Source organism: Pseudomonas sp. P8_241 (assembly GCF_034008315.1).
Taxonomy (GTDB): domain Bacteria; phylum Pseudomonadota; class Gammaproteobacteria; order Pseudomonadales; family Pseudomonadaceae; genus Aquipseudomonas.
The window spans coordinates 6,230,057-6,392,675 of the sequence record NZ_CP125377.1 but is presented as its reverse complement, the minus strand read 5'-3'; the positions used below and the strand labels follow the sequence as shown (position 1 = coordinate 6,392,675).

Here is a 162,619-nt window from a genome sequence, read left to right as displayed (position 1 = left end):
ACGTAAATTCAGGAGTCAGTCACGAAATGGGCCGGCATTTTAACAGGCTCAGCGAATTGTGCTGCTTTGTCCGACTTGTGACGTACAACGCCTTGCGTATTTGCCTGTTTTGATACTTTCACGCAGGAGGTGCAACAAATTTGCGGCAAATGTTCGTGATTCCAGATACAAAGACCGCGTTTTGATAATTGATGTCATTGCCATTGGTTATTGGCACGGCATAATGCCGGTCGCCTACATTTTTGCAGAGTCTAGGGAGCTAGCTTGTCTACGCCTGTCGAACCCTTGCGTTTGCTGCTACTGGCCGAAGAGCCAGCGTGGGCAGCGTTGTTGCGCGAGTGTCTGGCTCCGATGGGGAGCTTGGTCGTGCTCATCAGTGCGCCGAGCTGGGAGTCAGTCAGCAGCCTGTTCGATGACAACCGCAGCGCGGTGTTATTGACGATCCCGAAACTTCAGCCGGCGCCAGGTCGTTGCAGTCTGCCGACGGTGTTGCTGCTTGATTACGAACCCCTGACCCCACCCGATGGCGTAAGTGACTGGCTGGTTCGCGATCTGCTCGATTCCGGCATGTTGCGCCGCTGCCTGCGCCATGTGCGTGAGCGAGGCGTGCTGGAAAACACCTTGCAACGCCTGGCCGAGCAAGACCCGCTGACCGGCATCGCCAACCGCCAGGGTTTCCAGACTCTGCTGACCGCACGACTGGCGGAAAACGACGGGCGCGGTCTGGCCCTTGGTCACCTCGACCTCGACAACTTTCGCCACGCCAACGATGCCCTGGGTCATCAGGCGGGCGATCGCTTGATCCTGCAAGTGGTGGCGCGACTGAAAAGCCAGCTGGAGGCCGGCGATCAACTGGCTCGACTGGGCAGTGACGAGTTCGCGTTGCTGATTGACACCCGTCGCGCACCGCAGCGTGCCGAATGGATGGCCGAGCGCATCAGCGAGGCGCTGGCCGAACCTTACTGGGTCGACGGTGAAAGCCTGTTGATCGGCTCTAGCCTGGGCATCGCTCACGCCCGGGCACAGGCCGGTGCCGACCCGCTGATGTGGCACGCACACATCGCCATGCAGCAGGCCAAAAGCACCCAGGGCTGCACTTTTCACATTTTCAACCAACGCATCAACCGCAATGCCCGAAGCGTCGCCGATCTCGAAACCGAGCTGCGTCGAGCATTGCGTCGCGACGAACTGGAACTGCATTACCAGCCACGAATGAACCTTGAGGACGGGCAGATTGTCGGCCTCGAAGCCCTGGTGCGCTGGCGCCATGCCGACCGCGGCTTGCTGCCGCCGAGCGAATTCGTGCCGCTGGCTGAGCAAAGCGGCCTGATCGTGCCGTTGGGATACTGGGTGATTTCCCGCGCCTTGCGCGACATGCAGGCGTTGCTTGAGCTTGGGTTGCCTCCTTTGCACATGGCAATCAACCTGTCGTTTCGCCAGTTTCAGGATAGCCAGCTGCTGTCGACCCTGAGCCGATTGATTGCCGAGCGTGGCATCGAGGCGCAATGGCTGGAATTCGAACTGACCGAAACCGCCGTCATGCGCCGCAGCGATCTGGTCAAGCAGACCATGGACGCCCTCGGGCGCCTCGGTGTGCGATTCTCACTTGACGACTTCGGCACCGGGTTCTCTTCGTTCGTGCACCTCAACAGTCTGCCGATCACATTATTGAAGATCGACAAAAGCTTCGTCGGCGGCATGGAGCTGCGCGAAGAGAATCGCAAACTGGTCCACGCGATGATCAACCTGGCGCACAACCTCAACCTCGAGGTCGTGGCAGAAGGTGTGGAAACGCCAGAGCAGCTGGATTTGTTGCGCGGGTTTGATTGCGATCAGGTGCAAGGGTATTTGATCAGCAAGCCGTTGCCGCTGGCGGAGTTGGTGGAGTACCTGACGTTCGACGCCAGCCAGCAGCCGATGATGGAAATCGTTAGTTAAGGCGCCACAAGTCACCTGTAGGAGCCGGCTTGCCGGCGATGATGGCCTGACAGCCAGCGATGATGTGACGGTCAGATCGCTATCGCTGGCAAGCCAGCTCCTACAGGGATCTCAGTCTGGCTGAGCGACTGTGAAACCGTTCCGTTGCGCTGGCTCGCGCTCGATCATCCGCTTCATCTTCCACTCAAATCCAAGCGTCAGGCTCACCGCCGCACACGCCAGGCCCAGCGCCAACCCCCACCACACGCCCGTCGGCCCCCACTGCAAGTGGAACGCCATCCACCACGCGGCCGGTGCGCCAATCAGCCAGTAGCAACCCAGGCCGACCAGAAAGGTAGTCTTCGCATCCTTTAGGCCACGAATACAGCCCATCGCGATGGTTTGCACACCGTCAAACAGCTCGAACCACGCCGCCACCGCCAAAAGGCTTACGGCGAGGTTTATGACTGCTCGGAAGGCCGGGTCGCTGTGATCGAGGAACAGGCCGACCAACTGGTTTGGCAACAGCCAGAACACCATCGCGAAACACAGCATCGCCGCCGCGCCGAAAACGATACCGACTCGCCCGGCCAGCCGTGCATCCAGTAATTGCCCGGCGCCGAAGTGCTGCCCGATACGCATGGTGATCGCGTAGGAAATCCCCGCAGGCACCATGAACGCCACCGACACGATTTGCAGGGCGATCTGGTGCGCACCCAGTTGCGTGCTGCCCATGGTCCCCATGCACAGCGCGGCAAAGGCGAACAGCCCGACTTCCACTGCGTAGGTGCCGCCAATCGGCAGGCCCAGGCGCCACAATTCCTTCAGATACTGCCGGTTCAACCGCGACAGCCCCTGACGCAGCGGATAGGCGTCATACGCCGAATGCCGACGAATGTGCCACGCCAGCGCCAGCGCCATGAGATTGGCGACAATCGCCGTTACGAGCCCGATCCCCATCAGCCCCAGCTTCGGCAGGCCGAACATGCCGGTGATTAGCGCATAGTTGAGCAAAAAGTTGGCAATCGTCCCGCCCACACTGATGACCATCACCGGCGTTGCACGGCCAATGGCGCTGGTGAATCCGCGCAGGGCCATGAAACTCAGGTAACCGGGCAGGGCGAACGGCAGGAAGATCAAAAACTGACCGGCCGCGTTGACGTTGCTTTCGGTCTGGCCGAACAGCAGCAGAACCGGTTTGAGGTTCCACAGCAGCAAACCGGCAACGAGCGCCATCAGCCACGCCAGCCATAACCCGGCCTGGGTCAGCCGGGTTGCTCCGACGATATCGCCGGCACCCTGACGGATCGCCACCAGGGTGCCGACCGCGGCAATCACGCCGATGCAGAAAATCGACACGAACGAGTAGGTCGCCGCTCCGAGCCCGCCACCGGCCAGCGCCTCGGGACTCAGGCGCGCCATCATCAAGGTGTCGGTGAGGACCATCAACATGTGCGCCAACTGCGAGGCAATCAACGGCCCCGCCAGCCGCAGGATGGCCCAGAGTTCAATACGCGCTGGATGCTGCATGGTCATCACGCTCGAATATCAGAGAGAACAGGAAAGCGTCGATTCTCTGCGCTTTGCGGGGTTTGCACAAAGGGATAAAAAGGATGGATGGCATGATTCAAACTCATGCTGGAGAGTTTCTGCTAGGGTTGCCCAACCCCACTGTAGGAGCATTCCTGATGTCACGTCGTCTTCCTCCCTTGTATGCCCTGCGCGCATTCGAAGCGGCGGCGCGACACAGTTCGTTTACCCGTGCGGCCGAAGAACTGTCGATCACCCAAAGTGCGGTCAGCCGGCATATTCGTACGCTGGAAGATCATTTTGCCTGCCGCTTGTTTCACCGCAGTGGCCGCAACCTGCAACTGACCGAGTCGGCCCGTTTGCTGTTGCCGGGCATACGCGAGGGTTTCACTGCCCTTGAGCGTGCCTGCAATACCTTGCGCGCCGAGGACGACATCCTGCGCATGAAAGCCCCGTCGACCCTGACCATGCGCTGGTTGCTGGCGCGTCTCAGCCGCTTTCGCCATCTGCAGCCCGGTAACGAAGTGCAATTGACCAGCGCCTGGATGGACATCGATTCCGTTGACTTCAACGACGAGCCGTTCGACTGTGCGGTGTTGCTCGGCAACGGACATTTTCCGCCGGACTGGGAGGCGAGTTACCTGTTCCCCGAAGAATTGATTCCTGTGGGCGCCCCCAACCTGCTGAACGATCAGCCTTGGGATGTCACGCGTCTGGCCAACACTGAACTGTTGCACCCGACCCCGGACCGGCGTGACTGGCGCAACTGGCTGGAACGCATGGGTCTGGCTGAGCAGGTTTCGCTCAAGGGTGGGCAGGTGTTCGATACGCTGGAGTTGGGCATGATCGCTGCGGCTCGGGGTTATGGAGTGTCCATGGGCGATTTGCTGATGGTGGCGGAGGATGTCGCGCAGGGCCGTTTGAGTCTGCCGTGGCCGACCGCGGTTGCCAGTGGCGAATGTTACTACCTGGTGTGGCCGAAAACCCGACCGGGCGGCGAGCGCATGCGCCGGCTCAGCGATTTTCTGCAAAATGAAGTCCGGGCCATGGAATTGCCGGATGTCGAGCGCTTGAGCTGAAATGGTCTGCCCGGGTTCAGCACTTACTGGGTCGCCGGCCGATACTGCAGCGCTTCAGCCAGATGCTCTCGACGGATCACATCAACCTGCTCCAGGTCCGCCAGCGTCCGCGCCACCTTCAGTAATCGGTGCGCCGAGCGCAGTGACAGGGTCAACCGTTCACATGCCGACTCCAGCCAGTTTTCATCGGCTGTGGATAACGCGCAATGCCGACGTAGCCCCGGCAAATCCAGAAACGCATTGGCACAGCCCTGACGTTTCTGCTGGCGCTCACGAGCCTCGGCGACAAGCGCCGCAGCACAGGCGCTGTTCTCACCTGGCTTCACAGTCGGGTTCAACGCTGTGACTTCCCGGGCGACCGTCAGGTGCAGGTCGATGCGGTCGAGCAACGGCCCGGAGAGTTTGTTGCGATAGCGCTGCACCATGTCGGGCGTGCAGGAGCAGCGGCCCGTGGGCTCGCCAAGATATCCACAGGGACACGGATTCATCGCCGCCACCAACTGGAATCGCGCCGGAAACCGTACGCGATCTTTCGCCCGGGAAATCACGATTTGTCCGGACTCCAGCGGCTCCCTCAGAACCTCCAATACTTTGCGATCAAACTCCGGCAGCTCATCCAGGAACAACACACCGTGATGCGCGAGCGTGATTTCGCCGGGTTGCGGTTTCGAGCCGCCGCCGACCAGCGCCGGACCGGAAGCCGAATGGTGGGGTTGGCGAAACGGCCGCTGCGGCCAATGGCTCAGCGGCATGCAACTGGTGACCGATTGAATCGCCGCGACTTCCAGCGCTTCACACTCGGCCAGCGGAGGCAGCAAGCCGGGCAAGCGACTCGCCAGCAGTGTCTTGCCTGTTCCAGGTGGTCCGCTGAACAACAGGTTGTGAGCGCCCGCTGCCGCAATCAGCAATGCACGTTTGGCTGCCAACTGACCTTGCACTTCACTCAGGTCGGGGTAGGGTTTACTGGCATGTATCAACCCATCTGAAACATAGGGTTCAACGGGCGTATGCCCATTGAAATGAGCGACAGCCTCCAGCAGATGATCCACCGCAATCACCTTCAATCCCGATGCCAGACACGCCTCTTCGGCATTCGCCCGCGGCACCATCAGCGACCGCCCGGCCTTGCGGGCCGCCAATGCCGCCGGCAACACCCCGCGAACCGCCCGCACTGCGCCGGATAACGCCAATTCTCCAAGACATTCCACATCATCGAGTGTCAATGTCGGCACCTGCACACTGGCGGAAAGAATCCCCAAGGCAATCGCCAGATCGAATCGTCCACCGTCTTTGGGTAAGTCTGCCGGAGCGAGATTGAGCGTGATTCGCCGCGCCGGAAATTGCAGTCCCGAGTTGATGATTGCGCTGCGTACCCGGTCCTTGCTTTCTTTCACCGCCGCTTCAGGCAGGCCGACCATGGTCAGTGACGGCAGGCCATTGGCCAGATGGACCTCTACAGTAACGGCAGGCGCTTCCACACCCACCTGGGCGCGGCTGTGGACGATGGAGAGGGACATTGGTCGTTCCTTGAAATGACGGGGAGCCGCTTCCTGCGGGTTTTTCAAGGGTAGACATGAGGTGAGGATTTGGCGACGCGTCAAAGAGGGCGAATTTTCGCAGGATGTTTCTTCGAACGTGATCCATTGCCGGAGCGAGGATGCTCGCGATGATCGTTAACGAAAGCGTGCGTCGACAGGTTCAACGCGGCGTTCTTGAGTCGATCGTCGGAACTCCGCCCCGAGCAAGCCAGGTTGGCGGTCGTTGAGGCGGATGCGTAGTGGCCGGCGAAGGTCGCGGATGTTACTCGGTCGGTGGATTGAGCTTCGCTTCAAGCTCAGCGACCTTTGCTTCAAGGCTTTCCAGCCGAGCCCGCGTGCGCGCCAACACAACCATCTGACTATCAAACTCTTCCCGACTCACCAGATCCAGTTTGCTGAAGCCACTCTGTAGCAACATTTTGAACTGACTTTCGATTTCAGCTTTAGGCAGCGGAGTGTCGCCGCTGAAAAGGCGGGAGGCGGTGCCGGTGAGGGCGTCGAGGAAGTCTTTGGGCGCGAGCATGGGCGATGTCCTGGTAACGATGGCGGGCAGTGTATCACGCAGTGTCTATAGTGAATTTCGCGGGTAAGGGATGCACGGTTTTCGCGCATGCGGACGGACGGTCGCGCACTGTTGTTGTGCGTATCGCGCCGGGTGTTGCGGTGAAATTGCAGTCATCTGCGGGCAAGGGCTTGAAAACAATCGTTTTTGTAGAGATGGCAAGGTTTCTGCTTAGACGCTAGTGACCCATGCACTGATGCAGTCGCTGTGACGAATGCAGTGCGCCAAGCGAGACGGGGGAGTGTTTCGTAAGGGGCGTCGTACGGGCAGGTCAGGGCCGACGATGCGTTACAAAGCCAGGCACTGCGCTTAGACTTGAGACGGGTTTGTTTTCCTGGGGCAAGTCCACCTATTCGGGAGAGAGTTTTCATGAAGCTAGTCACTGCCATCATCAAGCCGTTCAAGTTGGACGACGTGCGCGAATCGTTGTCCGAGATCGGCGTGCAGGGCATTACCGTTACTGAAGTCAAAGGCTTCGGCCGGCAGAAGGGTCACACCGAGCTGTATCGCGGCGCGGAGTACGTGGTCGATTTCCTGCCTAAGGTGAAGATTGATGTCGCCATCGACGACAAGGATCTGGATCGGGTTATCGAGGCGATAACCAAGGCGGCCAACACCGGCAAGATCGGTGACGGCAAGATCTTCGTGGTCAATCTGGAACAGGCAATTCGCATCCGCACCGGCGAAACCGATACCGACGCGATCTAAGCCGCCACAAACCCAACGCCCCAGGAGAAAACAATATGACTCTGCGTAAATTCGCAGGGCTAGGAGCCCTGTTGTCCATCGTAATGCCCAGCCTTGCTCTGGCGGCAGACGAAGTGGCGGCCCCAGTCCTCAACTCCGGCGATACCGCCTGGATGTTGACCTCGACAGCTCTCGTGCTGTTCATGACCATTCCCGGCCTCGCGCTGTTCTATGGCGGCATGGTTCGGTCGAAAAACATTCTTTCCGTGATGATGCAGTGCTTCGCCATTACCGGTCTGATCAGCGTTTTGTGGGTCATTTATGGCTACAGTATCGCGTTCGACACCACCGGCATGGAGCAGGGCGTCGTCAACTTCAACTCGTTCTTCGGCGGCATGGGCAAGGCGTTCCTCGCTGGTGTCACACCAGCCAGCCTGACCGGCCCGGCGGCGCTGTTCCCTGAAGCTGTGTTCATTACCTTCCAGATGACCTTCGCGATCATCACTCCGGCGCTGATCGTCGGTGCGTTCGCCGAGCGGATGAAATTCTCCGCAATGCTGGTCTTCATGGGCGTCTGGTTCACCCTGGTGTATGCGCCGATCGCGCACATGGTCTGGTCCGGTAACGGCGGCCTGATGTGGGACTGGGGCGTGCTGGACTTTGCTGGCGGCACCGTGGTGCACATCAACGCCGGTATCGCCGGTCTGGTGGCCTGCCTGGTACTGGGCAAGCGCAAAGGTTTCCCAAGCACCCCGATGGCGCCGCACAACCTTGGTTACACCCTGATGGGGGCGGCCATGCTGTGGATCGGCTGGTTCGGCTTCAACGCCGGTTCCGCTGCGGCAGCCAACGGCACCGCTGGCATGGCGATGCTGGTGACCCAAATCGCAACCGCCGCCGCTGCGCTGGGCTGGATGCTCGCCGAGTGGCTCACCCATGGTAAACCTAGCGCGCTGGGTATTGCTTCGGGTGTGGTTGCCGGTCTGGTTGCCGTCACGCCGGCTGCCGGCACTGTCGGCCCGATGGGCGCACTGGTGATCGGCCTGGCTGCGGGCGTGGTGTGCTTCTTCTGCGCCACTACCCTTAAACGCAAACTCGGCTACGACGATTCCCTGGACGCCTTCGGCGTGCATGGTATCGGCGGTATCCTCGGTGCGATCCTGACCGGTGTGTTTGCTGCACCATCGATGGGTGGCTTCGGCACTGTGACCGACATCGCCGCGCAAGTATGGATTCAGTGCAAAGGCGTAGGCTTCACAGTGATCTACACCGCGATCGCAACTTTCGTCATCCTCAAGGTCCTGGATGCGGTCATGGGCCTGCGCATCACCGAAGAAGAAGAGGCAGTCGGCATCGATCTGGCGCTTCACAACGAACGCGGCTACAACGTGTAGGCACGCGAAAAAAATTGCCCGGCTTGCCGGGCATTTTTTTGTCTGGAATTTGTCATTGAAGGCAGAGCTGAAAGGATTTTTCCTTCCGGTTTGATGTTGTTTGCGTCGGGTGTTTTTGTGCAGCCAAAGGCTTACAGGATTGAAGGAATATTAGGGTCTTTGTTTTTTCCCAGAGCGCGCTAGAATGCGCCCCGAACGTGCGGAGAACTGTATGTGGCAACAGACTCTGATTACCTTGCGGGCGAGGCCCCGGGGCTTTCATCTGGTAACGGACGAGTTACTCGCCGGCTTGCCTGAACTCAAGGTTTGTCGGGTCGGTCTGTTGCACTTGTGGCTACAGCATACCTCGGCTTCGTTGACCATCAACGAGAACGCCGATCCGGCGGTACGTCGAGACTTCGAACGATTTTTCAATCGTCTGATCCCACAAGGAGCGGACGGCTATGAGCACAACGACGAAGGCCTGGACGACCTCCCGGCGCACTTCAAGGCCAGCGTGCTTGGTTGTCAGCTGAGTTTGCCGATTTCGGCAGGTCGATTGGCGTTAGGGACCTGGCAAGGCGTTTATCTGGGCGAGCACCGCGACCATGGCGGTGCCCGTAAAGTCCTCGCCACCGTATACGGTGACGGGGCGTAACCGCTGGTCACCAGCGGCTGTTGATTTTTTTCCGGCAACCTTCGACAGAAGGCAAAGCTGGGCTATAACTAATCTGCTTTTCGCAAGTCATGAGGTAGAACATGAGCGACGATGATCTGGAAAACGACGACCTCGAAGTAGGCGACGAAGACGAAACCGAAGAAGGTCTGGAAGCAGCGGCGGAAGACGTTGCTGACGACGATGGCGGTGACGATACACCGGCCCCGGCTGCCAAAGGCAAAGCCAAGGCGGCGGTATCGGTCGATGAGTTGCCGAGTGTCGAAGCCAAGAACAAGGAGCGCGATGCTCTCGCGCGGGCCATGGAGGAGTTTTTGGCCAAGGGCGGCAAGGTGCAGGAAGTGGAGGCCAATGTGGTCGCCGATCCGCCCAAGAAGCCTGACAACAAGTACGGCAGCCGGCCTATCTGAGCCTGCTTCCCGCTTGCTGAAAAAGCCCGCCGTCGCTGCGGGCTTTTTCGTGCCTGAAACAAAACCCTCAGGCCTGATGCAAATTCTGTAGGAGCCGGCTTGCTGGCGATGGTGACAAGTCAGTCAATATCGATGTTGAATGATGAAACGCAATCGCCAGCAAGCCGGCTCCTACAGATTCGATGTTGCACCGGTATTCCACCGCGCCAACAATGCCGGCAACTCTGTCAGGCTGCGGATTTCTGCATCCGGCAAGTGCTCTGCTTCCCACACCTTGCCCACCGGGTTGAACCAGATCGCCCGCAATCCAGCCTGTTGCGCACCGGCAATGTCATCGCCCGGATGATCGCCGATGTGCACCGCTGTGTCGGCCGTCGCACCGCCGCGTTGCAAAGCCTCGTGGAACAGTCGCGCATCGGGCTTGGCGATGCCTATGTCTTCGGCACACAACGCAAACTTGAAGTAATCCGCCAGGCCCAGCCTACGCACATCGGCGTTGCCATTGGTGACCACGCCGAGGGCGTAATGGTTGGCCAGCACTTCGAGGGTCGGTTGTACCTCGGGGAAGATGTCCAGTTGATGCCGGGCGTGCAGGAACACTTCGAAACTCTTGTCAGCCAGATCCGACGCTTCGCCATGCTCGTAGCCAGCCTCTTCCAGCGCGTGGAACAGGACCCGACGACGCAACGCACTGATGCGATGCTTGAGGCTCGGTTCGTTAGCCAGCACCCGTTCGCGGATCGACCACAGATGCTCTACCGGCACAGCCCCCAGATTGGGTGCGTGCTCGGTCAGCCATTCCCGCAAAACGGCTTCGGCGCTGATGATCACCGGGGCGGTGTCCCACAGGGTGTCGTCGAGGTCGAAGGTGATCAATTGAATGCTCATGAATCGTCGCCCTTAATGCGTTTGGCCCGTGGGTGGGCGCTGTCGTAGACCGTGGCCAGGTGCTGGAAGTCCAGGTGGGTGTAGATCTGCGTGGTCTTGATGTCCGAGTGTCCGAGCAGTTCCTGCACCGCGCGCAGGTCCTGGGAGGATTCCAGTAAATGGCTGGCGAAGGAGTGTCGCAACATGTGCGGATGCAGGTTCTGACCCAGTTCGCGCTCGCCGGCAGCCTTGACCCGCACCTGAATAGTTCTCGGGCCGAGGCGCCGGCCTTGCTGGCTGATGAACACCGCATCGTCTGCCGGATTGGCCATTGCCCGCAGTGGTAACCATTGTTCCAGCGCTTCGCGGGCTTTTTTGCCGACGGGCAGCAACCGGGTCTTGCTGCCCTTGCCGAGCACCTGGACCATGCCGTCGGCCAGATCGAGCTGATCGAGATTCAGCCCCGTCAGTTCTGACAGTCGCAAGCCTGAGGAGTAGAACAGCTCCAGGATCGCCTGATCCCGGCGCGCCAGAAAGTCATCCTCCACCCCACCTTCCAGCAGTTGCAGTGCGCGGTCGGTGTCCAGGGTTTTCGGCAAGCGCCGTTCGCCTTTCGGCGGCGAGAGGCCATTGGCCGGGTCGTGGTCGCACAGGCCTTCGCGGTTCAGATAGTGATAGAGCCCGCGAACGGCCGACAGCAAACGCGCCAGGCTGCGAGACGATTGACCCTGAGCATGCAGACGGGCGATCAGGCTGCGCAGGCGCTGGATGTCGAGCGCTGTCCAGCTGTCAATGTTCTGTTTGGTGCACCATCCCAGCACTTTGTCGAGGTCGCGGCGGTAGGCCGACAGCGTGTGCGGCGACACCTGCCGCTCACTGCGCAGGTGTTCGCAGTAAGCGTCCAGTTGCCGTTCCATGCTCAGCGTACCGAGCGCAGGGAGCTGTTGACCCGTGGCAGTACGCGGCCCATGACTTCGGCGATGTAACTCAGGAACAAGGTGCCGACCGAGCTTTTGTAATGCTGTGGGTCACGGCTGGCGATGGCCAGGATGCCGTGGATGCCTTGATGGCTGATGGCGACAACGGCGGTGGAGCCGATCTGCTTGCGTTGTTCTTCACCGAACAGGAAGTCCAGTTCATGCTCGCGCAGGCTGCCGCTGACGCTTTTGTCTTCGGTAAGCAAGCCGCCGATGGCTACCTGTGCTTCGGCGTGGGTGGCCCAGCGGCCCACCGGCATGGCGTTTTCGCCAAGCAGGATGAGGCTGACGAAGGGCACCTGGAAATCCTGGCGCAGGCTGTCTTCGACCGACATCACCACGTCTTCCAGGCTGGCGGCGTCCATCAACGCGAGGATCAGGCGACGGGTCTTGTCGAACAACCGGTCGTTGTCCCGGGCGACGTCCATCAACTGCGAGAGGCGATGACGCATCTCGATGTTGCGGTCGCGCAGTATGGTCATCTGGCGCTCGACCAGCGATACGGTGTCACCGCGTCGATGGGGGATGCGCATTGCCGGAAGCAGTTCTTCGTGCTCGACGAAAAAGTCCGGATGAGCCTCCAGGTACGCGGCAACGGCCGCCGCCTCCAGAGTCTCGGACGCTGATTCGTCGGCTTGTTGTGTGGGTGCCTGAGGCTTATCGGTCATGGATTTCGCTCGCTCAAAGACGCACTTGTCCTTCATATACGCGCACTGCCGGGCCGGTCATCATCACCGGTTGGCCAGGGCCCGCCCATTCGATGGACAGACGCCCGCCAGGCAGGTCGATCAACAGCGGCGAATCCATCCACCCCTGGCTGATCGCAGCCACTGCAGCGGCGCAGGCCCCGGTTCCGCAGGCCTGGGTTTCCCCGGCTCCGCGTTCCCAGACACGCAACTGCGCACGGTTGCGGTCGATGACCTGGAGAAATCCGACATTGACCCTCGCCGGGAAGCGCGGGTGATGTTCGATTTTCGGCCCCAGTTCATGCACCGGTGCATTGTTGATATCGCTGACACGCACCACGGCATGGGGGTTGCCCATGGACACGGCGGCCAGATCGACTGATGTACCCGCGACGTCGACCTGATAACTCAAGGCTTGCTCAGGTGCCTGGAACGGAATATCCGCTGGCACCAGGCGTGGGGCGCCCATGTTGACGCTGATCTGGCCGTCGTTTCGCACGTCCAGTTCGATGACGCCGCTTTTGGTCTCGACGCGGATCTGCCTTTTTGCAGTCAGGCGCTTGTCGAGCACGAAGCGGGCGAAACAGCGCGCACCATTGCCGCACTGTTCCACTTCGGAGCCATCGGAGTTGAAAATCCGATAACGGAAATCCACGTCCGGGTTGCTCGGCGCCTCGACGATCAGCAACTGGTCGAAACCGATGCCGGTATGCCGATCGCCCCATTGCTTGGCGTGCTTGGGCAGAATATGCGCGTGCTGGCTGACCAGGTCGAGGACCATGAAGTCATTGCCCAGGCCGTGCATTTTGGTAAAACGCAGCAGCATGGCTTACTCCGGCAGCAGGCTTTCGCCAGCAAACAACTCGGCTACCGTTTCACGGCGACGCACTTCAAATGCCTGATCACCGTCCACCAACACTTCGGCGGCGCGGCCGCGGGTGTTGTAGTTGGAACTCATGACAAACCCATAGGCACCGGCCGAATGAACGGCCAGCAGGTCGCCTTCTTCCAGCGCAAGCTCACGATCCTTGGCCAGGAAATCGCCGGTCTCGCAGATTGGGCCGACGATGTCGTAAGCGCGGGCAGCCGAAGTGCGCGGGCGTACGGCAGTCACGTCCATCCAGGCTTGATACAGCGCCGGGCGGATCAGGTCGTTCATGGCAGCGTCGACGATGGCGAAGTCTTTGTGCTCGGTGTGCTTGAGGTACTCGACCTGGGTCAGCAGCACGCCGGCATTGGCGACGATGAAGCGGCCCGGCTCGAACACCAGTGCCAGGTCGCGACCGTCGAGACGTTCGCGCACGGCTTTGATGTAGTCGGCAGCCAGTGGCGGCTCTTCGTCTTTGTATCGCACGCCCAGGCCGCCACCGAGATCGATGTGACGCAGGTAAATGCCACAGTCGCCAAGGCGATCGACCAGGCCCAGCAGGCGGTCCAGAGCATCGATGAACGGCGGCAGGGTGGTCAGTTGCGAACCGATGTGGCAATCGACACCGACCACTTCCAGGTTCGGCAATTGCGCGGCACGCACGTACACGTCTTCGGCGTCGGCGATGGCGATGCCGAACTTGTTCTCTTTGAGACCGGTGGAAATGTACGGGTGGGTGCCGGCATCGACGTCCGGGTTCACGCGCAGCGAAATCGGCGCACGAACACCCAGTTCGGCAGCGACCACTTGCAGACGTTCCAGCTCGTCGGTGGATTCGACGTTGAAGCAGTGCACGCCGACTTCCAGGGCGCGACGCATGTCGTCACGGGTCTTGCCGACACCGGAGAACACGATCTTGTCGGCGCTGCCGCCAGCGGCCAGTACACGTTCCAGCTCGCCACGGGAGACGATGTCAAAACCGGCGCCCAGGCGCGCGAGGACATTCAGTACGCCCAGGTTGGAGTTGGCCTTGACCGCAAAGCACACCAGGTGCGGCATGCCGGCCAGCGCATCGGCGTAAGCCAGGTATTGGGCTTCGATGTGCGCGCGCGAGTAAACGTAGGTCGGTGTACCAAAGCGCTCGGCGATGGCAGACAGGGCAACACCTTCCGCGAACAATTCACCGTCACGGTAGTTAAAAGCGTCCATGATGTTCCCTTATTGGTAGACGTCGTGCTTGTGTGCCTTGGAAGCAGGCTGCTGTTGCGACGATTTGGCCTGCTCGACAGGGTCCATGTTCTCGTCGGGCAGGTACAGCGGGCCTTTTTGACCACAAGCCGACACGAGACAGGCAACCGCGACGAGCGCAGCAAGGGAAGAGATCAGGCGCTTCATGGCGAAATCCTTGAAAATGCATTAATTGCGCCGGAGTATACCGGCCACCCGACAGCTTGCCTATGCAACGGCCCGCCCGTCCGGCGGGGCTTGGCTGCAAGCACATCGAGCCCTGTGGGAGCGGGCTTGCCCGCGATGAGGCCATATCAGGCGCATTAATGTTGAATGTAAGGCCCCGATCGCGAGCAAGCTCGCTCCCACAGTTAGGTAGCTGGTCATTATCCTTTGCAATCAGCGGGGCTCGGTCGTATCTTGCGGCGCTTGAGCCTGATCAGACACTTTTTGAGGTTGCCGTAATGAGTTTGTCCGAAGCGCGTTTCCATGACCTTGTCGATGCCACCCAGCAAATCCTGGAGGACATCTTTGACGACAGCGACCTGGATATCGACCTCGAAAGCTCGGCCGGTGTGCTGACCGTCAAGTTCGAGAATGGCAGCCAGCTGATTTTCAGTCGCCAGGAGCCGCTGCGTCAGCTGTGGCTGGCGGCGGTGTCCGGTGGTTTCCACTTCGACTACGACGAAGAAAGCGAGCGCTGGATGTGCGACAAGAGCGAAGAGCAGCTGGGTGAAATGCTTGAGCGTATCGTCCAGCAGCAGGCCGGTGTCGAACTCGACTTCGAAGGCCTGTGAGATCGTGACCCAGCCAGCGCCCGTCCGTCCGCCCAAGCCGCTCTACAGCAATGTCAGCCCGGCAGTCCCTTCGCCGTGCAGCGGTGTGTGTCGGCTGGATGAGCAGAAAGTCTGCCTGGGCTGCTTTCGCCACGTTGAAGACATTCGCGAATGGCGCTCGGCGGATGACGAACGGCGCAGAGTGATCTGTGCGCAGGCTACTCAACGCAAATCCTGCGTCTGACCTAAAATCCTGTGGGAGCTAGCCTGCTAGCGAATGCGTTCAATCAGTCGACCTCTGATTGATTGATAAACCGCTTCGCTAGCAGGCTAGCTCCCACAAGGTTCCTCGGTTTCAGCACCATGGTCGCCCCTGGCTTGTATATTTTTTGAGCTGTGATAGTGTCCGGATACGCCTCAACCCATCGAGGCTCGTGAAAACCCCGCCTTCTTCTGGCGGGGTTTTGCTTTTTTCGTGCAGAAGAAAGGAGTCTGCCCTGATCATGACCGCACCTTCCATCACCCTTACCCGTCTGGACGTCCAGCGTCTGGAGCGCCTGATCGACAGCCTGGACGACACGCTGCCGGGCGTTATCGCGTTGCAAACCGAACTGGATCGCGCCGATACGGTGGTCGGCCACGATGAAGTGCCCGCCGATGTCGTGACCATGAACTCCCGGGTGCATTGCCGTGAAGAAGGCAGCGGCAAGGACTATCACCTGACGCTGGTCTACCCGAAGGACGCCAACGCCGACGAAGGCAAGATTTCCATCCTGGCGCCTGTTGGCAGCGCGCTGCTGGGACTGAAGGTCGGCCAACACATCGACTGGCCGGCTCCGGGTGGCAAGACATTGAAGCTGACCTTGCTGGAAGTTGAGTCGCAACCGGCCAATGGTGGCGCCTTTCCCGAGTGACCCCGTCAGACCTGATCGAGCGCCTCGTTCAAAGCGCGCTCCAGGTCAGCCTTGTAGCGCAGATACAAATGAGTGGAGCTCGGCCCGTCACCGAGCAGGCCGGACAGGTCCAGGTCGGTGATGTAGCAGCGGTAGCGCTCGGTTTTGCGCCGCTGCCCAACGATTTCCCGGGCGACCACGCTGAACAGCTGGTCGCCATGCTCCAGCTCCGAGAACTCCCGCTGATTGCAGTACAACGTGACTTGCACCTGACCTGGCGCGGCTTTGCCGATGATCGCCTGGACGTCGTAGAACGGTTTCTTGACCGGCGTTTGCGGGGTCGGTCGCGCTTCGATTCGACGAGCCCGTCCCGGACCTGATGGCAACAGTTGGCAATACCGGGTCTCCAGGCTCAGGGGCTGGGTCGCTTCCATTGGCAGCGAGGCTTCGCGCCGATACTGGATCGATTGCAGGAAGCGTTGCAACGGCATCAACAGGCTTTGCTCGTCGTGCCAGGGCAAACATTGCTGCCACAAGGCATTGAGCTCATCGAGCACGTACACATCAACCTGATCTTCATTGACCCGGTAGAACACTTGAATGCACTCCGGCTGGCCCATTGGCAGGAACAGCGCGAGGGCGTGGTCTTCCAGTGCATTGGGGTCCAGGTGCAGGGGACTGAAGCTCGGTCGTTCTTCGCCCAGGTAGTCGATCAGCGCTGGCAGCGTGGCCAGGGCTATGTGACGGACCTGGCCGGGCACCAGCTCCAGCACGTGGTAATGCTGCTGGACCTGGATCAGGTAGCGATGATTGAGCTGGCTGAGCAGCAGGTTCTGCGCGTTATCGAAGATTTCTTCCACGCGTTGCGCGATGAATTGCGCGCGGTTATGGCAGAAGCAACGCACCCGCAGCCTCGGTTGCTGCGAACCTGTAGGCAGGTTGTTGAGGTGATCGCGCAAGCAGTCGAGCAGGGCGTGGGGGCCGTCGTAGCGGCTGACCAGCACTTCGTTCCAGCTATTGAGCGTGACCTGATCCAGGGTCAGTACGAGGTTTTCCCTGACGCCGGCATAACTCAAGGAATCGGTGCGCTCGGTGGTCATCAGAATGTTCAAGTCGCGGTGGTGCTTGAGCGGATCGATCCCGACGTTTACCAAAATCAGCACTTCGCTTGGCACGCTAGCTCGCAGCAGTGTTTCTTCTGCGACGGTGGGCAGCGGCAGAGCAATGGTCTGCTGGAGGCTGCCGAGCAGGTTGAACAGTTCGAACTCGCTCAAGTCGCTGCTGCCAGGGTGCAGGGCCAGGCGGGTGCTGCTGTCGATCACGCCGTTGCGGTGGCACCAACCGAGCAGTTCCAGCAAATGGCGACCGCGTTTGATCGGCGCGAAATGCTCCCACTCCAGCGCAGTCAGGCTGCCGTTGTACAAACCCCATTGACCTTGCCCCGGCTCTTTTTTGTTTGGGGCGTGCACCAGCGTGAGGGTGTCTTCGGCCAGGTCCGGGGCAATGCCGGGGTTAATGACCTCTACTTTGCCGGCCTTGCGCTCGAACGCGGCGTACAGGCGACGGCCCAGGACACTGAGATCGCGTTTGTTGATCCGGCTGACGGTTTGTTCGTCGCGGGCGAACTGGGTCAGGAAGCGGTAGCTGTAATTCAATTCGCTGACCAGGGCTCGCCTTTCCGAGCCGACCTGGCGGACTTTCCATTGGCTGCGACTATCAAGCAATGCCAGTTGTCGCTGATCCCAATGCCATTCCCGGGCCAGCCGTTCAAGCAAGCAGCGTTGCCAGCTCTGGGTTCGGCTGCTGGTGCCGGTCAGTTTGCGATTGACCTTCAGATACAGGGCGCGGCGGACCAGTTCCAATCGTTGCGGTTCGTTGCGAGCAGTGAGGTATTCCTCGATGCGCCGGTAAACCACCATGTACGGATCGAGCTCGTCGAGGTCCAGGTGATTGGCGAATACCGCTTGCTTGAAGCGCAGGCTCAGGCAATGAACCCTTGGGTGTTCGCTGGCATAAACTTCGGTCAGCAAAAGCTTGAGAACCGATTTGTAAGGTGACTCGATGCCCTTGAACAACTGCCAGAGCCCGGCACCGATAAATTCACCCGGTGGAATGTAGGCCAGGTGGCCAAGATCGAGAGTTTCGTCAGCGCGGATGAAACGTTTTGAAATCAGGGCGTGTGTATAGCGCTCGTAACTCGACTCTTCGTAGACCGGTACCAGCCACCAGATCGGTGTTCGCCCGGCCAGCCAGATCGCGGTGCGATAAAACTCGTCCAGCAACAGATAGTGCTGGGTGGTGCCGCAATCTTCAGAGCTCAGTTGGGTATCGCGCTCGCCGCGAACGAAACTCACCGGCTCGATCAGGAAAAAGTGCGCCTCGGCGCCCTGGCTCGCCGCCCAGGTTTCCAGCAACTGACATTTTTTGCGCAATTCGGCGAGTTCGTTCTCGGTCAGGTCAGGCCCATGACAGACCCACACATCCATGTCGCTCTGATCGGCTTGCGCCAAAGTGCCAAGGCTACCCATCAGGAACAGGCCATGAATCGGCCGCGGCGGATTGCTGCCATGGCGTGGCTTGTAGGAAAAAGAGCGGGTCAGGCGCTGTGCTTCGGCCAGGAGATTGGTGTCCGGCTCGAAATTCGACAGCCCGGCCGGCGTGCTGCCCGAAACGTAACCTGGCAATAACGGATGATTGACGTGGAAAAACAGAGGCAGCAGGGTCAGGACCGATTGTTGGCGGGTCGATAACCCTTCCATGGCCCGGCCCAGACGGCCTTCGTTGAGTTTCAGAAAGCGTGCGCGCAGCTGGTTCAGAACCTTGCGGTCGATTCCCTCGTCCAGATCGGGGCGGATTTCATGGTTGCGGGTCATGTCAGCTCAAACCGGCTCGCAGGGCCCGGGCATGGGACTCTTCGGATGAGGCGCAGTTTAGCGCCTTGAGCCGAGGACTTTTAAGCTGATTTTGTTTTTCTGGCGTCAGATTTCTATCGTCAGGCGACAAAAATCAGAACGTATGCCCGCGGAAATCCCAGGATCGGGGTCTCCGTGGGCGATGGGGCAGAATTCAGGCTGTTTCTTCGGCGTTAAGAATGGTCAGCACGGTTTGCACATTTTGCGCGGCGTCACGACCCAGGCTGGTTAGATAACCGCCATCAGGCTGGTCGGTCAGTTCTTTTTCAAAAAGGCGTTTGGCGGCGGCAATGTGTTTCGGGGCAGCGGTCTGATGAATCTTCAGACCTTCCTGGGAACTGTCCAGGTTGAAGAGTGCGAGGACTTCCAGTTCGGCAACCAACTCAGGGGTAAGCGACATAAGGACTCCAGACTTTCTAGGAATTGGACGACAGCGCCCCTAAGGTGAGCCCACTTGCGCGGCATGTCCAGTGCTCGCGACAGGGTTTTTTCGATGGGGGCAACGTTCCCCGGCGGAACGTAATTCACTGGGGTGGGATCAGTGTAGTCGCGGGCTGACTGGCAACCGGACGGATTGGCAACAAATTGTGTGGGATAGGCATTTTGTGGCGAGGGAGCTTGACCCCGCTGGGTCGCGGAGCGGCCCCAAGAGCTTTACGACTGCTTCGCAGTCGAGCGGGAGCAAGCTCCCTCGCCACAGTGATCGGCGTCGATGCTTACTTCTTTTCCGGCGGCAATTCGGGCAATGCGCGCAGCGCTGCTTCGTACCATTCGGTATTGAACGCGCGGTCTTCTTCGAGAATCGCGTCGATTTCTACTGCCAGTACATGAGCCATCAGATTGAGGATTTCTTCGCGCTCGTAACCCACCAGGGTCAGCTTGTTGAACGTCGCCTTGGCCGCTGGCGGATTGTCGCTTTCAATCTGGTTTTCGATGGCCTGGATCAGGGTGCTCTCGGCGAACTCTTCTTCGTCGTTGTCGATATCGGTTGGCTCGCTCATGGCAGGCTCCTTGGAGAAAGACGGCCAGTCTACCCGCATTCAGGCGCGTGATGCTGCTGGCAAGAAACCCTGAAGCGTTCTATAAACAGCCACTGCCCACCCCCGCACGGCCTGGAGGCTATGTGATGCTCAAGCTCTACGGTTTTTCTGTCAGTAACTACTACAACATGGTCAAACTGGCTCTGCTGGAAAAAGGCCTGCCGTTTGAAGAGGTGCCGTTTTATGCAGGCACCAGCCCCGAAGCGCTGGCGATCAGCCCGCGCGGGAAGGTCCCGGTTTTGCACGTCGAACAGGGTTTCATCAACGAAACCAGCGTAATACTGGAATACATCGAGCAGAGCCAGAAAGGTACGCCGCTGCTGCCGAGTGATCCGTTCGAACGCGCACAGGTTCTCGCGTTGGCCAGGGAAATCGAGTTGTATATCGAACTGCCGGGTCGGGCTTGCTACCCCGAAGCGTTTTTTGGCGCGAAGGTACCCGAGGCGATCAAGGAAAAGACCAAGGCTGAGTTGCAGCTCGGCATGGCAGCATTGGGCAGGCACGGAAAATTCAGCCCCTACGTGGCGGGCGACAGCCTGAGCGTGGCGGATCTGTATTTCCTGTACAGCGTGCCGTTGGCGTGTGGGGTCGCCAAGAAGCTGTTTGGCATCGACCTGTTGGCCGACTTGCCGGCAGCCAAGGCGTTGCTGGAACGTCTGGGGCAAAACCCGAACGTGCAGCGAGTGGCGGCGGACAAGGAGGCGGGGATGCCCGCGTTCATGGCGATGATTGCGGGGAAGAAATAGGTCTTGTAGCGCGTCAATAACACATTCGCGGGCAAGTTGAATCGCCGCACCGCTTGCTCCTGCGGGCTTGAATCAAACCCGGGGAGTGTGCGGTGCGACGCCCCTGCCAAGCTTCAGCGGCTGACGAGTAATGCCTGGCCGCGGGCTACCGCAGCCTTCACCTGCGCTGGCGCAGTACCGCCGATGTGGTTGCGGGCATTGACCGAACCTTCCAGGGTCAGCACGGCAAACACGTCCTGATCGATCTGGTCGCTGAACTTGCGCAGTTCCTCCAGGCTCATTTCTGCCAGATCCTTGCCGCTGTCCACGCCGTATTTCACGGCATGTCCAACGATTTCGTGGCAGTCGCGGAACGGCAGGCCGCGTCGCACCAGATAGTCAGCCAGATCTGTGGCGGTAGAAAAACCCCGCAGGGCCGCTTCGCGCATCATGGCGTGCTTGGGCTTGATCGCCGGGACCATATCGGCAAAGGCGCGCAGCGAGTCGCGCAGGGTGTCGGCGGCGTCGAACAGCGGTTCCTTGTCTTCCTGGTTGTCCTTGTTGTAAGCAAGAGGCTGGCCTTTCATCAGGGTCAGCAGGCCCATCAGCGCTCCAAATACGCGGCCTGTCTTGCCACGAACCAGCTCAGGCACGTCCGGGTTTTTCTTTTGCGGCATGATCGAACTGCCGGTGCAGAAGCGGTCTGGCAGATCAATGAACTGGAACTGCGCGCTGGTCCATAGCACCAGTTCTTCCGAGAAGCGCGACAGGTGCATCATCGCGATGCTGGCGGCCGAGCAGAATTCGATAGCGAAGTCGCGATCGGAGACGTTATCCAGCGAATTGCCGCCGACTGCGTCGAAACCCAGCAGCTGCGCGGTGAACTCACGGTCGATCGGGTAGGTGGTGCCGGCCAGTGCCGCGCTGCCCAGTGGCATGCGGTTGGTGCGCTTGCGGCAGTCGACCAGGCGCTCATAGTCGCGGCTGAGCATTTCGAACCAGGCCAGCATATGGTGGCCGAAGGTCACCGGTTGCGCGGTTTGCAGGTGAGTGAAACCGGGCATGATGCTGGCGGCTTCGCGCTCGGCTTGCTCGAGCAGACCTTTTTGCAGGCGGGTGATTTCGCTCAGGATCAGGTCGATTTCGTCACGCAGCCACAGGCGGATATCGGTGGCAACCTGATCGTTGCGGCTGCGGCCGGTGTGCAGCTTTTTGCCGGTCACGCCGATGCGGTCGGTCAGGCGCGCCTCGATGTTCATATGCACGTCTTCGAGGTCGATGCGCCAGTCGAACTGGCCGGCCTCGATTTCACCCTGGATGGTGTTCAGGCCATCGATGATGCTGTCGCGCTCGGCATCGGTCAGCACGCCAACCTTGGCCAGCATGGTGGCGTGGGCGATCGAGCCCATGATGTCGTGGCGATACAGGCGCTGGTCGAAAGTGACGGAGGCGGTGAAGCGGGCGACGAAGGCGTCGACGGGTTCACTGAAGCGGCCGCCCCAGGACTGATTGGTCTTGTCAGTGCTCATGAATTCGCTCGTTTCGGCTTGAAGTAAGAAGGCGTGGAACGCTGGCGCGGATAATAACAGGGTTGCCAATCCTGTCGCTGACACTGGTCGACACGTTTTTTTCGGGTTGTAACCATGAGCCTGCGCAATTTTGCCAGACGATATTTTTCATTTGAGCAATATCACTCCTGCAACCGTCTACAGTTGGACAGTAGGGATCAGCGCACTTTTCGGTGCGGAGGCTGACTACTACTATAAGAAGAGGGGGTTCATATTGCGTATCAGCAAACCCTGTGGCGGTGCATCGCCGATGCGGGCCTGGGCCGCCATTTGCCCGGCAGACGAAAATTTAGCCGCCGGACCAGCGGCACTTTTTGACGCTCGCGCTAGTCTTAGCGTGGATCGCGGTGACGGACGTCACTCCACCTGTCTACGCTATCCTTGTGCGAGACTCACGCAGGAATCCAGCGCAATATGAATGTCCTGATCGTTGATGACGAACCCTTGGCCCGCGAGCGCCTGAGCCGAATGGTCGGCGAGCTGGAGGGATACAATGTCCTGGAGCCAAGCGCCACGAATGGTGAAGAGGCGTTGGCACTGATCGACAGCCACAAACCGGATATCGTTTTGCTCGATATTCGTATGCCAGGCCTCGATGGCCTGCAAGTGGCTGCGCGACTGTGCGAACGCGAAACCCCGCCCGCCGTGGTGTTTTGCACGGGCCCCGATGAATTTGCCGTGGAAGCCTTACAGGCCAGCGCCGTAGGCTATCTGGTGAAACCTGTGCGAACTGAACAATTGCATGATGCGTTGAAGAGAGCCGAGCGTCCCAATCGCGCCCAGCTCGCGGCCCTGACCCGCCCTGCTGCCGAAAGTGGCAGCGGCCCGCGCAGCCATATCAGCGCCAGAACCCGTAAAGGGATAGAACTGATTCCTCTGGATCAGGTGGTGTACTTCATTGCCGATCACAAGTACGTGACTTTGCGTCACGAGGCCGGCGAAGTCCTGCTCGACGAACCGCTCAAGGCGCTCGAAGACGAATTCGGCGACCGTTTCGTGCGAATCCATCGCAATGCATTGGTGGCGCGTGAACGTATCGAGCGATTGCAACGCACACCGCTCGGGCATTTTCAGCTGTTTCTCAAAGGCCTGAACGGCGATGCATTGATCGTCAGTCGGCGTCATGTGGCCGGCGTGCGAAAAATGATGCAACAGCTTTAATTCGCCGGCCGCAGGCGTATTTAACACCCGATTTCCGGACATCCGGGGCCAGGGAGGCCGCGCAGTATCTGATACAAGTCAAAGTGGATTTGGCTGAGCTGTTATTATCCGTCGCATTTATTCAGTACGGATTGATCCATGTCCTCTCGCGAGATCCGCATCGCCACCCGCAAAAGTGCGCTTGCCCTGTGGCAGGCCGAATACGTCAAAGCCCGTCTTGAAGCGGCCCATCCGGGCCTGCTCGTGACGCTGGTGCCCATGGTCAGTCGCGGCGACAAGCTGCTCGACTCGCCGCTGTCGAAAATTGGCGGCAAGGGTTTGTTCGTCAAGGAGCTGGAAACCGCGCTCCTGGAAAACGAAGCCGATATTGCCGTGCATTCGATGAAAGACGTGCCGATGGACTTCCCTGAAGGCCTGGGTCTGTTCTGTATCTGTGAGCGTGAAGACCCGCGCGATGCCTTTGTCTCCAATACCTACGCCAGTCTGGATGATTTGCCGCAAGGCAGTATTGTCGGCACATCGAGCCTGCGCCGTCAGGCTCAGTTGCTGACCCGCCGCCCGGACCTGGAAATCCGCTTCCTGCGGGGCAATGTCAACACTCGCCTGGCCAAGCTCGACGCCGGTGAATACGACGCGATCATTCTGGCGGCTGCCGGCCTGATTCGCCTGGGCTTCGAAGACCGCATCACCGCGACCATCAGTGTCGATGACAGCCTGCCGGCCGGTGGCCAAGGCGCAGTGGGCATTGAATGCCGCAGCGCTGACAGCGCAATTCATGCGCTGCTTGCGCCGCTGCATCATCAGGACACTGCCACCCGCGTCACTGCCGAACGTGCCCTCAATAAACATTTGAATGGCGGCTGCCAGGTGCCGATTGCCTGCTACGCCGTACTTGAGGGTGAGCAAGTGTGGTTGCGTGGCCTGGTGGGCGATCCGGGCGGTGGCCTGCTGCTCAGTGCTCAAGCGCGTGCTCCGCGTGGCGATGCCGAGGCGCTGGGTGTGCAAGTGGCAGAAGACTTGCTGAGTCAGGGTGCCGACGACATCCTCAAAGCGGTTTACGGCGAGGCAGGTCACGAGTGACCGGTTGGCGCTTGCTGCTGACGCGGCCCGTCGATGAATCGATGGCGCTGAGCAACTTGCTGGCCGGGCAGGGGGTTTTCAGCAGCAGTCTGCCGCTTTTGGACATCGTGCCGATGGCGGTCACTGACACAATGCTCCTGAGGGTTCAGGCGCTGGATCAATACTGTGCGGTCATTGTGGTCAGCAAGCCGGCGGCGAGAATCGGTGTCGAATTATTGAATCGGCATTGGCCACAACTTCCGCGCATCAAGTGGTTCAGTGTGGGTGCAGCGACGGCGCAAATGCTTCAAGACCGCGGCCTGGATGTGAGCTTTCCGGCAGAAGGTGATGACAGTGAGGCCTTGCTGACGCTGGCGCAATTGCGCGAGGCTATCGCCGGCCCGGATCCGCGAGTGTTGATCATGCGTGGGGAAGGCGGGCGCGAATTGCTGGCTGAGCGTATGCGTGAGCTTGGTGCTAGTGTCGAGTATCTGGAAGTGTACCGCCGCGACCTGCCGAAATATCCGCCAGCAGCACTCCCTGCAAGGATCGAGGCGGAACGCCTGAACGGGCTGGTGGTCAGCAGTGGACAAGGTTTTGAGCACCTGTACCAATTGGCAGGCGATGCCTGGCCGCAGTTGGCGCGATTGCCATTGTTTGTACCAAGTCCCAGGGTTGCCGAGCTGGCGCGTGCCGCCGGGGCCAAAACAGTTGTGGATTGTCGCGGCGCGAGTGCCGCGGCTTTGCTGACGGCGTTACGGGAGCATCCCGTACCCGTTTTCTAATGCAAAGGATGGATACGTGAGCGAAACAGCCTTGCCTAAAGATGACGTGCAGCCAGTGCTCGATGCACCGGTTGATGTACCTGGCGATGACATGCCGCCGCCTGCTGCAGTGCAGCACCGAGGCAATGGGCTGGCAATCGTCGCGCTGCTGCTGGGCGCCGCCGGTGTCGCGGTGGGTGGCTGGGGTGTCTGGCAGGTGCGGCACCTGCAAGCCAATAATCAGCAGCAGTTGAGTCAGGTTCAGGCTTTGAACGATCAGGCGCAAAGCCTGAAACTCAATGAAGAGCGTTTGACTGCGCGGCTGGCCGAGCTGCCTCAGGCCGATGAGCTGGAAGCGCGTAGCCGACTTGTCGCTCAGCTGCAGGGCGATCAACAGCGCTTGAACCAGCGTCTGGAAACTGTCCTGGGCGCCAGCCGCAAGGACTGGCGTCTGGCCGAGGCCGAGCACTTGTTGCGTCTGGCCAGCCTGCGACTGTCCGCCTTGCAAGACATCAGCAGCGCCCAGGCGCTGGTACAGGGCGCTGATGAAATTCTGCGCGAGCAGAATGACCCGGGCTCCTTCGCCGCACGCGAGCAAGTGGCCAAAACCCTGGTGGCTTTGCGCAGCACCGAACAGCCGGATCGCACCGGGTTGTTCCTGCGCATCGGGGCACTGCGTGATCAGGTGATCAGTCTCACTGAGCTGGCTCCGGAATATAAAGACCGTGGCGATTCGTTGCTCGGCCTGACCGCCGATGGCGACGGAGCCAGTCGCTGGGCTCAATGGTGGGATCAGATCTCGCGCTACATCCGCATCGACTTCAACGCCGACAAGAATGTCCGACCTCTGCTGGCGGGCCAGAGCCTGAGTCAGGTTCGCCTGGCGCTGAGCCTGGCGATGGAGCAGGCACAATGGGCTGCGCTCAATGGTCAGGCCGCAGTCTACACCCAGGCGCTGGATGAAGCGCGGGACGTACTCAAGGGCAACTTCAATCCGGATAACCCGCAAAGCAAAGTCATGCTGGAGCAGGTCACTGAGTTGAGCAAGCAGCCGGTCACTGTGGTCACGCCTGACCTGACGGGCACGCTCAGTGCGGTTCAAGGGTATCTGGAGCGGCGCAATGTGAATGCCGAGGATTCCATCAAGCCGCTGCCAAAACCAGCCGCGAGCGCCGCGCAGGAGGCCACGCCATGAAACGCCTCTATGTGATCGTGTTCCTCGCCATTGCTGTCGCAGCGGCGTTGGGGTTGGCGATTGCCGAGCACGCCGGCTACGTGCTGGTGGCCTACAAGTCTTTCCGATTTGAGTCCAGCCTGTGGGCGACCCTGGCACTGGTGGCCGTGCTGTGGCTGGTCATCTGGGGCATAAAGGCACTGATCGAACTGGTAATGACCTCCAGTGGCGTGGTCAACCCATGGTCTCGGCGTAATCGCAGCCGTCGGGTGCAGGTGGCGATTGAGCACGGTCAACTGGATCTGGCTGAAGGTCGCTGGGCCAGCGCGCAACGTCATCTCTACCGGGCTGCTGAAGCCGAGCGCCAGCCGCTGCTTTATTATCTCGGTGCTGCCCGGGCCGCAAACGAACAAGGGCATTACGAGGAAAGCGACAATCTGTTGGAGCGCGCACTTGAGCGTCAACCCCAGGCCGAACTGGCCATCGCGTTGAATCACGCACAATTGCAGACTGATCGCGGCGATACCGAAGGCGCTCTGGCCACCCTTCAAGCGATGCGCGAACGCCATCCGCATAACGCGCAGGCCCTGCGTCAGTTGCAGCGCCTGCACCAGCAGCGCGGCGACTGGTCGGCAGTGATTCGCCTGTTGCCGGAGCTGCGCAAGGATAAGGTCCTGCCGGCCGCCGAACTTGCCGAGCTGGAGCGTCGGGCCTGGGGTGCGAACCTGTCTCTGGCAGCGCAAACGGACGAGGACGGAACGGTTGGTCAACAGTCACTCGATCGTGCCTGGAAACAGCTGACTTCGGCACAACGACAAGAGCCGCAGCTGGTGCTGGCCTATGCCGAGCAGTTGCGCCAACTGGGAGCCCAGGTTGAAGCCGAGGAAGTCCTGCGTACCGCGCTCAAACGCAACTACAACAGTCACTTGGCGCGTCTCTATGGATTGGTTCGCGGCAGCGATCCGGCTCGTCAGCTTCAAACCGCCGAAGGTTGGCTCAAGGATCATCCGGCGGATCCCAGCCTTCTGTTGACCTTGGGCCGGCTATGCTTGCAAAACAGTTTGTGGGGCAAGGCTCGGGACTATCTGGAAAGCAGCTTGCGCGTGGAGCGCAATCCCGAAGCCTGCGCGGAATTGGCGCGCCTGCTGGCGCAAATGGGTGACGCCGAACGTAGCAATCAGCTTTTTCAGGAAGGTCTCGGTTTGTTGGATGAGCGTCTGTTGGCGGCTCCGCTACCATTGCCGGTTCGCGTCTGAAGCGCGTCTTTTTGCAGCAACTGGCGAGGCACGCGCCAGCTGCTGTAGAAGTGCAAAATGCAGGCAGTTTCCTTTTTCTGGGTGGTCTTCAGCAAAATCCTACAAAGGACTACGTTTAATCCCCTCACCTGCGTCGGGATTTCCCTACACCTGTGGTGAAGTGTCTCTGGCAACCAGCCTTGAAACGCGTTCACGCTTTCCTCTACCGTAACTGTCTGTCTCAACTTTTACGGAAAAGCCATGATTTTGGCCCGCTCACGCTCCTTGTTTTTCATGGCTTTCATCGCCGGTGCTCTGGCGTTGGGCGGTTCCTATTATCTGGAATATGTCGTTGGTCTGCGGCCTTGCGGCTTGTGTCTGTTACAACGCTTTTGCCTGGCACTCTTTACCGGCTGCTGTCTGATGGCTTCAATTCATGGTGCCGGTCGTGTAGGGAATGGCCTCTACTGGCTGCTTACGCTTGTTTGCAGCCTGGCGGGAACTGTCACGGCATGGCGACAGGTGTTGCTGCAAAGCAATCCTCTGAATCATTTAACGGCATGCTCAACCAATTTGAATGACCTGTACGCCAATACATCCTGGGTGTCATTTGTGCGCAAGATGTTCGATGGTACGTCTGACTGTGTGGAAATTTCCTGGACGCTGTTCGATTTAAGCATCACGGAATGGAGCCTGCTGTTGTTTATTGCGATGATGATTCTGGCTGTTTCGCAGGTGTGGCGCGGAGTTCGGATCCGCTGTCAACGACCGCTTAGCGGCGACTCGTCGCGCCGAACGCTTATCAGTGATTAAACACTTGTATGAACATTATCGTCTGCGTACCTTGAAGCCAGTGTCGTGCGGGCATAATCTGGCCCGCACGTGTCATTGGAATTATGTTGCTCGATGACGCTCTGCCTGACCGCCCACCGACGTTACAAGAGGCGAGCGGGCATAGAGCAGCTGACCCACAAGGGAAGAGAGATCACCATGCTCGAAAGTTGTCAGAATGCTCAGGAACGCTGGGGTGGAGTGCACCTGCTGATCGACCGTTGGCTGCAGGAGCGCAAAGAGCTGATCGATGCATACGACAAGCTCGGTGCAGAGCCTGAGGCGCTGGGCGAGAACCGAAAGCCCTTGCAGGAGTTCTGCGGCGTGCTGGTCGACTACGTGTCAGCCGGGCATTTCGAAATTTATGAACAGTTGACGGGGGAGGCCAAGGCCTTCAACGACAAACGTGGGCTGGAACTCGCCGAGACGATCTATCCCCGTATCGATGTCATCACCGAGAAGCTTCTCGCGTTCAATGACCTTTGCGATGAAGGCAAATGTGTCGCCGAGAAGTTCAAGGAGCTGGGCGGACTGTTGCACGAGCGCTTTGAACTGGAAGACTGCCTGATCGAAGTGCTGCATACCGCACACAAGGAAGTCGATTCGGTTCAAGCCTGAATCGCTTCACGCGAGACTCAAAAACGGTGCGCCAGGGCGCGCCGTTTTTTATGCCCGCTCAGCTGGTAGCGCCACGAAGCTCGACTTCGAACACCAGTGGTGTGAACGGTGCGATCACGTCACCGGCACCGTCGGCGCCGTAGGCTTGAGACGAAGGAATCACAAGTCGCCACTTTGCACCGACGGGCATGTTTTGCAGCGCGCTCCGCCATCCGGCAATGACGCTGTCGAGACTGAACCATTGTGGTTGGTTGTTCTGGTCGAATACCGTGCCGTCGGGCAAGCGACCGATGTACAACACTTGCACCTTGCCATTGGGTCCGGCCGTCGCACCATTGCCCGCCGTAAGCTCGGTCAGCAATACACCATCCGCCAGTTCATGAACGCCCGGCCTGGCTTTTTCTTCAGCGAGAAAACGTTGTTCTTTTTCCATGGCCGCCTCGCTGCGCGGTTCGGCTGATTGCATGGCAATCCGGGCTTCGTGCTCGGTCAGGATCTGTTCGATCTGTTCGTCTTTCAGTGCCAGAGGTTTGCCTTGATAGGCTTGTTGCAGGCCTTCGATCAGCGCCTGAAGTTGCAGGTCGGGAACCTCCTGGCGCAAGCGTTCACCCAGGCTCGCCCCCAGGCTGTAAGCAAGATCGTGAGCCTCATTTTCTCGCGTGGTTTCGGCGGCATGTGCCACAGAAAAGAACACGCACAGCGATAAAAAAAAGTAGCGCGACATGGGCTCTCTCCGACCTGAATTGCGCGCGATTATGCCAGTGAGATTGCGCGCAGCGGTGAACTGCTTTTACGTCGACGCAGAAGTTTTTCCGTCCTTTGCAACACAGCGCTTTCGATAGTGTCAACATGCCCTAGCGGCGGTTGCTGCAGAGGTCTAGTATGAGCCGCACTCACTTCAGCCAGGAGGTAAACCATGTCGGCCACCAAGAAGCCAGTAAATACTCCATTGCACCTGCTCCAACAACTCTCGGGCAGCCTGCTCGAGCATCTGGAAACCGCTTGTTCCGAAGCCTTGGCTGATGCTGAGAAATTGCTCGCCAAACTGGAAAAGCAACGCGGTAAAGCCCAAGAAAAACTGCACAAGTCCCGCACCAAATTGCAGGACGCTGCAACCGCTGGAAAAGCCAAGGCGCAAGCCAAGGCCAAAGGCGCAGTAGGCGATCTCGAGGAGTTGCTTGATGCGCTCAAGGATCGTCAATCGGAAACTCGCACCTACATTCTGCAACTCAAGCGCGATGCTCAGGAAAGCCTGAAACTGGCCCAGGGCGTTGGTCGTGTACAAGAAGCTGTCGGCAAGGCGTTGTCCCTGCGTGCAGCCAAACCTGCTGCGGCCCCTGCGAAGAAAGCCGCCGCCAAACCGGCTGCTGCAAAAGCACCGGCCAAGCCTGCCGCTGCAAAAACTGCTGCTGCCAAACCAGCAGCGAAAACTGCCGCCGCCAAGCCCGCTGCAAAACCGGCAGCAAGAAAACCTGCCGCTGCCAGCACCGCCAAACCTGCGGCTAAAACCACGGCCGCAAAACCTGCCGCTGCTCGTTCTGCCGCCAAGCCAGCCGCTGCTCGAACTGCCGCTGCGAAACCTGCTGCGAAACCGGCCGCCAAACCTGCTGCCAAACCAGCAGCACGAACCGCTGCCGCTAAACCTGCAGCGAAGCCTGCCGCCAAACCTGTTGCGGCCAAAACCGCTGCCAAGCCAGCGGCCAAACCTGCTGCCAAAGCACCGGCAAAACCAGCCGCTAAAACAGCTACTGCGAAACCCGCCGCTGCTAAACCTGCCGCCAAGCCTGCTGCAAAACCAGCTGCCAAGCCGGCAGTGAGAAAGCCGGTTGCCGCCAAGCCAGCCACAGCACCTGTGGCCAAACCTGCTACTCCGGCTCCAGCCACAGCACCTGCCTCGGCATCCACCCCATCGACAGCTACGCCAGCACCAACGCCGGCGTCTGCTCCGAGTGCAGCAGTGACCTCCCCGACCAGCGCTTCCTAAGTGCCGGTTACCGCGACGCGCAGTTGATGCAGCGCGTCGCGGTCCAGGTGGGCGGCGCCAGCTGCCACACCTTCAAGCCAGGCCGAGAGATCGGTCGCCTCATCCTGCGGCCAATTGTGTGCCGATCGTTCCAGTCGCAATAGCAGATGTCGCTCGGCTTCCAGCTCCAGCGCCTTCACTTGTTCACGCAAAGTATGCAAATCGACGTCTTCCGACGCCGCTGCTTTCCACTGCGTGCGCAAGGCTCGTAACGGCCGAACCACGTCGGCGTCCCAGGACTCGGCCACAGTGCGAAGTTGCTGCAAGCGCTGTTCATTGCAGGCGACTCCTCGCCGGCTCAGCCATGCAGCGCACAGCAGCAGGCAGACGTTAACGCCCGCCGACTGCAATTGCAGGCAGGCCTGTTCAACGCCCGGTCGGGCGTAACTGCTCAGGGAAAAGCTCCACAGGTCAGAGGACATAGTGCTACTCGCGCCAGTTGCGAGCGAAGCTGGTAGACTCCGCCGCCATTATGATTCGACTTCAGAACCTGACTTTACAGCGTGGCCCGCAACGTCTGCTAGAAGACGCCGAGCTGACGCTGCACGCCGGCCAGAAAGCCGGCCTCATCGGTGCCAACGGCGCCGGCAAATCGAGCCTGTTCGCCCTGCTTCGGGGTGAACTGCACCCGGACTCTGGTGATTGCTTCCTGCCGGCCGACTGGCGTATCGCCCACATGCGCCAGGAGGTCGACACGCTCGAACGCCTGGCGGTCGACTACGTGCTTGATGGCGACCTGCGCCTGCGTCAGGTGCAACGTGACCTGGCAGTAGCCGAAGCGGCCCACGACGGTGCCGCTCAGGCCCGCCTGCACTCCGAGCTCGATAGCGCCGACGGTTACACCGCCGATGCCCGTGCCCGCAAGTTGCTGGCCGGTTTGGGGTTCACCAACGAGCAGATGGATCGCCAGGTAGGAGATTTCTCCGGTGGCTGGAGGATGCGTCTGAACCTGGCGCAGGCCTTGATGTGTCCTTCGGACCTGCTGCTCCTCGACGAACCGACCAACCACTTGGACCTCGACGCCATCATCTGGCTCGAAGAGTGGCTCAAGAGCTATCCCGGCACCTTGATGCTGATTTCCCACGACCGGGATTTCCTCGATGCCGTGGTCGATCATGTGGCCCACGTCGATCAGCGCAAGATCACCTTGTACCGCGGTGGCTACAGCGCTTTCGAGCGTGCCCGTGCCGAACGTCTGGCCCAGCAACAACAGGCGTACGAGAAGCAGCAGGTGCAACGTGCGCACATGGAAAGCTACATCGCCCGCTTCAAGGCCCAGGCCACCAAGGCCCGTCAGGCCCAGAGCCGGATCAAGGCGCTGGAGCGGATGGAAGAGTTGACCGCTGCCCACGTCGACTCGCCGTTCGATTTCGTCTTCCGTGAATCACAGAAAATTTCCAGCCCGCTGATTGATCTGTCCGATGCTCGCCTGGGCTACGGCGACAAAGCCGTATTGGAAAAGGTCAAGCTGCAACTGACGCCGGGCGCTCGGATCGGTTTGCTTGGTCCGAACGGCGCCGGTAAATCGACCCTGATCAAGAACCTTGCCGGTGAGCTTTCGCCTCTGGCCGGGCGCTTGACCCGTGGCGAGAACACTGTGGTCGGTTATTTCGCCCAGCATCAACTCGACTCTCTGGACTCCAAGGCCAGCCCGTTGCTGCACTTGCAGCGTCTGGCGCCGACCGAGCGCGAACAGACCCTGCGCGACTTCCTCGGCGGTTTCGACTTCCGTGGCGCGCGGATCGATGAGCCGGTGCTGAATTTCTCCGGTGGCGAGAAGGCGCGTCTGGCCTTGGCGTTGATTGCCTGGGACCGGCCGAACCTGCTGCTGCTCGACGAACCGACGAACCACCTGGACCTGGAAATGCGCCTGGCGCTGACCATGGCCCTGCAGGAGTTCAGTGGTGCTGTGTTGGTGGTCTCTCACGATCGCCACTTGCTCAAAAGCACCACCGACAATTTCTATCTGGTGGCAGACGGCAAGGTTGAGGAATTCGACGGCGACCTCGAGGACTACACCCGCTGGTTGGTGGAGTATCGCCAGCGCAACGCGCCGGTCAGCAACACGCCGGTCAACCCGGACAAGACTGACAAGAAAGCCCAGCGTCAGGCCGCTGCTGCGTTGCGTCAGCAACTGGCGCCGCACAAGCGCGAGGCCGACAAGCTTGAAGTCGAGCTGGGCAAGCTTCACGAAAAACTGGCGAAGATCGATGCCAGTCTCGGCGACAGCGATATCTACGAGCCGGCGCGCAAAAACGAATTGCGTGACCTGCTGGCCGAACAAGCCAGGCTGAAGGTACGTGAGGCGCAGTTGGAAGAGTCTTGGATGGAAGCGCTCGAACTGCTGGAAAGCATGCAGGCGGAGCTGGAGGCGCTGTCCTGATGGACGCCTTCAAGCTGCCCCTGCCCGCCATGTGGGTGGAGCCGATCTGGCTCGGCGTACAAATCCTGTTGATCCTGCTGGCCGGCTACGTTGCCCAGCGTTTCGTCGCCAAATGCCTGACCCGTCTCGGCGAGCGCTATCCGTTTCCGCCGCAGTTGCTGATGCCGCTGCGCGGTGGCCTGCGCTGGCTGATCATGGGCAGCGCATTGATTTTCGTGCTGGAGCGTCTCGGGGTTTCGGCCACGGTGCTTTGGACGGCGTTGTCGGGGTTTGTCGCAGTCGCGGCGGTGGCGTTTTTCGCCATGTGGAGCGTGCTCTCCAATTTACTGTGCGCGATCCTGATTTTCACCGTCGGCCCGTTCCGGCTGGGCGACGAGGTCGAACTGGTGGATACCACTGACAAGCCGGGCGTGAAAGGGCGCGTGATTGCGATCAATCTGCTCTACACCACATTGATCGAGGCCGAGGAACTCGGCACCGGCAGCGCCATGGTGCAAGTGCCCAACAGCTTGTTCTTTCAGCGTTCGGTCAGGCGTTGGCGCGGGACGGATGTGTTTCCTTCCAGCGGATTTGAGAAGTAGCCCTCAAGATCGCAGCCTTCGGCAGCTCCTACATTGGAACGTGTTTTCCCGTAGGAGCTGCCGAAGGCTGCAATCTTTGTTTTCGACCATCAGCATTCCCTTTTCCTACAAAAAATCGGTAGTCATGGGCCCAAAGCCGCATTAGCTTAGACATCTGTCACGAGTCTGAGTCGAGGTGTGCAATGGAGCTTCAAACGTGGCTGGCGTTCTTTGCCGCCTGCTGGGTGATCAGTCTTTCCCCTGGTGCCGGCGCCATTGCGTCGATGTCCAGCGGTCTGCAATACGGGTTCTGGCGCGGTTACTGGAACGCCTTGGGCCTGCAATTGGGTCTGGCGGTACAAATTGCGATTGTCGGTGCCGGTGTCGGGGCGATTCTCACGGCGTCGGCGACGGCCTTCCATGCGATCAAATGGTTCGGCGTGGCGTACCTGGTCTATCTCGCGATCAAGCAATGGCGCGCGCTGCCCAGCGATATGAGCGATGACGCAGCGGTTCGCCAGATCGGCAAGCCCTTGGCCCTGGTGTTCCGTGGTTTTCTGGTGAACATCAGTAACCCCAAGGCGCTGGTGTTCATGCTCGCGGTACTGCCGCAGTTCATCGATCCGCATGCACCGCTGCTGATTCAGTACGTGATCATCGGCGTCACCATGATCTGCGTCGACTTGATCGTCATGGCCGGCTACACCGGCCTGGCCTCCAAAGTATTACGTCTATTGCGCACACCGAAACAGCAAAAGCGCATGAACCGGACGTTCGCCGGGTTGTTCATCGGTGCGGCGGCCTTCATGGCAACTTTGCGAAAAGCCGCCGTGTAAAAACATCCAAGTAAAAAAGGCGACCCTGACGGTCGCCTTTTTTGTTTGGAAATCAGCACCCTGGTGAGGATGAATCGCTAACAAAGCTTGAGCGAAACCCGGCAGGCGTTAACAATATGTAACTTCGTATTTCCAATTGAGATTCATTCATGATTGCGCCGTCCCGTTTACTGGCCTGGCTGCTGCTGCCGCTGTTTGCGTCATGCAGCTTTCAATTGCTGGCCGATCCCGTTGATGGCGCGCCGCAGGCGTTGCACTTGCTTGATTACATCGGCGCGGACTACCCGGACACGGTGCAGGCTGGAAGCATCATTAATGAGGCCGATTACCGCGCCCAACAAGAGTCGATCAAGGCATTGCAGGCCTTGGTCGAGGCCATGCCGGCCAAGCCGGAGAAAGCCGCTCTGGAGCAGGGCGTGGTCATTCTGCGAAATGCAGTCGCCGCTCGTCAGGAGGGCGCCGAAGTAGCCCGGCAGTCTCGGCAACTGGGCGCAAAGCTGGCCGTGGCCTATGAGGTCAGCCAAGCCCCGATCATTACGCCTGATCCCGCCCGCGGTGCGCCGCTATATGCCCAGCACTGTTCGGTCTGCCACGGTGACACCGGTGCCGGCGACGGCCCGGCGGGTGTCGGCCTGACCCCGCCGCCATCCAATCTGCGCGATGCCTCGCGTCTGGATCGCCTGAGCCTCTACGCGATCTACAGTGCTGTGGGCCAGGGCGTGGAGGGGACGGATATGCCGGCTTTTGCTGATCAGCTTGACGATCGTCAACGCTGGGACCTGGCGACCTATATCGCCAGCTTCAGTGCCGAAGTGGCTGCGGTCAACGGTGACAAAATCTACAACATCGCCGACCTGTCCCGTCAGACGCCGGTTGAAGTGCAGGCCGCCGAAGGGCCGCAAGCAGCGGCGACATTCCGTGCCCAAAGAGCGCAGCCTCCACAGGTCAAACGTGGACCGGCGCAATTGCTCGATTACACCGCCGCTACCCTGGACAAGAGTATCGCGGCGTATCGTGCCGGTGATCACGATCAGGCCTATGACCTGTCGGTAGCGGCTTACCTGGAAGGCTTCGAACTGGTTGAGAGCTCCCTCGACAATGTCGATGCCAATGTGCGCAAAGACACCGAAAAATCCTTGATGGCTTACCGTCAGTCGTTGCAGGACGGTTTGTCGGTAAACGAAGTCGAGCAGCGACTGGATGCGGCCAAGGCAAAACTGAAAACCTCAGCCGGATTGTTGGGTGGCGATGGCTTGAGCTGGTCCCTGAGCTACATCTCCGGTCTGCTGATCCTGTTGCGTGAAGGGCTGGAAGCGATCCTGGTGCTGGCGGCGATACTGGCGTTCCTGCGCAACACCGGCCAACAATCGGCGGTACGCAGCGTCAACGTCGGCTGGGGCCTGGCGTTGGTCGCAGGTTTGGCGACCTGGGCGGTGGCAGCCTATGTGATCGATGTCAGCGGTTCACAGCGTGAGTTGCTGGAAGGCGCGACGGCATTGTTCGCCGCCGTCATGGTGCTGTGGTTGGGCGTGTGGATGCACGACCGTCGCCACGCAGCGGCCTGGCAAGACTACATCAAGAGCAGCCTGGTGGGCGGCGGCGGACGGTTCGGCTTTGCGACCCTGGCGTTTTTTTCGGTGTACCGCGAGTTGTTTGAAGTGATTCTGTTCTACGAAACCCTGTGGTTGCAGGCAGGTCCGGCGGGGCATAACGCGGTATTGGCCGGTGGCGCTACGGCGCTGGTGCTGCTGATCGGTCTGGCGTGGGTGATTTTGCGCGGATCGGCCAAGCTGCCGCTGTCGTTGTTCTTCAGCATCAACGCCGGCCTGTTGTGCGCGTTGTCGGTGGTGTTCGCCGGGCATGGCGTGAAGGCGTTGCAAGAGGCCGGAATCTTCGGCACGCGGCCGGTGCCGTTCATTGAGTTCGACTGGCTGGGGATTCACGCGGATGCGTATTCGCTGAGTGCGCAGGCTGTGGCGATCGTAGCGATCGTTGTGTTGTATGGTCGTAGCTGGGTGGCCGAGAAGCGGCGGGTTACGGCTTAACAGCATTCGCTACGCTCATAATCGCGAGCAGGCTCGCCCACAGGATTAGCGTTAACCTTGTGGGAGCGAGTCTGCCCGCGATGCTTTTCAACAGAGGAAAACATGATGCGCGTATGGATCGATGCCGACGCCTGCCCCCGGGCGGCCAAGGACCTGGTAGTGAAGTTCGCCCTCAAGCGTCAGTTCGAAGTGGTGCTGGTGGCCGGGCAACCGCAGATCAAACCGGGTCTGGCGCTGGTCAAGTTGATCGTAGTGCCGAGCGGCCCGGATGCCGCAGATGATTATCTGGTGGAACACGCGGTTCCCGGCGAGCTGGTGATTTGCAGCGACGTGCCGCTGGCCGATCGTTTGGTGAAGAAGGGTGTGGCCGCGCTGGATCCGCGTGGCAAGGAGTTTGACGCGCAGAACATGGGTGATCGGTTGGCGGTGCGTAATCTGTTTACCGATCTGCGTGAACAGGGCCAAGTGAGCGGTGGCCCGGCACCGTTTGGCGAGCGTGAGAAGCAGGCGTTTGCCAACGCGCTGGATCGGATCCTGACCCGGCTCACCCGTAAGATCTGAAAAGATCGCAGCCTGCGGCAGCTCCTACAATGGATCGGTGCGTATCCGTAGGAGCTGCCGCAGGCTGCGATCTTTTGATTTTGCTTTTACGCGTCGTTTTCGTGGGTCAGTTCCAGCACGCGATCCACGAGCTTGTTGATCCCGGACGCCGCTTCACTGATCGATTGCGCCAGCATGTAAGCCGGAGTCGTCACCAGTTTGCGCGCCTTGTCCTCGACGATGTCGTTCACTGCGCATTCCTTGTGGGTCGCCCCCATCTTGTTCAGCGCGGCGGCTGTGTCGGTGTCGTTGCCGATCGTACAGGTCACACCGGGGCCGTAGATTTTTGCGGCCAGGGCCGGAGAAATGCAGATCAGGCCGACCGGCTTGCCTGCCTCGGCAAAGGCTTCGGTCAGCGTCAGTACATCCGGTTGAACGCTGCAGCCGGTGCCTGCGATGGCGAAATTGGAAAGGTTCTTGGCCGAACCGAAACCGCCGGGAACGATCAGTGCGTCGAACTCTTCGGCGTTTGCCTCACGGATGTCCTTGACCTCGCCACGGGCAATGCGCGCCGACTCCACCAGTACATTGCGCGACTCGGGCATTTCTTGCCCGGTCAGGTGGTTGATCACATGCAATTGCGCGATATCGGGTGCGAAACACTGCACCTGCGCGCCACGCTGGTCCAGGCGCAACAGGGTAATCACACTTTCGTAAATCTCGGCGCCGTCGTATACGCCACAACCGGAAAGGATCACTGCAACTTTTTTGCTCATGGGCTTTTCTCCAGATTCATGGCGTTAAATGTCCACTAATTTGTCACTCGTTGCCATAGGGTTAATTCGCGGCTACACCTAGCATCTGTCCTCAAGATTCCGATCAGGGCGCGTCATGGACTTCATTCTGTATGCGGTGCCGTTTTTCTTTGTGCTGATTGCCGTCGAATTGCTGGCCGATCGTTGGCGCGGGGTCAGCAACTATCGGGTGGCGGACGCGATCAACAGCATCAGCACCGGTGTGTTGTCGACCACCACGGGCCTTTTGACCAAGGGTGTGGGGTTGGTGACCTACGCCTTCGCTCTCAAGCATCTGGCGCTGTTCGAGCTGCCCGCCGACAGCGTCTGGGTCTGGGTATTGGCCTTCGTCTTTTATGACTTCTGCTACTACTGGCTGCACCGCATGGGGCACGAGCGCAATATCCTCTGGGCCGCCCATTCGGTGCATCACCAGAGCGAGGACTACAACCTGTCCACCGCCTTGCGCCAAACCAGCACCGGTTTTCTGTTGAGCTGGATTTTCTATCTGCCGATGGCGGTCGTTGGTGTGCCGTTGATTGTGTTCGTCAGTGTCGCAGCGCTCAATTTGCTGTACCAGTTCTGGGTGCACACGCGGCACATTCCCAAGCTCGGCTGGTTCGAGTGGTTTTTCGTCACGCCATCCAATCATCGGGCTCACCATGCACAGAACGCTCTCTACATGGATCGCAACTACGGCGGGGTGTTCATTATTTGGGACCGTCTATTCGGCTCGTTCCAGGAAGAAGACGACAACGAACCAGTGATTTTCGGCGTGACCACGCCCTTGGCGAGCTGGAATCCGGTGTGGGCGAATGTGCAGTTCTATGCGCAACTATGGGCAGACGCCCGGCGTGCCGAAAATACCTGGGACAAGCTGCGAATCTGGTTCATGCGCACCGGTTGGCGGCCGGCTGATGTGGCGGCCAAATATCCCATGAACAAGCCGGACCTGAGCCAGTTCCGCAAGTTCGAAGTGGCGCTGGACGGGCGTCAACAGGTCTACGTGCTGTTGCAGTTCTGCGCCTACATTGCGCTGGGCAGTTACCTGATGAATCTGGAGCCGCGCTTGCCGGCCGCCGCCCTCCTGTTGGGCTGGGGAGCGGTGGCGTTCGGCTTGTTTGTACTGGGCGTGGCCCTGGAGAATCGCCCGTGGGCGTTGAAGCTGGAGCTATTGCGACTGGCATCGAACCTGCCGCTGGTGTGGCTGGCGCCGATGGTGGGACTATGGCCAGCCAGTGCCGTGGGTTGGGTCGGCTTGCTCAGTTACAGCCTGTTGAGTGGAATCGGCCTCTACTGCTGTAGAAACCGCTTCACTCGGCTGGCGTCGTAGGGCCTTCGGTTTTGGCTCGTTCGGCTTTCAGGGCCTGTTCGTCGGCGTAGATCTTTTTGGCCAGGCGGGCATTCTTGAAGCGCCGACGCAGCCATAGCACCACGCCCAGGACCAGCAAGGCGCCGAGTACCCACAGTTCATACTTCTTCACGCTGCCGAGCATGCCTTCGAGTACCGCGCCAAAGTGATAGGCCGCTGCCGCGAGGGCAGTGGCCCAGATTGCCGCACCAATCCCGTTCAGCAACAGGTAACGTCCCGGCGGATAACCCGACAGACCGATGGCCACCGGCATGACGGTGCGCAATCCGTAAACGAAGCGGAAACTCAGGACCCAGATATCCGGGTGTCTGCGGATATGCTCCAGCGCCCGGTCACCCATCATTTGCCAACGAGGTTTGCGGGCCAGTAATTTGCGGCCGTGCTTGCGTCCCAGGAAGTACCACAGCTGATCGCCGGCATAACTGCCGCAAAAAGCCACGACCACCACCAGGTTGATGTCCATGTATCCACGGAACGCGAGGAAGCCCGCGAGCACGAGAATGGTTTCGCCTTCGAAAAACGTGCCAAGGAACAGGGCAAAATAGCCGAAGTCATGCAGAAATTGTTGGAGCATTGTCTGGGTGCTGGCGAAATGAACGCGCAGCCTAACCCTTCGGGCACATTCAGGAAAGTGTCCAAATGTGTCTCGACGTGAACATTTCCTACAACGACAATGGAATGCGGCTACCTGTCACAGGGTGCGCACAACTGTCATGTGTTCGTCATAATGGCCGCTTATAACTGTCACGCTCGCCCGTCTGCGCGGGCTCAGGAGTCTGCCGTGAGTTTTACCCCCGCCAACCGTCTGTTCCCCGCCACCCGCCTGCGCCGTAATCGTCGAGACGATTTTTCGCGTCGTCTGGTTCGTGAAAATGTCCTGAGCGTCGATGATCTGATCCTGCCGGTGTTTGTGCTCGATGGCGAAAACCGTCGTGAAGCGGTGGCTTCGATGCCGGGCGTGGAGCGCCTGACCATCGACCTGTTGCTCGAAGAAGCGGCCAAGTGGGTCGAACTGGGGATTCCGGCACTGGCGCTGTTCCCGGTGACCCCTGCGGAGCTCAAGTCGCTGGATGCCGCCGAAGCCTGGAACCCCGAAGGCATCGCGCAACGCGCCACCCGTGCCTTGCGCGCGCAGTTCCCTGAGCTGGGGGTGATTACCGACGTTGCACTCGACCCGTTCACCACCCACGGTCAGGACGGCATCCTCGACGAGGAGGGCTATGTGCAGAACGACATCACCGTCGACGCGCTGGTCAGGCAAGCGCTGTCCCACGCCGAAGCTGGCGCTCAGGTGGTGGCCCCGTCGGACATGATGGACGGCCGCATCCAGGCGATCCGTGAAGCGCTCGAAGTGGCCGGTCACGTCAACGTGCGGATCATGGCCTACTCGGCGAAGTACGCCAGTGCTTATTACGGCCCGTTCCGCGATGCGGTCGGTTCGGCGCTTAACCTGGGCAAGGCCAACAAGGCCTCCTATCAGATGGACCCGGCCAACAGCAACGAAGCCCTGCACGAAGTGGCGGCGGACTTGTCAGAAGGCGCAGACATGGTCATGGTCAAGCCAGGCATGCCGTATCTGGACATCCTGTGCCGGGTCAAAGAAGAATTCAAAGTGCCGACGTTTGTTTATCAAGTCAGCGGCGAATACGCCATGCACATGGCGGCAATACAGAATGGCTGGTTGAGCGAAGGGGTTATTCTAGAGTCCCTGACCGCTTTCAAACGTGCAGGGGCTGATGGCATCCTGACGTACTTTGCCGTTCGTGCTGCTCAATTGTTACGAGAGCAAAAATAGCCCTCCCAGGAACATTCGATGAATACCGAAGTACTCACTGAAGTTGCCGTAAAAGACGCTCAACCGGTGGTGGAGCAAATCGACGAGACCCCGCCGGAGCTGGAGCCTGCTCCGCCTGCCGTGGTCGTCGAGGCTGCTGTGGCAGCGCCGGCGATTGCGATTCCCGGTCTGGATGACAGCAGCCTGTACATCCACCGTGAGCTGTCGCAACTGCAGTTCAATATCCGCGTGCTGGAGCAGGCACTGGATGAGTCCTACCCGTTGCTGGAGCGGCTGAAGTTTTTGCTGATCTTCTCCAGTAACCTGGACGAGTTCTTCGAGATTCGCGTTGCCGGCCTGAAGAAGCAGATCACCTTTGCCCGTGAGCAGGCGGGCGCCGATGGCCTGCAACCGCATCAGGCGCTGGCGCGCATCAGCGAACTGGTGCACGGTCACGTTGATCGTCAGTACGCCATTCTCAATGACATTCTGTTGCCGGAGCTGGAGAAACATCAGGTCCGCTTCATCCGGCGCCGTAACTGGACGACCAAGCTCAAGACCTGGGTACGTCGCTACTTCCGTGACGAAATCGCGCCGATCATCACTCCGATCGGCCTCGACCCGACGCACCCGTTCCCGTTGCTGGTGAACAAGAGCCTCAACTTCATCGTCGAACTTGAAGGCGTCGATGCCTTCGGCCGCGACTCTGGCCTGGCGATCATTCCTGCGCCTCGTCTGTTGCCGCGCATCATCAAGGTGCCGGAAGAAGTCGGCGGCGCTGGCGACAATTATGTCTTCCTGTCGTCGATGATTCACGCTCACGCCGATGACCTGTTCCAGGGCATGAAGGTGAAGGGCTGCTATCAGTTCCGCCTGACCCGCAACGCCGACCTGGCGCTGGACTCCGAAGATGTCGAAGACCTTGCCCGCGCCCTGCGTGGTGAGTTGTTCTCGCGTCGTTACGGTGATGCGGTGCGTCTGGAAGTGGCCGACACCTGCCCGAAACATCTGTCCGATTACCTGCTCAAGCAATTCAACTTGAGCGAGTCGGAGCTGTATCAAGTCAATGGTCCGGTGAACCTGACGCGTCTGTTCAGCATCACCGGCCTGGACAGTCAGCGCGAGCTGCAATATCTGCCCTTCACCCCACAGATCCCGAAGCTGCTGCAAAACAGCGAGAACATCTTCAGCGTGATCAGCAAGCAGGACATTCTGCTGCTGCACCCGTTCGAGTCGTTCACCCCGGTGGTCGACTTGCTGCGCCAGGCCGCCAAGGATCCGCACGTGCTGGCGGTGCGTCAGACCTTGTACCGGTCGGGCGCCAACTCGGAAATCGTCGATGCGCTGGTGGATGCAGCGCGCAACGGCAAGGAAGTCACTGCGGTGATCGAACTGCGTGCGCGCTTCGACGAAGAGTCCAACCTGCAACTGGCCAGCCGTCTGCAAGCGGCCGGTGCGGTGGTGATCTACGGTGTGGTCGGCTTCAAGACCCACGCCAAGATGATGCTCATCCTGCGCCGCGAGGCCGGTGAGATCGTGCGTTACGCGCACCTCGGCACCGGTAACTACCACGCCGGCAACGCCCGCCTGTATACCGACTACAGCCTGCTGACCTCTGACGATGCCTTGTGTGAAGACGTTGGCAAATTGTTCAGCCAGTTGATCGGCATGGGTAAAACCCTGCGCATGAAGAAGTTGCTGCACGCGCCGTTCACCCTGAAGAAGGGCATGCTCGACATGATTGCCCGCGAAACCCAGTTCGCCGTCGACGGCAAGCCGGCGCACATCATTGCCAAGTTCAACTCGCTGACCGATCCGAAGATCATCCGCGCGCTATACAAGGCCAGCCAGTCGGGCGTGCGCATCGATCTGGTGGTGCGTGGCATGTGCTGCCTGCGACCGGGCATCGCCGGGGTGTCGCACAATATCCACGTGCGTTCGATCATCGGACGTTTCCTGGAACACACCCGGGTCTTCTACTTCCTAAATGGCGGCGACGAGCAAATGTTCCTCTCCAGCGCCGACTGGATGGAGCGCAACCTCGACAAGCGCGTCGAGACTTGCTTCCCGGTCGAAGGCAAGAAGCTGATCATGCGGGTCAAGAAAGAGCTGGAGTTGTATCTCACCGACAATACGCACAGCTGGAGCCTGCAGTCGGACGGTCGTTACATCCGTAACACGCCGACCGGCAACCAGAACCCGCGCAGCGCCCAGGCTACTTTGCTGGAGCGATTGGGCAGCCCGATCCTGACTGTGCGGTAACGCCGGCCGGGAGTAAAAAAATGGCGATCCCAAGGGATCGCCATTTTTGTTTTCACCGAATTCTGTAGGAGCTGGCTTGCCAGCGATGGCGTACGTTCAGTCACCGCATGGCGTGATAACGCATCGCCGGCAAGCCGGCTCCTACAGGGACGTCAGCGAACACTGAGGACGATATCGACCCGGGTCAGCCATTGCGCTTCAATTTCGAAGTCGGCCTGGGTCAACTGGTTTTCATCCAGCCAGTTTTCCGGGAATACCACTTCCAGGCTGTTGCCATTGGCGTTCAGTTCCACCTGAGGCATTTGCTGGGTGCCGCGGATGTGGTGGAACAGGATCGCAAAGCGCAGCAGTACGCACAGGCGGATCAGCTTGATGCCGTCAACTTCGATATCGGCAAACTTGTCCTTGGGAATGTTGCGGCGGTGGCCGCGCACCAACAGTGCGAGCATCAATTGATCTTCGCGGGAGAACCCGGCCAGATCCGAATGCTCGATCAGGTAAGCGCCGTGCTTGTGGTACTGATAGTGGGCGATGTCCAGGCCCACTTCATGGACCTTGGCAGCCCAGCCGAGCAGTTCGCGCCAGACGCCGTCTTCCAGATCCCAGTCTGCAGCCACCTGATCGAAGGCATGCAGAGCCTTGCGCTCGACGCGCACCGCCTGCTCCAGGTCGACGTGATAACGCTCCATCAGCGAGGTGAGGGTACGTTCGCGCACGTCTTCATGATGATGGCGGCCGAGCAGGTCATAGAGCACGCCTTCACGCAGGGCGCCTTCGCAGTGATCCATGCGTTGCAGTTCCAGAGCATCGAAGATGGCTTCGAGAATCGCCAGGCCTGCCGGGAAAATCGCCCGGCGGTCCGGTTTGATGCCTTCGAAGTCGATCTTCTCGACATCGCCGAGCTTGATCAGCTTGCGCTTGAGCCACGCCAGCCCTTCGGCGTTGACCTCGCCGGTGCCATGGCCGCCAGCCTTGAGGGCCAGGCCGATGGCGCGGATGGTGCCCGAGGAGCCAATGGCTTCATCCCAGGTCAGGCGGTGCAGGGCGTGTTCGATGCTCATGATTTCCAGCCGCGCTGCGGTGTACGCCTGGGCGTAGCGGGCTGGGGTGATCTTTCCGTCCTTGAAATAACGCTGGGTGAAGCTGACGCAACCCATCTGCAGGCTTTCGCGCAGCAGCGGTTCGAAGCGCTGGCCGATGATGAATTCAGTACTGCCGCCGCCAATGTCGGCCACCAGGCGCTTGCCCGGTGTGTCGGCGAGGGTGTGGGAGACGCCGAGGTAAATCAGGCGCGCCTCTTCACGGCCGGAAATGACTTCCACGGGGTGACCGAGGATTTCTTCGGCGCGATGGATAAATTCGGCACGGTTACGGGCTTCGCGCAGGGCGTTGGTGCCAACGATCCGCACGGCGCCTGTTGGCATACCGTTGATCAGTTGGGCAAAGCGCTTGAGACAGTCGAGCCCGCGCTGCATCGACTCTTCGCTGAGGCGGCGCTCTTCGTCGATGCCGGCCGCCAGCTGAACTTTCTCCCCGAGGCGCTCGAGAATGCGGATTTCACCGTTCTGGGCTTTGGCCACGACCATGTGAAAGCTGTTGGAGCCCAGGTCGATTGCGGCGATCAGGGACAGATTCTTGGCTTTGGATTGCGGCATGGTCAGGGGTCTCGGTCGATAACCTCGACATCGTGCCACGATCAACGGCTGACGCCAACGCGCATGGTTCAATGCCTTGATCCAGCGCACGGCTTGCGGACATGGGCTATACCCAAATTCATGAGCCACCATAGCGAGACTCAATCATCTGCACCTTCCTGAACGTAGGAAGGGCGGCTATGATGGGCCACGTTTTTTTGCTTACAACCTGGAGAATTCCATGAGCAGCGATCTTATCAAACACGTTAGCGACGCTAGCTTCGAGGCCGACGTACTCAAGGCCGAAGGCGCTGTACTGGTCGACTACTGGGCTGAGTGGTGTGGCCCTTGCAAAATGATCGCTCCGGTTCTGGACGAAATTGCCGAAACCTACAAAGGCAAGCTGACCGTTGCCAAACTGAACATCGACGAAAACCAGGAAACCCCGGCCAAGCACGGCGTGCGCGGTATCCCGACCCTGATGCTGTTCAAGAACGGCAACGTTGAAGCGACCAAGGTCGGCGCACTGTCGAAGTCGCAACTGGCCGCTTTCCTCGACGCCAACATCTAAGCGTCGTTGCAGCGTGTCAGAAAAAAGCCCCGCAAATAGCGGGGCTTTTTCGTTATAGAGGGCTAGACGCTCCGAAACTCAGGTGTTACATTCGGCCCCGCGCTGGTTTCTCCAGTGCCCCCTGCTAGCCGTCGCCGACGCACTCCTTTTCGAATAAGTACGCGATCCTGTCGCCTTCTCTGCGGCGCGGCCTCATTAAGCCAAAAGCTTAATTTCCCCCCTCCATAAATGATTACGTCATTCCTATATGAATCTGACTGAACTCAAGCAAAAGCCGATTACCGAACTGCTCGAATTGGCCGAACAGATGGGCATAGAAAATATGGCCCGTTCGCGCAAGCAGGACGTGATTTTCTCCCTGCTGAAAAAGCACGCGAAAAGCGGCGAGGAAATCTCCGGTGATGGCGTGCTGGAGATTCTCCAGGACGGCTTCGGCTTCCTGCGCTCCGCTGACGCTTCCTATCTCGCAGGTCCAGACGATATCTACGTCTCGCCGAGCCAGATCCGTCGTTTCAACTTGCGCACCGGTGACACCATCGTTGGCAAGATCCGCCCTCCGAAGGAAGGCGAGCGTTATTTCGCGTTGCTCAAGGTCGATACGATCAACTTCGACCGTCCGGAAAACGCGAAAAACAAGATTCTCTTCGAGAACCTGACCCCGCTGTTCCCGACCGTGCGCATGAAGATGGAAGCCGGTAACGGTTCCACCGAAGACTTGACCGGTCGTGTCATCGACCTGTGCGCCCCGATCGGTAAAGGCCAGCGCGGTCTGATCGTTGCACCGCCGAAAGCCGGCAAGACGATCATGCTGCAAAACATTGCCGCGAATATCGCGCGTAACAACCCTGAAGTTCACCTGATCGTGCTGCTGATCGACGAACGTCCGGAAGAAGTAACCGAAATGCAGCGCACCGTGCGCGGCGAAGTGGTTGCCTCGACGTTCGACGAGCCGCCAACCCGCCACGTGCAGGTTGCCGAAATGGTGATCGAGAAGGCCAAGCGCCTGGTCGAGCACAAAAAGGACGTGGTGATCCTGCTCGACTCCATCACCCGTCTGGCCCGTGCCTACAACACCGTGATCCCGAGCTCCGGCAAGGTACTGACCGGTGGTGTCGATGCCCACGCCCTGGAGAAACCGAAACGTTTCTTCGGCGCCGCGCGAAACATCGAAGAAGGCGGCTCGCTGACCATCATCGCCACCGCGCTGGTTGAAACCGGCTCGAAGATGGACGAAGTGATCTACGAGGAGTTCAAAGGTACCGGCAACATGGAGCTGCCTCTGGATCGCCGTATCGCTGAAAAACGCGTCTTCCCGGCCATCAACATCAACCGTTCCGGTACCCGCCGCGAAGAGTTGCTGACCGCCGACGACGAGTTGCAGCGCATGTGGATTCTGCGCAAGCTGCTGCACCCGATGGACGAAGTCGCTGCCATCGAGTTCCTGGTCGACAAGCTGAAAACGACCAAGACCAACGATGAGTTCTTCCTGTCGATGAAACGCAAGTAAGTCGAGCAGGCCAAAAAGCCGGGGAAACCCGGCTTTTTGCTATCTGTTTTTTGATCAACAGGCAGTTCGTGGTTCTGAACCGAAGGGTTCGGCGCTAAACTGCCTGCCCCGAACGCCACGGCCAACACGAGGCTCACGCATGCAGTATCGCGACTTGCGCGACTTTATCAGCGGGCTGGAACAGCGCGGCGAACTCAAGCGCATCCAGATCCCGGTGTCCCCAGTGCTCGAAATGACCGAGGTCTGCGACCGCACATTGCGCGCAAAAGGCCCGGCCCTGCTATTCGAAAAGCCTACCGGTTACGACATACCGGTGCTCGGCAATCTGTTCGGCACCCCCGAGCGTGTGGCGTTGGGCATGGGCGCCGAAGCGGTCAGCGAACTGCGCGAGATCGGCAAGTTGCTGGCGTTCCTCAAGGAACCCGAGCCGCCGAAGGGGCTGAAAGATGCCTGGTCCAAACTGCCGATTTTCCGCAAGATCATTTCGATGGCACCCAAGGTCGTCAAAGATGCGGTCTGCCAGGAAGTGGTCATCGAAGGCGACGACGTCGACCTCTCGACACTGCCAGTACAGACCTGCTGGCCGGGCGATGTTGCGCCGCTGATCACTTGGGGCCTGACCGTCACCAAAGGCCCGAACAAGGATCGCCAGAACCTCGGCATCTATCGTCAGCAAGTGATTGGCCGCAACAAGGTCATCATGCGCTGGCTGAGCCACCGCGGCGGCGCGCTGGACTACCGAGAGTGGTGCGAGAAGCATCCGGGCCAGCCGTTCCCCGTGGCCGTGGCGCTGGGCGCCGACCCTGCGACCATCCTTGGTGCAGTGACGCCTGTCCCCGACAGCCTTTCCGAGTACGCCTTCGCTGGCCTCTTGCGCGGTAATCGCACCGAACTGGTGAAGTGCCGGGGCAACGACCTGCAAGTGCCGGCCACCGCCGAGATCATCCTCGAAGGCGTGATCCATCCGGGCGAGATGGCCGATGAAGGCCCTTACGGCGACCACACCGGTTACTACAACGAAGTCGACAGCTTCCCGGTGTTCACCGTTGAGCGCATCACCCACCGGATCAAGCCGATCTACCACAGCACCTACACCGGCCGTCCGCCGGATGAGCCGGCGATCCTCGGCGTTGCGTTGAACGAAGTGTTCGTGCCGATCCTGCAGAAGCAGTTCCCGGAGATCACCGATTTCTATCTGCCGCCTGAGGGCTGTTCCTATCGCATGGCCATCGTGACCATGAAGAAGTCCTATCCCGGCCACGCCAAGCGGGTAATGCTCGGTGTCTGGTCGTTTTTGCGACAGTTCATGTACACCAAGTTCGTTATCGTCACCGACGACGATATCAACGCCCGGGACTGGAACGATGTGATCTGGGCCATCACTACGCGCATGGACCCCAAGCGCGACACGGTGATGATCGAAAACACGCCGATCGACTACCTGGACTTCGCTTCACCGGTGTCTGGCCTGGGTTCGAAAATGGGCCTCGATGCCACGCATAAATGGCCTGGTGAAACCACCCGCGAGTGGGGCCGGGTGATCGTCAAGGACGATGCCGTCACACAACGGATCGATGCCATCTGGAATCAGTTAGGAATAGATTGATGCGTGTAACCTTGCAGCCCTCCGGAGCAGTGCTTGAGATATTGCCCAGCGAGCGGATTCTCGATGGCGCACGACGCCTGGGCTATGAATGCCCGCAAAGCTGCCGCAACGGCAATTGCCACGTGTGCGCGGCGCTGTTGGTGGAAGGCCGGGTCGAACAGGCCGGCAATGTGCGGGACCATGGCGAGTTCTACACTTGCATAGCGGAGCCGCTGGAAGACTGCATCGTGCTGTGGGATGGCGTGCTCGCGCTGGGAGAACTGCCGGTGCGCAGCGTGTCGTGTCAGGTCATTGAGTGCAAGGAAGTGGGTGGCGATACCTGGCGCGTGCGTCTGCGGGCTCCAGCCGGGAAACCGCCGCGTTACCATGCCGGGCAATACTTGATGATCGAACGGGAGAGTGGCGAGAAATCCGCTTTCTCCCTGGCCTCGGCACCGCACGGGGGGCGCGACCTCGAGATTCACGTCCTGGCGCGCGAAACCAGTGCGCTGAGTCTCATCGAGCAGCTCCAGCGCCGCCCCATGGTGCGGGTCGAGCTGCCATTCGGCGATACCCATCTCGCGGAACTGCCGGACGGCCCCTTGGTGCTGATCGCAGCAGGTACTGGCATGGGCCAGATCCACAGCCTGATCGAACATTGCCGGGCCTCTGGTTTCAAATACCCGGTGCACCTGTATTGGGGAGTGCGCCGTCCTGAAGATTTTTATCAGATCGAACATTGGGACGAATGGCTGAAGTTACCCAATCTGTTCCTGCACAAAGTCGTCAGCGACCAATGCGGATGGGGAGGGCGCTGCGGCATGCTGCATGAAGCGGTTTGCGAGGACTTCCCGAACCTGAAGCCTCTGCATGTGTACGCCAGCGGCTCTCCGGCGATGGTCTACGGCACACTGGACGCGCTGGTGGAGGCGGGCATGGACGCTCACCAAATGCGCGCCGACGTTTTTGCGTATGCGCCTCGATCTTGATCCTCGATCTTGGTCCGCGATCTTGATCCTCGATCTTGATTACGCCCCTCCAAACTGTAGGAGCGAGCATGCTCGCGATGAACTCAAGAGCGCCGCGGGCAGCCAGACTCCCCGCGTAATCGTTAACGACCATCGCGAGCCTGCTCGCTCCTACAGGTTATAACTCTCTATATAGCTTATCGGTATTTATACAAATTTATAAATGTCGGTAGGTTATATGTCGTCCAGGCTATTAATTAAGAACTGTGCCATGGCATTTAAATTGCCTTAAAACTTATGTGCCTTATTGTTACAACGGTGCGTTCTATTAAGTAATTCCTTCACTCGCGGGGAGCTGAACGCTATTCGCCATGAGCGCCATTGAATCCGCTTTTTTGAATCTGGCTTACCCTCCGCGGCTCGATCTGGGGCCGCAGCTCACGCACGAACAATTGCTCGGCTCAATGCAATCGACCATGGCACGCCACAAGGGCGGGCCGGTGTGGCTGTTCGCGTATGGATCGCTGATCTGGCGGCCGGAATGCACGGCGGTCGAGCGGGTTCGCGGCCGGGTACATGGGTACCATCGCGGGCTGTACCTGTGGTCCCACGAACATCGCGGCACCCCGGAAATGCCCGGCCTGGTGTTTGGCCTGGATCGCGGCGGCTCGTGCAGTGGTTTCGCCTATCGCTTGCCCGAAGAGCAACTGGAAGCCTCGCTGTATGCGCTTTGGCAGCGTGAGATGCCGTTCCCTTCCTATCGCCCGCACTGGCTCAACTGCCGTCTCGAAGACGGTAGTCAGGTTCAGGCCTTGGGATTTGTTCTGGAGCGGCATCTACCGAGCTATGCCGGCAACCTGCCGGATCATGTGCTGAGCCACGTGTTTGAAAACGCTTGCGGGCGTTACGGCACCACTCGTGATTATGTCGAGCAGACCGCGCACGCCCTGCGCAGCCACGCCATGCCAGACCGGAATCTGGAGGCGCGGCTCAAGCGTTGTAAGTCAAAAGCCGATCAAGCGAGTGCTTCGCGGCCCTGACTGGCGACTTGTTTGTGACGTAGCGTCGGGGCCAGGAAGGCCATCGCCAGCAGGCAGGCGCCGACCAGCAGCACGAAACCGCCATCCCAGCCGAAATGGTCCACGGTGTAGCCCATCGCTGCACTGGCCGCGACCGACCCCCCCCAGATACCCGAACAGCCCCGTGAATCCTGCTGCCGTACCGGCCGCTTTCTTCGGTGCCAGTTCCAGTGCCTGCAGGCCGATCAGCATCACCGGGCCGTAGATCAGGAAGCCGATGGACAGCAGCGCGATCATGTCGACCATCGGGTTGCCGGCCGGATTGAGCCAGTAAACCAGCGTCGCAACTGTCACCAGTGCCATGAACACCATGCCGGTCAGGCCACGGTTGCCACGGAAGATCTTGTCCGACATCCAGCCGCACAGCAGCGTGCCCGGAATGCCTGCCCACTCGTAGAAGAAGTATGCCCACGAGGTTTTATCCACGGTGAAGCCCTTGGCTTCCTTGAGGTAGGTCGGCGCCCAGTCCAGCACGCCGTAGCGCAGCAGGTAAACGAAGACGTTGGCCAGGGCGATGTACCAGAGCATTTTGTTGCGCAGCACGTATTTGACGAAGATTTCCTTGTGTGAAGGGCGTTGTAAGAAGCGTTACCTGTTTTCGTTGAGGGACATTCGAGCTGCCTGAAAGAGGGCAGGCCTTTGGGAAAGGTCCTTCGCTCAAAACGGAAGTCATGGCGTTATGCGCAACGACCTTGGTCCGTAACCTTTTGTGCTGTTGCCAGGTCTGGCGTTGCAGGCGAAGGGAGTAGGGATATGCGGTGGTGGTTGTGTGGAGTGTTGTTGCTGACTTCTGTGGGTATCAGGGCTGGGGAGGTATTCCTGATTCCAGAGAACAATCCCAAGCCGATTTATCCGATGGCGCTGCATCGGGCGGGCATCACCGGCATGGTGCGTATCAGCATGCTCGTGAAAGCCGATGGATCCGTCAGTAATGCCGAGATTGCGCAAGAGGCGCATCCCGAGCTCGCAGAAGCTTCATTGGCCGCCGTCAATCAATGGCGATTCAAGCCGTGGACAATTACCGAGGATCAGCCTGCGCAAATCATCGTGGTCGCACCCATGGAGTACAGGCTGGACAGCGATCATCCCTTACACGTCAATAAGGAGTTGGAACGGGTGAAATGCAATGCCATCACTCGGGCATCGTTGAACATCGCCACTTCCTCATGGGTGGATCTGCCGGTTTTCAGCTGGACCCGCAGTTACCTGACCCACTCGCTTTCACCGACGCAACTGCCGGAAGAGAAGCGTCTGGCGCTGATTGCCAAGCTCAACAAAAGCATCCCTACGATAGTCATGCGCTGTAATTCCTACCCGGCGAGTCGGTATGTACGGTTTTTGCCGGAGGAGATTCGGGTGTTGCTCTGAATCTCAAAAATAAGCGCGACTCAAGGCCGCGCTTATTGGCAGGCGGAGATTCAGCGAACCTGCACCACCACTTTCCCGACCGCCTTGCGCTGTCCAAGGTCATTGATCGCCTGCGCTGCATTGCTCAGCGGATACACCTGTGACACCAGCGGTTTCAACTTGCCTTCGGCAAACCAGCCAAACAACTGCTGGAAATTCGCCGCATTGTCCTGCGGCTGGCGTTGGGCAAATGAGCCCCAGAACACGCCGAGCACAGCGGCGCCCTTGAGCAGGGCCAGGTTGACCGGCAATTCGGGAATGCGTCCGCTGGCGAAGCCGACCACCAGCAGGCGGCCGTTCCAGGCGATGGCGCGGATGGCCTGATCGAACAGGTCGCCACCGACCGGGTCGTAGATCACGTCGGCGCCCTGGCCGTCGGTGAGGCGCTTGATTTCATCCTTGAGGCTGGTTTCGCTGTAGTTGATCAACTCATCGGCGCCAGCAGCCTTGGCCACGGCGAGTTTCTCTGCGCTGCTGGCGGCGGCGATGACGCGGGCGCCCATGGCTTTGCCGATTTCCACCGCTGCCAGGCCGACGCCGCCGGAAGCGCCGAGCACCAGCAGGGTTTCACCGGGTTGCAGGTTGGCGCGCTGCTTGAGGGCGTGCATCGAGGTGCCGTAGGTCATGCTGAACGCGGCGGCGGTGTTGAAGTCCATCGACGGCGGGATAGGCAGCACGTTGTAGCCCGGCACCGCGACCTGTTCGGCGAAACTACCCCAGCCGGTCAGGGCCATGACCCGGTCGCCGACTTTCAGGTGGCTGACCTTTTCGCCCACTTCGCTGACGATCCCGGCCGCTTCACCGCCCGGGGAAAACGGGAAGGGCGGTTTGAACTGGTACTTGCCCTCGATGATCAGCGTGTCGGGGAAATTAACCCCGGCGGCGTGCACCTCCAGCAGGACTTCGTTCTTCTTTGCGACAGGACTGGCGACTTCTTCCAGCACCAGCGATTCGGCGGGGCCGAAGGCTTTGCACAGCACGGCTTTCATCAGGGCTATTCCTTTGGGAGTGATGGCCGATAAGTGTAGGTGTGTGAGTCGACGGGTCAACGAGCATGCCCGGCCCTGATAGTCAGCCATAAGCTTGTGCTGGCGTGGCGGGTCGTTATGCTAGGCCGCAAACCGGATAAGGAGCGAATTGTGAAAGCGTGGATCATGTTGATGCTGGCCCTGTCTCTGCCTGTGGCAGCGGTGGCCGAAGAAGCCAAAGAAGAAACAGCGCCGAAGGTCAACTACATCACGTTGAGCCCGCCGTTCGTGGGTAACTACGGACTGGACGGTACGCCGAAGCTCAAGGTCTACAAGGCTGATGTGGCGTTGCGTGTGACCGGTGATGAGGCGACCAAAGCAGTGAAGGCCAATGAGCCGTTGATTCGTAACCAGCTGGTGGCGCTGTTTGCCCAACAGACCACCGAGACGATGAATAACGTTGAGGCCAAGGAAAAGCTGCGTCAGGAAGCGCTGAAACAGACCCAGCAGATCATGAATGATGAAACCGGCAAGCCGGTGGTTGAGGATTTGTTGTTCAACAACCTGATCATCCAGTAATGCTGGATCCGTAGGAGCCGGCTTGCTGGCGATAGCGCCCTCGAGACCGCCATCGTCAGCAAGCCGGCTCCTACGAAGGCATATCAGCGCAGTGCAATCACTGCCGCCCACTGATCTTCAGTCACTGGCATCACCGAAAGCCGCGAACCCTTCTGCACCAATGGCATCTCGGCCAACGCAGCCTGCTGCTTCAGATAGTCCAACTTCAGCACCCGAGCAAACGTTTCGACGTGGGCGACATCGATCGCACTCCAGGCGTTTTTCTCTGCTGTGGCCTTTGGGTCGTAGTAATGGCTTTCCGGATCCAGCGCCGTAGGGTCCGGATACGCGGCTTCGACAATCTTGCCGATCCCGGCAATACCTGGCTCGGGGCAGCTTGAGTGATAAAAGAAAAACTCGTCCCCCACCGTCATCGCCCGCAGGAAGTTGCGCGCCTGATAGTTGCGAACTCCGTCCCAGCGCGCTTTGCCGAGCTTTTCCAGCCCCTTTATCGAGAGTTCGTCGGGCTCGGATTTCATCAGCCAATAGGCCATGGTCTTGGCTCCTTGCGAGGTGAATGGGCAGGTTGTCAGGCGATTTTATGACAAACCGACAGTCGGTTGACGCCATCATTTGCGCAGCGGTTCACGTTGACGCAAAATGCCGGCCTTTAAAGCTTGACGCTGCTGCACGGCCTACAAACGGAAACCGCTGCTGTCATCGTGTTGATATGCCTTTGGGGGGCAATCGATGAAACGCAAACCGGATTTACTATGGATTTTGGTCATTTTGTTCGGCCTTGGCGTCGTGACCACTGGCTATGCCCAAAGCCTGTGGGCCAACAAGACCGATGCGCCGGTCGAACTCGCAGAGCTGCAACAACAGTCGACAGCCTTCAAGCGCTGATCCTGTCTTTTCGGCGCCGCTGATTCCAGTGGCGCCTAATCCGCGTAATACCAGGCCTTGTCCGTAACCGTCCCTTGCAGCGGCACATCCCAGCTCGCCTGAGCCAATCGCTCGACTTTCTGGCATTCATGGGCCAGCCCCAACAACGTCGGCTTGCGCCAGTCATTGCGACGCGCCAGGTAGGCCAGGCTTCGATCATAGAAGCCGCCACCCATGCCCAGTCGTCCACCGACGTCGTCAAAACCCACCAGCGGAAGCAGTACCAGGTCCAGCGCCCAGATTTTGCGCTGGCGGGCGATGTTGGCTCGTGGTTCGAGGATTCGGAAGCGGTTGGGCTTGAGTTTTTCCCCAGGGCGAACTCGCTGGAAGGCCATTTTGGTTCGCGGCCAGGCGCTCAGCACCGGAAGGTAAGTGGCCTTGCCTCGGCGTTGGGCGGCACGCAACAGCAGGCACGGGTCGATTTCACCGTCGGTGGGCAGGTAGAGCGAGATGTGTTTGGCGCGGCGAAACAATGGCTGTTGAGCCAATTGTCTATACAGCCCGCGAGCGGCCTGGCGCTGCTGACTGGGTGTCAGTGCGCGGCGGGCCTTGCGCAGCATGCGTCGAAGTTGCGGGCGGGGAAGCAGCGCAGGTTCGGTCATGGAATCGGGCTTCGGCAGGACGGATACGTAAATCGTACCCGTAAAAAAGCCGATGCCGGTATTTGAACCGGCATCGGACTGGAATCAGGCTCCCCGGATGGACCGCTGCTGACTTAGCCCTTGAACCCGAAAGTTCAAGGTGGAAGATGCAGTAGGCTTTAAGGCTTTCCGTCTAGCGGACATGCACACCAGCCCAACGTGCAACCTCCAGGGTAGTGCGAATCGGCTCAGGGACGTGGTCAACTGGCAAGCACCCCAGGGAGTGATGCGAGTATAACTCAAGCGATCGCGCGAATCAGCCTTTGGTGACGTCCGGATCGGTGGCGAGCACCAGATCGACACGATCGAGCAAGTCGCGAACCTGCTCGCGGGTCGAACCGCTTGCCTGTGCATCCGGGCGTTCTTCCTTGTGCAGCAGGTCATGCGTGATGTTCAGCGCAGCCATTACGGCGATGCGATCGGCGCCGATGACTTTGCCGCTGCTGCGGATCTCGCGCATCTTGCCGTCCAGGTAGCGGGCGGCGCTCACCAGATTGCTGCGTTCTTCCTGGGGGCAGATGATCGAATACTCTTTGTCGAGGATCTGCACGGTGACGCTATTGCTTGAACTCATGAGTCTTGCTCCAGGGCCTTGAGGCGCGAAATCATCGATTCGACCTTACGCCGGGCGATTTCGTTTTTTTCAATGAGGTGCGCGCGTTCCTCGCGCCAGGTCTTTTCCTGAGCTAGTAAGAGTCCGTTTTGGCTCTTAAGTTGCTCGACTCGGGTAATCAGCAACTCGAGTCTGGCCATCAGTGCTTGCAGATCGGTGTCTTCCATTGTCTTCACTGTCTGATGGGTGTTGGACTGCGTGAGCGAACGTGTTGGCGATGAACCTGAGAACGTTGCGGGGTGTCAGGTACCCAGCGTAATCGTTTGCGACCATCGCGAGCGTGCTCGCTCCTACGGGGTAGTCGATGTAGGATACAAGGCCTTCATTCTAGACATAGCGCCGTCTGGCGCCTAGCTGCCCATGACCATTCAGAATTCCCCGTACCAAGCCTTCGCCACCCTGCTGACTTCCAGCGGCCATAACGTCTCACCTGCCGAATTGCATGGACTGCTGCTCGGCCGCAGCTGCGCCGGCGCTGGTTTCGAGCCAGAAGGCTGGCTGATCGATGCGGCCGAACTGCTCGAAAACGAGCCGCAGGACAACGTTCGCAGCGCCTTGATCGGTTTGCAAGAGATGGTAAAGGGAGAGCTCACCGGCGATGACGTAACTGTCGTTTTGTTGCTGCCGACCGACGATGCGCCGCTCACGGAGCGTGCCGCCGCCCTGGGCCAATGGTGCCAGGGTTTCCTCAGTGGCTTCGGCCTGAACTGCCGTGACAGCAGCGCCCTGAGCACTGAGGCCACTGAGGTTCTGCAGGATCTGGCGGCCATTTCCCAGGTGCAAGACGCCCTGGAGGAGTCCGACGACGGTGAAAACGACTATATGGAAGTCATGGAGTACCTGCGCGTCGCGCCGCTGCTGTTGTTCTCCGAGACCAAAAAAGACGTACCGGCCGCTGCCAAACCGTCTTTGCATTAATCGTAAGAAAGGGAAAACCATCTGCCCATGATCCATATCCCGAAATCGGAATACAGCCGTCGCCGCAAGGCCTTGATGGCGCAGATGGAACCCAACAGCATCGCCATTCTGCCCGCCGCCGCAGTTGCCATCCGCAACCGCGATGTCGAGCACGTCTACCGCCAGGACAGTGATTTCCAATACCTCAGCGGTTTTCCCGAGCCTCAGGCTGTGCTGGTGTTAATGCCGGGGCGCGTGCATGGCGAATACATCCTGTTCTGCCGCGAACGCAACGCCGAACGCGAGTTGTGGGATGGTCTGCGTGCGGGGCAAGAGGGCGCTATTCGCGATTTCGGCGCTGACGACGCATTCCCTATCACCGATATCGACGACATCCTGCCGGGCCTGATCGAAGGTCGCGACCGGGTGTATTCGGCGATGGGCAGCAACCCCGAATTCGACCGTCACCTGATGGACTGGATCAACGTGATCCGCTCCAAGGCCAACCTCGGCGCCCAGCCACCGAACGAATACGTTGCCCTGGATCATCTGCTTCACGACATGCGCCTGTATAAATCGACGACAGAAGTGAAGGTGATGCGCGAGGCCGCGCGGATTTCCGCCCAAGCGCACATTCGGGCCATGCAGGCTTGCCGCGCCGGGCTGCACGAATTCAGTCTGGAAGCGGAGCTTGATTACGAATTCCGCAAGGGCGGAGCGAAAATGCCGGCCTATGGTTCGATCGTCGCGGCGGGACGCAACAGCTGCATCCTGCATTACCAGCAGAATGATGCGGTGCTCAAGGACGGTGACCTGGTGTTGATCGACGCCGGTTGCGAGATCGATTGCTACGCCAGTGATATCACCCGCACCTTTCCTGTCAGCGGCAAGTATTCAGCGGAACAGAAAGCGATTTACGAGTTGGTACTGGCTTCCCAGGAAGCGGCCTTCGCCGAAATCGCACCGAACAAGCACTGGAATCAGGCGCACGAAGCGACGGTCCGGGTCATCACGGCCGGTCTGGTCAAACTCGGCCTGCTTGAGGGTGACATCGACGAGTTGATCGCCAGCGAAGCCTACAAGGCCTTTTACATGCACCGGGCCGGGCATTGGCTGGGGATGGACGTGCATGATGTCGGCGAATACAAGGTCGGTGGCGAATGGCGCGTTCTGGAAGTCGGCATGGCGCTGACCGTGGAGCCGGGCATTTACATTGCTACGGACAATCAGAAAGTCGCAAAAAAATGGCGTGGCATTGGCGTGCGCATCGAGGACGACGTAGTGGTCACTAAAACCGGCTGTGAAATCTTGACCCGTGGCGTGCCGAAAACGGTTGCCGAGATCGAGGCCCTGATGGCTCAAGCGCGGACGCAAGCCGCATGAGTCGAGTCAATCTGGCAATTATCGGTGGCGGTCTGGTCGGTGCGAGCCTGGCGTTGGCTTTACAGGCCGGGGCCAAGGCCCGGGGCTGGAAGATCGTGCTGATCGAACCGTTTGCCCCTGGCGACACGTATCAACCGAGTTACGACGCCCGTTCTTCGGCGTTGTCCTTCGGTTCTCGGCAGATTTACCAGCGGTTGGGCATCTGGCAGGAAATTTCCCGTCGCGCCGAACCGATCAAGCAGATTCATGTGTCCGACCGTGGCCGTTTTTCCACTGCGCGGCTGTCGGCCATGGAAGAGGGCGTTCCCGCGCTGGGTTATGTGGTTGAAAACGCTTGGCTGGGCCAATGCCTGTGGCAAGGCCTGGACAAGGATGTGATCAGCTGGCGTTGCCCGGCGGAAGTTACGCGCATGGAGCCGCTGACCGATGGCTATCGCCTGACCCTCAACGATGAAACCACTCTGGAGTGCGACCTCGCGGTGCTCGCCGATGGCGGTCGTTCCGGTCTGCGCGAGCAACTGGGGATCGGCATCAAGAAGCGCCCGTACAACCAGAGCGCGCTGATTGCCAACATCACCCCGAGCGAATCCCACAACGGCATGGCGTTCGAGCGCTTCACCGATGACGGTCCAATGGCATTGCTGCCGCTGCCGGACAATCGCTGTGCGCTGGTCTGGACCCGTCTGGGGATGGACGCGCAACGGCTCGCGGCCCTCGATGAACGCAGTTTTCTCAGCGAGTTGCAGGGCGTGTTCGGCTATCGCCTCGGCACGTTGAAACAGGTCGGAGCGCGGCATCTGTATCCGTTGACGCTGGTGGAGGCCGAGGAGCAGGTGCGTGCGCATCTGGCCGTGCTCGGCAACGCCGCTCACAGCCTGCACCCGATTGCCGGCCAGGGTTTCAACCTGTCCCTGCGTGATGCTCAGGCGTTGGCCGATGCCTTGCTCGCCAGTGAAAAACCACTGGGCGATTTCGCCACGTTGCAGGCGTACCGCGAACATCAGCGCCTCGATCAGGACCTCACCGTGGGCTTCTCCGATCAGGTCACGCGGCTGTTCGGCAGCACCCAGCCGCTGGTGTCCCTGGGGCGCAACATTGGCTTGCTCGGTCTCGACCTGCTGCCCCCGGCCAAGCGCTGGTTCGCTCGCCAGGCCATGGGTTTGGGTACTCGTCCTGATGCTTAAGTGGCTGACTCGCAAAATCGGCAAGGCGCGATTGATGCGCCGCTTCATGAGCTTCTATCCGCCATACCTGGGCGCGGGCGTGCGGGTGCAACACATCAGCGATGACTTCCGGGATGTCCGGGTGAGCATGGGCCTGACCTGGTACAACCGCAATTACGTCGGTACCCAGTTCGGGGGCAGCCTGTACTCGATGGTCGATCCGTTTTTCATGTTGATGCTGATGGAAAACCTCGGACGCCAATACATCGTCTGGGACAAAGCCGCCGACATCGATTTCATCTCGCCGGGCAAAGGTCCGGTCTTCGCCCGCTTCACCATCGACGACACCTTGCTCGATGAGATCCGCCGGCAGACGGCCAATGGCGAAAAATACCTGCCGCAATTGCAAGTCGATATTCACGACGGCGCTGGCCACCTCGTGGCCCGGGTCGGGAAAACCCTTTACGTGCGGCTCAAGCCGCAAGAGAGACAGGCTTAAAGCATGGAAATGCGCGCAGATCTGCTGATTGTCGGGGCAGGAATGGTTGGTAGCGCCCTGGCGCTGGCGTTGCAGGACAGCGGGCTGGAAGTGCTGCTGCTGGACGGCAGCCCGTTGAGCGTCAAGCGCTTCGACGACCAGGCGCCGTTTGAACCGCGGGTGAGCGCCTTGTCGGCGGCAAGCCAGCGGATTCTCGAGCGCCTGGGCGTATGGGACGGTATCGTCAAACGCCGCAGTGCCCCTTACACCGACATGCACGTCTGGGACGGCAGCGGCACCGGGCAGATCCACTTCTCGGCCGCCAGCGTGCATGCCGACGTGCTGGGGCATATCGTCGAGAACCGCGTTGTTCAGGATGCCTTGCTTGATCGATTGCACGATGGCGACCTGGGGATGCTGGCCAACGCGCGCCTGGAGCAGATGCGCCGCTCCGGTGACGACTGGCTGCTGACCCTGGCCGATGGCCGCACCTTGCGCGCGCCGCTGGTGATCGCGGCGGACGGCGCCAATTCGGCGGTGCGACGCCTGACCGGTGTCGCGACGCGCGAGTGGGATTACCTGCACCACGCGATCGTCACCAGTGTGCGTTGCTCGAAACCTCATCAAATGACGGCCTGGCAGCGATTTACCGACGACGGTCCTTTGGCCTTCCTGCCGCTGGGGCGGGATGGTCAACAGGATTGGTGTTCAATTGTCTGGTCGACCACGCCAGGCGAGGCTGATCGCCTGATGGCAATGGACGACGAGGGGTTCTGCAAGGCGCTTGAGCGGGCCTTCGAAGGGCGGCTCGGTGAAGTCCTCAGTGCCGATCCACGATTGTGTGTGCCGCTGCGTCAACGCCATGCCAAGCGCTATGTGGCTGAAGGCCTGGCGTTGATCGGCGATGCGGCCCACACCATTCACCCACTGGCCGGGCAAGGTGTGAACCTTGGATTTCTCGATGCTGCGGTGTTGGCTGAAGTGCTGTTGCAAGCCGCTGCCAGAGGCGAGCGGCTTGCGGATGTAAAGGTGCTCAGCCGGTTTGAGCGTCGTCGCATGCCGCACAACCTGGCGTTGATGGCCGCGATGGAAGGCTTCGAGCGGTTGTTCCAGGCCGATCCGCTGCCGGTGCGCTGGTTGCGCAATACCGGGTTGAAGATGGTTGACCAGATGCCCGAGGCCAAGGCGTTGTTTGTGCGTGAGGCGTTAGGGCTGATCGGCGATTTGCCAGCGCTCGCCAAAGCCTGAGGTTCTCCTACAGCGAGTGCGGTGGGATTTGCGGTTGTGCAACATCTGGTAACTCCTCCGCAAACTGTTCGATTGAGAAGGGAAATGTGAGTCCTTATCATTTGGCCTCATTTTTTCAATCGAGAGACCGCTCCCATGTTGGCACCGAAGCGTCTACTGACCGCAATCGCCCTGACCCTGATCGGCAGCACCGCCGCTCAGGCTGCTGACGAGGTGGTGGTCTATTCCTCGCGGATCGACGAGCTGATCAAGCCAGTCTTCGATGCCTACACCGCCAAGACCGGTGTAAAGGTGAAGTTCATCACCGACAAGGAAGCGCCGCTGATGCAGCGCATCAAGGCCGAGGGCGAGAATGCCACGGCCGACCTGCTGCTGACCGTCGATGCCGGTAACCTCTGGCAGGCCGAGCAGATGGGCATCCTCCAGCCGTTCACCTCGAAGACCATCGACACCAACATACCGCTGCAATATCGCGCCGCTTCCCACGCCTGGACCGGTCTGAGCCTGCGGGCACGGACCATCGCCTATTCCACTGACCGCGTGAAACCGGGCGAACTGACCACCTACGAAGCGCTGGCCGACAAAAACTGGGAAGGTCGCTTGTGCCTGCGCACGGCGAAGAAGGTCTACAACCAGTCCCTGACCGCTACCATGATCGAAGTGCACGGCGCCGAGAAGACCGAGAAAATTCTCAAGGGTTGGGTCAACAACCTGTCGACCGACGTGTTCTCCGACGACGTCGCGGTACTGGAGGCGATCAATGCCGGTCAGTGCGACGTCGGCATCGTCAACACCTACTACTACGGCCGCCTGCACAAGCAGAAACCGGACCTGCCGGTAAAACTGTTCTGGCCAAACCAGGCCGACCGGGGCGTGCACGTCAACTTGTCGGGTATCGGCCTGACCAAGTACGCCCCGCACCCGGAAGCGGCCAAGGCGCTGGTGGAGTGGATGACTACGCCTGAGGCGCAGAAAATCTTCGCCGATGTGAACCAGGAGTTCCCGGCCAACCCGGCTGTGCAGCCATCGGCTGAAGTCGCGGCCTGGGGCAAGTTCATTGCCGATACCTTGCCTGTGGAAATCGCCGGCAAGCGCCAAGCCGAAGCGATTCGCCTGATGGATCGCGCTGGCTGGAACTGAGTCGCCCGTTATACTGCGCCCCGCCTATGCGGGGCGTTTTGTTTGTGCGCCCCGCGTTTTGCTCCTGTAGGAGCCTGCTTGCTGGCGAAGGCGTTCTTGCGTGTTGCAGCGATCTTTCGGCCGTCTTCGCTGGCAAGCCAGCTCCTACAAAATCTATCCACTTCCAATTCTGACCATTTCATCGTTTAGAGAGCTTTGTCCTTGGCCCACCCCGCCCAACGCCGCTGGTATCCCCTGGTCTTCGCCATCGCTGCGTTGGTTCTGCTGCCCCTGAGCGTGCTGCTGCTGTCCTGGCAAACCATCGATCAACAGATCTGGTCCCACCTCTGGGACACGCAGATGCCACGGTTGTTGGGCAATACGCTGACGCTGGTGTTGGGCGTCGGTGTGGGTGTGACGCTTCTAGGCGTGAGCCTTGCCTGGCTGACCAGCCTTTGCGAGTTCCCCGGTCGACGCTGGCTTGATTGGGCGTTGATGCTGCCGTTCGCCATTCCTGCCTACGTGCTGGCCTTCGTCTTCGTCGGCCTGCTGGATTTCGCCGGGCCGGTGCAGTCTCTGCTGCGCGAATGGTTTGGTACTGGGCTGCGTCTGCCACGTGTGCGCTCCACGGGCGGCGTAATTGTCGTGCTCGTGCTGGTGTTCTATCCCTACGTATATCTGCTGGCGCGCACCGCGTTCCTCGCCCAAGGCAAAGGCCTGATGGAAGCGGCGCGGGTCCTGGGACAGTCGCCGTGGCAGGCGTTCTGGCGTGTGGCATTGCCGATGGCGCGGCCGGCCATTGGCGCGGGTGTTGCGTTGGCGCTGATGGAAACCCTGGCGGACTTCGGGGCTGTGTCGGTGTTCAACTTCGACACCTTCACCACGGCTATCTACAAGACCTGGTACGGATTTTTCAGCCTGTCCTCTGCCGCGCAATTGGCCAGCTTGTTGCTCCTGGTGGTGATGGTCGTGCTGTACGGCGAACGCCGTGCTCGCGGAGCCAACCGGGCGAGCAACGAGCGTCCACGGGTCAAGGCGTTGTATCACTTGCGAGGATTCAAGGCGCTGGCGGCCATGACCTGGTGCGCACTGGTGTTTGCCTGCGCCTTCGTCATTCCGATGCTGCAACTGGTTGTCTGGTTCTGGCAGCGCGGGCGCCTGGATCTTGATGAGCGTTACACCGGGTTGATCGTGCACACCTTGTATCTGGGAGCGATGGCCGCGTTGATTACCGTGAGCGTCGCCCTGGTTCTTGCGTTTGCCCGGCGCCTGGCACCGACCCGAGGGATCCGGGCGGGGGTCAGCCTGGCTAATCTGGGGTACGCCTTGCCCGGCTCGGTGCTGGCTGTCTCGATCATGCTGGCGTTCAGTTACCTGGATCGTGAGCTGGTGGTTCCGCTCTCCGGTTGGCTTGGCGCAGCCGGCAAGCCGTTGCTGCTCGGCAGCCTGGCGGCGCTATTGCTGGCGTATCTGGTGCGTTTTATCGCCGTGGCATACGGACCGCTTGAAAGCAGTCTGGCGCGTATACGGCCCTCTTTGCCCGAAGCGGCACGTAGCCTTGGTGTTAGTGGGCCGCGACTGTTTTTCAAAGTGTATCTGCCGTTGTTGCTACCCGGCACCTTGAGCGCAGCCTTGCTGGTTTTTGTCGATGTACTCAAGGAAATGCCCGCGACCTTGCTGATGCGTCCGTTTGGCTGGGACACGCTGGCTGTGCGGATCTTTGAAATGACCAGCGAAGGTGAGTGGGCGAGGGCGTCTTTGCCGGCGCTGACACTGGTGTTGGTAGGCTTGTTACCGGTCATCGGATTGATCCGACGTTCGGCGCATCGAAACACCTAGGTGCCAGTCCTACACCTTGCGGCTACAATGCGCGGCATTCGGTGCGGTCCGTCTGACAGACCAGGTAGCTGAAATCGGCTGAAAGCCTTTTTTTCAAGGTATTCAAGCCGCAGCACTTGTCCGCACCTTCGCCACGCCCGGAAGGAGAAACCCATGGGACAGCGTACGCCTCTGTATGACCTTCATCTCGCCCTCGGCGCGAAGATGGTCGATTTTGGCGGTTGGGACATGCCTCTGCATTATGGATCGCAGGTCGAGGAGCACCATCAGGTGCGCCGCGATTGCGGTGTCTTCGATGTATCCCACATGACCGTGATCGATGTCGGCGGCCTCCAGGCCAAAGCCTGGCTTCAGCATTTGCTGGCCAATGATGTCGAGCGCCTGCACAGCCCTGGCCGTGCGTTGTACAGCGCCATGCTCAACGAGCAGGGCGGTATCGTCGACGACATGATCGTCTATCGCCTCGACGAGGGTTATCGCCTGGTGGTCAATGCGTCCACTCGCGATCAGGACATGGCGTGGATATCATCCCATCGCGACGGCTTTGATGTGCAGCTGAGCGAGCGCTCCGAAATGGCGATGCTGGCCATTCAAGGCCCCCACGCCCGCCAGAAAATTGCGGAACTGGTGAGCCAGTCCCGCAGCAACCTGATCCAGCTACTCAAGCCTTTCGAAGGGCAGCCCGACGGGGACTGGTTTATCGCTCGCACCGGTTATACCGGTGAGGATGGGCTGGAAATCATTCTTCCCGCCGATCAGGCGCCGGGATTTTTCAACGACCTGGTTGGTGCCGGAATCTCTCCGATAGGCCTCGGTGCCCGGGATACCTTGCGCGTCGAGGCCGGCATGAACCTCTACGGTCAAGACATTCAACAAGACGTTTCGCCTTTGGCCTCCAACATGGCCTGGAGCATCGCCTGGGAACCGGCCTCGCGCCAGTTCATCGGCCGCTCGGCACTGGAAGCGGAAAAGGCTGCCGGGATCCAGCACAAACTGGTAGGGCTGGTCCTTGAAGAACGCGGAGTTTTGCGCGCTCATCAGGTGGTTCGCATAGCCGATGTTGGCGAAGGGGAGATCACCAGTGGTAGTTTCTCTCCTACGCTTAGCAAGTCGATTGCACTGGCGCGCGTGCCGATGGCAACAGCCGACCGCGCCGAAGTGGAAATCCGTGGCAAGTGGTACCCGGTCCGAGTGGTCAAACCGACCTTCGTTCGCCACGGCAAAACCTTGATCTAATCTTTTCCAGCGGTTAACGACCGCTGACATTTCCTGAGGACACAGAACATGAGCGATATCCCTGCCGACCTGCGTTTTGCCGAAAGTCACGAATGGGCACGTCTGGAAGCCGATGGCACCGTCACCGTGGGCATCAGCGATCACGCGCAGGAAGCGCTGGGTGATGTGGTATTTGTTGAGTTGACCGAAGTCGGCAACGTATTTGCTGCTCAAGATCAGGCGGGTGTCGTTGAATCGGTTAAAGCCGCTTCCGACATCTACTCGCCGATTGCCGGTGAAGTGATCGCAGTCAACGAAGAGCTGGGCGCCAACCCGGAATTGCTCAACTCCGACCCGTACGGAGCGTGGATCTTCAAGATCAAGCCAAGCAATGCCACTGATCTGGACAAGCTGCTCGATGCCGCCGGTTACCAGGCCGCCATCGGCGAATAAGCTTAAGCGTCACCCCAAAGCCCCGACCCGTCGGGGCTTTTTGTTGTCTGGCGATTTTCCCTTCTTGTAGGAGCGAGCTTGCTCGCGATGGATCGTTAACGAAAACGCTACAACCCTGGCCCCCCGCGGCGCGCTCGCTGTCATCGCGAGCAAGCTCGCTCCTACAAGGGTGGCTGCTATGCTGGTTTGACCGTATTGCATCGACGTTGAGCGCCAGTCAAGAGAGAGCCCGTCATGTCCCAGTTGCCGTCCCTGAGCCAGTTACGCGATCCCAATGCCTTTCTCCGCCGCCACCTGGGGCCTGATGCCGCCGAGCAGCAGGCGATGCTCGACAGTCTCGGCCTTGGCAGCCGGGTTGAGCTGATCGAGCAAACAGTGCCGCCTGGCATCCGCCTGAACCGTGCGCTGGACCTGCCCCCGGCACTCGACGAAGAAGCCGCACTGGCCAAGTTGCGCGGTTACGCCGAACAGAACCAGGTCTGGACCAGCCTGATCGGGATGGGCTACCACGGCACCCTCACACCGGCTGTCATCTTGCGCAACGTGCTGGAAAATCCCGGCTGGTACACCGCGTACACGCCCTATCAGCCGGAGATTGCCCAGGGGCGACTCGAAGCATTGTTGAATTTCCAGCAACTGACCATCGATCTCACCGGCCTGGAACTGGCCAACGCGTCGTTGCTGGATGAAGCCACTGCGGCGGCGGAAGCCATGGCCTTGGCCAAGCGGGTCGCCAAGTCGAAAAGCAATGTGTTCTTCGTCGATGAGAACTGTCATCCGCAGACCATTTCCGTGGTGCAGACCCGCGCCGAAGGGTTCGGATTCGAGCTGGTCGTCGACGCTGTGGATAACTTGAAACAGCACCAGGTGTTCGGCGCGCTGATGCAGTACCCAGATACCCACGGCGAGATCCGCGATCTGCGACCCTTGATCGATCACCTGCATGCCCAGCAAGCGATTGCCTGTGTCGCCACGGATCTGTTGAGTCTGCTGCTGCTGACGCCTCCCGGGGAATTGGGTGCGGATGTGGTTTTCGGTTCCTCCCAGCGTTTCGGCGTGCCAATGGGCTATGGCGGCCCCCATGCGGCCTTCTTTGCCAGTCGAGACGAATACAAACGAGCGATTCCGGGGCGGATCATTGGTGTTTCCAAGGATGCGCGCGGCAACATTGCCCTGCGCATGGCCCTGCAAACCCGCGAGCAACATATCCGTCGGGAAAAGGCCAACTCGAACATCTGTACTGCCCAGGTGTTGCTGGCCAATATCGCCAGTTTTTATGCGGTTTATCACGGCCCCGAAGGGCTCAAGCGCATCGCCCAGCGCGTCCATCGCCTGACCTGCATCCTCGCCGAAGGCCTGGCGCGAAACGGAATCAACCACGTCAATCAGCACTTTTTCGACACCCTGACCCTCGATGTCGGGGGAACCCAGACCGCTATCATCGAAAGTGCCCGGGCGGCGCAGATCAACCTGCGTATTCTCGGGCGCGGGCAACTGGGCCTGAGCCTGGATGAGACCTGCGATGAAACCACCGTCGCCAAACTGTTCGATGTTTTTCTCGGGGCCGATCACGGGCTCAGCATTGAGAGTCTCGATGCTGAAACCTTGCCGGGCGGCATTCCCGAAGGGCTGCTGCGAACTTCGCCTTATCTGCGCCACCCGGTGTTCAGCGCCCATCACAGCGAAACCGAGATGCTGCGTTACCTCAAGCAACTGGAAAACAAGGATCTGGCGCTCAACCAATCGATGATCCCGCTGGGCTCATGCACCATGAAGCTCAATGCCACCAGTGAGATGATCCCCATCACCTGGCCGCAGTTCGCCAACCTGCACCCGTTTGTGCCCAAAGAGCAGGCCGTGGGTTACACGTTGATGATCGAAGAACTGGAGCGCTGGCTGTGCGCGATTACCGGATTCGATGCCATTTGCATGCAGCCCAACTCGGGTGCGCAGGGTGAATACGCCGGGCTGCTGGCAATCCGCAAATACCACGAGAGTCGCCAACAGGGCGGTCGGGATATTTGCCTGATTCCATCATCGGCCCATGGCACCAATCCGGCGTCGGCACAAATGGCCGGTATGCGCGTGGTGATCGTCGAATGCGATGAGGCGGGTAACGTCGACCTCGACGATCTAAAGGGAAAAGCGGCAGCTGCCTCTGACAAGCTCGCCTGTCTGATGGCGACCTACCCATCGACCCACGGTGTGTACGAGGAAGGCATCAGCGAGATTTGCGAAGTGATCCACCAGCACGGCGGCCAGGTGTACATGGACGGCGCCAACCTCAATGCCCAGGTCGGTCTGGCGCGACCGGCGGACATCGGTGCCGATGTGTCGCACATGAACCTGCACAAAACGTTTTGCATTCCCCACGGCGGTGGCGGGCCAGGCATGGGGCCGATTGGTGTGCGCGCGCATCTGGCGCCGTTCGTGGCCAATCACCCGGTGGTGCCGATCGATGGGCCGCAACCGCAGAACGGTGCGGTCAGCGCTGCGCCTTGGGGCAGTGCGAGCATTTTGCCGATCAGCTGGATGTACATCGCCATGATGGGGCCGCAACTGGCGGATGCCAGCGAAGTGGCGATCCTCGCCGCGAATTACCTGGCGCGGCATTTGTCCGGCGCATTCCCGGTGCTCTACACCGGGCGCAACGAGCGTGTGGCCCACGAATGCATTCTCGATTTGCGACCGCTCAAGGCGCTGACCGGCATTACCGAAGAGGATGTGGCCAAGCGTTTGATGGACTACGGATTCCATGCGCCGACCATGTCGTTTCCGGTGCCGGGAACGCTAATGGTTGAACCGACCGAAAGTGAATCGAAGGCCGAACTGGATCGCTTTATCGGGGCGATGCTGAGTATTCGTGCGGAAATCAACGAGGTGCAAAACGGCAACTGGCCCGCCGAAGAAAATCCGTTGAAAGGGGCGCCGCATACCCTCGCCGATATCACCGGCATCTGGGAACGGCCGTACAGCGTCGAACAGGCAATCACCCCGGATGCACACACCAAGGCTCATAAATACTGGCCGGCGGTGAATCGGGTGGACAACGTGTACGGGGACCGGAACCTTTTTTGTGCGTGTGTGCCGGTGGATGATTACCGTTAGGCAAGATCAAAAGATCTTCCGAACGCGGCCCGAGCCTTCGCCAGCTCCTACGATTGAATGGCGATCTCCTGTAGGAGCTGCCGAAGGCTGCGATCTTTCAGACATAAAAATGCCGCTCATGTGAGCGGCATTTTTAGTCCGGCAGCGAAGCTTACTCCGCAGCAGCCACGGCATTCCTCGCCAGAATCGCGTTCGCCAGTTCCATGTCCGTGGCTTGCAGGCCCGGGTTTTCGGCGCGGACTTCTTGCATGGCGGCTTCCAGGTAAGGCCCGCGGATGCCGCCATCGCTGGCAACGAAGCTGCTGGCGTCATCCTGGGTTGCAACGACCAGCTTGTGATCCTTGGATGTCAGGTAAGACGAACCGGTGGTTGCGCCGGACGTCAGAACGTTACGCCAAAACGTATCGGCCATTGCCGAACCGACAGGTAGAGACAGCAGAGCGACGGTTGCAACAGCAAGTTTGAAACGCATGAAAAGGTGACTCCAATGGATAAAATCCGCCGTTGGATTGCCTTCCCCCCCATCGAGTTCAATCATCACCTTACCTAAAGTTGTTCGCTCTGGGGCGTCACCCGCAATACCTCTTCAACCGTGGTCAAACCGGCCGCGACTTTTTGCGCTCCCGACAGGCGCAGGCTGCGCATGCCTTCCTTGAACGCTTGCCGTCGCACGGCCAGCAGGTCGGCGTCGGGACGGATCAGCGCTTTCATGCCGTCGCTGAGCTGCATGATTTCGTAGACTCCGGCGCGGCCGTGATAGCCGGTATCGCGACACTCCGCACAACCCACGGCGCGTTGGGCATTGAGCGGCAATGGCGCTTGCCAGGGACGGGTCAGGGTTTGCCAGTCGTCGTCTCCCAGTTTTATCGGCGCCTTGCAGTGCGGGCACAGGGTTCGCACCAGACGCTGGGCCATGACACCGAGCACTGTGGCTTTGATCAGGTAATGCGGCACGCCGAGTTCAAGCAGGCGGCTGATGGCGCTGGGGGCGTCGTTGGTGTGCAGCGTCGACAGCACGAGGTGGCCGGTGAGCGCGGCCTGGATTGCCATTTCCGCCGTCTCCAGATCGCGGATTTCGCCGATCATGATGATGTCCGGGTCTTGCCGCATCAGCGCCCGCACGCCGGCAGCGAAGGTCAGGTCGATGTTGTGCTGGACCTGCATCTGGTTGAACGACGACTCCACCATTTCAATCGGGTCTTCGATGGTGCAGAGGTTGACCTCCGGCGTCGCCAGTTTTTTCAGCGTGGTGTAGAGGGTGGTGGTCTTGCCCGAACCGGTCGGGCCGGTGACCAGGATGATGCCGTTGGGCTGGCGGGTCATATCTTGCCAGCGGCGCAAGTCATCGGTGGAAAACCCAAGCTGATCGAAGTCCTTGAGCAGCACTTCGGGGTCGAAAATCCGCATGACCATTTTTTCGCCAAACGCCGTCGGAAGGGTCGACAGACGCAATTCGACCTCGCCGCCGACTGGCGTCTTGGTTTTCACTCGGCCGTCCTGGGGTTTGCGTTTTTCCGCAACGTTCATGCGCCCCAGACTCTTCAGGCGGCTGACAATCGCCATGGTGACCTGCGGCGGAAATTGATAGACATTGTGCAACACGCCGTCGATGCGAAACCGCACCGTGCCCTGTTCGCGCCGAGGCTCGATATGGATATCGCTGGCGCGTTGCTGGAATGCGTACTGGAACAGCCAGTCGACGATGTTGACGATGTGCGCGTCATTGGCGTCCGGCTCCTGATCGCTGGCGCCGAGGTTGAGCAACTGCTCGAAGTTGCCCAGGGCATTGACCTGCTGATCAGAGTTGTTCGCCCCGGTGACCGATCTGGCCAGCCGGAAGAACTCGACGCTGAAGCGCTGTATGTCCACCGGATTTGCCACTACGCGTTTGATCGGCAGCTTGAGCACGTGGGTCAGGTCAGCCTCCCAGCCGCTGACGTATGGTTGGGCGCTGGCCACTGTCACCGCGTCACGGTCGATGGCGACTACGAGAATCTTGTGGCGCTGGGCGAAGGCGTAGGACATCAGCGGGGTCACGGCCGCAACGTTGATTTTCAACGGGTCGATTCGAAGGTAGGGCTGACCGGCCTGCCGGGACAGCCACAGGGTGAGGTTTTCGAGGTCCAGGTGTTTGCCTGTCCGGCTCAGGTCGTCCAGATGTTGATCGGCGATAAATTCCAGCGGGTGCACCTGGTCATTGGCGGCGTGACGGCGTCGGGCATTGAGTGCGTGTTCGGCGCAGTCCTGGCTGACAAAACCCTGCGCGACCAGTTCACGCAGTACCTCGTTGAGATCCAGCCAGCGGTCCTGAGTGGCGAGTTGAACGGACATGCGGGCTCCTTTTGAACAAGTGCGCAAAGGATAGCCGGGGCGTTGCAGACTGTTGGGCCACTACTCGACGAAGCCGTGTCAGGGTTTTTCAGCCCGTGGCTTGAGTTGCTTCGGCCCACATGAAATCAGCCGTTTGCAGATCGACGGAGCAGACGCTGATCAGGTTCCTGAGTTTTTCCGCGATCACTTGAGCGCGGTGGAAGCTCAGTCCGTCCATGACGATGTCGATGAGCAGCAGGTCATCCTGGCGCTGTACGTTGACCTGTTCCGGTGTCAGAAACTGCAAGGCAAACAGGTTGAGCGCTCGACACAAAATATCCGGTTCGGCTTCGGCCAGCATTTGGTAACGCACGCGGCAGTGAGCATTGCTGACATGCCAGACATCGGCGCGAGTGGGCGGGGTGTTTACGGCTTCAAGAAATGGCATGGTTGGGCTCCAGAATCATTGGAGAAATATTTACATCCGAAGCCGGGTATTTCTTGTCTATGATGAGGCGTTTAGTGCGCTTGTTGAATAAAACAATTCGCTGATCATCAATTAAAAGGTTTATTTATGCCGATCGAACTGGACAGTTATGACCGCAAGATCCTCGTTTTGCTGCAAGAGGATGCTTCTCTGTCCAGTGCTCAGATCGCCGAGCAGGTTGGTCTGTCGCAGTCGCCGTGCTGGCGGCGGATTCAGCGGATGAAAGAGGAAGGGATCATCCGGGCCCAGGTGACCTTGCTCGACCGCAAGAAAATCGGTCTGAACACGCAGATCTTCGCCGAAGTAAAACTCAACGCCCACGGCCGCTCGAACTTCACTGAGTTCACCGAGGCGATTCGCGGCTTTCCGGAGGTGCTGGAGTGTTATGTGCTGATGGGGGCGGTGGATTTTTTGCTGCGCATTGTCACGGCGGACATCGAGGCGTACGAGCGATTCTTCTTCGAGAAACTGTCGATGGTGCCGGGGATTCAGGAAGTGAATTCGATTGTGGCGTTGTCGGAGATCAAGTCGACGACGAGTTTGCCGGTCTGAAATACTGAGGTAATTGTGCGGGCCCCATCGCCAGCAGGCTGGCTCCCACATTGGTTTTGTGTACGTCACAAATCCCCTGTGGGAGCCAGCCTGCTGGCGATGGCGGTATTACATGCGCAACAGCATTTTCCACGCGCGGTTCTGATACACCGCAATCGCCTGCTGCTTGCGCGCATCGAGGACTTCGTCGGTGATCGATTCGTTGGCCAGTTGCGCCAGCTTGTTCAGCTCGCCATACAGGCGATCCATTTCCGGGACCTCCAGCACGTTGCGCGCATGGTGCAGCCACACCTGGATGCGTTCGATACGCGGCAATTGCTCGGCCAGGTCTTCCGGCTGTTGCTGATAACGCTGCAATTGCAACGAAGTGGCTTCCTCGCCCAATAGGCGCGGCAACCAACTGCCCAGTTGCGCAGCACCCTGGCGATTGCCACGGGTGTTGCGGTCGGCAGCCCAGGTGCGGGCCAGCAACCAGCGCGATGTGGTCAGAGAGAACAGGCCCCAGCGCGGGTCTTCCAGTTCTTCGAGGAACTGCTCAGGCGCGGCTTTGCGCACGTCTTCATCGTCCAGGCCGGCCTGAACCAGCGGGCGCCAGTCTTCCAGCAACGCGTCGAGCGCGACGCGCAGGTCGTGGGTCGATTGACGCGGAGCGGCCTGGCCGAGGCTGCTGATCAGCGCACGCATTTCAGCGAGGCACTCGACCCAATCCTGCAGCAGGCGCCAGTGACCATTGAAGCGATATTGTTCGGCCAAACGCTGGCTGCTGCTCAGCAAATGCCAGCTCAGCGCAGAAAAAGCGTCGTCCAACTGCGTTTCGGCGGTGATCTGCGGCGCCGGCAGGCTCAACGAGTAACTGTGGGCGTCATACAGGCGATAGCCGCGCTCGGCCTTGCTGATGTCGCATGGCATCAGCGCCAGTTTTTCAGCCAGCTCGGCAGCCAGTTCCAGCAGGGCTGCCGGCTCGCCTTCGCGCAGTTCCAGTTCCAGCTCGCAGATTTCTTCTTTCTGCTTGCCGACCACCACGTGGCCCAGGTCCAGCGCGGCTTCGATGACCACTTTGGTCTTGCCGCGGCCCCAGGCGATTTCGGCGCGCTCACGGACGAAATCGGTGGTGAAGATCGGCTTCAGGGTTTTCTTGTCCAGTTCGGCCAGTTCCTCGGGCCAGCATTCGCCGTCGAGTTTCTTCAGGTCGAGCTTTGCTTTGGGCAGGTTCCAGTCGTACTCGTTACGAACCGATAGACCGGCAATGCTCTGGCCACGGGTCTTGAGGGTCTGAATGACTTCTTCGCCATCCTTGCGCAGGCGCAGGGCGACTTTGGCCTGGGCCAGATCGCGCTCAGGCGTGTCGAAGTACTGATTCATCAACTCACGGCGTTCCCAGCCACTTTTGTTGCGTTTTTTCAGTAACGGGTGCTCGCGCAGGGCGGCGAGGGTTTCGCGGCTGACGCGGAGTTTGATTTCGGTTTCTTTCTGCATGGCCGGAAAATCCAGGATCGGGAGCGCAGCCGGGGAATATGTGGCTGCCAAGGTCGTGCAGTGTACAGGACTCAACCTGCCTACGCCGCGCAACGGTTTATTCCTGTCGCCAGATGGTTCTATGATGGACTTCAATTCGGGGGTTGGAGTCTGCGATGCCTTTGCCGTCCATGAAAGATCAGTTCGCTGCACTGATCGCCGCACCGTCTGTCAGCTGCACTCAGGCGAGCCTCGATCAGACCAACCGCCATGTGATCGACCTGCTGGCTGCGTGGCTTGGCGACCTGGGTTTTGCCTGTGACATCCAGCAAGTCAGCCCCGGCAAATTCAATCTGCTGGCCAGTTTTGGTTCAGGTCCCGGCGGGCTGGTGCTGGCCGGTCACAGTGACACAGTGCCGTTCGATGGCGCACTGTGGCAGACCGATCCGTTGAAACTGACCGAAGTCGACGGTCGCTGGGTTGGCTTGGGCAGTTGTGACATGAAAGGCTTTTTCGCCTTGGCCATCGAAGCCGTCAAGCCACTGCTCGACCAGCCGTTCAAGCAACCGCTGCTGATCCTCGCCACCTGCGATGAAGAAAGCTCGATGTCCGGCGCCCGCGCGTTGGCGGCAGCGGGACGGCCACTGGGGCGTGCCGCGGTGATCGGCGAGCCGACCGGGCTCAAGCCGATTCGCATGCACAAAGGCATCATGATGGAACGTATCGACATCCTCGGGCAGAGCGGTCATTCGTCTGACCCGCGCCTTGGTCACAGCGCCCTGGAAGCCATGCACGATGCCATCGGTGAGCTGCGTGGCCTGCGCCTGTTGTGGCAGCGTGAGTTTCGCAATCCACAATTTGGCGTGCCGACACCCACGATGAATTTCGGCTGCATCCATGGTGGCGACAATCCCAATCGCATCTGCGGCCAGTGTTCGCTGGAGTTCGATTTGCGTCCGCTGCCCGGCATGGACCCCAAAGTCTTGCGTGCCGAGATCCTGCAGAAACTCAAGCCGGTTGCCGAGCGGCATCAGGTGAAGATCACCTACGCGCCGCTGTTCCCCGAAGTGCCGTCCTTCGAGCAGGTCGAGGACGCGGAACTGGTGCGAATCGCCGAAAAGCTCACCGGCCACAGCGCTGAAGCAGTGGCGTTCGGCACCGAAGCGCCTTATCTTCAGCGTCTTGGCTGCGAAACGCTGGTACTGGGCCCGGGTGATATCGCCTGTGCGCATCAACCGGGGGAATACCTCGAAATGTCACGTTTGCAGCCTACGGTGCATCTATTACGTCAACTGATCGAACATTACTGCCTGACACCGGCCCAAACGCAACACGACCTGTAGGAGCCGGCTTGCTGGCGATGAACAATGACGCGGTTCATCTGATGGACCGCAGCGCTTGCATCCCCAGCAAGCCGGCTCCTACAGGTTTCATGTATAAATTGCCGATGTTCGAACCCGTATTCATGAGGAGAGCGCGCGTGTCGCCAAGCCTGTTCCGACGATAACCATCAGCCCGCTGTGCTTTTTTTCAGTTTCGCCCTTTTTTCGGCTGCTATTTATTACAGGCCCAGGTTCATGCCCGAATACGTTAATTGGCTTCGTCACGCTTCGCCTTACATCAACGCCCACCGCGATTGCACCTTTGTCGTCATGCTGCCCGGCGACGGCGTTGAGCATCCGAATTTCGGCAATATCGTCCACGACCTGGTGCTGTTGCACAGCCTGGGTGTGCGTCTGGTGCTGGTTCACGGTTCCCGCCCGCAAATCGAAGCGCGCCTCGCGGCCCGAGGCCTGACTCCGCATTACCACCACGGCATGCGCATCACCGACGCAGCAACCCTGGAGTGCGTGATCGACGCAGTCGGCCAGTTGCGCATCGCCATTGAAGCGCGCCTGTCGATGGACATGGCCTCGTCGCCGATGCAGGGCTCGCGCCTGCGGGTAGCCAGCGGCAACCTGGTGACGGCACGGCCGATCGGCGTGCTCGAAGGCGTCGACTACCACCACACCGGCGAAGTGCGCCGGGTCGATCGCAAGGGCATCAACCGTCTGCTGGACGAGCGCTCCATCGTGCTGCTGTCGCCGTTGGGCTACTCGCCGACCGGTGAGATTTTCAACCTGGCCTGTGAAGACGTGGCCACGCGCGCGGCCATCGAGTTGGGGGCGGACAAGCTGCTGTTGTTTGGCGCTGAACTGGGTTTGATCGACGAAAACGGGCGTCTGGTGCGCGAGTTGCGTCCGCAGCAGGTGCCGGCACATCTGCAGCGTCTTGGCAGTAACTATCAGGCCGAATTGCTGGATGCCGCTGCCGAAGCTTGCCGTGGTGGTGTGGCTCGCAGCCATATCGTCAGCTACGCCGAAAACGGTGCACTGCTGACCGAGCTGTTCACCCGTGACGGCGGCGGCACGCTGGTGGCACAGGAACAATTCGAAGTGGTGCGTGAGGCGGCCATCGAAGACGTCGGCGGCTTGCTGGACTTGATCAGTCCGCTGGAAGAACAGGGCATCCTGGTGCGCCGTTCCCGCGAGGTGCTGGAGCGCGAGATCGAGCAGTTCAGCGTGGTCGAACGTGAAGGCATGATCATCGCCTGTGCGGCGCTGTATCAGATCGCCGATTCGGATACCGGCGAGCTGGCGTGCCTGGCAGTGAACCCGGAGTATCGCCATGGCGGTCGCGGCGATGAATTGCTGGAACGTATTGAAACTCGTGCCCGGGCTCAGGGGTTGAAAACCTTGTTCGTCCTCACTACCCGTACCGCTCACTGGTTCCGCGAGCGTGGATTTGTGCCGAGCAGCGTTGACCGGCTGCCGTCGGCACGGGCGTCGCTGTACAACTACCAGCGTAACTCGAAGATCTTTGAAAAAGCCCTTTGACCGAATAGCCCCATCGCTGGCAAGCCAGCTCCTACATGATTTGCGCCGACCTGTAGGAGCTGGCTTGCCAGCGATCGGTTGCGAAGCAACCGCAATAATTACTCGGTTACGAACTTCGCGCTGACATACGGCGAATAGTCGAGCAGCACTGTCTCCACCTTTCCTTGCTCCTTCAAGAATTTCGCCGTCTCGCCAATCGCTTTGGCCGTGCCGCCCTCCAGCAGCGCGGAGGTTTGCTGCGCCTTGGCATCCGGGAATGTAGAACCGGCCAGCAACTCCGGCACATCGGCAGCATTGGCGCCGGTCAATTTGGCGATTTTCTGCACGGGCACCGAGTCGGCGGTCCAGTCGGCCTTATGCGCGGCATAGTCGGCGAAGGAGTCCAGGGTGACCTTGGCAAATTTGGCCACGACGTCCGGGTGTTTCTCCGCGTAATCCTTGCGCGCCACCCACACCTCAAACGTCGGTGCTCCCCATTGACCCACTTGCGCGGCGTCGGTCAGGGTCTTGCCGGTCTTGCGGATTTCTCCCAGGGCTGGCGACCAGACGAACGCGCCATCAATGTCGCCACGCTTCCAGGCGGCTGCAATCTCTGCCGGTTGCAGGTTCACCACTTTGACTTTCGAGGCATCCAGGCCCCAGTGCTTCAGCGCGCCGAGCAGGCTGTAGTGGGAGGTTGAAACGAACGGCGTGGCAATGGTCTTTCCGATCAGATCTTGCGGATTGTTGATGCCGCTACCATTGCGCACCACCAGCGCTTCGGCCGCATTGATCTGGGCCGAGACGATGAACGCGACAATTGGCAAGTTGCGTGATGCGGCAGCCGCCAGCGGACTTGAACCCAGGTTGCCGATCTGCACGTCCCCCGAAGCGATGGCCGTGACCACTTCCGGGCCGCTGTTGAAACGTCGCCAGTCGATCGGCTGACCGATGGACTTCTCATAGAGCCCGTCCGCCTGAGGCACCTTGCTGGGATCGATGCCGGTTTGATAGCCAACGGTGAGGTTTGCCGCATGGGCTGAGAAAGAAACGGCCAGCGATACACAAACTGTAACAAATGAGCCGGATAGTGCGCGCTTGATCGTCATGGGGTCGCCTTTCGGTAAAGGAATTATTTCCGATTTGCGTCAACGCTAAACGATCTAAAAAACAGCTAATAAATACCAATTTGGAATTAGCTTATGAGCACGGCCACGCTGTATCAAGGCGATGGTGGGCCGCGAGCTAAATGCCTAAATGGTATTAGAAAAGAATCACCTATTTCTTTTCAGGTTCATGACGAGCTCATGACGCTGCATGGACCAAAAATCGGGGGATTAGACCATGGTCGTAGACACACATGGTTACGATTGACTTGTGAGTCACGGTCTGGCGCTAATCGCGCATCTTAGGATTTCGGGCATCGATCCGAAACCAGGAATACAAGAATTAGAAACGAGAGGAGCTTCACCATGAACAAGTCCACCTTGGCTATCGCCGTGGCCGTAGGGGTTTTGGCGCAGCAGGCAGGCGCCGCAGGTTTCATCGAAGACAGCAAGGCTTCCATCAGTTCTCGCACCATGTATTTCAACAACGATAATCGGGACGGCGGCGCGGATCAGCGCGAAAGCGGTGAAGGCCTGAAGTTCGATTATCTGTCCGGGTTCACCCAGGGCCCAGTCGGTTTCGGTATCGACGCCCAGGCTCTTTTGGGTATCCACCTGGACGGTGGCAAAGGCCATCACCCAGACCCAAACACCTTCTTCCCAAGCGACACCGATCATTCGGCCGTGGACGAGTGGAGCCGTGCGGCTGCCAACGTCAAGGCACGCTTCTCGAAGACAGAAGCGCACCTGGGTGGAGCGTTGCAGCCCAACATGCCGATTCTGGTCGCGAACGACAGCCGTCTGCTGCCGCAAACCTTTGACGGTGGCACCATCACCTCGAAGGAAATCGACAACGTGACCTTCAACCTCGGCCAACTGGAGCACTCGGCGGGTCGCGCCTCTTCGAACTCCACCGGCCTGGCCGTGGCGGGCGGTACTCAGGACAGCAACAAGTTCTATTACGGTGGCGCTGACTGGAAGGTCACCAAAGACCTGACCCTGCAGTACTACCATTCGAATCTGAAGGACTACTACAAGCAGGACTTCTTCGGCTTGATCCACGTCCTCCCGATCGATGCCAACCAGTCCTTCAAGACGGACATCCGTTATTTTGACAGTGGCTCCGATGGCAAAAATGGCCAGATCGGTTACGTTTTCAACAACAACGGTGGTTACGCCAGCAATCCGGGCGAGGTCGATAACAAGACCTGGAGCGCCATGTTCACCTACACCCTGGGTGGCAACGCATTCCTGCTGGGTCATCAGCGCGTCAACGATGATGGTGGTTTCGTCTATCTGAACCAGGGCAACGTAGTGGATGGCAATGGTCGTCCCGAATCCAACGGTGGCGCCAGTTTCTACCTGTTTACCGATTCGATGATCAACGGCTTCGTCCGCGCCGGCGAGAACACCACGTTCGGCCAATACTCCTATGACTTCGCTGCACTGGGTGTGCCGGGCCTGAAAACTTCGATCGCCTACCTGCACGGCGACAACATCAAAGCCAGAAACGGTGTTGGCAGCGATATGTCCGAGTGGGAGCGCGACATGCGTATTGACTACACCATTCAGCAAGGTGCGCTCAAAGGTTTTGGCGTAACGCTGCGTAATGGTGTTTACCGTGGCAGCCAGATTGACATCGCCGACCAGGATCAGACTCGCCTGATCTTCAACTACACCTACAGCTTCCTGTAAGTAGCTGCTCGAAAAAGACCCTGCCCACTGGCGGGGTTTTTTTTGCGTTGTTTTTTATATTCCATAAATGCTTAACCTAATCATTTTTTATTCTTTTTAGTTTTTATTTGTCCCGCCTACAGTGAGCGCGTCCGACCGTCGCTGTACACCCTCGGATTTGGCAGCTACATCCCTCGACAAATGATCGCCTCCAGGAATTGGCCTGCCGCCGATACCTCGGATCCGCCGCGGGAAGGCATATTCCACAAAGATATTAAAAAACACCAAACGATTCATTTTGGGTTTATAGCAATGTATCCTGCGGCCGCCAAACGACCGGCTTAGACGGTTTGCCGCGAAATTACGCGTTTAGGATCCCGGGCATCAGATCCGGGACCAGAAACAGAAGAATTAGAAACGAGGAGCGAAACATGAACAAATCCACCTTGGCCCTGGCTGTGGCCACAGGGGTTTTGGCGCAGCAAGCAGGCGCCGCCGGTTTTATCGAAGACAGCAAAGCAACATTGGGGCTGCGCAACTTCTACATCAACACCGATTACCGTGACGGCACCGGCAACGTCCCGAACAAGAACGAAGAGTGGGGCCAAGGCTTCGATCTGCGTTTTATCTCCGGTTATACCCAGGGCCCTGTTGGATTTGGTGTGGATGCGATCGGCCTGTTGGGCGTCAAGCTCGATTCCGGCGGCGGCACCAACGGCGCGAGCGGCAACTCGTACGGCGGCACCGTGTTCCCAAGCAAGTCCAACGGCGAATCGGTTGATGACTTCTCCAGCCTGGGGTTGACGGCCAAGGCCAAGATTTCCCAGACCGAGCTGAAGTTGGGAACCTTGCAGCCAAAGCTGCCGGTGATCGTGACCAACGACGGTCGTTTGCTGCCGCAAACCTGGCAGGGAGGCCAGATCACATCGAACGACATCAAGGACCTGACGCTGATCGGCGGTCAGATCGAACAGGTAAAGGGTCGTAACTCGAGCAACAACGAACAGTTGTCGATCTCTGGTGCAAACAGCCGTTCCGCTACAGGCCGCGACAGCAACAAGTTCATCTATGCCGGCGGTGACTACAAGCTCACCAAGGACCTGACTGCCCAGTACTACTTCGGCAATCTGGAAGACTTCTACAAGCAACACTTCCTGGGGCTGGTACATAACTGGGCTATCGGCCCGGGCGTCTTGAAATCGGATCTGCGTTACTTCAACAGCTCTGATGATGGTGCCAACGGTCACGATCCCCTGTACTACACCACTGGCAATTACAATGCGCCAAACGGAAAAGGCAAAGTCGACAACAACCTGTACAGCGGCCTGTTCCTGTACTCCGTTGCCGGTCACACCTTCGGTGGCGGTTATCAGGTCAGCAACGGCAGCAGTGACTTCCCTTGGCTGAACCAGGGTGACGGTTCGTCGAACTACACCATTACCGATATGCAGATCCAGAAGTTCGGCCGTGCCGGCGAGCGCACCTGGCAGGCACGCTATGCGTATGACTTCGCCAAGGTCGGCGTCCCTGGTCTGACTGCGGGTCTGGTCTACCTGCGTGGCGACAACATCGACACCGTGAACCTTCGCGGTGCCGAGGCAGCCAACGGTGCTTCCGAGTGGGAACGCGATCTGAGCGTTGCCTACGTCGTTCAGGAAGGCCCGTTGAAGAACCTGGGTCTGGCGTGGAAAAACGCTACCTGGCGCACCGACCTGCCGAACACCCGTTCGCAGGACGAAAACCGCCTGATCCTCAGCTACTCGCTCCCGCTGCTGTAATAGCGCTCGCATAACCGAGACAAAAAAAGCCCCGCCCGGCATCGCGCCGAGCGGGGTTTCTGTGTTTTCAAGGCGGGCTCACCCCCGTAACCCCGCCTTGAACTTTCCCTCTTTCGCAGCAACTCAAGGCCTTCTCGAACCTTGCCGACGATGGTGGGCGCGATGCGCATCGAGGTCCAGTGAACAGAATTTTAATATTCATTTATGATCTAAATAAATCGATATTTATTCTTTTTAATAGATAAAAAATGCAGGCACAGTTGAGTTCATCAAGCACTCACAAGGAGCAGCATCATGAGCCTCAGACTCGGCGACATCGCACCCGACTTCGAACAGAATTCCAGCGCTGGCACCATCCGTTTCCATCAATGGCTGGGCGATAGCTGGGGCGTGCTGTTTTCCCATCCGGCGGATTTCACGCCCGTGTGCACAACTGAGTTGGGTCTCACTGCCAGGCTCAAGGATGAATTCGCCCAGCGTGGCGTCAAGGCCATTGCCTTGTCCGTGGATTCAGTGGAGTCGCATCACAAGTGGATCGAAGACATCAACGAGACCCAGAGCACGGTAGTCAATTTCCCGATCCTCGACGACGCAGACCGCAAGGTCTCGGACCTCTACGACCTGATCCACCCTAACGCCAACGACACCCTGACCGTGCGCAGTCTGTTCGTGATCGACCCGAAGAAAAAGGTCCGGCTGACGATTACCTACCCGGCGAGCACCGGTCGCAACTTCAATGAAATCCTGCGGGTTATCGACTCACTGCAACTCACCGATAACTACAAGGTGGCCACCCCGGCCAACTGGCAGGACGGTGATGAGGTGGTGATCGTGCCGTCGCTCAAGGATGAGGATGAAATCAAGCAGCGCTTTCCCAAGGGTTATCGGGCGGTCAAACCTTACCTGCGCCTGACGCCGCAGCCCAACCGCTAATTGCTTTTGTAGGAGCTGGCTTGCCGGCGAACCAGGCGACGCGGTGATTCAGGCACACCGCTATCGCCGGCAGCCAGCTCCTGCGGGTTATGGGTACCTTCATTCTCTCAGCAGGGGCTTTCAGGTCGTTTCGACGGCCTGTTTTTTTGCCCGGAAGAAAACGGCTTTCATATTTCTATAATGCATAACCAAATGAATAAATATGATTTATAGATATATAAATCACCTGTTAAGGTCACTCTATCGAAGCGAGATCGCGTACTGCGAATCGCCAACACCGTTCAAGGAATCGTCTGAATGTTGGTTGTCTCACTCGGTGGCAGTCCCAGCCAGCGCTCCCGTTCCGGGGTGCTGCTGGATCGCTCCCGGCAATGGTTACAAGCGCAGGGTGTAGAGGTGGTGAGTTATCAGGTACGGGACTTCCCGGCCGAGGACTTGCTACACGCACGCTTCGACAGCCCCAAGGTGATCGACCTGTTGCAACAGATTGAAAACGCCGATGGCCTGCTGATTGCGACACCGGTTTACAAGGCATCGTTTTCCGGCGCACTGAAAGTCGTGCTGGACCTGCTGCCCGAACGAGCCCTGAGTCACAAAGTGGTTTTGCCAATGGCCACGGGCGGCAGCATCGCCCACATGCTGGCGGTGGATTACGCGCTCAAGCCGGTGTTGTCGGCCTTGAAAGCCCAGGAATTGCTGCAAGGGATTTTCGCTGTCGACAGCCAGATTGCCTACGGCGAAGGCAGTGCGCTGGCGCAGTTGGCACCGGAGCTGGAACAACGACTGAGTGAATCACTGGAGCTGTTTTTCAGCGCCATGGCGCGACGGCCCAAGCCGCTCGATCCGAGCCTGTTGAACGATCGTTTGTTGAATGCTCGCTGGAGCATTTGAGTCTCACCGAAAAACATTGATGTACTGGCCTTACTCGCCCGCTAACGGGCAAGCAGGTGCAGCCAAAACCCAACTGCAAAAAGGAGAGCGCCATGCGCCCTGTCATTTTGCGTCGTGGTCTGGTCGCTCTGTTTGCTGCGGCTGTCACCTTCGGCGCCATTACTCAAGCTCAAGCTGAAACTCTTCGAATCGGCTATCAGAAATACGGCACCCTGGTGCTGCTCAAAGCCAAAGGCACTTTGGAAAAACGCCTCGCCGCACAAGGCGTGGATGTGCAATGGACTGAATTCCCCGGTGGCCCACAACTGCTCGAGGGCCTGAACGTCGGCTCCATCGATTTCGGCGTGACCGGCGAAACACCGCCCGTATTTGCCCAGGCAGCGGGTGCTGATTTGCTCTACGTGGCCTATGAACCGCCCGCGCCCCACAGTGAAGCGATCCTGGTGCCGAAGGACTCGGCGATCAAATCGGTGGCGGACCTCAAGGGCAAGAAAGTCGTCCTGAACAAAGGCTCCAACGTGCACTACCTGCTGGTGCGCGCGCTGGAAGATGCCGGCCTCAAATACACCGACATCCAGACTGTTTTCCTGCCTCCGGCCGATGCCCGCGCCGCGTTCGAGCGTGGCAGTGTCGACGCCTGGGTGATCTGGGACCCGTACCAGGCCGCCGCCGAACAACAGTTGCAAGCACGCACTCTGCGCGATGGCCAAGGCATCGTCGACAACCATCAGTTCTATCTCGCCACCAAACCTTATGCGCAGAAAAATCCCGAGGTGATCAAGACCCTCGTGGAAGAAGTACGTGCGGTGGGCGAGTGGTCCAAAGCCAATCCTGAGGATGTGACTGCACAGGTCTCACCGCTGCTGGGCCTACCAGCAGACATCACCCTGACCTCGGTGAAGCGCCAAGGCTACGGCGCGCTGTTCCTCACGCCTGAAGTGGTCGCCGCGCAGCAGAAAATCGCCGACAGCTTCTATCAGCTCAAGTTGATTCCCAAGCCTTTAAGCATCAAAGACGTGATCTGGACGCCGCCGGCAGCCGTTGCCCAAAGCTCAGTAACCAAAGCCCAATAATTCGAATCCAAAGGAGACCACTCCATGAGCCTCAATATCTTCTGGTTCCTGCCTACCCACGGCGACGGCCATTACCTTGGCACCGCTGAAGGCGCTCGCGCCGTTGACCACGGTTATCTGCAACAGGTCGCGCAAGCGGCAGATCGCCTGGGCTTCGGCGGTGTGCTGATTCCCACCGGTCGCTCCTGCGAAGACTCGTGGCTGGTGGCGGCGTCGCTGATTCCGGTGACCCAGCGTCTGAAGTTTCTGGTCGCCCTGCGCCCCGGGATCATTTCCCCTACGGTGGCAGCGCGGCAGGCGGCGACCCTGGATCGTCTGTCCGGTGGGCGTGCGTTGTTCAATCTGGTCACCGGTGGTGACCCGGAAGAGTTGGCCGGCGATGGTCTGTTTCTCAGCCACGAAGAGCGTTATCAGGCTTCGGTCGAATTCACCCGCATCTGGCGCCGCGTGCTGGAAGGCGAAACCGTCGATTACGACGGCCAGCACATCAGCGTGAAGGGCGCGAAATTGCTCTATCCGCCGATCCAGCAACCGCGACCGCCTTTGTACTTCGGCGGTTCCTCGGAAGCGGCGCAAGACCTGGCCGCCGAGCAAGTGGAAATGGTCCTGACCTGGGGCGAGCCACCGGCCGCTGTCGCGGAGAAAATTGAACAGGTCCGTGCCAAGGCCGCGAAGCTTGGTCGTACCGTGCGGTTCGGTATTCGTCTGCATGTAATCGTGCGTGAGACCAACGCCGAAGCCTGGCAAGCGGCGGACAAATTGATCTCGCATCTGGACAACGAGACCATCGCCCGTGCCCAGGCATCGCTGGCGCGTTTCGATTCGGTCGGCCAGCAACGCATGGCTGCGCTGCATGGCGGAAACCGCGACAACCTCGAAGTCAGCCCTAACCTGTGGGCCGGTGTCGGCCTGGTGCGCGGTGGTGCCGGTACGGCGCTGGTGGGCGACGGTCCGACCGTGGCAGCACGGGTGAAGGAGTACGCAGACCTGGGCATCGACACCTTCATTTTCTCCGGTTATCCACACCTGGAAGAGTCGTACCGAGTGGCGGAATTGCTGTTCCCGCACCTCGATGTCGAGCGTCCCGAGTTGCCGAAAAGTGCCGGTTATGTCAGCCCGTTCGGCGAGATGGTCGCCAACGACATTCTTCCCAAAGCCGCGTCCCAGAGCTGAGGCGCGCCATGAAGAAGTTCATCCACAGTCTCGCGCCCTGGGCGTTGCCGGTGTTGCTGCTGGCGGTGTGGCAGTTGTCGGTGTCGGCCGGCTGGTTGTCGACACGGATTCTGCCGGCGCCCAGCGCCGTGATAGAAGCCGGTGTCAATCTGGTCAGCAGTGGCGAAATCTGGACGCACCTGGCCATCAGTGGCTGGCGTGCGGCCTTGGGTTTCACCATTGGTGGCGGTATCGGCCTGGCGCTGGGATTCATCACCGGCCTGTCGAAGTGGGGTGAGCGCCTGCTCGACAGCTCGGTGCAAATGATCCGCAACGTGCCGCACCTGGCGCTGATTCCGCTGGTGATCCTGTGGTTCGGCATCGACGAGTCGGCGAAGATTTTCCTGGTGGCGTTGGGCACGTTGTTCCCGATTTACCTCAACACGTATCACGGCATCCGCAACGTCGATCCGGCGCTGGTGGAGATGGCGCGCAGTTATGGCCTGTCCGGTTTCAGCCTGTTCCGGCAGGTGATTCTGCCGGGTGCGCTGCCTTCGATTCTGGTGGGCGTGCGTTTCGCCCTGGGCTTCATGTGGCTGACGTTGATCGTCGCGGAAACCATTTCCGCCAGTTCCGGCATTGGCTATCTGGCGATGAATGCCCGGGAGTTCTTGCAGACCGACGTGGTGGTCCTGGCGATTCTGTTGTACGCGGTGCTCGGCAAATTGGCCGACCTCGCAGCTCGCGGACTTGAGCGTGTCTGGCTGCGCTGGCATCCGGCCTATCAGGTTGCCAAGGGAGGTGCGGCATGACGGCTCAACAGCCTCCGCGACTGCTGCGCGGGATTCCGCTGGCAGTGCGCAAACTGCAAAAAACCTTTGGTGCGCGACAGGTGCTGCGCGAGATCGACCTGCACATTCCGGCGGGCCAGTTTGTCGCCGTGGTGGGGCGTAGTGGTTGTGGCAAAAGTACTTTGCTGCGCTTGCTCGCCGGGCTCGATCAACCCACGGGCGGTGATTTGCTTGCGGGTGCCGCGCCACTCAGTGAAGCCCGGGAAGACACGCGGCTGATGTTCCAGGAAGCGCGTTTGCTGCCGTGGAAAAAGATTATCGACAACGTCGGTCTCGGCCTCAAGGGCAACTGGCGTCCAAAGGCCTTGGAAGCGCTGGAAGCGGTGGGTTTGGCCGATCGTGCCAACGAGTGGCCGGCAGCGCTGTCGGGCGGACAGAAACAACGCGTGGCATTGGCTCGCGCTCTGATTCATCAGCCGCGCTTGCTGTTGCTGGACGAGCCGTTGGGCGCACTGGATGCCTTGACCCGGATCGAGATGCAACAACTGATTGAACGGCTTTGGCAGCAACACGGCTTCACCGTATTGCTGGTGACTCACGATGTCAGCGAAGCGGTGGCAATTGCCGATCGGGTGATCCTGATCGAAGACGGCGAAGTCGGCCTCGATCTGCACGTGGAATTGCCGCGACCTCGGGTGCGCGGCTCCCATCGGCTCGCGGCGCTGGAAACCGAAGTACTCAATCGCGTATTGGCGCTGCCCGGCCAGCCGCCGGAACCGGAACCTGTTTCACCCTTGCCCACGCAGTTGCGCTGGGCTCAATAACTCAAGCCTTATCCAACGACAGGAATCACCATCATGACTATCAAAGCCATCAACGTTCGCAACCAGTTCAAAGGCTCCATCAAGGAAATCGTCCTCGGCGACGTGCTGTCGGAAATCGACGTACAGACTGCTTCCGGTATTGTCACTTCGGTGATCACCACGCGTTCGGTCAAGGAGCTGGAACTGGCCGTCGGCAGTGAAGTGATCGCATTCGTGAAATCCACCGAGGTGTCGATCGCCAAGTTGTAAGCCGTGTGCGTAAACCACAACCCCGGAGGGTTTGAGCCCTTCGGGGTTTTTTATTGCCTGCGCTGACGGTGGTAGAGTCCGACGTGAATTTTTTGCGGCGCAAAGGAGATCAAGGTGACAGTCAGGATTTCGGATTACATTCATGGTGCGATCCAGTCAGCGCTGGCCCCGTGGGCAGACTCAACGCCCTGGGAGCTGGTGAGCGATGCACCCGAGCGCGTGCGTGAGCTGCTACGGCAGTTGCCGGATGAGCATTACCAGGTGTCGGGCGATGTTGCCGTGCACCGCACGGCGCAGGTCGAAGAGGGTGCGATCCTCAAGGGGCCGTTGATTATCGGCCCTGGCTGTTTCATCGCCGCCGGTGCTTACTTGCGTGGCGGGTGTTGGCTGGATGAGCACTGCATCATCGGCCCCGGTGCGGAACTCAAATCATCTTTCATGTTTGCCGGCAGCAAACTCGCTCACTTCAATTTTGTCGGTGATTCGGTGCTGGGCGCCGGGGTCAATCTGGAGGCGGGCAGCCTCATTGCCAACTATCGTAACGAGCGTGCGGACAAAACCGTGAATGTGCGGATCGTTGATGGACTGGTGTCGACCGGGTGCGAAAAGTTCGGTGCGCTGCTGGGCGACGGCGCGCGACTCGGTGCCAACGCGGTGGTCGCACCGGGTGGATTGTTGCGACCGGGAACAGTGATCAGGCGCCTGGCGCTCTACGATTGCGAAGAGGTTTGAAACATCAGTCGCCGAGGCTACGCTTGGGCAGGAACGGCGGCAGGTACAACCCGATATAGGCATCAAACACGCGCATCGCTTCCTCGGCCATGCGCGGTGTAATCTGCCCGTGTTGTTGCACCGAGCGTGCATAGACGCGGTCGCCCAGTTCCATGGCCAGGGCAAACACGTCCACATCCATCGGAAGCTTAGGCAATTCGAAGTGGTGGTCGAAAAGCTTGTGCATCAGGTCGCCCAGTTCGATGTCGTGCTGGCGGTCGGCCTGGGTGACTTCGGTCAGGCCGTGCTGCGCCAGAATGAGTTGGCGGGCGGCGGCGTCCTCGCTGTAGATCGCCAGCATGCGCTGTTCCACCAACCGCGACAGGTCACGCCAACTCCTCAACGCGTCGTGGTCGATGGGCGCTTGCAGACAGGCACGGAATGCCGCGTGCACGTCGGCGGTCAGCGCTTCAAGCAGGGCCGGGACGCTGGCGAAAAAGTGGTAGACGGAGGAGGGCGGGATCTGCGCGCGCTCGGCGACGCTGTAGATCGACAGACTGGCCACGCCCTCGGTGGCCAGCAGCGTGCGGGCGGCATCGAGTATCGAATCGATCCGGGCCTGGCTGCGTGCGCGGGGTTTGCGAGGTGCGGCTACGCGTGTCATTGAGGTCTCCTGCGGGGCAGCAGGCATTGTACGAGTCGACTCGCCTATTGTCTGTATTGACTCGCCGCCTGGGCTGGTCGTCCACTGACTCAGTGACCGACCACCACGCTACGACTGTTCAAGGGTTGGACCGGGCGAGCATTCATTGGGTATATCGCTCGAAAAGCCTCCAACTGTGCCGGGGACAATTGCACCGCAGTCGTCAGCACGTTCCATCGCACACCCTCAGTACAGGGGGGCTTTGTAAGCGAACCCATAAAGGCATAGGCGTTGTGGTTCACAGGTAACAAGTCGGCAATGTTCGCGCTGCCCAGGGTGGCCCTGCCACCTGCTTTCCTGGGCATGGCGGCGAAGATCGGCTCCAGTGCCGTGTTGTGTGCGCCCTCTTCAAACATCAGGGCAACAATCGCGAGTTCGCCTGCGTCATTACGGTGAACCAGATGCGCGCCCAATGGATAAGTGCGGCCCTCGATCTTTTCTTCGGCAGGTGCATGAAAGTGTATTTGCACCAGAGAGAATGCTCCGGTGGGCAGCGAGACACTACCTGAATCGGGTGCAGATACCTGAATCGTATGGCCGTTGTTCAGTACGCTGACCTTGTTTGGGTGATAGGAGAAGGACACTGGTTCGAAGGGGTACTTCATCGCGTTTTGAATGTCGATCGGTGACTGTTCTTTCCCGGATTTGCAAAGGCCATATTCGCTTTTCAGTTCGCCCCAGTTTTCCGGGCCAGAGGGGCCGGCGTAACGCCACGGGGCGGTATCGGCGGCTTTGGCCCAGGCAGTGGTGCAAAAACCAGCGGCGATCAAGGTAATGGCTGTACTCAATAGAATCTTAATCATCGATGCAAAACTCAACACTCGCAGAGGTGGCCGGATCAAAACCCGGGACCCTGAAGTCTGAACTTGCGCGAAGGCAATCGATGTAATCACTGTCTGAGGGTTGTGTAGGAGTTATCCCGGAAAGTGCCAGACATCATCCGGCCCGCAATGAGTCCAAAAAAAAACGCCGCAGCTTTGAGGCCGGCGGCGTTTTTTTACAACAGCAACCGCTTACACGGTATGCAGGTACCAGTTGTACTCGAGGTCGGAGATGGAATGTTCGAACTCCTCCAGCTCGCTCTCTTTGCACGCGACGAAGATATCGATGTATTTCGGATCGATATACTTGGCCATGACTTCGCTGTCGTCCAGTTCGCGCAGTGCATCGCGCAGGTTGTTCGGCAGGCTCTGCTCGTTCTGCTCGTAGCTGTTGCCTTCAACCGGAGCCCCCGGCTCGATCTTGTTGGTCAGACCGTGATGCACACCGGCCAGAACCGAAGCCATCAGCAGGTATGGGTTGGCGTCGGCACCGGCAACGCGGTGCTCGATGCGCACGGCATCGGCAGAGCCGGTCGGTACGCGAATCGCTACGGTACGGTTGTCCAGGCCCCAGCACGGCGAGTTCGGCACGTAGAACTGTGCGCCGAAACGGCGATACGAGTTGACGTTCGGGCAGAGGAAAGCCATCTGCGCCGGTAGGGTCTCGAGCACACCGCCGATCGCGTGACGCAGTGCGGCGTTCTGCTCGGGATCCTCACTGGCAAAAATGTTTTTGCCGTCTTTGTCGAGAATCGAAATATGGACATGCAAACCATTGCCCGCCTGACCCGGGTAAGGTTTGGCCATGAAGGTGGTGTCCATTTCATGGTCGTAGGCGATGTTCTTGATCAGGCGCTTGAGCAGGACTGCATAGTCGCAGGCCTTGATCGGGTCGGCCACGTGGTGCAGGTTCACTTCGAACTGCGCCGGGGCACTTTCCTTGACGATGGCGTCGGCCGGAATGCCTTGTTCTTTTGCACCTTCCAGAATGTCCTGGAGGCAGTCCACGTATTCGTCGAGGTCGTCGATCAGGTAGACCTGTGTCGAGTGGGGACGTTTGCCGGACACCGGAGAACGAGGTGGTTGCGGTCGACCGTTCACGTTCTCCTGGTCAATCAGGTAGAACTCCAGTTCGAACGCGGCGCAGATGGTCAGGCCCATTTCGTCGAACTTGCGCACCACGTTGGCCAGCACTTCGCGCGGGTCGGCGAAGAAAGGTTCGCCTTCGAGTTCGTGCATGGTCATCAACAGTTGCGCGGTCGGACGCTTCTGCCATGGCTCGTTGCACAGGGTATCGGGAATTGGATAACAGATTCGGTCAGCATCACCGATATCCAGGCCCAGGCCGGTGCTTTCCACCGTCGAACCGTTGATGTCCAGAGCAAATAGGGAGGCCGGCAGGTTGATGCCTTTCTCGTAAACCTTGTGGAGGCTGGTGCGTTCAATGCGCTTGCCGCGCACCACACCATTCATATCCGCAATCAGAAGGTCAACGTACAGAACCTCAGGATGTTCCTTAAGGAACGCGTTCGCTTCGTTAAGCTGAACGGCACGCGGGGGTACCGACATGATGCAACACCTTTGTTGTTAAAAATATCAATCATTGATCTTTTCTGGTTTCAGTCAACCCGAACGGCATGCCGAAGTCAAGCGAGGCCTTTTTTGCCCTAAAAAAGCGCTCGCATGGCTTTTTTGAGGCACTTTGGGGCGTTTTTATACCCTTTGGCGTGTTGGCTACCGCGGGCTTGAGCGGACCGTGTTGTATTTTTTACGGGGGTGTTGTGTAAAAAAATGAACAAGGCTAAGCTCGAATCAAACCCATAACAGCAATAATACCGGGGTGCTTCATGTCTCGCCTGCCGTTAATCGGCGTCACCGACTGCTCAAGACAGGTCGGTCGACATGTTTACCACATCAGTGGTGACAGGTTCGTCCGCGCCATGGGCTCAGCAGCTCGGATGATTCTCTCGTCCTTGACGGTTCGACCGTCCCCGTCCGATATTCTGGACGGTCGCAATGGCACCCCCATTACGGTTACTCCATTCAATATAGAACCGATTCACAATAGTGGCTCAACCATCGTGCAGGATACCGCTCGCGATTCTGCACGCCTGGCTTCGACGCAAGTGCCCACAAGCACGGGCGCCTGCCGCAGACTTGCATTCCAACGCGACGCCGATGCGTCAACTATCGCCTGACTCATGCAAGAGTCAGGGAACTCAAAGCCTAGAGGCATTTATGAGTAACAACCTCGACCAGCTCACCGATTGGTTGAAAGACCACAAGATCACAGAAGTCGAATGCATGATCGCCGACTTGACCGGGATTACCCGGGGCAAGATTTCGCCGACCAACAAATTCATCGCCGAAAAAGGCATGCGCCTGCCAGAAAGCGTTCTGCTGCAGACCGTGACCGGCGATTACGTCGAAGACGACATCTATTACGAACTGCTCGATCCGGCCGACATCGACATGATCTGCCGTCCAGACCAGAGCGCGGTGTACGTGGTGCCTTGGGCCATCGAGCCGACCGCCATCGTTATCCACGACACCTACGACAAACAAGGCAACCCGATCGAGCTGTCGCCGCGCAACGTGCTCAAGAAGGTTCTGAAACTCTATACCGACAAGGGCTGGCAGCCGATTGTGGCGCCGGAAATGGAGTTCTACCTGACCAAGCGCAGCGACGACCCGGATTACCCGTTGCAGCCGCCGATCGGTCGCTCCGGTCGTCCGGAGACCGGTCGCCAGTCGTTTTCCATCGAAGCGGCGAACGAATTCGATCCACTGTTTGAAGACGTCTACGACTGGTGCGAATTGCAGGAGCTGGATCTCGACACATTGATCCACGAGGACGGCACGGCGCAGATGGAAATCAACTTCCGTCACGGCGATGCCCTGTCCCTGGCCGACCAGATCCTGGTGTTCAAGCGCACCATGCGCGAAGCCGCGCTCAAGCACGACGTGGCCGCGACCTTCATGGCCAAGCCGATGACCGGCGAGCCGGGCAGTGCAATGCACTTGCACCAGAGCATCATCGACATGGAGACCGGCAAGAACATCTTCTCCAATGAAGACGGGACCATGAGCCAGCTGTTCCTGCACCACATTGGCGGCTTGCAGAAACTCATCCCCGAGCTGTTGCCGCTGTTCGCGCCCAACGTCAACTCGTTCCGCCGCTTCCTGCCGGACACCTCGGCACCGGTGAACGTGGAGTGGGGCGAAGAGAACCGCACCGTGGGCCTGCGGGTTCCGGATGCCGGACCACAGAACCGTCGGGTGGAAAACCGCCTGCCGGGCGCCGACGCCAACCCTTACCTGGCAATTGCCGCGAGCCTGCTCTGCGGCTACATCGGCATGGTCGAAGGCCTGAACCCGAGTGCGCCGGTGGTGGGGCGTGGCTATGAACGCCGCAACCTGCGCCTGCCACTGACCATCGAAGATGCGCTGGAACGCATGGAAAACAGCGCGACCATCGAGCGTTATCTGGGCAAAAATTTCATCACTGGCTACGTCGCGGTCAAGCGGGCCGAGCATGAAAACTTCAAGCGCGTCATCAGTTCGTGGGAAAGGGAATTCCTGCTCTTTGCCGTCTGATACGCCGGGCGCCGTCGTTTTCGGGCGGCGCTTTTACCTGATTTTTTTAGGAGATTCGTATGACCAGCAACAATCCGCAAACCCGTGAATGGCAAACCCTGAGCAACGATCACCACCTGGCTCCGTTCAGCGACTTCAAGCAGCTGAAAGAGAAAGGCCCGCGGATCATCACCAATGCCAAGGGTGTTTACCTGTGGGATAGCGAAGGCAACCAGATCCTCGACGGCATGGCCGGTTTGTGGTGCGTGGCGATTGGTTACGGTCGCGATGAACTGGCCGACGCGGCCAGCAAGCAGATGCGCGAATTGCCTTACTACAACCTGTTCTTCCAGACCGCCCACCCGCCGGTGCTGGAACTGGCCAAGGCCATCTCCGATATCGCGCCCGAAGGCATGAACCACGTGTTCTTCACCGGGTCCGGTTCCGAAGGCAACGACACCATGTTGCGTATGGTTCGCCATTATTGGGCGATCAAAGGCCAGCCGAACAAGAAAGTCATCATCAGCCGCAAGAACGGCTATCACGGTTCCACCGTGGCCGGCGCGAGCCTGGGCGGCATGACTTACATGCACGAACAGGGCGACTTGCCGATCCCGGGCATCGTCCACATTGCCCAGCCGTACTGGTTCGCCGAAGGCGGCGACATGACCCCGGAAGAGTTCGGGATCTGGGCGGCCAATCAGCTGGAAGAGAAAATTCTCGAAGTTGGCGTCGACAACGTCGGTGCCTTTATTGCCGAGCCGATCCAGGGTGCGGGCGGCGTGATCATTCCGCCAGACAGCTACTGGCCGCGCATCAAGGAAATCCTCGCCAAGTACGACATCCTGTTCGTGGCCGATGAAGTGATTTGCGGTTTCGGTCGTACCGGTGAGTGGTTCGGTAGCGATTTCTACGGTCTCAAGCCCGACATGATGACCATCGCCAAAGGCCTGACGTCCGGCTACATCCCGATGGGTGGCCTGATTGTGCGTGATGAAGTGGTGGACGTGCTCAACGAGGGCGGCGACTTCAACCACGGTTTCACTTACTCCGGGCACCCGGTGGCCGCTGCGGTGGCGCTGGAAAACATCCGCATCATGCGCGACGAGAAAATTATCGAGCGCGTTCATGCAGAAACGGCACCGTATTTGCAGAAACGTCTGCGGGAACTCAACGATCATCCGCTGGTGGGTGAAGTTCGTGGGGTAGGTCTGTTGGGGGCCATCGAACTGGTTCAGGACAAGGCCACACGCAAGCGTTATGAAGGCAAGGGCGTCGGCATGATCTGCCGTCAGTTCTGCTTCGACAACGGCCTGATCATGCGCGCCGTCGGCGATACCATGATCATCGCGCCACCCCTGGTGATTACACCGGCGGAAATCGATGAGCTGGTGGCCAAGGCTCGCAAGTGTCTTGACCTGACCCTGAGTGCATTGCAGGGCTAAGTGCTAGGCTCTGAGCGCAAAGTCCGAGGTTCTGTAGAAAACAGGAACTTGCGCTCAGAGCTGTCAGAAAGCGTGGCCTTTCCTTGAAAGACCGATGTGGATCTTGCCAGACTAGCCGCGGTTCCAGTTACCCGGGTTCGGTCGCTGAACAAGTGGTTCAAAAAAGAAAAATTTGGAGCATTACGCATGAAGGCACTAGGTAAAAAGCTCGCTGGCAAAACACTCCTTGCCATGTCCATGATGGGGTTGATGGCGGGCGCGGTTCACGCCGATGACAAAGTTCTGCACGTGTATAACTGGTCCGATTACATCGCCCCGGATACCGTCAAGAAGTTCGAAGACGAGTCGGGCATCAAAGTGGTCTACGACGTCTTCGACAGTAACGAAACCCTCGAAGCCAAGTTGCTGGCCGGCAAGTCCGGTTATGACATCGTTGTGCCGTCGAACAATTTCCTGGCCAAGCAGATCAAGGCCGGCGTGTACCAGAAGCTGGACAAGTCCAAGCTGCCTAACTGGAAAAACCTGAACCCTGACCTGCTCAAGGCCGTCTCGGTCAGCGACCCGGGCAACGAGCACGCTTTCCCGTACATGTGGGGTTCGATCGGCATTGGCTTCAACGCCGAGAAGGTCAAGGCTGCACTGGGTGCCGATGCACCGACCAACTCCTGGGACCTGTTGTTCAAACCTGAAAACGCCGCGAAGTTGAAATCGTGCGGTATCAGTTTCCTCGATTCGCCAACCGAGATGATTCCGGTGGCGTTGCACTACCTGGGCTATCCAACCGACAGCCAGGACAAAAAACAACTGGCCGAAGCCGAAGCGCTGTTCCTGAAAATCCGTCCTTCGGTAGGTTACTTCCACTCGTCCAAGTACATCTCCGACCTGGCCAACGGCAACATCTGCGTGGCCGTGGGTTACTCGGGTGACATTTACCAGGCCAAGTCCCGCGCACAAGAAGCCGGCGACAAGGTGAAAGTCAGCTACAACATTCCGAAAGAAGGTGCAGGCAGCTTCTACGACATGGTCGCCATCCCTAAAGATGCCGAAAACGTCGAAGGCGCCTACAAATTCATGACCTTCCTGCAGAAGCCGGAAATCATGGCTGAAATCACCAACGCCGTGCGTTTCCCGAACGGTAACGCGGCTGCCACGCCGCTGGTGGACAAAGACATCACCGGCGACCCGGGCGTTTACCCGCCGGCGGACGTGCTGGCCAAGCTGTACGCGATTGCCGACTTGCCGGCCGCGACCCAGCGGATCATGACCCGCAGCTGGACCAAGATCAAATCCGGTAAATAAGTAATAGCCCTGTAGGAGCGAGCATGCTCGCGATGAACCTGAGAGCGCCACGGGGTGTCAGGCACCCATCGTTATCGTTGACGACCATCGCGAGCAGGCTCGCTCCTACAGGTGTAACTGCATAAAAGTTTTGCTGGAACGGTTTTTCGAGGGTAAGTTGCGCGCCGGTTTTGTTGCCGGGCAACCACGGTTGTCATGTAACACGGGGCAACTTGGGCCCAACTAATTTTAGAGGACCTTCACTTGCCTATTTTTTCTTTGTTGCGCAATGCCATGCTGGTTGGCGCCGGATTGACACTGGCTGTCAGTGTCCAGGCCGCCGGTACCGTGCATATTTATAACTGGTCGGATTACATCGGCGAGAGCACGTTGGCCGACTTCCAGAAAGAGACCGGCATCAAGCCGGTGTATGACGTTTTCGATTCCAACGAAACCCTGGAAGGCAAGTTGCTGGCCGGGCGTACCGGTTACGACGTGGTCGTGCCGTCGAACCATTTCCTCGGCAAGCAGATCAAGGCCGGGGCTTTCCAGAAGCTCGACAAGTCGCAACTGCCGAATTATTCGAATCTCGATCCTGTGTTGCTCAAGCGCCTGGAACAGAACGATCCCGGCAACCTGTACGCCGTGCCGTACCTGTGGGGCACCAACGGCATCGGTTATAACGTCGACAAGATCAAGGCTGTGCTGGGCGTCGATACGATTGATTCGTGGGGCGTGCTGTTCGAGCCGGAGAACATCAAGAAGCTGCAAAGCTGCGGTGTAGCGTTCCTCGATTCGGCTGATGAAATGATGCCGACCGTGCTCAACTACATGGGCCTGAACGCCAACAGCACCGACCCTGAAGACTACAAAAAAGCCGAAGACAAGTTGCTGGCGGTGCGGCCTTACGTGACGTACTTCCACTCTTCGAAATACATCGCAGACCTGGCCAACGGCGATATCTGCGTGGCGATCGGTTTCTCCGGCGACATCTTCCAGGCGAAAAATCGCGCCGATGAAGCCAAGAAAGGCGTGAACATCGCTTACTCGATTCCCAAAGAAGGCGGCGCGCTCTGGTTCGACATGCTGGCGATTCCGAAGGACTCGACCAACGTCAAACAGGCCAACGCGTTCATCAACTACTTGCTGAAACCTGAGGTGATTGCGCAGGTCAGCGATTACGTCGGCTACGCCAACCCTAACCCGGCGTCGGACAAACTGATGGAACAGTCCATTCGCACCGACGAAGCGGTGTACCCACCGCAAGCGGTGCTCGACAAGACCTACGTGTCCGTCGAGTTACCGCCGAACATTCAACGTTTGATGACCCGCAGCTGGACCAAGGTCAAGTCGGGTAAATAGTTTCAAGGCTCAAACTATCCAGGTTGGCTCACCTTGAGCGAACTGCACTCTTTTTTTCTGGGAGTTTCGTAAATGGCAGTTGCCTCCGGCGCCTATAAGAAAGCCCTCGAGGGCGACCAGTCACCTAAACAGGTGCTGGTCAAAATCGACCGGGTCACGAAGAAGTTCGACGAGACGATTGCCGTGGACGACGTGTCCCTGGAAATCAAGAAAGGCGAGATTTTCGCCCTGCTCGGCGGTTCGGGATCGGGCAAATCCACGTTGCTGCGCATGCTCGCCGGTTTCGAACGGCCCACGGAAGGGCGGATTTTCCTCGATGGCGTAGACATCACCGACATGCCGCCGTACGAGCGGCCGATCAACATGATGTTCCAGTCGTACGCCCTGTTCCCGCACATGACCGTGGCGCAGAACATCGCCTTCGGCCTCAAGCAGGACAAATTGCCGGCCGCTGAAGTCGATGCCCGCGTGGCGGACATGCTCAAGCTGGTGCAGATGAGCCAGTACGCCAAGCGCAAGCCGCACCAGTTGTCCGGCGGCCAGCGTCAGCGCGTGGCCCTGGCTCGTTCCTTGGCCAAGCGCCCGAAGCTGTTGCTGCTCGACGAACCGATGGGCGCGCTGGATAAAAAGCTGCGCTCGCAAATGCAGCTGGAACTGGTCGAGATCATCGAGCGCGTCGGCGTGACCTGCGTCATGGTGACCCACGACCAGGAAGAGGCCATGACCATGGCCGAGCGCATCGCGATCATGCACCTGGGATGGATTGCCCAGATCGGCAGCCCGATCGACATCTACGAAACCCCGACCAGCCGCCTGGTCTGCGAATTCATCGGTAACGTGAACATCTTCGAAGGCGAAGTGATCGACGACGCCGAAGGCCACGCGATCATTACCTGCAAAGACATGGACCACCAGATCTACGTGGGCCACGGCATCAGCACCTCGGTGCAGGACAAATCGGTTACCTACGCGATCCGTCCGGAAAAACTGCTGGTCACCGCCGACATGCCGACCTGCCAGTACAACTGGTCCAGCGGCAAGGTCCACGACATTGCGTACCTGGGCGGGCACTCGGTGTTCTACGTCGAGCTGCCAAGCGGCAAGCTGGTGCAGTCGTTCGTGGCCAACGCCGAACGTCGTGGCGCGCGTCCGACCTGGGGCGATCAGGTTTACGTGTACTGGGAAGACGATAGCGGCGTGGTACTTCGCTCATGAACATGCGCAAATTCAAACGCCGACTCAATCGAATAATTCCCGGTGGCCGCCAACTGGTCATCGGGGTTCCGTTCATCTGGCTGTTCCTGTTCTTCATGTTGCCGTTCTTCATTGTGTTGAAGATCAGCTTCGCCGAAGCCGACGTGGCCATTCCGCCGTACACCGAAATCTACAGCTTCGCCGAACAGAAGTTGCAGTTGCTGCTGAACCTGGGCAACTACGCGATGCTCGGCGACGATGAGTTGTACATCGCCGCATACCTGGGCTCGTTGAAGATGGCGCTGATCAGCACCATCCTCTGCCTCGTGATTGGCTACCCGATGGCCTACGCCATCGCCAGCGCCCGTAAAGAGATGCAAACGGTGCTGGTGCTGCTGATCATGATGCCGACCTGGACCGCGATCCTGATCCGCGTCTACGCGTGGATGGGCATCCTCAGCAACAACGGTTTGCTCAACGGTTTCCTGATGAGCATGGGCTGGATCGACGAACCGCTGCAGATCCTCAACACCAACCTGGCGGTCTACATCGGTGTTGTCTATTCGTACCTGCCGTTCATGATCCTGCCGCTGTACGCCAACCTGGTGAAGCACGACAACAGCTTGCTGGAAGCCGCTTCCGACCTGGGTTCGAGCACGTTCAACAGCTTCTGGAAAATCACCATCCCGCTGTCCAAGAACGGCATCATCGCCGGCTGCATGCTGGTGTTCATCCCGGTGGTGGGTGAGTTCGTGATTCCGGAACTGCTCGGCGGTCCGGAAACCCTGATGATCGGTAAGGTGCTGTGGCAAGAGTTCTTCAACAACCGTGACTGGCCGGTGGCGTCCGCTCTGGCGGTGGTGATGCTGGCGATCCTGATTGTGCCGATCATCCTGTTCAACCGCAGTCAGGCCAAGGAAATGGAGGGTAAAGAATGAAGCGCTTCCGTTTCTCCAGCTTGATGCTGGTCGTGGGTCTGTTGTTCATCTACCTGCCAATGCTGATCCTGGTCATCTACTCGTTCAACGCCTCGAAGCTGGTAACGGTATGGGGCGGTTGGTCGATCAAGTGGTACGTCGGCCTGCTCGACAACTCGCAACTGATGGGTTCGGTGGTGCGCTCGCTGGAAATCGCCTGCTACACGGCGATTGCGGCGGTGGCACTGGGTACCCTGGCCGCGTTCGTCCTGACCCGTATCACTCACTTCAAGGGCCGCACGCTGTTCGGTGGCCTGGTCACCGCGCCGCTGGTGATGCCCGAAGTGATCACCGGTCTGTCTCTGTTGCTGCTGTTCGTGGCGATGGCGCAGATGATCGGCTGGCCACAGGAACGCGGCATCGTCACCATCTGGATCGCCCACACGACGTTCTGTGCGGCGTATGTGGCGGTGGTGGTCTCGGCGCGCTTGCGTGAGCTGGACCTGTCCATCGAAGAGGCAGCCATGGACCTCGGTGCTCGGCCGTGGAAGGTGTTCTTCCTGATCACCATTCCGATGATCGCGCCATCGCTGGCAGCGGGGGGCATGATGTCCTTCGCGCTGTCCCTGGATGATCTGGTATTGGCGAGCTTCGTGTCCGGGCCGGGTTCCACGACCCTGCCGATGGAAGTGTTCTCGGCGGTGCGTCTGGGTGTCAAACCCGAGATCAACGCCGTGGCCAGCCTGATCCTGCTGGCAGTGTCGATTGTGACCTTCCTGGTCTGGTTCTTCAGCCGTCGCGCCGAAGAAAGTCGCAAACGTGCGATTCAGCAAGCCATTGAGGAGAGTGCTGCCGACTCCTGGAAGCAGCCGGATGTGCGTCGCGCACAGGCACCGGAAGCGGCTTGAGCCTGATGGGTTGATCACCTCTTTGTGATCAGCCCGAATCCCCTGTAGGAGCGAGCATGCTCGCGATGCACGTGAGGGCACCGCGTACATTCAGGTAGCCCCGTCATCGTTGACGACCATCGCGAGCATGCTCGCTCCTACAGGGATGGCGCAATCCGATTCATAGAAGGCGATTCACGTCATGAGTAAAACCGTCGCCATCGTTGTTTTCTCCGGCGTGCAGTCGCTGGATGTCACCGGTCCGCTGGACGTGTTCTCCGAAGCCAACCGTTTTCTTGCCCCCGAGGATCACTATCGTCTGGAGGTGATCGGCGTCGAGCGCAAGATGATGGTGTGCTCCAACGGTTTGTCACTCAACGCTCATCGCCACTTCAGCGAAGCACGGGAGCCGTATGACCTGTTGCTGGTGGCTGGTGGGCCGCAGTTGCCCTTCATGGATTTCGGCAGGACCTTCGATGGCTGGTTGCGCCATGCCTGCGTGCGAGCCGAGCGTTTTGGTTCGATCTGTAACGGTGCCTTTATGCTTGCCCGGGCCGGTTTGCTGGAAGGGCGCACGGTCACCACGCATTGGCAGGACGCTGCGGCGCTTGCGAGTTTTTGCCCTTCGACCCGGGTGGAAGCGGATCGGTTGTACGTCGAGGACGACGAGCTGTTCACCTCGGCCGGGGTCTCGGCGGGGATCGATCTGTCGCTGTACCTGCTGGGGCGCGATCATGGGCCCGACGTTGCGTTGAATGTGGCCAAGCGATTGGTGGTGTTTACCCAGCGTTCGGGTGGCCAATCGCAGTTCAGTCCATTTTTGACTCCCCACGCCGAACCGACCTCGATCGTGGCGATGGTTCAGCATTACGTGCTGGCCAACCTGACCGGCGACCTTGCCGTCGCTGATCTGGCCAATGCCGCCAACATGAATGCGCGCAACTTTTCCCGGGTGTTTGCCAGGGAGGCGAAAATCACCCCGGCGGAGTTCGTCGAGCGAGCGAGGGTGGATGCGGCACGGGTGATGCTCGAGAGCACGCGGGCGCCACTCAAGACCGTGGCGTATCAGTGCGGGTTTCGCGATGCGCAGCACATGCGCAGTGTGTTCAATTGTCGGTTGGGAGTGACGCCGCAGCAGTTCAGGTTGAATTTTTCGGCGATGGTTTGAAGTATTGGCATGGTCTTCACAGCCCCATCGCGGGCAAGCCCGCACCCACAGGTTTTATGTTGCTAACAACAATTGTGTTCAACCAAGATTCCTGTGGGAGCGGGCTTGCCCGCGATGGGGCCGGTCCTGTCGACAATGAGTTATGGCGCAGCTCGCGCCGGCAATAGCTTCAACGTTCCGCGCGTATTGGCCGTGACCTCTTCGTCATTGAGGTGCGCCTGGAAATAGAGGCCTTCGATGTACGCCTCGGATTGATCCTCATAGTGACGGTCGAGCAGCACACCACTCTGGCCGACCGGGTTGATGGTCAGGCTGTGGGCTGGATCGGCAAAGTCGACCAGGCGTCGGGTCGAGGGTCCGTAGGTGACGGGCCACGGTGCCGGGCCGATTTTCGCTGAAAGATTGTTCGGCACCTCGTGGCTGCCTGGAGCGGCGAACGGACCCACGTTGAAGATCCGGTCCAATGGCTTCTGTTGTCCCAGTGGATGGCCGTGGGTCAGCGTGTGCGCGTTGCCCCACTGCCACTGCGCGAAGTCCGCGCCGAAGGTGGCCTTGAGGTGCGCGATGCTGGCCTGCCAGGCTACCTTCACCGTGTCTGCGCGGGTTTCCTTGCCGAGGGTGGTGCGGTTGTCCCACCACGGTGAGTCGACGGTTTCAGCCAGGCGCGGCAGCGCGGCGTCGATCACGCGGGTCGAGAGCAAGGTTTCGAAAAAGTCGTTACCCAATTCGTCGTGCATGGTCGCGTCGGCGAGGCTGAACAGGAATTGGTTGAACACCGTGGCGCTGGTGGACTCCAGCGGGTAATCACCTTTCCATTGCGCCAGTTGTTCCACCAGTTTGAGTTCGTCGGGATCGCTCACCACTTCACGCAACACCGGCAACAGAGGTGCCAACAAACGCGGACCGTAGGCCGTGGTGGTGCCCAGTTGCAACTTCTGGCTGGTCTCCAGATCCCACTTCACGTTTTTGTCGCTGAGCTGCTGATTGAGCTGCTGGCCGCGGTCGGCAAGGTTGTAATAACCGGGAATCTCCATGCCGGTTGACGACACGGGCTGGAAGTTGGCCGAGACGATGTAGCCCCGCGCCGGGTTTTCTTCCTGGGGGTTGGCGCTGAACGGGTAGAAGCCGTCCTTGTCCGCTTCGGCCGTGCTGCCATCGAGGATGAACCAGGGACGCACACCCGCCGGACGCTTGGGCAATTGCGCCGCTGCCCACCAGCCGATATCGCCCTTGGTATTGGCCCAGACAACGTTCAAGCCGGGCGCCTGGATTTTTGCCGCGGCACCACGGGCCTTGGCCAGGGTGTCGGCGCGGTTGAGCTGATAGAAACCGTCGATGATCGGATTCTGGCTTTCGAGAAAGGCCCACCACATGGCAATCGGCGTTTTGCCGACGCCTGCACCCAGGGTGTCGTTGACGATCGGCCCATGGGGCGATTGGCGCAATACCAGTGTCACCGGTGCCTGGCCCTTGACCGCGATCTGTTGTTCGCTGGAGGTCATGTCCACCCATTTGCCGCGATACCAGACTTGGTTGGGGTTGCCTGGGTTGACCTTCTCGGCGATCAGGTCGAGGTCATCGTTCTGGAACATGGTAATGCTCCAGCCGAAGTCGCGGTTCAAGCCCAGGGATGCGAACGGCATCAAGGCCTGATAGTGACCGTAGAGCTCGAAGCCCGGTGCATAGAGGTGAGCTTCGTACCACACCGACGGCGCAGAGAAGCGTATATGCGGATCGCCCGCCAGCAGTGGCTTGCCGCTTTTGGTGCGACTGCCGGCGACAACCCAGGCATTGCTGCCCTCGAATTGCGGCAGGCCATTATCGGCCAGGGCCTGTTCGCTGAGGCGGGCGAGAGCGTTGAGATCTTTCCAGTCGATGCCGGTCATCGACGGTGCGGCTCCATTGAGCACGCCCTTGGGCTGCCAGTCGAGATCAAAGACGTTCAGGTATTGAGGGCCCAGTTGATCACGGACAAACGTCAACAAGGGTTCGGTGCGAAATGCGGCAGCAAAGCTGTAGGCCATGTAACCGGCAATGCTGATGGTGTCCTGAGCCGTGAACGGGCGCTTGGAAATGCCCAGCACATCGAATTCCACGGGTTTTGGGTGGCTGTCCTGATACTGATTGATACCGTCCAGGTAGGCTTGCAGGGCAATGAACGAGGGAGACTGTTTATCCAGATTCGCCAGATAGGTTTCGGCACGCTCGCGAATGCGCAGACTGCGCATCAGTTTGTCGGTGTCGAGCAGTTTCGGTCCGAGCACTTCAGCCAGTTCGCCACGGGCGAGACGGCGCAGGACTTCCATCTGGAACAGCCGGTCCTGGGCATGCACATAGCCGAGAGTGCGGTACAGGTCGGTTTCGTTTTCGGCGCGGATATGCGGGACGCCGCGCTCGTCGTAGCGCACGGTGACCGAGCCTTGCAGGTGTTGCAGTTCGACCATGCCCTGGCGTGACGGCTGCTTGCTGTAGAGATACCAGCTGGCGCCTGCGGCCAGCACGACGATCAGCAGAGCGAGAGCGGTCAGGCTACGTTTCATGGCGACTCCTTGTTGTTATTGTGGTCCATGGGGCTCTGTTTAACACGCGCTGCCGATTTGACGCATCGCCCGTAGGAGGGATTCGTCTTACTCGGCTTTTTTCTCTTGCGGCGGATCGACCGGCCAGGGGCAGTAACACCCTACCGCCAGTGTGTGCGTAGCACTCACCGAACGGCCTTCGTCGAGTGCTTGCAGGATCGGTTCGATAAAGCTGTTGCTCGAATTACAGGTCAGGCCCTCGCTGTACGGGCCGAAGTACGCGAGTTTGCCGGAACGATCCCAGATCGCCACCGCGGGACTGGCGGGGACCTGTTCGGAACCGGGCAGGACGTCGATGGTTTTCAGGTTGCTCAAGATGCTCGGCAACTGGCCGTGGCTGCCGGGTTTTTGCACCGCATAAAATTCCACACCGTGCGGTACGTAGCGCTCGACCAGTTCCGTCAGGTGTTGTTGATTGCCGACGTTGCATGGGCAAGCCGGGTCCCAGAAATGCACGAGGCGGATGGCGCCAGGTCCGGCCATGGCCTCGGGAAGACGCAGCGGATCACCGGAAAACATTGCGGTGTGGGAACTGAATGCGCGCAGGTAACGCCCTTGAAACCAGTCGTAGCCCGCCCACAATGCGCCGGCACACACCACGGCGAGCAGGCTGGCAAACAGGGTGGCGCGAAGGGGCGAGCGCATCGGTTCAATCCTCGAAGGTCGGCTAGCTTGCCATGCTTGCCGCGACAGATGAATATCGCAGGCCTATAAAGTCCGTTTCTGCTTTGGAATTGTCCATGTCTGTCACTTTCGACCCTGAACTCTTGCGCGCCAGCCTGCGGCCATTGGCGGATGGGCAGCCTTTGTCGACGCAGGCGCAGGCCTATCAGCGGTTCTACGGGCTGGATTTTGCGCAGCGTCGAGTGCGCAGTGGCCTTGGGCGCTTCGAGATTGATGGGTATCAGCTGGTGAGTCAGTTCTGGTGGCCCGAAGGGGCGAAGGCGACGCTGTTTGTCTTCCACGGTTTTTATGACCACACCGGGCTGTACCGGCATGTGATTGAGTGGGCGCTGGACCAGGGGTTCGCTGTGATTGCCTGTGATTTGCCGGGGCATGGGTTGTCCAGTGGCGAGCGTGCGAGCATCAAGGATTTCGCCGAGTACCAGGACACCTTGCAAGGGCTGTTTACCGAAGCAAAATCCCTTGATTTACCGCAACCGTGGCATCTGTGCGGGCAGAGTACCGGCGGGGCCATCGTGATCGATCATGTGTTGAATGCCGGCGCGAACAGCCCGGCCCAGGGGCAGGTGATTCTGTTGTCACCGCTGGTGCGACCACGGGCGTGGGGTTGGTCGCAATTGAGCTATTACTTGCTCAAACCGTTCGTCAAAGCCATTGCCCGGCGCTTCAGCGAAAACTCCAACGACCCGGCGTTCCTGCCGTTCCTGCAAGCCGATCCGTTGCAGCCACTGCGTCTGCCGACCGCGTGGGTCGGGGCGTTGTCACGCTGGATCAAACGCATCGAAGCCGCGCCGATCAGCAGTCGACGGCCATTGATAGTGCAGGGGCAGGCAGATATGACCGTCGATTGGGAACACAATCTTGAAGTGCTGCGCGGCAAGTTTGATCGGCCACAGGTGCTAATGCTGCCTGAGGCTCGGCATCATCTGGCGAATGAAACGCTGGTGATGCGAACGGAGTATTTCGGGTTTTTGACCAAGCGGATGAGCCGGCAGTATCGATGAGTCAAGATCGAAAGATCGCAGCCTTCGGCAGCTCCTACAGAGCGCAGCTGCCGAAGGCTGCGATTTTTTTCACTGGGGGTTCTGCCCCACCGCCAACCCCGCCCGAATCGCCGCCAGCGCCGCCTGATAGTAAGCCTGACCTTCAGCCGACTCGGCAAAGGTCGCAAACTCCTCCAGCTCGTTGTCCGACAGATCACGATAGACATACAACAGCGTGTTGTTCAGGTCGCTACCGATCTGGTCCATCAGGCGTTGGCGCTGCCCGTTCAACATGCTTTGTGCCTGACCGGCCCCGAGCAGGCCGGGGATCATCGCGCTCAGGCTGTCCGCTGCGACGCCGGCAATCGCGAGGCTGACTTCTGCGCCCGCTTCACGCGCCGGCAGGGCCTGAGCGAGATGGCCGATGATCAGCATGCGGCTGTCGCTGGCCTGCATTTTTGGCAATCCCTTGGCATTTTTTGCCAGTTGATCCCGACGGGTCGCCAGCAATTCGGCGGCGATGATTTTCTTGCCCAGTGGCGACTGGAAAAACGTCAGTGCCGGCTTTGGGTCGGCGAGATTCTTGCGCAGTTGCGCTTGGGCGCGTTGGTCCACGGCCTGGGGCGCAAAGCGCTGATTGCTGTTATTGACGAGTGCCTGGAAGACCGCGGGAGGCAGGCTGCTTTGGTAGCGCTGTTGAGCGGCCGTGAGGGCGTCGTTGAAATGCACGCGTTGCTCTGGCCAGCCGGCGACCTTGTACAGCTGGTCATGGCCGTCTGCCCAGGCGGGCAAAACGCAGAACATCAGCAGTGATAAAAGCAAACGGCGCATAGGGACTCCTGTCGGCAGGCGACTATTCTCCGTGTGGCACCCTGACTTGTCGAGAATTCGAATCAACCCGCTGCGCGGCTCTGTCGGATTTTCAGGCACAGGCATACTATGCGCGCCATGCAAATATCCTCTGATCACCCGCTGCTGTTACGAATCGTCGATGACCTGGCCGAGCGCGGCTGGTCGCAGCAGAATATTTTCCTGCCTCTGGATCTGACCCGGGCTCTGGCGGCCGAGTGCCGTAAACGTGCCGCCGAGGGTGAGCTGGCTCCGGCCGCCGTCGGCCGTGGACCGACTTCGGAGATTCGCGAGGGAATCCGCGGTGATCATATCCAGTGGATCGATCCCGGCCAGGCCGAGGCTTGCGACAGCTACCTGAGCTTGATGGACAGCCTGCGCGAGGCGATCAATCGCGGGTTGTTCCTGGGGCTGGAGGATTTCGAAAGCCATTTCGCGATGTATCCACCCGGCGCGTTCTACCTCAAGCACCTCGACCGTTTTCGCGATGACGACCGGCGCATGGTCTCGGCGGTGGTCTACCTCAACGACGGCTGGCTGCCTGAGCACGGCGGTCAGTTGCGCATGTACCTGGACAATGAGCGTGCCTACGACGTGCAACCTACCGGCGGTTGCCTGGTGGTGTTTCTCTCTGGCGAAGTGCCCCACGAAGTCTTGCCGGCAGCCCGCGAACGCCTGTCATTGACCGGCTGGTTCCGGCGACGTGGCAACGAGCCGTTCTGACATGGAAAAGATTCTGGTCAGCCGCTGCCTGTTGGGCCACCGCGTGCGTTACGACGGTGGGGCCAGCGGGCCATTCGATCTGCTACAGCAGTGGCTCGATGAAGGTCGGGTTGTGCCCGTGTGCCCGGAAGTTGCCGGTGGCTTGCCGACGCCCCGGGCAGCTGCGGAAATTCCCGGTGGCCAGGGCACTCAGGTACTCGATGGCCAGGCAGCGGTGATCACCACTGAGGGTGAGGACGTCAGTGCGCAGTTTCTGTCCGGGGCTTATCAGGCGCTGGAACTGGTGCAAAAACACGGCATCCGCATTGCCGTGCTCAAGGCCAACAGCCCATCGTGCGGTAATCTGCTGACCTATGACGGCACGTTCAGCGGTGTGAAAATCAGTGGCGAAGGGGTGACGGCTGCGTTGCTCAAGCGCCATGGCGTTCAAGTCTTCAGCGAGCTCGAGCTGGCAGAAGCCGCGGCCGCACTATTGATCTAAGGCTCATCACCAAATCCTGTAGGAGCCAGCAAGCCGGCTCCTACAAATGATCGTGCTAGTTTCAGGGTTTGGGAGTTGCCCCAAACCACTTCTTCTCCAGCGCTTCCATTCGGCCATCGTCCTTGATCCGCTGCAGCGCGTTTTCCAGGCTTGCATGGAACGCCGGATTACCTTTCTGAAACGGAATTGCCAGGTTCACGGCCGGGTTCGCCTTGGGCTTTTCTTCCGTCAGTGACTGCACCAGCAGGATTGATTGCGGTTGTTCTTTTTGCGCGATCAATTGCGCATTGGTCTTGATGTAAGGCTCGCTGAAGTCGAAACGATCCGTCATCTCCGGGGTCTGTGTAATGTGATTGATGGCGATGTCGTATTTGCCGCTTTCCACGCCATTGAGCAGATCGCTGGAATCGGTGACGACAAAGTCGGCGCGCACATCCAGCTCATTGGCCAGCATCTGACCCAGCTCGACTTCGAAGCCGCTCAGCTTGTCGTCCTCCTTGAAATTGAAAGGAGGTGTATTAGCCTCAACGGCAATGCGCAATTCGCCTCGGTCATTGACGTCGTCAATCAGTTCGGCATGGGCCAATGGGCTCAGAAGGGGTATCAGGCAGATCAGGCCAGGCAGAAAGCGCATGGTCACTCCTTTGAATTTATTATCGCGACCCTCTGATTCAGGCTCGCTTTGCTATGGTTGTCGAGTGCCTTCGACAACAAATGGCCATGAAGTTGTCATGGTCAGGCGGATTTTACGGAAAAACTGGAGAAGAAAATGAAAAGCTTTACGTCACGTGCAGCGCTGGTTGGCCTGCTGATGGGTGTTTCGGTACTGGCAAGCGCAGCAACCCCGGCTCCGAAAGGGGCCGAAGTGTCCATCGTTTCTCCTGCAGACGGTGCGACGGTGCCGAAAACTGTCGTGGTCAAATTTGCTGTCGAGAACATTGCCCTGGCACCAGCAGGCGATGTCACCAAAAACACCGGTCACCACCATCTGCTGATTGATGTCGACGAGCTGCCGGCGGCCGGTGCGCCGATTCCGAACGATGCCAATCATTTGCACTTCGGCAAGGCGCAGACCCAGGCTGAAGTCACGCTCACGCCGGGCAAGCACACCTTGCAGCTGGAGTTGGGCGATAGCGGCCACATGCCGTTCGATCCACCGATCCTCTCTGAGAAAATCACGGTCAACGTGAAATAAAGTAGCGAGCCCCAGTTGGGCTGACGTTATTCACTGTAGGAGCGAGCCTGCTCGCGATGGTCGTTGACGATAACGCGTGTTTACTGGATGAACGCAGCGCTCTTGAGTCCATCGCTAGCAGGCTCGCTCCCACAAAAAAGGGAGCCCCGAGGGGCTCCCTTTTTCAACTGCGGCCTGTTCTTAGAACAGTACACGGCAACGAATGGTGCCGTTGATGTGCTGCAGCTTCTCTTGCGCCAGGTCCGAGTACTCGGCGTCTACGTCGATTACCACGTAGCCAACCTTCTCGTTGGTCTGCAGGAACTGACCGGAGATGTTGATGCCGTTTTCGGCGAAGACCTTGTTGATCTCGCTGAGTACGCCCGGGATGTTTTCGTGGATGTGCAGCAGGCGGTGCTTGCCAGGGTGAGCCGGCAAGGCCACTTCCGGGAAGTTCACGGACGATACCGACGTACCGTTGTCGCTGTACTTGACCAGCTTCTCTGCCACTTCCAGACCGATGTTGGCCTGGGCTTCAGCGGTGGAACCGCCGATGTGCGGGGTCAGGATCACGTTGTCCAGACCACGCAACGGGCTTTCGAACTCTTCGTCGTTGGAGCGTGGCTCCACCGGGAATACGTCGATGGCCGCGCCGATCAGGTGCTTGTCCTTGATGGCCGCTGCCAGGTGGTCCAGTTCGACCACGGTGCCGCGAGCAGCGTTGATCAGGATGCCGCCTTTCTTGATGGCGCGGATTTCCTTCTCGCCCATCATCCACTGGGTGGCGGCGGTTTCTGGTACGTGCAGCGAAACGATGTCGGACATCGCCAGCAGCTCGTGCAGGTTACCTACCTGAGTCGCGTTACCCAGTGGCAGCTTGGTGATGGTGTCGTAGAAGTACACCTGCATGCCCAGGCCTTCCGCCAGGACCGACAGTTGAGTGCCGATCGAGCCGTAACCGACGATACCCAGCTTCTTGCCACGGATTTCGAAGGAGTTGGCTGCGCTCTTGATCCAGCCGCCACGGTGGCAGGAAGCGTTCTTCTCAGGGATGCCACGCAGCAACAGGATCGCTTCGGCCAGCACCAGTTCCGCTACGGAACGCGTGTTGGAGTACGGCGCGTTGAACACGGCGATACCGCGTTCGCGGGCGGCGTTCAGGTCGACCTGGTTGGTGCCGATGCAGAAACAGCCAACAGCTACCAGCTTCTTCGCGTGATCGAAGATCTCTTCGGTCAGTTGGGTGCGCGAGCGAATGCCGATGAAGTGAGCGTCCGCGATCTTTTCCTTGAGCTGGGCTTCCGGCAGAGAACCTGTGAGGTACTCGATGCTGGTGTAGCCCGCCGCCTTGAGGACGTCGACAGCCGATTGGTGGACGCCTTCGAGAAGAAGGAACTTGATCTTGCTCTTATCGAGAGAAGTCTTGCTCATCTGCGTAAACCTGTATCCCGGAGAAAAATGGCAGGAAAGGGAGCAGCCCGGAGCTGACCCGCACGGCAGGAAAGCCGTCACCGCAGAACAGTCGTTGGGCACTATGCTGCGGGGTCGGTATGCTAGCATAAGCGCCCCGCTAAACACTCATTCCTGCGACGTGAAGCGTTCTCAGGATGACCATGAATTGTTCGAGAGTTCTGTCGATGACCAATCCTGCCCTGATTGATGAGCTGAAGACCCTGGTTGAGCCTGGCAAGGTGCTGACCGATGCCGACTCCCTGAATGCTTACGGTAAGGATTGGACCAAGCATTTCGCGCCGGCCCCGACCGCCATTGTTTTCCCAAAGACCACCGAGCAGGTCCAGGCCATTGTCCTGTGGGCCAATAAACACAAGGTGGCGCTGGTGCCGTCCGGCGGTCGTACCGGATTGTCCGCCGCCGCAGTGGCAGCCAATGGCGAAGTGGTTGTGTCCTTCGATTACATGAACCAGATCCTCGACGTGAACCTGACCGACCGCACTGCCCGTTGTCAGCCGGGCGTGGTGACCAAGCAATTGCAGAACGTCGCAGAGGAAAAAGGCCTGTACTACCCTGTGGACTTCGCATCGTCCGGTTCCAGCCAGATTGGCGGCAATATCGGCACCAATGCCGGCGGAATCAAGGTCATTCGCTACGGCATGACCCGTAACTGGGTTGCCGGCATGAAAGTCGTCACCGGTAAGGGCGACGTGCTGGAGCTGAACCGTGACCTGATCAAGAACGCCACGGGCTACGACATGCGTCAGCTGTTCATCGGCGCCGAAGGCACTCTCGGTTTCGTGGTCGAAGCGACCATGCGCCTGGACCGTGCGCCGAAAAACCTGACAGCGATGGTCCTTGGCACCGCCGATTTCGACTCAATCATGCCGGTGCTGCACGCTTTCCAGAACAAGCTCGACCTGACCGCGTTCGAATTCTTCTCCGACAAAGCCCTGGCCAAGGTCATGGGGCGTGGCGATGTGCCGGCGCCGTTCGAAACCGACTGCCCGTTCTATGCGCTGCTGGAATTCGAAGCGACCACCGAGGAAGTGGCCAACCACGCGCTGGAAACTTTCGAGCACTGCGTTGAGCAAGGCTGGGTACTGGATGGCGTGATGAGCCAGAGCGAAACCCAGTTGCAGAATCTGTGGAAGCTGCGCGAATACATCTCCGAAACCATTTCCCACTGGACGCCGTACAAGAACGACATCTCGGTCACCGTGTCGAAAGTCCCGGCGTTCCTGAAGGAAGTCGATGCAATCGTCGGCGAACACTATCCGGACTTCGAAATCGTCTGGTTCGGCCACATCGGCGACGGCAACCTGCACTTGAACATCCTCAAACCGGATGATCTGAGCAAAGACGAGTTCTTCGCCAAGTGCGCCACCGTCAACAAGTGGGTGTTCGAAATCGTCCAGAAGTACAACGGTTCGATCTCCGCCGAGCACGGCGTGGGCATGACCAAGCGTGACTATTTGACCTACAGCCGCTCACCGGTCGAGATCGAATACATGAAAGCGGTCAAGGCGGTGTTCGACCCGAATGGCATCATGAACCCGGGCAAGATTTTCGCCGTTTGATTTTCGAACTTTAAGAGCACGAAGCAGGAGTCGGTAATGAGCTATCAGCACCAGTATGTCGACGGTACGCGTATTCACTTCCCGTTGGGGAAGGTGGTGTGCATCGGCCGTAACTACGCCGAGCACGCCAAGGAACTGGACAACCCGGTGCCGACCGAACCACTGCTGTTCATCAAGCCGGGCAGTTGCGTGGTGTCGCTGGAGGGTGGATTCAACATCCCGACCGAGCGTGGCTCAGTGCACTACGAAGCGGAAATCGCGGTGTTGATCGGCAAACCATTGTCGACCAAACCGAGCCGTGAAGAAGTGCTCGATGCCATTTCCGGTTTCGCCCCGGCCCTGGACCTGACACTGCGCGACAAGCAGGCGGAGCTGAAGTCCAAGGGCCTGCCGTGGGAAATCGCTAAATCGTTCGATGGCGCGGCGGTGATTGCTCCGTTCGTGTCCGGCAGCACCTTTGCTGACCTGACTGACATTGGCATCCGCCTGACCATCAACGGTGAAGTCCGCCAGGATGGCAACAGCAGCGCAATGCTCAACCCGATCGTGCCGATGATCCAGCACATGGCCGGCTGCTTCTCGCTGCAGGCCGGTGATGTGATCCTGACCGGCACGCCGGTGGGTGTGGGGCCGTTGAATGTGGGCGACGAGATCGTCCTGGAACTGCCGGGTGCCAGCAGCTTTACCAGCAGCGTTCGTTAAAAAAGCAAAAGATCGCAGCCTGCGGCAGCTCCTACAGAGATCGGTGTAGGCGCTGCCGCCAGCTGCGATCTTTTGATTTGGCTGAAACGCAAAAGGCCGATCCCGCCATTTCCCGTTTTTTTCACATCCTGTCTGGATAATTCCAAGGCTTGCGGCCGACTGGCCGGGCTCAATTGTGCTATTACCCCTAGCCTGAATTTCTGGAACGCATTCCCTGATGGCCATCCAACCGCTCTCCACGCTTAAAACTGCCCGCCGCTCGCGCTTCGCCCTGCGTTGGTACACCTGGCTTTTGCTGGTGGCCGCCATCGCTTATGGGGTCGCATTTGCCATGCATTGGGACGATCGTGGCGTGCTCTGGATGCAGGAAAATCTCGAAAGCCCGGCCGAGCGCCAGGAGAGTGTCTGGTTGCCGGACTACCAGGCTGTGATCGACGCCAAGCTGCTGCCGGGCATGGAAAAGGATGAGGCCTCCGATCTGGCCTACGATCCTCAAACCAAAACCCTGTTTTCGGTCATGGGTAAAAATCCCTTTCTGGTCGAACTGACCTTGCAGGGCGATGTTCTACGCAAAATGCCATTGGTGGGCTGGAGCAACCCGGAAGGTGTCACCGTGCTGGGCAACGGCCTGCTGGCCATTGTCGATGAGCGTGACCATCAGATCACCATCGTCAAAGTCGATGCCGACACCCGCGAACTGAACCTCGCCGATTTCCTCAAATACGACCTCGGACCTTCGAAAGACCAGAACAAGGCGTTTGAAGGTGTCACCTGGGATGCCCGTAATCAGCAACTGTTGCTGGGTGAAGAGCGTCCCCCCGCGCTGTTCACCTGGAAAGGCGACGGCAAGACGCTCACCGGTGACAAGCAACGACTCGTCAGCAACGATTTGGACATCCGTAACCTTTCGGCCTTGGCCATCGATCCGCGCACCGGCCATACCCTTGTGCTGTCCGCTGACTCTCACCTGTTGCTGGAGTTGGACGAGAAGGGCGAGCAGGTCAGCTTCATGACCTTGCTGGGGGGCTTCAACGGCCTGAAAAAGACCATTCCGCGCGCCGAAGGCGTGACGATGGACGAGGCAGGTACGCTGTATATGGTAAGTGAGCCGAACCTGTTTTACCGGTTCGAAAAGCAGAAGTGACGTTTACGTTTTACAGGAATAATTACGCTCGGTTGTGCGACTTGGCCAGTGGCCATTAAGCTTCAGTTCAGACAGACGTGATATTTCATCCGCCTGTCTTGAACCCGAGCCCTCCCGAATGCGCCGATTTGCCCGCCCCAAGCCCTTGATTCTGATCTTGTCAGTGATATCTCTGATCGTACTGATCGGGATCGGGCAGTACATGCGCCTTTTCGAACGCGCCTGGTTCAACCTGCACACCCTGTGGCAGCCGATGAGCACCCAGTCCATCGGGCTGGATCGGTACCAGGTGGCCGCAGAGGCGCAAGTGATTGAAGGCTTGAACGACGATGTTTCGGCGTTGACCTTCGACCCTGTGCGCAAAAGCCTCTTTACCGTGACCAACAAGAATTCCGAACTGATCGAGCTATCCCTCGATGGCAGGATTTTGCGTCGCGTTTCGCTGATCGGTTTCGGCGATCCGGAAGCCGTGGAGTTCATCAGCGCCGATACCTATGTCATCACAGACGAGTCTCAGCAGCGGCTGATCAAGATTCACCTGGAGCCGGGCGTGACTTTTCTCGATGCGGCAGATGCCGAACAGATGACCCTCGGCGTGCACATGAGCGGCAACAAGGGGTTTGAGGGGCTGGCTTATGATTCGGTGGGCAAGCGGCTGTTTGTTGCCAAGGAACGCGACCCGATGCTGATCTACGAGGTGCACGGATTTCCGCATTTCAATCCCGAAAAATCCTATGCAGTTCACGTGATCAACAACCCCAAGCGCGATGCCGGGATGTTCGTGCGCGATCTGTCGAGTCTGCAATACGACGAACGAAGCGGTCATTTGCTGGCGCTGTCGGACGAGTCCAACCTGATTCTGGAGCTGGACGTGGACGGGCGACCGCTGAGCACCATGTCGCTGATCAAAGGCCGGCAAGGTCTGAAGAAAACCGTACCGCAGGCAGAAGGCATCGCCATGGATGACGAGGGCACCATGTATCTGGTGAGCGAGCCGAACCTGTTTTACGTGTTCAAAAAACCAACCCAGCCTTGAGGCTGACACGGTTCCTGTAGGACCTGGCTTGCCAGCGAAGGGTGCAAGACATTCGACATCGATGTCGGCCATTACACCGCTTTCGCTGGCAAGCCAGCTCCTACAGGGGATTGTGTGAGCTTATTCAGCGCGCAGGGTTTTCACACCTTCGCTGGTCCCAAGCAGCAACAGATCCGCCGGACGCGCCGCGAACAAACCGTTGGTGACCACGCCGACGATGGCATTGATCTGCGTCTCCAGCTCCACCGGGTTGGTGATCTGCATGTTGAACACGTCGAGGATGATGTTGCCGTTGTCGGTCAGTACACCTTCACGATAGACCGGATCGCCACCGAGCTTGACCAACTCACGCGCCACGTGGCTGCGGGCCATTGGAATCACTTCGACCGGCAGCGGGAACGCACCGAGTACGGGCACCAACTTGCTGCCATCAGCGATGCAGATAAAGGTCTTGGCCACGGCCGCGACAATCTTTTCGCGGGTCAGGGCCGCACCGCCGCCCTTGATCAGGTTCAGGTGCTCGTCGCTTTCATCGGCGCCGTCGACGTAGAACTCCAGGTCGCTGACGGTATTGAGTTCGTACACCGGTATGCCGTGGCCCTTGAGGCGTGCGGCGGTGGCTTCGGAACTGGCGACGGCGCCATCGAATGCACCCTTGTGCTTGGCCAGCGCGTCGATGAAGCAGTTGGCGGTGGAGCCGGTGCCGACCCCGACGATGCTCTTGTCGTCGAGTTTCGGAAGGATGAAGTCGACGGCGGCCTGAGCCACTGCCTGTTTGAGTTGATCCTGGGTCATGCGGGCTCCGAGGTGCCGAAGAGGGAACGAAAGGCCGGCATTATAGGCTTCGGGGCGGGGAAGGTCATTGCCAGTGTGTCGAATGGCTCTTTGTGGCGAGGGGGCCTGCCCCCGTTCGGCTGCGAAGCAGTCGTAAAACCGGCGAATACGTTGCTCCTGGATAAATGCAAAGGGAGTGCTGCGCACTCCAACGGGGGCAAGCCCCCTCGCCACAGGGTGTATGTCAGGCCTTAAAACCACCGGTTTAATGTGGTCGTGCGGCCAAAAGCCGGGTTAGACTCCGTGGTCCTGCCCAACCCGCTCAGTGATGCTTTCCGATGCTTGAACAGTACGTCAAAAAGATCCTCACCTCGCGCGTTTATGACGTTGCCGTAGAAACCCCATTGCAGACTGCCCGCCAGCTCTCCGAGCGGCTGGGCAACAGTATTTTGCTCAAGCGCGAAGACTTGCAGCCGGTGTTCTCGTTCAAGATTCGCGGCGCCTACAACAAGCTGACCCAGCTGAGCGATGAAGAACGCGCTCGCGGCGTGGTCACCGCTTCTGCGGGCAACCATGCGCAAGGTCTGGCCCTGGCGGCCAAGGTGTTGGGCGTGAAAGCGACCATCGTCATGCCCAAGACCACTCCAGAGATCAAAGTCGAAGGCGTGCGCTCGCGCGGTGGCAAGGTGGTGCTGCATGGTGATTCGTTCCCGGAAGCGTTGGCCTATTCGCTGAAACTGGTCGACGAAAAAGGCTACGTCTACATTCACCCCTACGACGATCCGCACACCATTGCAGGGCAGGGCACGGTAGCAATGGAGATTCTGCGCCAGCACCCGATGCCGCTGGATGCGATTTTCGTCCCGGTGGGTGGTGGCGGCCTGATCGCCGGCATCGCCGCGTATGTGAAGTATTTGCGCCCGGACATCAAGGTCATCGGTGTCGAGCCGGATGATTCCAATTGCCTGCAAGCGGCGATGGCGGCTGGTGAGCGCGTGGTGCTGCCGACCGTGGGCCTCTTCGCCGACGGCGTCGCGGTGGCCCAGATCGGTCAGCATACCTTTGATATCTGCAAAGACTATGTCGATGAGGTGATCACCGTCAGCACCGATGAAATCTGCGCGGCGATCAAGGACATCTACGACGATACCCGTTCAATCACCGAACCTGCCGGCGCCCTGGGCGTGGCCGGGATCAAGAAGTATGTCGAACAGCGCGGCGTCACCGGGCAGACCTTCGTGGCGATCGATTCCGGCGCCAACGTCAACTTCGACCGTTTGCGTCATGTGGCCGAGCGCGCCGAGCTGGGCGAGGGTCGTGAAGCGATCATCGCCGTGACCATTCCCGAGAAGCCGGGCAGCTTCAAGGCGTTCTGCGAGGCCATCGGCAAGCGCCAGATCACCGAATTCAATTACCGCTACAACACCGGCAGCGAAGCGCACATCTTCGTCGGTGTGCAGACGCACCCGGAAAACGACCCGCGCAGCGCGCTGATCGCCAGCCTGAGCGGGCAGGGTTTTCCGGTGCTGGACCTGACCGACAACGAACTGGCCAAGCTGCACATCCGTCACATGGTTGGCGGCCGCGCTGCGCATGTGGTCGATGAAGTGATCTTGCGCTTCGAGTTCCCGGAACGTCCGGGCGCGCTGTTCAACTTCCTCAACAAGCTTGGCGGGCGCTGGAATATCTCGATGTTCCACTACCGCAACCATGGTGCGGCGGATGGTCGTGTCGTCGCGGGCCTGCAAGTGCCTCACGACGAGCGCCACCTGGTGCCGGCGGCGCTGGAAGAAATCGGTTACCCATACTGGGACGAAAGCGACAATCCGGCCTATCAGCTGTTTCTTGGCTGAACGGCTACGCTGACGGGCAAGATAATAAGGAAATCTGACAATGGAATCGTTAACTGCCCTGAAAGCGGCGCACATGGTGGCAACGGTTGTACTGCTGGCTTGTGCGCTGGGGTTGGGAGTCTGGGTTTTGCTCGCGCGGCGCAAGGGTGATGCGACGGCGGGCAGCCGCACCTTGCAGGGGCCAAGAGTGTTTGTCTGGCTGCTGATGGGCCTGGCACTGCTGAGCATGCCGTTCACCGGCTGGGGGATGGTGCATCTGGTGGGCTGGCCGCTGGGCCAGACCTGGTTGCTGGCTTCCAGCGTGCTGTACACCGTGGCGGCGCTCGCGTGGTTCTGGTTGCTGGTGCGGCTGAACAAGCTGCGCAAAACGCCCGGTGACGTGGGGAAATTCACCTTTGCCTTGGCGTTGTTCAGCTTTGTCTGCTTTATCGCCATTGCCGGGTTGATGGGCGCCAAGCCGGTTTAGTGCTTGAGACCGAGTTGAACCTGTCGCCGGCAAGCCAGCTCCCACAGGGCGAGTGCTGCCCTTGTAGGAGCCGGCTTGCCGGCGATGGCGTCTTCAGTCGCGCAGAGTGATTACCGGCCAACCACGTTTCTCGGCCTCTGCCCGCAGATTCGGATCCGGATCCACTGCTACTGGATTCGTCACCTGCTCCAGCAACGGCAAATCATTCATCGAGTCGCTATAGAAGTAGCTGTCCTCCAGCGAATATCCGGTTTCTTCCAGCCAACGATTCAACCGTGTCACCTTGCCTTCGCGGAAACACGGCACATCGGTGCTGCGCCCGGTGTAGCGGCCATCGAGCATTTCGCACTCGGTAGCGATCAGGGTTTCAACGCCCAGACGCACGGCAATCGGTGCGGTGACGAAGCGGTTCGTGGCGGTGATGATCACCAGTTTGTCGCCGGCGTCACGGTGCTTTTTCAGCAGTTCGAGGGCCTTGGGCAGCATGATCGGCTCGATGCAATCGCGCATGTAGTCGCTGTGCCACTGATCCAGCGTGGCCATCTCGGTGCGACCCAGAACCTCCAGGCAGAAGTTCAGGTAGGCAGCGTTATCCAGCTTCCCAGCCAGGTAATCCTGATAGAACTCGTCGTTGCGCGTCTTGTAGGCGACGGCGTCAAGGAAGCCGCGCTCGCACAGGTAATCGCCCCAAGCGTGATCGCTGTCACCGCCAAGAAGAGTGTTGTCCAAATCGAATAGAGCCAGGCGCATTGCAGTTACCCGCTGATATGTCTGTAAAAAGGCGACAAGAATACGGTCTTTTCACAAGAGTGCACATAAGGTAGGAACCTTCGTTGCCGCCTTCACAACCTTTGTGGAACAATGCGACGACATGCGTTTGCGAGGTTGTTGCCGTGATCGACCCCGATGGTTTTCGCCCTAATGTCGGGATCATTCTGACGAATGACGCCGGCCAGGTGCTATGGGCTCGCCGTATCAATCAAGATGCCTGGCAGTTTCCGCAGGGGGGAATCAACCCCGAAGAGACGCCGGAAGACGCCTTGTACCGCGAGCTGAACGAAGAAGTTGGCCTGGAGCGCGAAGATGTTGAAATTCTCGCCTGCACCCGGGGCTGGTTGCGCTATCGTTTGCCGCAACGTCTGGTGCGTACCCACAGCCAACCGCTGTGCATCGGCCAGAAACAGAAGTGGTTTCTCCTGCGCCTGGTCTCGAACGAGCAACGGGTGCGGATGGATTTGACCGGTAAACCGGAATTCGATGGCTGGCGCTGGGTCAGTTATTGGTATCCGTTGGGCCAGGTGGTGACATTCAAGCGCGAGGTGTATCGACGCGCTCTCAAAGAGCTTGCCCCGCGCCTTTTAGCGCGCGACTGACGACGGAGTTCGACCCCGAGCCATGCTCAATACGCTGCGCAAGATCGTCCAGGAAGTTAACTCCGCCAAGGATCTCAAGGCGGCGTTGGGGATTATTGTGTTGCGCGTCAAAGAGGCCATGGGCAGTCAGGTCTGCTCGGTCTACCTGCTTGATCCCGAGACCAACCGGTTCGTATTGATGGCCACCGAGGGCTTGAACAAGCGCTCGATCGGCAAGGTCAGCATGGCCCCCAACGAAGGTCTGGTTGGCCTGGTCGGCACGCGTGAAGAACCCCTGAACCTCGAAAACGCCGCGGATCACCCGCGCTACCGCTACTTCGCCGAAACCGGTGAAGAGCGCTACGCCTCCTTCCTCGGGGCGCCGATCATTCACCACCGCCGCGTCGTCGGCGTGTTGGTCATTCAGCAAAAAGAACGCCGTCAGTTTGATGAAGGCGAAGAAGCCTTCCTCGTGACCATGAGCGCGCAGCTCGCCGGGGTTATCGCCCATGCCGAAGCCACCGGTTCGATCCGTGGCCTGGGTCGTCAGGGCAAGGGCATCCAGGAAGCCAAGTTCGTCGGTGTGCCCGGCTCACCCGGTGCAGCGGTCGGTACCGCGGTGGTCATGCTGCCTCCGGCCGATCTGGATGTGGTGCCCGACAAGACCGTCACCGACATCGACGCCGAACTCGGGCTGTTCAAGACGGCCATCGAAGGCGTGCGTGCCGATATGCGCACGCTGTCGGCCAAACTCGCTACGCAGTTGCGCCCGGAAGAGCGCGCGTTGTTCGACGTCTACCTGATGATGCTCGACGATGCCGCGCTGGGCAGCGAAGTCACCACCGTGATCAAGACCGGCCAGTGGGCCCAGGGCGCCTTGCGCCAAGTGGTCACCGATCACGTCAACCGTTTCGAATTGATGGACGACGCCTACCTGCGCGAGCGCGCTTCGGACGTCAAAGACCTCGGCCGCCGACTGCTCGCCTATTTGCAGGAAGAGCGTCAGCAAACCCTGGTCTATCCCGACAACACCATTCTGGTCAGCGAGGAACTGACGCCGGCAATGCTCGGCGAGGTGCCGGAAGACAAGTTGGTGGGTCTGGTGTCGGTACTGGGGTCGGGCAACTCCCACGTCGCGATCCTGGCCCGGGCCATGGGCATCCCGACGGTGATGGGCCTGGTCGACCTGCCGTATTCCAAAGTCGACGGCATCGGCATGATCGTCGACGGTCACCGCGGCGAGGTCTACACCAACCCCAGCGATGTGCTGCGCAAGCAATTCGCCGAGGTGGTGGAAGAAGAGAAACAACTGGCCCTGGGCCTCGATGCATTGCGCGATCTGCCGTGCATCACGGTCGATGGACACCGCATGCCGTTGTGGGTCAACACCGGCCTGCTGGCGGATGTGGCGCGTGCGCAGAAGCGTGGTGCCGAAGGTGTTGGTCTGTACCGCACCGAAGTGCCATTCATGATCAACCAGCGCTTCCCGAGTGAAAAGGAACAACTGGCGATCTACCGCGAACAACTGGCGGCGTTCCACCCGCAACCGGTGACCATGCGTAGCCTGGACATCGGCGGCGACAAGGCGTTGTCGTATTTCCCGATCAAGGAAGACAACCCGTTCCTCGGCTGGCGCGGCATTCGCGTCACCCTCGACCACCCGGAAATCTTCCTGGTGCAGACCCGCGCCATGCTCAAGGCCAGCGAAGGCCTGAATAACCTGCGCATTCTGCTGCCGATGATCTCCGGTACTCACGAACTCGAAGAAGCCCTGCACCTGATTCACCGGGCCTGGGGTGAAGTGCGTGACGAAGGCACCGACGTGCCAATGCCACCGGTTGGGGTAATGATCGAAATTCCGGCGGCGGTCTATCAGACCAAGGAACTGGCGCGCCAAGTGGACTTCCTCTCGGTCGGTTCCAATGACCTGACCCAGTACCTGCTGGCCGTGGACCGCAACAACCCACGGGTGGCCGACCTTTACGATTACCTGCATCCGGCAGTACTTCAAGCGCTGCAGAATGTGGTGCGTGATGCCCATGCCGAAGGCAAACCTGTAAGCATCTGCGGCGAGATGGCCGGTGATCCGGCGGCGGCGGTGCTGTTGATGGCGATGGGTTTCGACAGTTTGTCGATGAACGCCACCAACCTGCCGAAGGTGAAGTGGATGCTGCGTCAGATCAACCTGAGCAAGGCCAAGGAATTGCTCGCCGAACTGATGACCATCGACAATCCGCAAGTTATCCACAGCTCGTTGCAGTTGGCGCTGAAGAATCTCGGGTTGGCGCGGATGATCAATCCGGCGGCGGTGAAGGCACTTTAAAGATTTTGATCTCGACTTCCCCCAAATGCCCGCCAAACGGCCCGAAGCTGCGCTCGACCATATGTCGCGCCCCATCCGCCTGCACAATCAACGCCGTACTCGCCCGCGTCCCATAACTTTGACTGGCGATAAATACACTCGACAACAACGTCTCGGTCGCCAACCCGACACCGGTATCCGGAAGATCGGCAAACGGCGCCGTCTGTGCGTCGCTCAATAAAGCCAACAGCGCCTGGGGCTGCGGGTCCAGCAGCACCTCGCTCAGGGCAGCCTTGGCCTTGAGCAGTTTCGGCCATGGCGTGTCCAGTCCGGCGTTCGACAATCCATAGATCCCCGGTTGCAGCATCACAGCCTCAGAATCGCGTGCATTGAAGTGCCAAAGTTCATGACTGTTGCCGACCAGCAAGTTAAAGCCGGCGTATTCGAGCGAACGTCGGACAACGTCGCTTAAATAGTCATCAATCGATTGGTCTCCACTGAGAAAGCCGGCCACCAGTTCGCCGCGAGACTTTCGTGAGGGCGGTTGATGGGGGTCGCGAATATTGGTCAAAGCGGCAAAGCGACCGTTGGCACCGATACCCAGCCAGGTACCGCCGGCTTCCAGGTCGCGACCGGCATGCACATGCGGTGCTTCCGGCCATGGCGCGAGCGGCAGGCTGGGGCGGGCGTAGAATTCATCGCGGTTGGCCGCGACAAGCAGCGGCTGGGCATGACCCGGTCGCCAGGCAAAAACAATCAGGCACATAAGGGCGTCCTAGTGTGTTTTTTGCCCACTCTACGCAGACATCGCTCATCGATCCATCGTCTTGCACAGTGGAGGTCGAGGCCATGCATCCGTTACCATGCCGCTCGGTTTTGGGATCGGCGGGGATGCAAAATGGAATTTCTGCTCTATCTGGCGCTAGGCGCCTGCGCAGGCTTGTTGGCCGGATTGTTTGGAGTGGGCGGCGGGATCATCATTGTCCCGGTGCTGGTGTTCAGTTTTACCTTGCAGGGATTCGATCAGTCGATCCTGACCCATTTGGCGGTCGGTACCTCGCTGGCGACGATCATCTTCACCTCGGTCAATGCCGTACGTGAGCATCACCGTCGAGGCGCGGTGCGCTGGCCGATTTTTCTCTGGATGACGGTCGGCATACTGGTCGGCGCCGGTTTCGGCGCACTGACGGCCGAAGCGATCTCCGGCCCGAACCTGCAAAAAATCATCGGCGTGTTTGCCCTGGTGATCGCCGCGCAGCTGGCGCTGGACGCCAAACCCAAGGCCAGTCGAACCGTGCCAGGTAAACTCGGTCTGACCGTGGCCGGCAGTGTGATTGGCTGGGCTTCGGCGATTTTCGGAATTGGCGGTGGTTCGCTGACCGTGCCGTTCCTGACCTGGCGCAGCGTGCCGATGCAGCAAGCCGTGGCCACGTCTTCGGCCTGTGGCCTGCCGATTGCCCTGGCCAGTGCATTAAGTTTCATGATTCTGGGCTGGCACGATCCGTTGCTGCCGGCTCATAGTCTCGGTTTCATTTATTTACCGGCGTTGTTGGGCATTGCCCTGACCAGCTTGGTGTTCGCCCGCTTCGGTGCGCGGTTGGCGCACAATTTATCGCCAAAGTTGCTGAAAAGGTTGTTTGCCGCGTTGCTGTTCTGCGTCGGCCTGAACTTCCTGCTCTGAAGAGCGGCGCAATCCTGGCTTAATCCTGGCGTGACAGCGTCGGCCGGGACATTTTGAGATTTGAACTCTAACGAGGAGTCGCAATGCTGCCTTACCCGCAGATCGACCCGGTGGCCCTGGCCATCGGTCCGCTGAAAATCCACTGGTACGGTCTGATGTACCTGATCGGCATCGGCGGTGCATGGCTGCTGGCTTCCCGTCGGTTGAACCGTTTCGACCCGACCTGGAGCAAGGAGAAACTCTCTGACATGGTGTTCTGGATGTCGATGGGGGTGATCCTCGGCGGACGTTTGGGTTATGTGCTTTTTTACGATCTGAGCGCCTACCTCGCCAACCCGCTGCTGATTTTCGAGGTGTGGAAGGGCGGCATGTCGTTCCACGGCGGATTCATCGGCGTAATGCTGGCGGCATTGTGGTTCGGTAAAAAGAACAACAAGTCGTTCTTCCAGCTGATGGACTTCGTCGCACCGATGGTGCCGATCGGCCTGGGTGCCGGGCGCATCGGTAACTTCATCAACGCCGAGTTGTGGGGCAAGGCAACCGATGTGCCGTGGGCGATGGTCTTTCCTACCGATCCGGCGCAACTGGCGCGTCACCCGTCGCAGCTGTATCAATTCGCCCTGGAAGGCGTGGCATTGTTCCTGATCCTGTGGCTGTTCTCGCGCAAGCCGCGGCCGACCATGGCAGTTTCGGGGATGTTCGCGCTGTTCTATGGCATCTTCCGTTTCATCGTCGAATTCGTTCGCGTGCCGGATGCGCAACTGGGCTATCTGGCCTGGAACTGGCTGACCATGGGTCAGGTGCTGTGCGTGCCGATGATCGTCGGCGGGCTGTTCCTGATCTGGCTGGCGTATCACCGCGCCCCGGCGACGCCAGCGGCAGCCGTATAAAATTCGAATCCTGGGGCTCTGGCTCCGGGTTCAAGGACACAGGTAACTCATGAAGCAATATCTCGAACTGGTCGCCCACGTCATCAAGAACGGCACCAAGCAAGCCAACCGCACTGGCGTGAACACCATCAGCTTTCCCGGCGCGATGCTGCGTTATGACCTGAAGGAAGGTTTTCCGGCAATCACCACGCGCAAGATGGCCTTCAAATCGGCCATCGGCGAAATGTGTGGATTCCTGCGTGGCGTGAACAATGCCGCCGAATTCCGCGCGCTGGGCTGCAAGGTCTGGGACCAGAACGCCAACGAAAACGCCCAGTGGCTGGCCAATCCGTTCCGTCAGGGTGAAGACGATCTCGGCGAGATCTACGGCGTGCAATGGCGCAAGTGGCCGGCGTACAAGCAAATCCCGGTCAGCAACCCGGCTGCCATCGAGCAGACCCTGAGCCAGGGCTATCGCCAGATTGCCGAAGGCGAAGAAAACGGCCAGGCCTACGTGGTGCTGTACAAAGCCATCGACCAGGTTCGCCAATGCGTCGACACCATCATCAACGACCCGGGCAGCCGTCGAATTCTGTTCCACGGCTGGAACTGTGCCCAACTCGATGAAATGGCCCTGCCGCCGTGCCATTTGTTGTATCAGTTCCACCCGAATGTCGAGACGAAAGAGATTTCCCTGACCCTCTACATCCGCTCCAACGACCTGGGCTTGGGCACGCCGTTCAACCTCACCGAAGGCGCCGCATTGCTGAGCCTGATCGGTCGCCTGACCGGTTACACGCCGCGCTGGTTCACCTATTTCATCGGTGATGCCCACGTCTACGAAAACCACCTGGACATGCTCAACGAACAGCTCAAGCGCGAGCCGTTCCCGATGCCGAAACTGGTGATTTCCGACCGTGTGCCGGAGTTTGCCAAGACGGGTGTATATCAGCCGCAATGGCTTGAGCTGGTGGAGCCAAGCGACTTCTCGCTGGAAGGTTACGAACACCACGCGCCAATGACCGCGCCGATGGCAGTCTGAAGCCGTACCGCAATCCAGAGTAGGAGCTGGCGAAGGCTGCGATCTTTTGATCTTGCTTTTCAAAATCAAAAGATCGCAGCCTTCGGCAGCTCCTACAGGGGTTTTCGGTGTTGTTAGTGGCCGTGACTACGGCCCACATGGGAATGCTCCACCTCCGTCGCCACCACCCCGCCGCTTACTTCCAGCCGCTGCAAAATCCCGCATTGATCGACATCCGGCCCCTCGCCACAGCGCCGGCGCAGGTCAAGCAACTGTCTCTGCAAGGCCAGCAATCCGTCGATCCGGGCTTTTACATGATGAATGTGCTCGTCGATCAACGCGTTGACGCCGTCGCACTGATCCTGTGGACTGTCGCGAAAAGCCAGCAGGCTGCGGATCTCTTCGAGCGTCATGTCGAGGGTGCGGCAGTTGCGGATGAAGGTCAGGCGTTCGACGTGGGCCTGGGTATAGACACGGTAGTTGCCGTCGCTGCGGGCAGGTTCCGGCAACAGATTTTCGCGCTCGTAGTAACGGATAGTCTCAACGGCGCAGTCCGTGAGTTTCGCCAATTCTCCGATCTTCATGACGACCATTCTCCAAAACGGTGCTTGACCCTGTAGCGGCTACAGGGTCTTAACTAGGCAACAGGCACTCTTATGGACGCAACCAATGAGCGATTCCCTGCATTCCCACAAACCCGGGGCTGAGCACGAACACGGTCACACCCTGAAGCCTGTGCATAAGCATGGCCACACGGGTCACGGCGATTCCTGCTGTTCATCCAGTGCGGCGGCCCCTTCGTTAATCACACTGAGCGAAGCGCCGACAACCGGGGCCCGACTGAGCAGTTTCCGCATCGAGGCAATGGATTGCCCGACCGAGCAGACGCTGATCCAGAACAAGCTAAGCAAACTGACCGGTGTGCATCAGCTGGAGTTCAATCTTATTAATCGGGTTCTCGCAGTGTCCCACGATTTGCCCGGGATCGAGCCGATCGTCGAGGCGATCAAGTCCCTGGGCATGCACGCCGAACCGTTGCAACAAGGCACTCAAGCGCCCGCACAACCGCCTGTCAAAAAGCCTTGGTGGCCATTGGCGTTGTCCGGTGCAGGGGCGTTGCTGGCGGAAATTTTGCACTTTACCAGTGCCGCGCCGAACTGGGTGGTGGCGATTATTGCGCTGCTCTCGATCCTCAGTGGCGGTCTCGGCACTTATAAAAAGGGCTGGATCGCGCTCAAGAACCTCAACCTGAACATCAACGCACTGATGAGCATCGCCGTTACCGGCGCAATCCTTATCGGTCAGTGGCCGGAAGCGGCGATGGTGATGTTCCTGTTCACTGTGGCCGAATTGATCGAAGCCAGGTCCCTGGACCGTGCGCGCAACGCAATCAGTGGCTTGATGCAAATGACGCCGGAACAGGCAACCGTACTGCTGGCTGATGGGAGCTGGGGCGAACAGGATGTCAAAACCATCGCGCTCGGAGCCCGGGTGCGAGTGCGCCCCGGCGAGCGCATTGGTCTGGACGGTGACGTGCTGTCCGGCAACTCGACCATCGATCAGGCGCCGATCACCGGAGAAAGTCTGCCGGTGGAAAAAACCGTCGGTGACAAAGTGTTCGCCGGCACCATCAATCAGGCGGGTTCGCTGGAATATGCGGTCACTGCCGCCGCAGACAACTCGACCCTGGCACGTATCATCCACGCCGTCGAACAGGCCCAGGGCGCGCGGGCGCCGACCCAGCGTTTCGTCGACAGTTTCTCGAAAATCTACACCCCGGCAGTGTTTGTCCTGGCCTTGGCGGTGGCGGTGATTCCGCCGCTGTTCATGGGGGCGCTGTGGTTCGACTGGATCTACCGGGCGCTGGTGTTGCTGGTGGTGGCCTGTCCGTGTGCGCTGGTCATTTCCACGCCGGTGACAATCGTCAGTGGCCTCGCAGCGGCGGCGCGCAAAGGCATTCTGGTGAAAGGCGGTGTCTATCTGGAGGGCGGTTACAAGCTCGACTGCCTGGCGCTGGACAAGACCGGCACGATCACCCACGGCAAGCCGGTGCAGACCGATTACCTGTCACTGGACCCCACCGCCGACGAGACGGCCCCGGCCATTGCGGCGGCGTTGGCCGGGCGTTCGGATCATCCTGTATCGCGGGCCATCGCCACAGCGGCTGTGGTTAAACACTCTGCGGTGCTCACTGTGGATAACTTCGAAGCGCTGGGAGGGCGCGGCGTGCGCGGCGAAATCAACGGCCAGATGTATCATCTGGGCAATCATCGACTGGTCGAAGAACTGGGCTTGTGTTCGCCAGCCCTGGAGGAAAAGCTGTTCGCCCTGGAAAAACAGGGCAAGTCGGTGGTGCTGTTGCTCGACCAAGCCGGCCCTTTGGCGCTGTTTGCGGTGGCCGACACCGTCAAGGAGTCCAGCCGCGAAGCGATCCAGCAGTTGCATGATCTGGGTATCAAGACGTTGATGCTCACCGGCGACAACGTTCATACCGCCCGGGCAATCGCTGCGCAAGTCGGCATCGATGAAGCCCGGGGCGATTTGCTGCCGAGCGACAAGTTGCAGGCCATCGAGGCCCTGTATGCACAGGGTCATCACGTTGGAATGGTCGGAGACGGCATCAACGACGCTCCAGCACTGGCGCGATCAGAGATCGGTTTCGCGATGGCGGCGGCCGGTACCGACACAGCGATTGAAACCGCCGACGTTGCCCTCATGGACGACGATCTGCGCAAAATTCCGGCATTCATCCGCCTGTCGCGGCAAACATCGAGCATCCTCAAGCAGAACATTGCGCTGGCATTGGTCATCAAAGCGATCTTTCTTGGGGTAACCTTCGCCGGGCTCGCTACCATGTGGATGGCGGTGTTCGCCGACATGGGCGTGAGCCTGTTGGTGGTGTTCAACGGTTTGCGCCTGCTGCGCAAATAACGGATGAGGGACGGTTGTGCTGAGTGCCGAGCTGAAGGCGTTTTACATGGTTGCCCGATTGGGCAGCATCACCCAGGCGGCAAAGAAACTCGGACTGAGCCAACCGACCGTGACGACCCAGATTCGCCATTTGGAAAGTCAGTATTCGGTCGAACTGTTCTATCGCGGGGGGCGCCGCCTCAGTGTCAGCGAGGAAGGCGCGCGGCTGTTGCCGATGGTCAAGGCGCTGATGCAACAGGAAGCCGACATCGAGTTTTTCCTGCGCAACTGCGGTCACGTCCAAGGCACGTTGCGCATCGCAGCCACAGCGCCGTATTACATCCTGGACCTGGTGAAAACCTTTCGCGAGCGCTTGCCACAGGTGGAGGTATCGGTGGAAATCGGCAACTCCCAGCAGGTGCTCGAAGCGCTGGAGGAGTACCGGGTGGATGTCGCCGCTTCTTCGCAGTTACTGGAGGATGCCAGGTTGGTTCGCCGCGTGCTCGGCAGCGATCCTCTGGTGTTGGCCGTGCACCGCAATCATCCGCTGGCGGTTCATGATCATGTGCCGCTCAGCGCACTGGCCGGGCATACCTTGCTGATGCGTGAGCCGGGTTCGACCACCCGTCGTTTGACCGAAGACCTGCTGGCCAACGCCGGGGTGAATTTCGGGCCGCTGCTGGAGATCGGCAGTCGCGAATCGATTCGCGAAGCGGTGCTACGCAACATCGGCATCAGCATCATTGCCCGGCAGGAAGTGCCCCACGATCCGCAGTTGCGCGTGCTGACCATCGAACATGCGCCGCAAATCCCCGAATACCTGTACTGCCTCAAGGAGCGCAAAAACGCGCGGCTACCGGCGGCGTTTCTGGGGTTGGCACAGGAAATGGCCCCGGTCTGAGATCTTCGGCCGCTGTTCAGGTCTCTTCGCTGGCAAGCCAGCTCCTACAGGGGAATGCGAAACCTTGTAGGAGCTGGCTTGCCAGCGAAGGCGTCAGTCATGACAGCACAGCAACTGAACCAAAATCCTCGAATACCACTATCGGCAGTTTTTGCCTTACTGCCACATGACGGACTCATTACAACTCTAGGATGGCCTCCATCTGCCAGATGAGGTCCGTCCATGAACAATTCGATCGCAACTGCCCTGACCAACCCCGGCGCACCGATGAAAGTGCGCGGCGTACAGAAGCGTTTTGGCGCTTTCACGGCACTGGATAACGTTTCCCTCGACGTCGCGGCCGGCGAGCTGGTGTGCCTGCTGGGCCCGTCGGGTTGCGGCAAGACCACGTTGCTGCGCTGCATTGCCGGTCTGGAAAAACAGGACAGCGGCGAGTTGTACCTCGGTGATCGCGATGTTTCCCACCTGGCGCCTCAGGCCCGGGACTACGGCATTCTGTTTCAGTCCTACGCGCTGTTTCCCAATCTGACCGTCGAAGCGAACATCGCCTACGGTCTCGCCGGCAGCGGTCGTGACGAAGTGCGTCGGCGTGTCGGTCAGATGCTGGAGCTGGTCGGCCTCAGTGGCAGTGAGAAAAAGTACCCTGGCCAATTGTCCGGCGGTCAGCAGCAACGGGTTGCACTGGCTCGCGCACTCGCGCCGGCACCCTCGCTTTTGTTGTTGGACGAACCGATGTCGGCCCTCGATGCGCGCGTCCGCGAGCATCTGTGCACCGAGTTGCGCCAGCTACAGCGCAACCTCGGCGTCACCACCCTGATGGTCACTCACAATCAGGACGAGGCCATGCTGATGGCCGACCGCATCGCCGTGATGAACAACGGCAAGGTCGAGCAGTACGCCACACCACAGGAAATCTACAACCGCCCGGCCACGCCGTTCGTGGCGGAGTTCGTCGGCCAGGGTAACTGGCTGCCTTTCCAGCGCAGCAGCGACAGCCACGCCCAGGTCGGCGGGATGAACATGCGCCTGGCCGACGGCAGCGCCAAGACCGCGTCGGGCCGGTTGTTCTGCCGCCCGGAAGCTATCAACGTCAACCCGCTGGTGCACGAGGAAAACCTGTTCCCGGCCAAGGTTCGCGAGATCACCTTCCTCGGCAACCGCTGCCGCATGAGCTTTGAACTCGATCATTTGCCGGGCCACGCCTTGCTGGCTGAACTGGCGCCGGAAGCCATGCCGCGCCTTGGCGCCCAGCAGATCATGGTCGCTTTGCCGCCGCGCAGCCTGCAGGTGTTTGCCTGATGAGCGCAAACATCGCGCTGCCGATACCGCACAAGCAGGTTCGGCAGACCTCCCGTGCCGAGATCGGCGACCGTGTATTCGTGGTCGGCGGCAAAGTCCTTCTGCTCGTGTTGCTTGGCGTCGCCGTGTTGATGCCGTTGCTGGCGATCTTCTGGCGCGGTTTCAGCGCCGAAGCCGGGCAGGGCGGTGGTTGGGCGGCCGCCAAAGAATTGGTGACCAGCGAAAACTTCCACTGGTTGCTCGGTAACAGTCTGAAAGTTTCCCTCAGCGTCGCGGCCATTGTTGTACCGCTGGCCTACCTGTTTGCCTACGCGCTGCAACGTACGTTGATTCCCGCAAAGGGCATCTGGCGTGGCATCTCGCTACTGCCATTGATGGCGCCATCGATGCTGCCGGGGATTGCCCTGGTTTATCTGTTCGGCAATCAAGGCATGTTGCGCAGCCTGCTCTCGGACAACATCTACGGCTTCTGGGGCATTGTGCTCGGCGAAGTCATCTACACCTTCCCACACGCGTTGATGATTCTGCTGTCGGCCCTGTCCCTGGCCGATGCGCGACTATTCGACGCCGCGTCCAGCATGGGTGCGAGTCCTGCAAAAGCCTTCCGCAGCATCACCTGGCCGGCGACACGCCAGGCCGTATTCGCTGCGTTCTGTCTGGTGTTCACCCTGACCATCACCGATTTCGGTGTTCCGGTGGTCGTTGGCGGCGACTATCAAGTGCTGGCGCTGGAAGCCTACAAAGCCGTAGTCGGCCAGCAGCAATTCGGTCGCGGTGCATTGATCGGCATGGTGCTGTTGCTGCCGGCGCTGTTCAGCTTCGGCGTCGATGCATGGCTGCGTCGGCGTCACGGCGACTCCATGAGCGGACGGGCGCAAGTCTTCAAACCGGCACCGTCGAAACTGCGCGATGGCTGCTACCTGGCCATCGTCCTGCTGATCTGCGCCGCGTTGCTGCTGGTGTTCGGTATGGCGGTGTTCTCGTCTTTGGTGAAGTTCTGGCCGTACAACCTGTCGCTATCGCTCAATCATTATCAGTTCAATGAAACCGCCGGCGGTGGCTGGCTGGCTTATGCAAACAGCCTGAAGATGGCCTTGGGCACCGCGTTGATCGGCAGCCTGCTGATCTTCACCGGCGCCTATCTGATGGAAAAAACCAAGGGCCAGCGCGGCTTGAATCTGGCCCTGCGCATGCTCAGTTTCGTACCGATGGCGGTGCCGGGTCTGGTGCTGGGCTTGGGTTACGTCTTCTTCTTCAACCTCACCGGCAACCCGTTGCATGTTCTTTACGGGACCATGACGCTCTTGATCGTTTGCACCATTGCGCACTATTTGACCACCGCGCAAATGACCGCGACCACCGCGCTGCGTCAACTCGACGCCGAGTTCGAAGCCGCCGCGCTGTCGCTCAAGGCGCCGCTGTACCGCCATTACCTGCGTGTCACCGTGCCGATCTGCTTGCCGGCATTGCTGGACATCGTGCGCTACCTGTTCGTCTCGGCCATGACCACCGTTTCGGCGGCGATCTTCCTCTACAGCCCCGACACCATCCTCGCGGCGGTGGCGGTGCTGAACATGGACGATGCCGGCAACGTCGGTGGTGCGGCCGCGATGTCGACCCTGATCCTGATTACCTCGGCGGGCGTTTCCCTGCTGCTCGCCTGGGCCTCGCGCGGTTTGCTGCGCCGCTCCCAGGCCTGGCGGCAGACCGCGCCCGGTCATTGAATCTGCACACCCCTCAACTCAACAAACAGGAAAAGATCATGTTCAAGCCTTTGGCCCTGGCCGCTGCTGTCCTCACCGCTTTCAGCCTGAACGCCTTTGCGGCGAAAACCGAGTTGACGGTGTACACCGCCCTCGAAGCCGAACAACTGAAGACCTATAAAGAGGCGTTCGAAAAGGCTAACCCGGACGTCGAAATCAAATGGGTGCGTGATTCCACCGGCATCATCACCGCCAAACTGTTGGCCGAAAAAGCCCGTCCGCAGGCTGACGCCGTGTGGGGCCTGGCCGCTTCGAGCCTGGCGATCCTCGATCAGCAAGGCATGCTGCAAAGCTACGCGCCAAAGGATCTGGGCAAGATCGGCGCGAACTACCGCGACGCCGCCAACCCGCCAGCCTGGGTCGGCATGGACGTCTGGGCCGCGACCATTTGCTTCAACACCGTCGAAGCCGAAAAGCAGGGCCTGAGCAAACCCGTGAGCTGGCAAGACCTGACCAAGCCCGAGTACAAAGGCAAGATCGTCATGCCGAACCCGGCCTCGTCCGGCACCGGTTTCCTCGACGTCAGCGCCTGGCTGCAAACCTTCGGCGACAAGCAGGGCTGGGCCTACATGGACGGCCTGCACCAGAACATCGGCCAGTACGTTCACTCCGGTTCCAAGCCTTGCAAACTGGCGGCGGCGGGTGAATTCCCGATCGGTATTTCTTTCGAATACCCGGCCGTTCAGTTGAAACGCCAGGGCGCGCCGCTGGACATCATCCTGCCGAAGGAAGGCCTTGGCTGGGAGATTGAAGCGACTGCCGTGATCAAGGGCACCGCCCACGAAGAAGCGGCGAAGAAACTGGCTGACTTCTCCGCCAGCCCCGAGGCGATGGAACTCTACAAGGAAAACTTCGCCGTGCTCGCCCAGCCTGGCATCGCCAAACCGCAGACCGAACTGCCGGCTGACTACGAACAGCGCCTGATCAAGAACGACTTTGCCTGGGCGTCGAAAAACCGCGACGAGATCCTGACTGAATGGCGCAAGCGCTATGACGGCAAGTCCGAGAAAGTGGCGGCCAAGTAAGTACTTCATCGGCTGACTGGGCCTCATCGCTGGCAAGCCAGCTCCTACAGGGTTCTCGTCGCACTTGTAGGAGCTGGCTTGCCAGCGATAGCGGCCTTGAATTCAGGACACCTCTAGATGACACAACACAACGACATGCTGATCGTCGGCGCCGGCATCCTGGGTTTGTCTCACGCCTATGCCGCCGCCAAGCGCGGTCTCAAGGTCAAGGTTTTCGAACGCAGCGAAACGCCTCTCGGTGCTTCGGTACGTAACTTCGGTCAGGCACTGGTCACCGGCCAGCCCCCAGGCCAGATGCTGGAACTGGCTCGCGCCAGTCGCGGCATCTGGGGCGATTGGGCGCAACTCGCCGGGCTGCAACTCAAGCGCAACGGCTCGTATCTGTTTGCTCGCACCGAAGCAGAAGAACAACTGCTGGAAGCCTTCTGCGAAGGGCGCGCTGTTGAACACGATTACCGCGTCGACCTGCTGCGCGGCGCTGCATTGCGCGGGCTGTACGGCGGCCAATTCCGCCATCACCGTGCCGCGTTGCATGGCATGGACGACCAGCAGCTGTATTCCCGCGAAGCGATTCCGGCGCTGATCGACTTTCTGCGTCGCGACCTGGGCGTCCAGTTTCACTTCTCCACCCTGGTGCGTGATATCGAGCCGGGTCGCTTGCACAGCACGGCCGGCAGCTTCAGTGCCGAGCAGATCATCGTCTGCTCCGGCCATGATTATCAGACGTTGCTGGCCGAGCAGATCGCTGAGCTCGAGCCACAAATCTGTCGTCTGCAAATGCTCCGCGCCCGCCCGCAAATCAACCTCAACCTGCAACACGCGTTGCTCACCGGTTTGAGTTGCGTGCACTACGGCGCCTTCGCGGATTTACCGGAAGCCGCTGCGGTGCAGGCCGAGATTCTGCGCTACGCACCGCACCTGCATGAAAACGGCATCCACCTGCTGATCAGCCCGACACCCCATGGCGAGTTGATCATCGGCGATTCCCACCATTACGGCTGCGATCCGTCACCCTTCAATGCCGAGCAGGTCGATGACTGGATGATCGAACTGGCCGAGCAAACGCTGGGCTGCAAAGTGCAAGTGGTCGAGCGCTGGCAGGGCGTCTATGGTTCACGGGGGCCGGGGCCATTTTCGCTCCTGAGTCCGGCAAAGGGCCTGAGCGTGGCATTGATGCACTCCGGTGTCGGCATGAGTGTCGGGCCGGCGATAGCCGAACGTAACGTCGCCGCTATATTGGGGGAAGTCTGATGGTGCGCAATGAACAAGTCGTCGCTGAAGTATTCGGCCTGTACGAGCGTTTTGGTGACAGCGATTACATCGGCGAACCGGTGTCGCAAATCGAGCACATGTCCCAGGCCGCTGAACTGGCCATGGCCGAAGGCTTCGATGATGAAGTGGTACTGGCGGCATTTTTCCATGACATCGGACACATCTGTGCCGAGAGCGCCGAAAACATGGGTGGATTCGGCGTGGTCAGCCATGAGCGCCTGGGTGCGGATTACTTGCGTCGCGCAGGTTTCAGCGAACGCATGGCGCGGCTGGTCGAATACCACGTTCAGGCCAAGCGTTATCTGACGCTCAAAGAGCCGGGGTACTACGAGCGCTTGAGCGAAGCCAGTCGCCGGACGCTGGAATATCAGGGCGGGGTGATGACGACTGAAGAGGCGCAGGCGTTCGAGCAGGACCCGTTGTGTGCCGTGAGCTTGCGCATGCGCCAGTGGGATGAAATGGCCAAAGAGATGCACGTGCCGGTGATTGATCTGGCGGTATTGAAGGGCAAAGCGGTGCGTCTGTTGGCGGCGTAAGCCTTTAAATCGAGTCGCTGCCATCGCGAGCAGGCTCGCTCCTACAGGGGATTTGTGTCGATCACAGATCCAATGTAGGAGCGAGCCTGCTCGCGATGGCGTCAGTTCAAACAACACAAATGTTCAGGTGACTACAGCTGCTGAGCCAACACCTCAACCTGCTCCTGCCGTTCTGACTGATTCAACTTCGCCTGCGGGTTCAGCGACGACCACTGAGGATGCGCCCGGGCTTTGTTCAGGGCCTCGGGCAACTTGCCTTCGCGCCAGGTTTTATCCTGTGGTGTGGCGACTTGAATGCTGTCCATCGCCGCATGGCCACGGGCATTCAGCGCTTGCAGCAATTGCCGCTGGCGCAGCGCCAACAGCCGGAGCACGTTGTCATCGGCGGTCAGCTCGCGTTGGCCCTTGAGCTTGCCCAGCAAGCGGCTGCCATAACTGCGCGCAGTTTGCAGGGCGCCGCCAGCGATGGCTCCAGCCAATGCCGCCGCACCCAAGGTGATGCCACCCACGAGCAAATCGACCCCGGCCCCGGCGGCTGCACCTGCGGCTATGCCGCTACCCACACGCACACCCAATTGTTTAAGGGTCTCCGGGTTGAACAGATCATCGCCCCAACGACCGTCGAGCAGTGGCAAGTCGCTGGCGGCGGCGTCCTGGGGGCGGAAGGCGTAAAGCTTGAGCAGCGCCTCGACGCAACGCTGTTCGCGTTGACGCACGGCTTTGCGCAATTCGCTGATCGCTTGCTGTTCTTGCTCCGCGTCGGCGACCACACTGCGTCGGCAGGCAGCGCAATCGATCAGTAATTCGGCAATCAACCGCGCCGCACTTTGCTGGCGAGCAAGGCGTTGGGCCTGCTGATCGGCGATCAAGCGTTCCAGTTGTGGCCGTGCGGTTTCCAGCAGCAGAGCGAGACTTTCGTAGAGCCGGCGTTCGCCATCCTCGGGCGGCGCCACGCTATCGAAACGCACCAACGCATGCAGGCCCAGTCGCGCTAGGGCGTCACGCCACGCCGGCTCGCGATGGTTGGCGCTGCTGACGAAATTCAACACCGGCAACAACGGTTTGCCGCAACTGGCGAGCACTTCGAGTTCATCGCGATACTTGGCGAGTACGGGCTCGCGGGCATCGATCACGTAGAGCCCGGCGTCCGACGCCAGCAACTGGCGTAACACTTTGGCTTCCTGTTCAAATCGTTGCCGGGCTTCGCTGCCTTCGAGAAAGCGTTCCAGCCGTTCCGGACCATCCAGGCGCTCGCCGGGACGCTCCAGGCGTTCGAGGTAATCGAGCAGGGCGATAGCGTCTTCCAGGCCGGGCGTGTCGTAGAGATCCAGCAATGGCTCGCCATCCACCGACAGGCGCGCCCCTTCGACGTGCCGCGTGGTGCTGGGGCGATGGGACACTTCGCCAAAGCCGACATCGCGCGTCAGCGTACGCAGCAACGAGGTCTTACCGACGTTGGTGTGGCCGACGACGGCGAGTTTCAGAGGCTGCTTCCTGGTGTCAGTCATGACCCGTCTCCAGCCAGTTCATCGGTGCGCAATCGGCAAACGGCAGTTCCAACTGTTGCAGTGCTACATGCCAATCACCAAGACGCTCGGCGTCCAGCGCTTCACCGGGTGGAGCTTGCAGCAGCCAGACGCGGGTGGCGCTGGCGCTGCGGGCGAGCTCGGCAATCAATGCCAGGCTACCGCGATCCGGCGAGCGTCTTGGATCGCAAGCAATCGCCAATCGTGCCGGGGGGAAACGGCTGAGTTGCTCGAGAAGTTTGTGCCGCGATTCACGGCTGTCGAGAATGCCGGCGTTGCTGACGTTTTTCGGCAGTTGCGGTGGCCAGGGTCGGTCGTTGTCCAGTTCGATGGCGACCAACAATGCGCCGTCGCTTTGCTGTTCACTGACGCCACTTTCCACGCGATGCAGTTGTGCCGGTGCGGCGTCGCTGACACCCAGGCGTTCACTGGTGGGCATCAGCCGTTCTCGCAGCTGGGCGTAACCCGGCAGGTTCAGATCGAGTTGCAAGCTGGCTCGGCCGGACTTCCAGCGCCACAGGCAAAACAGCGCCAGTAACAGGCGCGGCACCACGCCGTAAATCAGTAGCACGCCAACCAGCCACGCGGCCCAGGCCTGACGGGCGCTTTCGATGTTCAGTGCGGCATCGCCGCTGGCGCGGATCATTTCTTCGGTCGGCACGCTGAAGCCGATCAAGGCCGGCAGTGCGCCTAGGGCTTGGGTTACGGCAATGAAGGTGTCGGCGCTGAGGATGGTAGTTTCCCAGACGAAGCCGTAACGCCGGGTCGCCATCAGCGTCAGCAGAATGACCAAGGCACTAAGCATCGCCAGCAACCACAGGCTGTTGACCAGCACGCCAATGGCCCAGCGATTGAGTTTGCGGCGTTGCAGCAACAGGAGCAGGGCGGGGGCCAGTTGTGCCGCTTTGGCGTCGCGGGCGAGTTTCTCACTCAGCCACAGCCACAAGCGCCCGAGGCTGGCGCCGTGCTCGCCAGCGAACAAAAGGCCCAAGGCCCAGCTCAGCAGCAGGATCGAATTCAGCCCGAGCAGACTGCCCAGGGCCCAGAACACATTCACCGGATGCAGGCCGTCGCCCAGCGCGGCAAACGCCAGCCCCGCGCCGCTGACCACAGCCAGCAGCGCCATCACGATCAACGCCAGTTGCGCGCCTTGCAACCAGTGTTTGAGCGCATCGGCCAGACCATCGCGCTCGGCCAGCCACAGGGCGCGGCGTTGAATGCGCGCCGGCAGATCGCCGCCAGCGCTGCGGGCCATTCGGTTGGCTTCAAGGTCTTCCAAAGGGCCTGCATGTTCTTCACGCAGGCGAATGGTTTCTGTCAGCCAGAGGTTATTCAGTTCAGTCACGCGGCATCCCGTCGCTTAATTGAGATGTGAGCATAACCGTTGTGGCGCTTATCGGCGAAAGCGTGGCTCTGGTATCCTCGCCGGCATGACTAAATCACTCCCCCTCAGCCTGATCGCAGCCCTCGGTGAAAACCGCGTGATCGGCGTCGACAACAGCATGCCCTGGCACTTGCCGGGGGACTTCAAGTACTTCAAGGCCACGACGCTCGGCAAGCCGATCATCATGGGTCGCAAGACTTGGGATTCCCTCGGTCGACCGTTGCCGGGCCGCTTGAATATCGTGGTCAGCCGTCAGGCGGATCTGGTGCTGGAAGGCGCGGAGGTTTATCCGTCGCTGGAAGCTGCCGTCGTTCGCGCTGAAGAGTGGGCGAAAGAACAGGGCGTCGATGAGCTGATGCTGATCGGCGGTGCGCAGTTGTATGCGCAAGGATTGGCGCAGGCTGATCGGTTATACCTGACCCGCGTCGCGCTGAGCCCGGACGGGGATGCGTGGTTTCCGGAGTTTGATTTGGGCCAGTGGAAGTTGGTGTCGAATGCGCCGAACCCGGCGGAAGGCGACAAGCCGGCGTACAACTTCGAAGTCTGGGAAAAAGCCTAAAAGCATCGCTGGCAAGCCAGCTCCTACAGGGGAAACGCATTCCATTGTAGGAGCTGGCTTGCCAGCGATAGCGGTCTATCAGGCTCCGATCAAGCCTGCGCCAACGCTGAATGCTCATCCGCATCCAGCAACGCTTTATCGGTCTGCTGCATCACCTGACTGGTAATCGCACCCGCCGTCATCGAACCACTGACATTCAACGCCGTACGCCCCATATCAATCAGCGGCTCGACCGAAATCAGCAGCGCCACCAGTGACACCGGCAAGCCCATCGCCGGCAGCACAATCAACGCCGCAAACGTCGCACCGCCGCCAACCCCGGCGACACCGGCCGAACTCAACGTGACAATCGCCACCAGTGTTGCGATCCATAGCGGGTCCAGCGGATTGATCCCCACGGTCGGGGCCACCATCACCGCCAACATCGCCGGGTACAGGCCGGCACAACCGTTCTGGCCAATGGTCGCGCCGAACGACGCCGCGAAACTGGCGATCGACTGCGGAATACCCAAGCGACTGGTCTGCGCCTCGATGCTCAACGGAATCGTCGCAGCACTCGAACGGCTGGTGAAGGCAAACGTCAGCACTGGCCAGATCTTGCGGAAGAAACGCAGCGGATTGATCCCCGCCGCCGACACCAGCAGGCCATGCACCACAAACATCAGCCCCAGGCCGAGGTAGGACACCACCACGAAACTGCCGAGCTTGATGATGTCCTGCAGGTTGGAACCAGCGACCACTTTGGTCATCAACGCCAGAACGCCATACGGCGTCAGCTTCATCACCAGACGCACCAGGCGCATTACCCAGGCTTGCAGGGTGTCGATGGCGTTGATCACTTTCTGACCATTTTCCACATCATCCTTGAGCAATTGCAGCGCCGCGACGCCGAGGAACGCAGCGAAGATCACCACGCTGATGATCGACGTCGGCTTGGCGCGCGCCAAGTCGGCGAACGGGTTTTGCGGGATGAACGACAGCAGCAACTGCGGCACATTCAGGTCCGCGACCTTGCCTGCATAGTCGGTCTGTATGGTTTGCAAACGGGCCATTTCCTGGGTGCCGGCCACCAGGCCTTCGGCGGTCAGACCGAACAGGTTGGTCAGGCCGATGCCAATCAGCGCCGCGATGGCGGTGGTGAACAGCAGCGTGCCAATGGTCAGGAAGCTGATCTTGCCCAGCGACGAAGCATTATGCAGGCGGGCCACGGCACTGAGGATCGATGCGAACACCAGCGGGATCACGATCATTTGCAGCAACTGCACGTAACCATTACCCACCAGATCGAACCAGCCGATCGAAGCTTTCAGCACCGGGTTGCCGGCACCGTAAACGGTGTGCAACGCCACACCGAATGCCACGCCCAGTACCAAGGCGAGCAGGACTTTTTTTGCCAGGCTCCATGTGGTGTGGCGGGTTTGCGCCAGGCCGAAGAGCAGGGCGAGGAACACCAGCAGATTGAGGATCAGCGGCAGATTCATGAGAACTCCGAAAGTGACTTGTGCCAGCCACCTTCCGGGGCAGCTGCGAACCGGTAAGCCTAACAGCTTGAAAAGTAATGAATTAATATCAAAAAATCAGGGTGTCCGTCGTTTTTGGAATAAGTGAATGTCGCTGTCAGAAATGCAACTGGCGCGAAAGGGACGTGGGCGGTCGCTGACAGACCGGGGATGTCACACTTTTTTGTTAGCGTCGATCTCCTATAAATCAGGGAGATTACCAATGAAGTTCGCACCGAAGTTTCTCGCGGCAGCACTTTGCCTCGGTCTTGCCGGCCAGGTTCTCGCAACGGATTTGAAACACTGGCCAGCCGATCAGGCCAAGGCGCTGGACGCGATGATCGCGGCCAACGCCAACAAAGGTAACTACGCGGTGTTCGACATGGACAACACCAGTTACCGCTACGACCTCGAAGAGTCGTTACTGCCTTACATGGAAAACAAGGGCCTGATCACCCGCGACAAGCTCGATCCTTCACTGAAGCTGATGCCGTTCAAGGACACCGCCGACCACAAGGAAAGCCTGTTCAGCTACTACTATCGCCTCTGCGAACTCGACGACATGGTTTGCTACCCATGGGTCGCCCAAGTGTTCTCCGGTTTTACGCTGCAAGAACTCAAGGGCTACGTCGACGAGATGATGGCCTCGGGCAAACCGGTGCCGGCCACTTATTACGAAGGCGACGTGGTCAAGAAACTCGACGTCAACCCACCTAAAATCTTCACCGGCCAGCAAGAGCTCTACAACAAGTTGATGGAGAACGGCATCGAGGTCTATGTGATGACCGCCGCCTCCGAAGAACTGGTGCGTATGGTCGCGGCCGATCCGAAGTACGGTTACAACGTCAAACCGCAGAACGTGATCGGCGTGACACTGCTGCTCAAAGACCCGAAAACCGGCGAGCTGACCACCGCGCGCAAGCAGATCACCGCTGGCAAATATGACGAGAAAGCCAACCTCGGTCTGGAGATGACTCCTTACCTGTGGACCCCGGCAACCTGGATGGCCGGCAAGCACGCGGCGATCCTGACCTACATCGACGAGTGGAAAAAACCGGTACTGGTGGGCGGCGACACGCCGACCAGCGACGGCTACATGCTGTTCCACGATGTCGACGTGGCCAAGGGTGGCATTCATCTGTGGATCAACCGCAAGGACAAATACATGACCCAGATTAACGGCATGATGGCCAAGCACGCCGCGGCCCAGGCCAAGGAAGGACTGCCGGTGACGGCGGACAAGAATTGGGTGATTGTGAAACCAGAGGAGATTCAGTAAGACCGGGGTGCCTGCATCGCCAGCAAGCCGGCTCCTACAGGAGGGGCTTCGGTAATGGGTCGGTAAAAACGATCGGCAAAAAAATGCCCCGCACATGGCGGGGCATTTTTATGGGCGACGGTTGACGCTTACAGCCCGTCGAGCATCGCCTTGTTACGCACAGCACCCTTGTCGGCGCTGGTGGCCAGCAGAGCGTAGGCTTTCAGTGCGGTGGTCACTTTACGTGGACGCACTTCCACCGGTTTCCAGCCTTTCTTGTCCTGCTCGACCCGGCGCGTGGCCAGTTCTTCATCGCTGACCAACAGGTTGATCGAGCGGTTCGGAATGTCGATCAGCACTTTGTCGCCGTCCTGCACCAGGCCAATCGCGCCGCCGGCAGCGGCTTCGGGCGAAGCGTGGCCGATGGACAGACCGGAAGTGCCGCCGGAGAAACGACCGTCGGTCAGCAGGGCGCAGGCTTTGCCCAGGCCTTTGGATTTCAGGTACGAAGTCGGGTAGAGCATTTCCTGCATGCCCGGGCCGCCTTTCGGGCCTTCGTAGCGAATGATGACGATGTCGCCTTCCTTCACTTCGTCAGCGAGGATGCCACGCACGGCGCTGTCCTGGCTTTCGAAGATCTTGGCGTTGCCTTCGAACACGTGGATCGATTCGTCGACGCCAGCGGTTTTCACTACGCAACCGTCCAGGGCGATGTTGCCGTAGAGCACGGCCAGGCCGCCTTCTTGCGAGTACGCGTGCTCGACACTGCGGATGCAGCCGTTTTCACGGTCGTCGTCCAGGGTTTCCCAACGGGTCGACTGGCTGAACGCGGTTTGCGTCGGAATGCCTGCCGGACCGGCCTTGAAGAAGTGGTGCACGGCTTCGTCGGAGGTCTGGGTGATGTCCCACTTGGCGATGGCTTCTTCCATGCTGCGGCTGTGCACGGTCGGCAGCTGGGTGTGCAGCAAACCGCCACGGGCCAGCGAACCGAGGATGCTGAAGATCCCGCCGGCACGGTGCACGTCTTCCATGTGGTACTTCTGGATGTTCGGCGCGACCTTGCACAGCTGAGGCACGTGACGGGACAGACGGTCGATGTCGCGCAGGTCGAAATCGATCTCGGCTTCCTGGGCAGCGGCCAGCAAGTGCAGGATGGTGTTGGTGGAACCGCCCATGGCGATGTCCAGGGTCATGGCGTTTTCGAACGCCTGGAAGTTGGCGATATTGCGCGGCAGTACCGAGTCGTCGTTTTCGCCGTAGTAACGCTTGCACAGTTCGACGATCGTGCGACCGGCCTGCAGGAACAGTTGTTCGCGGTCGCTGTGGGTGGCCAGGGTCGAACCGTTGCCCGGCAATGCCAGACCCAGCGCTTCGACCAGGCAGTTCATCGAGTTGGCGGTGAACATGCCGGAGCACGAGCCGCAGGTCGGGCAGGCGCTGCGCTCGTACTCGGCGACTTTCTCGTCAGAAGCGCTGGAGTCGGCGGCGATCACCATGGCGTCGACCAGGTCGAGGCCGTGGGAAGCGAGTTTGGTCTTGCCGGCTTCCATCGGGCCGCCGGAGACGAAGATCACCGGGATGTTCAGGCGCAGGGACGCCATCAGCATGCCAGGGGTGATCTTGTCGCAGTTGGAAATGCACACGATTGCGTCGGCGCAGTGGGCGTTGACCATGTACTCGACGGAGTCGGCAATGATCTCGCGGCTCGGCAGCGAATACAGCATGCCGTCGTGGCCCATGGCGATGCCGTCATCGACAGCGATGGTGTTGAATTCTTTTGCCACACCGCCAGCGCGTTCGATTTCGCGGGCGACCAGTTGGCCCAGGTCCTTGAGGTGCACGTGACCCGGTACGAACTGGGTGAACGAGTTGGCAATGGCGATGATCGGCTTCTTGAAGTCGTCATCTTTCATCCCCGTGGCGCGCCACAGTGCGCGGGCACCGGCCATGTTGCGGCCGTGGGTGGATGTTTTCGAGCGGTAATCAGGCATGAAGCACTCCGGGCGGCTAATCAGGTATCAAAAGGGAAGTGAGCTTCTATTGACGTCTGGAACACTCAGAAATAGCCGCGTGTCCGGAAGTTGCCGATAACTTTGCGGGATCGCCGCGCGCTTCAGCTTGAGCTCATAAACCCGCCGGGGATGACTGGCGATGAATGTTCGCGATTCTACACGGCTGACGGCTGGAGGGAATGCCTGCAAGCATTCATGAGACGTGTGGAAAGACGCAACGCTGTAGGAGCGAGCATGCTCGCGATGAACCTGAGAGCGCTGCGGGGTGTCAGGTTGCCAGCGTTATCGTTGACGATCATCGCGAGCATGCTCGCTCCTACAGTGGGGCGGGCGTCAGAGCCACATAGCGTCCCAGAGTGGGTAATCGCCGATATGGTCGACGAGGCCTGCGCGTAGGGGGTTGGCGATGATGTATCGAGCAGCGGCTTTCAGGTCCTCCTCCCGACGTAGTGCCCGGTCGAAATAACCTCTCTGCCATAGTCTCTCGGGCTGGCCCCGCTTGAGATTGATCGCGCGGGCACTTCGGGCTTTGGTGGCTTGCATCAGTTTCGGTAAATCACCGTTATGCAACTCGACCAGCCAGTGAAAGTGATCCGGCATGACTACCCAAGCGATAGAGGTGGCATTTCCTGTTTCATGAGCCTTTCTGAATTCATGCACGAGCAGGCGCCCCAAGCGCCAGTCTTTGAAGAACGGGATTCGCTCGTGAGTAACAGCGGTGAGCAGATAGGTGCGGCCATGTTCTGAGTGGCGGCCGGTACGTAAGCGGTGGCCGTGTGGCGTGCTGGACATTCCGTTGTCCTCTTCTGTGATTGGAAGAGAAAACGTTAGACGCCACAGGCGGGGCTGTCGTTATGACAGCGAGTCAGAATGTGTCGCCAATGCTTGATCTGTAGGAGCGAGCAGGCTCGCGATGGACTCAAGGACGTCGCGGGGTGTCAGGTTCCCCGCGTTATCGTTGACGACCATCGCGAGCGTGCTCGCTCCTACAGAAATCGCGTTAGCTGTTTGGCAGCAACCGGCAAGTAATGCTCTTGATGTAGCGTGTCTCAGCAATCGCCGGGTGTACCGGATGATCCGGACCCTGACCGCCACGCTCCAGCATCTGGATATTGCGGTCCAGGTGACGGGCGCTGGTCAGCAGGATGTTCTGCAGGTCGTCTTCCGGCAGGTGCATCGAGCACGATGCGCTGACCAGGATGCCGTCCTTGGTGAGCAGGCGCATGGCTTGCTCGTTCAGGCGGCGGTAGGCGCCTTCGCCGTTCTTCATGTCTTTCTTGCGTTTGATGAACGCCGGCGGGTCGGCCACGATCACGTCGAAGCGTTCTTCGCTGGCTTTCAGTTCTTTAAGGGCTTCGAACACATCGCCTTCGATGCAGGTCATTTTCTCGGCGAAGCCGTTCAGTGCTGCGTTGCGCTCGACACCGTCAAGGGCGAAGGCCGAAGCGTCGACGCAGAACACTTCACTGGCGCCGAACGCCGCAGCCTGCACGCCCCAGCCGCCAATGTAGCTATAGAGGTCGAGCACGCGCTTGCCTTTGGCGTACGGCGCCAGGCGTGCGCGGTTCATGCGGTGGTCGTAGAACCAGCCGGTTTTCTGACCCTGGATGACCGGTGCTTCGAATTTCACGCCGTTCTCTTCCAGTGCAACCCACTCCGGCACCAGACCGAACACGGTTTCGACGTAGCGGGTGAGGCCTTCGGCGTCACGGGCAGCGGAGTCGTTCTTGAACAGGATACCGCTTGGCTTGAGCACTTGGGTCAGCGCCGCGATCACGTCGTCTTTATGGGCTTCCATGGTGGCCGAAGCGATCTGCACCACCAGGATGTCGCCGAAACGATCGACTACCAGGCCTGGTAACAGGTCGGAATCACCATAGACCAGGCGATAGAACGGCTTGTCGAACAGGCGATCGCGCAGGGACAGGGCTACGTTCAGGCGATGCACCAGCAGCGACTTGTCCAGCGGCAACTTGATGTCACGCGACAGCAGTCGGGCGCAGATCAGGTTGTTCGGGCTCATGGCCACGATGCCCAGCGGCTTGCCGCCGGCGGCTTCGAGGATCGCCTGGTCGCCGGCCTTGAAACCGTGCAAAGGGGTCGCGGCTACATCGATTTCGTTGCTGTAGACCCACAAATGACCGTTGCGCAGACGACGGTCGGCATTGGCTTTGAGGCGCAGGCTAGGCAGGGACATGACGTCGCTCCGGAAAAAAGAGCGGGAGTATAGCGTGTTGAGATCCCGGATAGGCTTGCGAATGGACATGTGGCGCGTGCTGTCTTGCGATTGGGTATGTTGGATCCATCTTCATAAAGGTTAGAATCGCCGCCTGACCCAGAGTGTGTACTTATGTCCCAAGAGCTGACTTCCGAACAGATCCAACAAGCCCTGCAGGGCATCAGCGTACCGGCCCAGCCGCAAATCATGGTGGATTTGCAGATGGAGCAGTACATGCCTGACCCGGATCTGGAAGTCATTGCCAAGCTGATTTCCCAGGATCCGGGCCTTTCCGGATCCTTGCTGAAGATCGTCAACTCGCCGTATTACGGCCTCAGCAACAAGATTGCCTCGATCCAGCGTGCGGTGAATCTGCTGGGCAGTCGTTCGATCATCAATCTGATCAACGCGCAGTCAATCAAAGGCGAGATGAACGACGACACCATCGTCACCCTGAACCGTTTCTGGGACACCGCCCAGGATGTGGCGATGACCTGCCTGACGCTGGCCAAGCGAATCGGCATTGAAAATGGCGATGAAGCCTATGCGCTGGGCCTGTTCCACGACTGTGGCGTGCCTTTGATGCTCCAGCGTTTCCCCGATTACATGGGCGTTCTGGAACAGGCCTATGCCAATGCCAGTGCCGAATGCCGGGTGGTCGATACCGAGAACAAGGCCTTCAACACCAATCACTCGGTGGTCGGGTATTTCACTGCCAAATCCTGGCGCTTGCCCGAACATGTGTCTGCCGCGATCGCCAATCACCACAATGCCCTGGCGATTTTCAGCGAAGAGTCGTCGCGCAACAGTTCGCTGAAGAACCTGCTGGCGATCCTGAAGATGGCGGAGCATATTTGTGCCTCTTACCGGGTGCTGGGCAACCAGACCGAAGATCACGAATGGAACAGCATCGCGGCGTCAGTGCTCGATTATGTCGGTCTGTCGGACTACGACTTCGAGACGCTCAAGCAGACGATTCGCGACCTCGGGACTCATCGCTGAGTGTCGGACGTTCTTCTTACAAGAGAGCACCATGCCTGAACTGCCAGAAGTCGAAACCACCCGTCGTGGCATCGCGCCTCACCTGGAAGGCCAGCGTGTCAGCCGGGTGATCGTGCGTGACCGACGCTTGCGCTGGCCGATTCCCGAAGACCTCGATGTGCGGTTGTCCGGGCAGCGCATCGTGTTGGTGGAACGACGCGCCAAGTACCTGCTGATCAACGCTGAAGTCGGCACGTTGATCAGCCATTTGGGCATGTCGGGCAATCTGCGCCTGGTAGAGGCCGGCTTGCCGGCGGCAAAGCACGAGCATGTGGATATCGAACTGGAGTCGGGTCTGGCCCTGCGCTACACCGACCCGCGACGGTTCGGTGCGATGCTGTGGAGCCTTGATCCGCTGAACCACGAGTTGCTGATTCGCCTCGGGCCGGAGCCGTTGACCGATCTTTTCGATGGCGAGCGATTGTTCCAGCAGTCCCGCGGCCGCTCGATGGCGGTCAAGCCGTTCATCATGGACAACGCGGTGGTGGTGGGGGTCGGCAATATCTATGCGACCGAAGCGCTGTTCGCTGCCGGAATAGACCCGCGCCGCGAGGCCAAGAGCATTTCCCGGGCGCGTTACCTGAAACTGGCCATTGAGATCAAACGTATCCTGGCTGCCGCCATCGAGCGTGGTGGCACCACGTTGCGGGATTTTATCGGTGGCGATGGGCAGCCCGGTTACTTCCAGCAGGAACTGTTCGTGTACGGCCGTGGCGGTGAACACTGCAAAGTATGTGGCACAGGGTTGCGGGAAGTGAAGCTGGGACAGCGCGCGAGCGTTTTTTGCCCGCGTTGTCAGAGCTGATGCGTTCGGACGATCTGTAAGCTAATCAAGCCTTACCGGTAATCTTCCGGTACTTCTCCATCAACTGCTCTTCAGTCTCTGGATGGGCTTCGTCCAGCGGAATGCAGTCCACCGGGCAGACCTGCTGGCACTGCGGCTCGTCGTAGTGGCCGACACATTGAGTGCAGAGGTTGGGGTCGATCACGTAGATCTCTTCGCCCTGGGAAATGGCGGCGTTCGGGCACTCGGGTTCGCAGACGTCGCAATTGATGCAATCGTCGGTGATGATCAGGGACATGCTAACTCCAGCCGGGGCGGCAGGCCCGGGCGCAATAAATCAATGCGCGTAATTGTGCCGCATTGGCGCCCGCAGTGCACGCGGGCGCGACGTACTGTAGGAGCCAGCCTGCTGGCGATGAACCCGAGAACGCCGCGGGGTGTCAGGTTTTCCGCGTTATCGTTGACGTCCATCGCGAGCAGGCTCGCTCCCACAGTTGCTGGATTTACTTCTTGAAGCGCTCGGTCAGGGCATCCGCCACCACAGGGTGCACGAACTTGGTGATATCGCCACCCAAGGCTGCGATTTCACGGACCAGCGTCGAAGAAATAAACGAATAACGCTCGGAAGGGGTAAGGAACAGACTTTCCACATCCGGCGCCAGCTGGCGGTTCATGTTGGCCAGCTGAAATTCGTATTCGAAGTCCGACACCGCTCGCAAACCACGCAGGAACACATTGGCGTTCTGCTCTTTGGCGAAGTGTGCCAGCAGGGTCGAGAAGCCGACGACTTCAACGTTCGGCAGATGTCTGGTGACCTCGCGCGCCAGTTCTACGCGCTGTTCCATTGGAAACAGCGGGTTTTTCTTGGGGCTCGCGGCAACGGCAATGATTACGTGGTCGAACAGGCGCGAGGCGCGTTCGACCAGATCTCCATGGCCCTTGGTAATAGGGTCGAAGGTACCTGGGTACAACACTCGGTTCATCGCGTCGTCCTGGCGGGAATCCGTTGGGGAGTCGGATGGTATCGCAGCCTTCCCGGTCGGCCAAGTCGCCTGTTGGGTAAGAAAGCACTATAGACGATAGGGATAATCGTCTTTTTCATGGGTTTTTTAAACGTTCGGCCAGGAAAGTCGCCAGTTGCGCCGTCAGTCCGTAGACCGACAGTTGTGGGTTGGCGCCAATGCTGGTGGGGAACAGCGAGCCATCGTGGATCGACAGATTGCCCAGTTGATGATGCCGGCCAAGGCTGTCGGTCACGGCATTTTTCGGGTCCTCCCCCATGGCGCAACCGCCCATCACGTGAGCACTGCCAAGGCGCGTGCGGTACAACTCCAGGCTCAGGCTGTCGATCAGCGTGCGGGCCTCGCCCAGGGTTTTGACGTAGCGAGCGTCGGCGTGCATCGGCATGACCGCCTTGGCGCCGCCGGCAAACTGGATTTCGGCCATGCTGTGGAACGCGCGGCGCAAGCCGTCCCAGGCGTAGGTTGAAACCTGATAGTCGAGCACGGGCGTGTTGTCACCGCGCAACTCGACGCTGCCGCCCTGGCTGTCCGGGTGAAAACCGTCCCTGAGCAATGCCAGCATGGCATGCGTGTGCGGCAGGTTGGCCATGTGTTCTGAGTTTTCCTGGCCGAACCCGCCCAGCAAGGTCGCGGCCAGCGCCGGGTGCAGGGGGGGAACTTCCAGTTTGTAAGCCATCTTGCCGCTGGTGCCGTCCAGCCATTGGAAATGATCGGAGTAGATTGACTGAGGTGCGCCATAGAACGGGTTGATCACCTCGTCGAATAACGCCGCGGACATGTTCACCGGGTGCAGGAACGTGCGTTTGCCGAGCCGCTTGTGCGGATCAGGCGCGCCGGAGCGCATCAGCAAGGCCGGGCTGTTGATACCCCCGCCTGCCAGCACGACATGCCGCGCCTTGACCGTAATGGTGCGGCCCGTCGGCGCAACGCAGCGCTCGTCCATCGCCGAGCATTGCAGCCCCGTGACCTTGTCGCCGCTGATGATGAGCTTTTCCGCCCGAGCCAGGTAAATCAGCTCGCCACCTTTTTCCAGGGTCGCCGGAATGGTGGTGACCATCATTGATTGCTTGGCGTTGGTCGGGCAGCCCATGCCGCAATAACCGAGGTTCCAGCAGCCACGAACGTTACGCGGGATGACGTGCCAGCTGTAGCCGAGCTTTTCACAGCCATTGCGGATCACGTCGTTGTTGGCATTGGGCGGCACCATCCACGGCGCAACGCCCAGGCGCTGCTCCATTTTTTCGAACCAGGGGGCCATTTCGGCCGGGCTGTGACCCTTCACGTTGTGCTCTTTGCCCCAGTGTTCCAGGGTCGGCTCTGGGGTGCGGAAACTGGAGGTCCAGTTGATCAGCGTGGTGCCGCCCACCGCACGGCCTTGCAGAATGGTGATCGCGCCATCCTTGCTCATGCGGCCGATACCTTCCTGGTACAGGCTGGCGTAAGCCTGGTCTTCGAGCAGCTTGAAGTCGGTGCTGGTCTTGAGCGGGCCTTCTTCGATCAACAACACTTTGTAGCCGGCAGCGCTGAGGATTTCGGCGGTGGTACCGCCACCGGCACCGCTGCCGATGATTGCCACGTCGGCTTCGAGGGTCAGGTCCTGGCTCAGTCGCGAGCCGTCATAGGTTTTCCAGCCACGGGCCATGCCCTCGCGGAACGGATCGGGTACGGGCATCTTCGGGTTCTCTTTTTATTGTGTTCGACGGTGTTAGCAAGATCGCCTGTAGGAGCAAGCTTGCTCGCGATCGGGTCGACTCGATTTCAAACGGTAGGCGGCCCGGGATACCCGCAATGCGCCCACGATTCCTTGCGCCCATACCAAGCCATCATCACCAGTTGCACCAAGGAACTGTGACCCATGCGCAGCAAGCTCAACGCGCTGTTTTCCCAGCGATCGAGGAACCGCCGGATGTCGTCGGCACTGGCGTTTTCCCAACTGCCCCAGATCCCGGTCAGCGGTCCGCGGGTGACGGCCATGCCCAGCACATCAAACAGTTGGCGGGTCAGCTTGAGCATTTCCGGTGACAGGTGACCGAGGTTGTAATCCAGGCTTTTCAGCGTGCCATCGACAGCATCGGTCATGCGCTCGACGGGCGCGGCACCGTCGAGCATGACCGGCAGCACGGCCCGCAGAAACAGCAAGTCGGCATCGCGCAACGTGGCAAAACCATTCGCTGAAACACTCGACGAGCAGCCACTGAGGCTGACGCCCAACCCGGCCGTGGCCAGAAAGGCGCTGGCGCCGAGGCTGAATTTAAGCAGGCCGCGCCTTGACAGCGCGGGTGTATCGGACAGGCTTGGGCTCATTATTGTTATTACCCGACAGTGACGATCGTTAGCGGATGAACAGCTTCTGGATCAGCTTCTGAATGGATTTACCGTACGGCGGGTAAATCAGTTTTGCCGCGTTGAGCCGTTGCTTGATCAGTACACCCTTGGCCTTGCTGAAGGTCAGGAATCCTTCATGACCGTGGTAATGACCCATGCCCGAAGCGCCGATGCCGCCGAAGGGCATGTCGTCCTGGGCGACATGCAGCAGGGTGTCGTTCAGGCACACGCCACCGGAATGGGTTTCATGCAGCACGCGGTGTTGTTCGCGCTTGTCGTAGCCGAAGTAGTACAGCGCCAGCGGGCGAGGGCGCTGATTGATATAGGCAAACGCCTGGTCCAGATCCTTGTACGGCACGATCGGCAGCAATGGGCCGAAGATCTCGTCCTGCATCAGCGTCATCTCGTCAGTGACATTGAGCAGCAGGCTATGGCCCATGCGTCGGCCCTGGCCCTGTTCGAACAGCGGGATCAGCAGCGCGCCCTTGCTGGTAGCGTCGCTGATGTAGCCGTTGAGTCGTGCCAGTTGTCGTTGATTGATGATGGCGGTGTAGTCCGGGTTGTCGGCCAGGGTCGGATAAAACCCGCGAACGGCAGTGCGATAGGCTTCGACGAAACCGCCGACGCGGTCTTCCGGCACCAGCACATAATCCGGGGCCACGCAGGTCTGGCCGGCGTTCAGTGTTTTGCCGAAGGCGATGCGCTCGGCGGCGTCCTTGAGGGGGACGTCGTGGGAAACGATGGCCGGCGACTTGCCGCCCAGCTCCAGAGTCACCGGCGTCAGGTTCTCGGCGGCGGCGCGCATCACATGTTTGCCGATGCTGGTGGCGCCGGTGAACAGCAGGTGATCGAACGGCAGTCGCGAGAACGCCACGCCGATGTCAGCTTCGCCCAGCACCACGCAGACCAGGTCTTCTGGGAAGATTTTCGCCAGCAGTTCTTTCATCAGCAAACCGGTGGCCGGAGTCGACTCGCTTAGCTTGAGCATCACCCGATTGCCTGCCGACAACGCGCCGACCAACGGGCCGATGGCCAGGTACAGCGGGTAGTTCCACGGCACGATCACACCGACCACGCCCAACGGCTGATAAATGACTTTGGCCGAAGCGGGCTGGAACGCCATACCGACTTTGCGCCGCGAGGCTTTCATCCAGCCTTTGAGATGTCGGCTGGCGTAATGAATGCCGTGCAGGCTGGGCATCAGTTCTGCAACGAGGGTCTCGTCGGCGCTGCGATGGCTGAAGTCCTGGCTGATGGCATCGATCAAGGCCTGACGCTCGTTGTTCAACATGTCTTTCAACGCTTTGAGCCATTGCTGGCGCTGGGCTGCCGGCGGCATCGGGTTGCCGGCATAGGCGGTGCGCTGAGCGTCGAACCGGGCCTGAAGTTCTTCCAGCGGCTGCTGCAGGTTCTGTAGGTAGGAAATATCAGCAGTCATGGTCGGCTCCGGATTTATTGTAATGAGGCACTTTTTAGAGTCTATGCTCTATAAAGTCAAATGACATCCTGGAACAGCTTTGTTTTATCGCCTTCAGTTAGGCCGTAAGATGCCCGTCAACGCACTCTGAATTTAAGCTCAAGCCATGGCCCCAAGGATAAAAACCAGCGAGCGCATCGTGCAGAACAGCCTGGAGCTGTTCAATCAGCAGGGCGAGCGCAGCATCAGCACCAACCACATTGCTGCCCACATGGAAATTTCCCCGGGCAACCTGTACTACCACTTCCCTAACAAGCAGGCGATCATCGCCGTGCTGTTCAGTGAGTACGAAAGCCTCGTGGACAGCTTCCTGCGCCCGCCACAAGATCGTCTCGCCACGGTGGAAGACAAGCGTTTCTATCTCAAGGAACTGTTGTCGGCGATGTGGCGTTACCGGTTCCTGCACCGCGACCTCGAACATTTGCTCGACAGCGATCCGGACCTCGCGGACCGCTATCGACGTTTTTCCCAGCGCAGCCTGATCCACGGAGCAGCCATCTATGAAGGCTTCGTCGCCGCCGGCATCCTGAAAATGGATCGGGTGCAGATCGAATCCCTGACGCTCAATGCCTGGATCATCCTCACGTCCTGGGTGCGTTTTCTGTGCACCACGCGGGAAAATTCCAGCCATCTGAGTGAACAGGCGATTAAACGCGGGGTGTATCAAGTTTTGGTGCTCGAGGCCGGGTTCGTCACGGATCAGTCGCGCGACGAAGTGAATGCGTTGTTCGAAGAGTTTTATGTGCCGCTGTCCCAGGCGCTTGAGGAAGTGAAGTAGCATCGACATTCGAAAACAATCACAGGAGCCCGTTATGCCCATTGCGCAACTGATCAGCCCGCAAGCACTGGACCTGAGAAAGGATCAGCCGGGGTTGGTGATTGTGGATTGTCGTTTTGCCCTCGAAGACCCGGATTACGGCCAGCGTAGCTATGCCGAGGGGCACATTGCCGGTGCGGTATTCGCCGACCTGGAACGTGATCTCAGCGGGAAGGTGGTCAAAGGTGTGACCGGGCGTCATCCCTTGCCTGAACCGGAACAGCTGATCGAGCGCTTGCAAGCCTTTGGCCTTGATGCCGACAGTGAAGTGGTTTTGTACGATGACGGCCCAGGTGCTTTTGCGGCACGGGCCTGGTGGTTGCTGGCCTGGCTGGGCAAGCGCGATGGCGTGTTTATCCTCGATGGCGGACTAAAGGCCTGGCATGCGGCCGGTCTGCCGTTGAGTCTGGATGCTGCGTCGAACATTCGCGGTACTTTCAACGGTAGTCCTGATGCCTCGCTGTTGCTTGATGCCGAGCAACTGCAAAAACGTCTCGGTCAACCGGCGCTGACCTTGCTCGATGCCCGTGCCTTGCCACGTTTCAAAGGTGAAGTGGAACCGATCGATCCGATTGCCGGGCACATTCCCGGTGCGTTGTGTGCGGCGTTCACCGACAACCTGGGCAGCGACGGGCGCTTCCTGCCGGCCGATCAGCTCCAGCAGCGGTTTGCGGAGAAACTCGGTAATCGCTCCACCGGTGATCTGGTGGCGTACTGCGGCTCCGGCGTGACGGCTTGCCACAACCTGTTCGCGTTGTGCCTGGCCGGTTATCCGCTGGGTTCGTTGTATGCAGGGTCGTGGAGCGAGTGGATCAACGAACCCTCCAGAGGCATCGCCACCGGCGAATAAATCACCACAAATCCCCTGTAGGAGCGAGCTTGCTCGCGATGGCGGCGTCACAGTCAGCATTTTCAGTGGTTGATAACCGCAATCGCTAGCAGGCCAGCTAGCTCCCCACATTGAATACCGTCGATTCAAGCTCCGTGGAGCTGCCGGGCGCTGCGATACGCCCCCGGCCCAACACCGTAAACCTGCTTGAACTGCCGGCTCAGATGACTCTGGTCGGAAAAGCCCAATTGCATGGCCACTTCGAGTGGCAGGCAGCCACTCTGCAGCAATGCACGGGCGCAGGCGATGCGCTGTTGCATCAGCCAGGTGTGCGGTGGCATGCCGGTTGTGCGGCGGAACACGCGGGCGAAGTGAAAGGGCGAGAGGTTGACGGCGGCGGCGAGTTCTTCCAGAGAGGGCGGTGCTGCGAGTTGTGCTCGCAGCAACTCCTTGGCCAGGCTCACAGCGCGATGTTCCTTGCCGGGTCTGGCTGCGTCGGGAATCGCTGCGTGTCGTTGCAGCAATGACAACATCAATTCGCGCCAGGCCGCCTGCTGTTGCAGGGCGGTGGCAGGGCTTTCCAGCAATCGGTGCAATTGGCAGAACCCGTTCACCAGGTCCAGATCGCGGTACAACGTGGCACCGAATGACGGCAGGTTATGGGCCGGCAATTCGAGCTCGGCCAACAGCGACAGAATCTGCCTGCTGTCCGGGTAAAACGCCCGATACAGCCAACCGTCCTCGGTGCCCTTGTGGCCGGTGTGCAGTTCGTCGGGATTGATCAACACCAGTGTGCCGCTGCCCGCCAGGTGCTCGGCGCCGCGATAACGGTACCGTTGGGCACCAGCCATGATCATGCCGATCACATAACCGTCGTGCACATGGGGGGCGAAACGGTGATCGATGTAGCGCGCAGACAACAGCTCGACCCCGGCCAGCGGTGCCGTTTGCCAGAAACGAATTGACTCGCCCTGATCCGCGTCCATGGCTCACTCGTGCCCAATGGCGGCGAGCCACTGGGGAATTCGTCGCTCCAGGTAGTAACCTGGTTGCCGGACCGTGCCATCGACAAAGCCGACATGCCCGCCCTTTGCCTGCAATTCGAACTGCGTGCAGGCGGACAATTCGTCTCCGTGCGGCAAGCTGTGGGGAAACACAAAAGGGTCGTCGGCGGCCTGGATCATCAAGGTCGGCGTGCGAATTTCGCCGAGAAAATAGCGGCTTGATGCGCGGCGATAATAATCCTCGGCATCGCTGAATCCGTGAAGCGGCGCGGTGACGCGACCATCGAAGTCCCAGAACGTGCGCATGTTTTCCAGCGAGCCAAGCGCGGCCAACGCTGCCAGGCCATCCTCGCGCCCGTCGTGTTGAAACTGTCGCTGTTTGTTCTTGATGTAAGCCACCATCTCGCGCATGAAATGCGCTTGGTAGACCTTGGAAAATCCCTGGCCGATGCGGTCGGCGCATTGGTCCAGGCGAAACGGCACCGACACCGCCGCCGCGCCGAGTATTGCGCTGTCACTGCCGGTCTCTCCCAGGTACTTGAGCAGGACATTGCCGCCCAGCGAATAACCCACGGCATACAACGGTGCGAGGGGGCGCTTGGCGCGCAAGTGTTTGATGGTTTCGGCCAGGTCTTCGCTGGCACCGGAATGGTAACTGCGCGCCAGCAGATTGGGTTCGCCCGAGCAGCCGCGCCAGTTCAGCGCGACGCTGGCCCAGCCACGGTCGCCCAGCGCCTTTTGCATGCCGGCGACATAGGGCGAGTTCGACGAACCGGTCAGGCCGTGCAGCACCAGTACCAACGGTGCATCGACGCTGTGTGGGCCATGCCAGTCGAGGTCGAGAAAATCGCCGTCTGCAAGCCAAAGACGTTCGCGTTCGCGGCCGATGTGCACGGTTTTACGCCACAGCGGCCCCCACAAGGTTTGCAAGTGCGGATTGCCGATGCCGAAGGCGGGGGTAAAGGGCGGCGGTAAGGCCAGTGCGGGGTGCGGTTGCACAATCATTCTCGGTGGAAGTGTTCATGAGTCTGCCCGAAGACGCGGTGGGACAGCGCCGCGACCGCGTCATCGTGGCTGTCTAACTTGCCACAATCTCGCCAGGCACGCGACACATGGCATTGGTTGCACTTTCGCTCGGCGCTGGCAGCGGTTGTTGATCTGTCTTCGGCCCGAGGATGACAGCGCGCCATTGGTCGGCGTGGTAATGCCGCTGGAGTGCGTTTTTGATGGATACAAGGTTCAGCTTCAAGCCTGCTTGCGTGGCAAAGTCGAGGTCCAGCGGCAGATTGTGAGCGCTGATGGCGTACAACTGTCTCAGGATCTGCGCGTTGGTAGCGCTGTTCAACGGTGCGCTACCGTTCAGTTGCTGTTGGATGTCTGCGAGTTCCTGTTGGGTCGGCCCTTGGGCGAGGAGGTCGCTGAACATCGTCTTGATATGGGCCAGTACAGCATCGGCCTGTTCCGGTCGGGTTTGCACATTAATGGTCAGCAACCCTTGTGCCTGAAGGGCTGAGAGATCAGCTTCAACGTGGTAGGTCAGGCCTCGGCGTTCACGGAGTTCATTGGTCAGTCGGTTGGTGAAAACCCGCATGGCCAGCTGTAGCGCGACGTAGTCCGGACTGTTTCGCAGGACACTTGGCTGGACAAGGCGAAGGTGAGCCTGGGTCGATGGTCGCTCAATGCGCAGCAGATTTGCAGCGGCTGGACTTGTCACTGGCTGGACCGCCGCAGCGGCCGGTCCAGGGGGCAAGGCTGCGGATATCTGGGCGCCAATGCGCTGGGCTTCATCCGCGGTGAGGTCGCCGACCAGTATGATTTGGGCATTGCCCGCGGTATAAGCCTGGCGATGAAAGTCTTGTGTCTGGGCGCGGGTGATGGAGGCAAGCCCGGCGCGGGTTCCGTAGAGGGATTGAGCATAACCGTGGTCAGGAAACATCTGGCCGAGATTGGCTTCTCTGGCTTGAGCGCCATGGGACTGGTCTTCACGGTCCAGAAAGTACTGCAGTTGGGATTTCACCGCAGGCAGAGACTCTTGCGGCAACAGCGGTTTGCCGAGTACTTGGGCAAACAGTTCCAGGGCTGGACTACGCCGTGATTCATCACTGAGGCTGCGCAAGGAAAACCAGGTCCGGTCCTGGCTGATACCCATATTCATTCTTGCACCCAGATTATCGAACGTAGTCTGTATGGCATTGACGTCCTTGCCAGCCACACCCTCATTCAAAAGGCTGAAGGTCACTGCGGCCAGGCCGGGTTGATGCGGGGTGTGGGCGCTGCCGGCAGCAAAACTCACCAAGGCATCAAACATCGGCAGGCCAGGGGTGCGGATGAACAGGATCTTGGTTCCACTGAGGGTTTTGTAACCCTTGATCGGCAGCGTGCGGTGGGTTGCCGGAGTCTGTGGTTCATTGAGCGATTGCAGCACGGGTTTGCGGGGTGTCGTGGTTGCAGTGGCATGGGCCTGTGCACTCAACAGCAGGCCGGCCAGGATCAATCCATTGATGAGGCCTTTGAGCTTATCCATTGTTTTTCTCCGGCAGGATTTTCGCGGTACTCAGGCGCTCAGGTGTCAGGTAAGTCTTTGCGACCTGTTGAATATCCAGGGGCGTCACCTTGTTCAGCTCATCCGTATCCTGATCGGCCAGCCGCCAGTCGAGGCCGATGGTTTCCAGCAGGCCCAAGGTATTGGCTTGCCCTTCCAGATCATCCTGCGCATAAACCGTGTTGGCGATCAGGAGGTTTTTGGCGCGCTCCAGTTCTGTCGATTCCGGTGCCTTGCTCTTCAGTGATTCGATCACGTGCCACAGACGGGCGAGGGCTTCGTCAGCGTCATTGAGCTTGTCCGGGTTGAGTTGGGTGCTGATGGTCAGCAACGAATCGCCGCGATTGAAAGCGTCGTACTCTGAGTGGGCCTCAGTGAATATCGCCTCGCTCAGTTGCAGTTGCTGTGTGATCCGCGCGCTACTGGTTCCGGCCAGTAACATATTGAGCAAGCGCAGGGCATGGGCGGTCCTACGATCCAGTGCCGTGGCCAGGCTGGGTGCGTTGAAGCTCATGATCAAGCGCGGGGATGTCACGGGTGCGTGCAGGGTCAGTGATCGTTCACCGACAGAAGCCAACTCCACAGGTGCAGGCGCCACGGGTGTCGCACGTCGCTCAAGATGGCCGAAGTGCTGCTGTGCCAGTGTCTTGATTTGCTCGGGTACAACATCACCAACGACCACCAGCGTCGCATTGCCAGGCGAATACCAGGCCTGATACCACTGCCGCAATTGCACGGCGTTCATTCGTTGCAGATCGTGCATCCAGCCAATCGTCGGGGTGCGGTAGCCACTGGCCGGGTAGGCAATGCTGTTCAGTCGTTCTTGAACCGACACGGTGATTTCATCATCAACGTACATCCGGCGTTCTTCCTGAATGACTTTGAGCTCCGGTGTGAAGTCCTGGGTACTCAGCTCGGCCGTACTCATCAGGTCGGCCAGTATTTCGAAGGCGACGCCAGTGCGACCGGAAGGCAGTGTCTGGTAAAAAACCGTGAAGTCAGTACCGGTAAATGCGTTTTGGCTGGCGCCCAGTTTTTCCAGTATCGCCGCGAACTCGCCGGCGCAGGCCTTGCTGCTGCCTTTGTAGACCATGTGTTCGAGGGCGTGGGACAGGCCCGACTGACCGGGTGGTTCGTAGCTAGAGCCGGCCTTGATCCAGAGTTGAGCAGTGGCGATGGGGGAGCGGTGGTCCTCGCGCACGACAACCTTGAGGCCGTTATCGAGTACGAAATCTTGCGTCGCAGGGGGTGTCGCCGCGCCAGCCATGAGCGGCAGCCAGGCGATAAAGGGCAGCATGAATGTGCTGGGGGAGATGTTCATCCGTGGTCATCCTCAGTGGTTTGCAGGTCATTGCGCAAACCACTGTGGATGATCCGTAAGGATGTCAGGCGGTAACTATGTAGTGCACCCCACAACCAATTCGTGGGGCAGTGGTGTGGCCGAATGTCAGGCGCTGCGCTGCCACAACGAGTAATACACACGCCCGGATTTCTGCTCCCGGTGCAGGCGCCAGTTCTCCGGCAGGCCCAGGGTCGAAGGCGCGGACTCGCTTTCGGTGTACACCCAGGCGTCCTCGGCCAGCCAGTGGCGCTCTTCGAGCAAGGTACAAACCGCAGGCAGCAGGTTCTGGTTGAACGGCGGGTCGAGGAACACCAGGTCGTAGGCCATGGCTGTCTGGGTTTCCAGGTAGCGCAGGGCGTCGGCGGTCTGGACCTGGCCGTTGGTGCAGCGCAGTGTGCCCAAGTGTTCCTTCAGGCTGGATACCGCGATACTGCTGGCGTCCAGCGCCTGGCCCATGGCCGCGCCACGGGACAAGGCTTCAAGAAACAAAGCGCCGCTGCCGGTGAACGGGTCGAGCACTTTCGCGCCCGGCACGTAAGGTGCGAGCCAGTTGAACAGGGTTTCACGCACGCGGTCCGGCGTCGGGCGCAGGCCCGGGGCGTCGGGGAAGCTAAGCTTGCGGCTGCGCCATTCACCGCCAATGATGCGCAGTTGGTTCACGCCGTTATGGACGTTTTTGGCGGGTTTTTTTGGACTGGCCATTAATGCTCCGGAACCCCGAGCGGTTGCTCGGAAGGTTTATCAGTAGGGGCCGGTAACGGCTTTTGCGGCACGGTCGGGCCAGCGCTGACGATGACCATTTTGTCCGTGCTCAGGTGTTTGTTCAGTGCGGCTTTGACTTGCTCGACGGTCAGGTTCTGGGACTGTTGCATGAAGTCTTCCAGATGACTGAGTGGCAGATTATAGAAGCCGATGGCGCCGAGTTGCCCGACGATGTCGGCGTTACTGGCGGTGGACAGCGGGAAGCTGCCGGCCAGTTCGCGCTTGGCATCGTCGAGTTCTTTTTCGCTCGGACCGGTTTTAAGGTAGTCGGCGAGCACGTCCTGCACCAGTTTCAGGGTGCCTTCACTCATCTCGGCGCGGGTTTGCAGGTTGATCAGGAACGGACCGCGCGCCTGCATCGGGGTGAAGCCCGAATAGACGCCATACGCCAGGCCGCGTTTCTCACGCACCTCGGTCATCAGTCGCGTGCCGAAACCACCACCGCCGAGGATCTGGTTGCCCATGGACAAGGCCGCGTAGTCCGGATCGTCACGGTCGATACCCAGTTGCGCGAGCATCAGGTTGGTCTGCTTGGACGGAAACTCGATGTGGCCGATGCTCGCCTTGGGCTCGGTCGGTTGCGCGATCTTCGGCAACGCCGGGCCTTTGGGCAGGGCAGCGGAAACCTGGGCGGCAATGGCTTCGGCTTCTGCGCGGGACAAGTCACCAACCAGCGCAATCACCACGTTGCCGGATGCGTAGGCTTTCTCGTGGAATGCACGCAGTTGCGCAACGGTAATCGCCGGAACGGTTTTCGCGGTGCCATCGCTGGAATGCGCGTACGGATGATCGCCGTACAGGCGGCTCATCAGCTCAAGGCTGGCCAGTTTGCCCGGGCTTTGCTTTTGGTATTCGAAGCCGGCAAGCATCTGGTTCTTGATGCGGGCAAACGAATCGGCGGGGAAGCTTGGCTTGCCGACGACTTCAGCAAACAGCTTAAGCGCGGGTTCGCGTTTGTCCGAGGCGCTCAGGCTTCGCAGGGAGGCAACGGCCATGTCTTTATAAGCGCCGTTGCCGAAATCGGCCCCCAGTCCTTCAAAGCCCTGGGCAATGGCGCCGACGTCTTTACCGGGCACACCTTCGTTGAGCATGGCGTTGGTCAACATGGCCAGACCCGATGCGTCGCCATCCTGGCTGCTGCCGGCGGAAAAGATCAGGCGCATGTCGAACATCGGCAGTTCGCGGGCTTCGACGAACAACACCTTGGCGCCTTCGGCGGTGTTCCAGGTCTGAACGTCCAGTGTGCGGTGGCTTGGGGCCTTTCCGTTGAGCTCGGCCAGAGATTGCAGTTTCTGGCTGGCCTTGGCCTTGTCGAGGGCCTCACTGGCAATGGTTACGCCGGAACGCGACAGGTAGAACGCGGCAGAGCCGATCAAGGCAACGGCGATCAGTCCAGCCAGGACCAGACGGGATGGTTTGCGCTCACTCATGAGTCGTCTCCAGTGGCAGAACATGGGCGACGCTGAGACGTTCGCGGGTGAAATACAGCTTGGCGGCTTTCTGGATGTCTTCCGGCGTGACGCTTTCCAGATCGGCCAGTTCGGTGTCCATCAGTTTCCAGGACAGGCCGACGGTTTCCAGTTGGCCGATAGCGGTGGCCTGGCTGGTGATCGAATCACGTTCGTAGACCAGGCCGGCGATGACCTGGGCGCGGACGCGCTCCAGTTCTTCGCTAGACGGTGCGGTGGTTTTCAGTTGCTCAATCAACCTCCACAAACCGGCTTCCGTCTGGGCGATGGTTTTGTGTTTCTGGGTGTTAGGCGTTGCCGACAAGGTGAACAAGCTGTCGCCACGGGTGTAGGCGTCGTAACTCGACGAGCCGCCGGACACCAGCTCTTCGCCGCGTTCCAGCTGTGTCGGGATGCGTCCACTGTAGCCGCCGTCGAGCAGGGCGGAGATCAGGCGCAGGGCGTTGACCAGTCGCTTGTCTTCGGCAGTTGCGATGCTCGGTACGTTGAAAGCCAGCATCAGGCTCGGAAGTTGGGTCTGCACGTGCAGGGTGATCTGGCGCTCGCCGGGCTCGGCCAGCTCCAGCGGTTTTTTCGCGGCCGGTACATCGCGTTTGGCGATCGGGCCGAAATAGCGTTGGGCCAGGGCTTTGACTTCGTCCGGGGTGACGTCGCCGACCACCACGAGCGTGGCGTTGTTCGGCACGTACCAGGTTTCGTACCAGTGGCGCAGTTCTTCGACCTTCATGCGGTCAAGGTCCGCCATCCAGCCGATGGTCGGCGTGTGATAACCGCTGGCCGGGTAAGCCATGGCCTTGAAGCGTTCGTAGGCCTTGGACATCGGCTTGTCATCAGTGCGCAGGCGACGCTCTTCCTTGATGACTTCGATTTCCTTGGCGAACTCATCAGGCGGCAGGCGCAGGCTGGCCATGCGGTCGGCTTCCAGCTCGAAGGCCACGCCCAGGCGGTCGCGTGCCAGCACCTGGTAATACGCGGTGAAGTCGTCGCTGGTGAAGGCGTTCTCTTCGGCGCCGAGGTCGCGAAGGATCAGCGACGCTTCGCCAGGCCCGACTTTGTCGCTGCCCTTGAACATCATGTGTTCCAGGGCGTGGGACAGGCCGGTGTTACCGGGCGTCTCGTAGCTGGAGCCGACCTTGTACCAGACCTGGGAAACCACTACAGGCGCACGATGGTCTTCACGCACAACCACCTTCAAGCCGTTGTCGAGGGTGAATTCATGGGTGGGTTGCGGGTCGGCAGCCAGGGCCGAAAGTGGCAGGCAGACTGTGCTGAGCAGCAGGCCTGCGGCGCGGCGGGCTAGAGCAATCATTCGTTTTTAAACCTTTGGGGCTGCCCGCTTGTTCTTAGCGTCAGCGGGCGAGAGGGTGCTAGGATACTGATCCGTTTTAGCGGCGGCCACGCCTATCAGGCCTTTATGCTTGATCAGGTTGAATGGGTTTGCGACGGAAGGTGGATATTTATCAACTGAATTCCGCTTTTTCGCCGATTTTGCTGCTTTAGTCCAATGAGAAATCGATTCTGGGAGGTGCCATTGAGCACCTCGACAAAATGTTGCGCGTGAACAAGCTGGATCAATCGCAGTCTGTTCTGCATCGATTATTTATTTGCCGGGGCGCCATTGGCGCGTCGCTACCGTGAGATAGCCGTCCTCCATGTTTGGTTCCAACGACGACAAGAAGACCCCAGCTGCGGCTGGCGAGAAAAAAAGCCTGTTCGGATGGCTGCGCAAAAAGCCGCAGGAACCCGTCGTCGAACAGCCACAACCGATTCCCGAGCCTGCGCCGGCGCCGGTAATAGAAGAAACGCCCGCACCGGTTGTCCTGCCGAATGCCGAGCCCGTGCTGCAACCTGTGGTTGAAGCCGCTCCCGAGCCTGTCAGCGAAATTGCTGTCGAGCAACCGCTGAGTCAAACCGCTGAGCCGTGGCTGACCTTGCCAGTGTCGGAAGAGCCGGTGGCGTTGGTCGAAGATGATCGGGCGCCGCATGTGACACCGCCGATTCCTGCGACGACAGCGTTTACCCCGG

152 protein-coding genes, 1 other RNA gene and 1 pseudogene (1 of these 154 only partly in view) are annotated in these 162,619 nt (G+C 59.6%); 94 read left to right on the top strand and 60 right to left on the bottom strand.

Going from position 1 to position 162,619, the window contains the following annotated elements:
• The first annotated feature begins 264 nt into the window (after positions 1 to 264).
• Positions 265 to 1,938 carry a putative bifunctional diguanylate cyclase/phosphodiesterase gene (locus QMK58_RS28825; RefSeq protein WP_053163797.1) on the top strand — a complete coding sequence of 558 codons (1,674 nt, stop codon included), beginning with the start codon at positions 265 to 267 and terminating at the stop codon, positions 1,936 to 1,938.
• A gap of 111 nt (positions 1,939 to 2,049) precedes the next feature.
• On the opposite strand, the gene QMK58_RS28820 is transcribed toward QMK58_RS28825, so the two are convergent.
• The gene (locus QMK58_RS28820) at positions 2,050 to 3,447 is read right to left on the bottom strand and encodes a NorM family multidrug efflux MATE transporter (RefSeq protein ID WP_053163838.1); all 1,398 of its coding nucleotides are present in this window, start codon (positions 3,445 to 3,447) and stop codon (positions 2,050 to 2,052) included.
• A gap of 158 nt (positions 3,448 to 3,605) precedes the next feature.
• On the opposite strand from QMK58_RS28820, the gene QMK58_RS28815 reads away from it, so the two are divergent.
• Positions 3,606 to 4,526 carry a LysR substrate-binding domain-containing protein gene (locus QMK58_RS28815; RefSeq protein WP_053163795.1) on the top strand — a complete coding sequence of 307 codons (921 nt, stop codon included), beginning with the start codon at positions 3,606 to 3,608 and terminating at the stop codon, positions 4,524 to 4,526.
• Positions 4,527 to 4,549: 23 nt separating this feature from the next.
• Here QMK58_RS28815 and QMK58_RS28810 read toward each other — a convergent pair whose 3' ends face one another.
• On the bottom strand, positions 4,550 to 6,043 hold the full coding sequence (locus QMK58_RS28810) for a YifB family Mg chelatase-like AAA ATPase (RefSeq protein WP_053163793.1): 1,494 nt from the start codon (positions 6,041 to 6,043) through the stop codon (positions 4,550 to 4,552).
• Positions 6,044 to 6,326: 283 nt separating this feature from the next.
• The gene (locus tag QMK58_RS28805; RefSeq protein ID WP_046038993.1) at positions 6,327 to 6,587 is read right to left on the bottom strand and encodes an accessory factor UbiK family protein; all 261 of its coding nucleotides are present in this window, start codon (positions 6,585 to 6,587) and stop codon (positions 6,327 to 6,329) included.
• 408 nt (positions 6,588 to 6,995) lie between these two features.
• Here QMK58_RS28805 and glnK point away from each other — a divergent pair, with 408 nt between their 5' ends.
• From glnK to sutA, 4 genes are all read left to right on the top strand, one after another.
• On the top strand, positions 6,996 to 7,334 hold the full coding sequence (gene glnK, locus QMK58_RS28800) for a P-II family nitrogen regulator (RefSeq protein WP_002555808.1): 339 nt from the start codon (positions 6,996 to 6,998) through the stop codon (positions 7,332 to 7,334).
• Positions 7,335 to 7,369: 35 nt separating this feature from the next.
• Positions 7,370 to 8,707, top strand: a complete 1,338-nt coding sequence (locus tag QMK58_RS28795; protein WP_053163791.1) for an ammonium transporter — start codon at positions 7,370 to 7,372, stop codon at positions 8,705 to 8,707.
• Between the two features lie 211 nt (positions 8,708 to 8,918).
• A complete protein-coding gene (locus QMK58_RS28790; RefSeq protein WP_053163788.1) occupies positions 8,919 to 9,344 on the top strand; it encodes a secondary thiamine-phosphate synthase enzyme YjbQ in 426 nt (141 codons plus the stop codon).
• Between the two features lie 101 nt (positions 9,345 to 9,445).
• Positions 9,446 to 9,772, top strand: a complete 327-nt coding sequence (gene sutA, locus QMK58_RS28785) for a transcriptional regulator SutA (protein ID WP_053163787.1) — start codon at positions 9,446 to 9,448, stop codon at positions 9,770 to 9,772.
• A gap of 171 nt (positions 9,773 to 9,943) precedes the next feature.
• Here sutA and QMK58_RS28780 read toward each other — a convergent pair whose 3' ends face one another.
• From QMK58_RS28780 to lptM, 6 genes are read right to left on the bottom strand one after another with little or no spacing between them, the layout of a single operon-like run.
• Positions 9,944 to 10,660, bottom strand: a complete 717-nt coding sequence (locus QMK58_RS28780) for an HAD-IA family hydrolase (protein ID WP_320395724.1) — start codon at positions 10,658 to 10,660, stop codon at positions 9,944 to 9,946.
• A complete protein-coding gene (gene xerC, locus QMK58_RS28775; RefSeq protein WP_053163783.1) occupies positions 10,657 to 11,556 on the bottom strand; it encodes a tyrosine recombinase XerC in 900 nt (299 codons plus the stop codon). The genes QMK58_RS28780 and xerC overlap by 4 nt, the downstream gene beginning before the upstream one ends.
• A 2-nt stretch (positions 11,557 to 11,558) precedes the next feature.
• A complete protein-coding gene (locus QMK58_RS28770) occupies positions 11,559 to 12,284 on the bottom strand; it encodes a DUF484 family protein (protein ID WP_053163781.1) in 726 nt (241 codons plus the stop codon).
• Between the two features lie 13 nt (positions 12,285 to 12,297).
• The gene (gene dapF / locus QMK58_RS28765; RefSeq protein ID WP_053163779.1) at positions 12,298 to 13,128 is read right to left on the bottom strand and encodes a diaminopimelate epimerase; all 831 of its coding nucleotides are present in this window, start codon (positions 13,126 to 13,128) and stop codon (positions 12,298 to 12,300) included.
• 3 nt (positions 13,129 to 13,131) lie between these two features.
• Positions 13,132 to 14,379 (bottom strand): diaminopimelate decarboxylase, encoded by a 1,248-nt coding sequence (gene lysA / locus QMK58_RS28760; RefSeq protein ID WP_053163776.1) that lies wholly within the window; start codon positions 14,377 to 14,379, stop codon positions 13,132 to 13,134.
• Between the two features lie 9 nt (positions 14,380 to 14,388).
• Entirely contained in the window at positions 14,389 to 14,565 is a 177-nt protein-coding gene (lptM, locus tag QMK58_RS28755; protein WP_082344570.1) for an LPS translocon maturation chaperone LptM, read from the bottom strand.
• 296 nt (positions 14,566 to 14,861) lie between these two features.
• Here lptM and cyaY point away from each other — a divergent pair, with 296 nt between their 5' ends.
• From cyaY to rnk, 3 genes are all read left to right on the top strand, one after another.
• The gene (gene cyaY / locus QMK58_RS28750) at positions 14,862 to 15,194 is read left to right on the top strand and encodes an iron donor protein CyaY (protein WP_053163774.1); all 333 of its coding nucleotides are present in this window, start codon (positions 14,862 to 14,864) and stop codon (positions 15,192 to 15,194) included.
• Positions 15,195 to 15,198: 4 nt separating this feature from the next.
• Positions 15,199 to 15,417, top strand: coding sequence for a DUF1289 domain-containing protein (locus QMK58_RS28745; RefSeq protein WP_082344568.1), 219 nt, complete (start codon positions 15,199 to 15,201; stop codon positions 15,415 to 15,417).
• A gap of 259 nt (positions 15,418 to 15,676) precedes the next feature.
• Positions 15,677 to 16,087: a nucleoside diphosphate kinase regulator gene (rnk, locus tag QMK58_RS28740; protein WP_007911103.1), complete on the top strand. Its 411-nt coding sequence runs from the start codon at positions 15,677 to 15,679 to the stop codon at positions 16,085 to 16,087.
• A 5-nt stretch (positions 16,088 to 16,092) separates the two neighbouring features.
• Here the strand turns inward: rnk and QMK58_RS28735 are convergent, their stop codons facing one another.
• From QMK58_RS28735 to QMK58_RS28725, 3 genes are all read right to left on the bottom strand, one after another.
• Positions 16,093 to 18,939, bottom strand: coding sequence for a class I adenylate cyclase (locus QMK58_RS28735; RefSeq protein WP_053163772.1), 2,847 nt, complete (start codon positions 18,937 to 18,939; stop codon positions 16,093 to 16,095).
• A 193-nt stretch (positions 18,940 to 19,132) separates the two neighbouring features.
• Entirely contained in the window at positions 19,133 to 19,378 is a 246-nt protein-coding gene (locus QMK58_RS28730; RefSeq protein ID WP_053163770.1) for a TIGR02647 family protein, read from the bottom strand.
• 316 nt (positions 19,379 to 19,694) lie between these two features.
• Complete coding sequence (locus QMK58_RS28725) at positions 19,695 to 19,979, bottom strand: hypothetical protein (protein ID WP_053163768.1); 285 nt, start codon at positions 19,977 to 19,979, stop codon at positions 19,695 to 19,697.
• A gap of 125 nt (positions 19,980 to 20,104) precedes the next feature.
• Here QMK58_RS28725 and QMK58_RS28720 point away from each other — a divergent pair, with 125 nt between their 5' ends.
• Positions 20,105 to 20,764, top strand: a complete 660-nt coding sequence (locus QMK58_RS28720) for a glutathione S-transferase family protein (RefSeq protein WP_053163767.1) — start codon at positions 20,105 to 20,107, stop codon at positions 20,762 to 20,764.
• Positions 20,765 to 20,877: 113 nt separating this feature from the next.
• Here QMK58_RS28720 and argH read toward each other — a convergent pair whose 3' ends face one another.
• Complete coding sequence (gene argH, locus QMK58_RS28715; protein WP_053163765.1) at positions 20,878 to 22,272, bottom strand: argininosuccinate lyase; 1,395 nt, start codon at positions 22,270 to 22,272, stop codon at positions 20,878 to 20,880.
• A gap of 453 nt (positions 22,273 to 22,725) precedes the next feature.
• Here argH and QMK58_RS28710 point away from each other — a divergent pair, with 453 nt between their 5' ends.
• The 7 genes from QMK58_RS28710 (at position 22,726) to QMK58_RS28680 (ending at position 29,153) form a co-directional block, all read left to right on the top strand.
• Positions 22,726 to 23,472: a LytR/AlgR family response regulator transcription factor gene (locus tag QMK58_RS28710; protein WP_053163763.1), complete on the top strand. Its 747-nt coding sequence runs from the start codon at positions 22,726 to 22,728 to the stop codon at positions 23,470 to 23,472.
• A 138-nt stretch (positions 23,473 to 23,610) separates the two neighbouring features.
• Positions 23,611 to 24,552: a hydroxymethylbilane synthase gene (gene hemC / locus QMK58_RS28705; RefSeq protein WP_053163761.1), complete on the top strand. Its 942-nt coding sequence runs from the start codon at positions 23,611 to 23,613 to the stop codon at positions 24,550 to 24,552.
• The gene (locus QMK58_RS28700) at positions 24,549 to 25,316 is read left to right on the top strand and encodes a uroporphyrinogen-III synthase (RefSeq protein ID WP_053163759.1); all 768 of its coding nucleotides are present in this window, start codon (positions 24,549 to 24,551) and stop codon (positions 25,314 to 25,316) included. Before hemC ends, QMK58_RS28700 begins: the two co-directional genes overlap by 4 nt.
• Positions 25,317 to 25,332: 16 nt before the next feature.
• A complete protein-coding gene (locus QMK58_RS28695; protein WP_320395723.1) occupies positions 25,333 to 26,490 on the top strand; it encodes a uroporphyrinogen-III C-methyltransferase in 1,158 nt (385 codons plus the stop codon).
• Positions 26,487 to 27,725: a heme biosynthesis protein HemY gene (locus tag QMK58_RS28690; RefSeq protein WP_053163757.1), complete on the top strand. Its 1,239-nt coding sequence runs from the start codon at positions 26,487 to 26,489 to the stop codon at positions 27,723 to 27,725. The genes QMK58_RS28695 and QMK58_RS28690 overlap by 4 nt, the downstream gene beginning before the upstream one ends.
• A 240-nt stretch (positions 27,726 to 27,965) precedes the next feature.
• The gene (locus QMK58_RS28685) at positions 27,966 to 28,517 is read left to right on the top strand and encodes a disulfide bond formation protein B (RefSeq protein ID WP_053163755.1); all 552 of its coding nucleotides are present in this window, start codon (positions 27,966 to 27,968) and stop codon (positions 28,515 to 28,517) included.
• Positions 28,518 to 28,694: 177 nt separating this feature from the next.
• A complete protein-coding gene (locus QMK58_RS28680) occupies positions 28,695 to 29,153 on the top strand; it encodes an Rsd/AlgQ family anti-sigma factor (RefSeq protein WP_053163753.1) in 459 nt (152 codons plus the stop codon).
• Between the two features lie 58 nt (positions 29,154 to 29,211).
• On the opposite strand, the gene QMK58_RS28675 is transcribed toward QMK58_RS28680, so the two are convergent.
• Positions 29,212 to 29,877 (bottom strand): FKBP-type peptidyl-prolyl cis-trans isomerase, encoded by a 666-nt coding sequence (locus tag QMK58_RS28675; RefSeq protein WP_053163751.1) that lies wholly within the window; start codon positions 29,875 to 29,877, stop codon positions 29,212 to 29,214.
• Between the two features lie 192 nt (positions 29,878 to 30,069).
• Here QMK58_RS28675 and QMK58_RS28670 point away from each other — a divergent pair, with 192 nt between their 5' ends.
• Positions 30,070 to 31,137 carry an AlgP family protein gene (locus QMK58_RS28670; protein WP_320395722.1) on the top strand — a complete coding sequence of 356 codons (1,068 nt, stop codon included), beginning with the start codon at positions 30,070 to 30,072 and terminating at the stop codon, positions 31,135 to 31,137.
• Here QMK58_RS28670 and QMK58_RS28665 read toward each other — a convergent pair.
• Entirely contained in the window at positions 31,134 to 31,598 is a 465-nt protein-coding gene (locus tag QMK58_RS28665) for a TIGR02444 family protein (RefSeq protein WP_053163747.1), read from the bottom strand. The two genes, QMK58_RS28670 and QMK58_RS28665, sit on opposite strands and share 4 nt — an antisense overlap.
• 50 nt (positions 31,599 to 31,648) lie before the next feature.
• On the opposite strand from QMK58_RS28665, the gene QMK58_RS28660 reads away from it, so the two are divergent.
• The 5 genes from QMK58_RS28660 (at position 31,649) to QMK58_RS28640 (ending at position 37,561) form a co-directional block, all read left to right on the top strand.
• A complete protein-coding gene (locus tag QMK58_RS28660) occupies positions 31,649 to 33,559 on the top strand; it encodes an ATP-binding cassette domain-containing protein (RefSeq protein WP_053163743.1) in 1,911 nt (636 codons plus the stop codon).
• Complete coding sequence (locus QMK58_RS28655; RefSeq protein WP_320395721.1) at positions 33,559 to 34,140, top strand: mechanosensitive ion channel family protein; 582 nt, start codon at positions 33,559 to 33,561, stop codon at positions 34,138 to 34,140. Before QMK58_RS28660 ends, QMK58_RS28655 begins: the two co-directional genes overlap by 1 nt.
• 182 nt (positions 34,141 to 34,322) lie before the next feature.
• Positions 34,323 to 34,955: a homoserine/homoserine lactone efflux protein gene (rhtB, locus tag QMK58_RS28650; RefSeq protein ID WP_053163739.1), complete on the top strand. Its 633-nt coding sequence runs from the start codon at positions 34,323 to 34,325 to the stop codon at positions 34,953 to 34,955.
• Between the two features lie 149 nt (positions 34,956 to 35,104).
• Positions 35,105 to 37,000 carry a cytochrome c/FTR1 family iron permease gene (locus tag QMK58_RS28645; RefSeq protein ID WP_320395720.1) on the top strand — a complete coding sequence of 632 codons (1,896 nt, stop codon included), beginning with the start codon at positions 35,105 to 35,107 and terminating at the stop codon, positions 36,998 to 37,000.
• 105 nt (positions 37,001 to 37,105) lie between these two features.
• Positions 37,106 to 37,561 carry a YaiI/YqxD family protein gene (locus QMK58_RS28640; RefSeq protein ID WP_053163735.1) on the top strand — a complete coding sequence of 152 codons (456 nt, stop codon included), beginning with the start codon at positions 37,106 to 37,108 and terminating at the stop codon, positions 37,559 to 37,561.
• Between the two features lie 86 nt (positions 37,562 to 37,647).
• On the opposite strand, the gene elbB is transcribed toward QMK58_RS28640, so the two are convergent.
• Positions 37,648 to 38,316 (bottom strand): isoprenoid biosynthesis glyoxalase ElbB, encoded by a 669-nt coding sequence (gene elbB / locus QMK58_RS28635; RefSeq protein ID WP_320395719.1) that lies wholly within the window; start codon positions 38,314 to 38,316, stop codon positions 37,648 to 37,650.
• A 115-nt stretch (positions 38,317 to 38,431) separates the two neighbouring features.
• Here elbB and QMK58_RS28630 point away from each other — a divergent pair, with 115 nt between their 5' ends.
• A complete protein-coding gene (locus QMK58_RS28630; protein WP_320395718.1) occupies positions 38,432 to 39,667 on the top strand; it encodes a sterol desaturase family protein in 1,236 nt (411 codons plus the stop codon).
• On the opposite strand, the gene QMK58_RS28625 is transcribed toward QMK58_RS28630, so the two are convergent.
• Positions 39,648 to 40,280 (bottom strand): DedA family protein, encoded by a 633-nt coding sequence (locus QMK58_RS28625; protein WP_053163729.1) that lies wholly within the window; start codon positions 40,278 to 40,280, stop codon positions 39,648 to 39,650. The two genes, QMK58_RS28630 and QMK58_RS28625, sit on opposite strands and share 20 nt — an antisense overlap.
• Positions 40,281 to 40,487: 207 nt before the next feature.
• On the opposite strand from QMK58_RS28625, the gene hemB reads away from it, so the two are divergent.
• Both hemB and ppk1 read left to right on the top strand, forming a co-directional pair.
• The gene (gene hemB / locus QMK58_RS28620; protein WP_053163727.1) at positions 40,488 to 41,501 is read left to right on the top strand and encodes a porphobilinogen synthase; all 1,014 of its coding nucleotides are present in this window, start codon (positions 40,488 to 40,490) and stop codon (positions 41,499 to 41,501) included.
• An 18-nt stretch (positions 41,502 to 41,519) separates the two neighbouring features.
• Positions 41,520 to 43,742, top strand: a complete 2,223-nt coding sequence (ppk1, locus tag QMK58_RS28615; RefSeq protein ID WP_320395717.1) for a polyphosphate kinase 1 — start codon at positions 41,520 to 41,522, stop codon at positions 43,740 to 43,742.
• A gap of 152 nt (positions 43,743 to 43,894) precedes the next feature.
• On the opposite strand, the gene ppx is transcribed toward ppk1, so the two are convergent.
• Positions 43,895 to 45,397, bottom strand: coding sequence for an exopolyphosphatase (gene ppx / locus QMK58_RS28610; protein WP_053163833.1), 1,503 nt, complete (start codon positions 45,395 to 45,397; stop codon positions 43,895 to 43,897).
• A gap of 220 nt (positions 45,398 to 45,617) precedes the next feature.
• On the opposite strand from ppx, the gene trxA reads away from it, so the two are divergent.
• From trxA to QMK58_RS28585, 5 genes are all read left to right on the top strand, one after another.
• Positions 45,618 to 45,947: a thioredoxin TrxA gene (gene trxA, locus QMK58_RS28605; RefSeq protein WP_003206727.1), complete on the top strand. Its 330-nt coding sequence runs from the start codon at positions 45,618 to 45,620 to the stop codon at positions 45,945 to 45,947.
• Between the two features lie 247 nt (positions 45,948 to 46,194).
• Positions 46,195 to 47,454: a transcription termination factor Rho gene (rho, locus tag QMK58_RS28600; RefSeq protein ID WP_003206716.1), complete on the top strand. Its 1,260-nt coding sequence runs from the start codon at positions 46,195 to 46,197 to the stop codon at positions 47,452 to 47,454.
• Positions 47,455 to 47,593: 139 nt separating this feature from the next.
• On the top strand, positions 47,594 to 49,060 hold the full coding sequence (ubiD, locus tag QMK58_RS28595) for a 4-hydroxy-3-polyprenylbenzoate decarboxylase (protein WP_053163723.1): 1,467 nt from the start codon (positions 47,594 to 47,596) through the stop codon (positions 49,058 to 49,060).
• Complete coding sequence (locus tag QMK58_RS28590; RefSeq protein WP_320395716.1) at positions 49,060 to 50,028, top strand: CDP-6-deoxy-delta-3,4-glucoseen reductase; 969 nt, start codon at positions 49,060 to 49,062, stop codon at positions 50,026 to 50,028. Before ubiD ends, QMK58_RS28590 begins: the two co-directional genes overlap by 1 nt.
• Before the next feature lie 350 nt (positions 50,029 to 50,378).
• Complete coding sequence (locus tag QMK58_RS28585) at positions 50,379 to 51,047, top strand: gamma-glutamylcyclotransferase (protein ID WP_053163718.1); 669 nt, start codon at positions 50,379 to 50,381, stop codon at positions 51,045 to 51,047.
• Here QMK58_RS28585 and QMK58_RS28580 read toward each other — a convergent pair.
• Positions 51,023 to 51,656 (bottom strand): annotated as a pseudogene (locus QMK58_RS28580) (MFS transporter); the annotation flags it as partial. The gene QMK58_RS28585 and the pseudogene QMK58_RS28580 sit on opposite strands and share 25 nt — an antisense overlap.
• Before the next feature lie 204 nt (positions 51,657 to 51,860).
• Here QMK58_RS28580 and QMK58_RS28575 point away from each other — a divergent pair.
• Complete coding sequence (locus QMK58_RS28575; RefSeq protein WP_320396570.1) at positions 51,861 to 52,454, top strand: energy transducer TonB; 594 nt, start codon at positions 51,861 to 51,863, stop codon at positions 52,452 to 52,454.
• Positions 52,455 to 52,504: 50 nt separating this feature from the next.
• Here QMK58_RS28575 and QMK58_RS28570 read toward each other — a convergent pair whose 3' ends face one another.
• A complete protein-coding gene (locus QMK58_RS28570; protein WP_053163717.1) occupies positions 52,505 to 53,482 on the bottom strand; it encodes an NADPH:quinone oxidoreductase family protein in 978 nt (325 codons plus the stop codon).
• A 150-nt stretch (positions 53,483 to 53,632) separates the two neighbouring features.
• On the opposite strand from QMK58_RS28570, the gene QMK58_RS28565 reads away from it, so the two are divergent.
• Entirely contained in the window at positions 53,633 to 54,040 is a 408-nt protein-coding gene (locus QMK58_RS28565) for a flagellar basal body-associated protein FliL (RefSeq protein ID WP_053163714.1), read from the top strand.
• 83 nt (positions 54,041 to 54,123) lie between these two features.
• Here QMK58_RS28565 and QMK58_RS28560 read toward each other — a convergent pair whose 3' ends face one another.
• Positions 54,124 to 54,573: an EVE domain-containing protein gene (locus QMK58_RS28560; RefSeq protein WP_053163712.1), complete on the bottom strand. Its 450-nt coding sequence runs from the start codon at positions 54,571 to 54,573 to the stop codon at positions 54,124 to 54,126.
• Between the two features lie 196 nt (positions 54,574 to 54,769).
• Here QMK58_RS28560 and QMK58_RS28555 point away from each other — a divergent pair, with 196 nt between their 5' ends.
• Complete coding sequence (locus QMK58_RS28555; protein ID WP_165798728.1) at positions 54,770 to 54,925, top strand: hypothetical protein; 156 nt, start codon at positions 54,770 to 54,772, stop codon at positions 54,923 to 54,925.
• 35 nt (positions 54,926 to 54,960) lie between these two features.
• Here the strand turns inward: QMK58_RS28555 and QMK58_RS28550 are convergent, their stop codons facing one another.
• The 4 genes from QMK58_RS28550 to QMK58_RS28535 form a co-directional block, all read right to left on the bottom strand.
• Positions 54,961 to 55,566 (bottom strand): 5-formyltetrahydrofolate cyclo-ligase, encoded by a 606-nt coding sequence (locus QMK58_RS28550; protein ID WP_320395715.1) that lies wholly within the window; start codon positions 55,564 to 55,566, stop codon positions 54,961 to 54,963.
• 86 nt (positions 55,567 to 55,652) lie between these two features.
• Positions 55,653 to 55,831: non-coding RNA, 6S RNA (gene ssrS / locus QMK58_RS28545), on the bottom strand.
• Between the two features lie 30 nt (positions 55,832 to 55,861).
• Positions 55,862 to 56,179, bottom strand: a complete 318-nt coding sequence (locus tag QMK58_RS28540) for a cell division protein ZapA (RefSeq protein ID WP_053163708.1) — start codon at positions 56,177 to 56,179, stop codon at positions 55,862 to 55,864.
• Entirely contained in the window at positions 56,176 to 56,385 is a 210-nt protein-coding gene (locus QMK58_RS28535; RefSeq protein ID WP_007982902.1) for a TIGR02449 family protein, read from the bottom strand. The genes QMK58_RS28540 and QMK58_RS28535 overlap by 4 nt, the downstream gene beginning before the upstream one ends.
• 193 nt (positions 56,386 to 56,578) lie before the next feature.
• Here QMK58_RS28535 and QMK58_RS28530 point away from each other — a divergent pair, with 193 nt between their 5' ends.
• The 10 genes from QMK58_RS28530 (at position 56,579) to gcvP (ending at position 69,121) form a co-directional block, all read left to right on the top strand.
• The gene (locus tag QMK58_RS28530; RefSeq protein WP_053163706.1) at positions 56,579 to 57,136 is read left to right on the top strand and encodes a YecA family protein; all 558 of its coding nucleotides are present in this window, start codon (positions 56,579 to 56,581) and stop codon (positions 57,134 to 57,136) included.
• A gap of 27 nt (positions 57,137 to 57,163) precedes the next feature.
• Positions 57,164 to 58,498 (top strand): Xaa-Pro aminopeptidase, encoded by a 1,335-nt coding sequence (gene pepP / locus QMK58_RS28525; protein ID WP_053163704.1) that lies wholly within the window; start codon positions 57,164 to 57,166, stop codon positions 58,496 to 58,498.
• Positions 58,495 to 59,682, top strand: coding sequence for a 2-octaprenyl-6-methoxyphenyl hydroxylase (gene ubiH, locus QMK58_RS28520; RefSeq protein WP_053163702.1), 1,188 nt, complete (start codon positions 58,495 to 58,497; stop codon positions 59,680 to 59,682). Before pepP ends, ubiH begins: the two co-directional genes overlap by 4 nt.
• Positions 59,675 to 60,160: a DUF4442 domain-containing protein gene (locus QMK58_RS28515; RefSeq protein ID WP_053163700.1), complete on the top strand. Its 486-nt coding sequence runs from the start codon at positions 59,675 to 59,677 to the stop codon at positions 60,158 to 60,160. Before ubiH ends, QMK58_RS28515 begins: the two co-directional genes overlap by 8 nt.
• 9 nt (positions 60,161 to 60,169) lie before the next feature.
• Entirely contained in the window at positions 60,170 to 61,387 is a 1,218-nt protein-coding gene (locus QMK58_RS28510; RefSeq protein ID WP_320396569.1) for a 2-octaprenyl-3-methyl-6-methoxy-1,4-benzoquinol hydroxylase, read from the top strand.
• Between the two features lie 135 nt (positions 61,388 to 61,522).
• Complete coding sequence (locus QMK58_RS28505) at positions 61,523 to 62,527, top strand: extracellular solute-binding protein (RefSeq protein ID WP_053163697.1); 1,005 nt, start codon at positions 61,523 to 61,525, stop codon at positions 62,525 to 62,527.
• 201 nt (positions 62,528 to 62,728) lie between these two features.
• Positions 62,729 to 64,345: an ABC transporter permease gene (locus tag QMK58_RS28500; RefSeq protein WP_053163694.1), complete on the top strand. Its 1,617-nt coding sequence runs from the start codon at positions 62,729 to 62,731 to the stop codon at positions 64,343 to 64,345.
• A 153-nt stretch (positions 64,346 to 64,498) separates the two neighbouring features.
• Positions 64,499 to 65,581, top strand: a complete 1,083-nt coding sequence (gene gcvT, locus QMK58_RS28495; protein WP_053163692.1) for a glycine cleavage system aminomethyltransferase GcvT — start codon at positions 64,499 to 64,501, stop codon at positions 65,579 to 65,581.
• Between the two features lie 48 nt (positions 65,582 to 65,629).
• Entirely contained in the window at positions 65,630 to 66,013 is a 384-nt protein-coding gene (gcvH, locus tag QMK58_RS28490; protein WP_053163690.1) for a glycine cleavage system protein GcvH, read from the top strand.
• A gap of 234 nt (positions 66,014 to 66,247) precedes the next feature.
• On the top strand, positions 66,248 to 69,121 hold the full coding sequence (gene gcvP / locus QMK58_RS28485) for an aminomethyl-transferring glycine dehydrogenase (RefSeq protein WP_053163688.1): 2,874 nt from the start codon (positions 66,248 to 66,250) through the stop codon (positions 69,119 to 69,121).
• Between the two features lie 151 nt (positions 69,122 to 69,272).
• Here gcvP and QMK58_RS28480 read toward each other — a convergent pair whose 3' ends face one another.
• The 3 genes from QMK58_RS28480 to QMK58_RS28470 all read right to left on the bottom strand — a co-directional run bounded on the left by QMK58_RS28480 (position 69,273) and on the right by QMK58_RS28470 (position 71,879).
• On the bottom strand, positions 69,273 to 69,593 hold the full coding sequence (locus QMK58_RS28480; RefSeq protein ID WP_320395714.1) for a DUF2388 domain-containing protein: 321 nt from the start codon (positions 69,591 to 69,593) through the stop codon (positions 69,273 to 69,275).
• 74 nt (positions 69,594 to 69,667) lie between these two features.
• A complete protein-coding gene (locus tag QMK58_RS28475) occupies positions 69,668 to 71,452 on the bottom strand; it encodes a GspE/PulE family protein (RefSeq protein WP_053163684.1) in 1,785 nt (594 codons plus the stop codon).
• Positions 71,453 to 71,540: 88 nt separating this feature from the next.
• On the bottom strand, positions 71,541 to 71,879 hold the full coding sequence (locus tag QMK58_RS28470; protein ID WP_053163679.1) for a hypothetical protein: 339 nt from the start codon (positions 71,877 to 71,879) through the stop codon (positions 71,541 to 71,543).
• A 126-nt stretch (positions 71,880 to 72,005) separates the two neighbouring features.
• Between QMK58_RS28470 and QMK58_RS28465 the strand changes: the two genes are divergently transcribed.
• On the top strand, positions 72,006 to 72,470 hold the full coding sequence (locus QMK58_RS28465) for an Lrp/AsnC family transcriptional regulator (RefSeq protein WP_053163676.1): 465 nt from the start codon (positions 72,006 to 72,008) through the stop codon (positions 72,468 to 72,470).
• Between the two features lie 108 nt (positions 72,471 to 72,578).
• Here the strand turns inward: QMK58_RS28465 and QMK58_RS28460 are convergent, their stop codons facing one another.
• Positions 72,579 to 73,946 carry an inorganic triphosphatase gene (locus tag QMK58_RS28460; protein ID WP_053163673.1) on the bottom strand — a complete coding sequence of 456 codons (1,368 nt, stop codon included), beginning with the start codon at positions 73,944 to 73,946 and terminating at the stop codon, positions 72,579 to 72,581.
• A gap of 155 nt (positions 73,947 to 74,101) precedes the next feature.
• On the opposite strand from QMK58_RS28460, the gene argE reads away from it, so the two are divergent.
• Together argE and argA are read left to right on the top strand one after the other, a co-directional pair.
• Positions 74,102 to 75,268, top strand: coding sequence for an acetylornithine deacetylase (gene argE / locus QMK58_RS28455; RefSeq protein ID WP_320395713.1), 1,167 nt, complete (start codon positions 74,102 to 74,104; stop codon positions 75,266 to 75,268).
• A 234-nt stretch (positions 75,269 to 75,502) separates the two neighbouring features.
• Positions 75,503 to 76,801 carry an amino-acid N-acetyltransferase gene (argA, locus tag QMK58_RS28450; RefSeq protein ID WP_053163667.1) on the top strand — a complete coding sequence of 433 codons (1,299 nt, stop codon included), beginning with the start codon at positions 75,503 to 75,505 and terminating at the stop codon, positions 76,799 to 76,801.
• 98 nt (positions 76,802 to 76,899) lie between these two features.
• On the opposite strand, the gene tauA is transcribed toward argA, so the two are convergent.
• Positions 76,900 to 77,889: a taurine ABC transporter substrate-binding protein gene (gene tauA, locus QMK58_RS28445; RefSeq protein WP_053163665.1), complete on the bottom strand. Its 990-nt coding sequence runs from the start codon at positions 77,887 to 77,889 to the stop codon at positions 76,900 to 76,902.
• Positions 77,890 to 78,252: 363 nt separating this feature from the next.
• On the opposite strand from tauA, the gene QMK58_RS28440 reads away from it, so the two are divergent.
• From QMK58_RS28440 to QMK58_RS28395, 10 genes are all read left to right on the top strand, one after another.
• Complete coding sequence (locus QMK58_RS28440; protein ID WP_053163663.1) at positions 78,253 to 79,581, top strand: OprD family porin; 1,329 nt, start codon at positions 78,253 to 78,255, stop codon at positions 79,579 to 79,581.
• A gap of 410 nt (positions 79,582 to 79,991) precedes the next feature.
• Positions 79,992 to 81,338, top strand: a complete 1,347-nt coding sequence (locus tag QMK58_RS28435; RefSeq protein WP_053163660.1) for an OprD family porin — start codon at positions 79,992 to 79,994, stop codon at positions 81,336 to 81,338.
• Positions 81,339 to 81,632: 294 nt separating this feature from the next.
• Positions 81,633 to 82,271, top strand: a complete 639-nt coding sequence (locus QMK58_RS28430; protein WP_053163656.1) for a peroxiredoxin — start codon at positions 81,633 to 81,635, stop codon at positions 82,269 to 82,271.
• Positions 82,272 to 82,568: 297 nt separating this feature from the next.
• Positions 82,569 to 83,162 carry an NADPH-dependent FMN reductase gene (gene ssuE, locus QMK58_RS28425; RefSeq protein ID WP_053163653.1) on the top strand — a complete coding sequence of 198 codons (594 nt, stop codon included), beginning with the start codon at positions 82,569 to 82,571 and terminating at the stop codon, positions 83,160 to 83,162.
• 92 nt (positions 83,163 to 83,254) lie between these two features.
• The gene (locus tag QMK58_RS28420) at positions 83,255 to 84,235 is read left to right on the top strand and encodes a sulfonate ABC transporter substrate-binding protein (protein WP_053163651.1); all 981 of its coding nucleotides are present in this window, start codon (positions 83,255 to 83,257) and stop codon (positions 84,233 to 84,235) included.
• Between the two features lie 24 nt (positions 84,236 to 84,259).
• A complete protein-coding gene (ssuD, locus tag QMK58_RS28415) occupies positions 84,260 to 85,408 on the top strand; it encodes an FMNH2-dependent alkanesulfonate monooxygenase (protein WP_053163648.1) in 1,149 nt (382 codons plus the stop codon).
• A gap of 8 nt (positions 85,409 to 85,416) precedes the next feature.
• Complete coding sequence (gene ssuC, locus QMK58_RS28410) at positions 85,417 to 86,199, top strand: aliphatic sulfonate ABC transporter permease SsuC (RefSeq protein ID WP_053163645.1); 783 nt, start codon at positions 85,417 to 85,419, stop codon at positions 86,197 to 86,199.
• Positions 86,196 to 87,002: an aliphatic sulfonates ABC transporter ATP-binding protein gene (gene ssuB / locus QMK58_RS28405; RefSeq protein WP_320395712.1), complete on the top strand. Its 807-nt coding sequence runs from the start codon at positions 86,196 to 86,198 to the stop codon at positions 87,000 to 87,002. The genes ssuC and ssuB overlap by 4 nt, the downstream gene beginning before the upstream one ends.
• Before the next feature lie 33 nt (positions 87,003 to 87,035).
• The gene (locus QMK58_RS28400) at positions 87,036 to 87,251 is read left to right on the top strand and encodes a TOBE domain-containing protein (protein WP_007967989.1); all 216 of its coding nucleotides are present in this window, start codon (positions 87,036 to 87,038) and stop codon (positions 87,249 to 87,251) included.
• A 114-nt stretch (positions 87,252 to 87,365) separates the two neighbouring features.
• Positions 87,366 to 87,983: an LpxA family transferase gene (locus tag QMK58_RS28395; protein ID WP_218187265.1), complete on the top strand. Its 618-nt coding sequence runs from the start codon at positions 87,366 to 87,368 to the stop codon at positions 87,981 to 87,983.
• A 4-nt stretch (positions 87,984 to 87,987) separates the two neighbouring features.
• On the opposite strand, the gene QMK58_RS28390 is transcribed toward QMK58_RS28395, so the two are convergent.
• From QMK58_RS28390 to QMK58_RS28380, 3 genes are all read right to left on the bottom strand, one after another.
• Positions 87,988 to 88,626, bottom strand: coding sequence for a TetR/AcrR family transcriptional regulator (locus QMK58_RS28390; RefSeq protein ID WP_053163633.1), 639 nt, complete (start codon positions 88,624 to 88,626; stop codon positions 87,988 to 87,990).
• Positions 88,627 to 88,715: 89 nt separating this feature from the next.
• The gene (locus tag QMK58_RS28385) at positions 88,716 to 89,468 is read right to left on the bottom strand and encodes a carbonic anhydrase (protein ID WP_053163630.1); all 753 of its coding nucleotides are present in this window, start codon (positions 89,466 to 89,468) and stop codon (positions 88,716 to 88,718) included.
• Positions 89,469 to 89,678: 210 nt separating this feature from the next.
• Positions 89,679 to 91,055 (bottom strand): glutamine synthetase family protein, encoded by a 1,377-nt coding sequence (locus tag QMK58_RS28380; protein WP_053163627.1) that lies wholly within the window; start codon positions 91,053 to 91,055, stop codon positions 89,679 to 89,681.
• Between the two features lie 669 nt (positions 91,056 to 91,724).
• Between QMK58_RS28380 and QMK58_RS28375 the strand changes: the two genes are divergently transcribed.
• From QMK58_RS28375 to QMK58_RS28340, 8 genes are all read left to right on the top strand, one after another.
• A complete protein-coding gene (locus tag QMK58_RS28375) occupies positions 91,725 to 93,083 on the top strand; it encodes a glutamine synthetase family protein (protein ID WP_053163625.1) in 1,359 nt (452 codons plus the stop codon).
• A gap of 59 nt (positions 93,084 to 93,142) precedes the next feature.
• Positions 93,143 to 94,507: an aspartate aminotransferase family protein gene (locus tag QMK58_RS28370; RefSeq protein ID WP_053163622.1), complete on the top strand. Its 1,365-nt coding sequence runs from the start codon at positions 93,143 to 93,145 to the stop codon at positions 94,505 to 94,507.
• A gap of 186 nt (positions 94,508 to 94,693) precedes the next feature.
• Positions 94,694 to 95,806, top strand: coding sequence for a polyamine ABC transporter substrate-binding protein (locus QMK58_RS28365; RefSeq protein ID WP_320395711.1), 1,113 nt, complete (start codon positions 94,694 to 94,696; stop codon positions 95,804 to 95,806).
• 243 nt (positions 95,807 to 96,049) lie between these two features.
• On the top strand, positions 96,050 to 97,147 hold the full coding sequence (locus tag QMK58_RS28360; protein WP_320395710.1) for a polyamine ABC transporter substrate-binding protein: 1,098 nt from the start codon (positions 96,050 to 96,052) through the stop codon (positions 97,145 to 97,147).
• Between the two features lie 72 nt (positions 97,148 to 97,219).
• The gene (locus QMK58_RS28355) at positions 97,220 to 98,362 is read left to right on the top strand and encodes an ABC transporter ATP-binding protein (protein ID WP_053163613.1); all 1,143 of its coding nucleotides are present in this window, start codon (positions 97,220 to 97,222) and stop codon (positions 98,360 to 98,362) included.
• A complete protein-coding gene (locus QMK58_RS28350; protein ID WP_053163608.1) occupies positions 98,359 to 99,279 on the top strand; it encodes an ABC transporter permease subunit in 921 nt (306 codons plus the stop codon). The genes QMK58_RS28355 and QMK58_RS28350 overlap by 4 nt, the downstream gene beginning before the upstream one ends.
• Positions 99,276 to 100,166 carry an ABC transporter permease subunit gene (locus QMK58_RS28345; RefSeq protein WP_053163606.1) on the top strand — a complete coding sequence of 297 codons (891 nt, stop codon included), beginning with the start codon at positions 99,276 to 99,278 and terminating at the stop codon, positions 100,164 to 100,166. Before QMK58_RS28350 ends, QMK58_RS28345 begins: the two co-directional genes overlap by 4 nt.
• Before the next feature lie 181 nt (positions 100,167 to 100,347).
• Positions 100,348 to 101,313, top strand: a complete 966-nt coding sequence (locus QMK58_RS28340) for a GlxA family transcriptional regulator (protein WP_320395709.1) — start codon at positions 100,348 to 100,350, stop codon at positions 101,311 to 101,313.
• Between the two features lie 140 nt (positions 101,314 to 101,453).
• Here the strand turns inward: QMK58_RS28340 and QMK58_RS28335 are convergent, their stop codons facing one another.
• Together QMK58_RS28335 and QMK58_RS28330 are read right to left on the bottom strand one after the other, a co-directional pair.
• Positions 101,454 to 103,853, bottom strand: coding sequence for a penicillin acylase family protein (locus QMK58_RS28335; RefSeq protein WP_320395708.1), 2,400 nt, complete (start codon positions 103,851 to 103,853; stop codon positions 101,454 to 101,456).
• 87 nt (positions 103,854 to 103,940) lie between these two features.
• Entirely contained in the window at positions 103,941 to 104,537 is a 597-nt protein-coding gene (locus QMK58_RS28330; protein WP_053163597.1) for a DUF6436 domain-containing protein, read from the bottom strand.
• A 95-nt stretch (positions 104,538 to 104,632) separates the two neighbouring features.
• Here QMK58_RS28330 and QMK58_RS28325 point away from each other — a divergent pair, with 95 nt between their 5' ends.
• On the top strand, positions 104,633 to 105,580 hold the full coding sequence (locus QMK58_RS28325; RefSeq protein ID WP_053163595.1) for an alpha/beta hydrolase: 948 nt from the start codon (positions 104,633 to 104,635) through the stop codon (positions 105,578 to 105,580).
• A gap of 69 nt (positions 105,581 to 105,649) precedes the next feature.
• On the opposite strand, the gene QMK58_RS28320 is transcribed toward QMK58_RS28325, so the two are convergent.
• A complete protein-coding gene (locus QMK58_RS28320) occupies positions 105,650 to 106,390 on the bottom strand; it encodes a DUF2059 domain-containing protein (protein WP_053163592.1) in 741 nt (246 codons plus the stop codon).
• A 108-nt stretch (positions 106,391 to 106,498) separates the two neighbouring features.
• On the opposite strand from QMK58_RS28320, the gene QMK58_RS28315 reads away from it, so the two are divergent.
• Positions 106,499 to 107,131: a 2OG-Fe(II) oxygenase gene (locus QMK58_RS28315; protein WP_053163589.1), complete on the top strand. Its 633-nt coding sequence runs from the start codon at positions 106,499 to 106,501 to the stop codon at positions 107,129 to 107,131.
• Between the two features lies 1 nt (position 107,132).
• Positions 107,133 to 107,612: a DUF523 domain-containing protein gene (locus QMK58_RS28310; protein WP_053163586.1), complete on the top strand. Its 480-nt coding sequence runs from the start codon at positions 107,133 to 107,135 to the stop codon at positions 107,610 to 107,612.
• Between the two features lie 61 nt (positions 107,613 to 107,673).
• On the opposite strand, the gene QMK58_RS28305 is transcribed toward QMK58_RS28310, so the two are convergent.
• The gene (locus QMK58_RS28305) at positions 107,674 to 108,246 is read right to left on the bottom strand and encodes a transporter substrate-binding domain-containing protein (RefSeq protein WP_053163582.1); all 573 of its coding nucleotides are present in this window, start codon (positions 108,244 to 108,246) and stop codon (positions 107,674 to 107,676) included.
• 135 nt (positions 108,247 to 108,381) lie between these two features.
• On the opposite strand from QMK58_RS28305, the gene QMK58_RS28300 reads away from it, so the two are divergent.
• Positions 108,382 to 108,807, top strand: coding sequence for a DUF4399 domain-containing protein (locus tag QMK58_RS28300; RefSeq protein WP_053163579.1), 426 nt, complete (start codon positions 108,382 to 108,384; stop codon positions 108,805 to 108,807).
• 180 nt (positions 108,808 to 108,987) lie between these two features.
• Here the strand turns inward: QMK58_RS28300 and serA are convergent, their stop codons facing one another.
• Positions 108,988 to 110,217 carry a phosphoglycerate dehydrogenase gene (gene serA, locus QMK58_RS28295; RefSeq protein ID WP_046032306.1) on the bottom strand — a complete coding sequence of 410 codons (1,230 nt, stop codon included), beginning with the start codon at positions 110,215 to 110,217 and terminating at the stop codon, positions 108,988 to 108,990.
• Between the two features lie 206 nt (positions 110,218 to 110,423).
• Between serA and QMK58_RS28290 the strand changes: the two genes are divergently transcribed.
• The 4 genes from QMK58_RS28290 to QMK58_RS28275 all read left to right on the top strand — a co-directional run bounded on the left by QMK58_RS28290 (position 110,424) and on the right by QMK58_RS28275 (position 114,700).
• Complete coding sequence (locus QMK58_RS28290) at positions 110,424 to 111,818, top strand: FAD-binding oxidoreductase (RefSeq protein WP_053163575.1); 1,395 nt, start codon at positions 110,424 to 110,426, stop codon at positions 111,816 to 111,818.
• Between the two features lie 36 nt (positions 111,819 to 111,854).
• Positions 111,855 to 112,520: a fumarylacetoacetate hydrolase family protein gene (locus tag QMK58_RS28285; protein WP_053163573.1), complete on the top strand. Its 666-nt coding sequence runs from the start codon at positions 111,855 to 111,857 to the stop codon at positions 112,518 to 112,520.
• Between the two features lie 217 nt (positions 112,521 to 112,737).
• A complete protein-coding gene (locus QMK58_RS28280) occupies positions 112,738 to 113,664 on the top strand; it encodes an SdiA-regulated domain-containing protein (protein WP_053163569.1) in 927 nt (308 codons plus the stop codon).
• A gap of 118 nt (positions 113,665 to 113,782) precedes the next feature.
• A complete protein-coding gene (locus QMK58_RS28275; RefSeq protein ID WP_053163566.1) occupies positions 113,783 to 114,700 on the top strand; it encodes an SdiA-regulated domain-containing protein in 918 nt (305 codons plus the stop codon).
• Between the two features lie 120 nt (positions 114,701 to 114,820).
• Here the strand turns inward: QMK58_RS28275 and rpiA are convergent, their stop codons facing one another.
• On the bottom strand, positions 114,821 to 115,495 hold the full coding sequence (rpiA, locus tag QMK58_RS28270; protein ID WP_320395707.1) for a ribose-5-phosphate isomerase RpiA: 675 nt from the start codon (positions 115,493 to 115,495) through the stop codon (positions 114,821 to 114,823).
• Between the two features lie 317 nt (positions 115,496 to 115,812).
• On the opposite strand from rpiA, the gene ilvA reads away from it, so the two are divergent.
• Both ilvA and QMK58_RS28260 read left to right on the top strand, forming a co-directional pair.
• The gene (gene ilvA, locus QMK58_RS28265) at positions 115,813 to 117,327 is read left to right on the top strand and encodes a threonine ammonia-lyase, biosynthetic (protein ID WP_053163561.1); all 1,515 of its coding nucleotides are present in this window, start codon (positions 115,813 to 115,815) and stop codon (positions 117,325 to 117,327) included.
• A 40-nt stretch (positions 117,328 to 117,367) separates the two neighbouring features.
• On the top strand, positions 117,368 to 117,793 hold the full coding sequence (locus tag QMK58_RS28260) for a DUF2269 domain-containing protein (RefSeq protein WP_053163558.1): 426 nt from the start codon (positions 117,368 to 117,370) through the stop codon (positions 117,791 to 117,793).
• A gap of 93 nt (positions 117,794 to 117,886) precedes the next feature.
• Here the strand turns inward: QMK58_RS28260 and QMK58_RS28255 are convergent, their stop codons facing one another.
• Positions 117,887 to 118,543, bottom strand: a complete 657-nt coding sequence (locus tag QMK58_RS28255; protein WP_320395706.1) for an HAD family hydrolase — start codon at positions 118,541 to 118,543, stop codon at positions 117,887 to 117,889.
• 143 nt (positions 118,544 to 118,686) lie between these two features.
• On the opposite strand from QMK58_RS28255, the gene QMK58_RS28250 reads away from it, so the two are divergent.
• On the top strand, positions 118,687 to 119,166 hold the full coding sequence (locus QMK58_RS28250; protein WP_053163553.1) for an RNA pyrophosphohydrolase: 480 nt from the start codon (positions 118,687 to 118,689) through the stop codon (positions 119,164 to 119,166).
• 22 nt (positions 119,167 to 119,188) lie between these two features.
• Positions 119,189 to 121,468 (top strand): phosphoenolpyruvate--protein phosphotransferase, encoded by a 2,280-nt coding sequence (ptsP, locus tag QMK58_RS28245; protein WP_053163550.1) that lies wholly within the window; start codon positions 119,189 to 119,191, stop codon positions 121,466 to 121,468.
• On the opposite strand, the gene QMK58_RS28240 is transcribed toward ptsP, so the two are convergent.
• Complete coding sequence (locus tag QMK58_RS28240) at positions 121,440 to 122,213, bottom strand: NRDE family protein (RefSeq protein ID WP_053163547.1); 774 nt, start codon at positions 122,211 to 122,213, stop codon at positions 121,440 to 121,442. The two genes, ptsP and QMK58_RS28240, sit on opposite strands and share 29 nt — an antisense overlap.
• Positions 122,214 to 122,345: 132 nt before the next feature.
• Between QMK58_RS28240 and QMK58_RS28235 the strand changes: the two genes are divergently transcribed.
• The 3 genes from QMK58_RS28235 to QMK58_RS28225 all read left to right on the top strand — a co-directional run bounded on the left by QMK58_RS28235 (position 122,346) and on the right by QMK58_RS28225 (position 125,039).
• Positions 122,346 to 123,128, top strand: coding sequence for a sulfite exporter TauE/SafE family protein (locus QMK58_RS28235; RefSeq protein WP_320395705.1), 783 nt, complete (start codon positions 122,346 to 122,348; stop codon positions 123,126 to 123,128).
• An 83-nt stretch (positions 123,129 to 123,211) separates the two neighbouring features.
• Positions 123,212 to 124,018 (top strand): prolipoprotein diacylglyceryl transferase, encoded by an 807-nt coding sequence (gene lgt, locus QMK58_RS28230; protein WP_053163541.1) that lies wholly within the window; start codon positions 123,212 to 123,214, stop codon positions 124,016 to 124,018.
• A gap of 49 nt (positions 124,019 to 124,067) precedes the next feature.
• The gene (locus QMK58_RS28225; protein ID WP_320395704.1) at positions 124,068 to 125,039 is read left to right on the top strand and encodes a thymidylate synthase; all 972 of its coding nucleotides are present in this window, start codon (positions 124,068 to 124,070) and stop codon (positions 125,037 to 125,039) included.
• A 113-nt stretch (positions 125,040 to 125,152) separates the two neighbouring features.
• On the opposite strand, the gene cadR is transcribed toward QMK58_RS28225, so the two are convergent.
• Positions 125,153 to 125,602: a Cd(II)/Pb(II)-responsive transcriptional regulator gene (cadR, locus tag QMK58_RS28220; RefSeq protein ID WP_053163434.1), complete on the bottom strand. Its 450-nt coding sequence runs from the start codon at positions 125,600 to 125,602 to the stop codon at positions 125,153 to 125,155.
• A gap of 85 nt (positions 125,603 to 125,687) precedes the next feature.
• Here cadR and QMK58_RS28215 point away from each other — a divergent pair, with 85 nt between their 5' ends.
• From QMK58_RS28215 to QMK58_RS28185, 7 genes are all read left to right on the top strand, one after another.
• Positions 125,688 to 127,949 (top strand): heavy metal translocating P-type ATPase, encoded by a 2,262-nt coding sequence (locus QMK58_RS28215; RefSeq protein ID WP_320395703.1) that lies wholly within the window; start codon positions 125,688 to 125,690, stop codon positions 127,947 to 127,949.
• A 16-nt stretch (positions 127,950 to 127,965) separates the two neighbouring features.
• On the top strand, positions 127,966 to 128,829 hold the full coding sequence (locus QMK58_RS28210) for a LysR family transcriptional regulator (protein ID WP_320395702.1): 864 nt from the start codon (positions 127,966 to 127,968) through the stop codon (positions 128,827 to 128,829).
• Between the two features lie 222 nt (positions 128,830 to 129,051).
• A complete protein-coding gene (locus QMK58_RS28205; RefSeq protein ID WP_053163426.1) occupies positions 129,052 to 130,128 on the top strand; it encodes a putative 2-aminoethylphosphonate ABC transporter ATP-binding protein in 1,077 nt (358 codons plus the stop codon).
• Positions 130,128 to 131,852: a putative 2-aminoethylphosphonate ABC transporter permease subunit gene (locus QMK58_RS28200; protein ID WP_053163422.1), complete on the top strand. Its 1,725-nt coding sequence runs from the start codon at positions 130,128 to 130,130 to the stop codon at positions 131,850 to 131,852. The genes QMK58_RS28205 and QMK58_RS28200 overlap by 1 nt, the downstream gene beginning before the upstream one ends.
• Before the next feature lie 38 nt (positions 131,853 to 131,890).
• The gene (locus tag QMK58_RS28195) at positions 131,891 to 132,916 is read left to right on the top strand and encodes a putative 2-aminoethylphosphonate ABC transporter substrate-binding protein (protein WP_053163418.1); all 1,026 of its coding nucleotides are present in this window, start codon (positions 131,891 to 131,893) and stop codon (positions 132,914 to 132,916) included.
• Positions 132,917 to 133,033: 117 nt separating this feature from the next.
• Positions 133,034 to 134,167, top strand: coding sequence for a TIGR03364 family FAD-dependent oxidoreductase (locus QMK58_RS28190; protein WP_053163415.1), 1,134 nt, complete (start codon positions 133,034 to 133,036; stop codon positions 134,165 to 134,167).
• Positions 134,167 to 134,724 (top strand): phosphonate degradation HD-domain oxygenase, encoded by a 558-nt coding sequence (locus QMK58_RS28185; RefSeq protein WP_053163412.1) that lies wholly within the window; start codon positions 134,167 to 134,169, stop codon positions 134,722 to 134,724. The genes QMK58_RS28190 and QMK58_RS28185 overlap by 1 nt, the downstream gene beginning before the upstream one ends.
• A 131-nt stretch (positions 134,725 to 134,855) precedes the next feature.
• On the opposite strand, the gene QMK58_RS28180 is transcribed toward QMK58_RS28185, so the two are convergent.
• Entirely contained in the window at positions 134,856 to 136,232 is a 1,377-nt protein-coding gene (locus QMK58_RS28180) for a GTPase/DUF3482 domain-containing protein (RefSeq protein WP_320395701.1), read from the bottom strand.
• Positions 136,225 to 137,595 carry a DUF2868 domain-containing protein gene (locus QMK58_RS28175; RefSeq protein ID WP_053163406.1) on the bottom strand — a complete coding sequence of 457 codons (1,371 nt, stop codon included), beginning with the start codon at positions 137,593 to 137,595 and terminating at the stop codon, positions 136,225 to 136,227. The genes QMK58_RS28180 and QMK58_RS28175 overlap by 8 nt, the downstream gene beginning before the upstream one ends.
• Before the next feature lie 85 nt (positions 137,596 to 137,680).
• On the opposite strand from QMK58_RS28175, the gene QMK58_RS28170 reads away from it, so the two are divergent.
• Positions 137,681 to 138,193, top strand: coding sequence for a dihydrofolate reductase (locus QMK58_RS28170; protein ID WP_053163403.1), 513 nt, complete (start codon positions 137,681 to 137,683; stop codon positions 138,191 to 138,193).
• 89 nt (positions 138,194 to 138,282) lie between these two features.
• On the opposite strand, the gene QMK58_RS28165 is transcribed toward QMK58_RS28170, so the two are convergent.
• Positions 138,283 to 139,674, bottom strand: coding sequence for an L-cystine transporter (locus QMK58_RS28165; RefSeq protein ID WP_053163400.1), 1,392 nt, complete (start codon positions 139,672 to 139,674; stop codon positions 138,283 to 138,285).
• A 241-nt stretch (positions 139,675 to 139,915) separates the two neighbouring features.
• Here QMK58_RS28165 and QMK58_RS28160 point away from each other — a divergent pair, with 241 nt between their 5' ends.
• Positions 139,916 to 140,971: a haloacid dehalogenase-like hydrolase gene (locus QMK58_RS28160; RefSeq protein WP_320395700.1), complete on the top strand. Its 1,056-nt coding sequence runs from the start codon at positions 139,916 to 139,918 to the stop codon at positions 140,969 to 140,971.
• A gap of 128 nt (positions 140,972 to 141,099) precedes the next feature.
• Here the strand turns inward: QMK58_RS28160 and ilvD are convergent, their stop codons facing one another.
• The 3 genes from ilvD to QMK58_RS28145 all read right to left on the bottom strand — a co-directional run bounded on the left by ilvD (position 141,100) and on the right by QMK58_RS28145 (position 145,159).
• Positions 141,100 to 142,941, bottom strand: a complete 1,842-nt coding sequence (gene ilvD / locus QMK58_RS28155; RefSeq protein ID WP_053163394.1) for a dihydroxy-acid dehydratase — start codon at positions 142,939 to 142,941, stop codon at positions 141,100 to 141,102.
• A gap of 354 nt (positions 142,942 to 143,295) precedes the next feature.
• Positions 143,296 to 143,754 carry an REP-associated tyrosine transposase gene (locus QMK58_RS28150; protein WP_320395699.1) on the bottom strand — a complete coding sequence of 153 codons (459 nt, stop codon included), beginning with the start codon at positions 143,752 to 143,754 and terminating at the stop codon, positions 143,296 to 143,298.
• A gap of 208 nt (positions 143,755 to 143,962) precedes the next feature.
• Entirely contained in the window at positions 143,963 to 145,159 is a 1,197-nt protein-coding gene (locus QMK58_RS28145; RefSeq protein WP_053163388.1) for a class I SAM-dependent rRNA methyltransferase, read from the bottom strand.
• Positions 145,160 to 145,312: 153 nt separating this feature from the next.
• Here QMK58_RS28145 and QMK58_RS28140 point away from each other — a divergent pair, with 153 nt between their 5' ends.
• Positions 145,313 to 146,182: an HDOD domain-containing protein gene (locus QMK58_RS28140; RefSeq protein WP_053163385.1), complete on the top strand. Its 870-nt coding sequence runs from the start codon at positions 145,313 to 145,315 to the stop codon at positions 146,180 to 146,182.
• 31 nt (positions 146,183 to 146,213) lie between these two features.
• Entirely contained in the window at positions 146,214 to 147,026 is an 813-nt protein-coding gene (gene mutM, locus QMK58_RS28135) for a bifunctional DNA-formamidopyrimidine glycosylase/DNA-(apurinic or apyrimidinic site) lyase (protein ID WP_008065060.1), read from the top strand.
• Between the two features lie 25 nt (positions 147,027 to 147,051).
• Here mutM and QMK58_RS28130 read toward each other — a convergent pair whose 3' ends face one another.
• The 5 genes from QMK58_RS28130 to QMK58_RS28110 form a co-directional block, all read right to left on the bottom strand.
• Complete coding sequence (locus tag QMK58_RS28130; protein ID WP_003195146.1) at positions 147,052 to 147,303, bottom strand: YfhL family 4Fe-4S dicluster ferredoxin; 252 nt, start codon at positions 147,301 to 147,303, stop codon at positions 147,052 to 147,054.
• Positions 147,304 to 147,508: 205 nt separating this feature from the next.
• Entirely contained in the window at positions 147,509 to 147,988 is a 480-nt protein-coding gene (gene coaD, locus QMK58_RS28125; protein ID WP_053163382.1) for a pantetheine-phosphate adenylyltransferase, read from the bottom strand.
• A gap of 115 nt (positions 147,989 to 148,103) precedes the next feature.
• Positions 148,104 to 149,699 carry a GMC family oxidoreductase gene (locus QMK58_RS28120; RefSeq protein ID WP_053163379.1) on the bottom strand — a complete coding sequence of 532 codons (1,596 nt, stop codon included), beginning with the start codon at positions 149,697 to 149,699 and terminating at the stop codon, positions 148,104 to 148,106.
• A gap of 86 nt (positions 149,700 to 149,785) precedes the next feature.
• Positions 149,786 to 150,331: a hypothetical protein gene (locus QMK58_RS28115; RefSeq protein ID WP_053163376.1), complete on the bottom strand. Its 546-nt coding sequence runs from the start codon at positions 150,329 to 150,331 to the stop codon at positions 149,786 to 149,788.
• A 28-nt stretch (positions 150,332 to 150,359) separates the two neighbouring features.
• Complete coding sequence (locus QMK58_RS28110) at positions 150,360 to 151,790, bottom strand: coniferyl aldehyde dehydrogenase (protein ID WP_320395698.1); 1,431 nt, start codon at positions 151,788 to 151,790, stop codon at positions 150,360 to 150,362.
• 145 nt (positions 151,791 to 151,935) lie between these two features.
• On the opposite strand from QMK58_RS28110, the gene QMK58_RS28105 reads away from it, so the two are divergent.
• Positions 151,936 to 152,607: a TetR/AcrR family transcriptional regulator gene (locus tag QMK58_RS28105; RefSeq protein WP_053163369.1), complete on the top strand. Its 672-nt coding sequence runs from the start codon at positions 151,936 to 151,938 to the stop codon at positions 152,605 to 152,607.
• Between the two features lie 34 nt (positions 152,608 to 152,641).
• Complete coding sequence (locus tag QMK58_RS28100) at positions 152,642 to 153,496, top strand: sulfurtransferase (RefSeq protein ID WP_053163366.1); 855 nt, start codon at positions 152,642 to 152,644, stop codon at positions 153,494 to 153,496.
• A 125-nt stretch (positions 153,497 to 153,621) separates the two neighbouring features.
• Here QMK58_RS28100 and QMK58_RS28095 read toward each other — a convergent pair whose 3' ends face one another.
• The 7 genes from QMK58_RS28095 to QMK58_RS28065 form a co-directional block, all read right to left on the bottom strand.
• Positions 153,622 to 154,461, bottom strand: coding sequence for an AraC family transcriptional regulator (locus QMK58_RS28095; protein ID WP_320395697.1), 840 nt, complete (start codon positions 154,459 to 154,461; stop codon positions 153,622 to 153,624).
• Between the two features lie 3 nt (positions 154,462 to 154,464).
• Complete coding sequence (locus tag QMK58_RS28090) at positions 154,465 to 155,478, bottom strand: hydrolase (protein ID WP_371259841.1); 1,014 nt, start codon at positions 155,476 to 155,478, stop codon at positions 154,465 to 154,467.
• A 79-nt stretch (positions 155,479 to 155,557) separates the two neighbouring features.
• The gene (locus tag QMK58_RS28085; RefSeq protein WP_320395696.1) at positions 155,558 to 157,003 is read right to left on the bottom strand and encodes a pitrilysin family protein; all 1,446 of its coding nucleotides are present in this window, start codon (positions 157,001 to 157,003) and stop codon (positions 155,558 to 155,560) included.
• Positions 156,996 to 158,342 carry a M16 family metallopeptidase gene (locus tag QMK58_RS28080; RefSeq protein ID WP_053163356.1) on the bottom strand — a complete coding sequence of 449 codons (1,347 nt, stop codon included), beginning with the start codon at positions 158,340 to 158,342 and terminating at the stop codon, positions 156,996 to 156,998. Before QMK58_RS28080 ends, QMK58_RS28085 begins: the two co-directional genes overlap by 8 nt.
• A 126-nt stretch (positions 158,343 to 158,468) precedes the next feature.
• Positions 158,469 to 159,065 (bottom strand): 16S rRNA (guanine(966)-N(2))-methyltransferase RsmD, encoded by a 597-nt coding sequence (gene rsmD, locus QMK58_RS28075; RefSeq protein ID WP_053163354.1) that lies wholly within the window; start codon positions 159,063 to 159,065, stop codon positions 158,469 to 158,471.
• Complete coding sequence (locus QMK58_RS28070) at positions 159,065 to 160,555, bottom strand: pitrilysin family protein (protein ID WP_320395695.1); 1,491 nt, start codon at positions 160,553 to 160,555, stop codon at positions 159,065 to 159,067. The genes rsmD and QMK58_RS28070 overlap by 1 nt, the downstream gene beginning before the upstream one ends.
• Positions 160,548 to 161,903, bottom strand: coding sequence for a pitrilysin family protein (locus QMK58_RS28065; RefSeq protein ID WP_320395694.1), 1,356 nt, complete (start codon positions 161,901 to 161,903; stop codon positions 160,548 to 160,550). The genes QMK58_RS28070 and QMK58_RS28065 overlap by 8 nt, the downstream gene beginning before the upstream one ends.
• A gap of 343 nt (positions 161,904 to 162,246) precedes the next feature.
• Here QMK58_RS28065 and ftsY point away from each other — a divergent pair, with 343 nt between their 5' ends.
• Positions 162,247 to 162,619, top strand: the beginning of a protein-coding gene (gene ftsY, locus QMK58_RS28060) for a signal recognition particle-docking protein FtsY (RefSeq protein WP_320395693.1). The gene runs 1,169 nt beyond the window's last position; the window shows 373 of its 1,542 coding nt (coding positions 1-373); it begins with the start codon at positions 162,247 to 162,249; its stop codon lies off the right edge, out of view.

Coding starts and splice junctions, on each gene's coding strand:
- QMK58_RS28515 (WP_053163700.1), top strand. CDS start 59,675: ATGCTTAAGTGGCTGACTCGCAAAATCGGCAAGGCGCGATTGATGCGC.
- QMK58_RS28540 (WP_053163708.1), bottom strand. CDS start 56,179: ATGAGTTCAAGCAATAGCGTCACCGTGCAGATCCTCGACAAAGAGTAT.
- QMK58_RS28345 (WP_053163606.1), top strand. CDS start 99,276: ATGAAGCGCTTCCGTTTCTCCAGCTTGATGCTGGTCGTGGGTCTGTTG.
- QMK58_RS28810 (WP_053163793.1), bottom strand. CDS start 6,043: ATGTCCCTCTCCATCGTCCACAGCCGCGCCCAGGTGGGTGTGGAAGCG.
- QMK58_RS28725 (WP_053163768.1), bottom strand. CDS start 19,979: ATGAGCGAGCCAACCGATATCGACAACGACGAAGAAGAGTTCGCCGAG.
- QMK58_RS28665 (WP_053163747.1), bottom strand. CDS start 31,598: ATGTCCTCTGACCTGTGGAGCTTTTCCCTGAGCAGTTACGCCCGACCG.
- glnK (WP_002555808.1), top strand. CDS start 6,996: ATGAAGCTAGTCACTGCCATCATCAAGCCGTTCAAGTTGGACGACGTG.
- QMK58_RS28795 (WP_053163791.1), top strand. CDS start 7,370: ATGACTCTGCGTAAATTCGCAGGGCTAGGAGCCCTGTTGTCCATCGTA.
- QMK58_RS28440 (WP_053163663.1), top strand. CDS start 78,253: ATGAACAAGTCCACCTTGGCTATCGCCGTGGCCGTAGGGGTTTTGGCG.
- QMK58_RS28240 (WP_053163547.1), bottom strand. CDS start 122,213: ATGTGCCTGATTGTTTTTGCCTGGCGACCGGGTCATGCCCAGCCGCTG.
- gcvP (WP_053163688.1), top strand. CDS start 66,248: ATGTCCCAGTTGCCGTCCCTGAGCCAGTTACGCGATCCCAATGCCTTT.
- lgt (WP_053163541.1), top strand. CDS start 123,212: ATGCTGCCTTACCCGCAGATCGACCCGGTGGCCCTGGCCATCGGTCCG.
- QMK58_RS28550 (WP_320395715.1), bottom strand. CDS start 55,566: ATGACCGAACCTGCGCTGCTTCCCCGCCCGCAACTTCGACGCATGCTG.
- rnk (WP_007911103.1), top strand. CDS start 15,677: ATGACCGCACCTTCCATCACCCTTACCCGTCTGGACGTCCAGCGTCTG.
- QMK58_RS28115 (WP_053163376.1), bottom strand. CDS start 150,331: ATGAGCCCAAGCCTGTCCGATACACCCGCGCTGTCAAGGCGCGGCCTG.
- QMK58_RS28465 (WP_053163676.1), top strand. CDS start 72,006: ATGCCGATCGAACTGGACAGTTATGACCGCAAGATCCTCGTTTTGCTG.
- QMK58_RS28420 (WP_053163651.1), top strand. CDS start 83,255: ATGCGCCCTGTCATTTTGCGTCGTGGTCTGGTCGCTCTGTTTGCTGCG.
- QMK58_RS28315 (WP_053163589.1), top strand. CDS start 106,499: ATGCGCGCCATGCAAATATCCTCTGATCACCCGCTGCTGTTACGAATC.
- QMK58_RS28285 (WP_053163573.1), top strand. CDS start 111,855: ATGAGCTATCAGCACCAGTATGTCGACGGTACGCGTATTCACTTCCCG.
- QMK58_RS28150 (WP_320395699.1), bottom strand. CDS start 143,754: ATGTCCAGCACGCCACACGGCCACCGCTTACGTACCGGCCGCCACTCA.
- QMK58_RS28685 (WP_053163755.1), top strand. CDS start 27,966: ATGATTTTGGCCCGCTCACGCTCCTTGTTTTTCATGGCTTTCATCGCC.
- gcvT (WP_053163692.1), top strand. CDS start 64,499: ATGGGACAGCGTACGCCTCTGTATGACCTTCATCTCGCCCTCGGCGCG.
- QMK58_RS28630 (WP_320395718.1), top strand. CDS start 38,432: ATGGACTTCATTCTGTATGCGGTGCCGTTTTTCTTTGTGCTGATTGCC.
- argE (WP_320395713.1), top strand. CDS start 74,102: ATGCCTTTGCCGTCCATGAAAGATCAGTTCGCTGCACTGATCGCCGCA.
- QMK58_RS28690 (WP_053163757.1), top strand. CDS start 26,487: ATGAAACGCCTCTATGTGATCGTGTTCCTCGCCATTGCTGTCGCAGCG.
- QMK58_RS28590 (WP_320395716.1), top strand. CDS start 49,060: ATGCGTGTAACCTTGCAGCCCTCCGGAGCAGTGCTTGAGATATTGCCC.
- pepP (WP_053163704.1), top strand. CDS start 57,164: ATGATCCATATCCCGAAATCGGAATACAGCCGTCGCCGCAAGGCCTTG.
- argA (WP_053163667.1), top strand. CDS start 75,503: ATGCCCGAATACGTTAATTGGCTTCGTCACGCTTCGCCTTACATCAAC.
- ilvA (WP_053163561.1), top strand. CDS start 115,813: ATGCTTGAACAGTACGTCAAAAAGATCCTCACCTCGCGCGTTTATGAC.
- rhtB (WP_053163739.1), top strand. CDS start 34,323: ATGGAGCTTCAAACGTGGCTGGCGTTCTTTGCCGCCTGCTGGGTGATC.
- QMK58_RS28770 (WP_053163781.1), bottom strand. CDS start 12,284: ATGACCGATAAGCCTCAGGCACCCACACAACAAGCCGACGAATCAGCG.
- QMK58_RS28205 (WP_053163426.1), top strand. CDS start 129,052: ATGAACAATTCGATCGCAACTGCCCTGACCAACCCCGGCGCACCGATG.
- QMK58_RS28735 (WP_053163772.1), bottom strand. CDS start 18,939: ATGACCCGCAACCATGAAATCCGCCCCGATCTGGACGAGGGAATCGAC.
- QMK58_RS28095 (WP_320395697.1), bottom strand. CDS start 154,461: ATGGACGCGGATCAGGGCGAGTCAATTCGTTTCTGGCAAACGGCACCG.
- QMK58_RS28460 (WP_053163673.1), bottom strand. CDS start 73,946: ATGCAGAAAGAAACCGAAATCAAACTCCGCGTCAGCCGCGAAACCCTC.
- QMK58_RS28655 (WP_320395721.1), top strand. CDS start 33,559: ATGGACGCCTTCAAGCTGCCCCTGCCCGCCATGTGGGTGGAGCCGATC.
- QMK58_RS28430 (WP_053163656.1), top strand. CDS start 81,633: ATGAGCCTCAGACTCGGCGACATCGCACCCGACTTCGAACAGAATTCC.
- QMK58_RS28385 (WP_053163630.1), bottom strand. CDS start 89,468: ATGATTAAGATTCTATTGAGTACAGCCATTACCTTGATCGCCGCTGGT.
- mutM (WP_008065060.1), top strand. CDS start 146,214: ATGCCTGAACTGCCAGAAGTCGAAACCACCCGTCGTGGCATCGCGCCT.
- QMK58_RS28710 (WP_053163763.1), top strand. CDS start 22,726: ATGAATGTCCTGATCGTTGATGACGAACCCTTGGCCCGCGAGCGCCTG.
- rho (WP_003206716.1), top strand. CDS start 46,195: ATGAATCTGACTGAACTCAAGCAAAAGCCGATTACCGAACTGCTCGAA.
- QMK58_RS28340 (WP_320395709.1), top strand. CDS start 100,348: ATGAGTAAAACCGTCGCCATCGTTGTTTTCTCCGGCGTGCAGTCGCTG.
- QMK58_RS28325 (WP_053163595.1), top strand. CDS start 104,633: ATGTCTGTCACTTTCGACCCTGAACTCTTGCGCGCCAGCCTGCGGCCA.
- QMK58_RS28350 (WP_053163608.1), top strand. CDS start 98,359: ATGAACATGCGCAAATTCAAACGCCGACTCAATCGAATAATTCCCGGT.
- QMK58_RS28235 (WP_320395705.1), top strand. CDS start 122,346: ATGGAATTTCTGCTCTATCTGGCGCTAGGCGCCTGCGCAGGCTTGTTG.
- QMK58_RS28780 (WP_320395724.1), bottom strand. CDS start 10,660: ATGAGCATTCAATTGATCACCTTCGACCTCGACGACACCCTGTGGGAC.
- QMK58_RS28200 (WP_053163422.1), top strand. CDS start 130,128: ATGAGCGCAAACATCGCGCTGCCGATACCGCACAAGCAGGTTCGGCAG.
- QMK58_RS28145 (WP_053163388.1), bottom strand. CDS start 145,159: ATGTCCCTGCCTAGCCTGCGCCTCAAAGCCAATGCCGACCGTCGTCTG.
- serA (WP_046032306.1), bottom strand. CDS start 110,217: ATGAGCAAGACTTCTCTCGATAAGAGCAAGATCAAGTTCCTTCTTCTC.
- QMK58_RS28560 (WP_053163712.1), bottom strand. CDS start 54,573: ATGGCCTATTGGCTGATGAAATCCGAGCCCGACGAACTCTCGATAAAG.
- lysA (WP_053163776.1), bottom strand. CDS start 14,379: ATGGACGCTTTTAACTACCGTGACGGTGAATTGTTCGCGGAAGGTGTT.
- ssuD (WP_053163648.1), top strand. CDS start 84,260: ATGAGCCTCAATATCTTCTGGTTCCTGCCTACCCACGGCGACGGCCAT.
- QMK58_RS28100 (WP_053163366.1), top strand. CDS start 152,642: ATGCCCATTGCGCAACTGATCAGCCCGCAAGCACTGGACCTGAGAAAG.
- QMK58_RS28370 (WP_053163622.1), top strand. CDS start 93,143: ATGACCAGCAACAATCCGCAAACCCGTGAATGGCAAACCCTGAGCAAC.
- dapF (WP_053163779.1), bottom strand. CDS start 13,128: ATGCTGCTGCGTTTTACCAAAATGCACGGCCTGGGCAATGACTTCATG.
- QMK58_RS28790 (WP_053163788.1), top strand. CDS start 8,919: ATGTGGCAACAGACTCTGATTACCTTGCGGGCGAGGCCCCGGGGCTTT.
- QMK58_RS28555 (WP_165798728.1), top strand. CDS start 54,770: ATGAAACGCAAACCGGATTTACTATGGATTTTGGTCATTTTGTTCGGC.
- lptM (WP_082344570.1), bottom strand. CDS start 14,565: ATGAAGCGCCTGATCTCTTCCCTTGCTGCGCTCGTCGCGGTTGCCTGT.
- QMK58_RS28070 (WP_320395695.1), bottom strand. CDS start 160,555: ATGAGTGAGCGCAAACCATCCCGTCTGGTCCTGGCTGGACTGATCGCC.
- QMK58_RS28675 (WP_053163751.1), bottom strand. CDS start 29,877: ATGTCGCGCTACTTTTTTTTATCGCTGTGCGTGTTCTTTTCTGTGGCA.
- QMK58_RS28375 (WP_053163625.1), top strand. CDS start 91,725: ATGAGTAACAACCTCGACCAGCTCACCGATTGGTTGAAAGACCACAAG.
- QMK58_RS28165 (WP_053163400.1), bottom strand. CDS start 139,674: ATGAATCTGCCGCTGATCCTCAATCTGCTGGTGTTCCTCGCCCTGCTC.
- QMK58_RS28530 (WP_053163706.1), top strand. CDS start 56,579: ATGACCATTCAGAATTCCCCGTACCAAGCCTTCGCCACCCTGCTGACT.
- xerC (WP_053163783.1), bottom strand. CDS start 11,556: ATGGAACGGCAACTGGACGCTTACTGCGAACACCTGCGCAGTGAGCGG.
- QMK58_RS28355 (WP_053163613.1), top strand. CDS start 97,220: ATGGCAGTTGCCTCCGGCGCCTATAAGAAAGCCCTCGAGGGCGACCAG.
- QMK58_RS28170 (WP_053163403.1), top strand. CDS start 137,681: ATGACTAAATCACTCCCCCTCAGCCTGATCGCAGCCCTCGGTGAAAAC.
- QMK58_RS28185 (WP_053163412.1), top strand. CDS start 134,167: ATGGTGCGCAATGAACAAGTCGTCGCTGAAGTATTCGGCCTGTACGAG.
- tauA (WP_053163665.1), bottom strand. CDS start 77,889: ATGACGATCAAGCGCGCACTATCCGGCTCATTTGTTACAGTTTGTGTA.
- QMK58_RS28680 (WP_053163753.1), top strand. CDS start 28,695: ATGCTCGAAAGTTGTCAGAATGCTCAGGAACGCTGGGGTGGAGTGCAC.
- QMK58_RS28140 (WP_053163385.1), top strand. CDS start 145,313: ATGTCCCAAGAGCTGACTTCCGAACAGATCCAACAAGCCCTGCAGGGC.
- cyaY (WP_053163774.1), top strand. CDS start 14,862: ATGAGTTTGTCCGAAGCGCGTTTCCATGACCTTGTCGATGCCACCCAG.
- QMK58_RS28190 (WP_053163415.1), top strand. CDS start 133,034: ATGACACAACACAACGACATGCTGATCGTCGGCGCCGGCATCCTGGGT.
- sutA (WP_053163787.1), top strand. CDS start 9,446: ATGAGCGACGATGATCTGGAAAACGACGACCTCGAAGTAGGCGACGAA.
- QMK58_RS28130 (WP_003195146.1), bottom strand. CDS start 147,303: ATGTCCCTGATCATCACCGACGATTGCATCAATTGCGACGTCTGCGAA.
- QMK58_RS28730 (WP_053163770.1), bottom strand. CDS start 19,378: ATGTCGCTTACCCCTGAGTTGGTTGCCGAACTGGAAGTCCTCGCACTC.
- ilvD (WP_053163394.1), bottom strand. CDS start 142,941: ATGCCTGATTACCGCTCGAAAACATCCACCCACGGCCGCAACATGGCC.
- trxA (WP_003206727.1), top strand. CDS start 45,618: ATGAGCAGCGATCTTATCAAACACGTTAGCGACGCTAGCTTCGAGGCC.
- QMK58_RS28300 (WP_053163579.1), top strand. CDS start 108,382: ATGAAAAGCTTTACGTCACGTGCAGCGCTGGTTGGCCTGCTGATGGGT.
- rsmD (WP_053163354.1), bottom strand. CDS start 159,065: ATGGCCAGTCCAAAAAAACCCGCCAAAAACGTCCATAACGGCGTGAAC.
- ppx (WP_053163833.1), bottom strand. CDS start 45,397: ATGCCGCAATCCAAAGCCAAGAATCTGTCCCTGATCGCCGCAATCGAC.
- QMK58_RS28160 (WP_320395700.1), top strand. CDS start 139,916: ATGAAGTTCGCACCGAAGTTTCTCGCGGCAGCACTTTGCCTCGGTCTT.
- QMK58_RS28330 (WP_053163597.1), bottom strand. CDS start 104,537: ATGCGCTCGCCCCTTCGCGCCACCCTGTTTGCCAGCCTGCTCGCCGTG.
- QMK58_RS28280 (WP_053163569.1), top strand. CDS start 112,738: ATGGCCATCCAACCGCTCTCCACGCTTAAAACTGCCCGCCGCTCGCGC.
- QMK58_RS28380 (WP_053163627.1), bottom strand. CDS start 91,055: ATGTCGGTACCCCCGCGTGCCGTTCAGCTTAACGAAGCGAACGCGTTC.
- ptsP (WP_053163550.1), top strand. CDS start 119,189: ATGCTCAATACGCTGCGCAAGATCGTCCAGGAAGTTAACTCCGCCAAG.
- QMK58_RS28480 (WP_320395714.1), bottom strand. CDS start 69,593: ATGCGTTTCAAACTTGCTGTTGCAACCGTCGCTCTGCTGTCTCTACCT.
- QMK58_RS28320 (WP_053163592.1), bottom strand. CDS start 106,390: ATGCGCCGTTTGCTTTTATCACTGCTGATGTTCTGCGTTTTGCCCGCC.
- QMK58_RS28365 (WP_320395711.1), top strand. CDS start 94,694: ATGAAGGCACTAGGTAAAAAGCTCGCTGGCAAAACACTCCTTGCCATG.
- elbB (WP_320395719.1), bottom strand. CDS start 38,316: ATGAGCAAAAAAGTTGCAGTGATCCTTTCCGGTTGTGGCGTATACGAC.
- QMK58_RS28225 (WP_320395704.1), top strand. CDS start 124,068: ATGAAGCAATATCTCGAACTGGTCGCCCACGTCATCAAGAACGGCACC.
- ubiH (WP_053163702.1), top strand. CDS start 58,495: ATGAGTCGAGTCAATCTGGCAATTATCGGTGGCGGTCTGGTCGGTGCG.
- argH (WP_053163765.1), bottom strand. CDS start 22,272: ATGAGCACTGACAAGACCAATCAGTCCTGGGGCGGCCGCTTCAGTGAA.
- QMK58_RS28670 (WP_320395722.1), top strand. CDS start 30,070: ATGTCGGCCACCAAGAAGCCAGTAAATACTCCATTGCACCTGCTCCAA.
- QMK58_RS28085 (WP_320395696.1), bottom strand. CDS start 157,003: ATGGATAAGCTCAAAGGCCTCATCAATGGATTGATCCTGGCCGGCCTG.
- QMK58_RS28400 (WP_007967989.1), top strand. CDS start 87,036: ATGACTATCAAAGCCATCAACGTTCGCAACCAGTTCAAAGGCTCCATC.
- QMK58_RS28640 (WP_053163735.1), top strand. CDS start 37,106: ATGCGCGTATGGATCGATGCCGACGCCTGCCCCCGGGCGGCCAAGGAC.
- QMK58_RS28535 (WP_007982902.1), bottom strand. CDS start 56,385: ATGGAAGACACCGATCTGCAAGCACTGATGGCCAGACTCGAGTTGCTG.
- QMK58_RS28570 (WP_053163717.1), bottom strand. CDS start 53,482: ATGAAAGCCGTGCTGTGCAAAGCCTTCGGCCCCGCCGAATCGCTGGTG.
- rpiA (WP_320395707.1), bottom strand. CDS start 115,495: ATGACCCAGGATCAACTCAAACAGGCAGTGGCTCAGGCCGCCGTCGAC.
- ssuB (WP_320395712.1), top strand. CDS start 86,196: ATGACGGCTCAACAGCCTCCGCGACTGCTGCGCGGGATTCCGCTGGCA.
- coaD (WP_053163382.1), bottom strand. CDS start 147,988: ATGAACCGAGTGTTGTACCCAGGTACCTTCGACCCTATTACCAAGGGC.
- ssuE (WP_053163653.1), top strand. CDS start 82,569: ATGTTGGTTGTCTCACTCGGTGGCAGTCCCAGCCAGCGCTCCCGTTCC.
- QMK58_RS28120 (WP_053163379.1), bottom strand. CDS start 149,699: ATGCCCGTACCCGATCCGTTCCGCGAGGGCATGGCCCGTGGCTGGAAA.
- QMK58_RS28305 (WP_053163582.1), bottom strand. CDS start 108,246: ATGCGCTTTCTGCCTGGCCTGATCTGCCTGATACCCCTTCTGAGCCCA.
- QMK58_RS28180 (WP_320395701.1), bottom strand. CDS start 136,232: ATGACTGACACCAGGAAGCAGCCTCTGAAACTCGCCGTCGTCGGCCAC.
- QMK58_RS28435 (WP_053163660.1), top strand. CDS start 79,992: ATGAACAAATCCACCTTGGCCCTGGCTGTGGCCACAGGGGTTTTGGCG.
- QMK58_RS28080 (WP_053163356.1), bottom strand. CDS start 158,342: ATGAACATCTCCCCCAGCACATTCATGCTGCCCTTTATCGCCTGGCTG.
- QMK58_RS28510 (WP_320396569.1), top strand. CDS start 60,170: ATGCGCGCAGATCTGCTGATTGTCGGGGCAGGAATGGTTGGTAGCGCC.
- ppk1 (WP_320395717.1), top strand. CDS start 41,520: ATGAATACCGAAGTACTCACTGAAGTTGCCGTAAAAGACGCTCAACCG.
- QMK58_RS28260 (WP_053163558.1), top strand. CDS start 117,368: ATGGAATCGTTAACTGCCCTGAAAGCGGCGCACATGGTGGCAACGGTT.
- QMK58_RS28195 (WP_053163418.1), top strand. CDS start 131,891: ATGTTCAAGCCTTTGGCCCTGGCCGCTGCTGTCCTCACCGCTTTCAGC.
- QMK58_RS28585 (WP_053163718.1), top strand. CDS start 50,379: ATGAGCGCCATTGAATCCGCTTTTTTGAATCTGGCTTACCCTCCGCGG.
- QMK58_RS28290 (WP_053163575.1), top strand. CDS start 110,424: ATGACCAATCCTGCCCTGATTGATGAGCTGAAGACCCTGGTTGAGCCT.
- QMK58_RS28805 (WP_046038993.1), bottom strand. CDS start 6,587: ATGCTCGCGCCCAAAGACTTCCTCGACGCCCTCACCGGCACCGCCTCC.
- QMK58_RS28720 (WP_053163767.1), top strand. CDS start 20,105: ATGCTCAAGCTCTACGGTTTTTCTGTCAGTAACTACTACAACATGGTC.
- QMK58_RS28255 (WP_320395706.1), bottom strand. CDS start 118,543: ATGCGCCTGGCTCTATTCGATTTGGACAACACTCTTCTTGGCGGTGAC.
- gcvH (WP_053163690.1), top strand. CDS start 65,630: ATGAGCGATATCCCTGCCGACCTGCGTTTTGCCGAAAGTCACGAATGG.
- ubiD (WP_053163723.1), top strand. CDS start 47,594: ATGCAGTATCGCGACTTGCGCGACTTTATCAGCGGGCTGGAACAGCGC.
- QMK58_RS28215 (WP_320395703.1), top strand. CDS start 125,688: ATGAGCGATTCCCTGCATTCCCACAAACCCGGGGCTGAGCACGAACAC.
- QMK58_RS28505 (WP_053163697.1), top strand. CDS start 61,523: ATGTTGGCACCGAAGCGTCTACTGACCGCAATCGCCCTGACCCTGATC.
- QMK58_RS28470 (WP_053163679.1), bottom strand. CDS start 71,879: ATGCCATTTCTTGAAGCCGTAAACACCCCGCCCACTCGCGCCGATGTC.
- QMK58_RS28645 (WP_320395720.1), top strand. CDS start 35,105: ATGATTGCGCCGTCCCGTTTACTGGCCTGGCTGCTGCTGCCGCTGTTT.
- QMK58_RS28310 (WP_053163586.1), top strand. CDS start 107,133: ATGGAAAAGATTCTGGTCAGCCGCTGCCTGTTGGGCCACCGCGTGCGT.
- QMK58_RS28660 (WP_053163743.1), top strand. CDS start 31,649: ATGATTCGACTTCAGAACCTGACTTTACAGCGTGGCCCGCAACGTCTG.
- QMK58_RS28390 (WP_053163633.1), bottom strand. CDS start 88,626: ATGACACGCGTAGCCGCACCTCGCAAACCCCGCGCACGCAGCCAGGCC.
- QMK58_RS28475 (WP_053163684.1), bottom strand. CDS start 71,452: ATGTCCGTTCAACTCGCCACTCAGGACCGCTGGCTGGATCTCAACGAG.
- QMK58_RS28815 (WP_053163795.1), top strand. CDS start 3,606: ATGTCACGTCGTCTTCCTCCCTTGTATGCCCTGCGCGCATTCGAAGCG.
- cadR (WP_053163434.1), bottom strand. CDS start 125,602: ATGAAGATCGGAGAATTGGCGAAACTCACGGACTGCGCCGTTGAGACT.
- QMK58_RS28625 (WP_053163729.1), bottom strand. CDS start 40,280: ATGCTCCAACAATTTCTGCATGACTTCGGCTATTTTGCCCTGTTCCTT.
- QMK58_RS28820 (WP_053163838.1), bottom strand. CDS start 3,447: ATGCAGCATCCAGCGCGTATTGAACTCTGGGCCATCCTGCGGCTGGCG.
- QMK58_RS28335 (WP_320395708.1), bottom strand. CDS start 103,853: ATGAAACGTAGCCTGACCGCTCTCGCTCTGCTGATCGTCGTGCTGGCC.
- QMK58_RS28065 (WP_320395694.1), bottom strand. CDS start 161,903: ATGATTGCTCTAGCCCGCCGCGCCGCAGGCCTGCTGCTCAGCACAGTC.
- QMK58_RS28275 (WP_053163566.1), top strand. CDS start 113,783: ATGCGCCGATTTGCCCGCCCCAAGCCCTTGATTCTGATCTTGTCAGTG.
- hemC (WP_053163761.1), top strand. CDS start 23,611: ATGTCCTCTCGCGAGATCCGCATCGCCACCCGCAAAAGTGCGCTTGCC.
- QMK58_RS28110 (WP_320395698.1), bottom strand. CDS start 151,790: ATGACTGCTGATATTTCCTACCTACAGAACCTGCAGCAGCCGCTGGAA.
- QMK58_RS28105 (WP_053163369.1), top strand. CDS start 151,936: ATGGCCCCAAGGATAAAAACCAGCGAGCGCATCGTGCAGAACAGCCTG.
- ssuC (WP_053163645.1), top strand. CDS start 85,417: ATGAAGAAGTTCATCCACAGTCTCGCGCCCTGGGCGTTGCCGGTGTTG.